Here is a 212,775-nt window from a genome sequence, read left to right as displayed (position 1 = left end):
ATTACAGTGAACATTAACACTGTTTATAGTGAACATTCTACAGTCTATAGTGAATATTATGCTGATTGTAGTGAACGTTTTTCTGATTATAGTGAACGCGATCACCTTCTCAGGCCTTGTGGGGTGCGGCTTACAGCGATCGGGGATCTCTTAGGATCTCTTTAAGATCTCTCTATGATCTTTCTTTAAGATCTATTCACTGTATAACTGCATAACCCTATGAAGAATCAGCTTCTAACATTAAAAACTGTAAGAATATGCAGGTCAGTAAGATTGATCCCACCAATGGCGAAAAAACATTAATTCTCTGCGAAGAAGATCCGCTTCTTTCATCAGAAGAGAACAACTTCCTCATTATTATTCATTTTTCATCAATCTCTCCTAAGCGTAAGGTGAAACCCATATTCACACCCTACAACTCATGACGAAGGCATCTTATGACTGACAACGTTATTTCACGTAACCCTACCACTGGCGAAATCATCGCAACCTATCCGTTGCAGAATGCCGCTGAACTCGAAGCTGCGTTGCAGACCAGCGCGGATGCTTTTGCACAATGGCGAGCCACCAGCATGGCACAGCGTGTCATCGTATTGCGGCAGTTAGCTGAACAGATCCGCCAGCGTCAGGATCAACTTGCAGAAATGGCCACGCTGGAAATGGGCAAACCGATCGCCCAAGCACGTGCTGAAGTTTTGAAATGCGCCAATCTCTGTGATTGGTACGCAGAACAAGGTCCGGCCATGCTGGCTGATAAACCCACGCTGGTGGAAAATCAGCAAGCCTGGCAGTCGTTTCGCCCGTTAGGTGTGATCCTCGCAGTGATGCCCTGGAACTTCCCCTACTGGCAGGTGCTGCGCGGTGCCGTTAGTATGCTGCTGGCAGGAAACACTTATGTACTGAAACATGCGCCAAACGTGATGGGTGCAGCACATCTGATGACCGAATTGTTTGATGCGACCGATCTGCCAAAAGGTGGCTTCACCGTGATTAACGTGGATAACGATGGCGTTTCGGCTGCAATTAAAGATCCGCGTATTGCGGCAGTTGCGGTGACAGGAAGTGTGCGGGCGGGCGGTGCTATTGCAGCACAAGCCGGTGCGGTATTGAAAAAAACCGTGCTGGAACTCGGCGGCGCAGATCCTTTTATTGTTCTGGCAGATGCCGATCTGGATGCCGCAGTAGCTTCAGCGGTCACAGGACGCTACCAGAACACCGGACAGGTGTGCATGGCAGCCAAACGGTTCATCATTGAGGAAAGTGTCGCAGAAGCGTTTGAGGCGCGTTTTAGCGCGGCTGTGCAGGCACTAAAAATTGGCGATCCGTTGAATGAAGAAACTTATATCGGGCCAATGGCGCGTTATGATCTGCGTGATGAGTTAGACCAGCAGGTACAGCAGACCCTGAAACAAGGTGCGCGCCTGGTTATCGGTGGTCATAAGATCGATGGCGTTGGCAACTACTACGCACCAACGATCCTTGCTGATGTGACACCCGACATGATCGCCTTCCAGCAGGAGATCTTTGGCCCTGTGGCGGCGATTACCGTAGCACGTGATGCGCAGCATGCATTAGAACTGGCAAACGACAGCGAATTTGGTTTGAGCGCCACCGTGTGGAGCAGTAACGAAGCGGTTGCCAATGAGCTGGCAGAGAAACTGGAAACCGGCGCCGTGTTCATCAATGGCAACGGTGCTTCCGATCCCCGCGTGGCGATTGGTGGTGTGAAGAAGAGCGGCTATGGTCGTGAACTTTCCAGTTTTGGCGTTCACGAATTCTGTAATATCCAGACCGTCTGGAAAAACCGTCGTTAAGACTTTTAGGGCGTGCACTGCACGCCCTTATTCCACGCTCTATCTCCTGCCTTACTGTTAATCCTCGGTTAAAATTGTTGTGGAGTAGCTCAAAGAATCCGCTAATGGTATTACAAAGGTATTGTTAGTGGTGTTAGATTGGCCTCACCTACACCGGGGAGTCCTATTTTAATGAAAACAACAATCCCAAAATTATCCTTCATGATGTTTCTCGAGTGGTTTATCTGGGGGGCATGGTTTGTGCCGCTCTGGGCTTTCCTCAGCAAAAACGGCTTTTCGCCGGTTGAGATTGCCTGGTGCTATGCCTGTACTTCGATTGCCGCCATCCTGTCGCCGATCCTCGTTGGATCGTTGGCAGACCGCTTCTTCCAGGCGCAGAAAGTGTTATCGCTGCTGATGATCGTCGGTTCCATTCTGATGTATTTCGCGGCCCAGCAGACGCACTTCAGTGGTTTCTTCCCACTGCTGCTGTTGTATGCGCTCACTTACATGCCGACCATTGCGCTGACTAATAGTATTGCTTTCTCGCATGTCAAAGATGTCGAACGTGATTATCCACGCGTGCGGGTAATGGGCACTTTAGGCTGGATTGCGTCAGGCATTGCCTGTGGTTTCCTGCCGCCGCTGATGGGCTATGGCGACATTTCTGCCAGCAATGTGCCGCTGCTGATCACTGCTGCCAGTTCACTGGTATTGGGGATCTTTTCGCTAATGCTGCCGGCAACCGAGCCGAAAAGCACCGGCAAATTCAGCCTGCGTGTGGCATTGGGGCTGGATGCGCTGCATCTCCTGAAAGATCGCAGTTTCCTGGTGTTCTTCGTCTGCTCATTCCTGTTCAGCATGCCGCTGGCGTTTTACTACATCTTTGCCGAAGGCTACCTGACGGAGGTGGGCCTGCCACACGCCACCGGTTGGATGACGCTGGGTCAGGTATCGGAGATCTTCTTCCTGCTGGCACTGCCATTCTTTATCAAGCGCTTTGGCATCGGCAAAGTGTTGCTGCTTGGCTTAACCACCGCAGCGCTACGCTACATATTCTTTGTGTTCGGCGGCGATCAAAATGCCCTGACGATTGGCCTGTTGTTTATGGGCATCCTGCTGCACGGCGTCAGCTATGACTTCTACTTCATCACGGCTTACATCTACGTTGATAAAAAAGCACCGGTCGCGATGCGCAACGCAGCACAGGGCCTGATCACGCTCGCATGCCAGGGGATTGGCAGCTTGCTGGGCTATCGTCTCGGTGGATATTTGATGCAGGAGATGTTCGCGTACGACCAGCCACGCAATGGCCAAACGTTCAACTGGGCGGGCATGTGGATGTTTGGCAGCGTGATGATCATCATTATCACCATTGCCTTCATCGTGCTGTTCCGCGATGGCAAAAACGCAGTGAAGAATTAACCGCTTTCGAGCAATCAGCCACCGCTGATAGCCATAAATAAGAGATGTAATGATGACAATGACACTCCGGGAAAAACGGATTTTAGGCGCTTTCTATGGTCAGGCACTGGGCGATGCGATGGGCATGCCATCGGAATTGTGGCCGCGCAGTCGCGTTAAGCAGCATTTTGGCTGGATTGATGGTTTTCTGCCGGGGCCTGCCGAAAACAATGCCGCCTGTTATTTTGGCCGTGCGGCATTTACTGACGATACGTCGATGGCGCTGGCTTTGGCAGATGCGATAGTCACGCATGATGGCGATATCAACGCGGAGACCATTGGTGCCAATATCCTGCTCTGGGCAGAGGAGTTTGATGCCTTCAACAAAAACGTATTGGGACCCACATCCAAAATAGCCCTGAATGCACTGAAAATGGGAACGCCAGTGACGCAACTGGAGAACAACGGCATGACCAATGGCGCGGCGATGCGCGTTTCGCCACTAGGTTGCCTGTTGCCAGCCAAAGATCTGGACGCCTTTATTGACGCCGTCGCACTGGCATCCAGTCCTACGCATAAATCTGATATCGCCATCGCGGGGGCAGTGGTGATTGCCTGGGCGGTTTCACGAGCCATTGACGGCGCAAGCTGGACATCCATCCGCGATGAACTGCCTGCGATTGCACGCGCTGCGCAGGAAAAACGCGTCACGACCTTTAGCGCGTCCATGGCCGCGCGTGTTGAGCTGGCGCTGAGCGTTGTGGCGCAGGGCAGAGGCGTGGAGTCAACGATGCAGCAGATTTATGATTTGGTAGGCACCGGGACGGCCACCATCGAATCGGTTCCAGCTGCTATTGCAATGGTTGAGCTGGCCAATACCGATCCGAATCGCTGCGCTATTCTTTGTGCCAATCTGGGTGGCGATACCGATACCATCGGCGCGATGGCGGTGGCCATTTGCGGAGCGCTGCATGGCATTGATGGGATTGATTCACAGTTAAAAGCCGAACTGGATGCTGCCAACGCGCTGGATTTCACTCGCTATAGCAACGCATTCATGCGTTTCCGTCAGCAGCGTGAGGCCGTTTATGCTGACGCCTGATGACCTGAACCGGCTGGAAGGACGTCTGCCGGTGTGCGTGATTGGCGCCGCTGTGGTGGACGTGATTGCTGATGCCTATTCGTTACCGCATCGGGGAAGTGATATTGAACTCCACCAGCAGGGCGTTAACGTGGGCGGTTGTGCGTTGAATGTAGCGATCGCCCTGCATCGGTTGGGCATTCCATCCATCAACGCGCTGCCGCTGGGTAACGGCATTTGGGCCAGTATTGTGCGGCAGAAGCTGATGGAATATGGCATTCACAGCGTGCTGGAAACCAGCAAAGGAGACAATGGCTGGTGTCTGGCACTGGTGGAGCCGGATGGTGAGCGCACTTTTCTGTCGGTTAGCGGTGTCGAAAATCTTTGGGATGCTGAACTGCTGCGCACATTGCCACAACCCCCACACCGTTGGATCTACCTGTCTGGCTATCAACTGACCAGCAAAAGCGGCGATGTGCTGATCGACTGGCTCGAACACCAGGCGCATAACTATCAATTGCTGGTGGATTTCGGTCCGCGTTTGGCTGACATCGGTGAGCGTCAATTTGCCCGTATTATGGCGCTAAAACCACTGATTACAGTGAACAGACAGGAAGCAGAGTTACTGTGGCTGGAGCGTTTGAACCAGCATCAAGCCTTTGATGCCCGTCAGTTAATGGCTCAATGGCAACAACACTTTGGCGCGGGGTTGGTGGTGCGTCTAGACAGTGATGGCGCAGGTTATATCGATGCGGAATCGCAGGGTTGGATCCCTGCTCTGGCAACGCAAGTAGTCGATACGATTGGCGCCGGTGACAGCCATGCGGGGGGAGTGTTAGCCGGGCTCGCGTCAGGTTGGTCGCTGGCGGAAAGTGTGGCATTGGGTAATGCCGTGGCGTCTTATGTGGTGTCACAACGCGGTGGTGATTGTGCACCCGATCGCGCCACGCTGCAGAGCTATTGGCAGCAAAGACTTACTCAGCAATAAACACGTACATGTCGCTGCGGCAGTAGCTGATGCTGTACTCCAGAGGATTGCCTTGCGCGTCAAGTGCCAGCTGTTTAATCACTAACACAGGGACATTGGTGGGCAGGGCAATCTGCTGCTGGAGCGCTTCATCAGGCATGCGGGCACTCACTCTGCTTTGGGACTTAACAGGCAAAATCTGTTGCTTGTTAAAGTAATCATACAAAGAAATTCCAATGTCATCGGCATCTGCAATAAAGCGTGCCGGCACCCAGGATTCTTCAACTGACACCGCTTGCTGATCGACATAACGAATACGCTTCAGCAAGTAGACTTCGCTACCTTGGCTTAATCCCAGTTTTTCACCGATTTCCGCGCTGCACTGAATTTTGCTCTTATTAATCCACACCGTATCAGGCTTTTTACCGCGTAAAACCGCCTGCTGCGACAAACCTTTGGGCTCTTTCAACGAATACTCAAACTGGCTGCAAATCTGTGTGCCGTAACCGCGCGAACGAAACACCACCCCCTCTTTTTCCAGCTCATCCATCGCTTTACGCACCGTAATACGCGAGATGCTGAGCGACTGGCTGAATTCTCGCTCACCGGGCAGGATCTCTTCATGCACCAGGATGCCATCACGCACCGCCTCTTTGATGGCGGCGGCAAAGCGCTTGTACAACGGCGTACGGCTCTCTTCAGCCAGTGTGGTGGTAAGCCGCGAAAACAGCGGATTCTGTTCAGTCATAGCGGGCTGAGCACTCAATTGGGTTAGCCAGGGGTGAGATATGATACTGAATTTTCACCGTTCGCGTAGCGACTTTAACCACATGTTATTGCGGTTATTAGCGCTTAGATTCAACCAATCCTTTCGCTTGTAATTTGACCTAACCCGTAACGAAGACTATAGTCACGCTTACGGATATTTTAAGGCAAGGAGGGGTAAATGGGCATTTACCTGACGCCAGAATTTCAGGAAGAGAGATGTAATGCACGCATCAATGATAAAATTTTGTGTAAAGCTGCAAAGTCGATTTTCGCGGGATTACATGGAGACCCATTAGGACGTTACACGTTCAAAAAACGACTCGGGTTGCCTGGTGTGGGGGCATCTGATGGCGCGCGTAGCATTGTTTTCTTCAATTATGGCAACAACATTTATTTCTTTGATATGTACTTGAAAAGTCAGCTATCAAAGAAGAAAGGCAAAGAACTTGAAGATGATGAAATTGATGCTTATTGCCGTATCGCTCGGGATTTTATTGCGATGTCAGATGAGAAGGTCCGGGAGTTGATTAAGTTAAAAGAACTAATCGAGGTAACTTGTGATGACTGAACGCTTAAAGAATATCCACGATATGGCGCAGCGCTATAACCAATTGGGCGTTGTTCAGGGCGAGACGGTTGCGGAAATCAGTGCGGCGATCGAAGCTCGTAATATCCCTCCAGTACGCGCTATGTCTGGGATTGAGATTAAAGCGGTACGCTTAAGATGGAAGATGTCGCAGGCGGCGCTGGCAATGACTACAGGCATGTCAGTTGAGAGTGTTTCAAAGTGGGAACGTAACGAGAGTAAACCCAATAAAGCGGCTTTGCGTATCCTCAACACCATTGAAGACAAAGGCCCAGCGGTTTTCATTCTATAAAACATAAAAGCCCTGTTGGGCTTTTATGCATCAAATAACTTATCACCGCTCATCAAACGGCACGCCGCCTTTAGATTTATGATGCTTAGGCGTTTCAATGATTGAGACCGTCACCGAATTGGCATCAATCTCAAACGAGTCCGCGACTGCGGCAGTCACCGCTTTCAGCAACTTCTTCTTCTGCTCAACCGTGCGGCCTTCCGCAGCATAGACAACGATTTCTGGCATTTCCGTTTCTCCTTGAGGGTTCAGATTCGGTTTCAGCATAACCCAGTCATGCCCGAGCATGCAGTGTCAATTTGTCATAAACACCCGCGCAAACCGTTTATCCCCGCAGGCGATCTGTGTTTAAATGTGTATTGTTATGTTATAACATAATTTCTCTGGGATTTTTGTAGCGGTATTTTTCGGAAACCATAATGAAATCAATGAAAAAATTGCTGGTCGCCACGGCGCTCGGCCTGGCTTCGTGCGCCTCATTCGCGGCGCAGCATCAGGAAAACACGGTGCGCATTGCCGCTCCGTTTGAAATTAAAGGTGCCGATCCGGCGCTTTCCGGTGACATCCTTCTGCGCATGGATGTGGTGGAAACGCTGGTGGAAGTGAACCAACGCGGTGAACCGATCCCGGCTTTGGCGAAGAGTTGGCAGGTCTCGGAAAACGGTTTGCGCTGGCAATTACAGCTGCGCGATAACGTGCATTTCCATGATGGTTCGCCACTGGATGCGGCAGCGGTAGTGAAATCACTCAATACTGCGCGGAGTAAAGCGGGATTACTGGATAAAACACCGATCACTGAGATCAGCGGAGAAGGGCAGGTGGTGACCATCACGCTGCGCGAGCCTTTCACACCTCTGCTTTCCGTCCTGGCGGAAAGTCGCTCGCAAATTCTGGCGTTATCCAGCTGGGATGCACAGGGCAACATCACGCGCATCATCGGCTCCGGGCCGTTCATGCTGACCGCCTTTCAGCCGCCGCAGTCGTTAGCGGTAAAACGCTTTGAAGGGTACTGGGGAGAAAAACCATACATCGCCGCAGCCAGCTATCTCTCTTCTGGCCGGGCAGAGACCCGCGCGCTGCTCGCGGAAAGTGGTGATGCGGATTATGTGTTCAATCTTGATGCCGCCAGCCGTCAGCGTCTGGCACGCAAACCTGCGCTGCAACTCCCCGCCATTCCCGTGCCGCGCACGCTTATGCTGAAGCTCAATCTGGGCGATCCGCTGTTAGCGGAACAGCCGGTGCGCGAAGCGATCAGCATGGCCATTGATCGTAATGCGTTAGCGATGGCGGTGTTGCGCTATCCGGGTGCTGCCAGCCAGTTGTTCCCGCCGAACATGGGCGAGTGGCACAACGCGGCGCTGCCTCCACTCTCCTATCAGCCCGATTCGGCGGTCACTCTGTTGCAGAAAGCCGGCTGGCAACCGGGATCAGATGGTGTGCTGACCCGCAACGGCCAGCGATTCAGCCTGACGCTTCTGACCTTCCCGGATCGCCCTGAACTGCCGTTGATGGCGATGGTTATCCAGCAGCAACTGCGCAAAGTCGGTATTGAAGTGAAGATTAACTCAACCAATGCCAGCGAAATTCCTGCCCAGCATCACAGCGGGAAACTGCAACTGGCGCTGTTCTCACGCAACTTTGCACTCACGCCCGATCCAACCGGCACCTTATTGCAGGATTATGCCGAGAAAGGTGGCGACTGGGGGGCGATGAACTGGCATCCGACAGGATTCAGTGGCGCACTGCATACCCTGACGCAATCCACCGATGCCTCCGCGCGTGCCCAGGCTCGAACGTTAATCACCTCGGCGCTGCAACAGGATCTCCCGGTGATTCCAATCGCCTGGTATCAACAATCTGCAGCGATCAACAGTCAGTTGCAAAACGTCGCGCTCGATCCGTTTGAGCGTCACTTTGGCCTGCGCCAACTGCGTTGGGAGCCGTGATGATCAGACAACTAAGCTGGCGGCTGATGCAGGCTTTTTTTGTGGTGCTCTCAGTGGGTTTACTCACCTGGTTTCTGGTTCGGTCGCTGCCGGGCGATATGGCGTGGCGCATTGCCAGCGGTCGTTACGGCTATGATCGGGTTGATGCGGATGCCGTCGCGCGCGTGCAGCAGGAGTTAAGTGGCGCAGCCGATCAAGGCAGCGCCTTACTGCACTGGCTGTTCGATCTGCTGCAATTCAACTTTGGTCGCTCGCTGGTTTCCGGCGAGCCGGTGATGGATGAACTGCGTTGGCAACTGAGTCAGACGCTGGCGTTAGCCGGTGTTTCATTGCTACTGGCGATCATTATCACGCTGCCGTTGGGTATCTGGGCCGGCTGTCACGCCAATGGCAAAGTGGATCGGCTGCTGTTTTGGCTGACGTCGATGCTTAAATCTGTGCCGCATTTTGCACTGGGTATGCTGCTGATCGTGCTGTTCGCGCTGCAACTCGACTGGCTGCCGAGTGCGGGACACGGTGAGCTGCGTCATTTCCTGTTACCCGCTTTGACACTGGCCTTGTCGCTAAGCGCGGTGGGCGTGCGCGTGGTGCGCGAAGCCACCTGGCAGGTGGTGAACGCGGGTTATTACCAATGGGGGGCACAAAAAGGTCTGGCGCCCGCCACTTTGCTGCATCGTCATGGTTTACGCAATCTGGGAACGCCGGTGCTCACCTGGTTCGGCATGCAGTTTGTCTGGCTGGTGGAAGGCGTGGTGGTGGTAGAAACGTTGTTTGCCTGGCCCGGCATTGGTCATGCGTTGGTTCACGCTATCTTCGCCCGCGATGTACCGGTGATTCAGGCCAGTGCCATGGCGCTCGGCCTGCTGTTTGTCCTGCTTAATATGCTGGTAGATGCAGGTTGTCATCTGCTTGATCCGCGAGGGACGCGCCCATGAAATTAACTTCACGTCATGTCGGTTTACTGCTGCTGGCTCTGCTACTGAGCTACGCCTTTTTACTGCCTCTGTTTCATCATGGTGATCCTCTGCAACAAGAACTGCTCAACATGTTGCAGCCGCCCAGCCAGGCCAATCTGTTAGGTTTCGATCATCTGGGACGTGACATGCTGCCGCGCCTGAGTGCGGCGCTGCGCCTGTCACTGGGTCTGGCTGCACTGTGTGTGATCAGTGCGATGCTGGTCGGTGTGCTGGCTGGCGTACTCAGCGCGCTTTATGGTGGAGTGCTCGACCGTGTGGTCAGCATGCTGGGGGATATGTGCCTCGCGCTGCCCGGCTTGCTGCTGGTGCTGTTACTGGCGGCGATTGCCCCGGACTCACCGGAGATGCTGTGGTTAGGCATTTCGTTGGTGCTGTGGGTGGAATTCTTCCGTGTGACACGCGCCACCTTACGTCCGATTGTGCATTCGCCGGGCATGCAGGCGTCGAAACTGCTGGGTTTTAACGCGATTTACCGCTTTCACCGTCACCTTTGGCCGGCACTCGCACCTGTTTTGCTTACCGTTGCACTGTTCTCGTTTAGCAGCGCCATCATGGCCGTGTCGGCACTGGGATTTATCAGCGTCGGTGTCCGTCCACCGACACCGGAATTGGGCTTGATGATGACCGAACTGCTGCCCTTTGCCTGGGAAGCCCCCTGGTTGCTGCTGCAGCCTGTGGTCGCACTGTTTTTATTGCTGATTAGCCTTAACCTGATGATGAAAAAGGAGCGTGTATGAAAGGATTACAGGCCATCGGCATAACCATCGCAACAGCAGAAGCCACGCTGGTGGAGCCGGTTGATTTCCACCTGCGACCTGGCCAACCGCTTACCTTATTGGGTGAGACTGGTTCCGGAAAAAGCCTGTTGGCGCAGGCGGTAATGGGAATTTTGCCGGAGACACTTCAGGCCAGCGGAAGCCTGATCATCAACGGTCAACGCTATCAGTTACCGCAGGATCGTGATGCGTTACGCAGCTTGTGGGGAAGGACTATGGCCTCGCTGCCACAAGAACCCTGGCTGGCGCTCGATCCCACCATGGCGGTTGAGCAGCAGGTCGCGGAAGGCTATCGCTATATTCGAGGGCATTCCGCGCTGCGAAGCGTGGCGGCTGCGCAGGATGACCTTGCGCAACTGGGCTTACAGGCAGCGGCACAAAAATTCCCGTGGCAACTGTCCGGTGGCATGGCGCAGCGTGCGGCATTTGCGGCGGCGCGCGCGGGCGGTGCGGAGATTTTGATAGCAGATGAACCGACTAAGGGTTTGGATGTGTCCCGACGCGATGACGTTGCTGCTTTGCTGGGTCGTGAAGTGGCTGAAGGTGGGACCTTAATGACCATCACGCATGATATTGCGCTGGCGCGTCAGTTGGGCGGAGACGTTATCGTCATGCACAAGGGCAAAGTGATCGAGCAAGGCGCAGCGCAGCTAGTGTTACACACCCCGCAGCAGCGCTATACGCGCGAATTGCTGGCCGCCGATCCCGTTGCCTGGCCGCAACGGCATACCACGGTGATCCGCAGCAAACCCGTGGTGAGTGCGCAAGGGTTAAAACTGCAGCGCGGCGGAAATACGTTGGGCGTGCCAGAAAACTTCGTCCTGCATGCTGGGGAAATTGTCGGCTTACATGGCGCCAGCGGCAGTGGAAAAAGCAGCTTTGGCGACGTATTGCTGGGGTTACTCACACCGCAACAGGGCAGCATCACACGTCATGTTGCGGCGAGTGCGTTGAAGTATCAGAAGATCTATCAGGATCCCTCGGCATTGTTCCCCCCCACGCGCACACTGTCGCAAAGCCTGGAGGAGGTGCTGCGCCGTCATCGCATTGAACGGTCTAAACGCGACACGTTAATGGAGCAATTGGCGTTAGAGTCTTCATTGCTCACGCGCTGCCCGGATTCGCTCTCGGGCGGCGAGTTACAGCGCTTTTCTCTGTTACGCGTCATGCTGCTTGAGCCGGTTTTCCTGTTCGCCGATGAGCCGACATCGCGGCTCGATCCGCTGGTACAGCAGCAAACTCTGCAGCTGATAACGCAGATGGCGCGTCAACAGCAGTGCGGCGTGCTGCTGGTGAGCCACGATCGCGAATTGCTGGAGAAGGGGACAGATCGCGTGATTGCGATGCAGGCAGCTTAACGTTCTGGCGGCTGGCTATCACCGACACCCAGTGAGCGCTGCATCACGACGGTGTCGAGCCAGCGGCCATGTTTGAATCCCACAGATTTCATCACACCGGTGTGCTCGAAGCCGAGCGCCCGGTGTAATCCCAGCGATCCCTGATTGGCGCTATCTCCCACGATGGCGATGATCTGGCGAAAGCCAGCTGCTTCTGCCAGCGCAATCGCTTTTTGCAATAACGCCCGCCCGACGCCACGTCCGGTTTGTTCACGGTCGAGATAAATCGAATCTTCCAGCGTGAAGCGATAGGCATAGCGCGGTCGATAAGGTGCCAGATAACAATAACCCAATACCTGTTCATCCTCTTGCGCCACCAGCCAGAAGCCACCGCGCTGCTGCACATCTTTGACGCGGTTGAGCATTTCGCTTTCGCTGGGTGGTTCGGTTTCGAAGGTGGCGGTGCCGTGGAGAACGTGCCACGCATAGATTTTCTGAATGGCAGCGGCGTGATGAGGTCGGGCGGGAATAATATCCATATGTTCCTGATAATCGGCTAGCGAAAAACACAGGATGCCACTGTGTCACGCGCCAATCATCGGGTTTGAACATAGGAAATTATTATGACTAATTTTGCTCCGACAGCTGCACCGCCATGGTATTCGCTTCCAGCGCTTCGAAGATGTGCGGTTCGTCGGCGGGGTAGCAGATGTAGTCACCTGGATGAAGTTCGACCGGGGCATCGGTAGGCCCAACAAGTGCGCGACCCTGCGCAATAATGATGTGTTCTACGGAACCGGGCGGATGCGGATGAGAGGCGCGCGGTGCGCCCGGCTGGCTGGTGATTAGATATAAATCACGACGACCGCCCGGCGGACAGCTGGCCAGTAGCGCGGCCTGATAATCCGCGAGTTCAGCTGACACCATCATGCCCTCACCACGACGGATCACCTGCAAACGCTTCACTTCCGGTTCCATCAGGCGGGCAAACGGAATATTGAGCGCCACGCACAGTGACCATAACGTCTCAATGCTGGGATTGCCGTTGCCCGCTTCCAGTTGGGAAAGCGTGGATTTCGCAATGCCGGCACGGCGGGCGACTTCGGTTAACGAGAGCCCGGCACGCTGGCGTTCGCGCACTAATCCAGCAGAGATAAGATCGATCGGTGGTGTCACAATTACTCCTGTTCTTTATATCGAACGTTTTGTTCATCTTGTAAAACAATTCGGGCGCGTTCATTATAACGGCTTTCCTGTTCGATATGAGATCAAATTGTGATGCGTCTGGGTGCAGTTCCGCTTGATCGCGGCGTATTAAAAGCGATTTTCCTGGTTTGTCTGGCCGACGGTATTGTCGGGCTCTCTTACGGTTCGCTGGCGGCGGCGGATGGTTTTCCGCTGTGGGTGCCCATCGCGCTCTCGACGATGGTGCTGGCAGGCGCATCCGAGTTTCTGTTCATCGGCATTGTGGCCGGTGGTGGCAGCCCATTAACAGCTGCGGCGGCGGGTTTACTGGTCAACGCGCGCCACTTGCCCTTTGGTATTGCAGTGAAAGATCTGGTCGGGCAGGGCGGACGCAATTTGCTGGGTTGCCATATCATGAATGACGAAAGCGTGGTATTTGGCATTTCGCAAAAGACGCTTTCCCAGCGACGCGCCGCATACTGGGTGTGTGGTTTAGGGATTTTTGCTATCTGGCCACTCAGCGTGGTGTGCGGCGCATTTATCGGGCGCTTCATTCCTGATGTTTCGGCGATTGGTCTCGATGCGGTTTTTCCTGCCATCCTGATCGCGCTGATCTTTCCCGCTTTGCGTCAACGTCGCACGCGGATTCCGGCCACACTCGGTACGGCTTTGTCAGTACTCGCCACGCCGTTTGTTCCGGCGGGAATGCCGGTATTGTTTTCATTGTTGGGCTTATTAAGCTGGCGGGAGCGCAAAAATGCACAATAACTTCGTGATTGCCGGGATCGCGCTGCTGGCCGTCGGCACTTATGTGATGCGCTTCGCGGGTTACCGACTGGGAAGCCGTATGCCGATGTCGGAATCGGTGCGCAATATGCTCTCGGATGCTGCTACGGTGCTGTTACTGGCGGTTGCCGTCACCACTGCACTATTTGAAGGCAGCCACTTCGCAGGTGTCGCGCGGATAGCAGGCGTGTTGTTTGCTGTGTTTCTCGCCTGGCGCCGTACGCCGTTGATTTTAGTGATTGTTGGCGCGGCCGTGATGACGGCATTGCTGCGTTATTTTGGGGTGCCTTAAGCCAAAAAGAACAAACTTGCGGCAAGGGTTTTGCTACTGTGGGACTTCCGTATTCATCGCACAGAGAAGAATCCATGACACCGCGCTTAGCGCTTCCACATGAAGCCGCCGACTTGTGGCGTATTCGCAATCTCGCGATTCGCGATGGCTGCCAGTCAGTTTATCCGCCTGAAGTGATTGCCGCATGGACGCCTGACGCGTTGCCGTCAGGTTACTTTGAGGCGATTAAGGGCAATCCTTTCTACGTGATCGACGATCCTGAGTTGGGCGCTGCCGCTACGGGCTTTCTCGATCTCAAAAGCGGCAGTGTGGAAGCGATATTTACCCTGCCAGCGTGTAATGGCAAAGGCTATGCCAGCGCCATTATGAACGCGATTATCGCGGAAGCCCGCCAGCGCGGTTTTCGGCAGTTGACCCTGGCCGCAACACCCAATGCCAGCGGTTTCTATCTGCGCCATGGCTTTAGCACCGTGCGTGAAGCCTTGTATCCTTCCGCTCTGGCCAAAGCCGATCTCCCCTGCGTCGAAATGATACTGACACTATGATTGAGTAAGTGAAAACAACATGGACAGCGCCAAAATGGTGATTAACTGTGTGGCTTATCGCCACGGCAAACGTGAAGAGCATGTCGATGTCGCCGACATCAGCGAAGTACTCAAAGACGAAAGTGCGTTTATCTGGCTGGGTTTGAATCAGCCTGAACCGGCTTTTATGCAGACGTTGCAGGAAGAGTTTGGCCTGCATGAGTTAGCAATTGAGGATGCGCTGGTGGCCCATCAGCGCCCGAAGATTGAGCAATATGGTGAGTCGGTATTTATCGTGGTGAAAACGGCACATCTCGACGATCAGCAGCGCATCAGCTTCGGTGAAACCCACTTTTTCCTCGGTAAAAACTTCCTGATCACCGTCCGCCATGGTTCATCGGAAGGCTATGCGGCGATACGCGCCAGGGCAGAAAAAAACCACACCATGTTGTGTCAGGGACCGGGCTACGCGTTTTACTGCATTCTCGACTTTATCGTTGACCACTACAGCAAAATCACCGAATCACTCAGCGAGCGTATCGGTACGCTGGAAGGGGGCATGTTTACCACCCGCTTTGACAGTAAAACGCTGGAGGATGTCTATCATCTCCGGCGCGAACTGCTGGCGCTGCGCAATGCCGCGATGCCGGTGACTGAGATTTGTGCCCAACTGGCGCGTTTTCACGAAGACATTATTCCGAAGAACCTGCGTGCCTACCTGCGTGACGTTCAGGATCATGCTCATCACGTGATGATAGATGCCGAGGATATGCGTGAAATGCTCACCAGCGCAATGCAGGTCAATCTGGCACTGGTGTCGGTTCAGCAGAGCGAAGTGAATAAAAAGTTGGCGGGCTGGGGTGCGGTGCTGATCGTCCCGACCATTGTCTTCAGTATGTATGGCATGAACTTCTCTGATATGCCCGAACTGAAAACCCACTTTGGCTATCCCGCGGTACTGGTGGTGACGCTGGCGATCTGTGGTGTGATGTGGTCACGACTGAAAAAAGCAGGCTGGTTGTAAATCTACTTTGCAATATAGATATTTCTAAGGCCATGATAACGCTCTGACCCCTTATCGGAGCCTATCATGGCCGCCTCTTCGCCGTTCAATATTGGTCTGCTGCTGTTCCCGCATCTCACTCAACTCGATCTCACTGGCCCCTGGGAAGTCTTTGCTCGCATGCCCGGAGTGAACAATTATCTCATCTGGAAGGATCGGCAACCGGTGATGTCCGATCGTGGTTTAGCCATCGTACCGACGACAACGTTTTCTGAGTGTCCGCCTCTGGACCTGATCTGCATTCCCGGCGGTCCGGGACAAATTGCGCTGATGGAGGATGAAGAGACGCTGGATTTTGTGCGGCAAAAGGCCGAACAAGCGCAATGGGTGACATCGGTATGTACCGGTTCACTGGTGCTGGGGGCAGCCGGTTTGTTGCAGGGATATCGTGCCACTTCGCATTGGGGGTCATTGGATCAGCTCAGCCTGTTGGGTGCCACGCCGGTAGCCGAACGTGTGGTGCGCGATGGTAATCGGATTACCGGCGCGGGTGTCACGTCAGGTATCGATTTTGCACTCACTGTGGCAGAAGAACTGTTTGGCCGGGACGTGGCGGAAAACATTCAGCTGCAGATGGAGTACGACCCCGCGCCACCGTTTCATGCAGGTTCACCACGCAGCGCCTCGCCGGAACGACTGGCGCAGACGCAAAACCAGATGCATGACTTTATTGCTCGCCGCCGGATAGCGACGGAAGCTGCCGCCGCGAAACTTAAGCGTTAATAAGTTATTTTAAGAAAACTTTATGTAGCAAAAGCAAACTGGAAAATGCTATCGCTGCGGGGTTACCTGCAGCGATTTCTGCGAATTTCAGCCTGAAATCGCCAGGGATATTTTACCTCAATGCCCACTGGCAGTAGGGCGCACGGTGATTTCGTTAACGTCGACTTCGCCAGGCTGTTCGATGGCCCAGCTTACCGCCCTGGCGATAGCATCAGGCTTGAGTGCAATCTGTCGATAGCTTTTCATCGCCTCGCGCGCCACGCTATCGCTGATGCTGTCTGCCAGTTCAGATTCCACCACGCCGGGGTTGATTACCGTGACGCGCAGCTCACGCGATTCCTGGCGCAAACCATCGGAAATGGCGCGAACCGCATATTTGGTGGCGCAGTAAACGGCGGCGGTGGGGGAAACCGTTAGCGCTCCTACAGAAGCGATATTAATAATATGCCCCATGCGCTGTGCCTGCATGGTGGGCAGCACCGCAGCGATCCCGTACAACACGCCGCGAACGTTGACGTCCAGCATCAAATCCCACTCCTCAACTTTCATTGAACTCATCGGCGAGAGTGGCATAACGCCAGCGTTGTTGATCATCACATCAATGCGTCCGTATTTCTCCAGCGCGAAATCCGCCAGCTTTTGCGTATCACTGCGCTGTGTGACATCTGTTGCGAGATAATCCACGCTGGCACCTTCACGGTGTAATTCATCGCACAAGCTTGCCAGGCGATCGGTACGGCGTGCGCCCAGCACCAGTTTGTGCCCCTGATGGGCCAGATGACGGGCAATGCCTTCACCAATCCCGCTACTGGCACCGGTTAACAGAATAACTTTTTCGCTGAAGTTCATGACGAGTTCCTCGTGTAATTGACGAGGCTATTGTTGAAAAAGTCAGCCGGGCGCAACAGACCGGATTGTGGCGAATGTTTGCCTGATTCTCTCGCCGGCATTGTGCATCACTGAATGAAATGGCTATGCTTTGCCTGAACCTCTCTCTGGAACGCTATCTATGTCTAACACGGTAAAACAGCAAACCTGCCACCTGTTACGTCAGCTGGCCCGCCAGGAAGGCTATACCGAATCCTTGCTGGAGAGCGTGCGCTTTATGCGTGCGGACCAACAGTGGGCGCGCACGCCGGTGCTGTATGAGCCCAGCATCATCATTATTTGCCAGGGATCGAAGCGCGCCTTTCTCGCCGATAAAATGTATCGCTATGACGCACAGCATTATCTGGTGCTGTCAGTGCCGCTGCCCTTTTCCGCCGAAACTGAAGCAACTTCTGAAGAGCCACTGCTTGGTATAGCAATCCGTCTGGATGCTACGATGGTCGCGCGGTTAGCGGCACAACTTGACGAAGCTGAGACGGCGGTCACGGTACCACCAGCAGGGATTATCTCTACGCCGATTAATGATGTGCTGGCAGAAAGCACGTTGCGATTACTGGAGGCGCTCAGTGATCCTCTGGAGGCTAAAGTGCTGGGACCCGCGCGAGTAGAGGAGATATGCTTTCGTATATTAATGGGCGAACAAGGCGGGGCGGTGCGCGCGGCGCTAACCTATCAAGGCCATTTTGGCTGTATAGCCCGTGCACTGCAGCGTATCCATGCTGACTGGCAGCAGCCACTGGATGTACCGCACCTGGCGAACGAAGCGGGAATGAGCGTGCCGCGTTTCCATCTGCATTTTAAAACGGTGACGCAAACGTCCCCGATTCAATATCTTAAATCGCTGCGTTTGCATCAGGCTCGTTTGATGATGATTCGCGATAATTTGACCGCCGCCGGTGCCGCGGCGCGAGTGGGATATGAAAGTGATTCCCAGTTTAATCGCGAGTTCAAACGTCTGTTTGGTCGCAGTCCGGCAGAAGAAGCGAGGGTGATGAAAAGGGCATTTGAACTGCTGCCCCCTGAGCAATTAACAGGGAGGCTACAGGCACATTAACTTAACGAATGCCCATCACGGCAATCACCGCCACAATCCAAAACAGGGCACAGCCTGCCAGCATCCATTGCCAGATCTGATGGCGTTCAGGATTGAAAAGCGCATGGAAGCGTGCACGAAAAATCGTTTGCATAGAAACCTCGGGTCAGAATGTTTAATCGGATATGGAGTGGCTGCGTTCAGAAATGTCTGGCAGCGGATAGGAACATTCTGACTATTTCTTACACAACGATCGACGAGACCAGTCTTGTTTGTGCGAGGGACGAAAGTGGGAGAGGGGCCTCCAGCCGCGAAGATTGGGACTTCACGCGGCTGGAGACAACGGTTTTACACGCTGTGGGTGACGCCTCCATCAACACGAATGTTCTGAGCGGTGATGTAGGCCGCGCCGGGTGAGGCGAGGAACGCGATGGTGGCGGCGACTTCTTCTGCCGTGCCATAGCCTTTAAGTGGCACACTATCACGACGCTCATCACTTTTCGGCAGACTGTCGATCCAGCCCGGTAACACGTTGTTGATGCGAATGTTATCCGCTGCGTAAGCGTCAGCGAAGATTTTAGTGAATGAGGCGAGTCCGGCGCGGAAAACCGCTGAAGTTGGGAACATGTCTGTGGGTTCGAACGTCCAGGCGGATGAGATGTTGATAATGCTGCCGCCGCCCAGTTTCTGCATGATAGGCGTCACCAGACGTGCTGCGCGCACCACGTTCAGGAAATAAGTCTCCATGCCGCGCTGCCAGTCATCATCACTCAGTTCCAGTATCGGCGCACGCGGCCCATGTCCGGCGCTATTGACCAGCACATCAATGCGACCCCAGCGCGCCATCGTCGCCTCAACCAGTTTTTGTAAGTCATCCACTGACTGGTTGGACCCGGTGATACCTAATCCGCCTAATCGGTCAGCCAGCGATTCCCCTTTGCCAGAGGAGGAAAGGATCGCAACCTTATAGCCATCCGCTGCCAGTTTTTCTGCTGCTGCGGCACCCATGCCGCTACCGCCTGCCACAATCACTGCGACTTTTTCTACTGTCATGATTCGGATCCTTTTTAAGATTAGAAGTCGATTTATTGCAGTATAGGGGCTAAATTCGGTTGCAGAGAGTCAGTCTGATTCGCAATTGACGACAGGAAAACTACAGGATGGGTCAGGGGTTTCCCACGCTACCGCCGCTTAATGCGTTGAAAGTATTCGAAGCGGTGACGCGTCATCTCAATTTTCGCCTCGCTGCTGAAGAGCTTGGCGTCACTCAGGGCGCGGTGGCACAGCAAATTCGTGGGCTGGAGAGCAGCCTGGGGCTGAAACTGTTCGAACGGCTGCCGCGGACTTTGGCGTTAACCGCAGCGGGTGCAGGTTATGCGGTAAGTGTCCGTCAGGCGTTTGAGTTGATCGATGAGGCCACACGTGCTTTGCGACCCGAACCGGATCATCTGACCTTGAGTGTCACGCCGACTTTTGCCAGCCGCTGGATGCTGCCTCGCTTACCGGCCTTTACCACCGCGTGGCCGGATATTGACCTTCGTGTACTGGCCTCAGAAAGATTGGTGCAGTTTCATCACGAAGGGGTTGATCTGGCGGTGCGTTATGGACGTCCTCCGTTTGGGGCAGGGCTGGATGCCACGCTGCTGTTCAGTCAAAGCGTATTGGCAGTGGTGAGTCCGGATTTATTGGCTGGGTTGGGCGATCCGCAGGTTCGGGATAGCTTTGAGCGCTATGCTTTGCTGCATGACGGGCACCATCTTTGGCCAGTGTTTCTCTCTTATCTTTTCCCGCACAACAGGCTACACCATCAGCATCATTTGCGTTTTAACCAGACTGCACTGGCCTTAGAGGCGGCGGTCAGCGGGCAGGGCATTGCCCTTACCAGTCCGCACTTTGTCGAAAACGATCTTGCTCGCGGTCGTCTGGTGCCCGCGTTTCCTCAGCAAATGAACGTTGACGCGGGCTGGTATCTGGTCTCTCCCCATCGTCCACGTGAACACACGAGCGTACAGGCCGTGCGTGCGTGGTTGCTTGAGCAAATAAAATAGCTGTATGTGGCCGAAAAATTGCTCCGTTTTGTTCAATCACAAAATCAGTAATTCTGATGATCTCATGTGGATTATGAATGTTATAACTGACTGAAGATGCAAATCCGGGCTTTTATCCTGCAAACGCAGTGGATTAGCAAAATATCACGATATTTCAGCAAGTAACCATTAGCAATGCGCGTTGCAATCCTGCTATGGCTGTGAATAAATACAAGGTCAATCATCATAAAAATGCCATAAAGGCCAGGCATCAGCCTGAAAAGATCAATGCAATTATGACCGACCTTAAAGATGTTTTAGCCAGGGACATCAGCGCCAAAAGCGAAAGCATGGAAGCGCACCTGATTGCCATCCGCCGTGATATTCACGCGCATCCCGAACTGGGGTTCGACACGATTCGTACTGCGCATATCGTCGAGCATGAACTGCTGCGCCTGGGGCTTTCGCCACAAACAGGCGTCGGAAAAACCGGCGTGGTGGTGGATATTGTGGGCGAACAGCCCGGCAAAACCATCCTCATCCGCGCCGATATGGACGCGCTGCCGATTCAGGAACAGACCGGTTTACCGTTTAGCAGCACCTACCCCGGTAAAATGCATGCCTGCGGCCACGATATCCACACGGCGACGCTGCTGGGTGTGGCGGCGATTGTTGCGCAATACCGCAGCCAGTTAAAAGGCACGGCGCGGCTGATTTTCCAGCCAGCCGAAGAGACGCCTGAGAGTGGCGCCGAGGCGATGATTGCTGATGGCGTGGCTGAGGGTGTGGATCTGGCGATCACTCTGCATAATAAGCCCGAGCTGGCGGCAGGTGAAATTGCGCTGACGCGCGGTGCCAGTACGGCTTCCAGCGACGAATTTGATGTCGTCGTCCACGGCAAATCCACTCATGCTGCGCGCCCACATATGGGAACCGACCCGATTATTGCGGCGGCGAACCTCATCAGCCAACTGCAAACCATCATTTCACGTGAACTCGATCCGGCGCATTCTGCGGTGTTAACCATTGGCCATATTCATGGTGGCTCGACGCACAACATCATTTCCGATAGCTGCCTGATTCAGGGCACTGTGCGGGCGAAATCACCTGAGTCACGCGCGCACATTGAGCACGCTTTTAAGCGTATCTGTGCCGGTGTGGCGCTTTCGCTGAATACACGCATTGATGTCAACTATCAGCGCGGCGTGCCCCCGTTAATGAATGATGATGCGCTGATCGATGTGCTCGAACCCATTTTGTCGCACCAGTTTGGTAAGCCGATTGTGGCGAAACCAAGTGCCAGTTTTGGCGCGGAGGACTTCTCCCTGTTTACCGAGCGGGCGCCAGGTTGCCAGATTCATATTGGATCCGGTGCGCCGGGACGCGACGATCATCTGCATAATTCGGATTATCAACCCGACGAACGCAGCATTCATGCAGGCACTCAGGCATTAGCCCGTTTAGCCATCGATTTACTCTCCTAAAATAATGAACTCTGAGGTTTTATGATGATGCGTAAAGGGCTGTTTACCGCTTCCGCTGGCCTGTTGCTGCTGGCAACTTCTGCACTGGTGCAGGCAAAAGATTTTGGCACACTGAAATTCGCAACCGAAGCGGCTTATCCTCCGTTCAACCAGTCTACGCCGAGCGGCAAGATTGTTGGCTATGAGCCCGATATGGTGGCGGAACTGGCGAAACGTGCAGGCTTCAAATATGAAATCGTGGCGCAGAAATGGTCTGGCATGATCCCGGGCCTGGTCGATGGCAAATATGACGCGGTTATTGACGCTGTAACCGTCACGCCTAAACGTGAAGAAGTGGTGGATTTCACCCATCAGTACACCGTGAGCGTGTCTGGTTTTGTGACCCTGAAAGGTAGCGCTGTAGATACTTTGCCGGGTAACGGTGAAGTCGTTCAGGCGGGTGATGAGGCGGGCATGACGAAAGCCATCGATGCGCTGAAAGCGAAATTCAAAGGTAAAACCATCGCGGTGCAGGTCGCGACTATTCAGGCTGATTTCCTCAACAAATATCTGGCTGACGTTGCCACCATACGCACCTATCAGGCTGGCCCGGAAACTTTTGCTGACCTGCTTAACGGTCGCGTTGATGCGGTAATGGCGTCACGCACCAACCTGAATGCCTATGTGAAAAAACACACCGATACCGTGAACAGCACCGGTTACGGCTTCTCCGGCGGCGTGTTAGGGCAGGGTTCAGCGATTGCCATTCAGAAGAACAACCCGGAGCTCAAAGCGGCGCTGGATACGGCTTTAGTTTCAATGATCAAAGATGGCACGCTGAAACAGCTATCAGAAAAATGGTTCGGCGAGAACGTCGCGCCTGCGGAGTAATGCTAAGCACTTATGACTATTGACTGGCAATTGTTAGGTTTTGGTGACGAAGGCTGGGGCGGCGTGTTGCTTGACGCCGCCACGGTGACCGTCACCGTTTCTTTGTGTGCATGGCTGCTGGGCGCAGTGCTCGGCAGCCTACTCTGTTGGATGCAAATTGGTGGTGCGCGCTGGCAACAGCGCCTCGCTAATGGCTATATCACGCTGTTTCGCGGCGTCCCTGAGCTGCTGGTGATCTATTTGTTTTACTTTGGCGGACGCCAGGTGGTCTCCTTCGTCGGGGAAACATTAGGCATGCAGGGGCCGTTTGATGTTAACGGTTTTGTCGCCGGGGCTATCGCCATCGGATTGATCTCTGGTGCTTACCAGAGTGGTGTGTTTCGTGGCGCATTTTACGCCATCCCGAAAGGCACGCTGGAAGCGGCTACGGTGACAGGTATGGGACGACTGATGTTGTTTCGTCGCATGATCGTGCCGCAGGCGCTTCGCACCGCGCTGCCAGGCATGGGGAATCAATGGCAATCAGTGATCAAAGAGTCTGCACTGGTTTCCGTCACCGGCTTAGTGGAAACCATGAACCAGATTTCCACTGCATCCAACTCCACGCAAATGCCGTTTTTCTTTTACAGCGTTGGCGCGGTGATCTACCTGATCATCACCACCTGTTCCGATTTTGTTTTCCGCTATGTGGAAAAAGTGGCCATGCGCGGGCAACAACGCGCGCGGTTGTAAGGAGCCACGATGGATTTCACCTTTTTACAGCATACGCTGGCCGCGTTGCTGCGCGGTTTACCACTGACCCTTAATCTGGCCGTTTTGTCACTGTTGGGTGGGGGGATTTTAGCGTTATTGCTCAACCTGTTGCGCCAGAATCGCTATGGTAGCGTTTTTGCCCGCTTTTACGTTTGGCTGTTCCGCGGCACACCCTTGTTAATCCAGATTTTTATGATCTATTACGGATTGGGGAGTTTACCGGCAGTGCGCGAGAGCGTGCTGTGGCCGCTGTTGCGCGATCCCTACTGGTGTGGGTTGATTGCGCTGGTGCTTAACGATGCGGCTTACACCTCGGAGATTCTTCGTGGTGGTCTTAATGCCGTTAGCGTGCAGTCGCTTGAGGCAGCCAAAGTCAGCGGTATGTCGCGCTTCACGACGTTGCGCCGCATCACCTTGCCGCTCGCCGTGCGTCAGGCGTTGCCTGCTTACAGCAATGAAATTATCTCGATGATCAAATCCACTTCACTGGTCAGCACTATCAGCCTGATGGAAATGACCGGTATCGCGGACTCGATTGTGTCAGAGACATTCCGCGCGCTGGAGGTGTTTATCAGTGCGGCGATCATTTATCTGCTGCTGACTGTGCTGGTCAGTAAAGCGGTGGCGCTGCTGGAGCGCCGTTTGTCACCTTATCATGTTGGAGCACGTCAATGAGTAAACCCACTATCGCCCTGAGTCATCTCAGAAAAAGTTATAGCGGGCATGAGGTGCTTCATGACATCAGCCTGACGGCGCAGGATGGCGACGTGATATCACTGATTGGCGCCAGTGGTTCCGGAAAAAGTACGCTATTACGCTGTATTCCGTTTCTTGAAGTGCCGCAAGGCGGGGAAATCGCGGTCGGGGATGAGGTGGTCACCATTGACAATCCCCACGAGAAACTCAGCCGTGAGCAGCAGCGTCGTATCAAACTGATGCGCATGCAATTGGGTTTTGTCTTCCAGAGTTTCAATCTGTGGCCGCACAAAACGGTGCTGCAGAACATTATTGAAGCGCCGGTACATGTGCAGAAACGCAGTCAAAAAGAGGTGATTGAAGAAGCCGAAGCTCTGTTGCATAAAGTCGGGCTGTATGAAAAGCGCAACGCGTGGCCATCGCAGCTGTCAGGTGGGCAGCAGCAGCGTGTGGCGATAGCGCGTGCGTTGGCACAGCAGCCCAAAGCGCTTCTTTTCGATGAGCCCACCTCCGCTCTCGACCCTGAACTGGTGGGCGAAGTGTTACGGGTGATCCGCAGCCTGGCTGAAGAGGGACGCACGATGATCATCGTCACCCACGAAATGGGCTTCGCGCGTGATGTCTCCAACAAAGCGGTGTTTCTGCATCAGGGCAAAATCGAAGAGTCGGGGCCGCCACAGCAAGTGTTTAGCGATCCGCTCTCTGATCGCTGCCGGGCTTTTGTCAGTAGTCACTTGCAGCGTAATAGTTAACCTCCTTTCAAACCCGCTTCGGCGGGTTTTTTCATATCCAAACCCGCCAATAAGTAATTTTTTTGGTTAACAATCACACTCTGAAATACATTAATTTTTAGGATATTTCTTGCGATTTATCTTAACGATTTCAGTTAATAAAACAGTGTATACACCATAAATTTTCAGACCCTTCCTGGGCCTTAGCCACGCTCAACTTCAACGACTTACAATAAAAAGCAAGAAATTTCCTATATAAATCAGATCACAAAGATCATCTTACCCTGTTGCTATCCGCATTGAGCCTAAGATATATTCGCGCAGAATCACACAAGGAAAGTGTGCTTAAAGCGTGCTTTCCGCGCTTCACTTACAGGAGTAAATATGAGTAATTCTTATCAAAATGAAATACCCAAAGCGCGCGTTAACATCAAACTCGACGTTCATACAGGCGGCGCTGCACGCAAAATGGAGCTGCCGCTCAAACTGCTGGTGACCGGTGATTTCAGTAATGGTCAGGAAGATCGCGTGCTGAGCGAACGCGAAAAGGTCAACGTCAATAAAAACAACTTCGACAGCGTGCTCGCTGACTTCTCGCCATCAGTCCGGCTCACCGTACCGGATACCTTGTCAGCGGATGGCAGTGAACAGGCCATCAATCTGACCTTCAGCAACATCAAAGACTTCGAACCTGAACAGGTCGCTCGTCAGATCCCGCAACTCAAAGCGATGCTCGCGATGCGTAATCTGCTGCGCGATCTCAAATCCAATCTGCTTGATAACGTCACTTTCCGCAAAGAGCTGGAGATCATCCTGAAAGACCCGGCACTGAGTGACGAACTGCGTGCGGAACTTTCTGCGCTTGCCAGCGATAACGGCTGAACCCCTTTTAACGGACTAAATGAGAGACGATGCTGATGTCAGTTCAGAATGAAACCCTGTCTTCCGGTGGCACCACCGTGCTTGAAAACTCTGCAGCGGAAGGTGTGTACGCCTCGCTGTTCGACAAAATTAATCTCCATCCGGTTAGCTCATTGAGTGACCTGAATGTCTGGCAAGACAATCAGGCGATGTCAGATGCCACCGCTGACGAGCGCGTCACGGCGGCGATGCAGGTGTTTCTTCATCGCTTAAAAATCAGCGGTGAGAAAGTCGAAAAACTGGATAAAAACCTGCTGGATCACCACATTGCCGAGCTGGATTATCAGATCAGCCGCCAGTTGGATGCGGTGATGCACCATGACGAATTCCAGAAGGTGGAATCGGTGTGGCGTGGATTGAAATCGCTGGTGGATAAGACCGATTTCCGTCAGAACGTGAAGTTGGAAGTGCTTGATGTGTCGAAAGAGGATCTGCGTCAGGACTTCGAAGACGCACCGGAAATTATCCAGAGCGGCCTGTACCTGCAGACTTACGTTGCCGAGTACGACACGCCGGGCGGCGAACCGATTGGCGCGGTGATCTCTGCCTATGAATTCGATGCCTCTGCGCAGGATATGGCGCTGCTGCGTAATATCTCGAAAGTTGCTGCATCGGCCCATATGCCGTTTATCGGTTCTGCAGGGCCGGCATTCTTCCTCAAAGAAACCATGGAAGAAGTGGCTGCCATCAAGGACATCGGCAACTACTTCGATCGTGCGGAATACATCAAGTGGAAATCCTTCCGCGACACCGATGATTCTCGCTATATCGGCCTGACCATGCCGCGTGTGCTGGGCCGTTTGCCGTACGGACCAGATACCGTGCCGGTGCGCAGTTTTAACTATGTTGAAGAGGTGAAAGGGCCGGACCACGATAAGTATCTCTGGACCAATTCATCTTTCGCTTTCGCCGCCAACATGGTGAAAAGCTTTATCAACAACGGCTGGTGCGTGCAGATTCGTGGACCACAGGCGGGTGGTGCGGTGCAGGATCTGCCGATTCACCTCTATGACCTCGGCACCGGTAATCAGGTAAAAATCCCTTCTGAAGTGATGATCCCTGAAACCCGCGAGTTTGAATTTGCGAACCTCGGTTTTATCCCGCTTTCGTACTACAAGAACCGTGATTACGCCTGCTTCTTCTCCGCAAACTCCGCGCAAAAACCGGCGCTGTATGACACCGCAGATGCTACCGCCAACAGTCGCATCAATGCGCGCCTGCCTTACATCTTCCTGCTATCACGCATCGCGCATTATCTGAAGCTGATTCAGCGCGAAAACATCGGCACCACCAAAGATCGCCGCTTGCTGGAACTGGAGCTGAATACCTGGGTGCGTGGATTGGTGACTGAAATGACCGATCCGGGTGATGAGTTGCAGGCTTCACATCCGCTGCGCGATGCCAAAGTGATTGTTGAAGATATCGAAGATAACCCGGGCTTCTTCCGCGTGAAACTCTTCGCAGTGCCGCATTTCCAGGTGGAAGGCATGGACGTCAATCTGTCGCTGGTATCTCAGATGCCAAAAGCGAAAGCGTAAGGCGGCTATCCGGAATGAAAATTTACCGTCCGTTATGGGAAGACGGCGCGTTTCTGACGCCGCAACAGTTCCAGCAGCAGGCTATGTGGGACGCGCATGTGGCAGGTACTGTCGCTGGCATGACGCTGGCACACCCCTGGGGCGTGCTATGTGCGGAGTTCGATGATAGCGCGCTGGCGCTGTCAAAACTGAATGCAACGCACATTGCCGTCCGCTTTGCGGATGGCTCACTGGTCGATACTCATCTGGCTGACACACTGCCACCGGTCTTTGAGCTGACTGATGTGACGGATCGGGACAGCGTAGAGGTGGTACTGGCGCTGCCGCTGATCAACGCCAACGGCGGTAATCTGGAGAACGGGGCGGACAGCGAACGTCCGCGCCGCTGGGTCGCCACCCGGGAGCGCGTGCAGGAGCTGGCCGGTCACGAGCGTACCGAGATTGCGGTACAGCGTTATGCGCTGCGCCTGCGGCTGGCGCATCAGGAAAACGCGGCATACCTGACCTGTCCGGTTGCCCGCCTGGTGCGCAACGCACAGGGGCAGTGGATGCGCGACGCCGCGTTTATTCCCCCCCTGCTGTCACTGGCTGCGAGCCCGGCGCTGGTCGCGGCGCTGGGTGACCTGCTACATCGCCTGCAGGCACGCCGTCAGCGTCTGATGCAACTGCGTCGCGAGAGCAACGAACGCATGGCGGATTTTGCCGTGTCCGACGTTTCCCTGTTCTGGCTACTCAATGCGCTGAACAGCGCGGAGCCGGTGCTGACAGAGTTGTACCAGTCACCGTCGCGCCATCCTGAACTGCTTTACCGTGAACTGGTGCGCCTTGCGGGGAGTCTGCTGACGTTTTCCCTCGAGAACGTGCCGGACGATATCCCGGCCTACCGGCACAACGCGCCAGAGCAGGTTTTCCCGCCGCTGTTCACGCTGCTGGATACGCTGCTGGAGGCAAGCCTGCCTTCTCGCGTTATCGCCATCGACCTGGAAAAACAGGGCGTGCTGTGGAAGGGCAGGCTGCACGATGCGCGTCTGCGCGAAGGTGCGGACTTTTATCTGTCCGTTCGCTCTTCCCTGCCGAATCACGAGCTTCAGGCACGCTTCCCGCTGTTGTGTAAAGCCGGCAGCCAGGACGATGTTTCTGAGGTGGTGAATATTGCGCTGAGCGGTATGGTCATCCGCCCACTGCCTCACGTCCCGGCGGCCATCCCGTTACGCCTGGAAAATCAGTATTTCGCGCTGGATCTCTCAACGGATGCGGCCCGGGCAATGCTGGCCTCCGGCGGCTGTACCTTCTACACGCCGGAATCGCTCGGTGAGCTGAAACTGGAACTCTACGCGGTGCTGCGCTCATGAATAATCCCAACACACTGACAGAGCGTCTGTTTTTTCAGGGCTGGCTGATGGTCAGCCAGCTGCGTTGCGGACAGCAAATTGAAAACGGCGACGCGCTATACCGACGTGCGGCGGGCTGGGTGAAGACAGCCCGCGAGGCGTTGACAGAGGCCGGGTTCAGCGAGGCTAGCCGTGACCACATGCTGTATGCCTTCTGCGTGCTGCTGGATGAGGCAGTGCTGAACAGAGGGAGTCAGGACGATGGCTGGCTGCGCTGGACCCGTGACCCGTTGCAGGTGCGCTTCTTTGGTTCACTGAACGGCGGTGAAGCACTCTGGGATCGCATCCGCACCGTGCTGAGCGAACCTGCAGCAGACATTACGGTGCTGACCTGCTTTTACCGCACCCTGCAGCTGGGGTTCGTCGGGCATTACCGCGCGCAGGATGACGAACGTCGTGAAGACGTGGTGAGTGCGCTGGTTGCCCGCGTGCCGCCTTTTGCGCTGCCGGAAGATGCGCCGCTGGTGGTACGCCCTGCAGGTCTGCGCAGCGGACGCCACTTTTACTGGCTGAGCTGGGTGGCAGCAGTGGTGCTGCTTGGCGGGCTCTGGTTCGTGCTGGAGTCAAGGCTGGCAGAGATGGTGTCGCGCATGGCAGGTGCACAGTAATGATCCGACCCGATTCACGTCAGGGCCTGACGCTGCTGGCAGCCGCGCTCGCAATCCTGCTGGTGGTGGGCTTCTGGGGACTGAGCCCGCTGAACACGGTGGCGCTCTGTGTGCTGGTGCTGCTGGTGGCCGGTTTTCTTCTGTGGCATTTGCAGCGTAATGCCACTGATCACCAACCGGACATTGATGCCAGCCTGCCGCCGGAAACTTATTGCGGGCCGGTAATTCTGGTTATCGGGGATACGGCACCGTTGTTTGGTGATCTGACACACCGCGAGACCCGGCTGGGGTGGTATCTGAACGTGCGCCAGCCTGCTGAACTGCCCGCGCTGGCGGAACGGCTGGCACAGCAGTATTCGGCGCTGCTACCTCAGCTTTCAGTGATGCTGGCAATCATCCCAGGGCAGCACACCTCCGCTGACGTATTGGTTCATCAGCAGAGTGGGTGGTTGCGGGCCTTTTCACAGTGCCGGGTTGTGCTGAAAAGGTTGCCGCCATTGTGTGCCGTGATATGGGGCTCGTCAGTGGATGAGCGCACGCACTGGTTCAGCTTTACGCCAGACCATTCGCAGTTTCAGTTTCATCCGGAAAATGACGCCCGCCTTTCGCTGGAGGAGTGGGTCACCCGGGATCCCCTGCATTTTCATCACGCGCTCAGACTGCAAAGCCTGATGCAATGGTATGCGGGGCAATTCGCGGCTTCGCACACCGCGAGCCCCTGCCAGATCGGCGTTTGCCTGACGCCAGTGCCGTCGCTACCGGGCAACCTGTGGCAGCAGCATGCCGTCGGGCTGACCACGCTGTCGCCTGAAAACTATGCGTCTCCGCCTTCACTGCCATTGCCTGATGTGCTGCTGTCCGGTATGCCGCAGCGACAGGGTATCAGCCGCTGGCTGCTCACGGCGCGTGGGGTCGGGATGATGCTGGGCATGTTTCTGGCGCTGGCCATGCTTGCTTCCTTTATTCATAACCAGCGCCTTGTGCGCAGCGTGGCCGATCACCTTGCCCTGTGGCGCAGCCTGCCGGAGGACGCTATCACGGCAAAAATGCTTGCACGCGATGCGCTTATCCATGACCGCTCGCTGCTGGATGCCTGGCAGCGCAGCGGTGAGCCACTGCGGTTCGGAATGGGACTTTATCAGGGCATGCGGCTTAGTGCGCCGGTAAACACAGCCATCCACCGCTGGTCACCCCCGCCTGCGCCTGCTCCCGTGGTTCAGCAGGTAGTGCAGGGCCCACAGACGGTGCGGCTTGACAGCTTGTCGCTGTTTGAATCGGGCAAAGCGGCGCTGAGGGCGGGGTCCGACAAAGTGCTCATCAATGCACTGTTGGGCATCAAGGCCCGACCCGGCTGGCTGATTGTCGTCGCCGGCCATACCGACAGCACCGGCAATCAGCAGAACAATCAGCTGCTCTCGCTAAAGCGCGCCGGAGCGGTGCGCGACTGGATGCGCGACACCGGCGATGTACCGGAGAGCTGCTTCGCGGTACAGGGCTACGGTCAGGATCGTCCGGTTGCAACAAACGAGTCGGCGGAGGGGCGTGCGCTCAACCGCCGGGTCGAAATCAGTCTGGTGCCACAGGCGGACGCCTGCCGCGTGCCGGACGCACACACCCGGTCATCACAGGATGATGGCCATTCTCAGTCTGAAAAGGAGTAACAACATGGCAATTCCAGTTTATCTGTGGCTGAAGGACGACGGCGGCGCGGACATCAAGGGTTCAGTAGACGTGCAGGACCGCGAGGGCAGCATTGAGGTGGTGGCACAGGAGCATAACCTGTACATCCCGACCGACAACAACACCGGCAAGCTGACCGGCACCCGCATTCACACGCCGTTCCTGTTCACCAAGGAAATCGACTCGTCGAGCCCGTACCTCTACAAGGCCGTAACTACCGGTCAGACCCTGAAGTCGGCGGAGTTCAAGTGGTATCGCATCAGCGACGCAGGACAGGAAGTCGAGTACTTCAACACCAGGCTTGAGAACGTGAAGGTGGTGAAGGTGAATCCTGTCATGCACGACATTAAAGATCCTTCCAAAGAGAAGCACAACCATCTGGAGATGATTGAGCTGCGCTACGAAAAAATCACCTGGACCTACAAGGACGGCAACATCATTCATTCCGATTCCTGGAACGAACGCGCCACCGCGTAAGCCCGTGCGGACGGTTCGCCGTCCGCTTTTCAGGCGTGCGCCTGCGTGTGGGTGCAGCCCTGAAAAACACACTGATGTACAGATACCTCAGACCTTATGGGCCTCGGTTAACGGCCAGGGGCGGTAGCGTGCCTGAAACGGAGAGAATACCAATGGAACACCAGTCTGCAGCGCTGCTGCGCCGTCTTAACCCCTTCTGCGCCCGCGCGCTGGAGGCCGCCGCCTCACTGTGCCAGACCCGCGCGCACGCGGAAATATTCCCCGAGCACTGGCTGCTGAAGCTGCTGGAGCAGGGTGAGGGCGACATCACGGTGATGGCCAGGCGCTATGAGTGGGACATGGACGGCGTCTGGCAGGGGCTGCTGGACTTTCTCGACGGTCAGCCTCGCCTGGTGCGCAGCCGCCCGGATCTTTCGGCTCGCCTGCACCACCTGCTGAAGGAGGCCTGGCTGGCGGCCTCGGTGGACGGTGAGGAGCGTATTGGAAGCGTACACCTGCTGACAGCCATCATTGGCAACCACTCGCTGACTCGCTGTGACGCACTCTGGCCAATCCTCACGCTAAGCCCGCGCCAGATTACGGCGCTGCGCCCGCTGCTGGACGAGCAGTCGGACGAACGACCCGACGCGCTGCAGCCGAACGAACCTTTGCGGAGCCTGAACGCAGAGGAGGGCGAGCCACCTGCGCTGGCGGGCGCTGCGCCTGCTACCACCGCTGAGGCGCTGTCCCGCTTCACCCGCGACGTTACTGCTGACGCGCGGGACGGGAAGATTGACCCGGTGTACGGGCGTGATAATGAAATCCGGCAAATAGTGGATATCCTCTCGCGCCGCCGCAAGAACAACCCGATTCTGGTGGGCGAACCAGGTGTGGGCAAAACCGCGCTGGTCGAGGGGCTGGCGCTGCGCATTGCGGAAGGTAACGTGCCGGCCAGCCTGAGCACGGTCAGCGTGCGCACCCTGGATCTTGGCATGTTGCAGGCGGGCGCGGGCGTGAAGGGTGAGTTTGAGCAGCGCCTGAAGAACATCATTACTGAGGTGCAGCAGGCTGAGCAGCCGGTGCTGCTGTTCATCGACGAGGCGCACACCATCATCGGCGCGGGCAATCAGGCAGGCGGCGCGGATGCGGCTAACCTGCTGAAGCCAGCACTGGCGCGCGGCGAACTGCGCACCATCGCCGCCACGACCTGGAGCGAGTACAAGCAGTACTTCGAGAAAGATGCTGCACTGGAGCGCCGCTTCCAGATGGTTAAAGTTGATGAGCCGGACGACGAGACCGCCTGCCTGATGCTGCGTGGCCTGAAGTCTCGTTACGCGCAGCACCACGGTGTGCACATCACCGACGAAGCCGTGCGCGCCGCCGTCACGCTGTCCCGTCGCTACCTGACCGGACGCCAGCTGCCGGACAAGGCGGTGGACCTGCTCGACACCGCTAGCGCGCGCGTGCGCATGAGCCAGGACACGGTGCCGGAAGCTATCACGCAACTGCGTGCCCGCACGGATGCCCTGAATATTGAGAAGCGCGCTATCCTGGATGATCAAGCACTAGGCGGCAGCGTTCAGGAAGCGCGCATGCATGACATTCTGAAAGAACTGGCCAGCGCTGACGAACGTCTCGAACAGCTGGAGCTGAGCTGGGTGGCCGAGCGCGAGCTGACGGAGATGCTGCTTCTCAGCCGGCAGGATGCTTCTCAGCAGGTGCGCCGCTTTGAACTTCAGTCCGCTCTTCATGCGCTGCAGCAGGGGGAGCCGCTGATGACGCTGGATGTGGACGCGCGCTCGGTGGCGGGGGTGATTGCCGACTGGACCGGCGTGCCGCTCTCTTCCTTAATGAAGGACGAGCAGACGGAGCTGCTGACGCTGGAAAAGGCGCTGGAAGCGCGCGTGGTCGGCCAGCCGATGGCGTTGAACGCCATTGCAAAGCGCCTGCGCGCGTCGAAAACCGGCCTGACTGCCGAGAACGGGCCACAAGGTGTGTTCCTGCTGGTGGGCACCAGCGGTACGGGTAAAACGGAAACCGCGCTGGCGCTGGCCGACACTCTGTACGGCGGCGAGAAATCGCTGATTACTATCAACCTCTCCGAGTATCAGGAGGCGCACACCGTAAGCCAGCTGAAAGGCTCGCCGCCGGGTTACGTGGGCTACGGGCAGGGTGGTGTGCTGACCGAAGCTGTGCGTAAACGCCCGTACAGCGTGGTACTGCTTGACGAGGTGGAGAAGGCGCACCGCGACGTGATTAACCTGTTCTATCAGGTGTTCGATCGGGGCTTTATGCGCGACGGCGAGGGGCGGGAGATTGACTTCCGCAACACCGTTATCCTGATGACCTCTAACCTCGGCAGCGACGCGTTGATGCAGAAACTGGACGAACAGCCGGACGCCAGTGACGCTGACCTGCAGGAACTGCTGCGCCCGGTTATCCGCGATCATTTCCAGCCCGCACTCCTGGCGCGCTTCCAGACGGTGATTTACCGCCCACTGGCTGCTGAGGCGATGCGCACCATCGTCGAAATGAAGCTTGGCCAGGTCAGCCAACGACTACAGCGTCACTACGGCCTGGCAACAGAAATTTCAGCGGCGCTGTACGACGCCCTGACCGCCGCCTGCCTGCTGCCAGACACTGGCGCGCGCAACGTCGATAGCCTGCTCAACCAGCAGATTCTACCGGTGCTTAGTCAGCAGCTTTTGCAATATCAGGCCGGCGGGCAGTTGCCTGGCACTCTCAGCCTGGACTGGAACGAAGAGGACGGTGTGCTGATGACATTTGAGAATCCCATTCATGAACAAAACTGAAAGAGATGCGGCAGCCAAAGAAGGTAGCCTGCGGCTGATGAGTAAAGGAGAAATCGTGCTTGCCAGTACGGTTTTCCGGGACAAAATTGATTATCACAAGGTATGGATCCATAAAGACAGCTATCTCCCGTTTGGTTTGCAAAATGAAGCTGTTGCTATGACGCCTAAGGGAGAAATATTTTACCGTCCGCCACTTTACCGGAACGATTTTGCTGACCTGGCTCAGAGTGACCTTGCCGACAGACATACTTTTATACACGAGCTCAGCCATGTATGGCAGCGCCAAAAGGGAATGTGCGTGATATGCAGGGGGCTCATAAGCTGGCTGGCGAGCTATCGCTATGAACTGGATGGACGGCTACTGAGTGAGTATCCGATGGAGCAACAGGCACAAATTATTGCAGATAATTTTCTACTGGCGAGTGAGGGGTATAATACATTTATGGAGTACCGGCGTCGTAGTTATGTCACGCTGGACGGCAACCTGGATGAGTCTATTATTTCGCAGAAATATAAACATGCGTTGAGAGGATTCCCTTGGTGAATGTATCTCAGAGGATAATAAGTTGCAGGTTGGCTTTGTCAGTAATCGTATTTCTCCTGTCAGGATGTCCAGGAGACAGGTTCACGCTTTCAGATAATGCTCCTCTCAGCATAGATGCTGACCGCATCTGCTTCACTGTATTAAAACCTGATGATTATTCACTTTCATATTTTGACCTCTTTGAAAGAGGAAATCGGAACTCTGTTAAGCACCCAGAAATAGCAGAATACAAAACCGATAACAGCCTGCTTCTTTGCTTGGCTGAGGACACAGTAAGCGATTCAGAAATTGTTTATGTTGCGCAGTTTGGTCTGACGACACAGACCAAACGTAAACCGATTCGGAAGTTTTCTGTGGCTTTTAAAGCTGAAAAAACGGGATTTATCAGTGTTCCGCTGCTGCAAAACGAAATCAGTTATTACATGGGACGGGGATATTAGCGGTTCAGTTTATCAACGGACTGACCCGCACTAATTTCATACAGAGGACGTTTCTTCGTCTTATGAGTAATCAGGCTATGTGCGTTTTCTATCGCGGTATGCTCAGTTTTATGGCTACTTTTGCTTATGATCTTGACGGCCGACTATTGAGTTAATACTCAATAAAGCAACAGGCTCAAATAATTGCTGATAACTATATTCTTACTGAGTGGGGATTTGGTCGATGGAATGAGTTAAGTTTATATGACCATGTCAAATCTGTTAGAGCATTGAGTGAGCCTGAAGCCTGTTTAGCTTACATGAAAGCATTGAGAGGTTTTCCATGGTGAAATTTATGAAATTATATTTCATCGGCATATTCACATGCTTCGCTTTAGGCGGTTGTACTTTGGGAGAAGATCCTGTCGAGTTTGAACGCGATGCCGATATGAGCGTTATTGATGATATGCTATGTATAAATATACCCCAGAACAAAGCGTATTATTTCAGTGTGATTTCAATAAAAAATAAAGATGGCTCAGGGCTTAGGAAAACAATCGATGGCAGCGAGTTAATAGCAGTAAGTGATAAACGTTGCATGCCATTATCCTGGTTGCCTGCATCAGAAAAAAAAGAATATATTATTCATTATGGTCTATTGTCCAGGCTGGAAACACTTCCATCCTTTAGAAAAGTAGCAGCCATAAGGTTGAAGAATAGTCGGGTCTATAATTCTCCATTAAAAAGAGAAGATTATTTACCAAGCTTCATCTCTGAGTGAGATTATGTTGACGGAAAAACGGACTTTTAAATATCATTAGCAAACGAACGTACCCAGCCTGTTCTCGATGAAAGGTATAGATGTGTTCTCTGAGGTTTTCCATATTGAAGGATGATTTTATCCCAAGAGTAAATTGGTTGCCTATGATTGTTGCATTTATCATAACTGGTTGTATTGGAGAAAAGGTCACGTTTTCTGAAGTGGCTAAGGTTGAAAGTAAAGGAAATAAAGCGTGTTTTAAAGTCAGGCGCGTCGATGATGTTACAGTGGGAAATGTAACCATTTTTAAACGGGGGCAAAGCGAAAATAGAGAGTTTGTGGGGAGGGATGCTGTGGAGGTAGTCAATAATGAGTATGTATGCTTAAACGATTTTATTTCCATGGATTTAACTAAGGGGAAGTATATTGTCAGGTTTGTTTTGAATCAGAGTGGAAATCGACAGAATCTAAGGCTTTTCTCCACTGCGATGGAATTTAAAGATGGAGCTTTTGTGAATATTCCATTGCAACAGGATGAGGTTGTACATTATCTTGGTAGAAGGATTTGATTTATTGTAAATACTTAACCCCATCAAGTTTCTATAATGCATTAAGAGAAAGTCATTTATTTTCAGGTGTGTCATTGATATTAAAAACGCCCCTTTACTCATGATGTTTGTATTGTCAGACTGTATTGGTGATAAATTCACACTTTCTCAGAAAACATTGGTCAGCAAAGTTGATGGCCGCATATGCTTCACTGTATTAAAACCTGATAATTATTCACTTTCATACTTTGACCTCTTTGAAAGAGGAAGTTGGGAGTCTGCTCAGCAGCCAGAAATAGCAGAATACAGAACTGATAACAGTCTGCTTCTCTGCCTGACTGAGGACATTATCAACAGTTCAGAAATTGTTTATGTTGCTCAGTTTGGTCTGACAACTCAGACCAAGCGTAAACCGATCAGGAACTTTTCCGTGGCTTTTAAAGTTTACAACACGGGCGTTATCAGCGTTCCCCTTCAGCGAAACGAAATCACCTATTACATAGGCCGCGGATATTAGCGTTTAATTTTATTAAATGCCTGACCGTTTCAACTCAATACACTGAATTCTTATCTAACCCGCATTCCTGAAAGGGATTGAACCATCCGTCATCACGGAGCGAATGACAATGACCCCAAGTGAAATGTTACTTAGCGCAGCATCGGTTTTATCGTCTACCCAGAATCGCTACTCTCTTCACATTCCCGCCTGCAATGCTGTTATTGATGTTGAGAGTCTGAACGGTACGGAAACGCTGAGCGCGAATTACCAATATGACGTGCTTTTCACCAGCCCCGATAAAGACATCTCGCCAGAGAAGATGCTGCGCAAAGCGGTAACGCTGACCATGAGAACCGGCTCTCTGCTGGAACCCGATTCGCAGAAAATTGTTCACGGTTATATCACTGACTTCCGCCGTCTGACGGGTTCCGCAGACCAGGTTAGTTATCTCATTATTATTGAACCCCGCTTTGCGCTTCTGGATAAGCAATACCGCTCACATCGCTTCTTTGTGAATAAATCGGTGCCGGAAGTTGTCAGTCAGATCCTGGATGAGCATGGTTTTCAGGGGTGGGAATATGAATTCAGCCTGAAGCATGACTACCCCAAAAGAGAGCAGATTAACCAGTATCAGGAGAGTGACCTGAAGTTTGTACAGCGTCTGTTGTCTGAAATCGGCATTTTCTATTACTTCACACTTCAGCCTGATACGCAGACTGAGGTCGTACGGTTTGGTGACGCGCAGAGCGCTTATTCTGAGCAGAAATCGCTGCCGCTGAACAGCCCCTCGGGTCTGGAAGACAACGCACAGGAATCCGTCTGGCACCTTAATCTGACCCATAACGTAGTTGAAGCGGGTGTGACAGCAAAGGATTACAACCATCGCGAGGCACAGCGCGTGCTGCGGTCGGTGAAGGCCGATATGACGCGGGGTGATGGCGACAACATCTCTTACGGGGAGGTTTATCACTATCGTCCCCGCCACCCTTACAGCGGCGATAAGTTTGCTCCGGAGACCGAGACCGCAAACTTTTATGCCCGTCTCGATCATGAACGTTTTCTTGCCCGGCAGACGCTGATATCAGGTATTTGCAACGATGCTTTTATCAGCCCCGGACATGTTTTATCTGTTACCGAAACAGGCATACCCACGCTGCCTGCACAGCTGCAGAGTCCCGTTTTAATCACCCAAATCAATGTCAGTGCGAGCCGGCGTTCGGCCTTCCAGGCCACGCTGAATGCTGTGCCTTACAGCGAAACGCTATGCTGGCGTCCCGCACTGCTTGCCCGTCCTAAAGTCAGCGGCACCATGACGGCGCGTGTGACCAGTGCGAAAGACAACGACATCTATGCCTGGCAGGATGCATCCGGGTTATATCGTGTGGTGTTTGATGCGGACGAGGATGGCAAGGATCGCGGCCTGGAAAGCATGCCCGTTCGCCTCGCGAAACCTTACGGCGGGGATATGTACGGCTTCCACTTCCCGCTGATACAGGGGACGGAGGTGGCAATAGCGTTTCGTGAGGGTGACCCGGACCAGCCTTATATCGCTCATGCGCTGCATGATTCACGACATGTGGATCACGTTACTGAGAAAAATAGCACCCGCAACGTTATTCGTACCGCCGGACTGAACAAGCTGCGCATGGAGGATAAGCGTGGTGAGGAACATATTAAGCTCAGCACGGAGTACGGGGGTAAGACGCAGCTTAATCTTGGTCATAACGTAGATGCGTCAGGAACACTAAGAGGAGAGGGCGCTGAACTTCGCACGGACAAGCACATAGCGGTGCGGGGTGGGGCCGGATTGTTTATCTCTGCAGATAAACAACCTAAGGCACTAGGGCCAATACTGGAAATGCAGGCGGCAATGGAGAGGCTTAAACAGTCTGCTGAACAGATGGATTCCCTCTCTAAAGATGCACAGTCTGCGAAAGCAGAACCAGCACAAATAGAGGCGCAGCTTTCTTTCATGCGCGAACAAATTAAAGAATTGAAAGAGGCCGTTGCGGTGTTGAGTGCACCAGAGGGGATTGCTTTAACAAGCGGTAAGCATTTGCAGCTGGCAGCGCGGCAAAATCTCACGTTCAGCGCTGGTGCTGATACTGATATTGGCATTGTGAAACGATTGTTCGTGGGGGTTGGCCATGGGGTGAGTCTGTTTGTCCGAAAATTAGGTATTAAGCTTATCGCTAACCAAGGCCCCGTAACTATTCAGGCGCAAAATGATCAACTCCAATTGCTGGCACGGCAGGGGCTGGAAATAACCAGCACAGAAGATGAAATTCATATTGTTGCTAAGAAGAAAATTGTTCTGAATGCAGGGGGAACCTACATTACCCTTGACCCGTACAAGATTGAATTAGGTACCAACGGTGATTGCAATATTAGAGCAGCCGACTTTGCTTACAGTGAACCAGCCAATATGGATGCCAGTCATCCAGAATATCCGGCGCTGCAAGAAAATGTAAAACAATCGCTGCGTTTACATATTCCACAGGCACCTAACGCTCCTGAAATAAGCTGGGCTGGCATGCCATATTCCCTTTTTGCAGATGGATCGTTGGTTAAATCAGGTGTACTGGACAAGAGCGGCCAACTCCCAATTGACCATCAAGTGGTGACCAGAGAGTACACACTGGAAATGGCTAATGGTGTGCGTTATCAGATCCCTGTCGTTGATGCATACACTAACCCGGAGCAGGGCAAACTGGCTAATCTTGGGTTCCATCATCATCCAGCGATGGCCAGTTCTGACATTAATACGCCCGACACCCATACTGCCCACCGTATGACCTATGCCCGCCTCTTGGGTAATGTAAACGACAAGGATGAAGTTTAATGAAAAAGGACCCTTTTGTTGTCCCTATTGCCCCTCAGGAAGCGGATCACGGGGTGATTACCTCTCCCTGGTTTGTTCAGAATACGGAATGCCCGCCAGCCCTGGCGACCTACAAGCCGCTGGTCAATGGTGAAGAGGCTTTTGCTGCGGTTCATCACGCCATTGCGAATGCGAAGAAATCAGTGGATATCATCTGCTGGGGTTTCCAGCCTTCAATGTATTTTATCCGCGATGGGCAGGCCCCCTCGATTGGAGAGTTACTCGTTGACGTTGCGAGAAAAAATAACGTGGAAGTGAGAGTGCTGGGTTGGGAAATGCCACTCAATTCAGCAGGGGGAGCAGGTGAAGCCAATCTGCCCGGCAAAGGTATTGTTCGTATAAAAGATCGGGCAGGACAAAGCGCGACGGATGAGCAATATGCAAAAGACAGGAAATGGTTTGCAGAGTATGCACTGTTTAATACGGTTAAAGAGATTTCAATCGGTATCGGAACAACGCCAAAAAGATTAAAGCAATTCCCGCAGTTTGTAAGCAGGGGCTTCAATGTTGATGAACGAGCGGAGATACGATATCAGGCAGCACTGCATGCACTTGATAAAGACATCAGTAAAATGACCGTGGCACTTCTGGCGGCGACAGCCACTCATCACCAGAAAACAGTCCTGGTGGATTACGAATTACCGGAGCATGCAGTGGGTTTTGTGATGGGCCACAACATGCTGGATGAGTACTGGGATACAGATGACCATTCATCCAGGGGTCGGGCAGGCAGCGTGAATGCCTGTGCACCCAATATGGGAGCCAGCGGGTTTCTCCCGCGTCAGGATATTTCAAGTCAGGTAACGGGCCCGATACTGGAACACCTGCACGAGAATTTTGCTAAGGCGTGGTGTAAGGAAACGCATCAGGATCTGCTGGCTTCGCGTAATGCAAAGAAAGTGGCCAAAGAACTGAAGCCCCGCCCTGAATACGGCACGCCGATTATGGCTCAACTGCTTCGTACTCAGGCACAGGAACAAAAACGGGATATCGAGACGCTTTATTTGCAGGCAGTTAACAATGCCACTCAGTTTATCTATATTGAAAATCAGTATTTCCGCTGGCCGCCGCTGGCTGAGTTGATCAATAAAATTGCAGAAGAACAGACAAGCAAAGGGCGAGACCAGAATAAGCATGGTGCTTTGTATTTGTTTGTAGTGACCAACGCCACAGATGAGGGTATCGGGTCGGGTACCGTCAATACCCAGCGCATGCTTGAGACGCTGGGACGGGCGGAAATAATTCCGGGTATCACAAAACAAATGCAGATTGATAAACTTCGGAGAGAAGCAGGAACAACGCCTGTTTCTGCGATGTATACACCTAAAAATGCTGAGGATTTTTTAAATAAACAGCGAGAGCTGGACGCAAAGATACTTGAAATTGAAAAAAGTACGATTGTCCCTGAGCCCCGGCCTGGTTTAAACATCCATGTCTGCTCTCTTGTTGCACTGGACTCACCTCCTGACAACTGGATGCCAGTTTATATTCACTCCAAGTTAATGATTGTGAATGACGTATTTACTACGCATGGGTCCGCCAATATTAATACCCGCAGCATGCAGGTGGACAGTGAAATGAATATTGCTCACGAATGGGCCAGTGTGACTCAGGATTTAAGGAGGAGGTTATGGAGGATTCATACTAATGAGAGAGGGATGCAAGACGATTCTGAAGATGCATTCAATTCATGGGGAGACATAATTAACAGAAATGAAGCGCTCAAGGGTGCTGCTGAATATAAGCCATTTGCACCTCTTGTTAAGTTTTATTACAATGATTCAAAACTTAAGGATTGGGACTGATGTGGAGACCGTTACTTCTTTTCTGCTTTATTGTTATCGGCTGCGATCAGAATATTAATGTGAATGCTAAAGGGAATTCACCAAAGGATCATTCCATGCCATCTTTAGATGAAATACATACCCAACTGACTTTTGTCTGTAAATTTGAAGTTATTCCGCAGTCTAATCCTGATACCGAATTGCTTTTTAACTACTCACGCTGGCTGCAAAAAAACAATCAATTAGATGAGGACGAAGAAGTGAATACGGAAGTGGCTCGCCTCTATCGTATTGCGGCAGAAAATGGCCATATGAAGGCTAATATTAATCTGCAGAATGGCTCGCTGCGTGGACAGCTCAATTTAACGGCTTCAGAGCAGTTACGTTACAGCCAGCAACTTATCGATCAAGGGGTTGCCAGCGGCTACTATTTTATCGCCATCTATTTGCAGCATGGCGCCGCGGGGCTGAGGAAGGATGAGGACATGGCGCTGCGTTACTACCGTAAAGCAGCTGATGAAGGAAGTGCTCTGGCACAGGCTTATATAGGCGGCAAGCTATCACCAAAAGGGATGGCTCCAGACATAGCTAAAGAGATGCTGTTCTGTGCAGCAACGCAAGGATCAGGAGATGCAGCTAATAAACTGGGAAATATGCTAGCCGTGAATAAACAATTCCTAAAGGCAGCCGAGGCATTTCAGTTAGGTGTTGTTGCCGGGGATAGAAGTTCCGCAAGTTTTCTAGAATCTGGATTTAATGGCCCTAAGCCCACTGACAGTCTCTATTTTCTTGGCCAGCAAAAAGATCCCGAACGTGTACGCCGCTATAAGCTTATCAGGCGAATACTTGCAGATTACTCTTACGCCCATCCCACCGTACCTGAAATCAACGACATTGTACCGTTACCGCCCGCGCCTTTACCAGAATGGGACGGCAAACTGAAGTGGCTGGAGGCCCGCGAAGCCAACATCCCGCCGGAAAAACCGAACGAGGCGCTGATTGCCCGGCTGGCGAAGAAGAAGCACCTGAACCCGGCAACCGGCAGGCCGCTGCCTGAGTCACCGGACTTTGATAAACAGAGCGCGTCGCTGCTGCTGTGCCACAGCGGAGAACCCTGCCCGAGAAGCGGCTACTGGCAGACGGCCTGGATACCGGACAGCGGAACAGGCCCGGAAGAGGTGCGTCACTTCAGGGAGGGGGATACGATGCCGGCCGACCGCATAACGCGCATTCATTCCCGCCCCTGGCCATTGCGTGACAGGCACACTGAGGAAGAGCAGCCCGTGACGTGGCGTTATCTGGGCGAGGCCTAGGACAGCGCAAGCCGTTAACACAAGGAAGAGCAGGACATGTCAAACAAGTACAGCCAGCGGCACGCCGGCATCATCATCCGTCGATAGCCAGTGCAGACATTAATACGCCCGACACCCATACTGCCCACCGTATGACCTATGCCCGCCTCTTGGGTAATGTAAACGACAAGGATGAAGTTTAATGAAAAAGGACCCTTTTGTTGTCCCTATTGCCCCTCAGGAAGCGGATCACGGGGTGATTACCTCTCCCTGGTTTGTTCAGAATACGGAATACCCGCCAACCCTGGCGACCTACAAGCCGCTGGTCAATGGTGAAGAGGCTTTTGCTGCGGTTCATCACGCCATTGCGAATGCGAAGAAATCAGTGGATATCATCTGCTGGGGTTTCCAGCCTTCAATGTATTTTATCCGCGATGGGCGGGCACCCTCGATTGGAGAGTTACTCGTTGACGTTGCGAGAAAAAACAACGTGGAAGTGAGAGTGCTGGGTTGGGAAATGCCACTCAATTCAGCAGGGGGAGCAGGTGAAGCCAATCTGCCCGGCAAAGGCATTGTGCGTATAAAAGATCGGGCAGGACAAAGCGCGACGGATGAGCAATATGCGAATGACAGGAAATGGTTTGCAGAGTATGCCCTGTTTAATACGGTTAAAGAGATTTCAGTCGGTATCGGAACAACGCCAAAAAGATTAAAGCAATTCCCGCAGTTTGTAAGCAGGGGCTTCAATGTTGATGAACGAGCGGAGATACGATATCAGGCAGCACTGCATGCACTTGATAAAGACATCAGTAAAATGACCGTGGCACTTCTGGCGGCGACAGCCACTCATCACCAAAAAACAGTCCTGGTGGATTACGAATTACCGGAGCATGCAGTGGGTTTTGTGATGGGCCACAACATGCTGGATGAGTACTGGGATACAGATGACCATTCATCCAGGGGTCGGGCAGGCAGCGTGAATGCCTGTGCACCCAATATGGGAGCCAGCGGGTTTCTCCCGCGTCAGGATATTTCAAGTCAGGTAACGGGCCCGATACTGGAACACCTGCACGAGAATTTTGCTAAGGCGTGGTGTAAGGAAACGCATCAGGATCTGCTGGCTTCGCGTAATGCAAAGAAAGTGGCCAAAGAACTGAAGCCCCGCCCTGAATACGGCACGCCGATTATGGCTCAACTGCTTCGTACTCAGGCACAGGAACAAAAACGGGATATCGAGACGCTTTATTTGCAGGCAGTTAACAATGCCACTCAGTTTATCTATATTGAAAATCAGTATTTCCGCTGGCCGCCGCTGGCTGAGTTGATTAATAAAATTGCAGAAGAACAGACAAGCAAAGGGCGAGACCATAATAAACATGGTGCTTTGTATTTGTTTGTAGTGACCAACGCCACAGATGAGGGTATCGGGTCGGGTACCGTCAATACCCAGCGCATGCTTGAGACGCTGGGACGGGCGGAAATAATTCCGGGTATCACAAAACAAATGCAGATTGATAAACTTCGGAGAGAAGCAGGAACAACGCCTGTTTCTGCGATGTATACACCTAAAAATGCTGAGGATTTTTTAAATAAACAGCGAGAGCTGGACGCAAAGATACTTGAAATTGAAAAAAGTACGATTGTCCCTGAGCCCCGGCCTGGTTTAAACATCCATGTCTGCTCTCTTGTTGCACTGGACTCACCTCCTGACAACTGGATGCCAGTTTATATTCACTCCAAGTTAATGATTGTGAATGACGTATTTACTACGCATGGGTCCGCCAATATTAATACCCGCAGCATGCAGGTGGACAGTGAAATGAATATTGCTCACGAATGGGCCAGTGTGACTCAGGATTTAAGGAGGAGGTTATGGAATATGCACACGAATGGAATGGGCTCCGTGGACGATTCTAAAAGTGCATTTGAAATGTGGGAGAAAATAATTTCACAGAATGGACGAAACATGAGTAAAAAAAATAAACCTGCCGCACCATTAGTTGGTTTCTTATACAGCAAGTCAAAACTCAAGGATTGGGATTAATGCGTGCATTGTTTCTGATTGCCAGCTTACTGCTCGCGGCCTGTGACCAAAGTAATACCTCTATTGTCGGCAACAAGGAAATATCTATGGATACCAACAGTAATATCCAACTGGCCTTTGCCTGTAAAAAAGAATCCATTCCGGAGCCGGAGGCTGAGGCTGATGTGCTGTTCAGATACGCCCGCTGGCTGCAGGTGAACAACCAGCTGAAGCAGGACAAAGAGGTCGATACGGAGATCGGGCGCCTCTACCGGATTGCAGCGGAGAACGGGCATGCTAAAGCTACCATCAATCTGCAGAACGGATCGCTGCGCGGGCATTTTGGGCTGACTGCATCGGAAAGACGCCGCTTCAGCCAGCAGCTTATCGATGAAGGGGTCGCCAGCGGCTACTACTTTATCGCCATCTATCTGCAGCACGGTGCTGCGGGGCTGAAGCAGGATGAGGACATGGCGCTGCGTTACTATCGTAAGGCGGCTGATGAGGGGAGTGCGCTGGCACAGTTGTATCTGGGCAAAAAACTTGAGCCGGTTGATATCGCACCGGATGTTGCCAGGCAGATGTATCTTTGTGCTGCTGAGCAGGGTGATGGGGAGGCCGCGAAAATAATGGGTATTATTTACAAGAATGATAAAAATTACCAGGAAGCGGTGCGGGTATATCAGTTAGGGGTCGCCGCGGGGAACTCTACTTCGGCAAGTTTTTTGAGGTACGGATTTAATGAACCTTCTTCTGATGACCCTATAAGCTATCTTGGCTTGAAAAAAGACCCCGAGCGTTCCCGGCGTTACGAGGCTATCTGGAATATACTGGCGGATTACTCCTACGCCCATCCCACCGTACCCGAAATCAACGACATCGTTCCGTTACCGCCCGCGCCTTTGCCGGAATGGGACGGGAAGCTGAAGTGGCTGGAGGCCCGCGAAGCCAACATCCCGCCGGAAAAACCGGGTGAGGCGCTGATTGCCCGGCTGGCGAAGAAGAAGCACCTGAACCCGACGACCGGCAGGCCGCTGCCGGAATCACCGGACTTTGATAAACAGAGCGCGTCGCTGCTGCTGTGCCACAGCGGAGAACCCTGCCCGAGAAGCGGATACTGGCAGACGGCCTGGATACCGGACAGCGGAACAGGCCCGGAAGAGGTGCGTTACTTCAGGGAGGGGGATACGATGCCGGCTGACCGCATAACGCGCATTCATTCCCGCCCCTGGCCCCTGCGTGACAGGCACACGGAGGAAGAGCAGCCCGTGACGTGGCGTTATCTGGGCGAGGCCTAGGACAGCGCAAGCCGTTAACACAAGGAAGAGCAGGCCATGTCAAACAAGTACAGCCAGCGGCACGCCGTCATCATCCATCGATGGCCAGTTCTGACATTAATACGCCCGACACCCATACTGCCCACCGTATGACCTATGCCCGCCTCTTGGGTAATGTAAACGACAAGGATGAAGTTTAATGAAAAAGGACCCTTTTGTTGTCCCTATTGCCCCTCAGGAAGCGGATCACGGGGTGATTACCTCTCCCTGGTTTGTTCAGAATACGGAATACCCGCCAACCCTGGCGACCTATAAGCCGCTGGTCAATGGTGAAGAGGCTTTTGCTGCGGTTCATCACGCCATTGCGAATGCGAAGAAATCAGTGGATATCATCTGCTGGGGTTTCCAGCCTTCAATGTATTTTATCCGCGATGGGCAGGCCCCCTCGATTGGAGAGTTACTCGTTGACGTTGCGAGAAAAAATAACGTGGAAGTGAGAGTGCTGGGTTGGGAAATGCCACTCAATTCAGCAGGGGGAGCAGGTGAAGCCAATCTGCCCGGCAAAGGTATTGTTCGTATAAAAGATCGGGCAGGACAAAGCGCGACGGATGAGCAATATGCAAAAGACAGGAAATGGTTTGCAGAGTATGCACTGTTTAATACGGTTAAAGAGATTTCAATCGGTATCGGAACAACGCCAAAAAGATTAAAGCAATTCCCGCAGTTTGTAAGCAGGGGCTTCAATGTTGATGAACGAGCGGAGATACGATATCAGGCAGCACTGCATGCACTTGATAAAGACATCAGTAAAATGACCGTGGCACTTCTGGCGGCGACAGCCACTCATCACCAGAAAACAGTCCTGGTGGATTACGAATTACCGGAGCATGCAGTGGGTTTTGTGATGGGCCACAACATGCTGGATGAGTACTGGGATACAGATGACCATTCATCCAGGGGTCGGGCAGGCAGCGTGAATGCCTGTGCACCCAATATGGGAGCCAGCGGGTTTCTCCCGCGTCAGGATATTTCAAGTCAGGTAACGGGCCCGATACTGGAACACCTGCACGAGAATTTTGCTAAGGCGTGGTGTAAGGAAACGCATCAGGATCTGCTGGCTTTGCGTAATGCTAAGAGAGTGGCAAAAGAACTGAAGCCCCGCCCTGAATACGGCACGCCGATTATGGCTCAACTGCTTCGTACTCAGGCACAGGAACAAAAACGGGATATCGAGACGCTTTATTTGCAGGCAGTCAACAATGCCACTCAGTTTATCTATATAGAGAACCAGTATTTCCGCTGGCCGCCGCTGGCTGAGTTGATCAATAAAATTGCAGAAGAACAGACAAGCAAAGGGCGAGACCAGAATAAGCATGGTGCTTTGTATTTGTTTGTAGTGACCAACGCCACAGATGAGGGTATCGGGTCGGGTACCGTCAATACCCAGCGCATGCTTAAGGTGCTGGGACGGGCGGACACAATTCCGGGTATCACAAAACAAATGCAGATTGATAAACTCCGGAGAGAAGCAGGAACAACACCTGTTTCAGAGATGTATACACCTAAAGATGTTGAAGAATTTGTAAAGAAGCAGCAAGAGCTGGACGCAAAGATACTTGAAATTGAAAAAAGTACGATTGTCCCCGAGCCCCGGCCTGGTTTAAACATCCATGTCTGCTCTCTTGTGGCACTGGACTCACCTCCTGACAACTGGATGCCAGTTTATATTCACTCCAAGTTAATGATTGTGAATGACGTATTTACTACGCATGGGTCCGCCAATATTAATACCCGCAGCATGCAGGTGGACAGTGAAATGAATATTGCTCACGAATGGGCCAGTGTGACTCAGAGTTTGCGGCGAAGGCTTTGGAATTTGCACACAAATGGAATGGGCTCCGTGGACGACTCAAAAAGTGCATTTGATATTTGGAAACGTATCATTTCAGATAATGATCGGATGATGAGTGAAAAAAATAAACCTGTCGCGCCATTAATTGGTTTCTTATACAGCAAGTCAAAGCTCAAGGATATGGATTAATGCGCGCATTGTTTCTTATTTTCTGCTTCTTAATCACATCCTGTGACCAAAGGAATACCGCAATTGTCGGTAATAAGGACATTTCTATGGATGCCAATATTAATAAGCAACTGGACTTTACCTGTAAAAAAGAGTTCATTCCGGGGCCGCAAGCTGAGGCTGATGTGCTGTTCAGATACGCCCGCTGGCTGCAGGTGAACAACCAGCTGAAGCAGGACAAAGAGGTCGATACTGAGGTCGGCCGTCTCTACCGGATTGCAGCCGAGAACGGACATGCTAAAGCCACCATCAATCTGCAGAACGGGTCGCTGCGCGGGCACTTCGGGCTGACAGCCTCGGAAAGACGCCGCTTCAGCCAGCAGCTTATTGATGCCGGAGTTGCCAGCGGCTACTACTTTATCGCCATCTATCTGCAGCACGGGGCTGCAGGGCTAAAGCAGGATGAGGAAATGGCGCTGCGTTACTATCGTAAGGCGGCTGATGAAGGGAGTGCTCTTGCACAGGTGTATCTGGGCAAAAAACTTGAGCCGATTGATATCGCCCCGGAGGTTGCCAGACAGATGTATCTCTGTGCTGCTGAGCAGGGAGAGGGAGAGGCCGCGATGATAATGGGTATTATTTACAAGCATCGTAAAAATTACCAGGAAGCGGTGCGTTTATATCAGTTAGGGGTAGCCGCGGGGGACTCTTCTTCGGCAAGTTATTTAAAGGACGGATTTAACGGCCCAGAGCCGACTAACAGGCTCTCCTATCTTGGCCAGCAAAAAGACTCCGAGCGTTCCCGGCGTTACGAGGCTATCTGGAATATACTGGCGGATTATTCCTACGCCCATCCCACCGTACCCGAAATCAATGACATCGTGCCGTTACCGCCCGCGCCTTTGCCGGAATGGGACGGCAAACTGAAGTGGCTGGAGGCCCGCGAAGCCAACATCCCGCCGGAAAAACCGGATGAGGCGCTGATTGCCCGACTGGCGAAGAAGAAGCACCTGAACCCGGCGACCGGCAGGCCGCTGCCTGAGTCACCGGACTTTGATAAACAGAGCACGTCGCTGCTGCTGTGCAACAGCTGGGAAGCCTGCCCGAGAAGCGGCTACTGGCAGACGGCCTGGATACCGGACAGCGGAACAGGCCCGGAAGAAGTGCGTTACTTCAGGGAGGGGGATACGATGCCGGCTGACCGCATAACGCGCATTCAGTCCCGCCCCTGGCCATTGCGTGACAGGCACACGGAAGAAGAACAGTCCGTGACGTGGCGTTATCTGGGCGAGGCCTAGGACAGAGTAAGTCGTTTAATAGCAGGGAGAGCAATCATGAAAAAAAGGTACAGCCAGCGACACGCTGCTATCGGGATGCTCTGCCTGCTGCTGCAGGGTGCGATAACAGCGCTTCCCCGTTTCAGACAAACATGAGTGACATCCCGCCGCCCGGCGGGGCCAGCACCGGGCAGGCCTTCACCTGCAGACACGAGATTATTCCGGGGTTGGAAGCTGATACTGATGTGCTGTTCAGATACGCCCGCTGGTTGCAGGTGAACAATCAGCTCAGGCAGGACAAAGTCATAGACCTGGAAATTGCCCGTCTCTATCGCATTGCAGCGGAGAACGGACATGCCAAAGCCACCATCAATCTGCAGAACGGATCGCTGCGCGGGCGTTTTGGGCTGACTGCATCGGAAAGACGCCGTTTCAGCCAGCAGCTTATCGATGCCGGAGTCGCCAGCGGCTACTACTTTATCGCCATCTATCTGCAGCATGGAGCTGCGGGGCTGAAGCAGGATGAGGAAATGGCGCTGCGTTACTATCGTAAGGCGGCTGATGAAGGGAGTGCTCTGGCACAAGCCTATGTGGGCGATAAACTTGCATCGGTTGACATTGCCCCCGACGTTGCAAAACAGATGTTGCTATGCGCAGCTGAGCAAGGTAATGGCGAAGCAGCAGTAAAGCTGGGGGCTAGCCTTACAATTGATAAAAAGTATTCAGAGGCTTTGCATGCATTCCAGCTCGGGGTGGCGGCAGGTAATTCAAGCTCAGCAAGCTTTTTAGAAGAAGGATTTTACGGTCCCGAGCCTACAGACAGGCTCTATTATCTAGGCCAGCAAAAAGACCCCGAACGCGCACGGCGCTATAAGGCTATCTGGAAGATACTGTCAGGTTACTCTTACGCCCATCCCACCGTACCTGAAATCAACGACATCGTTCCGCTACCGCCCGCACCTTTGCCTGAATGGGACGGGAAGCTGAAGTGGGTGGAGGCCCGCGAAGCCAATATTCCGCCGGAAAAACCAAGTGAGGCGTTGATTGCCCTGCTGGCGAAGAAGAAGCACCTGGATCAGGTGACGGGCAGACCGCTGACGTATTAAATGATTTCATCAGAAAGAATATGTCATTCATGTTGTGCTATGGCGGTAATACAACGTCATTCAGTCGGTAATTTTTATATCAGACAATCCTCATAATCGTTTTATTTAGTGACAAGTTTCTTATTTAACTAATTTATCAAGGGTATATTTAATAATGAAAAATATTATTCGGCTGGGTGATAAACATACCGGCGGCGGCTCTGTATTAAGTGCTTCAATGAAGATGATGTTTCACGGTGTAGGTGCTGCGCGAGTGGGAGATCCTGTTGACTGCCCTAAGCACGGTAAAAATGTTATCGCAGAGGGCCATGCAACCTATAAAGACTACGGGCGACCGGTGGCATTTCATGGGCATCGTTGTGCATGTGGGTGCAGCTTGATATCAAGCCTACCATCAGCAACGGCGATGTAAATATGCCAGTCAATCTCAAATTAATACCATCACCTGCAATTAAGCCGGTGGCGCCAAAATGGTGGGTGTGGCTTTTAATATTGCTCATCATGATAATCGTTGGCATAAATTACGCCATAATGATGAAGATCTCTAAACCGGACATGAGCAACATAATATTTTGGGAGAACGCGCTTGAATTGCCTTTTTTAGGTTGGGCTTTCCTATTGTTTTTCCGTCTGGCCTGGTTTAAAGGACAATTCAATGCAGCTATAAACAGTGATCGGTTACGTGAAAAACAACTCAATCGAGAACTAAAGCGCGGGCAGCGTTATTTAAATGTCTATGGATTAAGTCTTCATACTGCGTTCCGCACTGACGCTGATACTCAAGGTAACTTACAGTGGGAAGCTTTGAGCCAAAAAAAAGCGGCATTGAAAACACAGCCATCATGGTTGGGATACCGGGGTGTCCGACACAGTCGTTTAATCAGAAATAATAAAGAAGCCGTAGAGCAATTATTGAAGCGGGGGTACGCTAAAGTGCTGGAAGAACTCAGCCCAATCCTTGCCATGATGTCAGAAGAAACATCTATTGCGGTATTACTTGAGTGCGAGAGTCACTTAAATAGTCATCAGATAGAGAGTACTTTTAAGCAGTGCTGGGGTGACAGTAGCATAGCTCAACCCGTTACGCGCACTTCAGGTGCCGGGCTTGCCGTCATTGACCAATGGTTAGATCAAAGCAGTAATGAAAAAACAATGCTCTTAGTCTTAGCCGCACAGATTGAACCCGAACATCCTGAGGGAACTTCAGAAGCAATTGTCGGCTTACTGCTCGGTCATTCACTACCTGTCCCGAATCTACCGATTCTTGCGCGGTTGCATCGTCCGGAACAGTCATATTATACAGACGTTAAAGATTTGGAATATGCTATTGCGCACTCCCTGAAATGGGTTCCCATAACGGGTGAAAGTATAGAGTCTGGCTGGCTGGTTGGTATCCATTCGGAACATAATATTGCTGTTGCCACGGCATTAAAATCTGTAAAAAGTCCAATCAATATCGGGCAGGACTTAAATAATCTTGATGCAATATTGGGATATCCTGGTTGTTCTGCTCCATGGGTTGCCATCGCCTGCGCCGCACAATTCTGCAGAAATGGAAAAGCGCAATTGATCTTGAGTGGTAATCGTACCAGCGCACCGTTGTGGGCCACAATAGTTTCGCCTGAGGGGCTATCAACTCAGTCGTGATACACGAATTAGTAAAGAAAATGGAATGATGAAAACTAATGATTGTGCAACAGGGAATAAATGATGAACACATCGAATAAAGGAAGTGATAGGCACTGGATAGGTCGTTATAGCGTTATTTTTCTTGTGCTCACTGCGATTGCCTGGGGTATTTATCGTTTTGGTGAAAGAATTGGCCTGTTAACGTTTCAAAGCAAGTTTTACGCCTTCATTGGATTATGTTTTATTTTTTTATGCATGAGTTACGGAGTGATTTTAATTAGAAGTATCTTGCAAGAGCGTAATGATAATCATGCCTCTGTTAAAAATAATAAAATCCAGCAAGTGAATAGAAACTCCGCCTCTAGTGTCGCCATATCTGAACTCAAGTTGGCACTAGGCCATCAGTTCGGTCGTTTCTGGCGAAAGAAAGTGACCATTATTATGCTCACCGGGCGTAAGCTGGATGTGGAGCAACTCGCCCCTGGCATTAGCAGTCAGTTCTGGCTAGAGCATCAAGGTACGGTGCTGTTGTGGGGGGGAGATACAGATCAGCCTTTGGATAATGAGTGGTTCAGCAAGATTAAGGCATTATGCCTTCAACCGATTGATGCTTTGATTTGGGTCACATCATCTCTGAGTCGATCTCCTGCTTTGGATTACGCGTCATCCGACGACATGTTATCACCACAGGAAATAGATACACTCTCCCGAAGAATTACCTCTCGTTATGAATTATTAGGATGGAGACTGCCGTTTATTGTGTGGTCGTTACATCCGGCTGGTGACTGCTCAGGAAGAATTACACAGTCTGTCGGTTGCTTATTGCCATTCCGAGCAACATCGAAGGCTATTGAAGCGCAACTACTTACATTGGCCTATAAATTGACAGAGCAAGGAATTCAGCAAATCTGTATTGATCCTCAGTACACATTCTTGCTTGCTTTGAAATCTGAGCTCTCCCTGTCAGCGAGGCGTATTAGCCAGTCTCTGACTGAGTTGCTGAATCCGCATCGTCCGTTACCCGTTGCAGGGATTATGTTTAGCCCTTCAGCAATGGAGTCTGCCCGAGAGGTTAAACATCATTGGGGAAAAGACACGTGTTGGGATTCGTTACTTGCTTCACTTTCAACATTACCTGTGGGATTACGCCCGGTAAAACATCGTCTGGGATGGGCTCAGGTATTATGCATTATTAGTTCAGCATTTATGGTGCTCTGGGCTGCTGGGATAATTATCTCGTTTATTTACAACCGTAATATTATTGCTACGACACAGGATCAGATTACTCGCGCGTCTCAAAGTGTTGGGATTGAGCAGCGGCTGAGTGCACTCGCTGAATTGCAAGCGGGAATCGAACGCCTGCAAAATCGGTCTGCTCACGGTGTGCCGTGGTATGACTTCACCGGGCTAAATCAAAATGATGCGCTACTCCACGCACTTTGGGAGCGATACAGTAATGTCGCACTGCCGTTGCTGCGTGATGCGGCGGCAATTCACCTTAAGGCCAAGCTGAAAACCATAGCCGCATTGCCGCCAGATAGTCCACTTCGCGAGCAGCTTGCAAGACCCGCTTACACCCAGCTCAAACTATTACTGATGCTGGCGCGACCGGAACGAATGAATGAGGAGTGGTTTAGTCATGCACTGATACGGGATTGGGCGCAGCGTGAAGGCGTGACTGACAGTTATTGGCAGGGAGAAGGTGCACCGCTGCTGGCCTTCTACAGCGAGAGTTTGCGTACACATCCGCAGTGGGCGCTAAAGATCGATGATGAACTTGTCAGTCAGGTACGCGCCCTGCTGGTGCGGCAGATGGGGGTAACCAACAGCGAAACCCGCCAGTACCAGCGGATGCTCTCACAGGTAGCCCGACAGTATGCTGACATGCGCCTGTCAGACATGACCGGCGATACCGATACGGCGCGTTTGTTCACGACCGATGAAGTAGTCCCGGGGATGTTTACCCGGCAGGCCTGGGAAGACGGCGTGAAACCTGCCATTGAAAAAGTGGCTCGCGAGCGCAAGGAAGAGATGGACTGGGTGCTGGGTGACAATTCGCAGGCCGACCAGGCAGCATCACCGGACGCACTGCAAGCCAGGCTGACCAGCCGTTACTTCTCTGACTACAGCGCCGCCTGGCTGAATTTCCTCAACAGCCTGCGCCTGCAACCTACTCCGACATTGTCAGACGCTATTGACCAGCTCACACTGATGGCAGATGTGCGCCAGTCACCGCTGGTGGCGCTGATGAATACGCTCAACGTGCAGGGACGGACCGGGCAGAGTGGGGATGCTATTGCTGACTCGCTGGTGAAGTCTGCGCAGAACCTGCTCAGTCGGGAAAAGCGCCCTGCCATTGACCAGAACAGCGGACCGATCGGCCCACTCGATGCGACTTTCGGCCCGCTGCTGGCGCTGACTGACAGTCAGGGCAGCAGCAGTATGAGCCTGCGTACCTTCCTGACGCGCGTGACTCAGGTGCGTCTGCGCCTGCAGCAGGTCACCAACGCGGCAGACCCGCAGGCCATGACGCAGACGCTGGCGCAGACGGTGTTTCAGGGGAAAACCGTGGACCTCACTGACACGCGTGATTATGGCAGCCTGGTCGCCGCCGGGCTGGGGCAGGAATGGAGCGGTTTTGGGCAGGCGGTGTTTGTGCGCCCGATGGAGCAGGCCTGGCAGCAGGTGCTGATGCCGGCTGCGGGCAGCCTGAACGCCCAGTGGCAGCAGGCGGTGGTGAATGAGTGGAACAGCGCGTTTGGCGGCCGCTATCCGTTTAAAAATGTCAGCAGTGAAGTGTCACTGCCGCTGCTGGCGAAATATCTGAATGCGGACAACGGTCGCATCACCCGCTTCCTGCAGTCGCGTCTGAGCGGTGTGCTGCACCGCGAAGGCACGCGCTGGATACCGGACAGCATCAATGCTCAGGGGCTGACTTTTAACCCGGCTTTTCTGCAGGCGCTTAATCAGCTTAGCCGGATTTCTGACGTGGTGTTTACCCGCGGCGAGGCCGGGTTGCACTTTGAGCTGCGTCCTGGTACGGCTGCAGACGTGATGCAGACTGACCTGATTATCGACAGTCAGAAGCTCACCTACATGAATCAGCAACCGGTGTGGAAGCGCTTCACCTGGCCTGCCGACACAGAAGCGCCGGGTGCATCACTGAGCTGGATAAGCACGAAGGCCGGCACCCGCCAGTACGGCGACATGCCGGGCAGCTGGGGTCTGATTCGCCTGCTGGATAAGGCTCAGGTCAGCGCCAATCCGGGCATCAGCAGCAGCTGGCGGCTCACCTGGCAGGCTCCCGACGGGCCGCCCGCTGAACTACATTCTGCGAACAGAAGCGGGTGAGGGGCCGCTGGCGCTGCTGAAGCTGCGCAACTTCACGCTCCCGGCGGACATATTCATTATCAGTAACGCCCCGGACGTGCCGGATGAAACTTTTGTCAGCGAGGAAGACTCATGACCCTGCAATCCCTGATTAATGCCTGCGGTGCGAATGCGGACCATCTTCGCGTGCTGGCCACTGAGTCTGTTTCGCTGTGGGAGCCGTGGCTGAAACCCCTGGCGGGCACCCACGTAGCAGGCGAAGACCCGACCTACAACGATGCGTTCCAGCAGATGCAGGAAGAGATGAACCGTTTGTCTGGCGCGGATACGGCGCTTATCTGTGCGCTGGCGGAGCAGGTACTGACGACGGAAGCCAAAGACATCCGCGTGGCAGTCTGGTACTGCTGGGCGCGACTGCAACAGGACGGTGAAGAAGGGTTCGCCGACGGTCTGGCCCTGCTAGCCGGCCTGCTGCAACACTTTGGTGATGCTCTGCATCCACAGCGGGCGCGCAGTCGTGAGGCGGCGCTGGGCTTTCCCGCCAGCGCGCGCGTGCTGGATACGCTGACGCTCTATCCCGAAGTGACGACATCTTCGGCGCAGCGTACCGTGGCGGCGTTGCTGGTGATTGATGACGTATGCAGAGCGCAGGGCGGGGCCGGCCTTGGTAGCCTTTACGGCGCGCTGGAGGCAAGGTTGCTGAGGGCAGGCGGCCCGGATGCGGTTGTGCCCCAGACGGCGGCAGACGGTCCCGCATCCCAGTCGTCTTCAGCTTCCGCCGCCCCCGCTCTGGCGGCTGTCAGTTCCGGGCGTGATCTGCTGGACCAGGCACGAACGCTGGCCGCTTATCTTCGCGATCAGCCAGGCGGATGGCTGGCCGCGCATAGGCTGATGAAAACCATCCGTCATGACACGCTCAGCCAACTGCCACCGTTGTCCGGCGACGGCAAAAGCCGTATCGAGCCACCCAAGCCGGACCAGCGCGCACAGCTTAAACGCCTGTGGCTGCAGCAGAGCTGGGCCGAACTGGCCGAGCAGGCCGACAGCCTGTTCAGCCGGGGCGGCAATCACTTCTGGCTTGACCTGCAGTGGTACCAGCACCAGGCGCAGCTGCGCTCGGGCAATGCGACGCTGGCGGCGATTGTTCAGGACGACCTTAAGGGCCTGCTGTCGCGCCTCAACGGGCTGGAGACGCTGGCCTTCAGTGACGGAATGCCGTTTGCGGATGAGGTCACCATGGGCTGGATCCAGCAGCATGTGCTGATGTCTGCGGGAGTGTTTGGATCGGAGGCTGTCTCTGTGACTGCTGGCGCAGAGGATGATGTGTTGCAGCTGGAGAGCGAGGCCACTGACCTGGCAGACAGGGAGGGCATTGAAGCTGCGCTGGCCTGGCTGCAGCAACGGCCCGGCATAACGTCACCTCGCCAGCAGTGGTTATTACGTTTGCTGATGGCCAGACTTGCCGAGCATTTTGGCCGTCAGGAAATGGCGCTTCATCTGCTATGTGCGCTCGATACGCAAGCGGAGAACATGGTACTAAGCGAATGGGAGCCGTCTCTGCTGTTTGAAGTGAAGTCTCGCAGACTCAAAATGCTGCGTGCACGAGCAGTTAGAGGGGGTGCAGATAAGCTACAAACAAATAAGGAAATTGAGCTATTGATTTCAGGTCTTATTAGACTTGATCCCGCAAAGTCTGTTGCAATTTGTGGATGAGTATTTCGCTAACGACTAAGTGTGGTAATTAAGCCATATTTACTCATATCTAATATGTTTTTAATAACCAAGGTGGATTTATGCTTTCATTGATTCGTGTTGTCAATTTTATGGTTTCAATCCTATTCCTTATTGGAGGTGTGTTGAGTTTTTTCCTTGGTGGGATGTTGATAGGTATATTCCCAGAGTTTGCTGCTTTTTCAATGCTCTTTGCAATCCTTCCAATAGTTTTAATCTTCCTTTCAATTCTGGGCTTATATGGCGTGCTAAATAATAACATCAAAGTACAGATGGCTTTTGATATTTTATTGCTTCCATTCTGGAACGTCGGAACTGTGGTAGGTGCTGTTTGTTTAATCTTATTCTTAGTCGAGCGATATAAAGTCACTGGCAAATCGATTAGCTCCGACGCATCTGACAAGCCATAGTGTTTTCTTTAGTTTTTAATTTTGATTAAGATCGCTCGAACAAATCATTTAGCGAACTGTAGTGAGTGAAAGTTAAATTCATTTGAAAAAAAGGGTCGGTTTTATATCGCATAAAACATTCAGCTACATTGATTTTAATTGCCCCACAATAACTTCCAGTTGATACAGTCTATTTACAGAAATAATTTTATTATGAAAGACTTAACTCTACGCTATTACGATAACGAAATGCGCTATCTGCGCGACGCCGCCAGAGAATTTGCCGAAACTCATCCTGACCGCGCCGCCATGCTCAACCTGGACCGCGCAGGCACGCCAGATCCTTTTGTGGAGCGCCTGCTTGAAGGATTTGCTTTTTCCGTCGGTCGACTGCGTCAGAAGATTGATGATGACCTGCCGGAGCTGACCGAAGGTCTGGTCAGCATGCTCTGGCCGCATTACCTGCGCACTATCCCGTCACTGAGCATAGTGTCGCTCTCGCCTGACCTGCCAAAAATGAAAATGGCGGGGACTGCTCCCGCCGGGCTGGAGGTGTATTCCCGCCCGGTAGGCCCCAAAAATACTGTCTGCCACTACCGCACCACAAAGCCGGTTACGCTTAATCCGCTGTCAATCTCAGGCGTGGTCATGGGCACCGAGCCGGACGGACGTTCCGTGTTGCGTCTGCGCATAGCCAGCAGCGGGCAGGCGGACTGGAGCCAGTGTGACCTGCGCCATCTTAGCTTGTGGCTGGGAGAAGACGTGCCCGTGGCGACCGCGCTGCATCAGAGGCTGACCCGCCGTCAGGCCGCGATATACGTCCGCCTGGCCGGGCAGCAGGAGCGGATCGCCCTCAACGCCTGGTTCAGCCCGGGTGGATTTGGTGAGGACGACAGACTATGGCCAAAAGGTGACAGCGCCTTCAGCGGCTATCAGTTGCTGCTGGAGTACTTCACCTTCCCGGAGAAGTTTCGCTTTGTGACCCTGAACGGACTGGAAGCTATCCCTCTTCCACCCGGGCTCACGGGGTTTGATATTGAGGTGGTATTCAGTGAGGCGTGGCAGAGTGATTTGCCGGTGACCGATGCTTCGCTGAAACTGCACTGCGTACCGGTGATTAACCTGTTCACGCTGGAAGCAGACCCGCTGACGGTTAACGGACTGGAGAGCGAGTACCTGCTGCGCGCGAAGCGCCTGCAGGACGGACATACCGAAATTTACTCGGTGGATGCGGTCAGCGGTTCAGGGCTGACCGGTGCAGCTGAATACGTTCCGTTCACCAGTTTCCGGCACCGGGGCGGCATGATGCGACGCCTCGCACCTGAGCGCTATTTTCATACGCGCGTTCGAAAAGGCGTGACCGGGATGCACGACACCTGGCTGATACTCGGCGGTCAGCAGTGGGAGGAGGGGGAAGAGCTTTCCCGCGATACGCTCTCGCTGCGTATCACCGGCACCAACGGGCAGCTTCCGCGTCGTGCGCTGCAGAGCACCCTGTTGGACCGCTGCGAACAGGTGCTGCAGACCCCTGTCACGGTGCGTAATCTGACTCGTCCGACACTTCCTGCTTATCCACCCGCTGAGGACCGCTTTCACTGGCGGGTGCTGAGCCACCTCGGTTCCGGCTTCATCAATATGATGACTAGCGCAGAGGTGCTGCGCGGCACGCTGTCGCTGTACAACTGGCAGGATGACGAACTCTGCAACCGCAAACTGGATGCGATCCTTGACGTACAGCATCACCGTCTGCAGCGGTTTGAGTCTGGTTACCTGCTGCGCGGTCTCGACATTGAGGTGACGCTCGACAGCAGCGGTTTTACCGGTGACGGCGATATACACCTGTTCGGCGAGATGCTCAACCGCTTCCTGTCGCTTTATGCAGATATGAACCAGTTCATTCAGCTCTCCCTGATTATCCGGCCTGAAGGAAAATGTATCCGGTGGAAAGAGAATCACAGTCAGCGCCTGCCCGGCTAATCGCGCGGCTGGGTGACCGGCTGCCTTACATGAATTTTTACCGCTTCTGTCAGCTACTGGAAAGGAGCGATCCCGATGCACCCGTGCCGGGCAGCAGCTGGCAGGTGCGGCACGAGCCGGTGCGCTTCCGGCCTCATCCCGGCATGGGCTTTCCGGCAGGGGAAATGCGTGGCGCGGAGGAACCCGCTTATCCGCATCTGCCGCCCACGGTACGCATTAATTTCATGGGGCTCTATGGCACGGCGTCTCCGCTGCCGACGCACTACATTGATGACGTGACGCGGCAACGCGAAGGGCACGAGGCCACCCAGGATTTTCTGGATATCTTCAGCCACCGCCTGACCACCCAGTTTTACCGCATCTGGCGCAAATACACCTACCCGGCGACTTTCGCACCAGGCGGCACCGATGACACCTCTCAGTATCTGCTGGGGCTGGCGGGTCTGGGGATAAGCGGCTGTGCGCAGAATATCGCGACGCCGGTCTCGCGATTCCTGGCGTTGCTGCCGGTGATGCTGCTGCCCGGTCGAACCGCCGAAGGGGTCTCCTCGCTAGTGAAGCTGCTGGCACCGGACACGCGCGCGCAGGTCGTGCCCTGGGATTCACGTCGTATTCCCCAATCCTCAATACTGAATATGAGCACGCGCCACCCTGTCAGTCTGACGCATCGACCGGTGGTGGGGACGCATGCCACAGACGTCAACGGTCAGGTATTGCTGAGGCTGATCACCGAAAACCCTGCGGAAGTCCGGGGCTGGCTCCCTGGCGGGCAACTGCACGGCGACTTGATGGCGCTGTTGCATGTTTATCTGGGGGCAAAGCTGGATGCACGACTGGAGCTGTGCGTTGACCGCGCAATGATGCCTGATGCACAGCTAAGCTGCCGGAAGGAGGGGGCGCAACAACTGGGACGCACGGCGGTGCTTCCTCTGACACAACCCTCGGGCTCCCGCGAGTCTAACCAGATATCCATACAGCTCGGTCGCTATCAGCGCGTCCGGGTGCAACCTTCAAGGATCGAAACCGATGAACAGGGCGACTATCGCTGGTAAAACGCTTATCCCTCTTATGCTGGCACTGAGCGTCAGCAGCTGCGGTCTGACGCAGAAAGTATCAGAGGGCACCGTCTCCGTAACAAAATCCATTTTTTACAAACAAATACGCACACTGCATCTCGATTTTCGCGCTCGTGAAGGGGCAAACCGCAACGCACAGGGTGCTGCGCTCTCAACCGTGGTGCGCATCTGGCAACTGAAGGACAGTAGCGCTTTTGACGCCTCAGACTACCCCTCGCTATTCACTGCTGACAGTCAGGTTCTGAAGGCGGACCTGCTGGCACAAATGGACATACGCATCCGCCCGGGTGAGTCAGTCAGTATTGATATGCCGATGGACGATAAAGCGGAGGTCGTGGCGGTGGCCGGCCTCTTCCTCTCGCCGGACACTCAGGATGATCAGTGGCGACTGCTGCTGACCCGCGATGATCTCGACCCGGATAAGGCGCGCGTGATTGAACTGGGTGACGGTACACTGACTTTGGTCGCGGAAAAGGCTAAAAGACCCTGATGATGCCTTCACTTTATGAGATCCTTTACGGCAATTTTAGTGGCGGGCTGGCGCTCGATGCCGTGAGCGAACGGGACCAGGTCATTCTTTCGGTGCTGGATAACCTGCAGCGCATCCTCAACACCCGTGCAGGCTCAATTGCACACATCCCCGATTATGGACTGCCGGATATGACGAGCATCCTGCAAGGGATGCCGGGCACTGCGCACCAGCTGCTTCACACCTTTTCAAGCGTGTTGCTGAAGTACGAACCGCGCCTTAAGCGTATTGAGGTGGCATTGCTGGAACAAACGGTGCCAGGCGAATTGCGCTACGCCATTGAAGCCGAACTCACCGGTATTGGCCTGGTGCGCTACGGCACGGAATTCAAACCAGAGGGCAGAGTGTTGCTGCGTCACTTAAAGCAACAGCAGTTAATGGGCAGTGGTTTGACGGGATAAACAAGGAAGGTTGTTGAATATGAATCAGGTGATTAAAACCGGTGCAGATCCGCGCACCTTACCAGGCTATTCCCAGTTGCGGGAAGAGATGAGTAAGCTGACGCATCCCGCCCGGCCCGATGTTGATTGGGGCAAAGTGGAGAGACTCACGCTGGGGTTGTTTGAACAAAATGGACTGGAGTTGCAGAGTGCGGCCTGGTTCACTTTGGCGCGTGCCAACAATGCGGGTTTGAGGGGGCTCAATGAAGGCTTGAATCTGATTGACGCGCTGGTGGTACATCAGTGGTCGATTTTCTGGCCGCTGGCGATTGATGCGCGCGCCGATATCCTCAGCGTGATGTTTCGACGTCTGCAAAGTCTCTACCGTGGCTGGCAGGTGGTGGGCAGCGAGATGGCGGCGCAGCTATTAGAAACGGAGCGGTTGCTGATATCCCTGCGTGAAGCGTTGTTACGTTTTGGTATCAGGGAATTCGCGCAGGCTAATACGTTATTGCATCAGGTCAAACACTCCATAACGCAGCTTCAAGAAAGACTGCCCTCTCCGGTGCAGCTTATTCCGGCAGCACTCAACAGTGAATACCACAGCGATCCGGCTCGCGTTTATGTGGTCTATTCTGATGCGGATGAGCAGCAAGACGCGCCCACAACGGCATCATCATTAAAATCATTTGTGAGTGGGGCCTGCTGTGCCTTACTGGCTGGCGTTTTAGTCTTTGTCTGTGGCAGTTGGTATCGATACGAACAGCATCAGCACTTGATGGCCTCTCAAGCCCTGCACGAACAACAGCGCAGAGAGAAACAAGCGATATCGTTGGAAAAATTACAGAGCTGGCATCGTGGTATGGCGCAGTTGGAAAATATGGCTGAACAACTCAATGGACTAGATAAAACTAAAGGAAAATATCTTACGGTGAGTGAGCTTAAAACGGGGATTTTTTCCGCGATGCAGGCCTTTAACCAGCAGATTCCGGTTGAAGAGCAACTTCGACGTTATGCCGAGGGTAATGGTGATCAGCTGAGTGAACAAACGCAGACGGGATTACTGTTAAAACAGCTGATGTTTCGTTATCAACTCATACAACAGGATAACGCAGAGTCGCTCACCGATCGGGAAAAAGCCAATCTAAATCAAAGTCGTACCAGGTAAACTTCTGAAATCAGCGCTAAACCAGTAAAACAGATTGAATCCAATAGGTGGGCAGGTTACAACGTTGCAAAACCATGAATGGATGCTGGTACAGTATCGACAACCCTCCTGACCCGGAGGGCTTTTTTATCGCTTTAACAACGGAAAACTATGCCTCACACTTACCGCCCATGGATGAAAAGGTATTGGCTGGTCTGGCTACTTCTCACGCTGCTGACTTTGTTCGCATTACTTGCCGAACAAATCCTGGATCAACGGCGCACGCGTGAAGCGGAATTCCATCAGCAGTTCAGTCGTATTGCGGCCTATTTAACGCAGAATGAAACTCTGTTGCCATTATTGACGGGTGATGAAAACCTTACTGAATTGCAGAAGAAATTTCCGCAAATCGTGCAGCTTGAGCACACACAGAACAGGCCGCTAACCGGCCCGCGGTTTGAAGATGCCAGCGAAGGACGGTACTGGCTGTATAACCCCTATCGACAATTCCGCATGCTGGTGGATTTGCATTTTGCCGTGCAAGCCCCAGAGGTCGGGTTGGCACTTGCATTTCATATTCATGCTCAGCCCGCAATATCAACTTCGGCCTATTCTGAAACGGCGCGTTGGCAATGGCAGCGTCCGTTTATCAACCTCTACCAACCTTTTCTGATTAAAGGCAGCGCGAATCCTGATTGGCGTGCGCTGCATGTCGCTCCGCCCCTGCTGGCGTTGATGTTGTGGCTCATCATCGGTTTTCTCGGTTGGGAATTATTGCGTCACTGGCGACAAAACGTCGAAATGCGTCTGCGGGCTGACTATTTCCAGCGCACGCGGCGTGAATCTTTGGGTGAATTCACGGCGGGTATCATCCATGAAATTAACCAGCCGCTCACCGCGATTAACACGTGGTTACACACCAGCCAGCTGCTGCTTAAGCAAGGCAAACACGATAGCCTGCCGCAGACACTCGGTGCCGTCAGTTTACAAACTGAACGATTGGCCGGATTGCTGCAACGTTTTCGCGACATTGTCAGCGAACGCCCGGTGGCGATGACTGCGATCGGTGTTGAATCAACATGGCGGCGAGTCACGGTGCTATTACAACAAGAACTGGATGCGGGCGCTGTGGTGCTTCATCAGCAGTTTCAGCATGACCACTCGCGTGTTATCGGCGACGAACAATGGCTCGAACAGGTCTTTCACAATCTGCTACAAAATGCGATCCACATGCAGCAAGGGCAGGCGGATGCGTGGGTGGCTATCAATTCAGAACGCCTGGCGCACGAGATTAAAATCATCATCAGTGATAACGGACCAGGCTTTTCTGTCGAAGGATTAGCGCAGGCCTGTATGCCGTTTTACAGCTCGCGACCAGAAAGCATGGGGCTTGGCATGACGCTGGTTGAGAGCTTGATGTTACGCATGAATGGCCAGCTGCGGCTGGCAAACCGCGCCGAAGGCGGCGCGGAAATCACCCTAATTTTCCCACTGGCGGAGTAACGGAATGAGCGCAAAAGTTTGGTTAGTGGATGATGATTTGTCGGTGCGTGAATCATTGGGTTTTCTCTTGAGAACGCTGGAATATGACGTTGCCGACTTTGCTGATTTGGCCTCATTTGAGGCGGCTACGTCAGCGCAGGCACCGCTGCGCGGCTGTTTGCTGCTGGACGTCCGCATGCCGGGCATCAGTGGCCTTAGCTGGTTGACAGAGAAGGGCGAAAGGCATCCGCTGCTGCCGGTGATCATCATGACCGGTCATGGCACGATTGAAGCCTGTCGCCGTGCGTTCCGTCAGGGGGCTTTCGAGTTTTACACCAAACCGTTAGAGATTGAACCGTTGCTGGAAAGCGTGCACCAGGCAATGCATGAAAGTGAACAGCGCGCGCAGCGCTGGCAGGCGCAACAGATTTTGCAGTCGCGTTTTGCATTGTTGTCGGTGCGTGAAAACGAAGTGATGCAACTGATGATTGCCGGGCAGACCAGCAAAGAGATAGCGCGTGTTTTATCGCTGTCACCACGAACGGTTGAAGCCCATCGCGCCGCAGTTCTGACTAAACTGGAAATGGACAATCTTGCGCAACTGATTCACGCCTGGCAGCAACTTAACCAGGTATAACTACCTGGCAGAACGCGTGATCACCCGAATATTTATTAACCTGCTCTCATTTTACAGTGTCACCTAACATAACTCAGGAGTGACACATGACTATTCGCCTTTCTTTGATTGCTGCTGCGGCGGCATTTGTTTCTTTTGGCAGCCAGGCCGCCGTGACTGAATCCAATCTGTCATTGGCTGAGGCGCAAAAACTGGCCAGCGCAGCTATTCAGTCCTGCGCAACAAAAAATTACAATGTCACCGTGACAGTGGTGGATCGCGCAGGTTTAGTGACTGCGGTACAGCGTATGGACAATGCCGGTCCGCACACCGTAGAAGCAAGCCGTATGAAGGCCTATACCGCGTTGAGTACCAGGAATCTGAGTGGCAAAGTGATGGAAACGGCACAGAACAATCCAGGCGCGCAGAATATGCGTGACGTACCAGGCTTTCTGCTGTTAGCCGGTGGCGTGCCGGTAAAAAGTGGTAATCAGGTGATTGGTGCGATTGGTGTCGGTGGTGCGCCGGGCGGTAATCTTGATGAGGCTTGCGCGCTGGATGCATTGAAAGCGATTGATTAAGTCATGATGGGCGCAATATATTGCGCCCATCAAGCACATTGTCTGTCGTGTCACTTCAATTAGCCTGTTTAACATAGCCAGGGCACGTCCTGCAGGCCACCCGCTACGGAATATCGGTTTCCCTGCCGCGCTATGACTCCACTGATGAACTGCCATAACGTACGCGTCTTGACGCCACAAAACACAGCAGCGGCACCGGTAAGGTGAACAACAGCAGCAACCACAGCAATACGTACACCGCATCGACGCCGTCATTTTGCAGATTGTTATAAAGCTGAACCGGCATGCCCTGAGGGAAATAGGCGAAAATCATAACAATGCCGAACTCACCCATTGCGCGCACCCACGCCAGAGCCGTTGCAGAGGCCAAACCCGGCGCGGCCAGCGGAACCGACAAACGCCAAAATCCTTGCCACGGTGAGGCACCTAAGGTACGACCGGCATCCAGAATATCCTGCGGAACGCCCGCAAAAGCGGAACGCGCAGTGGTAATGAAGTAGGGCAGTGCGCCGTACCATTGCGCCAGAATAAACGCGGCAGGATTGTTAACCAGCGTCCAGCCAAATTTCCCCAGTAATTCCCCCGGAACACTATAAGGTCCGTAAGCGCTCACCAGTAAAATCCCCATTGCCAGCGGAGGCGTCAGTAATGGAATCATCACCAACAGTTCCACAATGGCGCGTGCGCGACCCTTTGCCTGCGACAACCACCACGCCACCGGCAATCCGCTGATAAAGATCAACAGCAGCGCAATCGCGCCCAATCCCAAAGAGGTGGAGATGGCACTCCCATCGCCCCAGGCAAGGTGCATGTGCTGCCATTGAGTGACACCAATCAGGGTGACGAATGGCACGGCCAGCAACATCAGTGCTGGCAGTGACAACCAAAGCGCGGTGGCGTGACCGGTCTTCATCACTGATAAACAGCTCCGCCTTTCGGCGCGGCGTAGCCATTCTGTTTAAACAGCGCCTGACCTGGCTTACTCAGCATGAAATCGACAAAGGCTTTACCCGCCGCCGCACCGTGCGGAGCGTTTTTCAGCACGGCTGCGTAGTAAACCAGCGGTTGAGTGTGCAGCACTTTATCTTTGCCAGCGCTGTCTTTGACGCTGAAGCTGACAGTGTCATACCACTGTTTTGCCATGTCTGGGTTGCTCAGGTTGATCTCATCCGGCAGCGCCACATAAGGCAGATGCGCGGATATCACTTCACTCTCATAACCTGCCGCGGCATCGACCTGACCACTCTCCAGACGAGCCAGCAGGCCACCTTCAAGATGGGTCTGAGCAGGGTTTTGGTAGCCACCAAGAATTTTATCGGCGATGCCCGGCTGCTTGTAATACTTCTCAGCCAGCAGCAGGGTAAAGATAATGTTCTGGCCTTTTGGATCGTTAATCGGATCGGTGCGCCCGAACTTAATGCCCGGCGTGGCCAGCACTTTCAGCCAACTGGCATCTGCGCCTTTGGCCTGTGCGAACTGCTGGGCAAATTTGCCTTTCGGGCTGTACGCCACCACCATGCTGGTGCTGGCAACCGGTACGGCATCATCAATCAATCCTGCATCTTTCAAAATCTGCATCGGGCCCGGCGTGATGGAAACGAACACGTCAGCGGTGATTTTCTTACTCGCGAGCAGTCGAGCCATGCCGTATGCGCCCTGGCCTTGCCCTTCATATTTTCCGTCGTTCTGTTTGGCAAAGGCTGGACCTAAAGACTGGTCCATCACTTTTCCCATCGAACCAGCATAAGTTACGCGAATATCGGTACTGGCTTGTGCTTGCAGGCTGAGGCCAGCGGCGGCGGTTAACATCAATGCTGTGAGGTATCTGACTTGCATTCCCTTTCTCGCTATATAATTAGGTAGATAACGATTATCGGAAATTGTGCAATCAGTGCAAGCTGAAATCTGTTGCGAAATATGGGGATAGCCCGCCGGAGCGGGCTGACTACATCAGGCGAGAATGCGCTGAGCCCAGGATTCAATATCATCACCGCTACCCATATCCAACTGCACCAGACCGTTGGTGATAAAGGTGGGTGAGACGTGAATACCGTTCTGGCGCGAATACTTGCAGTGCCACTTGATTTCATTTTGCAGCTCGGCGCGCAGGAACGGCGCATGGGCATCAATACCGCTATATTGTTGCAAACGATCAAGAATTTGGTGCGGTGTGGCGTCCATGTTCGGCCCATGACTGTGATCGGTGAACTCAAACTCTTCACGATGATCGGCGACCGCCTGCAGCACGCGTTTTGCAGCGGCTTTGCCCTCTGGCAAAGTGGAAGCGGCAAGGATGTAACGAACGATCAGCCCGGAATACATATGCCACGGCTGGGATTGCAGCCGAATCTTTAGCGTCATCTTATCTTCCCCCACCAATGCCAGCAGCGCATCCAGTTTATTAAAGGCACGGACTGAGAACGGACAGGTGGGTTCAAGAAACACTTCAAACACTTTGGGGCCGTGGCCCCAGATCAATGGATCGGCGTGTAACACGGTGGTTTGACTCATATTCATTCCCTGTTGCGAGGTTAAACGTTGTACTACTTTGGCAAAGCCCGACGACGACAGCCAGCTTAGGTTTATGCTTTTTTGTTACAAGGACAATGGCGGTCGACAGCATGACGCAAAATAAAAATCATTTTATAGATCCGTTAACTACAAGAATGTCCGCTGTTTCCGCCTTTGCTCAGAAAATAAACGGCTATAGTTATGCCAGCTTTGTTCTCTTTTTGTGCGGTCAGCGCCGCACGGTTTATTCATTTGCCTGGAGCCGATAGATACGCAACGAGGTTCAATGTGTTTGCCGAAATATCCTGGAAAATCATCCATCAGGTGATCAATCAGACCATTGCGGAGATGGTGGATGAGCAGCAAACGTTGGATGTGGTCAGCCTGCGCAGACGGCTACGTGAGATGGCCGAAAGCGAAACTGATGAAGAGATGGTGCTGTGCTATTGGCAAGCGAGCAAGGTGCTGATGCGTTTACCGCCGACAATCACCGCCAGCCAACTGATTGAAGCAGCGAGGCATGCTTTTCGCAGCCCACTGAATCACGATCCGCTTTAACCCTAAATGCTTTTCTGACGAATCGCGGATAATCGTTTGATTTATCGTCATAATCCTGGCGTACGCTCTGCTAAACTAGAGCGTCAAAACGCTGAAACAGAGGACAGTAATGAAAATCAAAAGTTATGCCGCGATGAACGCAGGCGAAGCGCTGGTGCCTTTTGAGTATGAGGCCGGTCCGCTGGCAGCTGAAGAGGTACAGGTTGAGGTCGATTACTGTGGCGTTTGCCACTCTGACCTGTCGATGATTGATAACGAGTGGGGCATCTCAGCCTTCCCGGTGATCGCGGGCCATGAAGTGATTGGCCGCATCAGTGCGTTAGGTGAAGCCGCACAGAATAAAGGGCTGAAAGTTGGTCAGCGCGTGGGCATCGGCTGGACAGCGAAAAGTTGCCAGCACTGTAATGCCTGCATCAACGGCGAGCAGGTTAACTGCGAAAACGGTTCAGTGCCCACCATCATGAACAAAGGCGGCTTCGCCAGCCATCTGCGTGCTGACTGGCAATGGGTAATCCCGCTGCCAGAGTCAATGGATATTACCACTGCCGGCCCACTGCTGTGCGGCGGTATCACCGTGTTCAAACCGCTGCTGATGCACAACATCAATGCCACCAGTCGTGTGGGCGTGATCGGCATCGGTGGCCTTGGCCACATGGCTATCAAACTGTTGCGTGCGATGGGTGCGGAAGTGACTGCGTTCAGCTCCAACGCCAGTAAAACGGAATCTATCCTGGCGATGGGTGCGGATCGCGTGGTGAACAGCCGTGATCCACAAGCATTGAACGCGCTGGCAGGCCAGTTTGATCTGATCATCAGCACCGTTGCGGTTGATTTGGACTGGCAACCGTACTTCCAGGCGCTGGCACCGCACGGTAAATTCCACACCGTGGGTGCCGTGATGAAGCCCTTTGAAGTTCCGGCTTTCAGCCTGATCATGGGTGACCGTGCCGTGACAGGATCATCCACCGGTTCTCCGGGCCAGTTGCGTTCGTTAATGAAACTGGCATCGCGTGCTGACGTTGCGCCAACGGTAGAAGCGTTCCCGATGTCGAAAATCAACGACGCGCTGGATCATGTCCGCGCCGGTAAAGCGAATTACCGCGTAGTGCTGAAAGCGGATTTCTAACATGGTGATAGGGTCGGCAGCCATGCCCTTGCAACTTCAATGTCAGATGAGGGTCCGACTTTACGTTGCAGTGCAGCCATGCCGACATTGAGTCTTGCGGTGCGCATCGTGCGCACCGATTCATCGCCCCTCCATTCTTAAGCTGCATCGTCCTTCCAAACAGCATTCCCCTTACTAATAACCTGATTATTCAGCATTATATTGCTCATCACTTTGCTACTCTGATGCTCTATCGAGCAAAACTCCGAGGACAGCGATGAAGATTTCCAGCTATGCCGCTCTGCAAGCGGGTGAGGCGTTAGTGCCTTATGAATATGATGCCGGCCCGCTGGCAGCGGAAGACGTACAGGTTGAAGTCGATTACTGCGGCGTGTGCCATTCCGACTTGTCGATGATCGATAACGAGTGGGGCGGTTCACGTTATCCGTTGATTGCCGGACATGAAGTGATTGGTCGCGTGGCGGCGCTGGGAGAGGCGGCGCAAAACAAAGGGCTCAGCATCGGGCAACGCGTCGGTATCGGCTGGACGGCAAAAAGCTGCCATCACTGTGATGCCTGCATCGCAGGCGATCAGGTGAACTGCGAAAATGGCAAAGTCTCCACCATCAATAACCACGGGGGTTTTGCCAGCCATCTGCGCGCCAACTGGCAATGGGTGATCCCGCTGCCCGAGACGCTGGATCTGGCATCTGCAGGTCCGTTGCTGTGTGGTGGCATCACCGTGTTCAAACCGCTGCTGATGCACAACATCAATGCCACTAGTCGTGTGGGCGTGATTGGAATTGGTGGGCTAGGGCATATGGCGATTAAGCTGCTGCGTGCGATGGGCGCGGAAGTCACCGCCTTCAGCTCCAATGCCAGTAAAACCGACTCCATTCTGGCGATGGGCGCCAATCGGGTGGTAAACAGCCGCGATGCGGAAGCCCTGAATGCATTAACTGGTCAGTTTGATCTGATCATCAGCACCGTTGCCGTGGATTTAGACTGGAAGCCCTACTACCAGGCACTGGCGCGACAAGGCAAGTTCCACACGGTGGGCGCGGTGATGAAGCCGTTTGAGGTTCCGGCGTTCAGTTTGATTGTTGGCGATCGTGCGCTAACCGGATCTTCAACCGGTTCTCCCGCTCAGTTACGTACCTTGCTCAAGTTAGCCGCCCGCGTGGATATCACTCCGCAAGTGGAGGAATTTCCGATGTCGCAGGTCAATGCCGCGTTAGAACATGTGAGAGCGGGAAAAGCCCATTATCGTGTGGTACTCAAAGCGGACTTTTAAATCTCGCAGACGAGATGAGGTGCGCATCCTTGCGCACCAACCCTTATTTACCTTGTGGATCGCTTTCGCCCAGGAAGAAATACCACAACGGAATCGACATCAGTGCGGTGAACACTGCGCTGTATAAGGCAATCATCAACCCCTGCGTGATGTACATCGTCAATGACCAGTGGCTAAACGGGATACCGTATTGATCGATCACTCCGCCAATAATCGCATTGCTCATCACCGAAACGACAATCACCGCCAGAATGCACACGCCGCGCAGGAAGTTACGCATCTCCTTGCGCTTCACCGTAAAGCGCGCGCGAATAATGCCAAGCGGTGACTGCTGTGAAGCCAGAATCTCCGCTTCGGTCATCGGAACACGTTGCTGTTTACGCCAGCGCAAAACGTCGATCAGCAAAAACGCCAGCAGGCTTACGCCCATCACCGGCAGCGCATAACCCAGCGCTAACGCTATCATCAGGCAGGTGCCTTTACTGTAGTGCGGTATGGCGAGCCAGGTCTCCGTTAACGTTTTCGCCGGGCTGGCTTCCGCCTGTTGCGGACGACGAGCCCACCACATGCGATAACCCAGCACGATCATCATGCATAAACCGAGTCCAAAGAACGCCAGCAACAGTTGGTTAGGCAAGCCAAACAGCACGCCCATATGCGCATCCACGCCCCAGCGCGTCAGTTTTGCCACCAGTGGGAACTGGGCGAAATAGAGGTGATCAACAATCGTGAAGTCTTGCGGATTCACGGAAACCGCATCAACCCGTGTCGGCCAGCTTCGATCGATTTCGGTTACTGCCCATGCTTTGTCCGCGCTTTTCGGCTGACGTAACTCCAGCTTACTGGCGCTCAATCCATCCTGACGGGCGGCGCTGAGTACGCGATCCCAATCGCTGTCCGGCTGGTTGTTGGGCATCGGCTTCGCGGGCTGCGCAACCGGTTTTGCCATTGATGACATCGACATACTGGACATGTCCATATTCGGCATATCCATATCAGGCATGCCTGGCATGCTGTGATGGTCAGCATGAGGATCGGCGGGCGCCGTATCGCCACTAAGTGAGGTGTTGACCTGTGGTGTCAGCCAGTTCAACTCCGTACGCCAGCGGTCAATATTATTACCCGCCCACTGCGACCAGGTTAAACCGGTGGCGGAGAAGAATACCAATCCCAGCACCAGCGTCAGACCCAGCGTGATATGCCAGTGACGGCTAAAGGCGAATCCCTTGCGCGCGGCTTTCAGCTTACGTTTCGGGCGCGTGCCCAGCCACAGCACCACGCCGCCCAGTGCGGCCACCCACAACCAGGACGCCGCGAGCTCGCTGTAGTTGCGGCCAAAATCACCCAACAGCAGACTGCTGTGCAGCAGATCAAGCGTGGTACGCAACGGCAGTACACCGCTGGTGCCGTACACCGTCATGTCGCCTTTAACTTTCAGGCTATAAGGATCGATAAACACCGCGCGAGACTGCGAAGCACCCAGTGAGGCATCGCTGAACTGTACGCGAGTGGTATCCGTTGCGCCTGGCGCAGGCCGCACAGCGTAAATGTGCTGTTTCTCACCTGCGTAGGCGCGTGCCGCGCTGATTTGCGCAGACAGTGGCTGGGCAGGGCCATTGGGTTGTGCCGTTAACGCATCGGAGTAGATGACGTTTTCCAGTTGTGGCGTCAGCACATAGAGCGTGCCGCTGAGTGCCGCGACAAAAATAAAGGGCGCGACAAACAGGCCAATATAAAAATGTAAGCGACGAAGTAGATTAAGCACCGCACCACGCGGTGCTGCAGAGTGAGCAGCAGACAAAGCCGTCTTCCTTCCGGTTAGAGAATGCCGTGACGCAAAAAGGTGCGTCGTTAATGATGTTATCAGTAGGAGAGAACAGCAGGCGGCGCACGCGGACGGTGTGTTGGGCTAAAGCGTCGGATCACCGGAGCCTGCAGAGGCGGCAGCGGTGGGGCGCGAGAAATCACCATCATCAGCCAGATGAACGGGATGAACACCCACATCATCAACGGCACATGCACCAGCAAGTCACAGTAGCCGCAGGCGAATTCACCGTCTTCCATCATGTGATGGTCCATGCCCGGCATCGCCATATCCATCATCATTTCGTGATGATGCATCGACATTTCAGACGTCATGCCGTGGGATGGCATATCCATCATGCGGCTTTGCCGTTCCATCAACGACTTCGATACGATCGGCGCGACAAACAGCAGCAGCACCGCCAGGATGGCGATACAGGCAGTCAGGCGCTGGCGAAGTTGATGTGAAAAGGTCATGGCGGCGACGAAATGATTCAACAAATGAGGCCGAAGTGTAACGCCATTGCCGCAGAAGGGTTACAGAAACTCAGGCTAATTTAGAAAAAATTCGCACCTTTTGAAAAAAGTCACTTTACGCGCTGTATTTGTTAACCTAAATGCAACCTGATCAGAACAGTGCGGAAACATGTAAACGGAGAAGCGATGAAAATAGTGATGCTGGATGGTGATACGCTGCCTACACCGCCGACACGCCCGGAGTGGTGTACGGAATGGGATTTTCGTGGAACAACGGCACAGCACGACATTATTTCTGCCTTAAAGGGCGCGCAGATTGCCATCACCAACAAAGTGCCGCTGCGCGCGGAAACACTGAAACAGTTGCCGGATCTGCGCTACATCTGTGTCGCGGCAACGGGTTACGACTGTATCGATTTGGATGCATGTCGTGAACGCGGCATTATGGTCAGTAATGTGCCCGGCTACTCCACGCGAAGCGTCTCCGAAGGCGTGATTGCCGCCTTATTCGCCCTGCGCCGCCATCTGGTGGATTACGCCAACAGCACGCGCGCGGCCTGGCCTGCATCGTCGCATTTTTGTGTGCATCGCCAGCCGATTCAGGACATTTACGGTGCGACCTTAGGGATTGTCGGCAAAGGCGACATCGGCAGCGCGGTGGGTGCGATGGCAGAAGCGCTCGGCATGACGGTACTCTACGCGGACCGCAAAGGCAGTTCAGCGCCGCGCGCTGGTTATGTTCCGTTTGAAGAGGTGCTGGCGCGTAGTGATGTGTTGAGCTTGCATTGCCCGCTGACGCCGCAAACTCAGCAGTTAATCGATTTGCAGGCGCTGGCGCAGATGAAGCCGTCAGCCTGGCTAATCAACACTGCACGCGGTGGACTGATCAATGAAACGGAACTGGCCCACGCGCTGCGTCAGGGTGTGATTGCCGGTGCAGCGCTGGATGTGCTCAGCAGTGAACCACCGGCAGCCGATCATCCGCTGTTGCAACCGGAAATTCCTAACCTGCTGCTGACACCACACATCGCCTGGGCCAGCCAGCAGGGAGTGAACAATCTGTTGCGGGGTATTGAAGCTAATCTCGAGGGATTTGCTCAGGGCAATCCAACGCATGTGGTGAGCTAAGCGCTTAAAAAATCGAGCGGCCCAGTCGCTCGGTGAGTTTCTCCAGCAGCGCGGTGCCCGCCAGAGAGTTACCGGAGTGATCCAGCGCCGGCGACCATACCGCGATACACATCTCACCGGGGATGACCGCGACAATGCCGCCACCTACGCCCGACTTCGCGGGCATTCCCACACGCCAGGCGAACTCGCCAGCACCGTCATACATGCCGCTGGTCATCATCAGCGCATTGACCTGGCGTGCCTGACGCGGTGAGATCACGGCCCACTCATCATGCTGACTGCGTCCCTGGTTAGCGAGATAGAGAAAGGTGCGCGCCAGCTCTTCACAGCTCATGGAGAGTGAGCAGTAGTGGAAATAGGTTTCCATCACTTTGCTGACATCATTGTGGAAATTGCCAAATGATTTCATCAGCCAGGCAATCGCGGCATTGCGAGCCGAATGCTCGTATTCAGAGCGCGCAACCACACGGTCATAGTTGATGTCGCTTTGCTGAGCCAGGCGGCGCACAATCTCCAGCATGCGCTGGCGCGGGGCAGTTAAACGACTCTCCAGCAAGTCACACATCACCAGCGCACCAGCGTTAATGAAGGGATTGCGGGGTTTGCCCTGTTCCAGCTCCAACTGCACCAGCGAGTTAAACGCCTGACCGGAGGGTTCCTTACCCACACGCTGCCAGATCTCGGCATCATCATACAGCGTCAACGCGACCGTGAGTGATAGCACTTTGGAGATCGACTGAATGGAAAAACGCGTGGAAGCATCGCCAGCCTGAAAGCGCTGACCATCGGGTGTGACAATGGCGATGCCGAGCTGATCGGCATCGACACCGGCCAATGCGGGAATGTAGTCCGCCACCTTGCCCTGTCGCGTTAAAGGACGGACTTCAGCGACAATTTCTTCCAGCAATCCATTCGTGAGTTCTGACACCAGATGGCTCCAATTTTCTTGTTTTTCCGTTTCAAATACGTTTGCGGATTGTTTCATAGCGCGTATCTGCAGTCATGAAGCCGCTATCAGCTGCGCAATCAAGAGAATGGCAATCGAAGTGCGGTAGTAGAGACCGCATGATCTTCACGGCCAGGATCATGGTGATTTGCCCCTAATTCGTCAACGGGCGACGTAAAATTCTGTGAGCCTTCCGGGTGAAGCCTGCGTTACAGTGCATAAATCCAGCAAAAACATCGGGCTCACATTATGTTGACCAATCTGTTGCGTGATTTTCCGTCAGCGGCTCAAACCGGCAGCGCTGAAACCTTCGAAGCACTGCTATCACAACCCAATCTCCTGATTGAACGTATCGTTTCAACCGGGCAAGCCAGTCCGCCCGATTTTTGGTACAGCCAGACGCAAGGTGAATGGGTGATGATTTTACAGGGCTCGGCTGGATTGCAGTTGGAAGGCGAAAGCGAAGCGCGCACACTGTTACCTGGCGATTTTATCGATATTCCTGCAGGCTGCCGCCATCGCGTTTGCTGGACCGATAGCCAGGGCCCTACGGTGTGGCTGGCGGTACATTATGGTGAACTGCCCAGCCAACCGTAAAATTCTGTTGCCAATGATTGCGTTACGCGATCGCCTGAGTTAGCTATGCTGACGCCTTTTCGTCGCTGGAATGGCGGCGCTGATGTTATTGAGGATCTGCATGTCTGTTTCGCAAAATGCCAGTCAGCCTGAGAACGCCATGCGCGCCGGACGTTTTATGCTGCTGCAAAAGCTGCTGCGCCGCGATAAAACACCCGTGGCTTTATTGCTGCTCGCAGCACTGGTCGGTGTGCTTACCGGTTTGGTCGGTGTTGCCTTTGACCGCGCGGTGAATTTCATCCTGCATTCGCGCCTGAACTGGCTGGAAAACGCTGCCACTCATCCCCTTTTTAAGGTCCTGTGTGCTTTTCTGGTTTCCGCTGTATTGGGGGCCATTGGTTATTATCTGGTGCGGCGATTCGCGCCAGAAGCGGGTGGTTCAGGCATTCCCGAAATCGAAGGGGCACTGGAAGAACTGCGTCCGGTGCGCTGGTGGCGCGTGCTGCCGGTGAAGTTTCTTGGCGGTATGGGAGCGCTGGGCTCAGGTATGGTGTTGGGGCGCGAAGGCCCAACCGTGCAGATCGGCGGCAATATTGGCGGCATGTGTCTGGATCTGTTCCGCGTTAAGTCGTCTGAATCCCGGCATACCTTGATCGCCACTGGCGCAGCGGCGGGGTTATCGGCGGCTTTCAATGCGCCGCTGGCAGGCATCCTGTTTATTATCGAAGAGATGCGTCCGCAGTTTCGCTACAGCCTGATTTCAATCAAAGCGGTGTTTGTCGGCGTGATCGTTTCCAGCATCGTATTTCGTTTGTGTAACGGGAATGAAGCCATCATCAACATCGGCCAGTTGCGCGATGCGCCTACCAACACGCTTTGGCTCTATTTGTTGCTCGGCATCCTGTTTGGCGGCTGCGGTGTGGCGTTTAACCGCCTGATATTTCTCGCGCAGGATCAGTTTCAACGATTACATCAAGGCCGCATTGCCGCCTGGGTAATGTGGGGCAGCCTGCTGGCGGGATTGTGTGGTGTGCTTGGCCTGTTTCTGCCTGCTGCGGTGAGCGGCGGAATTACACTGATTCCCGATTTCTCTGCGGGAAGTTACAGCGCGCTGGCCTTGTTCGGCCTGTTCGCCCTGCGGACGTTAGTGACAATTTGCTGCTTCTCTTCAGGCGCGCCGGGCGGGATTTTTGCGCCGATGCTCACCCTGGGCACCTTGCTGGGTACCTGTTTCGGTCAACTGTGTATTCACTGGTTCCCCGGTTATCAACTGGAGGCCGCGACCTTTGCCGTGGCTGGCATGGGCGCACTGTTTGCCGCTTCGGTGCGCGCGCCTTTAACCGGCATCGTGCTGGTGTTGGAAATGACCAACAACTACCAGTTGATTCTGCCGATGATCATCACCTGCCTGGGTGCAACCCTTGCTGCACAGTTCTTTGGCGGCAAACCGCTGTACTCTTCGATTCTGGCGCGCACGCTGGCTAAGGCTCAGCTCAGCGGTCACGCCAGTGCAAAGACACACTAAGGACGTTTACCCACGCTGTGTGTCAGCGTGGTCCAGCGGCGCGCCTGTTCGCTAAGACTGAAGCCGAGGCCGTGACGATCGGAGATCAACATGCGGCCGTCACGCAGTTCTAACTGCTCATTGAACAACGGGTTGAGCCATTCAAAATGCTCCAGCCAGGGTTCGATGGGATAGGCGGCGGCGAGATGAATGTGAATCTCCATCGCGAAATGTGGTGCCAGTTTACGTCCGTGGCGCGCCGCTAAATCCATTATCTGCAGGAATGGCGTAATACCGCCGACGCGCGGCGCATCCGGCTGCACAAAGTCGCTGGCGTTGCCAAGAATGAGCTGCTCATGTTCACGGAAACTGGTGAGCATCTCACCGGTGGCAATCGGCGTGTCCAGCGCGGCAGTCAGTGCGGCGTGACCTTCTACGTCGTAGGCATCCAGCGGTTCTTCAATCCACACCAGATTGAACTGCTCCATCTTACGTCCCATGCGAATCGCTGTTTCGCGATCCCACTGCTGGTTCGCGTCCACCATTAACGGGAAATCATCGCCCAGCGTCTGACGCACCGCGGTGAGGCGACGCAAGTCTTCAGCAGTGTTAGGTTGGCCGACTTTGAGTTTGATGCCGCCAATGCCATTTTCACGCGAGATCGCCACATTCTTGATCACCTGATCAAGCGGCGTATGCAGGAATCCGCCCGAAGTGTTGTAGCACTGCACGGAATCACGATGCGCGCCGAGCAGCTTCGCCAGGGGTAATTGGGCGCGCCGCGCTTTCATATCCCACAGCGCAATATCAAACGGTGAAATCGCCTGCACCGCCATGCCGCTGCGGCCCACCGACGCGCCTGCCCACAGCAGTTTGGTGTAAATCTTGTCGATGTCATTGGGATCTTCACCAATCAGCGCATCGGCAATTTCACAAGCATGGGCGTAAATGCCCTGGCCGCCCGCGCGTTTGGAATAGCTAAAACCAATGCCCTGGAAACCGTCACGCGTTTCGATCTCCGCCACGATGATCGCCACTTCTGTCAGCGGTTTCTGGCGTCCGGTCAGCACTTTGGCATCGCTCACCGGCGTCGCCAACGGCAAAAACGCCAACGATAAATTCACCCAAGCGATGCGATCACCGCTCTCAGCAGCGTTCCCGGCTCCGGTTGTTTTGGCATAGCTTACGGCACTGGAATTCACACTCGACATGATGTTTCCCTTAAAATGATTGCGCTAACATTTTTGGCTCGGAGCTGACTATGCGCCAACATCACAGATCAATAATGCATGAGAGATCACAAATTGGACAATCAGTGAACTTAAATGATAGCCCTAACATTTATGACGTTTTGCGCTGGATTTGATGTTGCGGCCTGCTATGCTAGCGCTATCTGCTTCTACTCTGAGCCGTCATGAAACTACGCAACCCCGAGCGCAACGCTGCACCCACGCTGGAAGATGTCGCCCGCGTCGCGGGAATATCGCCGATGACGGTGAGTCGTGCGCTCAATTCCCCGCATCTGGTTCGAGCGGCGACTGTCGCCAAAGTCAAAGCGGCAATCAGCGCCACCGGCTACATTCCCAACGCGCAAGCGGGCAGTCTGGCGAGCAATCGCAGTCGTCTGATTGCCGTTGTGGTGCCGCAAATCAATAACAACATGTTCGTGGACACCATTCAGAGCCTGAATGACAGCCTGAGTGCGCAGGGCTATCACATGTTGCTGTGCGTCACCGGTTATGAAGCGGAAACCGAAGCGGAAACCGTAGCCACGCTGTTGTCTCGCCGCCCGGATGGCATCGTGCTCACCGGTATTCATCACAGCGTGCAGCTGAAAAAAGTGTTGTTACAAGCCAATGTCCCGGTGGTCGAAATCTGGGATATGACGCCCACCCCCATCGATATGCTGGTGGGTTTTTCTCATGAGAAGATCGGCGCGCGCGTTGCCGCTTACCTTGCCGAGCGCGGTTATCAAAAGCCGGGTCTGATATGGACAGATGACCGCCGCGCATTGCAGCGTAAACAGGGCTTGCTGGATGCGTTAACGTCATTGGATATAGAACCACTGGCTGATGTGCCCGTTCAACTCCCGGCGCTAATGGCACGCGGTCGCGAAGCCAGTTCACAATTGCTGGAGCAACATCCAGATGTCGATGTGCTGGTGTGCAGTTCAGACACGCTGGCGCAGGGCGCATTGATGGCGGCGCAGGCGCGTGGTTTAAGCATTCCGCAGCAGCTGGCGGTGATTGGTTTTGGCGACCTGGATTTCGCAGCGGCAAATTATCCAGCGATTTCGACGGTCCGCATTGACCGACACCGCATGGGCGAGCTTGCTGCAGAGCAATTGTTAAAGCGCCTGCAACATCAGACGGTGGATAATCCGATAATTGATATGGGATTTACCATGGTGTCGCGTGATTCAGGTTGACCCCAACTGAACTGCGATCTTCATCACATGCGAAAAATATCTTCCATGTTATAAAAAGTGGAAAATAAATTTCATTTTGAGAGGATCCTATCAATGTCAGCACTGCCTTCATTAGAAACCCTGCTACAGCAGGAAGCTGAGCACCGTTTACCGCAGTTTGATTTCGATTTGGCCTGGCAAATTGGTCAAGGCATTCAACAGCGTGGCCGCGAAATGAATGCGCCAATTGCTATCGAAGTTTATGCTTTTGGGCAGGTGCTGTTTCTGGCGGCGTTACCCGGTTCCGCGCCCGAAAATCTGGAGTGGATGCGTCGTAAACGCAACACGGTGCTGTTGACCGGCCACTCTTCGATGTATGTAGGGTTCGCTAATGAGCAGAAGGGCGAACGTATGGCGCAGCAGCGCAACATTCGTCAGGAAGATTACACCGATCACGGTGGCTCCTTCCCGCTGCTCAGCCCGCAGGGCGCGATCATTGGTGCAGTCAGCATCAGTGGCTTACCTTCTGAAGACGATCATGCTTTAGCGCTGTGGGGAATCAACCAACTGCTGCGCTAATTCCGGCGCAATGAGACGTCATCGAGCACAAAACTGGAAAGCCGGTTTAGCGAAAATGTTAATGGTTGTTGGATGAGGGGAGTGATACAGAGCGGCCTGTTTTTTAAATTCCGGTGAATGCTTACGACTGCTCATTGTTGAACCCCCTACTCGTTGGCATGGTGTCCAATTTTCGGAATTTACTTCAGAGATTGCGCCGCTATTCTTTGCACAGAAAGGATTAGCGGCGCGTTGATGACTGACGAGAAGCCGTTATTTCGCTGCCGGTACTTTCAGCTTATCTCCCGCATCCGTGGCTTTGCGCAGCGTGGCAACATCGCTGGCTTTCACCTCGGCAGCCTCGTTGCCCCATGAATTGCGCACGTAGTTGAGCACATCTGCCATCTCTTGATCGTTCAATTTCCATGAGAAGGCAGGCATACCGGCAGACGTTGGGCGTCCTTTGGTGTGCGGCGCTCGCGCCCCATCCAACAGCGCATGGATCATGTTGGTGGGATCATTCTGCATCGCGGTGTTACCCGCAAAAGCCGGCACCATACCCGTGATACCCTCTCCCGACAAGCCATGGCAGGCTGAGCAGTCCACCTCATAGCGCAGTGCCGCCTGATCGTGTTTCGTCTTATCCATCACAAATGCAGTTGGCTTAGCCGTTGCAGAAGCGGGCAGGCTGCGCAAATAGGTGGCAATGGCTTTCAGGTCCTGATCATTGAAATATTGCGTTGAGTGCTCAACCGCTTCTGCCATCGGACCGGCCGCAACACTCTCCCCGTTGGAGCCGGTTTTCAGGTATTCCGCGATCTGCTCATCGCTCCATTTTCCGATGCCAGCATGAGGATTCGGCGAGATATCAGGTGCATACCATGTCCCTAAGTTGCCACCTTGCAGATACTGGCTGCTGATCTCTCCTCCTAACGCATTACGTGCGGTGTGGCACACACTACAGTGCGCGGGGCCGTCAACGATGTACTTACCACGGTTCCAGGCATCATTCTGCGCACTCTGAGGCTTGAACGCACTGTTATCGAAGAACAACAGGTTCCAACCCGCCATCGCCAGACGAATGTTATACGGGAAGTTCATGCCTGCGTTTTCGTCGATGGCATTTTTCACTGGCTTCTGCACAGAGAAATAGGCCCAGAGATCGTGCATGTCGGCATCGCTCATCTGCGTATAAGCGGTGTAAGGCATCGCAGGATAAAGGAAGCCGTGTTCGCCGCGTCCCTGACGGACCGCATTAAAGAAATCGTGCTCTGTCATGTTGCCGATGCCGGTTTCACGATCGGGTGAAATGTTGGAGGTTTGCAGTGCACCAAATGGGGTGACGATCTTGTAGCCGCCGGAAAAATCCGCCTTGTGGCACGCCGCGCAATCCGCCAGGCGCATCACATATTCGCCACGTTTAATGGCATCTGCATCACTGCTGTGGAAATCGGCTAACCTGACCTTATCATTAGCCACATTTGAACGTGAGCTGTCCATCACCACCCACATTCTGCCGGTCACGCCAATGACGGCGACCACGGCCAACGCCGCGAGGGTATAGGTAATTTTCTTTGCCTTCGCCATGATTATGCTCCCACCAGCGGTGCCGGATTATTGATGTACTTCTGGTGGATAGCTTGCGCCGCACGCACCGCCAACGCACCCACGGTGACTGTTGGGTTGTAGCCGCCATTGTTGGGGAAGGCCGAGGCACCGACCACAAACAAATTATGCGCATCCCAGCTTTGCAAGTAAGTGTTGAGCGCGGAAGTACTCGGATCGGCACCCATGACTGCGCCGCCAATGGTGTGCGAGCTGTGCTGCATGTAAGGGTTCCAGCTTTTCTCGGCTTGGTTATCGACCACAATGTGCTGACCGCCGACTTCTTTCATGATGTTGATCGCGCGATCGGTAACAAATTTCGCCATACGCTGATCATTTTGGTTCCAGTCGAATGTCAGGCGGAGGAGGGGTTGGCCGTAGCGGTCTTTATAGTTGGGATCGAGATCGAGGTAAGCTTCACGCATTGGCATCGACGTGCCCTGACAGAAGATGGTGCCCGCCGTTTGGTAATCACGCGCATAACCGGCCTTCCATTCGCTTCCCCAGCGTTTGGTGCCGGGACGCAGGCCGTTCATGTTTTGAATCGGACGGCCATTGGTGGAGAAGCCCATAATCCCCGCGCCACCAATAAAATCGAGGTCGCTATGATCGAAGTTGTCACCGTTAAAATCATCGATCTGCACGGCTAAAGCACCGCCGCCGATAAACGGGTTCATGTATTCGTTATCAAAGAAACCGGTCACGCTTGAACACGTCTGATAGTTGTAGTTGCGACCAATGGTGCCACGGCCGATGAGCGGATCGTATTTCTCACCGACGCCGGAGAGCAGCATCAGGCGCACGTTATCCATCTGGTAAGCGGTGAAGCAGACGACATCGGCAGGCTGGAAACCTTCCACGCCATCCTGAGTGACAAATTTCACGCCTTTCACGGTTTTGCCATCTTCATGCTTCACGGCATGCAGGACTTCTGTCTCCGTCAGCAAGGTGAAGTTTGGACGGCGCATCAACACCGGTAAAATACAGGCCTGTGGCGACGATTTGGAGAAGTTACCGCAGCCGTGGAAATCGCAGAAACCGCAATAGGTGCATGGCCCCATGCTAACGCCTAATGGGTTAACATAAGCTTGAGACAGGTTGCCAGCGGGTACCGTGAAGGGGTGATAACCCATGTTCTCGGTGGTCTTGCGATATTTGCTCATCCAATGGGTATCTTTGAGCGGTGGCGTTGGGTAATCCCGTTTGCGGGCGCCCTCAAAGACGTTGCCGCCCGTGCGTTTTTCACCGTTCAGATTTCCGGCGTAGCCCGAGGTGCCAGCGATGCGCTCGAAGCGATCGTAGAAAGGTTCCATTTCGTCATAGGTCACGCCCCAGTCCTGCAACTGTAAGCCAGCCATCTTTTTCGCGCCGTAACGCTCACGCGTCTGTGTCGCGACTTCAAAATCCCACGGTGTGAAGCGCCAGGACATGCCTGCCCAGTGCGTGCCTGCTCCGCCCACGTTCCAGCCAAACTGATACGCGGACCAGTTGCGCACCGGTGCGGCAAGTTGGTCGCTGCGGTTGCGGAACGTGGTGGTTTCGACACTCATCGGCTGTAAAATTTTGCGGCGCGTGTGGAAACGCAGTTCATCGGCATCAATCGCCACTGGGAAATCGGTAGAAGTGTCTCGCCACGCGCCACGTTCGATACCGACCACATTTAGCCCGGCGCGGGTTAACTCTTCCGCCATCACCGAACCGGCCCAACCCATACCAACGATCACCACGTCAGCCTTATTTCTCTCTAATGACATTGACTCAGCTCCGGGGTATTAATCGTTTGGGATCAGACTGACAGGAATAAGCGCCAGGTTTTCATTGCGGCGTTCGATATAAAGGCGGTAGTCATAGCGGGCACCAGGAAAACCAATCATCTTCCAGCCCGCCATGTTTTTATTACCGCCGTAAATCGGATCGGCTAAATAACCTTCCCGGGCGTTCTGTAGCATTAATTCAAAGAAGGCCTGGCTATTCACCTGTGCCCCCAAATCGATTTTTCCGTCTTCCATTTTTGTGAGGAAATCATCAACCTGCTCAGCATTTAACGCATGGAAGGAGGATTGATATTTTTTTTGTGCCCAGTTTTCCAGCGCTTTTAAACCTGTTAAATAACGTTCCTTTGGTGCGGAGAGAAATTGAGGGCTGCCCATAATTTTTTCTTCGTTTTCGGGATGCAGTGGAGCTTGCAAATAAAGCGCGGCTCCTGAACCGTAATCCCCCGCTAACTGATTATCGAGGAACTCAATACAGCCCGCTTCAGTAGCTGAAGGCCCTAGCTTATCGGCCGGGATTAAACGAACAAAAATGGCTTGTAGATTCTGGCGATCCAGTGGGTTGGTGAGCACCTGGTAACCGTCTTGCCACGCTGGCTGTGGCAAATGGTCGGCACTGAGCTGGGTTTCCAGCGGCACATTGTGCAGCTCTTTGGCGCGGAGTTGCGGTGCCACGGCAAGTGAGGCGACAATACCGCTCAGCGAAAAGAGCGCTTCTCTTCGGTTCATACTTCTTTCCCTTAATCATTCCATCGTCTGATGGACACGGCAGATTAATATTGACAGTGCACGACGTTCCGGACATTCAGACATAGACCGGCCACACGTTAATTAGCGCGCAGCCGTCCACGACGAATCCATGTTCGTTATTATGATTTCTCAGAAAGTATTGAAAGACGTTATGCGCGTGTTGTTAATCAACACGCGATTCCGTAGGCTGGATTTTTCCCGCCATTGCCAAATGTCTTCACGGAAAACCCGTTATTCGGGCCTCCTTTATTTTTAATAAATATATTTTTTCATGTCGTCGATGCTGTGACGGGCAATATCCCAGAGATCATCTTCCCAGTTGCGCGGGCTCAATAATTCCGGTGACCATACGCCGTTGTATCCCGTGGCTTTCACTGCCGCCACCCAGGCTGGAATATCAACATCTCCCTCACCGGGCGCGTAATTGCGCTGGACCCATTCGTCCCAGGCTTCGCCCGGATAGGCGGCGCGACCATCACAGAAATGCACACCGTAGATCAAATCCTTGTCCATGCGCGCCACTTCATCCGGTGTGGTGCCACCGCCGGCGTGCAGGTGCCAGAAATCGACCACCACGCCAAGGTTATCTTTGCCACTCTGTTTAATCAGATCCAGCGCGTGTTGCAGTGAATTGAAGGCAGTGAAGGCCACCACTTCTATCTGGAATTTAATGCCATGTGGCTTGCCGATATCGGCGATGGCGCAGAGGTTTTCCAGCAAGATGGCGTCACGTGCGGCGTCTGGCAGATGATCTAATTCGGTTAACGCCATAATTTGCACCACCGGGCAGCGCAGTTCCACGGCCGCCTGCACCACTTTCTCCGCTTCACGCAGCAGGGCGGCACGTTCTTCTGGCTGGAAACGACCCATCCGCTTCAAAGCATTAATGCAGGTGATCTCAATCTGATACTTCGCCAGCAGATCACGATATTTTGCGTAACTACCGCCGTTATCCAGATAGCGATACAGATGTTCAGGCAGAATCTCCAGTCCGCTGTAGCCTGTTTCGTGGGCGATGCGTAACTGAGTGACGGCATTGCTGTACCAGACAGAAACACCATGCAGTGACAACTTCATCTCTCCTCCTTGTTACCTCAGGGTTTCAGGTGAGAGCGTCGTAAGCGCAATTCTCCCTGAGACCAAACACCACCTGGAGTGGCCTTTCCGTCAATCAAGCGGTTGAGGGCTTCATTGACAATTAAATCCAATCGCTGGCTAAACGTGGTCAGTTGCCAGCTGGACAAACTGGCTTCATCGATATCATCAAAACCCACCACCGCCATAAAACGGTTGCCTGCATGCTCTTTAAGCGCCGTCAATGCGCCGAGTGCCAAAATGTCGTTCTCACAAAACAGGGCGTCAACCCGCTGCTGAGGGGCGTGCGCGTTGAGATAATCACTCAGCACTTCATAACTCCGCTCACGAGAGTACTCGCCTGCAGTGAGCAGTAATTCCAGCGTCAATCCAGCCTCCTGAAGTGCCAGCTGCAGGCCTTCCAGGCGTTGGGTATGATGGCTGCTGGTTTCCGGTCCCATCATATATCCGATACGGGTGTAGCCCTGTGCCAGCAACAGTTCGCCCAGCTGTTTACCCGCGCGTAAACCGTCAACGTTCACCACATCGATATCGGGCTCGTCATTGTTTCGGCACACCTGCACCAGCGGAATCTGATGCATCTCGCGCGCCACGCTAATCAGTTCGTCGGTTAACACGGTGCCGAGAAACAGCAGTCCATCCACTTGCAACTGATCGGCGAGCGTCAGCACGGCGCTATAATTTTTTCCGCTACCAATATTCAGCAACAACGCCATATAGCCGCGCTGTTGCAACTGACGCGTGACCATGTCGAGCATCAGCATCGAGTGAGGATTCTTCATCTCATCGATCACCACGCCGATAATGTGCGTTTTCTTCTGCGACAGGCTGCGCGCCAGCAGGTTAGGGCGATAGCCCAGCTCCACCGCGATTTTCAATATCTGTTCACGCGCCTTGTCAGAGATGGATGCACCGGGCGTGAAAGCGCGGGATACGGTCCATTTTGAGACGCCGGCAAGTCGTGCGACATCACTTGCTGTGGCTTTGTGGGGCTTCTTTGTTGGTTTATTCATAGCACCTGCGTAGGGATAAAAAGGCGGAGTCCCCTGCATTGAACGTGAAAGCCAACTGAAAATAAACACCTAAGCGCAGGCAAATGGGGCAAATGACATCGAATAACCCTGTTTTTATGATGTTACGATTATGTTTGATCTTTGCACCCGATTGCAATGAGTTTTGCATTCGGGTGCAAATTTAACGGTTTTTGTGATCTTCTTCGCTGAATTGCATGTTGCCAGATTGACTAAAAAGTCGGCATCGCTGACATTCAGCCCTTGTAAGCACAAGAATCATCCTTTTTATGCCCGATTCTGATGCGATTTGCACTCGGTAGCATCTCGTGAAGTACGGCAGTACGTGCAGTGCAATGGATTCCAGTGCGTGAATAAATAACAAGAATCAGCAGTAACAGATAAGAACATCTACCCTCAACCTAAATTGCACCCGGGTGCAAAAACAGGAGTGACTATGTTAAATGGTGAAAAACGCATTCCACGCCCGCTCCGCTGGGCAATGATCGGTGGCGGCCGCCTGAGTCAGGTGGGATATAAACATCGGTCCGGTGCCTTACGTGACAATACCGCCTACCAGATGGTCGCCAGCGCCTTTGATATTGATGCTACGCGTGGGCGCGAATTTGGCGTCAATCTTGGACTTGCGCCGGAACGTTGTTATGACGACTACCAGCAATTGCTTGAGGAAGAGGCAAAGCGTGACGATGGGGTGGAAGTGGTATCAATCGCCACCCCCAATGGCACCCATTATGAGATCACGAAAGCGGCGCTGAATGCCGGTATTCATGTGATTTGTGAAAAACCGCTGTTCTTCACCAGCGCGGAAGCGCAGGAGATTAAAGAGCTTGCAGAGGCGAAAAAGCTCATCGTCGGCGTGACATACGGCTTCTCCGGCCATCCATTGTTGATGCAGATGCGAGCCATGATCGCCAACGGCGAGATCGGCGAAGTGCGTATGGTGGAGCTTCAATATACCCACGGCTTCAGCGCCAATGACAGTGCCGATAAATTTAGCGAAGCACAGAAATGGCGTGTCGATCCAAAAATCGCCGGTCCCTCGTTTGTACTGGGCGATATCTCCACTCACACCTTCTACATCTCGCAGCTGGTGCTGCCGCAGCTGAAAGTCAAATCGCTGCTGTGCGATCGCCAAAGCTTTATTCCCTCACGCGCACCGCTGGAAGATAACGCGATGGTGCTGATGCATTACGACAACGGGGCGGTAGGGCGCATGTGGGCTTCATCGATCAACGCCGGTTCAATGGACAGCCAAAGTATCCGCATTATCGGTTCACGCGCCAGTCTGGAGTGGAGTGATTACAACCCGGGCGAATTGAAATACGAAGTGCAGGGCCAGCCAAATCAACTGATGCATCACGGTATGCCGTATTTGCATGAAAGTGCGCTGGCGGATGAGCGTCTGGGTGCATTGCATACTGAAGGCCTGGCCGAGTCCTGGGCCAATATCTACCTGAAATTCGCCATCGCTATCAGTGCCACCCAGCGTGGCGATCAGCACACGCTTGATAACCTGATCTATCCCGACATTAATGCCGGGCTGGAAGGCGTGCGCTGGATTGAAAACTGTGTTCGTTCCGCCGACAACGGCGCGACCTGGGTCAACTACCAATAAGGACTGCCATGAAACTCTCTTTTTGTACCGACAGCCTGGGGCATCTGCCGTTTGAGCAAATGCTGGACAAACTGCTGGAACTGGGTGTTTACGGCGTTGAAATGACGACGGGTGGCTGGTCCTCTGCGCCACATTTGCCGACAGAAGCGTTACTGGGCAGTGCCACACAGCGTCAGAACCTGTTGAAAGCACTGGAAAGCCGCGGGATGTCAATTGCCGCTCTGAATGTATCGGGTAATCCGCTGGATCCCGGTGAACTTGGTCAAAAGCATCAACGCGATACCGAAAATGCCCTGGCGTTGGCGGGTGAGTTGGGGGTGAAGAAAATAGTCATGATGAGTGGGTTACCGCCTGCCAGCCCGCATGACACCATTCCCAACTGGATCACCTATACCGTGAGCTGGCCGCCAACATTGAAAAACTGCCTCGACTATCAATGGAATGAAGTGGCGATCCCTTACTGGCAAGGGCTGGTGGTGCGTGCGAAGCAAAGTGGGGTAGAGAAGTTTGCGCTGGAGAACTTCAGCTCCATGCTGGTGTGGAATCCAGAGACCCTGTTCCGGCTGCGCAATGCGGTGGGCGACATGGTAGGGCTGAACCTTGATCCCAGCCATTTACTGTGGATGGGCGCCGATCCGATTGCCGCAGCTCGGGCGCTGGGGCCGGCGATTCATCACTGCCATGGTAAAGATGTGCGGATGGAACGGGGTCTGGTCAATATCAACGGTCTGCTGGAAACCAAACCGGTGGAGGATGTAGCAAACCGCGCCTGGAACTACGTTGCTGTGGGCTGCGGCCAGGATTTGCAGTGGTGGAAGGAGTTCTTCTCGGTGGTCCGTATGATGGGCTACAACGACTGGGTCTCACTGGAAATGGAAGATCTCACCATGTCGGTAGAAGCGGGCGTCACCTCATCGATTGCCGCGTTGAAACAGACCATCAGTCAGTAGGCGTTGAGCGCGGCGTGCTGCCGCGCTGTACATCCCGCATCCGCTGCCCGATACTTCGTGTTTATACGAACTATCATGAGGCAGCCTATGCTGGAAAATCACCCGCAGCGCGATGAAATCCGTCTGGAAAATGTATTGGCCGCGCTCGGCAATCCCCTGCGTATGAGTGTGGTCGCTATCCTGGCGGAGGGGGGTGAGCACACGTGTGGATCGCTTCTGAAGGGCGTGTCCAAATCCACTCTAACGCATCACTGGCGCGTGCTGCGCGACAGTGGCGTCATCTGGCAGAAACCTTCAGGCCGTGAAAACCTCTTGTCACTGCGTCGTGACGACCTGGACGCACGCTTCCCCGGGCTGCTGGACGCATTTCTTACGGCGACCACGCAGGATGGTCTGACGCGTGGCACCGTCAACGACTTTCACAGCTCAGCGTCTTAATCCGTTTTTGGCCGCAACAGATAGCCGGAGCGCACATCACCCTCAATATAGCCAAATGCGGATGCGCCAAAGTGCATGCCTGCTACCCGCGTTTTGTCCCTTGATACCTGTTCGATAATCGCTTTGCGCGTGGTTTCAGCCAGTGCCGGATCGTTATCAAAGGAAATGGAAACGTCTGGTCGAGCTAACTGGATATGCGGGTAATGCACAATATCGCCCCAGATCAGTAGACGTTCATTGTCGGAATCAATCAGATATCCGGTATGCCCCGGCGTATGGCCTGGCAGACTGATAGCCTGGATATCCGCAGTGATATTATTCTGCTCAATCAGGTGCAGGCTGGGCCGATAGGCCTCGAGCGTACGACGCACCAGCAAGGCATTTCTCTGAGTGCGTTCGTTGGCTGTTTCAAGCTTGTCATCATCCCGCCAAAATGCCGCTTCAGCCGTAGAGAGATAAAGTTGCGCATTAACAAAGGCGGGTTGACCGTTGGCTTTTAGTAATCCGCCAATATGATCGGGATGGCAATGCGTGAGCAACAGAGTATCAATGGCGTCGGGGTTAACACCCAGCGCTAACAGATTAGGCTGCAATTCCCCGCCAATATGATTGACGGCGCCCATGCCGCTATCAATCAAGATCGTGCGTCCTTCACCGCGAATCAGATAACAGTAAATATGAATATCACCCGGCACATCGATACCCGATTGCGCTTGAATTGACTCTGCGCTGGGGATATCAATGCCGGAGAGCAGCGTAAGGCTGGCTTTCATAGTGCCATCACTGATAGCCGTGACCAGATAGTTACCCACGCGTTGTGAGGAGAAATGTTTGACCATCATTACCGCCTTTGTTCTTCACCGAAAGAGAAAGCGCTGTTTAATCATTAAGCTGCATCAGCAATGAAATATTGCAGGGAACCGGCGGGTGTGACTATCATCCTTTTCGACTGAGTTGAGACCGAAAAAGCTGTGGACATTAAATTATTGCGATCTTTTGCGACTGTGGCGCTGCTGGAACATGTCGGTCAGGCGGCGGAAAAGCTGCATATCTCGGCATCCCCGCTGAGCAGGCAAATTCAACAACTTGAGAGTGAACTCGGCGTCACGCTGTTTCATCGTGAGAAAAAGCGTCTGCGATTGACGGAAGCAGGGCGAAAATTTCTGGATGAGGTCACGCCTTTTCTGCAACATCATGCGCGTCTCACCGATTATGGCCGCAGCCTGACGCAGACGGCCAGGGGGCGTCTGGATATTGGTTATGTTGAGGCGGCGATACATTCGCGCATACTGCCATATGCCATTGCCCGGATTGATCAGCAAAGCGGCACCGCTATCCATCTGCACGCGATGCGATCCCAGCAACAACGCGAATTACTTGAGGAAAGGGCGCTGGATGTAGCGCTACTGCATACCCCTCCCGAAAAGGGCGACTGGTTTTTGCAGAAAAAAGTGCTGACGGAACCGATTCTGTTAGCCATGCCAAAAGCACAAACCATCGCTACACCCACACCGGCAGATTTACAAAAACAGCGCTGGATAGCCGATCATGCGCACCTCAATCCAGCTGCGCGCGCCCGCTTACTGGCTGCATGTGAGCAAGCGGGTTTCCAGCCGGATATTACCTTTGAGGTGAACGGGCCGCTGGCTGCCCTGGCCTGCGTGGAAGCGGGCCTGGGGTTTACCTTCATTCAACAAAGCCTGGCGAGTCGGGTCGCAGATACCGTTTCATTGGTGATGCTGCCGTGGTTACCGCTGGAGATAACCTTATATGCTGTGTGGCGGAAGGACGATAACAGGCCGCAGATTCGGGAGTTTATTGACGCGCTACCGAGGAGGGATGCGCTCACTTAGTCGCGGCAATGAGCTGTAGCCGATGCGTGCTGATATCCTGATCCGCTAAGCAATGAAAACCCAACCGTTCATAGAAGGAATACGCAGCGTGCGGTGCATGGGTATTGATCAGAGCAAAATGGATGACCGCATCCTGAATGATCTGTTGCAGTAACAACGTTCCCAGCCCCATGCCGCGATAACATTGACCTAAATAGAGATGACGAACCCTGCCAGCCCGACAATTTGTCATGAATGGGTCCTGATTCAGCCCGCCAACACCAATCAGTTGATGGCATGAAAACAGCCCCAATAGTTTTTCGCCAGGGAGATCGAAACAATTGGTGCCGTTGCGCCAATTATCATCGAGCCTGCGAAGCATATTGAAACCCAGGTCGATGCTCTCCGCTTTGAGTGACGAAAATCCGGGGACATACGGGGTGATGGTTTCAACGCGCAGATTCAATTTCTTCTCCTCTCACTGTTGCAGTGGCGACGGGCGTTTTACAACGGCTGTTGTATTTGCAACTTCTCACCCGTTAAGTAACGCTCCCATCTCAATAAAATCAACTGCTTAAATTCATGAAAATCTGGCACAGCTGCTGCATTACCCTTTATATATCGAAAAGATAGAACTTGATTGAAATTCATATTTTTAAGCTATATATCGACAGGAGAAGCCGATGTCAGATAAGAAACCCCTGCAATTTGCGTACTGGGTGCCCAATGTGTCCGGTGGATTGGTGATCAGTCAGATTGAACAGCGCACCCGTTGGGACGCGGAGTATAATCGCGAACTGGCAAAAATCGCTGAAAAGGCAGGATTCGACTATGCCCTGACGCAGATCCGATTTACTGCCGGATACGGTGCAGATAACCAGCATGAATCGGTGACCTTCTCACAGGACTTGCTGAGCCATACCTCAACGCTCAAAGTGATTGCCGCGCTGCTGCCCGGCCCATGGAATCCCGTGCTGGCCGCCAAGCAGATCGCTACCATCAGCCATCTTTACGGTCCACGCATTGCCGTTAACATTGTCAGCGGCTGGTTCCGGGGCGAATTTAAAGCGATTGGCGAACCCTGGCTCGATCATGAAGAGCGTTACCTACGGTCTGAAGAATTTATCCATTGCCTTAAAGGTATCTGGCGTGAAGACAGCTTCACCTTTGCCGGAGACTTCTATCGCTTCCGCGATTACGCATTAAAACCCAAACCTCTTTTACCTTTACCTGAAATCTTCCAGGGCGGCAGTTCCCGTGCAGCGCGTGATATGGCGGCACGCGTGTCGGATTGGTACTTCACCAACGGCAATACGCCGGAGGGCGTTCAGCAGCAAATTGAAGACATTCAGGTGAAAGCCATCACGCAAGGACATCAGGTTAAAATTGGTTTAAACGGTTTTGTCATCGCCCGCGATACAGAGCAGGAAGCACAGTCCGTCCTGCAGGAAATCATCGCCAAAGCCAATCCGGATGCCGTTAAAGGTTTCCAGCATGAAGTAAAAAACGCGGGAAGTGCGTCACCGGAAGGTGAGGGCAACTGGGCAAAATCGTCGTTTGAAGATCTGGTGCAGTATAACGACGGCTTTAAGACCAATTTAATTGGCACCCCACAACAGATCGCTGAGCGCATCATGGCGTTGAAGCAGGCAGGCGTCGATTTATTGCTGCTGGCCTTTTTGCACTTCCATGAGGACGTTGAGTTCTTTGGCCGCGAGGTGATTCCGCGAGTGCGTGAACTGGAACGTCAGGAAAGCCGGGTCTCCGCCTGATATCAAATATGGCGGGCGCGGCCCGCCAGTAGCGCCATCATCATCTGAACCACGGTAACCGCCAGTAACATGATCAGCGGCACCAGCCAGTTACCGCTGGCATCATGTAGCATACCGAAACACAGCGGGCCAAGTGCCGCCAGCCCGTAACCGACGCACTGCGCCATGCCGGAGAGTTTTGATGCCTGGCGATGATCCTGGGTGCGCAGATTAAACAGTGAAAGACTGATCACCAGTGACGCGCCTGCGCCCAATCCTGCCAGAATCAGCCACAAAAGTGACCATGACGGCAGCAGCAGCAAGCCGACCACCGCAACAAAGATCAGGAATGAAGCGATAAAGCCAATAGCGCGCTGATCTTTCAGGCGTTTGAGGGCGCTCATGCAGGCGAGATTGGAGACGATAGCGACGATCTGATAGACGAACAGCATGCCGCCTGCCTAAATCTGGCTAATACCGTTGTCTTGCGCAAACGGGGTGAACCAGCCAATCAGGGTATAGAACAGCAGTGACTGACTGGCCATAAACAGCGAAACTTGCCAGCCCAATGCTGAGCGCCAGGGCGATCGCGTCACGCTGTGGGTTGCTGCGGCGTGCACCTGCGGCCCCGACTTTTTCAGATAAGGTAGCCAGGCGAGCAGTGCGATAAACACGGGCACCAGCCACACCGCGAGCGACAGACGCCAACCTGCGGAGCTGATTTCAGCCAGCGGCACCGCAATCCCTGATGCAATACTGGCTGAAATCCCCATCACCATGGCATACAACCCGATGTAGCGTGCCGTGTGCTCAGTAAAGTCACGCTTGATCAGCGGGGGCAACAGCACGTTAGCGGCGGCAATACCGGAGCTCAGAATTAGCGTGCCCGCCCACATGGCATTTTCACTGCCGGTAATGCGCAGCAACGACCCCAGCGTGATCAGCAGCAGCGAGCCCCACAAACTGCGTTCCAGGCCAAAGCGATTACCAAACCAGGCGGCAGGCGGTGCCAGCGTGGCAAACATCAGCAGCGGTAAAAAGTTGATCACGCCTGCGGCACTGGCGCTCAGACCAAAACTGGCGCGGATATTCTCCAGTATGGGGCCGGTGGCGGTGATCGGCGTGCGCAGGTTGGCAGCAGTAAGCAGCAACAGAAACAAAAAAAAACCCGCGCGTCGCAGGGCTGGATTTTGGGCAATAGTGGTATGGGACATATTTGCGCACCATAGAGTTGAGGCAGAACGATTCTGCATATGGTGCGTTGATTGACGTTAACGCTTACGCAGCAGTTCATTTCCGCTGGGGAGGGGAATACTAACGAGGGACGTTTGACATGTAAAGTTTCAAAATCCATCAAAGATAAAATCAATAGAATCTTTGATTTGCTGGCGATAAGGGCGCGCATCCATCACTTGTTTTCCTAACAGAGATGCGGGCACACTTGCCATTTCATGGGTCATGACGAGATAGCCTTCTCCCTCAATTTCGATGACGGGGTTAAGCCGTTTTACCTGACCAGCCTTAAGTCGATTCATAGGGTACAAAGGAATGACAATACGCGTTGTGAGCTGATCAATGATATCGCTTTGAACATCGACCAGATAAGGGTAAGCACTGTTTTTACTGGTGTTGTTATAAATCATGTACTGCATATTTAGAACGTCCTGTGTTCATCCGACAATAAACCATGCTCTTCAGTTATGCGGTTCAGTTCCTGTAAACCGGCACTATTTTCTTGTTTCCATTTTTCTGCAGCGGCTACCCGTATTTCTTGTCGCAAAGCCTCAGCAAGAATCGCGGATAAGTTTAAACCGGCCTCTCTGGCTTGTTGCAATAGCATGGGTTCGACGGTGACGCTGACGGTTTTCTTCTGGTTTACACTGGTATTAGGCATAAATCCCCCGTGTGGACTACACGTGTAGCAATGTCGATGAGTATGGATGAAAACTCAATTGCCATCAATCCAACAAAAATAAACGTTATTGACTTGCCTCTCGACCTATCCGCGTCCACTTTTAAAGCCTCTGTTCAACACAAATGGATGCACGATGCTTTGGTTATGGAATACGCTGATCCTGCTGGCGTCAGTGGTGGTGATGGAAGTGGTGGCGGCACTGTCGCATAAGTACATCATGCACGGATGGGGCTGGGGCTGGCATTTATCACACCATGAACCGCACGACGGCAAATTTGAACTCAACGATCTCTATGCCGTGGTGTTTATGTTCTTGGCGATTGCGCTGATCTACATCGGCGTAAACGGCTACTGGCCGCTGCAATGGATTGGTGCGGGCGTAACCTTGTACGGCGCACTCTATTTCATGGTACATGACGGGCTGGTGCATCAACGCTGGCCGTTCCGCTATATCCCGCGCAAAGGTTATCTCAAGCGTCTGTATATGGCGCACCGCATGCATCATGCGGTGCGGGGCCGCGAGGGGTGCGTCTCATTCGGCTTTCTCTATGCGCCGCCTTTGCATAAGTTGCAGGCGGCGCTGCGACAGCGGCATAAATCCGTTAACGCGGACGCTGCCACAACCCCTCAGGACGCGACTCCGGACGAGTCAAACGTGAAGTAAGCGCCAGGCCAGCACCTTTCACCAGCAGCGCCAGTTTTTCGCCGCTGCTGGTGCGTTGTCGCGCATCCCAGGCATGTGCGCCTGCATGTTGCACCTTCACCCCAATTTCACGATAGACGCCGCGTGCAGTGGCGATGGCCCATGCGGAGCGCAGCGGCAATCCGGGTAAGCCGGAACGAGCAGAGTGATAATAGGGTTCTGCTTCGCTCACCAGTCGCGCGGCCAGTGGTGCCAGGGCAGCGCGATGTTGCGGATCGGCCAGATTCTGGCCGGTTAAGCCCGCTTGGTCCAGCCAGCTTTGCGGCAGATAGCAGCGCCCATTCTGCGCATCTTCAACGATGTCGCGGGCAATGTTGGTGAGCTGGAAGGCGAGCCCCAGATCGCAGGCGCGATCCAGCACCGCTTCGTCACGGACGCCCATCACACGGGCCATCATCAGGCCCACCACTCCCGCGACGTGATAGCAGTAGCGCAGAGTATCGTCGAACGTCACGTAGCGCGCCTCACGCGCATCCATCGCAAAGCCTTCCAGGTGATCAAACGCCAACTGTGGCGGCAACTGGTGAATTAACGCCACCTCCTGGAATGCTTTGAACGCGGGTTCATCCATGTGCGCACCGCTGTAAGCACGGCGGGTTTCAATTTGCAGATGCAGCATGCGCGCTTCGGCATCTTCTACCACATGTTGTGTGCCGCCTTCGCCCAGCGTTTGTCCATCAATCACGTCATCGCAGTGGCGACACCACGCGTACAGCATCAGCGTGCTGCGCCGCGTGGGCGCATCGAACAGTTTCGCGGCGGTGGCAAAACTCTTTGAGCCGACCGCCATGGTCTGAGTCACTTGCTCTAGCAGGGGTTGGCGATTCATCCAGCGAGATCCTCCTGCATCAGTTGCGCAGTGGCTTTCGCCGAGCCAATCACACCGGGTACCCCGGCGCCGGGATGTGTGCCAGCACCAACCAGATAGAGGTTGGCGATATCCGCATCGCGGTTATGTGGGCGGAACCATGCGCTCTGCGTCAAAATCGGTTCCAGCGAAAACGCTGAACCCTGATGGGCATGCAGCGTGTCGCGAAAATCAAACGGCGTAAACATGCGGTGCGTCACCAGTTGCTGACGTAGTCCCGGCATATAGTGCTCCTCCAGATAAGCAAAAATGCGATCGCGTAAACGCGGTCCTTCCTGTTGCCAGTCGATCGCCGCCGTGCCGAGATGCGGCACCGGTGCCAATACATAGAAACTGCCACAGCCTGCCGGAGCCAGTGATGGATCGCTGGAGCAGGGTGCATGCAGATAAAGCGAAAAATCGTCTGAAAGCTGGCTGCTGTTAAAAATCTCGTCGATCAGCTCACGATAGCGCGGGCCAAAGCACACGGTATGATGCGCCAGCTGTGAATGCGGGTGATTCAGACCGAAATAGAGTACAAACAGCGAATTGCTCATGCGTTTACGTTTCAGTGAGGCCGCACGTTTGCTGGCGGCAGGATGCCCACGCAGCAACCGATCATAGGTATGCACCACATCGGCATTCGACGCCACCGCATTAGCTGCAAACCGGCGACCATCTTTCAACTGTACGCCACTTATGCGATTGCCCTGGGTTTCAAGCTGACTCACTTCGGCGTTGAGCAACAATTCGCCACCCATGTCGGTAAACAGCTTAGCCAGGCCTTGCACCAGCGCTCCCGTGCCGCCACGTGGGAACCATACGCCCCATTCGCGTTCCAGCGCATGAATCAAGGTATAGATCGAGGACGTTGCAAAAGGATTACCGCCAACCAGCAGCGAGTGAAAAGAGAATGCCTGACGCAGGTGATCGTCCTGTATAAATTTTGCCACCATACTGTAAACGCTGCGCCAGGCCTGCAAGCGGCCTAACTGAGGGCCAGCATGCAGCATGTCACGGAAATGCAAAAAAGGCACAGTCCCCAACTTAAGATAACCCTCTTTGAAAACCTCGCGTGAATAGGCGAGAAACTGCCGATAGCCTGCGACATCGGCCGGGTTGAAGCGGGCAATTTGCTGCTCCAGCAACGGTTGATTATTGTCATAGTCGAGCTGTTTGCCGTCTTCCCAGCATAAGCGATAGAAAGGCGTAACCGGCATCAATTCAACATAATCACTGAGCGATTTACCGGCCAGCGTAAACAGCGCTTCAATCGCTGTCGGGTCGGTGATCACTGTCGGTCCGGCATCAAAAGTAAAGCCCTGTTCCTGCCATGCGTAGGCGCGTCCGCCGGGTTTATCGCGCTGCTCAAGTAGCGTGGTAGGAATGCCAGCTGCCTGCAGCCGGATAGCCAACGCCAGGCCGCCGAAACCGGCGCCAATCACATAAGTACGTGTCATTATTTCTTCCCTGGTTTAGAAGAGGTCGTCATCAGTGCGCGCACCGCTTCGCCAATCGGCACCGGCGGTTTGCCACATAAAATGCGCGCTTTATCGCCGAGCTGGAGTTGCCCGGCGTAAAAGCGGCTGATTAATCCGGCATTCAGCCGATAAAAGCGCTGCATGACACGCCAGCGCTGGTCCGGGTGCCCGGCCAAGAACAGCATTCGATTGAGCAGCCGGAAAAAACGCTGTGTTCGCCACTGCTCGCGTGCAAACTGTTCGATGGCGCGACTGAGCGTTGTCGCATCACAGGGCAACAGTTGGGCAATGCGGTCAGCCAGCGCCAGTGCTGTGGGCAACGAGTAGCCCGTGGTGGCGTGAAACAAACCGGCGCGCAATCCACTGCACGGTTGACCACGCTGTTGCAGCCAAAAGGCATCAATATCGCCACTCAATGTTATTGGCAGTGAACCTTGCTCCTCACGCAGCAGAAGGCTCAAGCTCCAGTGATGCGCTTTGGCGTAATCGGCGATATTCAGCCGCGCGGTGTGCTCTGTCAGCGTGGGCTGATTAATGTAGTGCGTATCTTCAATTAAAAGACGATCTGTACTCAGCGGTAAGGTGTAAACAAAGCGGTAGCCCTGTTGTTGATCCACTGTCGCATCCATCAAGATCGGTTGTGTTAAACCGTGAGGCCTAGCCAGATGCCACTCCTGACCGATAAAGGCTTGATAGCCGAGTTGAAGATGCGGCGTGTGTTGCAGGCCGCGACCATCAATCACCACCGCAGCATGCAGTACGCGATGGTCGGCCAGGGTGACCTGAGTGGGGCGCACCTCATTCACCGGGGTATTGATCCAGAGATCATCCGCCATGACCTCATAAAGCCGTTGGGCAAAATCTGCAGAGGTGATTGAGCAATATTCTCCGCTGAGATTGCGGCGCAGTGAAGGGAATCGCACCTGATAGCCGGGCCAGCGGTGGGCAATCAACGGTTGCAGCCACTGTAGCTGATTGGGGCTGAGATCGTCCTGATGAAAGGACCAGGTATGATTACCTGCCGGATGCGCGTGACTTTCCAGCATCAGAATGCGCAACTGGGGTTGGCGCTGACGCAGCTTCAGCGCAATCAAGCCATTAGCCAGGCCGGCACCCACTAAAATCACGTCATAATTCTCGGGCATCAGGTCGCCTCCGCCAGCACAACACGGTGTTGCCCCAATGCCTGCTCAACGATGTCAGCGGCGCGCTCGCAACCGCCTGAGCGCTGCAGCTGCGCCTGAATCGGCGAGATACGCAGCCGATAGCCGTCATCCGTCAACAGTTGCTGCATGTGCTGCTCCAGCTGATGCACGCGGCTAAAGCGAGACGCGCGATGACCGACACCGTGCCAGGCAATACGTGACGCCACGCCGGGTTGGTCAAAGGCCAGCGGCAGCGCCAGCATCGGGGTGCCCCATTCCAGTGACTCTAACGTGCTGTTGAGTCCGGCATGGGTGATAAACAGCTGCGCATGTTGCAGCGCGGCTGGCTGATCGAGAAAATCCGTCACCCACGCCGCACCGGCGTGCTTAAGCTGCTGCACCTGATTGGCGTCCAAACCGCCACAATGGGCAATCACCAACGAGAGCTGCTGGTTGCGGCACGCTTTTGCCAGATGCAGGAACAAGCGAAAACGATGACCTTGCAAGGTGCCAAAAGAGGCATAAACCACCGGCTGTCGCAATTCTGGCCAGGGCGCGCTGGCACTGCGGGGAGGATTCGATGCCTGCAGCAGACCCACAGCGTGAAAATGGCTGGGCAGATGCTGGCGCGGAAAATCAAATGCCGGAACGAGTTGGCTAATCTGCGCCAGCGGTGACAAACATTGATGCAGGCTGTGGCGATCGGGTAAACCCCATCGTTGCGCATGGTGGCTGATCACCGCGCCATGGCGCTGCATCAGGCGATCATAAATATCCTGACTGGCCTGAAAACGTTGCAGTGATTTTTCATCCTGACCAAAGCGAAACGGCATCACCGCCAGCGGTATGCCAGGCTCGCGATTCACCGGCAGCGCGCAGGCCACTGAAACAAAGGGAAGGTGCAACGCTTCTGCCACTAAGCCACCCGCCGCTTCCATCTGATCGGCAATCACACCATCGACTTGCAACGAGGTTAAACGCGCAGGCAGTTCACGACACAACATATCGGTGCTGGCGGCGATATCACTGATTACCCGCCATAACGAAAGGGGCGAGGCCAGATGCTGTAACACCCGTGCCAGAGAACCGGCGGGATGGCTGCGCTCACCTACGGTGCTGAATCCTATACATTCATCCGTTAGCAGGAGACGTGCATCATCCTGTTGCACAAAGGTGATGCGATGACCGCGCGCAATCAGCGTCTGTGACAACGCCTGCAGCGCGTGAAAATGGCTATACAGTGGCGGCGCAATCACGGCAAAGTGCCCCATCGGCAGTCCCGCGATCAGTGAAACATCGCCAGCTGTTGATTAAACAGGGCGTGCATATATTGGCGGGTCGCTATGCCACGATGGCAGGCGCAGGCGAGGTGCGCATCGGCACTGCGCAGATGTTCACGCAAGCGGCGCTCAGCACCTTCGGCCCCCAACATCTGTACCAGCGTCGATTTACCCTGATCCTGATTAATGTCCTTGCCGGTGTGTTTGCTGCCGTCGGCGAGATCATCGAGCAATTGGAAAGCCTGACCCAAATCCTGCGCGAAATAGCTGAGCTTCTGGCGCATAGCGGGGGTTGCTTCCGCGGCAATCGCCGCCATTTGCAAGGTGGCTCGGAACAGCACGCTGGTTTTGAGTTCATTGGTTAATGCGACGGCTTCCGGGCTACGCGATTGCGCGCCCTGATGCAGATCCTGGAATTGACCCTGCACCAAACCTTGTAAACCCACGGCAGAAGAGAGTTCGGCAATCGCCTCTGATTTCTGCAGGGCGGCTAAACCTGGCGCAACGGCGATCACTTCAAAGGCGCGGCTCAGCAGGGCAATCGCCGCCAGAATCGCCACGCTTTCGCCAAATTCGCGATGCACCGTTGGGCGCCCGCGTCGCATCTGAGCATTGTCCATGCATGGAATATCATCGAGGATCAACGACGCGGCATGCACCATTTCAACTGCGCAGGCGAGATCAAGAATGCCCTGTTGCGATGCTTTGCTGCCCATATCTCGCGCAGCCAACAGCAGCAGCAGTGGACGAATGCGTTTACCCGGTGCCAGTGCACCGGCGCGCATGGCGGCACGAACTTGATCGCTCGGCTGACCCGCAGGCAGCAGTTGCTCAAGATGCGTCTGCAATAATTGCTGCAAAGAGTGTAGTTCGTGTTCCGGGCTTGCGGTGATGTCGACATGGGCGGTCATAGCGGCTTTCCATGGTAAGTTGAATTGTTATGGTTTTTTTATTAACCGTAGACTGCGTAAGGTGAGTTCGCCAGCGCGCTCAACGCATTACGGTAAAAACAGATCCGAAATAAAACCTGATTCTCCACCAGGATTCATTGCACTTTCCCCGTGATCGTATTAGCGAAAAAAGTAACAAGGGTGCCGTAACATAAATTCATCCGGTAGTCTGAAACGACACGCTTATCCATCCAGGAAAATAATGATGTCTTCGCAACCTCATATTCTGATTATTCAGCCACTGATGCCGCAGCTGGACGAAAAACTCTCGCAACATTTTCATTGTCATCGTTTATATAATGAGCAGGACCCTGCGCTATTTCTTCAGCGCCAGGGCAAAGAGATTCAAGGCATAGTGACGCGCGGTGACGTGGGTGTAGAAACGTCGATTCTGGAACAGGTGCCGGCCTGTAAAGCGATTGCGGTGTTTGGGGTGGGAACCGATCGTATCGACCTGAATTACACCGCTGCACATGATATTCAGGTGAGCATCACCAGCGATATTCTTACCGATGATGTCGCCGATTTAGCCATGACGTTGACCTTAGCTTTTTCACGCAACCTGGTGGCCAATCATCAGTTCGCCCGTTCTGGTGCGTGGGAAAATACCGGTACTTCGCTTTCCAGTAAAGCCAGCGGAAAACGCATGGGCATTGCGGGCTTGGGTGCGATTGGACTGGCCATCGCTCGCCGGGCTGAAGCATTCGGTATGGAGATCGCTTACACCGCGCGCAGCCAGAAAAATGTGCCTTACCAACGCTGCGAGAGCATTGAACAGCTGGCGGCGTTCAGTGATTTCCTGGTGCTGGCGCTGCCGGGTAGCCCGGAAAATATCCAGCTGGTGGACGCAAAAGTGCTGGCGGCGTTGGGGAAATCGGGGGTGCTGATCAACATTGCACGCGGCACGGTGGTGAATGAAAACGATCTTATCCAGGCATTGCAGCAGGGTGTGATAAAAGGCGCCGCGCTGGATGTTTTCCCGCAAGAGCCGGTTATTCATCCTGCGCTGCGTGAATTAGATAATGTGTTATTAACGCCGCATATTGCCAGTGCCACCCATGAAACCCGTGAAGGCATGGCGAATAATGTGCTGGAGAATTTACTAGCCTATTTCTCAAACGGAAAAATGCTGACGGCGGTATAAATTTATTCTCTGGCATCAGAGGATTTTCTTATATCCTGCGCAGTAAGTGTTCTATAGCGATTGCAATCTCTGCCGATGAACGTTGTTATGATAGGGCTATTCATTCAGGAGCCATTCATGACAACCCAAAAGATTGCGGTAGTGGGCGGCGGCGTCATCGGTTTAGCGGTGGCGCGCGCATTAGCCTTGCAGGGCGTACAGGTTACGATTTTTGAACAGCAGCATATTGGTGCAGGTACCAGCAGCACCACCTTCGCCTGGGTCAACTCCAACGGTAAACAACCGCTCAGTTATCACCAGCTCAATGCCCTCGCTATGGAAGAACACACGCGTTTGCAACTCTCGCAAACCAATGGTCTGCGCTGGCTGGAAACTTGTGGCACCTGGGAGTGGGCGGCAGAAGGCGAGGCGCAGCAGAGGCTACTTCAGCGTGCTACCTCCCTGCAATCGCTGGGTTATCCCGCGCATGAGGTGACACCGGATGCGTTGCAGCGTGAAGTGCCGGATCTGCGTTCACAGGCGGTAAGTGGCAGCGTCTGGCATTTCCCAACGGAATCGGTATTGCATCCGGCGCTGTATCTGTCGCGACTCTGGTCTGAAGCGCGTGCCAATGGAGCGGTATTACATCAACAACATGCGATTGAACGTGTTAGCGAACGGGCTGATAGCGTCACGCTGCATCTGACAAATGGCGAGCAGTGGCAGGGCGATCACGTAGTGATTGCCACCGGCCGCTGGGCCAATCAACTGCTTAACACCCTCCATCTTGATCTGGCGCTACTCGACACCAGCAAACCCAACGCGGTGGCCTGTAGCTTCCTCGCGCGAACTGCGCCACAGCCGCTGTCACTATCATCCAATCTGATCTCACCACAGCTCAACGTGCGCCCGGATGGCGGTGGGCGGTTGTTATTACAAGCACTGGAACTGGACGATATTGCCGATCCTGCCTCGCCACCTTCGCTCCATGGGGATATTGCCCAACAGTTCCGCGATCGCTACCACGCGTTGTTTGCAGATGCAGGCGAATTGCAGATTGAGAACATTGTGATTGGTCAACGCGCCAGACCGGCGGATGGATTACCTGCCATTGGCTACGTCACGCCTCATCAGCGTGTGTATGTGGCAGTGACACACAGTGGAATCACATTGTCACCGTTGATTGGCAAGCTGGTGGCGCAGGAACTGGTGCAGGATCAGGCCAGTGAGTTACTGGCAGATTTCCGCCCTCAGCGTTTGTTAGGTAAAAACGCCAGTGACTTTGCGCCGATTAAGCGCAACTTCCCTGCGGCACAGTAAAGCCATTTTTCCTAAAAATGATATTTTTGTGCCATTTTTGCGTGAGCGAGCAGTTTTAGTTGTTGCGATTATGTTATTACTGATTGCCTTACCACTCTTCTCTATCACAAGGAGGCAGCATGAAAATCGGTATCGTGGGCTATGGAACGGGCGGCAAACACTTTCACGCGCCATTCATTAATGCGGCTGAGGGCGTGGAGTTAGCGGGCATCGTGGCGCGTGCGCCAGCCACTATTTCACGCGTGAGAGCGGATTTTCCCGACATTCCGATCTATGCCAGCCTGACCGACATGCTGGCGGCAGGTGTCGATGCCGTCACGATCACGACACCACCGCAAACGCGCCGCGAACTGGTGCTGGAAGCGATTGCTGCGGGTGTGGCGGTGATTGCCGACAAACCCTTTGCACCCGACGCGAAAACGGGGCGCGAGTTGGCCAATGCCGCGAAAGCGAAAGGCGTCGTACTGAGCGTGTATCACAACCGTCGTTTTGACCATGATGTGCGCACGCTGAAAAAACTGATTGAGCAAAATCGCGTGGGAAAAGTGTGGCGTTTGCATAATCGTATGGATTTTGACGATGCCAATACCCTCGAAGGCGGCGAAACCGGCGGTTTGCTGCGTGATTTAGGCAGTCATATTGTCGATCAGGCGCTGTTCCTGTTGGGGCCGGTAAAATCGGTTTATGCTCAATTGGATATCATCGACCTGCCGGAAGGGCCGACCGACGCCAGTTTTGTGCTGACGCTCACTCATCAAAACGGGACTAAATCCTATCTTTCCGCCACCAAACTGAATCGCTTTGTTTGCCGTGAGTTTCGTCTGTATGGCGATGCCGGTAGCTTTGTTTCACAAGGGACGGATGTGCAGGCGCAGGCCATTTTTGCGGGCCAGCGCCCGGCGGACGATCGGGATGCATGGGGCTATGAGCAGCCTGAGCGCTGGGGCACACTTAATACGCCGCAAGGCTCAGAACGGGTGCCTTCTGAACAAGGTGCCTATCACGCCTATTACGAAGCTTTTGCTCAAGCGGTACGCGATGGCAGTGAGCCTCCGGTGACGCCAGAGCAGGCGATTGAAGTCCTGGCGCTACTGGATGCTGCTTTTGTTAGCGCACGTGAAAATCGGGTCGTGGAACTAGCGTGATTTACACGACCTGCACAATTTGTTCGCGTAGCCATTGATGTCCGGCGCTGTTCGCCAGCGCCGGATTGTAGTAAACGCGCAGCGCATAATGCGGGGTAGGAAAGGGCGTCGGGAAAATTTTCAAATCCGCCGCGCCAAACAAGGATGTCACGGCACGTTGCGGTAACGCGATAGCCAGATCCGTGCTGGCGATGATCAATGGTGCAGTCATCAGACTCGGCAGTTCCACCACCACTTTGCGCTGAATTCCTTGCGCGTCGAGTATTCGGTCAATCACGCCGCGTTGCTCATTCCACGGATTAACTACCACATGCCCCACGCGCAGGTAATCCTCATAGGTGAGCGCATCGCGGATAAACGGATGCCCCTGGCGAACTGCAACCACGTAGTTATCCTCGAAACATTCGATAGTGTTGATGCCACGTCTTGGGGGGGTGACTTCATCCTCAAAACCGATGGCAAAATCCACCTTGCCCGCCATCAAATCCTCAAACGCATCGTAGCCGCGTGAATACACCACCTTGATCACTACATTGGGTGCCTGCTGTTGCAGATGGGCAATCAACGTGGGCAGAAGGGCGGTAGCGGTGTAATCCGTCACGGCAAAGCGGAAAACCTGATGGCTGGTGAGCGGGTCAAAATCGTTTCGGCGGTTAAGGCTCTCCACCAGCGCGGCCAGGGCATTGATAATGCCGGGCGCGAGCAGTTCCGCTTTCGCGCTGGGTAACATTGCATTTCCCTGACGGATAAAAAGCGGATCGTCCAGTGAGACACGCAGGCGTGCCAAAGCGTGACTTAATGCCGAGGGACTGAAGGCCAATTCATTTGCGGCGGCGGTGACACTGCGCTGGCGATAGAGCGCGGCAAACACCAGCAGTAAATTGAGGTCGAGTTGGCGCAGCATGAGATGCACGTTGTTCATGATTATCCTGAAGACAATGCAGTAGGTTCATGGTGATTTGTCGGTAAAATAGCGTGCATTGTGATGTTAATCCAGAGGGTAGTTGTGTCGAATTTAACGTTTAGAAATGCCACCTTAGCCGATGTTGATCGCTGCTATGCCATTGAAATTAATGCCTACGAAGGCGATGAGGCTGCCACGCGCGAAAAAATCGCAACCCGTATCGCACAGTATCCTCAAGGGTTTATGTGCCTTGAAAACGAGGGTCAAGTCATTGGCTTTATCAATGCAGGTTGCGCCTGGGATGTGGTGATGTCAGATGAGGAATTTAAGGAGTTAATCGGGCACGATCCTGCAGCACCTAACGTGGTAATTATGTCAGTGGTGCTCGATCCGGCCTATCAGGGCAAAGGATACAGCACACTGATGATGCAACAGTTCATCAAGCTTATGAAGCAGATGGATAAACATACCATCCATTTGATGTGCAAAACCCATCACGTTGATCTGTATAAGAAGTTCGGCTATCAGTACATCAAACCTTCGGCGTCCGATCACGGCGGCATGGCGTGGCACGAGATGCTGATGACGCTGTGATTATTTTTTAACCAAAAATAATTCATCACCTGATCGCGATCATAAAATTACGCTGAAAACTGCTCAACCATGTCAGTTAAATCACATGCAACGAGGAGGTTATGATGCGTACTACACTGATGACCTTGCCGGAGGTGGCGCGCTATCTTGGCGTGCCCTCCGCCACTTTAGCCTGTGCGATTTGCAATCGTGGCACGCTAGAGAAAGTCCCGCTACCCGCCGCGGTTGACGATACCGCGCCGTTGTCCTGCCGCTGCTGGACGCCAGAAGATGTCCGCCAGTTCAGGCTGGCGATGATGCGGGCGCGGCGTGGGCACTGAAGAACAACTGGCGGCTTCAGGCTGCCAGTATTCGTGCTTATCCAATCAGCGCTTTCGCCTTGGCGCGAATCTCAGCCAGTTCATTCGATGTGACATGGCTTTTTTTCACCGCTTTTCGGGCGCGCCAGTCAATGCTGGTCACCTGATCAGCCAGCGCGACACTCTCCCGTGCGCCTGACAGGATGACTTCAAAGGGATAACCCTTGGCCTGAGTGGTGCAGGGTACGCAAAGCAGCATGCCCACTTTGTTGTTATAGGCAAAAGGACTGAGGACGACAGCAGGGCGATGTCCACCCTGCTCGTGACCCAGTGTAGGGTCAAAATCCAGCCAGATCAGGTCTCCGGCATCGGGTACAAAACGTGAAACCATTAGAGCAATTCCTTGCCAACTGAAGGTCCAAAATCAATTTTTTCATGGACGTTATCTTCAGTGATGCCGTCCAGCAGAGCATCAAGGGAATACTCCTTTTCTCTCACCGGGACAAGTATCAATTTGCCATCTTCCACGCTGAGTTCCAGTTTGTCGTCAACACTGAGCGCAGCAGATTGCATTACGCTGGCAGGGATGCGGATTGAAGGACTATTGCCCCATTTTTTTAACGTCACCGTGGTCATAACCAACCTCCTGCGAAATGTCGATACACTGTATATCATCGTTAAGGTTGATACAACGTAGATACGCCATTACCGCTTGAGCTGCCACCTTTAAACGCAGGAAAGCGTATCATCTAAGACAACGTTTTCGTGCTATTAGATACTCCAGTCTCGGTCAACGTCGCCCGCACATGAGGAAGACTCTGCGGGTAATTCTGTTGAATAAATTCAATCATCTTCTCACGCACATAGCAGCGTAAATCCCAGGCGGTTGGGGAGTTTTGTGCGGTCATTAATAAACGAATCGTCATGGTTTTATCAGTGGTATCGGTCACCTGAAGCACCTGGGTTTGCTGATCCCAGAGTTTGGTTTCACTCAGGACTTTTTCAAAATGCTGACGCAGCGGTTCGAGTGGCATCGAGTAATCAAGATATAGAAATACTGAACCCAATATTTGGGCATTATTGCGCGTCCAGTTCTGGAAGGCGTTCTCGGTAAAGTAGGTAATTGGCAGCACCAGTCGGCGCAGGTCCCAGATACGCACTACAACATAGGTCAGGTTGATCTCCTCAATCCAACCCCATTCATTTTCAACCACAACCGCATCATCAATTTTGATCGGTTGTGTGAAAGCGATCTGAATGCCGGCAAACAAATTAACCAGTGATTTCTGCAACGCAAAGCCAATAATGATGCCGGCCACCCCAGCTCCGGCGAGGATAGTGGTGCCGAATTTTCTTACGCCGGGAATGCTGATAAGAATCAGTGAAAGGCAGAATGATACAAGGAGGACAATCGCGACCTTTTTGACATAAATGATCTGGGTGCGAATCTTCCTGGCGCGCAGGTTGTTTGACAGATTAATATCATAGCGAATAAATAGCATGTCCTGCGCGACGTTGGTCAATCTTATTAAAATCGAGCACAATGACAATATTATGAAAACATTCAGCGTGGGGGTAATGAACGAAAGCGAATCGGGGTGAATATTTACATACTCGGCTCCAACGTTAATTAACATCAGAGGAATAAACAGGAACATCGATCCACGAAGATGCTTCTCAAGTGACTTGAACAATTTTCTGTCGCGATTCTGCCAGTAACGTATAAATCTAAGCAATAGGAAGCGAGCCAAAAAACCCGCGACAAGCGAAAGGGTGACAAGTAACACAGCAGGCACCCATGAAGGGGCGTCAGATAACTCATCAAATATCGATGGCATTATTTTCCCTCACTCTCAGCTGACAATTTGACGTTGTCAGATAAATTAAATATTCAGTAACCGTTGTCTGTCCGGTTCTCTGCTAATTATCTAATCGCTAATAATGAAATTGACTTAATACAGCTCATTGATTCTGATAAAAACAACTTCATCTTCATTAGCGAAGTTTAATTTAAAGTAATAAACCAACTCACTGAAAGTATAGACGATAATGAGTGTTCTGTGTCAGGCAGAGTGTTTGAGGGGAAAACCGCTGCCCTAAAGCAGCGGTTATTATTTATTGCGTTATTTCAGGATGCTGAGCAACTAAATTGCGGCGCTTATTCTTCAACGCCTCAATTTGTTCATCAATATCCTCGATGCGCTGCTCAATGCCATCATGATGCTCCTGCAGCAACTCTTTGGCTTCTTCAAGCGAGGAGGCAGCTGGGGTGTCACCATAGAGCGGTTTGTTAGCGGTTTCCCTCACGGTAAAACCGGTCACCACACCGATCGCACCCACTACCATCAGATACCATGCCGGCATATAAAGGTTGCCTGTCACTTCCACTAACCAGGCGGTAAGGGTAGGGGTAATACCCGCAACCAAAATGGAGATGTTATAGGTGCTGGCCAACGCGCTGTATCGCACTTCAGTCGGGAATAACGCGGGCAGGGTCGAGGCCATCACGCCAATCAGACAGTTGAGTATGACCGCCTGAATCAACAATCCAAAAAAGAGTGCGACCAGGCTGTGATGGGTAATCAGCATGATAGAGGGAATGGATAACAGCACCATTGCTACGCTACCAATAATGATAAACGGACGACGTCCAAATTTATCACTGAGTAATCCCATCACTGGTTGCACAAACAGCATCGCCAGCATGATAACGACAATGATTAAAACGCCACGGTCTTCTGAATAGTGCAGATTGTGAGTCAGGTAACTCGGCACATAAGTCAGCAACATGTAGTAAGCCACGTTGGTGGTGATAACGATGCCGATGCAGGAGATCAGATTCCGCCAGTGCTTGCGTGCAATCTCTTTAAAAGGAACTGAAGGGCCTTCACTTAAACCTTGTTTCGAACCTTCTTCTAGTGAATCTACATGTTTCTGGAATGTCGGGGTCTCTTCGAGCGCATGACGCAGGTAAAGGCCGACTAAACCTAATGGCAACGCCATAAAGAAGGGAATGCGCCAGCCCCAGTCATTGAAGGTTTCCTGGCCCAGGATCGTGGTGAGCAGCACAACCACACCGGCGCCACAGACGAAGCCAACCAGCGAACCGAAATCAAGCCAGCTGCCTAAAAAACCACGTTTACGGTCGGGTGAGTACTCCGCAACAAAGATGGAAGCGCCGGTATATTCCCCTCCCACCGAGAATCCCTGAACCATTTTTGCAATCAGCAGCAAGACCGGTGCCCAGAAGCCGATGGTGGCATAGGAAGGAATAAGTCCGATACTGAAGGTGCTGAAGGTCATCAATATGATGGTGATGGCGAGAATCTTCTGACGGCCGTATTTATCACCCAATACACCAAAGAACATTCCCCCTAGCGGACGAATGATGAACGGAACCGAGAATGTGCCCAAAGCGGCGATGATCTGAATGCCAGGCGAGGCACCCGGGAAAAAAACTTTGCCTAAAACGGCTGCGACATAGCCGTATACCCCAAAATCGAACCACTCCATGGCATTACCCAGAGCGGCGGCGGTAATCGCCTTCTTGAGACGAGCATCATCAATGATTGTCACGTCCTTCAACCGCATCGGTTTAACCTTTTTACGTCTTAAACTAAGCATTACCATTCCCTTAAAAATCAATTATTTTTGATTGATATCTAGTTATAAACAAACAGTAAAACGTCATAGTGAACCCAGCAAAAGCTGATGATGCTGATACAGCATAGACATAAATTTACAATTTGCCGGGAGAAACCCCGCTTTAGCGGTGTTTTTTAGGCTGGGCGTTTGGGAGTTTTCGCGAAGATTTGAGACGTTAGGACCGGCGTTCTCAGTGGGCAATACGGACTCACTGATGCTTGTTAAGCTCACAGGCTCATTGGCATCGTCACTACGCCTTCATTCCGTGGCAGGAGTGAGGCAACACGATGGGCTAAACACTATTTGGTCGACCATGCCAGATAATCGACCTTGTGCTGTTGACTAGCGGTATTGCCATAATATGTTGTTTACTGGCAGTCCGTATTCATTCACTCAAGCACTGCGATAAATTTGAAATGAGTGGTTAACATGCAGCTTATTAATTAACAACCGAGATACCAAGATGCTGCAATATTAATGAGGCTTGATAGTTGTCCAGCTTCACGCCCTGCAAATCCACTTCGCGCACATCTATTTCACCTAGCTCCGAGTTAGTCAGATCGCAATAAGTGAAATTGGCAGAAGGCCAGTCAAATGAAGAAAACTCACCGCCTGAGAGGTCTGATCCACTGAATGTTGCGCCCAGAATATGAGTGCCAATCCAGCAGTTATCCCATAGCTCGCACTTCTCTAATACCACCTTGGATAAATTGGCGTAGCTGAGGTTTGTTTTGGTGATGTATGCACTGCAGAACCAGGTACGGGTTGTAATCATGTTCATGAAACTGGCACCGCGAAAATCGGCACCTTGTGCCATACAGCTACGAATCTCAATACCCAGCGCACTAACGTTTCTAAAGTCCGCCATGGAAAGATCGCAACTATTAAAGATGGCATCTTTCAGCGTGGCGCGGCTGAAATTACATCCTTTCTGGTTTTCACGATCGTAAAAAGTGCAACCAGTAAACTCAGTACCACTAAGGTCACAAGCAGAAAAGTCACAGTTCAAGAAGGTACTGTTTTCAATTTTCTCACCGGTAAACCGATTCTTGCCAATTTTCTCGCCAACTAAAGTTAGGGTCATGATGCTGAGCCTGTTTTTTTATACAGTACTGTGGATGTTAAAGTGATTTATAGCCGTGCGTCAAACGACAAAATCTGACTCACCGGCAGCAACACTGGAATTGTCCGCGCTGAAAGAAGTAAGGAAATATTTTTTAGATTAAACGCTTTCAGCGCGAATGACGCTCAGGAATAATTAGATTCTAAGTGCAGCTATAATCGCAGATTCCATTTTCTCTGGCGTAGTAAAGGGTGCAAACCGCTTAATGGGTTTGCCGTCGCGTCCGATGAGGAATTTAGTGAAGTTCCACTTGATCCTACCGCCCAGCACACCGGGTAATTCGTTTTTCAGATAACTAAACACCGGATGCGTAGCCTCTCCGTTGACCTCCACCTTCTCGAACATCGGGAAGCTTACACCGTAGTTAATGTGGCAGGTTTGCGAGATCGCGTCGGCATCACCGGGCTCCTGCTTACCGAACTGATTGCAGGGGAACCCCAGCACCATCAGCCCCTGGGCGGCATACTTCTTATAAAGCGCTTCAAGGCCTGCGTACTGTGGCGTGAAGCCGCAATGGCTGGCGGTGTTGACCACCAAAACCAGTTTGCCAGCGTAATCCGCCATTGAGATAAGTTGGCCGCTCAGGCTGGTGGCGGTAAGTTGATGAAATGGGGTCATGTCTAAGTCCTCAAAGAACACCCGTTTAATTCTGCAGGATTTTTTTTATACCCAGATTAATTACAGCGCAGCGAAAACCAACGCTCTGTTAATTCACACGGATCGATATCAATAACATCGGATCTTGCAAAGCAATATACATCAGAACCCATGGTCATTCCGCTATGATAGGATTCCAGCACCACTGAAAAAGTTATTTGGAGTGAAGAGTGACGCTTCCATCAATCCATGAATGGCATCAAAATGATTATCTCATTAGTACAGACAGCGCAAAGTTGGATGTGGAGGCGATACACCAGTATCTGACGCGCTCAACATGGGCGAAAGGCATAGACGTGGAAACCGTCACCGCTTCAGTTCAAAACAGCCTGAACTTTGGCATTTATCATCATCAATCTCAGGTTGGATTTGCCCGGCTCATAACAGATCATGCGACCTTCGCCTATCTGTGTGATGTATATGTACTGGAAGAACATCAGGGAGAGGGCCTGGGAAGGTGGCTAATGACATGCATCCATGATCATCCTCTCTTTAACAAGCTGCGCAGAATCATGTTGTTCACCACTACAGCGTCATGGCTCTATGAGAAATTTGGCTACGAGCCGGTCAATCGTCCTGATTATGCGTGGACGATCACGCGCCCAGAAATTTACTTACCTTAGCGATAACGACGAGAATTGATGCGCCGAGAGGGCTTATCGAAGGCGGTTTTGATTGCCGCCTGTAACCGTCAGCGTGCAGCAGACTGATGGGCGATTTCCAGCAAAGCCGTTAAATTTTCCGGATAATAGCGTTCCCCACTGCATATCAGTTCTTTCAGTTCCCACCAGTGATAGTCTGACATCACTTCGCGCTCGTGCTTACTCCATCCCGCTGTTGAAATCTCCTGTTGAACAACATGCACCGTATAATAGTGCTCTTGTGCTAACACTAACTCGCCGCTGGGTAGTTGCATTTCAAACGCTCGGTAGCCGATGGCATCATCCAGCTGAGTACGTATAATGCCTGTCTCTTCAAAGAGTTCGCGAATCGCTGCCTGTTTCCAGCTTTCGTGATTTTCCAATGCACCGCCGGGTGTGGCCCAATAACGTTGTCCATCCAGAGCATCGGCTTTATGTGTGAAACAAAACAACAGAACACGCTGCTGTGGGTCAATGATGAGTAATCGTGCTGAAGGCCGGGTATTCATTTTTGGCTCTCTTTCCTCGTAACGTTAACTCTCTTAGAAGATATTGTCTGTGGTATCGCGATTCCGTTGTAATCCCTCAATTTTCAGCGTGTTGTACCGATGTTTTCATCGCGTATATACAGGCGCTCAGCAGTCAATTAATATTGACCTAGGCTAAAATATTGTTTGTACCAGATCAATGAAGATAAATGGCAAAACAGCGGGTGATATTTTCGACCAAATCCGCGCAATGATTCAGGCGGGTGAACTCGCGCCCGGCACGATGCTTCCTACACTACGTGATTTAGCGGGTGAGTTGGGCATTAATCGCAATACGGTTGCACTGGCTTATAAGCGGCTGACAGATGCAGGTTTTGTCCTCTCTAGAGGAAGAAACGGCACCGTGGTGCGTGAGCCCATTGCTGAGATTGATATTGAAGGTAGCGCCCCGGGCCTGGCGATACGCGATCTTGCCAGCGGCAACCCTGCGGCTTCGGCTCTTCCCTCGGTTAATCAGCTTGTTGCGCATATCCAAAGTACACCAGCTTTGTATGGCGAACCGGAAATACGGCCTGAACTTGAGGCGGCGGGTCTCGAATGGCTACAACCCGATCTCGATGTTCCCTTTGAATTAAATTTGACCAACGGTGCGGTTGATGCGGTTGAGAGGGTGCTTGCCAGTTACCTGATTGCAGGCGATCGCGTGGCGGTTGAAGACCCCTGCTTCCTGAGTAGCATCAGCACCTTGCGGCACAATCGTCTGCAGGCTGCGCCTGTAGCAATCGATACGGAAGGCATGCAGATTGAGGCGCTGTCACATCAGCTTTCTACTGGCGTGCAGGCGGTGATCATCACTCCGCGCGCCCACAATCCAACCGGCTTTGGACTCAGTGCGGGACGCGCCGAAGGCATACGCACTCTACTGGCGAGCTACCCGCAGGTTCTGGTGATTGTGGATGATCACTTCTCCCTACTCTCAACACAGGATTATCACCACATTGTTCCGGCAAATGCCCGTAACTGGGTGCTGATTCGCTCGATGTCCAAGTTTCTTGGGCCCGACTTACGGATGGCTGTTGTTGCAAGTGATGAAGAAACCTCACAGCGTCTGCGTCAGCGCCTGAATGCCGGGACTAACTGGGTCAGCCATATACTGCAAGATATGGCTGCAGGTTATCTGCGTTCACCAGGCTTTCAGCCCGCCATTTTGGCCGCACGCAGGCGCTATTCAGCCCAAAGAGAATTGCTGGTTAGCGCGTTAAAAAAACACGGCGTCACGGTTTCAAAACATCACGATGGCTTGAACGTTTGGGTTCCTTTAGCGCACAACAGTGCGGCAACGGTGATGCAAATGGCACAACGCGGCTGGCTGGTTCGCGGCGGAGAAGGGTTCATGCTGGACAGCACGAGTTCAGGGCTGCGGATCACCGTCTCTGAGATTGATGCACCGGAAACAGAGTTAATCGCTAAATCCCTGGCCGGGATTCTGTCACAGCAGCGTCAGATTCAGGCTACCAATAAGGGCTGAACAGGCCAGTACATTACTCATGGAGTTCTCTGCAATGCGCGTACATTTCATCGTACATGAAGATTTTGAAGCACCCGGCGCCTACGAAACATGGGCCAACAATCACGGTCATGATGTGACTTACTCGCGGGTTTATGCAGGCGACAGGCTGCCAGCAAACGCGGAAGGCATTGATTTTCTTATTGTGATGGGAGGGCCTCAGGATCCGTCCACCACACTAGAAGAATGCCCGCACTTTGATGCGAAAGGTGAACAGGCGCTGATTGCTTCGGCGGTTCAAACCGGTAAAGCCGTTATCGGTATCTGTCTCGGTTCACAACTGATTGGTGAAGCGCTAGGCGCATCTTTCGCCCACAGCCCTGAAAAAGAGATTGGTAAATTCCCGATCACGCTGACAGAAGAGGGTAGTAAGGACGAACTGTTCTCTCACTTTGCCAGCACGCTGGAAGTGGGGCACTGGCATAACGACATGCCGGGTCTGACGGCAGATGCAAAAATCATCGCTTACAGCGAAGGTTGCCCGCGCCAGATCGTGGCGTATTCAGACCGCGTATATGGTTTCCAGTGCCATATGGAACTAACGCTGGAGGTTGTGGAAATGCTGATCGCGCATTCAGAGAAAGATCTGAGTCGCGCCGCAGAATACCGCTTCGTTAATACGCCAGAAGAACTGCGTGCACACGATTACAGCGAGATGAATCAGGTGCTATTTGGTTTTTTAGATAAGTTGGAAACTCGCTATAACGCAGCATAAGCACTGAGTACGTCAGGCTAATTGTGCCTGGCATTCTTTCTGCTCTATTAATTAATAACGCTGCCCGGCAATTTTACGCGGGGCAGCGTTATTTCAGTCAGATATCAGCACTTCATTAGCGGCGAAGGAGTGCCACGGAATGGCACTCTGCTAAACGTCAGCGAAATTACAACTGCGGACCTGCCTGCGCAATACGCGCACCGGCCTCGTTGTTGCTGTACTGTTTGAAGTTATTGATAAACAGCTGTGCCAGTTTTTCGGCCGCTTCCTGCCATTCTGCCGGTGATGCCCAGCCGTTGCGCGGATCGAGAGTGTTTACATCGACACCAGCAATCTCCTGCGGAATGGCGAGACCAAAGATCGGAAGTGTTTCTTCACGCATTGCGCCAGTTTCCCCTTCGAGGATGGCGTTGACGATCTGGCGCGTATCTTTCAGCGACAAACGCTCACCCGCACCGTTCCAACCGGTATTCACCAGCCACACTTCAGCACCGCTCTGCGCAACTTTCTCCTGCAGCACATCAGCATACTGTGTTGGATGCAGCATCAGGAAAGCCGCACCATAGCAGGCAGAAAATGTCGGCGTTGGAGCAGTAATCCCGCGCTCGGTGCCCGCGAGTTTAGAAGTGAAGCCAGACAAGAAGTGATACTGCATCTGCTCTGGGGTCAGACGGGAAACGGGCGGGAGCACGCCGAATCCGTCCGCAGCAAGGAAGATAATGCGTGAAGGGTGACCCGCGCGAGACACCGGCTGCACGATATTCTCGATGTGCGACAGTGGATAAGAGACGCGTGTGTTCTCGGTTTTGCTACCATCGGCATAATCCACGCTGCCATCTTCACGAACGACCACGTTTTCCAGCAGCGCGTTACGGCGGATAGCACCATAAATTTCCGGTTCAGATTCCGCTTTCAGATTGATGGTCTTGGCATAGCAGCCGCCTTCAAAATTGAATACGCCGTCAGCATCCCAGCCGTGCTCATCATCACCAATGAGCTGTCGACGCGGATCGGTCGACAGTGTGGTTTTTCCGGTACCGGAGAGGCCAAAGAACAGCGCCACATCGTCTTTTTCACCCCGGTTTGCTGAGCAGTGCATGGACGCGATACCCTTCAGCGGCAGCAGGTAGTTCATCACTGAGAACATTCCTTTTTTCATTTCGCCGCCGTACCAGGTCCCGCCAATCAGCTGGATATTCTCTGTCAGGTTGAAGGCAACAAAGTTCTCCGAGTTTAACCCTTGCTCCTGCCACTGCGGATTGACGCAACCGGCGCCATTAATCACCGTGAAGTCCGGGTTAAAGCTTGCCAGCTCTTCGTCGGTCGGGGCGATAAACATATTTTTGACAAAGTGCGCCTGCCAGGCCACCTCAGTGACAAAACGCACGGCCAGACGGGTATCGGCACTCGCGCCACACCAGGCATCCACGATATACAGCGCTTTGGCAGACAGGTGATCGGCGACCAGCGTTTTCAGATGCGCCCACACGTCAGTCGACATCGGTTTGTTATCGTTGCGCCCCAGGCCAGCATCCGACCACCAAAGGGTATCTCGCGTCACATCGTCGCGAACGATGTACTTATCGCGTGGAGAGCGGCCCGTGAACTCGCCGGTATCAACCGTCACCGCACCAGACGTCGTCACAATTCCGCGCGCCGGGCCTTTAAGCTCGGCTGACGTTTCATGCTCGAATAGCAATTCGTAATTCGGGTTGTAGATGATCTCGCTGACATCGTTGATGCCAAGGCTTGAGAGATGTTGCATGACAGATTTAGTTGCGCTCATAAAATACCCTGACTCATTGGATGATTGGCGAGGCGGCTAGGGCCGACCCGAATAAGGGATGGATAGTAGCACTGGCTTTTTGATGCAGAAATTGCATATAAATCATTTGTCATGTAAAAAATGCATAGAATTGGGGGCTGCAATTGGAGCAAAGACGTGCTAAGTAACCTCGAAGTGAAGTGGTTCTATGATGTAATTGCATTAGAAGAATGCCGCAGCTTTACGCTTGCGGCAGAGAGGCGAAATATTTCGCAATCCTCGTTCAGCAGAAGGATTCAGGCACTCGAATCGAACCTGGGTTTCAGCGTATTTAATCGTGAAGTGAACCCGCCACAGTTGACGCCGCAGGGCAGGATATTTGTCGGCTATGCCAGGAACATGCTCGACGATATGGACTTCCAGATCAGCCGAATTAAGGGTGAAGATAAGCTAAAGCAAAGTATCCGTATCGATGCGGCGCCTTCGCTTTCCGTCCTGCTGCTGCCCGATATACTGGCGGATTACCGTGACAGCCCTGATAAAGTTTTCTTTGTTGAATCGATTAACGTCAACGATGCCGTATTTAACCTGAAAGAGGGGAAAAGTGATTTCATCCTGTCCTTTTATAATGAAGAGCTGATGAATTATCCGTTTATCAATCACAAAATTTTCGATTCCGCGCTGCACCTGGTTTCACCCTGTGACCAGAACGGTAAGCCGATTTTCTCCATCAATGGCGACACACTGCCGCTGGTCAAGTATGCCAATGACAGTTATATGGGGCGTCAGGTCAATCAGGTTATTGATCGCATACCCAATACCACCTTCATTCTGACCTTCGTTTCATCGATGAGCGAGTTGCTGAAGAGAATGATCCTGAAAGGCGATGCCGTTGGCTGGTTGCCGGATTACTCGATTCAGCGTGAATTGGAGGAGAGAAGGCTGGCGATTATGGATCACAGCCTTTCGCTGAAGATTTCGGCTTATGTTTATCGCTCAGGTGCACGCTTAAATCTCACGGCGGAACGCTTCTGGCGCTATGTGAAAGGGCGGAATATTGAGGGTTGATGATGGTATGTTCTTAGAACAGGATGTTAAAGGCAGATTTAAGTCATTTTATTTATTGTGCCATTACCATTTCGATATTTTCCCATAACTCATTTAATCTTAAGCAAATTCCAGCATTTTCAATCAATGAAAACTCGGTAGCATCGGAAAACACGTAAGGTGCTTCAAGTGTTGCCCTCGGGCAACATGCTTCTGGCAGTAACGCGCCCATAACCTTCAATGTCTCTGTGAGTTGTGGATGTGCCAGATGAGCCCTGACAGACAGGTTAGGCATTGAGACAGGCTTATCAAGAAATTCGCCACTGCTAACAATCCAGTCAAGGGCGTTTTTTATGACTCCGGTGACACCGTGTGCATATTCCGGGCTGACCAATTACACCATGTCCGCCCTGGATAATGCATCTCTCCAGTGCTCAACTGCTGAATTCTGTGTATTTTCATCATCAACATTAAAAAGAGGGATTTTATCCAGAGAGTCATATATCTCAAACGTGACTCCCACTGGACTAAGCAGAGACATGGCCTGTAAAAAAACAGTGTTCAACGATGCAGCACGAAGACTGCCAGAAATACCTAATACATACTTTCCATTGTTCATTAAATTACTCCCTTAAATTTTTTCTAAATGAGCCAGAACATTGTATGAGTGGTTAATGCTTCTTTCGTTAAGTTCTTAACTTACTCTAAGAGAGTAGATATCTCTCGTCATCTGTTTCATCCCGCAACAATACCATCGATGTTTCAACCTCAGCTTTTAGGCATATTCTCCGAATCGAAAGAAGTGTGAAACAGCGCATGTCGAAGACTACAGAAACTTTGACCAGGACGGGTCATGTGATTGTGACGATTGAGGTGTAAAAGGGGAAGGTCGTCTAAAAGCCGAAGTCAGCATCGACAAGGAAATTGATCCTGTTATCACCCTTAAACGACCCAACATTCAAACGCTTAAATCAATCACCACTTTCCCCACATGCCCAGCAGATTGCAGGTATCGATAAGCCTGCTGCGTGTCCGCAAAACCGAACACCCGGTCAACCTCCGGCACAATCCCTGCAGTCTCCATCGCTCTCACTGCCGAGCGCAGATCCGCCGTTGAGCCCGTATTATTCCCGACAATATTCAACATCTTCTCCATTATTGGCAGTACTGGCACAGTCAACTCCGCACCGCCTACAAACCCAATCACAAAGATCGTCCCGTTATAGGCCGCCGCATTGATCGATTTAGCAAAAGTCGCCGCACCCACGGATTCCAGCACCAGGTCCGCACCCTGACCGTGCGTCAGTTCCAGCACCTGTTTATCCCAGTCCGGTTCATCACGGTAATTAATGCCTTCATCGGCACCCAGTGCTTTCACCTTCGCCAGTTTTTCATCGGAAGAGGAGAGCATAATCACCCGTGCGCCCGCCGCTTTAGCATATTGCAACGCAAACAGACTTACGCCACCGGTCCCAAGCAACAGCACGGTGCTACCAGGCTGAACCTTACCGCGCACGATGGCGTTCCAGGCCGTCGTCGCAGCGATCGGCAGCGTGGCGGCCTGCTGCCAACTGAGATAATCAGGGATGCGCACTAAAGAAGTCGCCGGAACAACGGCAAACTCCGCTAGCCCGCCATTGCCAGTCACGCCACGCAAGGCATGATGATGTTCAGCGCGAATCAAACCTGCATGCCAGTTTTGCATCATACCCGGCACGACGCGCTCGCCGATTTGCCAGCCGCTTACCCCCGACCCTAATTCAACAATCTCACCCGCACTGTCAGCCCCCGGAATGATCGGCTGCGCGATGGCACCAAACTGACCGGTTGCCAGCGCCAAATCGAGATAGTTGAGGCTTACCGCATACTGGCGAATCAATACCTCGCCATGGCCCGGCTGTGGGCGCGGCAGTTCAGTGATATTCAGGGCATCAATGTTGGGCGCAGTTAATTGGATAGCCCGCATAAAATTCTCCTGTTTTCAAAGTACAGTCAGTGTGGCGCGAAAACAGGCGCTATAATCGATGTCAAAACCAAATGACTGTTGCACAGGGAGCAATAATGCAGGATGACGATTTCCGCCAGCGTGAAGCGTTTTTAGCGGTGGTGCGCGCAGGCAGTTTCAGTGCCGGCGCGCGTGCGCTTGGACGCGATGTTTCAGTGGTCTCGCGCCGCATCGCTGCGTTAGAAAAACGGCTGGGCATTCGCCTGATCGAGCGCACCACGCGTCGTATCCGTCCCACGGAAGAAGGGCAGCGCTATCGGCAGAAGATCGAACTTGCCGATGAGCTATTGCGGGAAGCGGAAGAAGAAGCGCGGGCCCTGGCGGCGCGTCCAGCGGGCACCATTCGCTTAACCGTGCCAGCTTCTTTTGGTCGCAGTTGGGTGGCGCAGGCGTTGCCGGGCTTTTTGCAGGCTTATCCTGATATTCGTATCGTACTGAATTGCAGCGACCGCTACGTCGATTTGCTGGGGGATAATTTTGATATGGCGATCCGCATCGGCGTGCTCACGGATAACCGCCTGATAGCGCGTAAGCTGGCGGATACCAGCCGAATGCTGTGCGTGGCGCCAGATTATCTGGAACGTCATCCTGCGCTAAACCAACCTCAGGATCTCCGCCAACATGATTGTCTGGGCTTTACCCCGATGCACAGCTGGCCGGAATGGCGACTGGAGAAAGACGGTCATCAAATCGCGGTACCGGTGCAAACGCGTTTTGAAAGCGATGAAATGGATGCTCTGGTGCTGGCCGCGCAGGCAGGCATGGGCGTATTGCTGGCGGCCAACTGGCTGGTGCAAAAGGAGCTGGCCGAAGGATCGCTGGTGCCGGTGCTATCTGACTGGCAGGCGGTTGGGGAAGATGGCGTCTGGCTGATGAAACCTTCCAGCCAACTTCAGTCGGCGAAGATCAGTGCCCTGACCGAATGGCTGGTGGCCTGGTTTGCGGAAAAGCGCTGGTAAAGTCGAATCCAAGGCGTAGTGATGAGGTTAAGCGGCTGCAGCGGCCTGAAGCCCGCTCAAGCCGTTTGCATCACCAGACCTCGAGCATTGCGGCGCAGGTGGTCAATTTTACGACTTCATCAATCGCTGCAGTGACGCCGCACTCTGCTCATCATCCGGTACATACACCAGCAGGCGGTCGCCGTTGCGTGAAGCAGACCACCAGTTATTCTGGCGCAGCGTCATTTCACCGACTTCCTCGCGGTAAAAACGCTTCAGCCGATTTTCCACCTTGCCCAGTTCGTAGCGTTGCCAGGTTTGGGCAAATTCATCCGAGCTATTCAGCAAACGAGCGAGAAAACTCTCCCAGTGTGGATCGCCAAGGTGTTCGCCCATCTGTCCACGAAACATCGCCACCATCTGCGGCATCACGTCTTCCCAGTCATTAATCGCTTTGCGCCAGCCGGGATGATTAAACGCCAGCCAGATGCAGTTGCGGTCCTCCACGGCGATCTCCGCAAGATCCACGCCCATCAATGCACACCAGGCGGCGTTATAGCCAAGAATATCGAAACGCGGTGTTTCGATAATCGCCGGTAACTGGATCGCGTCCAGCATCTGCTGATTATGTGCTGCGATTTTGCAGCAGGCAGCGGCCACCCGCACCGATGGCAACGAGTGTCCGGCAAGGGAAAACAGATGCTGCGTCTCGACATCGTTGCACTGCAATGCCGTGGCAATGGCCGTCAGGGTTTTCGGCGAGGCTTTGATATCGCGACCCTGTTCCAGCCACGTATACCAGGTCACGCCGACATCCGCTAACTGCGCCACTTCTTCACGGCGTAATCCGGGTGTACGGCGGTGACGCATATGCGGCAAACCCAGACGATTAGGGTCGAGACTTTCACGGCGGGTGCGTAAAAAAGTGCCAAGCAGTTTTCGATTGTTGTATTCAGCCGTGACGGGGGCAGTAGCCGTGCTCATGAGCAGATCTCCAAACGAGACGGGTAGTATTTATACCATGATAAACAAGAACTGGTACCCGTTTAATAGTTAGGTGATGCTATGCCGTACTGCACTTAAAAACAAGGTTAAAACCGATGCACACATCGCAACTTCAACGCGCGGGACTGGTGGTCCTGCTGGCAGGGCAACTGCTGCCCATGATCGATTTTTCCATTGTCAACGTGGCGCTGGATGCCATGGCGCATACGTTGCGCGCCACATCGATTGAGCTGGCGCTGATTGTCGCTGTGTACGGCATTGCTTTCGCCATCTGCCTGGCGATGGGCGGACGCCTGGGGGATAACTATGGACGTCGTCGGATATTCCTGGCGGGAGTAGGGATCTTCGGTATTGCATCTTTATTATGCGGCATCGCCAACAGCGTCGGCCTGTTGATGTTTGCTCGCGCACTACAGGGTGTCGGCGCGGCTTTCATCGTGCTGCAAATCCTCGCCACCATGCATGTCACCATGAAGGGCAGGGAGCACGCGCGCGCCATTGGCCTTTACGGCGGCATTGGCGGGCTGGCCTTTATCATTGGCCAGGTGTTAGGTGGATTCCTGATCAAAGCGGATATCGGCGGCTACGGCTGGCGCAGCGTGTTCCTGATCAACCTGCCGATTTGCCTGTTTGTGCTGATCACCGCGCGACGTTTTGTGCCTGAAACCCACAATCATCAGCGCGTGCCGGTGGATGTCAGCGGCACCTTGCTGCTTGCAGGCGCGATTGGCTGTTTGATGCTAGCGCTGGCGCTCGGTCCGCTGCTGCACTGGTCATGGCCGTGCATTCTGCTGCTGGTGCTGTTCCCGGTGTTATTGCATCGCCTGCGTCAGAGTTCACTGCGTCTGGAAGCAGAAGGCGGTTCGCCGTTGCTGCCCCCTTCGCTGCTGCGTCTGCCAAGCGTTCGTTTTGGTCTAACCCTGGCGGTGCTGTTCTTCTCCTGCTGGAGCGGCTTTATGTTTGCAGTGGCGCTGACGCTGCAGTCGGGCATCGGTTTAACCGCCTTTGAGTCTGGCAACGCATTCATCGCTCTGGGCGCTGCCTACTTTATCGGTGCGATGCGTTCAACGCGCATGGTGGAACGCTTTGGTAAACGCACCACGTTACTGACCGGTTGCGGCATCCAGATGGTCGGTTTGATTGGACTGATCGGGACTTTCCAGTTTGCCTGGCCTGATGTTGGCGTCTTTACCCTGATGCCCGCCACCATCCTGATTGGCTTCGGTCAGTCGTTTATCGTCAGCACCTTCTATCGCATTGGCATGAGCGGTGTACCGCATCATCAGGCGGGCGCGGGCAGTGCGGTGTTATCCACCGTACAGCAATCGGCACTCGGTTTGGGTCCGATGCTGCTCGGAGGCGTTTTCACTCAGATTAACATGCAGGGTAATCACCTGGCTGCCATCTCCGGCACCCTGGGCGTGGAGTTGTTAATGATGGTGACGCTGGTGATTCTGACCAGTCTGAACCGTCGCACTTTCCAGCCGGTGACGGCGGAAGGGTAATCCTTATGCTGTGATTTCTGCAGCGGCTTTTCAGCTTACTGTAAGGTAAGCGAAAATCCGTTGATTGCGCTGAATTTAACTTTGGCGCAGTGGTCTTTTTTCCGGAACATATCGCCGCAACTAACGGGCTGAACCGCGTGTTCAGCCCGTTTTTTTGTGGTGCGGCAGAAATGCGTTGAATGGAAAAACGGCAGGCTCATAGCAGATGAAAAAGATGTTAACCGGGTTACTTTTCATGGTAACCACCACAGCCTTTGGTGCAGACGATTTCACCCTCAGGGATATTCACTTTGACGGCTTGCAGCGTGTCGCACCGGGTGCGGCAATGCTGAGCATGCCGGTACGCGTGGGCGATCGCGTCTCGGATGACGATATTCGCAACACCATTCGTGCGCTATTTGCCACTGGCAACTTCGAAGATGTGCAAGTGCTGCGCGATGGTGACGCGCTGCTCATTCGTGTGAAAGAACGTCCGGCCATTGCCAGCATTTCCTTCTCCGGCAACAAGGCGATCAAAGAAGATCAGCTGAAGCAAAATCTCGATGCTACCGGTGTGCGAGTCGGTGAAGCGCTGGATCGCACCACGCTATCAGACATCGAAAAAGGACTGGAAGATTTCTACTACAGCGCGGGTAAATACACTGCCAGCGTCAAAGCTGTGGTCACGCCGTTGCCACGCAATCGTGTCGATCTGAAGTTCGTGTTTACCGAAGGTGTATCCGCGAAGATTCAGCAGATCAATATTGTCGGCAATCACGCCTTCTCGTCTGATGAACTCATCTCGCACTTCCAATTGCGTGATGATGTGCCGTGGTGGAATTTTATTGCCGATCAGAAATATCAGAAACAAAAACTGTCCGGCGATTTAGAAACACTGCGTAGCTATTATCTCGATCGCGGTTTTGCACGTTTTAATATTGATTCAACGCAAGTGAGTTTAACACCCGATAAGAAAAGTATTTATCTGACAGTCAATATTCATGAAGGCGATGTTTACCATATTTCCGATGTTATCCTGAACGGCGATATGGCGGGACATTCCGCCGAAATTGAGAAACTGGCCCATATACCGCCAGGGGCTTTATACAGCGGTGCCAAAATTACTGATAACGAAGGCGCGATCAAAGCGCTGCTCGGTCGCTACGGCTATGCTTTCCCGCAAGTTAGTTCTCAGCCTGAAATTAACGATGCAGACAAAACCGTTAAACTGCATGTGAATGTTGAAGCAGGGCATCGTTTCTACGTGCGTCAGGTGAAGTTCAGCGGCAATGACACCTCGAAGGATTCGGTGTTACGTCGCGAAATGCGCCAGATGGAAGGGTCGTGGTTAGCCAGCGATGCGGTTGATCAAGGTAAGGCCCGTCTCAATCGTACCGGCTATTTCGAAAGCGTCGATGTTGATACCCAGCGTGTGCCCGGCAGCCCTGATCAGGTCGATGTGGTGTATAAGGTGAAAGAGCGTAACACCGGCACTTTCAACGTGGGTCTTGGGTACGGCACCGACAGCGGCATCAGTTACCAGCTTGGCGTCAGCCAGGATAACTGGATGGGTACCGGTAATATCGTGAGTTTTAGCGGCACTAAAAACAGTTATCAAACCTATGTTGAGATTGCTGCCACCAATCCGTACTTCACCGTGGATGGCGTGAGTCTTGGCGGTAAACTGTTCTACAACGATTACAGCGCCGAAGATAATGACCTGTCTGAATACACGCTGAAGAGTTTTGGTGCCAGCAGTACGTTAAGCTTCCCGATCAGCGAAAACAGTAATCTGAGTTCAGGGCTGGATTACACCTACAACCGCGTCAGTAATATGGCGCCACAGGTCTCCATGTGGCGCTATCTGGGATCGCAGGGCATCCATCCGAAAGTCATCACCACTAATGAAGATGATGATGACGATTACGCCACCAGCGATGAGAAGTTTGTCGCTAATGACTTCTTCTGGAACATCGGCTGGAACTACAATTCATTAGATCGTGGTTTCTTCCCGACCTCGGGGGTTTCAGCGGGTTTCAACACCAAAGTGACGATCCCGGGATCGACCAACAGCTATTACAAAAGTACGCTGAGTGCCAACGCTTACTTACCGCTGAGTAATGACCATCGTTGGGTGCTGATGGGCCGGACTAAAGGCGGCTATGCGGATGGATTTGGTGGTAAAGAAGTGCCGTTCTATGACAACTTCTATGCCGGCGGCTCCAGCTCCGTGCGCGGATTCTCATCCAATACCATCGGTCCGAAAGCGGCTTATTACAGTTGCACCGGCAGCGAAAGCAGCTATGGCAACTGTTCGGTGAATAAATCGGATGATGCGGTGGGTGGTAATGCGATGGCTGTGGCGAGCGCGGAGTTAATCGTCCCGACTCCATTTGTTAGCGATCGTTATGCGGATTCACTGCGTACTTCATTCTTTGTCGATGCCGGTACCGTGTGGGATACCAAATGGGAAAATACCGCGGCAACGCGCGCGGCAGGCATTCCGGATTATGGTGATCCGAGTGAAATCCGTGTTTCCAGCGGTCTGGCATTACAATGGCAATCGCCGCTTGGTCTGCTGGTGTTCTCCTATGCGTTGCCGATCAAAAAATATGAAGGCGATAAGTCTGAGCAGTTCCAGTTTAATATCGGGAAAACCTGGTAGTGGTTATTTCTCTGTTAAAGAAAGAAGTAAGATTTACGTTATCTTTAAACAGAGAGAACAGAATAAAATAGCCGTTTGCGTAAAATAGTCAGGGTACGGTGCTTATGGAATGAGTGCCTGCCACCATCGTTGTTATGCATTTTCTATCAATATATTTCGCCACCCATTTGGGTGGCTTTTTTATATTATTTAACCTTCGCTCAGGCGTAATCCGCTTTCTGCATCAAACAGATGAATCTTCTCGGCGTTGAATCCAATACGAATCTGATCACCACTCACTGCAGCATGACGCCCGGCGATTTGCATATGCATGGCGTGACCGTGCCATTCAAGGTGCAACAACGTTGATTCACCGGTGATTTCAACCACTTTCACCTTAGCTTGTGCGCGAGTTTCGGCTTCCAGCAAATCATGAGGACGCACGCCCAGCGTCACCTTTGCTCCATCACATTCACGTACCACCGCTTGCCAGCGCAGAGGTAGCGGTTGCCATAAATCCTGGCACTGCACACCCGGAATGCCCTCGCGCGTGATTAACTGTGCGGGTAACAGGTTCATCGGCGGTGATCCGATAAAACGCGCCACAAACGTGTCCGCTGGTCGGTCATAAATCGCCAGCGGTGCACCCTGCTGCACAATGCGACCTTCTTTCATTACCACAATCTGATCGGCCAGGGTCATGGCTTCCACCTGGTCGTGCGTGACATACACCATGGTGGTTTTGAAGCGTTGATGCAGGGATTTGATCTCCGCACGCAACTCCATCCTCAGCTGTGCATCGAGGTTGGACAACGGCTCATCAAACAAGAACACTTGCGGATTGCGCACCATCGCGCGTCCCATCGCCACACGCTGGCGCTGCCCACCGGATAACGCACGCGGATAGCGCCCGAGCAGTTTATCAATGCCGAGAATCCCGGCGATGCGTTCGATTTTGCTCTGCTGCTCTTCGCGCTTCACTTTCTTCACCTGCATATGAAACGCGAGGTTCTCTGCCACCGTCAGATGCGGATAAAGCGCATAGCTTTGAAACACCATGGCGATATCACGATCGGCGGGATCGCGATCGTTGATTGCTACTTTATCCATCATGATTGCGCCATCCGACAGGCTCTCCAGCCCCGCCAGCAGACGCAATAAGGTGGATTTACCACAGCCGGACGGACCGACCAGTACGGTAAAACTGCCGTCGGGAATGGTAAGGTCGAGCGGATGCAGAACCGATTGTTTACCGTAGCGCTTGGCCACTTTTACGAGTTCAACACTGGCCATGATTTAGCGCTCCTGTGCGGAAAGTTGCAGTTGATGCCAGTCGGGATAGCGACGTGGCTGGGTACTGATTGCCAGTGACGCCACCGCGATGCCCCATTGCAGCGCGGTGGTGATATTCTGCTGATGCAGCAGCGCAGCGAGAAAACCGGCATTAAAGCTGTCGCCTGCACCAATGGTGTCCACCACGGTGACGGGCTTCGCGGGCTGAGTGATGTGCTGATGTGATTGCCAGCAACCCGCCCCCTGCGCTCCGCATTTCACCACGCAACCGCCACGTCCGCTGAGTCGTTGTGCGAGTTGGGTGGCGGCCACGTTGAGATCCTCCGCGTCCATCAGACCCAGCGTTTCGACTTCATTGAGCAGTAGCCAGTCACACAGCGGCAACCATGGCGCCATCTGCTGGCGAACCTCTTCGGTCCAACCCTGCGGCGGCCAACCGGTATCCACGGCGGTGGTAAATCCGCGTTGCTGCAACTCACTCAGTAACAGCGGGTATTCGTTGTAAAGATGCAGGCACAGGAAGGTGCCACACAGCAGCACGATATCGCCTTCATTGGCACGCAGCGGCAGTTGATTCAGCACATCTTCGGCGGTGAGCCGCACGATATGGCCAAGATTACTGAGGAAGGATCGCTCGTGATCGGAGTGCGTCACACCCACGGTGAGTGAGGTTTCACAGTGATAGCGCGTCCAGTAGGCGACGCTATGTGGAAAGTAACTGCCCAGCCAGGCGCTTAAGCCGTCATCGCCCTGATTTGCCACTGCACGATGGCGCACCTGCATTGCTTCCAGTGCTAACGCACAGTTGCCCGCCGATCCGCCGGGACGCAATTCGCTGTGATTCATCATCACTTCGGTGCCACGCTGCGGCCAGTGGTCGAGGGTGCCCATAATCAAATCGACGTTAATATTGCCGACCACATACAGCGTGGCGGTAGTGTCCATGTTCATCTTCATCCTTTGCTCCCGCCACTGGCCAGGCCGCTCACCAGCGTTTTCTGCAGCCAGATAGCAATAAACAGCGGTGGCACGGATGCCAGAATGCCGACCGCTGCGATCAAACCATCATCGGTGGCGCGCCCGGCGGTAAAGCCCGCAATCGTCACTGGCAAGGTTTGTGCCGCGATGTTGCTGGTGAACAATAGCGCATAGAAAAACTCATCCCACGCCAGCAACCAGCCAAACAGCGCCGCTGCACCCAGCACTGGTTTTGCCAGTGGCAGGGTAATGCGCAGCAGCACCTGCCAGACGCGCAAGCCATCCAGCCGCGCCGCTTGCTCAATATCCTGTGGTAAAGCATCGAACTGGTTCTTCAGCATCCACGTCAGGAACGGCAGGATCAGCGAGCAGTAAACGATGATCAAACCGGGGCGCGTGTTCAACAGATCAAACTGTTGCAGCAGGAAGTAGAGCGGCAGCACAAACGCCACCGGCGGCACCATATAGATGGCGAGTGAGGCAAACAGCCAGCCATCGCGACCACGATAGCGCGAGAAGCTGAACGCCGCCGGAATCGCCAGCAGCAGGCAGATAATGGTCGCCCCAGTAGCCACCAACAGGCTGTTTCCTAGCGCATGCAGGAACAGCGTGCCGGGCTGGCCGGGTTCCAGTGAAATCAAACGGCTGTAGCGGCTGAAATCCCACTGGCGCGGTAACCATTCCAGCGGAACACGCGTGAGATCGCTGGTGGCGCTGACGCTCATCAGAAACAGCCAGCCCATCGGCGCAAGTACGGAAATTGCCACCAATAACGCGGCGGCATATTTGGCCGTGCTGCGTAATTTAGCCTTCATACGCGCTCCCTTTTCGGCGCTGACGCCACAATAACAACATGTAAAGTGTGATCAGCACGGCGCACAGCAGGGTCATCAGCATGGCGTAAGCCGCGCCGCTGCCCGCTCGCAGGTAGCTGAACGACTCCTGATAGACGTAGAAACTTAACGTTTTGGTGCTATCAACCGGGCCACCGCGTGTCATCACATAGATGATGTCGAAAATCTTGAAGGCATCGATGGTACGCAACACCAGCGCCACGCTCAGCGGGCCAACAATCGCCGGGAAGGTTATCGCACGGAAGCGTCGCCAGGCAGATGCGCCATCCAGACGCGCCGCTTCAAACAGATCGTCAGGAATGGATTGCAGCGCAGCCAATACCAACAGCGTCACCAGCGGATAGTTCTTCCAGACGTCGGCGAACATCACCGCATTGAGCGCCGAATCAGGCGAACCCAACCAACTGCGATAGCCATCGATAATACCGAGTTGTGTGAGCAAGGCGTTAATGCTGCCGTAATCCGGGTTGAAATTGAGGCGCCACATCATGGCGTTGACGATGGTTGGCAGTGCCCACGGCAGAATCACCAGCACGCGCAGAATATTGCGACCAGCAAATTTCTGATTCAGCAGCAGCGCCACCAGCACGCCAATAACCCCTTCAAACGCTACCGAGACCACGGTGAAGTAGAGTGTGCGCCACAGTGAAGATTGAAAATCGGGATCGGTGATGGCGAACAGATAGTTCTCCACGCCAACCCAGGCTGGCGCTTCACCGCTGCCAATTAAGGCGGCATCGGTGAAACTCAGCCAGATGGTGCGTAGCAGCGGCCAGGCGGTGAGCAACAACATCACCAGCAACATGGGTGCTAACAGCACCCATGCCTGCCGTTGTTCGCGTTGACGCAAACTCAGCATGCTGACCCCTTAACGTAAACGCGCAGCACTTTTATCAACCGTCTGCATGGCCGCGTCTGGCGTGGCGCTGCCCACCAGCACTTGCTGCAGTTGCTGCTGCAAGGTGTTAGAGAGACGGGAATAGTCGGCGGTCTCCGGACGCGACAGCATCACATTCAGTGACTTGTCAGCCGCCGCGATCAGGCTCTCCTGGTTCTTCAGTACTGCTGGATCCTGATAAGAGCTTTTCCAGATCGGCAGGCTCAGGGTGGCGTACTTGTTCTGTACCGGTTGCGAGGTCATATAGCTGATGTATTGCCACGCCTGGTCACCGTGGGTGCTGCCTTTGGCGATGCCGAGCCCCATCGAACCGTTCACCGCACCAAATTTACCCGGCGCATCGCCTGGTGCCGGAACGATACCCACCTGACCGGCCACTTTGCTCTGCTTCGGATCGTTAGCCATGTTGTACATATAGGTCCAGTTCAGCGCGAACGCGGCGTCGCCGTTGGAGAAGGCTTTGCGCACATCCTCTTCCAGATATTCGCGTGAGGCTGGGTTACTCAGCCCTTCATCCAGCGAACTCTTCATCAGCTTGACCGCCTGCAATGAGGCCGGGCTAGAAAAATCGAGCTTGCCGTTGTTATAGAATTTGCCGCCAAAGCCAGATACTAACGTGGTGTAATCACACACCAGCGCTTCCGCCTGCGACCAGCTCCACACCAGTGGATATTTTACGATGTTCTTTTGTTTGATGATGCGTGAGTCATCAATCAACTGTTGCCAGGTTTGCGGCGGGGTGGTGATCCCGGCTTTCTCCAGCATCGCTTTGTTGTAATAGAGGTATTTAGTATCCAGGATCCATGGCATGCCAAGGGTTTTGCCGTTATAGACCACGGTGTTCATTGCGCCGGGGAAGATCTTCTCTTTTTCGTCTGCGGCGATACGGCTGCTGACGTCCTGCAGCAGATCAAATTTGGTGAATTCCGCAGGCCAGATGGCATCGAACAGCACCACGTCATAACCGTTACCGCCTGCGCCACGCGCCGCGACAATTTTGTCGTGCAGCGCTTCGTACGGCACAAACTCCAGATTCACCTGCACATCCGGATGCGCTTTCTGGAACTCCTGCGTCATGGCGCGAATATCATTTTCGCTGTAAGCCGCCTGAGTCATAAACAGCGCATTGAGGGTGGTTGCGGCTGCCGCGCTACCGGCGCTGGCTAACATGACCGCGATGGCACAGCCTTTCAATGTGGTCGAAAACCGGATTTTCATAACATTTTCCGCCTTGATGCAAGAAGAGGGTGTTTAATTAAATCAATTTGATTGATTTAATAACGCGCACAGGTTGTCAGGTTGCTGCAGCTGACATCAATGAGCTAAAGCAAGTGACGTGCCAGGGCATAAATCTCGTTTGCCGCTGCTCACTACTCTGCACAGATTTTTGCGGCTGTCAGGTAAACAGGTTGTAAATTGTGTCGCCGATCATAGATATTGATGCGCTGGCAGTCGCGGGCGTGAGAAGAGGGAAGCAGGATGAAAACATCAGGAACCAATCTGGAGCATGCGCGCGCGCATAATCGCCGTGTGATCATCGAAGCGATCCGCCTGCACGGTGAATTGACGCGGGCTGAGCTGGCGCGACTCACCGCCTTAACCCCGCAAACTGTCTCTAATATCGTGGCTGAACTGGAAGGTGCAGAACTGCTTACCAGCCGCCAACCGCGCAAGCAGGGGCGTGGGCAACCGGCGATTCCGGTGATTCTCAATCCAGCCAGTGCGTTCTCTATCGGCATTCATCTCGACCACCAAACCTTACTAATCGTGCTAGTGGATCTCACCGGTGAGATTCACTTCCGTCGCCTTATCCTGGTGCAAAAACCGGAACCTGATGCCACTTTAGCGCGCATTGCAGAGGTTCTGGCAGAGATCAAAACGCAACTCGGTCACCGCTGGCAGAAAGTGCTGGGGATCGGCGTAGTGATGCCGGGTCCGTTTGGCGTTGAGGGGATTTCCTCGGTGGGTCCCACTACCTTGCACGGCTGGGAGTCGGTCGATATCGAAGCAAGGCTGGCCGAAATGAGCGGCGTGCCGATCACGCTGGAGAACGATGCCACGGTCGCGGCAATTGGGGAGCGGTTCCACGGTGTAGCGCGGCATCTTAACTCGTTTATCTATCTCTACATCGGCACCGGATTGGGCGCTGGCATCATCATGGATGGCCATGTTTACAGCGGTCATGCGCACAACGCCGGAGAAATCGGGCATGTGGTGGTGGAGCCGGGCGGACGTGAATGCTATTGCGGCAATCACGGTTGCCTCGAACGTTATGTATCACTGCAGGCGGCCTATGAATTCTGTGGGCTGGACCCGATGACCGCGTTGCCGGACGACCTGCTGGAAGTCGATCCCGCCGTATTTGATCGCTGGATTGATACCGTGCTGACGCCATTGCGTCAGGGCATCAATATGCTGGAATGCATTTTCGATGCGGAGAGCGTGATCATCGGCGGCATGATGCCCGCCGCACTGCTGGATAAAATCATTCAGCGCCTACCGCCGCTCTATCAGTCGGTGCGCGGGCGTTATCTCACCGGCTCACGTTTGAAAACGGGCATGACCGGCAGTGATACTGCTGCGTTGGGGGCGGCGGCGTTGCCGATTTTTGACGAATTTAATCCGCAGTTTCAGGTGTTGATGAAATAAGGACAACAATGCGCAGGCAAGACCCATTCCTGCCCTTAAATGACGTTGAAACAACGGAAATCCTGACTTGCCATCTGCCAGAGTACTGTGCCTGACGCCTGCGCTGCGGCAGGTGACTTGATAGGATTTAACCTGCGAAAAATACGCTCAACTTTTGCTGCTCCCGGCCGTGATCATCCATATTATCCGCCGTCAGCCAGGCCGATATCGCATGCTTCACCTGCGGCCATTCACCATCAATTATCGACAGCCAGTCGGTATCGCGATTGCGCTGCTTGCGCGTCATCGCCTGGCGAAAACGCCCTTCATAGGTGAAGCCAAGGCGTTCCGCTGCCCGACGTGAAGCAAGGTTAGTGGAATCACAGCGCCAGGCGACCCGGCGGTAGCCCAGCTCAAATGCCTGTTTCAGTAACAAGTAGATCGCTTCACTGCCCAGCACGTTACGCTGCATCAGCGGTGACCAGGTAACATGACCGATCTCTATCGCACCGTTCTGGCCATCAATATTGGCGAAACATACCGCACCGACCGCTTGTCGAGTGCGATGATCGATCACCGCATAACTCACTAACCCGCCATCCTGGCATTTTCCACTGACCCAACTTTCCATCTCTGCCAGCGAGGCAGGCTTCGTCGCACCCAGCCAGGTCCAGTCACGATCATCAGGCGCCAGTGCGAAGGCGGCAAACAAAGCATGGCTATGCGTAATATTTAGGGGTTCAAGTGTACAGAAGCGACCGTAAAGCGGAATAGCAGGAGGCGCGGCCAGCGGCTGCCAATCTGGCAGAGCAAAACCCACTGGCTGACCATATTGGTTTAGTTGCGTCATCGTCTTTCCCTGGCTGAGTTGCAAATTATGTGCAAAGGCACTGTGTTGCCTAAATACACTCAGTTTATAACAAGAAAATTATCGGGCGATTAAAACCTTTTTTACGCATTACCGTAATGACATTTTGTACCACCCATAACTTGCCAACTTGTCTGTCATGGGTGATTGCACACGGAAAATGTAAATGTGTTTTATTGCACTTTAATACAAAACGCGTGCCTTCATCATAATCAATTATCGTAGAAAGGTGTGTTTGAATGAATGTCTGAAATACGTTATCCAATTCATGTAATGTAATGTGATGGATGGTTTATTACGCGGATCGTTTATTCGTTCAAATGCGGCATGGAAAGTAAAATGAATTCTGGCGCAGTCCTCAGCGAGGATGTCATTGATATCAGCTTCCAAATCCAGGAGTTGTTGTTCCGTTATGGTCATAATGCTGCGCAGCAACCTCGCTCAGTTTGCGATTGAGCTCTTCATTTGAGAGTGCATGAACGGTCGCAACATGGGCGCTGTAGCTTAGCGTTCCCATCCGGACATCAAACTCTTCATTATCAAATGAATCGACAAAGACAGCGTTGCCGCTCTCAGCATCAAAGAATGAGGCGTAATTCTGCTCTATTTGCATGTCAAATTTGAACATACAGACTCCCAATCAAAAAATTCTCTTCGATTATAGATGACAGAAATTATACCTTTTATGCAGTTTTAGCGACAAGCCGATAAACAATTCGCGATGAGTTTATCATCCGCTGAGCAATGTGCAATATTTAAATGGTCGAAGTGTTAAAATAATTTCTATTTAAATCATATTGTTAATGGTTTCGGTAACGAGATTTAATACTGTTTTATGGCCATATATGTCTCGATTTTTAATTTTCAACTTGTTAGCTTTACAGTTTCCAAAACCGAGAGTATGTGTTGTTAAAACGTGTAAGTAGATTCAGTCACATTATTAAAAATATATCTCGGACGAGAATCTTCAGAACAAAACAAATGGAGCTAAAATGCAGCCAAATCTACGCGAAGTCGCAGTCAAAAACGTTGAAATCGGTAGTAACGTTACGATTTACCAGCCTGCAAACGTTTATGGCTGCACCCTGCAAGACGATGTCTTCATCGGTCCGTTTGTCGAAATTCAGGCACATACGGTGATTGGAAGAGGCACAAAGGTGCAGTCGCACACCTTTATCTGTGAATACGTTAGCGTGGGCGAAAACTGCTTTATTGGTCACGGCGTGATGTTCGCCAACGACATGTTCCGGGATGGCGAACCCAATGCCGATCGAGAAAGCTGGGCGCGCATCACGCTCGGTAACAACGTCTCAATCGGCAGTGGTGCGAGCATTTTGGCTGTCAGCATCTGCGATGGCACGGTCATCGGCGCGGGCAGTGTGGTGACGAAAGACATCACGCAGAAGGGCGTTTACGCCGGAAACCCGGCGCGTTTACTGCGGCTGCTTTAACTCTCCATCACCCAATGCCCGGCACTCACCTCGCGATAACGTCGCGTGTCCGGCACAAACCCCAATGCGCGCACCGGGCTTTTCAGCTCGCTAACGTCCATATGGCGCTTGAGATGACGTCGAGCTGGATCAGGCACCGGCACCGATGACAATAACTTGCGCGTATAGTCATGTTGCGGATTCTCAAAGATAGCCGCGCGTGGACCGATTTCAACAATCTCGCCCAACAGCATCACCGCCACGCGATGGCTGATGCGCTCTACCACCGCCATATCGTGCGATATAAACAAATACGACAAGCCAAGGCTGCTCTGCAGATCCAACAGCAGATTAATAATCTGCGCTTTGACAGTCACATCCAGCGCAGAGACGGATTCATCGGCAATAATCATTTTGGGGTCGAGCATCAAAGCACGGGCAATACAGATGCGCTGGCGCTGACCGCCGGAAAACTCATGTGGATAACGTTTCATCATCGCCGAAGACAAACCCACACGTTCCATTAACTCCGCCGCCTTTTCCCGAGCAGCCTGTTTACTGCCGAGCTGATGTTGCAGATAAGGCTCGGTCAGGGCTTCAAGAATCGACATGCGCGGATTAAGGCTGGCGAACGGATCCTGAAATATCATCTGCATCGCCCGACGTAACTGGCGCAGTTCGCTGGAGGAGAGATTTAGCACGTCATAACCGTCGAAAGCGATCTCGCCGGCATCGGCTTTCACCAACCGGGTGAGGGAGCGACCAGTGGTGGATTTTCCACAGCCGGATTCACCGACCAGCGACAAGGTTTCGCCGGGCATCAAATCGAATGAGATATTTTCCACCGCATGTACCGCGCCGGTTTTGCGGCTTAACAAACCTTCGTGGATGCTGAACCGGGTGCTGAGGTTTTTCACCGACAGCAGCGGCTGTTGCGAAGCGGGGCGCTCAGGTAGCAGTGCCACCGCATCACCTTTCAGCGCAAACTTCTGCGGCCCCGAAATGCCACGCATCGCGCCGAGCTGCGGCACGGTAGCGATCAGCGTGCGGGTATAATCCGCGGCTGGCGCCGAGAAAATGTCCGCCGTGGTGCCAGTTTCCATCACATCACCCTGATACATCACTAACGTGCGATCCGAAACTTCCGCCACCACGCCCATATCGTGGGTGATAAACAGTACCGCGGTGCCTTCCTCTTCCTGCAATGTCTTAATCAGGTCGAGAATTTGCCCCTGGATGGTGACATCCAGTGCGGTCGTCGGCTCATCGGCAATCAGCAGTTTTGGCCGCAACGCCAGCGCCATGGCAATCATCACACGCTGACGCATGCCGCCGGAAAAGTGATGCGGATAATCATCGAAGCGTTTAGCGGCATTAGGAATGCGCACTTTCTCCAGCAGCTTCACCGTCTCTTCCCGCGCCGCCCGCTTACTGATGTTGCGATGGTTGATCAGGACTTCAGCGATCTGGTGACCAATGGTGAAAGAGGGGTTGAGGCTGGTCATCGGCTCCTGAAAAATCATCGCCACGGCGTTGCCACGAATATCGCGCATCGCTTTTTCGCTCAGATTCAGCAGGTCCACGCCGTTCAGCAGCACTTTGCCGGTCACGCGCGCGTGGCGCATATTCAGCAAGCGCATAATCGCCATCGACGTCACGCTTTTGCCCGAACCCGACTCCCCGACAATCGCCAGCGTCTCACTGGCGTTGATGGTCATCGATACGTTCTTCACTACCTCACGCCACTGATCGTCATGACGAAACGCAACGGTGAGGTTTTCCACCTGCAAGACCGGCTCGCGACTCATTTGGCCGCCACAAAGCGAGCCGAACGGGTGCTGACCGGCAGAAATTCAAAGTCAGTGTCGAAAGGATAGGCAGGCTGCAGTTTACGTTTACGCTCCAGACGTTCGACGTACTGATCCACCACGCCTTCAGACAGCGCCATCAGGTTAGGATTAGCAAGCGGTGCCAGTTCCGGTGACAGATAACCCGATTTCACCACCACAATTTTTGCCTGCGCAGGATGAAGCCCCAGCAATTCAAAATCAGCGATATTGTGATAAGGGCGACGACGATCGGCGACCACCACCGTGATGCCGCCGGTTTTCAGCAGCGCCTGTTTAGCCAGCGAATGCGCATCATCACTCACCCGCAGGACTTCAAATTCTGCGGTAACTTTCCCCCCTGCGGGATCGAGCGTGGCACCGATCGTCAGAGTGAGTTTCGCCCCAACGCCTGCCGCAAAAGCAGCATCGGTGGCCGGTTTATCGGTGATTCCGGCGACGATCACATCCTGCGCGCCCTGGCGAATCAACTCTGCCAGCAGATTGGCACGATCGCCCACGCCACCACCGGTCGGGTTATCGCCCGAGTCGGCCAAAATTACCGGTGCAGTTTCACTGGCGATGGCCATTTTCACGCACTCTTCGGTGCTGCCTGTGACGCAGCCGAAGACAAAGTCGTCGCGCGCCTGCCAGTATGCCAGCGCCAGTTTTGCTGCCTGTTCGGAAAGCACATCGGCGTCGGTACCGGTCATGATCGCCGCCGCAGTGGCGCGCGGTTCATCGGCCCAGACATAGCCGACCATCAGCGACGCATCCCAAATGTGGTCGATTTCATTGATACCCGGCAAACGCGCATACAAACTTTTTGCCGGTTCATCTTCGGTACTGGTGCGCTCACCGGGCAGCACCACCGGAATCGGTGCCCAAATCACACCGGGTTTCACGCCGGTTTGCAGGCTTTTCACCAGCATCGACACGGATCGACGCATGGTTTCTTCCACATCGATGTGCGGCGCCGTGCGATAGGTGGAGAACATATCAATGGCATCGATGATGCGCTGCGTCACGTTGCCATGCAGATCGTAACTGACGGTGATCGGACAATCCGGGCCGACCAGTTCGCGCGTGGCAGTAATCCAGTCACCTTCGGCATCTTCCATCCCTTCCACATACACCGCGCCGTGCATGGCGAGGTAGACGCCGTCCACCGGCAGCTGTGCTTGCAGACGAGTGAGAAAATCCTGCCTGAAGTCATCATAAGTGACCCGCGCCACCGGACCACCGGCGATGGCGCGCGCATGGAAGGTCGGCAGAAATTCGGCATCGTAATCCTGCAGGAAAGCAAAGTAGGGGTTGGTCAGCAGATCGTTACCGCGCACGATGCGGAAGTCGTCGGCATAGTTCAGCACCGGGTTATATGTACTGCACTCCGTATGAATGCCACCAAAAGCAATGCGCATACAGCCTCCGCTAGTCAGGTAATTGAATGATGAATCGATATGCCGCCACGCTTGCCGCGGCGCGCGCCCAGCTCTGTTCGCTGATCACGATGCTGGAAATCGGGGTTTTGCCCATGATCGACGGCAACACGTGGCTATCAATGGATTGCATCACCACGGTTTTCAGTAAGCCGTCAAAAGCATCGGGTTGATGTGCGATGACGATCAATTCGGGATCGTTCATCTGAATAATGTTGGCGATCGAGAGGCCCAGCGCGTGACCAGCCTGATGCAGAATGGCGATGGCGGCACTGTTGCCTTTCACCGCCAGCGCTTCCAGTTCGGCGATGGTTTGGCTCTCGAGTGCTTTATCGCGCATGCTCTCGCGAATCGCGGTCAGCGAGGCGAGAGTATCCAGGCAGCCGCGTTTGCCGCATCGGCAAGGGCGTCCGCCGGGTTCGATGGTGCAGTGGGCGATTTCACCGGCCCCGCCGTGTGCGCCGCGATGCAGTTGACCCTGGAAGAAGTGTGCGGAACCGATGCCGTCACCATGGGAAATCAGGGTGAAGTTGCGCGCTTTTTTCGCCACGCCGAAGATCTTCTCGCTGACGGCCAGCGCTTTGGCATCGTTCTCCAGCGAGACATCAAGGCCGGTTTGCTGTTTGAGCATGTCGGCCAGCGGGACATTCTTCCAGCCCAGCAGCGCTGATTGTACGCAAATTGCCTGATTTTCATCGACAAATCCGGAGAGCGTAACGCCCAGGCCAATTAATTGATCGGCTGAAATGCATTTCTGCGCAATCAAATCGGGAATCGCTGCCGCTAGCGTCGCACTCAGCTGTTGGGGATCAGGATCGAGTGGCATGTGCGTGCTCGCCAGCACCAGTCCATGCATATCAATCAGCACTAAAACGACGTACTCGCCGAGCAGCGAAGCGCCGAGAAAATAGGCGCTGTCAGCACGCATTTTTAATAATACCGATGGCCGACCCTGACCGCTGGATTCCGCCAGGCTCTCTTCCAGCAGTCCGGCATTCAGCATCTCTTTGACCAGTGGGCTAATCGCGGCTTTGCTCAACTTCATATTTTCCGCAATAGCAGTGCGGCTCATGCCGTGCGAGGCAATAAGCAGACGCAAAATTTGCTGCTGGTGGGCATTGAGCATGTTGGTTCTCACTGCATTAGCGATATGACCTGACAATAATGAGGCTGGAAAACAAATTCAACGATATTTAGTTAATTTTCTGAACGCAGATCTAACTATAAGTAAAATATATGAACTTACGTATTGGTTTTTGTTCAGAGAATGTGCCTTATATAGCGTTGTTAATTCACCTAACATTTCAATGATTCATTGAGGGCCTTCATGCAAAGCACATTCAAGCATTTAAAGGTACTGACGCTGGCCGGTTGTATCATGGCGTCACTGGCAAGCTCGGCGGCAATGGCCAGCCAGCTGGTGATTATGCAAAACGAACCGCCACGCAGCATGGATCCGGGCAACCAGACCGCTACCTTTACCGGCACGGTGCTCGATCCCATGTATGAAGGCCTGACGCGTCTGGGTGATGACGGCAAGATTATCCCTGCGCTGGCGCTCTCCTGGAGTGCGGATAGCAGCGGATTACACTGGACATTCAAGCTTCGCCCAAATGTGAAATTCCACGACGGCTCGCCGTTTAATGCCGATGCGGTAGTGGAAAACTTCCAGCGCCATTTGGATACCAAACGCGGTCTGGCGGGCAGCGGTAAAGTTCGCACCTTTATTCAGGATGTGAAGAAAACCGATGATTTAACGGTTGAGTTTGAGCTGAAAAAAATCAATCCGGCCTTTTTAACCGTGCTGGCATCGGGACCGGGATTAATGGTCAGCCCTACCGCAGATAAAGCGGGCAGCATCAGTAATAAGGCGGACGGCACCGGGCCGTATAAGCTGGAACAATATAAATCTGGCGAATATGTGCTGGAGAAAAAGAACAGTGATTATTGGGGTAAATCAAACGGCCCTGATGAAATTAAATGGACGTGGAGCAGTGAGCCTTCCGTGATGAATATGGCGCTGCAATCCGGCCAGGTCGATATTATTAATCCGGTACCGCCGCAATTCGCCGGAATGTTGAAAAACAATGCTAACGTGAATTTGAAACAGTCGCCTGGCGCGGCCGTGTTCTGGGTGGATCTTAATACGCAAAGTAAAGCGTTGAGCGACGTGCGCGTGCGTCAGGCGCTGAACTTTGCTACCGATCAGCAGGCGCTGGTGAAAGCCATCATGTTTGGTTATGCACAGCCGGCTAACTCTTCACTGGCTCCGGTTGATGCTAACTACGACAAGAGCCTGAAGGATTACCCTTACGACGTGCAGAAAGCCAAAGAACTGCTGAAAGCGGCAGGTTACCCGGATGGCTTCAGCATGTCGATTGCGGTTCAGGCACCGGATGCGCGCACCGCGCAGGTGTTGCAGGGGCTGTGGGCGAAAATCGGCGTGAAGTTGAATGTGCGCCAGATGGAAAGCGGCGTCTGGACCAAAGCCGCCTTCGCCGATGCCAAAGAGAAAGCCCAGCAGGGCACTGATGCGGTATTGGCGTCGTGGTCATCCGGTTTGTACGGTTCTGACTTGCAACTGCGCCCGCTGTATCACAGCGCCAGCTTTGCACCGGGTGGCGCGAATCTCGGCTTCTTCAGCGATAAGCAAACTGATGACCTGATCGATACCGCCGCTTCCACGCTTGACGATGCGAAACGCAAAGATCTCTATTTCCAGGCACAGAAACAGATCAGCGGGCTGGCCCCGCAGGTGCTGCTGTTCTATCAGGATGACCTCTACGCCTCACGTAAAAACATCAGCGGCGTTACCATGCAGCCTGGCGGACAGATTGTGGTTCGTGACGCAGTGAAGAACTGATTGATGAAAGCGTACGTTGCGAAAAAGGTGCTCTCGCTGCCGCTGATTATTTTGGGCGTGTCGATCATCGTATTTATCGCCATCCGCGCGTTGCCGGGCGATCCGGCACGCCTGATGGCGGGCCCGGAAGCGCCGCAGGAAGCGGTGGATAACATGCGCATCCGGCTGGGTTTGGATCAGCCGCTGCCGCTGCAGTACATCAAATTTGCTACTGAAGCACTGCACGGCAATCTGGGGGAATCGTTGCAGTCACAGCGCCCGGTGATCACCGAAATCAGCGAGCGTTTGCCTTACACCTTATCGCTGGCGGCACTGGCCTATCTGTTGGCGATTGCCATCGGCGTGCCTGCGGGCATGACCGGGGCGATTTATCGCCAGCGTATTCCCGATCAAATCGTGATGGTGCTGACCATTGCGGGCGCATCGATAGCCAACTTCTGGCTCGCGCTGCTGGCGATGAACTACTTTGCGGTGGAACTCGGCTGGTTGCCGCTGTTGGGCGCGGACTCCTGGAAGAACTACGTGATGCCGACCGTCACGCTGGCGATTTTGCCGATGGCGATGATTGCCCGCATGACACGCTCCAGCATGCTGGATGTGCTGAGTCAGGACTATATTCGTACCGCCAAAGCCAAAGGCTTATCGTCGGCGAATATTCACTGGAAACATGCGCTGCGCAACGCCTTGATCCCGATTGTCACCATCGTCGCACTTAACTTCGGTAGCCTGATTGGTGGCGCCGTGGTGACGGAGTCGGTGTTTAACTGGCCAGGCATTGGCCGCCTGCTGGTGGATTCGGTGAAGTACCGCGACTACCCGGTGATTCAGGGCGTGACGCTGGTGGCGGTCACCGGCGTGGTGCTGATGAACCTGGTGGGTGAAATATTGATTGGCCTGCTCAATCCAAAAATAAGGTTCGACTGATGAACAGCCTCGATACCTCTTTGCTGCCGACACGATCGCGCCGTCGCCAGTTCCTGCGCATGCTACAGAACAATCCGTCGATAGCGATTGGCGGCGGATTGGTGCTGCTGGTGGTGCTGGCCGCGGTGTTAGCACCGCTGTTAACCCATTGGGATCCGATCGAACAGGATCTGCTGAACACCTTGCAGGCTCCCTCTGCTGCGCACTGGTTTGGCACGGACGACTATGGCCGCGACATCTTCGCCCGCGTGATTTATGGCGCGCGCATCACGCTGTTCGAGGTCTGCCTGAGTGTGGCGATCTCGATGGTGATTGGTATTCCGCTTGGCATCATCTCCGGTCTGGCAGGACGCAAAATCGATGCGCTGATTATGTGGGTGATGGATATTATTTTCGCCTTTCCCGGTATCGTACTGGCGATTTTGATTGTTAGCGTGCTGGGTGAAGGGCTGGCCAATATGCTGATCGCGATTTCGCTGTTCTCCATTCCGGTGTATGCGCGCCTTAGTCGTAACCTGACGCTCGGCCTTAAGAACATGGAGTACATTGAAGCCGCGCATATGCTGGGCGTGCGCTATCCGCGTATCATTACCCATTACATTCTGCGCAACTCAATCGGACCGCTGATTGTGCAATCGACTCTAACGGCGGGCGCAGTGGTGCTGTCGGCGGCCAGCTTGTCGTTTCTGGGGTTAGGCGTGCAACCGCCGATGCCGGAGTGGGGCACCATGATGAGTGATGGGCGCAACTTCCTTGGGCTGAATATTTACGTGTCGCTGTTTCCCGGACTGGCGATTTTGATTACTGTGCTCGGCTTTAATGTGCTGGGCGACGGCCTGCGTGATGTGATGGATAAACGTTTATGAGTACAACACCGGCAGTGATCTGCCTCGATCTGGGCGGTTCGTTCGTGAAGTTGGGTGTGATGGATGCGCAGCAGCAGCTGACGATCCTCGATCAGCAAAAAATCCCGGCAGACAGCTGGCCGGATTTTACCGCGCTGGTGAGCCGCATGATCCAACAACATCAGCAGTTCAGCACGGATTCTCCGCTGGCGATCTCCACTGCGGGCATCGTGGCACCGGATAGCGGTGAGATGTTTGCCAGTAACATCCCAGCCTTTCATCAACGCAACCTCAGCCAGGCGCTGGGCGCGTTACTGCAACGTAAAGTGATCGTGCATAACGATGCCGACTGCTTCACTTTCGCGGAAGCGCAGGCAGGTGTGGGCAAAGGGCACAAAGTGGTGTTTGGCGCCATTCTCGGTTCCGGCGTCGGCGGCGGTTTGGTGGCAGATGGGCGAATCATCACCGGACAGAATGGCCTGACGGGTGAATGGGGCCATGGTCCGATTACGCTGACCGAAGTGGACATTGAAGGCGAGACAATACGCTTGCCGCGCCAGCCTTGTCCCTGCGGTCAAAAAGGCTGTCTCGATAGTTTCGGCGGCGCGCGCGGGCTGGAGAATCTCCATCGCACTTTGCATGATGTTAATGCGAGCAGCCTCGACATTATCGCCGGCTGGCAACAGCAGGAAGTGCAGGCTAATCGCACGATTCAGGTGTGGTTACAACTGGTAAGTCAGCCGCTGGCTTACACTATCAATATCACCGGTGCATCGTTGGTGGCGGTGGGCGGAGGATTGGCTTCGGTGACAGCGTTGATGGAAGCATTGAATGAGGAAGTGCAGCGTTATGTGTTGCGCAGCACTCAGCATCCTTTGGTGGTGCCCGGCGTGTTTGCCCATAACGGCGGAATGATCGGCGCGGCGCTGCTAGCACGGCAGGTTGCTTAACGAAAATGCACACACTGCAGCGGTGCCAGTCAACATACCCTTGCTTTGCGCCGTGTTGGGCGCAAGGCGGCTAATCAACGATTAATTAGCCGCCACATAATTCTCTGCCATCGAATTTTCATTTAAATCAGTTATCATGTTCCGCTAAATCCTTTCAGTCTCAACGATGGTGGCCTTCAATGCCGCCACGATTGTGATTGGATTCTTCACCTGCGTTACTGGAAAACCATGTCATCTGCACAACCTCAACTTAATCAGCTGCCGGAGCAGGCATCGCTGCCACGCGCCAGTGTGCTCAAAGCGCTGTTTGCGCTCGGCACCGGTGGCTTTGCGATTGGTACCGGCGAATTCGTCATCATGGGCCTGCTGCCCGATGCCGCCACCGGCCTCAATGTTTCTATCCCTACGGCGGGCCACCTGATCAGTATCTACGCGCTGGGCGTGGTGATCGGCGCACCGCTGTTGGCTGTGCTCGGTGCTCGCGCTTCACGTCGTAACTTCCTGATGACGCTGATGGGCCTGTTTGCCGCGGGTAACCTGTTTAGCTCGATTGCTCCGGGTTACTACTCAATGCTGCTGGCGCGTTTCCTCGCCGGTTTCCCGCACGGCACGTTCTTTGGTGTCGCCGCATTGGTCGCTGCTGGATTGGTAGAGCGCAGAAAACGTGCTCAGGCCGTTTCGATGGTGCTATTTGGCCTGACGATCGCCAACCTGCTTGGCGTACCTGCGGTTACCGCGATTGGACAGGTGTTTGGCTGGCGTGAAGCGTTCGCCATTGTGGGCGTATTAGCGCTGTTGACCATGGTGCTGGTGGGCATGTGGGTGCCGAACGTGGCGGGTGACAAAACCGCCAGTCCGTTGCGTGAACTCTCGGCGTTGACGCGCAAACAGGTGTTGCTGACGCTGGCGATTGGTGCGATCGGCAGCGGTGGCTTGTTCTCGGTGTTCAGCTACGTGAAACCTACGCTGACCGAACTGGCACAAATGCCGGTGAGCTGGATTCCGGCGGTGCTGGCGCTGTTTGGACTCGGCATGATTATCGGCAACGTGGTGGGTGGTCATCTGGCGGATCGTGGGCTGGAGAAAACCATTCGCATGGTGCTGATTTGGTCGGTGCTGGTGTTGAGTGCCTTTGTGTTTACCGCGCATTATGCGTTTGCCGGTTCACTCAATGTGATGCTGGTCGGCACCATGGTGGCGCTGGCGAGCGTGCTGCAGATCCGTTTGATGGATGTGGCGGGTGATGCGCAGACCATGGCGGCGGCGTTGAATCACTCGGCATTTAACCTGGCGAATGCGCTCGGCGCATGGCTGGGTGGCGTGACCATCTCTGCGGGCCTTGGCTGGCAGTCAACCGGTTGGGTCGGTGCGATTCTGGCGATGTTGGGCTTGTTGATCCATGGTATCGCGGTGCGCGATGCACGGAGAAAGTCGATTACGTTTGCGCATGAAAGCGCCTAGTTGATTCTTATCGGGCGGCCATCAGGTCGCCCGTTTCATTATCCTGCCAACTTTTCCTGCAAAAACGCCATAAACACCCGATTCACTTCGCTGCGCTGACGATGCTGTGGATAGAGCGCGTTCAGGTTGAGTGAGGAAGGCTGCCACTCATCCAGCACGGTCATCAAATCACCGCTGGCTAAGGCCGGTGCCACGATAAACTCCGGCAGCAGAATCAGCCCCAATCCAGCCACCGCCGCATCACGTAACATCTCACCGTTATTGCTCACCATCGGGCCTTGCACCGCCATCACCTTGCGTTGTTCACCGTTAAACAGTTCCCAGCCGATCTGGCTTTCTCGCCCGTAACGCAAACAAGCGTGATTGAGCAGATCCTCTGGTTCACGTGGTGCGCCCGCGCCCTGAATGTATGACGGGCTGCCACAGATCACGCGGCGAAACACGCCCAGACGTTTGGCGATCAAGCTTGAGTCGGGCAGGGTGCCAATGCGGATCGCCATATCAAAGCCTTCACCGACCATATCGACGTAGCGGTCCGCCAACTCCACCTGGAACTGCAATCCGGGGTGCTGACTGAGGAACTCGGCGATATACGGTGACAAATGGCTGATGCCAAACGACATCGGAACACTAAGACGAAAGCTGCCCTGCAACACCTGTTGCCGGCCAGATACCGCCTGCTGGGCTTCCTGCACATCATCGAGAATACGTTGCGCATGTTGGGCAAAGAGTTGGCCGTTATCCGTCACCGACAGTTTACGCGTGTTGCGATTCAGCAGACGCGCACCGAGTGATTCCTCCAGCGCGGCAATACGGCGGCTGACGTATTGCTTCGACAGCATCAACTGTTCGGCGGCGGCGGTGAAGTTACCGGCTTTAATTACGGCGACATAAATACGAAGATCTTCTATCTGCATATTGTCCACTTTTCGGTGACAGTCATTGTCAGGTTAGCGCATTGTTGGGCAAATTAGTTTACGTATACTTATCCTCATTCGGAAGGGCAAGCGTCTTTCCACCGCACATTTGAGGAGCAAACCATGATTGAACAACGTCTGTCAGAACAACGCGGAGTGGGTGACCACGGTTGGCTGAATTCACATCACACTTTTTCCTTCGCGAATTACTGGGATCCTAAACAGACCGGCTTCTCCGATCTGCTGGTAATCAATGACGACCGTGTCGCACCGGGGCGTGGTTTTGGGGCGCATCCACACAACAATATGGAGATCATCTCCTATGTGCTGGACGGCGCGCTGGAGCATAAAGATTCAATGGGCACCGGTTCGGTGATCGTCCCCGGTGATGTGCAGTTGATGAGCGCGGGCAGCGGCGTAACGCACAGCGAATTCAATCACTCGAAGAGCGACAACGTGCACTTCCTGCAAATCTGGATTGTACCGGGCGAACGCAACACCCAGCCGGGCTATCAGCAGATCTCCGTGCCAGAGAGCGAGAAACGCGGGCAACTGCGTTTGATTATCTCGCCTGAAGGGGAAGAGGGCAGCCTGAGCGTACGTCAGGATATCCGCATCTATGCCGGTTTCTTTAATGGTGCTGAGCAGCAGACTTTCGCACTGGATGCCGATCGTTACGCCTATATTCATGTGGCGCGCGGCAGCATCGAAGTGAACGGTGTGAAATTCAAAGAAGGTGACGGTGCGCGAGTGCGTAATGAGAGCGCATTGCACTTCGCCCAGGGCGATAACGCAGAGGTGCTGCTATTCGACCTGCGTCCGCTGGAAGTGAATCATCCACAGCGTTAAAACAAGCCAGGGCGTTTTACGGACGCCCTGAAGCCTATGCGTTTTGGTTGCTTAACGTCGGCATCAATGAGCAGCACGATGCTGCCTGTATCGCGCTCTGGCCGTTTTGCTTAAGCTTCAGTGAGCTTTCAATCAAGCTTCCATCTTGATGGGGAGTTGTCGAAGGGACGGACCAGGGTTCGCCCCTTATCAGCACCGCCTTACAACAGCGACTGCGGTGCGACCGGTTTGCCGGTTTTCAATGACTCCAGCGCTGCATCCGCCAGTAATAACGCCTGCAACCCATCATTCCCGCCGGGGTACTGGCCTTCGCCTTTTGCCAGCGCCTCAATGAGGGTCGCCAGTTCATTGCGGTAAGCATCGGCATAACGCTGCAGGAAGAAGTGCTGCGGCTTCTGCGCCACCACCCCGTTTGCCACGGATTTCACCAGCTGAGACTCCAGCTGATTCGTTACCTGCAACATTCCTTCGCTGCCGTGTACTTCAATACGCTGATCGTAGCCGTAGCTGGCACGACGGCTGTTGGTGATCACCGCCATCTTGCCGCTGGCGCAAGTGAGGGTGACAACGGCGGTATCGACATCGCCCAGCGCTTTAATTTCGGGATCAACCAGCGCCGCCGCGCTGGCGTACACCGATACCGGCTCTTCATTTAACAACCAGCGCGCCATATCAAAATCATGAATGGTCATATCACGGAACAGACCGCCTGAGACTTTAACGTACTCAGCAGGCGGTGCGCCCGGATCGCGTGAGCTGATGGTCACCAGTTCGGTTTCACCAATCTCGCCATCACGCAGACACGCCTGCAAATGCGCCATGCTCGGGTCAAAGCGACGGTTAAAGCCAACCATCAATGGCACGCCTGCTTCACGCACCGTGGCTAAACAGATCTGCACGCGCTGCAAACTTAAATCCACCGGCTTCTCACAGAAGATGGCTTTTTTGGCGCGCGCGGCGGCTTCAATCAAATCTGCATGGGTGTTAGTGGCGCTGCAAATCGCCACCAGATCAACCGAACTGTCCGCCAGAATGGTGTCGAGATCTGCCACTTTAGCGCCGTATTTCTCAGCCAGCGCATTGGCAGCAGGTGCGTGGACATCCATCACATACGCCAGACGACATTGCGGATGCGCGGCGATATTCCCAGCGTGGATCTGTCCAATACGGCCAGCACCTAAGAGAGCAACATTGAGCATTTTTTTAATTCCTATAAGGGCGACAGGTGATGGCGCTATTAAGCGTATTGGTGAAGTTTTAAGTCAAAGCAAAGCCTGAAACGGGTGCTGAAAGGATGAGGCCGATCACATGAAAATTTGAGGTTAATGACTTCAAATATAAGATTGTTCTCTGGATTCATGGAGTTATAACAATTTGATTATCAGTGCCTTATCAAGCTACTGTTTCATCCATGAGGTGAAGGACATCAGGAAATATCATGACGCTGCAAAACTGGAAATCGCCATCCATTAAAGCCATCGCGCAGGAAGCGGGCGTCAGTCCCGCCACCGTAGACCGCGTGATCAATGGACGGCAAGGCGTGCGCGAGGTGACGCGCAAGAAAGTTGAAAATGCCATGGTGCGGTTGGGGCTGAGTGACACAGAAGACCCTCGCGGAGCGGCAAAACGTATCGCGATTGTGTGTGAATCTGGCACCAGCTTCGTGGCTCAGCTTGAGTTTCATGCACGTGCGGTAATGCGCGAGCGTCCGCAACTTCACATCACACTGGATACGTTGCCGAGTGCGCAATTCCACGCTGACCGCTTTAGCAAGCTGATTGAACGCCGCGCTACTGAAGCCAGCGGCATTATTCTGGTGTGCCGCGATGACGTGAAGATCAACCGTGCGGTTAAAGCCGCCATTGATGATGGTGTGCAGGTGATTTGCCTCACCAGCGATCTGCCCAATTCGCGGCGTACTGCTTATGTGGGTATCGATCAGACCGCTTCAGGCGCGACTGCCGGTTGGTTTATGGGCCGCATGCTGCCGCCGCAGCAACCAGGCAATATTCTGCTGATTTGCAGTTCGACCTATCGCACCCAGGAGGAGCGCGAGATCGGCTTTCGTCGCGTGCTGCGAGAGGCTTTCCCGTGGCTGACGATTCGTGACCGCGTCAACATTAACGACGAAGCCGAAACCGCCTGGCACAGCGTGAAAAAGTGGCTGGAAGAGGGCAAACCGCTAGCCGGGATTTACAACACGGCGGGCGGTAACGAAGGCGTAGCCAAAGCGCTGGAGGCATTTGGTGTGCAAGATCAGGTGATCTTCGCCGGACATGAGTTGAGTGAATCGAGTCGCTTACTGCTGGAGAAAGGCACGATGGATATGGTGCTGGGACATGATATGCGGCGCGAGATCGAGCAGTGCCTGGCGATATTTGAGCAGCCGTTGAGTGAGCGCCTGCCGGAGGATGTGAAAACGCCGCTGCTGATTTATCACCGCTATTCTTATTTTTCTTGAACTTCAATCAGCTAGATTTCCAGTACCCTTGAAACATGCTTATTTTCAGCATGGTGTTGAAATATTGTGCAGCTGACGTATCATGTAGTTATGTTTCTACATTCTCAGGAGGCTGTTATGGGCATCTCAACAATTTCGAGCCGTTCGTTCAATCAGCAGGTATCAGCTGCGAAAAAACTGGCGGAGGAAGGCCCTGTATACATCACTGATCGCGGAGAACCAGCCCACGTATTGATGACGTTTGAGGAATATAAAAAGCTAACGGGTACACGACGCAATATCCAGGATGCACTTGCTATGCCCGGTGTCGCTGATATCGATTTTGATCCTCAACGAGTGGACATAGGCTTCAGGGATGTGGATTTTTCATGAGATATTTGCTTGATACCAATGTCATTTCGGAAATGCGTAAGGCAAGGACGCCCAAAATTGATCCACAAGTATCCAACTGGACGGATACGGTAGATGCGGGTGATATGTTCATATCAGCGACTACGATTATGGAGATCGAAAAAGGCATCCTTCAGGTGTTGCGAAAGGATGTGCGTCAGGGAGAAATGCTACGCGAATGGTTTGCATCAGTGGTATTACGTGAGTTTTCAGGCCGTGTACTGCCTTTTGATGCCGAAACTGCCATTTATTGTGCGAGACTCCATGTACCCGACCAACGTTCCGCGAATGATGCAATGATCGCGGCCACTGCCTTTCGTCATGATATGACTGTAGTTACGCGAAATACCAGGGACTTTGAAGGACTAGGCGTTATGTTGCTCAATCCATGGGAGTGGCAATAACATCATCAGAACACATTTAAGAACCGGAATAAAATAATAAGACTAATAAGACTAATAAGACTAATAAGACTAATAAGACTAATAAGACTAATAAGACTAATAAGCGATATGTGGCTATTTTAATTACAGGGTTATTTAATTGAGCGAAATCCGGCGCTGTTATTGACCGGTATCTATCAGCCTCGTATTTCTTATATCCAGGTCAATAACTGTATTATCGAACTAAATGTCATTTACCAACGTCAATGAATTATTAATGCAGAGGGGCTGAGCCTTCATTTGCTCTGGTAGTTTATCCATGTCCAACCCCATCGATTTCGCCCCTTGCGGCTTCAATCACCCGCTCTGAGTGTTTTGCCAACATATCCTGTGGGCGTTGACCACCAAGAAAGCTGTTCACTGACAAGAACCAGAACGCGATTCCCCAACCATCTTTATGATCTGCGAATATCTTCAACACCTCAGAGAGCGCTTTCAATGGTCGGAATTGCGTATTGCGATCCAGACCGTAATCCGGGAAGTAATCAATGCCATTGTGGTGAATCGCAAATATCTGGCCGCTTTTTTTCCATTTATTTGGTTGAGCGCTGGGATTGGTGGTACTCAAACCGGCTAACTGCGAGACATCAGCGGCTGTTAACCAGTTTCCGCTTTCCAACACGGCTTTACGTGCTTGCAAGAGCATTGCCGCTTCTTTCATCAGGTGTGGTGAGGCGGGGGCCTTGGGCAGCATCGATCCAACCAATATCTCGAGTGACTGCTTCTCCTGCCGTTCCTTAAAAATTTCAAACATGGTTGAAGCTACAGTAGAAATATTTTCTGTCAGCGTACTGAGCACGCGCAGGTTGCTGATGTTATCGAAGGACACCACTAATACCTGATTAGATTGAGATTTTCCTAACCGTGCTTTGACTTCTTTAGGGGTGCCAATCAATGTGGAAACCCCTCCATGTTGTTCGATGAGACTCATGGAGGAACTCCTGATTTGGTTATGTGGATTATTGAATATTATCATAACCTAAATAGCGCTCAACTGTCTGTGTGATTAATTTTTACCCACATTAAATCCCTCCTCGCAACTATCCCAAACCCAACAATTTATGACCTAAATTATCATTTAGAGCTAAATCCACACCCTTTAATGGGATTTCGTTCGAATCCTGATAACAGTTTTGCAACGAAATCGTTAGGATAGCGCCGTTTGGCTTTCTCCTCTTTTGTCTCAGCATCAGGTAACCCCATGAAACGACATTTTGCACCCGAAACCGTTTCTGTAGTTAAAAATGGAACCGGTTCCACCCGCAGGGAATTCCTGCTTGCCACACTCGGATTAACCGTGACCGGCGCGGTCGCAGCCCTTCCGGGGCGGGCGTTTGCGGCTAGCGTGATTCATGCCAGCGACGCGGTGAAACAGTTCGTTCGCATCTCGCAGGCGATCACCGAACACAAGCAACTGGATGTGGCTCTTGCCGCGCGCTTTTATGAAGTTTTGGCGCAGCGTGACACGCAATTTGTGCCGCGTGTTGCGCAGCTCGATGCGCTGATAACTTCAGAAATCACCGCCCAGGATTTCCTGGCTAAAGCCAGCAGCGCAGGACTGCACGATTTCCTCTATCAAATCGTCACGGCCTGGTACACCGGCACGGTAGGGGATGACTATCACGGCACGCTGGTGGCTTACAAACAGGCGCTGATGTACCAGACGGTCAGCGACGGTTTGGTGGTGCCGACTTACTGCGGCAATGGACCAATCTGGTGGACCGCACCGGTGCCGGATGAGCACGACGGTCATATCGAACAGTTGTAATTTCCTCAAAACTAAAACGACGAAAAATCATGAAAAAACCAACTTTTACTGCGCAAGGTGATGCCTCCGCGGACATTGTGATTGTGGGCTCAGGTGTGGTCGGTGGATTGATGGCGAACGAACTCGTCAGTCAGGGCTACTCGGTGCTGGTACTGGAAGCAGGTTTACGCATTGACCGCGCGCAAGCGGTAGAAAACTGGCGCAACATGCCGTTTGCGAATCGCGCTGGGTCAGATTTCCAGGGGCTGTATCCGCAGTCCAAATTCGCGCCCGCGCCGCTTTACTTCCCGCCGAACAACTATGTCAACGTGACCGGCCCTAACGCGTCCAGTTTTCAGCAGGGCTATTTGCGCACCGTAGGCGGCACCACCTGGCACTGGGCGGCATCGTGCTGGCGTCATCACCCGAGCGATTTTGTGATGCAGTCAAAATACGGTGTGGGGCGTGACTGGCCAATTAGCTATGACGAACTGGAGCCGTGGTATTGCCGCGCGGAAAATGAAATTGGTGTGGCGGGGCCAAACGATCCGCATATGCAGTCGCCGGTTGAACGCAGCCAGCCGTACCCGATGGATATGGTGCCGTTTGCCCACGGTGATAACTATTTCGCTAGCGTGGTGAATCCGCACGGTTACAACCTGGTGCCGATTCCACAAGGGCGCAGTACGCGTCCGTGGGAAGGGCGTCCAACCTGCTGCGGCAACAATAATTGCCAACCGATCTGCCCGATCGGCGCGATGTACAACGGCATCCACCACATTGAACGCGCCGAGCGGAATGGCGCAGTGGTGCTGGCCGAAGCGGTAGTTTACAAAATCGATACTGATGGCAATAACCGCATTACCGCCGTGCACTGGAAAGATGCGTCTGGCGCCTCGCACAAAGCTTCGGGTAAAGCGTTTGCCTTGGCCTGTAACGGTATCGAAACGCCGCGCCTGCTGCTGCTGGCCGCTAACGGTGGTAACCCGAACGGTATTGCCAACGGTTCTGATATGGTCGGCCGCAATATGATGGATCACTCCGGCTTCCACTGTTCGTTCCTCACCGAAGAACCGGTGTGGCTGGGACGTGGACCGGCGCAGAGCAGTTGCATGGTCGGCTATCGTGATGGCGAGTTCCGTCGTGATTACTCGGCCAACAAAATGATTTTGAACAACATCTCACGCGTAGTGGCCGCCACCCAGCAGGCGCTGAAAAAGGGACTGGTCGGCAAAGCGCTGGATGAGGAGATTCGCTATCGCTCAGTGCACAGCGTCGATATCTCGATCAGTCTTGAACCGCTACCGGATCCGGAAAACCGCTTAACCCTAAGTAAAACCCGTAAAGATCCGCACGGTCTGGCGTGCCCCGATATCTATTACGACGTCGGCGATTACGTGCGCAAGGGCGCGGAAGTGTCGCACGAACAGCTGGAGAAAATCGGCAAGTTGTTCAACGGCAAAGAGTTCGCCATCAGCAAAGGTCTTAATGCCAACAACCACATCATGGGCGGCGTGATCATGGGCAAAAGCGGCAAAGATGCAGTCGTGGATGGCAACTGCCGTGCCTTTGATCATGAGAACCTGTGGTTGCCGGGCGGTGGTGCGATCCCTTCCGCCAGCGTGGTTAACAGTACGCTGACCATGGCCGCGCTCGGTCTGAAAGCAGCACACGACATCAGCCTGCGCATGAAGGAGTTCGCATGAAGACGCTTCTTGCAGGTAGCCTGTTCGCGCTGATGGCCTTTGGCGCGCAGGCGGAAACGCTGGATGTGAATTTGCTGCGTCAGGGTGAACAGGTTGCCACCGCGTCTGATTGCCAGGCGTGCCATACTGCGCCGGGCAGCAAAACCGCTTACAGTGGTGGATACGGTATTGCATCACCGATGGGCACCATTTACGCCACCAATATCACGCCGGACAGCAGCGGCATCGGCAACTATAGCGAAGCGCAGTTCTCTGAGGCAGTACGTCATGGTGTACGTGCGGACGGGGCGCAGCTTTATCCCGCGATGCCATATACCTCTTACAGCATGATGACCGATGAAGATCTGCACGCGCTTTACTACTACATGATGCATGGCGTCAAAGCGCAGGCGCAGCACAACCCGCAGACCGATTTGCCATTCCCATTCAACCTGCGTTTTAGCATGCGTTTCTGGAACATGATGTTCGCCAACGACAAGATGTGGCAGAACGATGGCAGCAAAAGCGCGGAGTGGAATCGCGGTAACTATCTGGTGAACGGCCTGGCACACTGTAACACCTGTCATACTCCGCGCGGATTTATGATGCAGGAGCAGCAGGATCGTCCACTGGCTGGCGGACCGCTGGGCAGCTGGTATGCGCCAAACATCACGTCGGATGAGGTGAGCGGTATTGGCGGCTGGAGCGATGACGAGCTGGTGCAGTATCTGAAAACCGGACGCGCACCGGGCAAAAACCAGGCGGCGGGCGGTATGGCGGAAGCGGTTGAGCACAGCCTGCAGTATTTGCCGGACAGTGATTTGCACGCCATCGCCACTTATCTTAAAGGCACCACACCGATTCGTGATGAAGGCGACACTATTCCAGCCTTCAGCTACGGCGCGCCTTATGATGTGGAAAATAGCGTGCGTGGGCGCAATCCGAACAACGCCAATCACTCGCTGGACAATGGCGCGGCGCTGTTCAGCGGCAACTGCGCCAGCTGTCACCAGCCGGATGGCGCAGGCAGTGCCAATCAGGCTTATCCATCATTGTTCCACAACACGGCAACCGGGTTGCGTAATCCGAACAACCTGATCTCTGCCATTTTGTTTGGTGTGCAACGTGACACCGCCGATCATCAGGTGCTGATGCCGGGCTTCAGTTCGCCGACCTATGTCGACAAACTGAATGACCAGCAGGTCGCCGATATCAGTAACTTCGTGTTAGCGCATTACGGCAATGCCGAGGTTACCGTGACGGCGGGTGATGTGGCGTGGGTGAGAAAGGGCGGTCATCCACCGCTGCTGGCGCGTCTGCAACCGATGATGTTGCCGGGTATGATTGGTGGGATCATGGTGTTGCTGGTGGTGATTGTCGCGTGGCGCTTGATGCGTCGCAGGCGTGTAGATTGATTCCAGGTGCGCAAGAATGCGCACACTACAAACTGCATTAACCTCCGCAAGGTCGCCTCTTATGGCGACCTTGTTGCGTGTCATGTTACGGCATCAGGTTACACCAGCTATTTCAGCCACCAATCCTAATCAATCATCCCGCCAAAAATCGTATGGCTGCGCTTGATGGCTCTAAAACCGGAGAATTTTGCCCCTGCGATCACGCCGTAAGTAACACAGTTTCTTAACATTCATCCCAGTGATTAGGATCGCAATAATTATTACCAAACTCTCTTTAATAAGAAGCCATAGAGCTTACGCATGGTTGCGCAAAGAGAGAGGGCGTTATGCACGAGAAAATCCCCGGAACACGTTGGTATCGCGTTATTGCCCCGATTTTAATTACCTGCATCATCTCGTTTATGGACCGTGTGAACATCAGTTTCGCGCTGCCGGGCGGCATGGATCAGGACCTGGCGATCACCAGCCAGATGGCCGGTATGGTCAGCGGCATCTTCTTTATTGGTTACCTGTTCTTACAGGTACCAGGCGGACGGATCGCGGTGAATGGTAGTGGTAAACGCTTTATCGCCTGGTCACTTATCGCGTGGATGATAGTCTCTATCGCCACTGGCTTCGTCACCAACCACTACCAACTGCTGGCGCTGCGCTTTGTGCTGGGTATCTCCGAAGGCGGTATGCTGCCAGTGGTACTCACCATGGTCAGCAACTGGTTCCCGGAAAAGGAACTCGGGCGCGCCAATGCCTTCGTGATGATGTTCGCGCCGCTGGGTGGCATGTTTACCGCCCCGATTTCTGGCTACATCATCAACGTACTCGACTGGCGCTGGTTGTTTATTATTGAAGGCTTGCTGTCTGCCGCGGTGTTGCTGGTGTGGTGGCTGGTGATCGCCGATCGCCCGGAAGAGGCGCGCTGGCTCCCTGCCCGTGAGAAAGCGTATCTGTTACGGGAACTGGCCCGCGAGCGCGCCGCGCATCGCAGTGCTGCGCCAGTGAACAAAGCGCCATTAAAAGCGGTTTTCCGTAATTCTGGCTTGATGAAACTGGTGGCACTGAACTTCTTCTATCAGACCGGCGATTACGGCTACACGCTGTGGCTGCCGAGCATTCTGAAAAATCTCACCGGCACAAATATGGCGGGGGTAGGGTTGTTAGCGGCGATCCCGTTTGTTGCCACTATTCTGGGGATATATGCGATTTCGTGGCTCAGCGACCGTACAGGAAAACGCCGTTTGTGGGTGATGGTTTCCCTGTTCTGCTTCGCCGCTGCGCTGCTGGCATCGGTGGTGCTGCACAGCAATATCGTCGCGTCTTATATCGCGCTGGTGGTGTGCGGTTTCTTCCTGAAAGCGGCGACCAGCCCATTTTGGTCAATTCCCGGACGTATTGCCTCGCCAGAGGTGGCGGGAGGTGCGCGTGGCGTAATCAACGGGCTGGGTAATCTGGGCGGATTCTGCGGGCCGTACCTGGTCGGCATAATGACGATGCTATATGGGCAGAGTGTGGCGGTGTGCTGGCTGGCGGGATCGCTGGTGGTGGCCGGCATTATTACGGCACTGCTGCCGCGTAATTGCGATATCAATCCGTCAGCTCCACGTAAAATCGGGGCGGATGAGCGACTGATGAGCGTGAAATAAATGGGTGCGCTGCCGTTAGCAGCGCAACGCTTGCCACGCAGACACCATTTTAGAGTGGCACGTAAAGTTCATTAGTAACGGCGTGCCAAATTCTTCATATTCAAATTTATCGAAGATTTTTTCCTTTCCAAACCCCAATTATTTGAATAAATCACCCCGCATCGGCATGTCTTATTGCTGGTGCGTAAGCATTCCGCTAAGAACACGCAAGCAAAATGAAATAACCCTGCGCGGCAAGATATGAAAGGTGTATGATTTTTTTGAGACTTAAGTCCAATGTAAATCAGAAAAAACCTAATTCATTGCAACATTGCGTGAGTATTCGTATGCCACTTACTAACGCCAGGGTACTTAATCTGGGAACGACTTCGCTCGTGCTGTATTCAGATTGCCAATATACCGTAGCCGGCATTTCAGCCATGATGCGTGAGAGATTTCCACAGCAACCAACCGGCAGTACCATCATTATCGTTAATGCCTGCTCGATGTCTCTGGAGGCAAGAATGAATGATGTTTTCGTATTAAGAAAAAGATACGGCGAACGCGCATTTATTTTTGTGCTGGCGCAGGATAACGACAATTACGAGATCTATTCTCGTATTCATTTTGTTTCGCTGAGATCTTCAGCCAATGCACTACTGTGTTACATCATGAGTGCGGTGATACTGCATGAAAGTAGAGCCGTCAGGTTATCGCTACAAAGTATGCAAATCATCTACATGAAATCATTGGGTGTTGAGATTGCGGATATTGCATCGCTGATGAACAGAAGTTATTCAACGATAAAAAACAACTTTTCATACTGCAAAAGGCGTTTGCATATCAGGAGTTCATTCTCTGAGCGAGCACTGATCTATATTGCGAAAGGTATTGTCTGTAAACAATAATAAGGCGGGTCATGTCACAGCTGGTTTTGGTTTTTGTATTATGTTTAGTGCTGGCATTTTCGATTTATGCCATCGTTCATGGCAAAAAGAAAAAGCGCTTTTACAGCAGAAAAATTTCAAGTCGCCGCTAAATTCGGCAGCAAAATTGAATCGCCCAGTTACCGCGAGTTGGTTGCTGGGCGCCTTGTCAGCAAAAGCGCTTAATACCTCGCCATGTGGAAAATTTCCGGAGAAGTCAGGTCGAGAGCAGGGCGCGCTTAAACGAGAAAATATGAGCCCGTGCGGCATCGGCCGCTCGTTGCGTGTCACCGGATTCCAGTGCGTCAATAATCTCATTATGCTCCGCAATGACTTCATCCATATGGACAACATTGGACAACGTTGTCGCCCAAAAGCGCTGTGCCTGCGCATGAATCACACTCAGAATATCTGACAGCCGACTGTTTCCGGCGATATCGGCCAGCACCTGATGAAATTCGCGATCCAGCAACATCATTTCTTCGCGACTACGTGATTCGCTCGCTCTGGCGATTTGCTGGTTTAGTTCGCGCAACTGTTGAATGTGTGAATCAATGACTTTCTGACTGGCTAGTTCAACACACAGGGTTTCATTGACCAATCTCACCTCAATTAACTCCAGTGCATCATCTATCGACAAAGGTGCCACCATCACGCCTTTGCGCGGGATGATCTGCAACAGCCCCTCGGTGGCCAGCCGATGAATCGCTTGATTGATCGGCGTCCGACCCATTGCCAAATCATCCATCACCTGAGCGGTATTTAAATACTCCCCTGGTTTGTAGCGAAGCGTGATGAGCTTGTGCCTGAACGCCAGATAAGCCTGTTCATTTAAAGAGAGGCTCTTTTCCCGGCTGGCTGGGTTCACATTTTCAGTAACTGACTCACTCATCACGACGTTCCTTTTTTTGCCAATGAGACATATTACACAAAAATCTGGCATGAAAATCGCTAGTTTGAAAACACAGTGAAATTTCACAGTGATTTTTCAAATGGAGATCATCACATGCACCTTCAGTTCACAACCGGCGATAAAGCCGCTAGTACGCTCGATGTCGAAGTTTCCCATTTCATTATTGCGGGTTGGGCCGGACGCGATAGTGATGCGGTGTTGCACCATATCAGGGAGCTTGAGGCACTGGGTGTGCCCGCTCCCGGTGCAGTACCGTTGTTTTACCGCGTTGCGACCAATCAACTGTGCCAACAGCCACTGCTGGAAGTGGTCGGCGATGAAACCTCCGGGGAAGCTGAGCCCTTTGTGTTTTTCCATCGGGGCGAATGGTGGGTCTCCCTCACTTCAGATCACACCGATCGTTATCTGGAAACCTTCAGCGTTGCCCTCTCGAAACAGGCCTGTATTAAACCGGTTGCCAGCAAAGCCTGGCGCATGAGCGAGGTGGTTGAGCACTGGGATACGCTGGAGCTGACCTCGTGGATAAAAGAGCAGGGCGAATGGGTGGTTTATCAGCAGGGTACGCTGGCCTCATTACTGACACCACAAGATCTGCTGTCCCGCTATCTGAACGACAGCCCGGCTAAAGAAGGATTGGCGATGTCCTGCGGCACGCTGGGTGCGATTGGCGGTATTCGTCCCTCCAGTGAATTCCGCATGGCGCTGCACGATCCCCAATTGAACCGCACGCTGGAACACGCTTACTGCACTGGCGCGCTGCCAGTGGTCGCTTAAGGAGCATGCTCATGACCACACTCTGGGAAGTCAGTCAGCAGCTTCAGGCAGGAAATGCCTCTCCTGAAGTTTTCACTGAATCGGCATTGCGCGCAGCGCAGGATCCGTTAAAAGAGGGGAATCTTGTTTTCACCACCCGCTATGCCACCCAGGCCGCTCAACAGTCAACAGCAGCGAGTGCACGCTGGCAAACCCAGCAAGCCCTCAGTGCTATTGATGGGCTGCCTGTCAGCATCAAAGATCTGTTTGATGTGCAAAGCGAGCCAACCACGGCGGGTTCACATTTGCTCCTGAATGCAGAACCGGCGGCAGCGAATGCCCATGTAGTCGATCGCTTACATCACGCAGGGGCGGCGATTGTCGGTAAAACCAACATGACCGAATTTGCCTTTTCCGGGTTGGGCATCAATCCGCATTACGGCACGCCGGCCAATCCGTGGCGTCGCGAAGACAAACGCATTCCGGGTGGTTCTTCTTCTGGTGCGGCTGTCGCCGTGGCAGACGGCATGTGCCTGGGCGCTATCGGCACTGACACGGGTGGCTCGGTGCGCATTCCTGCTGCGCTATGCGGCTTGACCGGCTTTAAACCCACCGCGAATCGCATCAATCAGGTGGGTACGTTACCGCTCTCTACTTCGCTCGACAGTATTGGCGTAATTGCCCATGACGTACGCAGCTGCTGGCTGCTGGACAGCGTTATCGCAGAACAGCCGCTGGAACTCCAGCAGCTTAAGTTGTGCAATGCGCGTTTCGCCATCCCGCAGACCCGCGTGTTGGATGGACTCGACGAAGACGTTGCGCTGGCCTGGAAGCACGCTATCGCGGTGCTGGAACAGGCGGGGGCCACCCTCATTGCACTGCCGCTTGAAGAGCTGGATGAGTTGAACATTATGAATGCGCGTGGCGGCATTACTGCTTACGAGGCATGGCAGTGGCATCAACAATCCGCACTGGCGCAACCCGAAGCTTACGATCCCCAAGTGTTAGTGCGTGTGCAGCGTGGCAGTTTGCTGACGGAGCAAGATGCCCGTGAACTTCTTCAACAGCGAAAAGCGTGGCAGCACCGCATCAATAGCGCGCTGGCAGACTTTGACGCCTTACTCATGCCCACCGTTCCGCGTATCGCACCGACCCTCGCTTCTCTGGAGGATGCGCAGCAGTACATGGAGGTTAACGCGCTAATGCTGCGTAACACCAGCGTAATCAACATGCTGGACGGCTGTGCGCTCTCTTTACCCTGCCATCAAACCGGTTGTGCGCCGGTTGGCCTAAGCCTTGCTTCTGTTCATGGTGATGACGCCCACTTAATCAGCTGGTCGCTCGCCGTGGAAACTGCCCTCAACTGGAGATCCTGATGATGACTCAACCCCACGGCATGCTGTTTGTTGCTACCAACATTGGCGCTGAAGACGAAGCAGACTTCAACCAATGGTATGACCATGAACATGTTGAAGAGCGCGTCGCGATCGCTGGCTTCCTGACTGGAACGCGCTATCAAGCAATCAATGCTGAGCGCAAATATCTTGGTCTGTATGAAACCGAGGCGCTGGAAGCCTTTACCAGTGCGGATTATCACGCAGCCTTCACTCGCCAGACCGAATGGTCAGTGAAGAACCTGCAAAGGATGGTTAATCCCATGCGTCGGGTCAGCGCGATCACCCATAAGCATGGCAAAGGGACCGGCAGCCATCTGGCGGTGGTGATGCTGAAAGCGCTGGATGCCAGCGTGTTGACTGCGTGGCAGCAGCAAATTAGCCATACCCCGGGCTATGTTGCCTCCGGTTTACTCACCCCGGATGTGGTGCTCAGTTCTCCGTTGCCAATGGAGAACAAAGAACAGCGTCAAATGCTGCCCATGCTGCTGATTCACTGCAGCGATGCATCAAGCTGTGACCAGCTGGCCGCACAGGCGGCGGAACTGATGATGGGCGATGTTCAACGCTATGCCTTTAGCTGGCAGTTAACCAAACAGGAGTTGGCACATGGCTAATACAGACTCTTCATTGCAGCAGACGGTGCGTGATAAGCGCACGGCGTCGAAAACCGGGCGCCTGGCCGCGGCCAGTTCCATCGGCACAGCGCTGGAATGGTACGACTTCACCGTTTACAACATCATGGCAGCCTTGGTGTTTAATCATGTGTTCTTCCCCAGTTTTGATCCGCTGGTTGGCACCATTCTGGCGTTTTCGACCTATGCGGTAGGTTACATTTCACGTCCGCTGGGCGGTTTTGTGTTTGGTCATCTGGGGGATGTCGCAGGGCGCAAAGCCGTGTTGATCATCACGCTGGTGATCATGGGCGTCACCACCGCCTTAATGGGCTTGCTGCCAGGCTATGCGGTGTGGGGCATCTGGAGTCCGGTGCTGTTGGTCGCGCTGCGTTTTGTGCAGGGTATTGCACTGGGCGGAGAATGGGCGGGTGCCGTTTTACTGTCGATGGAGCACGGTGATGCTGATAAACGTGGGCGTAATGCATCTTTTGCACAGGTGGGGCCTTCCTGCGGAACCTTGATTGGCACCGGGTTTATCACCCTGGTGACGGTGATGATGAGCGGCGATCAGTTTCAGGCATGGGGCTGGCGCATTCCATTCCTGCTGAGTCTGTTGCTGGTGCTATTTGGATTGTGGCTGCGCCGTGGGGTGGAAGAGACACCGACCTTTGTCGCGATGCAGGCTGCGGAAAAAACGACGCATACGCCACTGAAAGAAGTGTTTGTCAACTATCCGAAACAGCTGCTGATTGCGGGGGGATCGCGTATCGGTTCCGATGTGCTGTACGCGCTGGTGGTGGTATTTACCCTGACGTACGTCACCACCGTATTACAGCTGCCACGCCCGCTGGCCTTGATGGCCACGATGTTGGGCGCAATAGGGAATGCGATCACCGTCCCAATGTTCGGCGCGCTATCAGATAAATGGGGACGCCGACCGGTTTACATCACGGGTGCTGTATTAGCTATCGTCTGGTCTTTCGTGTTCTTCGTGTTGTTAGACAGCACGCAGCCGGTGCTGATTGTGCTGGCGGTGATAGGGGGGCTGCTGATCCATGCAATCATGTATGGACCACAAGCCGCATTCGTTACGGAACAGTTTCCCAGCCACGTTCGCTATGCCGGGTCATCACTGGCTTACACGCTGGCAGGTATTGTCGGTGGAGGGTTTGCGCCGTTGATTATTACTACGCTGTATAAAGAAATGGGCAGCACGCTGTGGGTGTCGCTGTATGTCACGCTGGCATTGTTGATCACGCTGTTTGCCGTGTGGAAGGCAAAAGAGACGGCACATAAGCCGTTGTAACTAAGTGGATTACGGCAGTCATTGAGTGTGGGTGGCCTTAGGGCCGCCCACAGCTACCTGACATTATTCACATCTCAACCCCTTACTCCTCCCAAAGCAGCGGTACACAATTCTCCCCATCAATCGTTGACCAACCGCAAATTTCCATCATCTCAATCATTACTCTCAGGCTAACAATCCCACTTTCAGGTTGATTGATGGCATCACCGCTTAAGACCACACTTTCCTGCGTTGACGTAATCAAGCGATTCGCTCATTCAGGAGGTTAGTCATGTCATCAGGACAACAAACGGCGCGGGTGTGGAATACGCGCCGTACCGAGAAACAACGGCGACAGGCGTCGTTGCCGGTGCAGGGCAAAGTATTACCCACCGATCAAATGGTTGAGATGCTGGAAAAATTAATCTCGCCTGGCGACCGCGTCGTACTGGAAGGCAATAACCAAAAACAGGCCGATTTCCTCTCACGTATGTTGGCCGAGGTTAACCCGAAAAAGGTGCACAATCTGCATATGATCATGCCGAGCGTGGGTCGCAGTGAACACCTCGACATCTTTGAAAAAGGCATCGCCCGCAAGCTCGATTTCTCCTTTTCCGGCACGCAAAGTCTGCGTATTTCGCAGCTACTGGAAGACGATCAGCTGGAAATCGGCGCGATTCATACCTACATCGAACTCTACTCTCGCCTCTACGTAGACCTCGCACCGAATGTCGCGCTGATCGCCGGATACAAAGCTGACCGTAAAGGCAATCTCTACACCGGGCCAAGTACCGAAGACACGCCAGCACTAGTCGAAGCGGCTGCTTTCCACGACGGGATTGTGATCGCGCAGGTTAACGAACTGGTGGACGACGAGTGTGATCTGCCGCGCGTGGATATTCCTGGTTCGTGGATCGACTACGTAGTAGTAGCTGACAACCCCTTCTTTATCGAACCGCTGTTTACCCGCGACCCGCGTCTGATCAAACAGGAACACATCCTGATGGCGATGATGGCGATCAAAGGCATCTACGCCGAACATCAGGTGCAATCGCTCAATCACGGCATTGGTTTCAATACCGCCGCTATCGAACTGCTGCTGCCGACCTACGGTGAACAGCTCGGCCTAAAAGGCAAAATTTGTAAACACTGGACGCTGAACCCGCACCCCACCTTAATTCCCGCCATCGAAAGCGGCTGGGTCGAGAGTGTGCACTGCTTCGGTGGTGAACTGGGGATGGAAGAGTACATCCGCGCGCGCCCGGATATCTTTTTCACCGGGGCCGATGGTTCGATGCGCTCTAACCGCGCCATGTGCCAGCTGGCAGGTCAGTATGCCGTCGATATGTTTATTGGCTCAACGCTGCAAATCGATGGCCTGGCAAATTCCTCAACGGTTACGCGCGGTCGCCTTTCTGGCTTCGGTGGTGCGCCAAATATGGGCCACGATCCGCACGGTCGTCGCCATGCCACTGCCGCCTGGCTGGCAATGAAAAATGGCGAAGATGCCATGGAACGCGGCCGCAAGCTGGTGGTGCAGATGGTGGAAACCTTCCAGGCAGGCGTGAAGCCGACCTTCGTAGAAAAACTCGATGCCATTGAAGTGGCGAAAAACTCTGGAATGCCGCTGGCGCCGGTAATGATCTATGGCGATGACGTCACGCATGTGCTGACCGAAGAAGGTATTGCCTATCTGTATCGCGCGCAGGATCTCGAAGAGCGTCGGGCGATGGTGGCGGCGGTGGCAGGTATTACCGATATCGGACTGGGCGTGGATGCCAAACGCGTCGCTGAACTGCGTCGTAGCGGCAAAGTGGTGTTCCCGGAAGATCTTGGGATTCGCCGATCTGATGCCACGCGTTCGCTGCTGGCGGCCGGTAGCGTGGCCGATCTGGTCGAGTGGTCGGATGGCCTCTACAACCCACCGGCAAAATTCCGGAGCTGGTAATGAAACGACTTGCGCCGCAATCGGTTGAAAGCCACCTGCATCAACTGGCACAGCACGCCACCGATTGCCTGATCGAAGAAGTGAACCTGACGCCCAAGCCGGGGCTGGTGGATCGTCGCGGCAGCGGCGCACATCAGGATCTCTCGCTGGCGCTGATGGAGCGTTCTGCCCGCAGCCTGACCCCGACCTTTTATGCGCTGGCGCAACAGTGCTGGCAGCGTCCAGCGGATATCGCACTGCGCGAAACCGTGGGCCGCCTTGGTCGCGAAGGGGAGCGTCAGATGATGGCTGCCACCGACGGGGTGAATACCCATCGTGGCGCCATCTGGGCATTAGGTTTGCTGGTCAGCGCGGCGGCGATGCGCGGCGGTGAGGCTAGCAGCGATCAACTCTGCACTCGTGCCGCTGAACTGGCTTGTTTACCGGATCGCCACGCACCCAAAACCTTCAGTAAAGGGTTACGTGCCGTGCATCGCTTTCAGGTGCCGGGCGCACGTGAAGAAGCGCAACAGGGCTTTCCGCATATCATGCAGCTGGCATTGCCGCAGTTGCAGCGCAGTCGAGAAGCCGGGGCCGATGAAACCGAGGCGCGGCTCGATGCGCTGATGGCGATTCTGACCTCGCTCAGTGATACCTGCGTGCTCAACCGTTCAGGCATGAACGGTTTGCTGACCTTACAACGTGGTGCGCACGCGGTATTACAGGCGGGTGGCACTGCGCACATAGCGGGTCGTCAGGCTTTACAACAACTGGATAGCGCGATGCTGGCGCTGAATGCGTCTCCAGGCGGCGCGGCTGATTTACTCGCCGCCACGCTGTTTATCGATCGCGTCAGCATCGCCACTCATTGATTAAGAGGTTGCTATGGAAAAGATAACGTTGTCTTACCCGGCACGTCGCACGCTCAGCGGACAAGCGCTGGCTGGCGTGGTGGGCTCAGGAGATATGGAAGTCATTTATCGCGCGGATAACAGCGCCTTGCTCAGCGTGGCGATCACCACCTCGGTGGATAACAGCAAAGCGCGTTGGGATGCGTTGTTCAGCCGCCTGGCGGAACTGACTGAGCTACCGGCGGGCCAACTGGTGATCCACGATTTTGATGCCACGCCGGGCGTTGCGCGTATTCGCATCGAACAGGTGTTTGAGGAGGTGAACCATGCGTGATGACAGCAGCTTTATCGAATCACGCGCCCGTCAGCGTGCGCTGGCATTGCTGGACAGCGGCAGTGCGCGCGAACTGCTCGATCCGTTCGAAGGCGTGATGTCTCCCTGGCTGGAGAAACAGGGCATTGTGCCACAAGCCGATGACGGCATGGTGGTGATGAAAGGCACGCTTAACGGCAATCCCACCGTGGTAATTGCCATTGAAGGCACCTTCCAGGGCGGCAGCATGGGGGAAGTCTCCGGCGCAAAAATGGCGGGTGCACTGGAGCTGGCGGCTGAAGACAACCGCAACGGCATTCCGACGCAAGCCATATTGTGTCTGGAAACCGGTGGTGTGCGGTTGCAGGAGGCCAATTTGGGGCTGGCGGCGATTGCGGATATTCACGCCGCCATCGTCGATCTGCGTCAATACACACCGGTGATTGGCATTGTTGCCGGGACCGTTGGCTGCTTTGGCGGAATGTCGATTGCCGCCGCGCTGTGCAGCCATTTGATTGTGACGCGTGAAGCACGTCTGGGATTGAATGGCCCGCAGGTGATTGAGCAGGAAGCGGGCATTGATGAGTATGACTCGCGTGACCGCCCATTTATCTGGAGCATGACCGGTGGCGAGATTCGCTATCAAAGCGGGCTGGTCGATGCGCTGGTGTCAGACGGTGTCCAGGCGATGAAAACGGCAGTGGATGCAGCGTTGGCGCAAGGGGTTCCGGCACAGCATCGCAGTGAAAACTATGCATTTTATCTTGAGCGTTTAAGCCATTTCGATACCGCTCAACAGGCCAGCACAGCCACCATTCATCAGGTCTTCCATCCGGAGGTGAAATCATGAGCGCACACAACAGTCGGGGTGAGCTGTGGCTCAGCCAGTTAACCGGCGGCGCTGCCCGCCACACTGGGCTTTGCCCGTCCGTGCAGGTCGCGGATGCCGAACTCAATGGCGAAACCGCTCGTTTCATTGCTGTCGTTCCGGATGCGCACAATCGCTATCCACGCGCTGCGCAAGGCGAAGTCGGTTTGCTGGAAGGCTGGACGCTGGCAAAAGTGGTGCAAGAGACCATTGCGGAAGACGCCGCAAACGCAGTGAAGCGACCCATCATTGCGGTGATTGATGTGCCAAGTCAGGCTTATGGCCGCCGTGAAGAGGGCTTTGGTATTCATCAGGCACTGGCGGGCGCTGCGGGTGCTTATGCACAAGCGCGTCTGGCCGGGCATCCGGTGATTGGGCTGATCGTGGGTGAGGCAATGTCCGGCGCGTTTCTGGCGCACGGTTATCAGGCCAATCGACTGATCGCGTTTAACGACCCGGCCGTGCAGGTGCACGCCATGGGTAAAGCCTCGGCGGCGCGTATCACCCTGCGCACCGTGGAAGCGCTGGAGAAACTTGCAGCCAGCGTACCGCCGATGGCCTATGACATTGGTAATTACGCCACGCTCGGCCTGTTGTCATCTCTGCTGGACATCACCCATCCGGATGCGCCGACGGCCGAAGAGGTCACGCGTGTTAGAGCCACGCTGGCGGAAGCGATTGACGATACGCGCCGTGTGCCGGGTCGAGGTTCGCGCCTGGCGGCACCGAATCGTCAAAGCTCGGCACTGGTGCGCGAACGTCTGCGCGCTAGTTGGTAATACCCTAATAATAAAAAGCATTAAATCAACCTGCCGGCTGTCAGTATGCCGGACGCACGCGGCGTCCGGCCTCTGCGGCAACTGATAAATTCAACACCATCGCGTCAGTACTCACTCTTTTAATAACAAACAGGTGATTTATGACTTACGTGATTCTGCATGCTCTGGCTCCGATCTTCATTATCATGTTGCTCGGATTCTGGGCCGGCAAAGCCAAAATGGTTGATAACAAGAACGTCTCTTTACTGAATATTTTTGTGATGGATTTTGCACTGCCCGCCGCGTTGTTTAGCGCCACGGTACAAACGCCGTGGAGCGGGATTGTGGCGCAGATGCCGCTGATTGTGGTGCTGACGCTGGCGATGTGGGTGGCCTATGCGGTGCTCTATTTTGTTGCCACTAAAATCTTCAAAAAGTCGCCACAGGATGCGGCTGTATTGACGCTGACTGTGGCGTTGCCTAATTACGCAGCGCTAGGTTTACCCATCCTTGGCAGCGTGGTAGGAGAAGGTTCGGCGACATCGCTCTCTGTTGCCGTCTCCATTGCCTGCGGTTCGGTGCTGATGACGCCTTTCTGCCTTCTGATTCTGGAGCGTGAAAAAGCGCGCACCGCCGGGGAAACACAGCGTTCAACACTGGCGATGCTGCCGGTGTTGATGTGGCGTTCGGTGAAAAAACCGATTGTACTGGGACCGCTATTAGGCGTGGTGCTGTCAGCCATTGGCATCAAAATGCCGGATTTGGTGCTGGCCGCGATTAAACCGCTCGGTCTGGCTGCCACCGCCGCCGCACTGTTCCTGACCGGGGTGATCCTCTCGGCACGTCAGCTGAAAATCAACAGCATGGTGATCAGCTCGACAGTGACCAAACTGCTGATCCAACCGTTACTGGCGTGGGGCATTGTGATGTTGTTTGGTTTGCACGGCACCGTCGCGATCACCGCGATTCTGATGATTGCGCTGTCAGCCGGTTTCTTTGGTGTGGTATTTGGTAATCGCTTTGGTGTGCAGTCACCGGATGCCGAAGCGGTACTGTTACTGAGTTCGCTGCTGTCGATTGTGTCACTGCCGCTGTTTATTAGCCTAACTTCAGGAATGTAATCATGAATATCCGCCCACACGATCTGCTCTGGCTGCACGCTGATACCACGCTGCTCGACATTAAGGAAAGCTGGGTGGCGCAACAGTGGAACGCTCAGCAGCCGGTCGTGGTGCGGCGTGATGTGATGCAGCAGGATCGCATTCCGATTGGCGTGCGTGGCAGTGCTCGCCATCAACGGGCGGCGGGATGGGTGCGGGAGCAGGATGTGCTGCGGATTGATACACCGGAGGGGCTACTGGCGCATGCAAGCGATTCTGTGTTTCGCGCATTACCCACGGTTGAGGCAGTGATGCAACTTCATCAGCAGCGCTGGTCATGGTCGTGGGGCGTGACCGGCAGCACGGGATTTGCCTTAACGACCGGATTGCCGGTGCTGCATGCCTCGAGCGATCTCGACCTGTTAATTCGCGCACCGCAGCCGTTGCAGGCGGAGGAGGTGACGGCCTGGCAGCAACAAGTGTCACGTTTGCCCTGTCGGGCTGATACCCAGGTGGAAACGCCGGTGGGTGCCTTCGCGCTTAATGAGTGGCTGCGCGAGGGGCGCGTGTTGCTGAAAACCGCACGCGGTCCACGCCTGACACATCTTCCCTGGACGGAGGAAATCGAATGAAAACGCTGTTCACTTTTCCGGGGCAGGGCACGCAACGGCCTGGCATGTTGCAGTCGCTGCCACGCGATAAGACCTGGCAGGTAGCGCATCAGGTGCTGGGTGATGAACTGATGCAGCTCGATTCGGCTGTCGCACTGCAACATACGCGCGCAGTGCAGCTGGCGCTACTGATTGCGGGCGTGTCAGCAGCGCGCCAGCTGATCGCCAGCGGAGTGCAGCCCGATATGGTGTGTGGTCTGTCGATTGGTGCGTATCCTGCGGCGGTGATAGCCGGTGCTTTGGATTTTACCGATGCTCTGCACCTTGTGGCGTTACGCGGTGAACTCATGGAGCAGGCGTATCCGCAGGGCTATGGTTTGACGGCTATCAGTGGGATGACGCTGGCGCAAGTTGAAGCGCTGGTAGATGGACAAAACAGTTTCATTGCCAACATTAATGCCGAAACACAGATTGTGATTGCGGGAAGCGATAGTGCCATGGCCGCAGTGGCGCAGCGGGCGCTGGCGCAAGGGGCACAACGAGCGCAGCGGCTGGCGATCAGCGTGCCTTCACACTGTGCGTTACTGGATAGTCCCGCGCAGCAACTCAAAGCCGCTATCGATAAAGTCAGGTTGCAACGCTCGCAATTCGCTTTTCTCAGCGGCAGCAGCGCCCGCGTTCTCTGGCAGCCGGAACGTATTGCCGACGATCTGGCGATGAACATGGCGCGCAGCGTGCGCTGGCATGAAGCGATGGTGGCGGCGAAAGAACGCGACGTGCGTCTGGTGATTGAGATGCCGCCCGGCGAAGTGCTGACGGGCTTAACGCGTAGTGTGCAGTGCCAGGGCGAGTGTATCGCCCTTGAGCGCAGCGGCGCTGAAGTGGCGCTGCGTCTGTTTCAGCGGCTGGCACGCTGAACCTTTTCCTGCAAACTCAGGGCGAACATACGCCCTTCAGCCACCAGTGCCAGCAGATTTGGATCATGTTCGCGGTTGCGCGGAAACACGATAGCGATCTGCTGTCGCATTTGATACGGCTCGGCTAAGCGGAGAAAACGCAGATCGTTTTCATACTGCTTACGCATCCTGCCCGGCACCAGCGAATAGCCCATGCCGGCCTGCACCAGACTGAGCATCGAGAAGATGTCATTCACGCGTGTGACGATGTTGGGCTCAAAACCGGCTACGTGGCAGGCTTCCTGAAATCCGGCAAAGGTAGCAAAGCCTTCTGCCAGCGAGACAAAGGGTTTATCGCTGTAGCGACGCAGGTCGATATCTTCCTCGCTTTTATCGCCGTGGCCCGCTGGTACGGCGAGGAAGATGTCATCCTGAAACAGCGCCACCTGCTCAAAAATCTTTTCATCGATCTCGGCTTCGCTGACAGAAATGATAATCGCATCCAACTGATTATCTTTCAGCGCGCGCAGCAGCAAATCATTGGAGCCCATGGTGAGGTTGAGTTCTAACTCGGGGCGGCGCAGTTTCATTTTCATGATCAGACGCGGCACGGTTTCCAGCGACAGAGAATATAAGGTGCCCACACGCAGATGCCCCAGACCGATACCTGCAGTGCGTCGTGTTTCATCAATGCCCTGACTCAGCGTGGCCAGCGCTTCCCGGCTGTATTCCAGCAGCGTCGTAGCGGCGGGCAGTGCCACCAGGTTGCGGCCTTTATGTTCAAACAGCGGACAGTGCAAACTCTCTTCCAGCGTGTGTAGCGCACGATGCACGCTCACGGTGCTGATCCCCAGCGTTTCTGCCGCTCTTGCGAGGTTTTCCGTTTCCATGTAGCAGCTGAAAATCAGCAGCTTGCGAATGGTGAGATCATTGTCGAGGGTAAGTTTCATGCCGGTTTCATATCGTCATCAGAGAGGGCACTATAACGTTAAGCCGCGATGCGGGTTAGCCAAAAACGGGTATGTAAGATGTATGTCGGCCTCACTACTAACATGGCCGCCCCTGACGGATCCACTGCTCCGTTAGCGATATTGATAGACGATACCGGGCACAATTTAACGTACTTAATATGCGTAGCTCGTTCTGTAAAAGCTGCATAAATCGCGCTCTGTCTTCAGGAACAATATCAATCACCTGCATCGCAGACTCAATATTCTGACCCTCTGCAATGATTAAGCGAATAGTGGTGTTTAAATCTTCTCTGTGACGAAGTCTAAACGGATCCGGAACGCCCATGGCTTCCAGTGTGACGGCATAGCGTTTGATTGAACGACGATATAAATGTTCGAACAACTCAACGGCTAAAGTCACGTCACGTTTTTCATAAATCCCCATCATCGCGTAGGCATAGCTTGTGACATCAGCATCAAGAAAGGAGAGTGGAGCACTGTTGTAAATCATAAGCGGAATATTCGCGGCCAGCCTGCTGGTTCTTTTGTTTCCATCTTCGAAGGGTTGCAGATAAGCGATATTGACCCATAGGAAAAAGGCTGACTCCACAGGATTATTAATCAGCCGTGCTTTTTTGATAATAATGTCGAACATTTCCTGTAATAAGAAAGGTGCCTGTAGTGGAGTGTAGGTGGTTCCCGAAATATTCACGATTTTGCGTCTGATCGCTCCCAACTCGTCAGGATTTGACAGTAAATCATGCATCAATAAGGCATGCAGGTTACTGATTACCGGTCCAGTTAATCCAGATTCAGGGACTGCATCGACCAAAAACTCAATTGCCTGTTTATGGTTAAGCAGCATGACGGCATCCAAATCATTCGAAGCCGCGCCACTTTTGAACAGTTCTTCTGTGGCCAGCAATGAATATCGGTTTCCTTCAAGTTGAGAGGATGACCAGGACAAATCAATGAGCAATTGCTCCAGAACTTTTCGCGCGTAGGTACCAGCGGGCTGTTGCCCTGCCATTTTGCCTTCATTCATTAAGGCCAGGGCTAGCGTTTGAGGCAGTAGGAACGTTTCGTTTGGAATATAATTGTCCACGAAGCTTCGGTCATACCCGGAAATATCCCTGACTGACAGAGGTAAGTTTAGATATTGATGCAATGATTGAGCTGTAGTGAGGGAAGAAGAATGATATTCAGGGGTCTTCTCTGTCACCGATGAACCGGATTGGGGCAGCTTGTTAATGGGCGCCTGCGCGGTATACCGAGTCCCTCGTCCTACGCCATGCCGGGTAATTTTGCTTTGACCAAGCAAAACCTCGATATGCCGTTTGATCGTTGAACGACCCACACCAAGACGGCCCGCGAGGTCACCGGAACTAAGCGAAGACTCGGCACTTGCGATAGTTGAGAGAATTTGGTGTTGAAGGTTTGAAAGATCATCTGGGGAGGTTGGCTGGATCAAAATCGTATGCCTCTGGGATTAGCTTAAAATCCATAAATCAGAAATCTACCTGGCCCGTGCTTTGCACTCGCTGAAAGCTTAAGACCAGGTAGATTTGTGGCCCATATTGAACGTTAATGGCCCACGGCATCATAATTTATGGCCCACCCCGAACATTTACGGCCCATTATAAATATTTTAGAGCCCATTTCACTCATTATCGGCCCAATAAATTAAATTTATGGCCCAGTCCTAAGATTTGCGGCCTGAAATCATTTTATTTGATAGCCGCAGAGCCGTGACGATTCGCATTTTCACGCCAGCTCACACTCACAAACGTCACCACAAATAACAGGCTATACAGCACTACGATGGTGGGGCCCGGCGCGCTATCGAGGAAGAACGACGCGTACACTCCGCAAAATCCTGTCAGGATGGCAATCAGCGCCGCCAGCAGCATGACCTGTAAGAATCGTCGCGCCAGTAGTAGTGCGATCGCTCCTGGCGCGATCAGCATGGCGATCGACAAAATCACTCCCACCGATTTCAGCGCGGCAACGATGGTGAGCGCAATTAAACACAGCAGCCCATAATGCATCACATTATCGTTGATGCCACAGGCGCGCGCCTGTTGTGGGTCAAAGGCATGCAGCAACAGATCGCGCCATTTCACGCTTAGCACCAGCACCACCAGTAGCGCAATGGCGGCAGTTTGCGCGATATCCGCCCAGCCAATGCCCAGCATATCGCCGAACAGAATGTGATCTAGATGGACTTCCGGTTTGAGCTTGAGATAGAGCACCAGCCCGGCGCCGAACATGCCGGAGAACACAATACCCATTACCGTGTCAGGTTTGATGCGACTGTTCTGGCTGATAAAGCCAGTGGCGAGTGCGCACAGCATTCCCGCGATAAAGGCGCCAATCGCAAAAGGAAAGCCGATCCACCACGCCAGCACCACGCCGGGAAACACCGCGTGACTCATGGCATCGCCGAGCAGTGACCAGCCTTTTAACACTAAAAATGCGGACAGCATGGCGCACGGCAGCGACAAAATCAGCGTGATGATCAGCGCCATATTCATAAATTCGAATTCGAAAGGACTCAGCAGTATTTCAATCATTGAGGTTGACCTCCTGCGCCAGACGAGCGCGTCGCCGTGCCGCCAGCACGCCGTGTTTAGGCGCAAAGACGAACGCCAGCAGGAACACCAGTGTCTGTGCCACCACGATCACGCCGCCAGTGGCACCATCAAGGAAATAGCTGCTCCACGCGCCAAGGAAGCTAGTGATGCTGCCGATAGCCACGGCAATCAACAACAAACGCGGGAAGCGGTCAGTCAGCAGATAAGCGGTGGCGCCCGGTGTGACCACCAGACAAATCACCATAAAGGCGCCAACGGTTTGCAATGCGGCGACGGTGGAGGCGGCGAGCAGGGTAAAGAATAGGATTTTCAAGCCGGTGGTATTCAGCCCAAGTGAGCGCGCGTGGCTTTCATCAAAGAACGTCACCATCAAATCTTTCCACTTCAGCAGCAGCAACGTCAGCGTCACCACGCCGATGGTGCCGAGCTGCCAGATATCGGCGGGCGCCACCGCGAGGATGTTGCCCAGCACTATGGTTTGAATATTGACCGACGTCGGATTGAGTGACACCAGAAAGAGCCCGATGCCGAAGAAGGAGGAGAAGATCAGTCCGATGATCGCATCCTCTTTCAGGCGTGTACGCTGGTTAAGGAACAGCATGCTGCCCGCCGCCAGTCCGCCGGAGAGAAAGGCACCAAGCGAGAAGGGCAGGCCCAGCATGTAAGCGCCAGCCACACCCGGCACAATCGAATGGGATAGCGCATCACCAATCAGCGACCAGCCTTTCAGCATCAGAAAGCAGGAAAGAAACGCGCAAATCGCCCCTACCAGTGCGGCGATCCACATCGCATTCAGCATGTATTGATAACCGAAGGGCTCAATAATCCACGACATGATCCGCCCCCGGTCGTGCGGCTATCTTCTGCAACAGTGCCGCATTGCGCTGCTGCACCTCACCATCAAAGGTGCGCGCCAGGTTGGCAGCGGTGAAAGTGTCATGCAATAAGCCGCTAGCCAGCACGGTGTTTTTGACCAGCACACAGCGGTCGCAGTAATCAGGGATGGTGTTAAGATCGTGCGTGGAGACCAGCATAGTGCGGCCTTCATCGCGCAGCTCCTGCAACAGGGTGATGATCGCCGCCTCGGTTTTGACATCGACGCCGGTGAAGGGCTCATCCAGCAGGATGATTTGCCCACTCTGCGCCAGCGCACGTGCGAGGAAGACGCGTTTTTTCTGCCCGCCAGAGAGTTCACCAATCTGACGATGGCGGTAATCACTCATCCCGACGCGCGCCAGCGCTTTATCCACGCTGCGTTTGTCCTCCGCACGCGGGATGCGCAGCATATTCATATAGCCGTAGCGGCCCATCATCACCACATCTTCCACCAGCACCGGGAAGCTCCAGTCCACCTCTTCGGATTGCGGCACATAGGAGACGATATTGTGTTTTAGCGCACGCTTCGCGGGCATCTCTGCCAGCGTGACCTGACCCGTCGAAAGCGGCACGAAGCCCATAATGGCCTTAAACAGTGTGGATTTCCCGGAGCCGTTGACGCCCACCAGCGCGGCGATGCTGCCCGCTGGCACGGAGAAAGATGCCTGACGCAGCGCAGTGTGACCGTTGCGGTAGGTGACGCTAACATCCTGCACGTTTAGGGTCATTTTTGGCTCCCGGCGGTGATGCCTTTGGCTACGGTATCGGTGGTCACGCGCAGCAGATCAAGGTAGGTCGGAACCGGCCCGTCACTGTTGCTGAGAGAGTCAACATACAGCACGCCACCGTAGTGAATACCCGCTTCACGCGCGACCTGTTGAGCCGGTTTGGCGGAGATGGTGCTTTCGCTGAAGATAGTCGGGATGTGGTTGGCTCTCACCGCATCAATCACTTTGCGCACCTGTTGCGGTGTGCCTTGCTGATCGGCATTGATCGGCCAGAGATAAAGTTCTTTCAGACTCAAATCACGTGCCAGATAGGAAAAAGCGCCCTCACTGGTCACCAGCCAGCGCTGGTTTTCCGGCAGTTTTTCAATCTCCGCGCGCATCGGCGCCAGGGTTAGCTGGATTTGCGTTTTATAGCGATCCGCATTGGCCTGATAAACGGCGGCATTGGCAGGATCGTATTTTTGCAGTGCTTTACTGATGTTATCGACGTAAATCAGCGCATTGTCTGGTGACATCCAGGCATGTGGGTTGGGTTTGCCGTTGTAGGGTCCCTCGGTAATACCTAAGGGTTCAATGCCCTCGGTCACTGTGACTTGCGGCACGCCTTTCAGGCGCTGATAGAAGCGGCTAAACCACAGTTCCAGATTAAAACCGTTTACCAGGATTAAATCGGCACCCTGCGCGCGACGAATATCGCCGGGGGTTGGTTGGTATTCATGGATCTCCGCACCGGGCTTGGTGATGGATGTCACTTCGGCGGCATCACCTGCGACGTTCTTTGCCATGTCTGCGATCACCGTGAAAGTAGTGACCACTTTGAGTTTGTCGGCAGCAAACGCCGAAGTGCTCATCGCGAGCGTAAGCATCACAACCGATACAACGTGCCTGATCATCATAGTCATCCCCTGAGAAGTATAGCCTGTGCTATACATTATAGTGAATGCTATGAATGTGAAGTGTTTTTGTACACCTTTTGCTGTTTACGACAAAAATTTACGTAAGTTGAAGTAGCAGAGGAGAGTAATGAAAGTGGCTTATGCGATTTTCGAAATAACGTAGAACATATTGTTCTTAAGGGCAGGGAGGTATTATTGAGAGCAAGAACACTTCACCGCGAATAATGAAGTGTTCCTGAGAGGGAATTAATCGATCGACAAATTATGAATCGCCAGCGCAGCACGCGCGGCCTCTTTGCCTTTCTTAATAAAGTGTTCGGTATAGAAGTTTTCCAGCACATCGACCGGCTGGAAATTGTGCGGCGTCAGTGAGACAGAGAACACTGGCACATTGGTGGTCAGCTGAACGTTCATCAGGCCATCAACCACGGCTGCAGCAACAAAATCGTGACGATAGATACCGCCATCCACCACCAGCGCAGCCGCTACAATCGCGTCGTATTTACCGGTTTCCGCTAAGCGTTTTGCCAGCAGCGGCATTTCAAATGCGCCCGGCACTTCCAGCACTTTTAATTCCGCTTCAACGTTCTGTGCTTTTAATTCTTGCTCAAAACCCACCAAAGCATTGTGCACAATCTCTTTGTGCCAACCGGCTTTAATAAAGGCAATTCTAATATTTTTCATAATGAGTCCAACATCACCTATAATTTCTTTGCGCTTGAAAAGTAGCAATAATGCCTTTGTATACCATATGTTACGTTTTCGATCCAGAACGTGTACGTAGCGATAAATGCCATGCGATGACGTGATGGCTATCTGCGGTAATCCGTGCTTGACGGCGACCTGCGCCTGCAATACAAATAGACGCGTCGGGGGAGTCTCGCCAAAGAGACTGAGAGGCTAAAAGCGCAATGCGCGGCTTAGCGACCCTTTGAACCTGACCCAGTTGATACTGGCGTAGGAAGACTGACAGCACCGCTCCGGTGTTGTCTGGCGCAGAGGATCGCTCGCGCCCTTTCCCTCCTCCTGTATCTGCGGGTCTCAGTCAACACTGAGAGGCCGATGTGAATTCCCTTTATATCCCGGATAACCTGCTGTGAGCCGCTGGACGGTATTAGGCTGCGGCGTGGCTGGTCTCTGCGTGGCGACGCTGCTGGCTGAACGCGGCGAAGACGTCGACGTCATTGGCGACGACTCCCGCCAGCCTGCTTCCTGGTTTGCTGGCGGCATGCTTGCACCCTGGTGTGAATCTGAAAGTGCCCCGCAGGAAGTGATCTCTCTCGGGCAACACGCCGCTGGCTGGTGGCAACAGCGTGTCAGCAGCGTGGCACATCAGGGAACGTTGGTGGTGGCGCCACCGCGCGACAGCCAGGAACTTAACCGTTTTGCGCGCATGACCGAAAAGCACCAATGGGTCGATCCCGGTGACATTGAACCGTTGCTGGCCGGGCGTTTTGCCCGTGGGCTGTTTTTTGCCGGGGAAGCACATCTCGACCCGCGCCTGGCGCTCACGGAAATGCGCGAAAATCTGTTACAGCGCGGCGTGCGTTTTGATGCAATACAACCTTCGGGCCGGGTGATTGATTGTCGTGGCATGCATGCCAAAGCCGACCTTCCGCGCCTGCGTGCTGTGCGTGGCGAGATGGTGATTCTGCACAGCGATGAAGTGCACTTTTCGCGTCCGATTCGCCTCTTGCATCCGCGCTTTCCCTGCTATCTGGTGCCGCGCCGTAATGGTCATTTCATGCTCGGCGCCACCATGGTGGAAAGCGACGATGCCAGCCCGATTAGCGCGCGCGCCATGATGGAACTGCTCAGCGCGGCCTACGCTATTCATCCTGCTCTGGCGGAAGCCCGCGTAGTCGAAAGCGGCAGCGGTTTACGTCCTGCTTATCCGGCCAACCTGCCAGAAATCCATTATCAAAACGACACTTATTATCTTAACGGCATGTATCGCCACGGTTTTCTGCTGGCGCCAATGATGGCAGAACAGCTGATGCAGCGCCTTTTCGGGGAACAATCCTATGAATATTCAGCTTAACGGCCGGGCGATCCGCACTGAGGCCAGCACGCTCAGCGAATTGCTGATCGAGCAGCAAATTGATGCCGCCTGCGTTGCCAGCGCTTTCAACGGCAACTTTGTGCCTAAAAGTCAGTACAGCAGCCAGCAGCTGGAAGAGGGCTGTCAGTTGGAAGTCTTGTCCCCGATGCAGGGAGGTTGAAACATGTTTTACGATTTCGATCCGCAGTCACGTTTTCTGCTTGGCACCGCGGGCTATCCATCACCGGCGATTCTGCAACAGGCCATTGCCGCCTCTGGCACGGAAATCATCACCGTGAGTTTGCGTCGTGAAGGCGCGGCGGGCGCGGCTTTTCGCGAGCTGCTGACCGGGCTGGATATTCGCGTGCTACCCAATACCGCAGGCTGTCACACGGTGAAAGAGGCGGTGACCACCGCGCAGATGGCGCGCGAACTGTTCAACACCTCGTGGATCAAACTGGAGGTGATCGGGCATGCCGACACGCTCCAGCCCGATCCTTTTGCGCTGGTTGAAGCGGCACGCATCCTGTGTGCGGACGGTTTTCAGGTCTTCCCGTACACCACCGAAGATTTGATCGTCGGTGAGAAGCTGCTGGAAGCCGGTTGTGAACTGCTGATGCCGTGGGGCGCGCCGATCGGTTCCGGGCAGGGCCTGCGCAACATTGAAGGATTACGCGCGATGCGGGCATGGTTCAGCGACATCCCGTTGATAATTGATGCAGGCATCGGTGCGCCATCACAGGCCGCACAGGCGATGGAGATGGGCTTCGATGGCATCCTGCTCAATACCGCGGTGGCGAAAGCCGGCGATCCGGTTGGCATGGCGAACGGTTTCCGGCTGGCGATTGAAGCGGGACAGGCCGCACGCAGTGCTGGTTTGATGGAGAAACGGGATATGGCGGCAGCTTCAACACCGATCTTCGGTCTGGCGAGTTTGAGTTAAGGAGCCATCATGGATCGCTATCAACGGCAGATGATGCTGCCGGAAATCGGTGTCGAAGGTCAGCAAAAGCTGGCGGATGCGTGCGTCCTGGTGGTGGGGGCAGGCGGGTTGGGCGCTACATTACTGCCGCAGCTGGTTGGCGCAGGCGTCGGTTTTATCCGCCTGTGTGACGACGATGAAGTGGCCTTACACAATCTTCATCGCCAGACGCTGTTTACGATGCAGGACATCGGTCACAGCAAGGCAGCACGTGCGCAACAGGCGCTGGTGCAACGTAATCCCGAGGTGCAGATAGAGGTGGTGCCACGGGCTATCGGCGCCAGCGATCTGCCGCACCTCCTCACGGATATCGATCTGGTGATTGATGCCGCTGATAACTTCGCGGTGACCTATCAACTCTCCGACGCCTGTATGGCAACGCAGATTCCTTTGATCAGTGCATCAGTATTAGGTCGTCAGGGCTACGTCGGTGGCTTCTGCGGCAGCGCGCCGAGCTATCGGGCACTGTTTCCACGCTTACCCGCCTCCGCAGCCAACTGCAACATCGCAGGCGTGATGGGACCGGCAGTGGCGACTTTGGGTGCAATGCAGGCGCAGATGGCACTCAGCGTGCTGTTGGATCTGCAACCTTCACCCCTCGGCAGTGTGATCAACTGCGACTTCATCAACTGGCATATGCGCGCATTTCGTTTTGACGGCGCGGAAGAGCCAGAAAACAGCGTGCCCTTTATCGATGAGCAACTGCTGACGAAAGATGATTGCATTGTCGAGTTGCGCAGTGTGGAAGAAGCCCCCGTCAGCGTAGCGAACATCGTCGAACGCATTCTGCCGCACGCCATAGTCGATTGGCAGCCGCCGCAGGATAGGCGCATCGTGCTGGTGTGTGCCAGCGGCATTCGCGCGGCGCAGGCGGCCTCGGTGTTGGAAGCGCGAGGGTTTACCCGTCTGGCAATGTTGGCGGCAAAGCGACTATGAATCCGATCGGATTTAATGACATCACCTTTAGCTGGGGCGAACAGGCGCTGTGCCAGCAACTCAATCTGCAACTGCGCGGCGGTAAAACCACCGTGCTGTTGGGGCGCAGCGGCATTGGGAAAAGCACCTTATTGCGGCTGGTGGCAGGTTTGTTGCAGCCACAACAGGGCGAAATCAGTGGCTTACCGGGCAAAGTGGCGTGGATGGGGCAACAGGATTTGTTGTATCCGTGGCTGACGGTGCTGGAAAACGTGATGCTTTCCGCTCGGCTCAACGGTGAAAAACCGGACCGCGCGCGTGCGTTGGCGCTGCTTGAGCAGGTGAAGCTGAGTGAGGTGGCGCAAGCCTCACCGGATAAGCTTTCAGGCGGGATGCGGCAGCGTGTGGCACTGGCACGTACACTGTATGCCCAACGCGAAGTGGTGCTGATGGATGAGCCCTTCGCCACGCTGGATGTGATGACCAAACTCAGTCTGCAAACCCTGACTGCCACGCTGCTCAAGGGCAAAACGGTGCTGCTGGTTACGCACGATCCGCTCGAAGCCTGCCGTATGGCCAATGACATCGTGCTGTTGCATGGCCAGCCGTTAGCGGTTGAAAGCTGGCCGGTGCCTGCGGGTGATGCTCCCCGATCCCTTGATGATCCTCGCCTGCTACAGGCGCAGGGCGAACTCTTTTCCCGACTGAATCAAGATGAAAAAACTGTTTAGCGCGATCTATCTGATCGCGGTGCTGCTGTGTGGCTGGCTGCTGGCGCGGCACCATGGCGTGCCTGACTTTTTGCTGCCTTCGCCACTGGCGGTATTGGAGGCATTATGGCTGCATCGCCAGCTGCTGGCGCATCACGCGCTGTTTACCCTGGCAGAGATTGTGCTGGCGCTGCTGCTGGGCGTTGGGACGGGCGTGATGCTGGCGGTGCTGATGGCGGGCAGCCAGACTCTACGCCGCGTGCTGTTTCCGCTGGTGACCGCCAGTCAGGCGATTCCGGTGTTTGCGCTGGCGCCACTGCTGGTGTTGTGGCTGGGATTTGGCATCGCCTCCAAAGTGGTGGTCGCCGCGTTAATCGTTTTCTTCCCACTGTGCCTGTCCTTGTTCGATGGCCTGTGCCGCACACCCTCCGGCTGGTTGGAACTGGCGGGGACACTGAATCCTTCGCGCGCACGGGTTTTCTGGCACGTGCGCTGGCCTGCTGCGCTACCGCAATTCTTTTCCGGTTTGCAGATGGCGGTGGTGCTGGCCCCGATTGGGGTGGTGATTGGCGAATGGGTGGGTGCCAGCGAAGGGCTGGGCTACCTGATGATGCAATCCAACGCCCGCCTGGAAACCGCCACCAGCTTTGCTGCTTTATTGCTCTTATTGATGCTGGCGCTGCTGCTCTCTGGCGGCGTCGCGTTGCTGCGTAAAAAATTCCTCTGGCACTCAACATAAGGAAGTCCCTTGAACACCCTACGTACCGCGATTACCGCTTTGCTGCTGCTGGCAACCACCAGCGCACACGCCGAACAGAAGGTTCGCCTGCTGCTCGACTGGTTTGTGAACCCTAATCATGCGGCCATTTTTGCCGCGCAGTACAGCGGCGCTTTCAAGAAGGAAGGGCTGGATGTCGAGATGATCGCCCCGGCTGATTCGGCGTCGGTGCCGCTGTTGCTGGCGGCAGGCAAGGCCGATCTGGCGATCAGCTATCAGCCACAGCTTTACACGCTGGTGGAGAAGGACGTTCCGGTGATCCGTGTCGGCACGCTGATTGGTCAGCCGCTGAATACGCTGACCACCGTGTCCAGCGATATCCATTCGCTCAAAGATTTAGCGGGTAAAACGCTGGGTTACGCGGTGCCAGGATCGGAAGATGTGGCGATCCGCAATATGCTGAAATCGCAGGGCGTGGATGTCAATGCGGTGAAATTAATCAGCCTGAATATGGATTCCACTTCGGCGCTGCTGACGCACAAAATCGATGGCGCGATGACCATTTTCCGCAATTACGAGCTGATCGATTTGCAGGATAAGGGCGCGAAGCCCGTCGTGTTTAAACCCGAAGATTATGGTGTGCCCGCTTATGATGAGCTGATCATTCTGGCGAACAACAAGAGCGCCGCCCAGGACAAGCGTATTCCGGCATTCTTACGCGGTCTGGACGCGGGTGTGGTGTGGTTGCGTGCGCATCCGGAAGAAGCCTGGAAGGCGTTTATTAAGCAGTATCCTGAGCTGAACACCAAACTCAATCATCAGGCCTGGGAAGCGACATTGCCGCTATTTGATGGGCACAGCGCCACCTTTGATAAAGCAAAGTATCAGGCGTTTGGTGAATATATGAAAGCCAACGGGCTGATCAAAGATGTGGCGCCGATGACGCGCTACTCGCTGGAGCAGTAATCGTTTTGCGGGCTGGCTAATTCGCTGGCCCGCAATACACTTTCACCTTTCACCTTTCACCTTTCACCTTTCACCTTTCACCTTTCACCTTTCATCTTTTATGCTCTAACCTGCAGAACGCAGAACGCAGAACGCAGAACGCAGAACGCAGAACGCAGAACGCAGAACGCAGAACGCAGAACGCAGAACACAGAACGCAGAACGCAGAACGCAGAACGCAGAACGCAGAACGCAGAACGCAGAACGCAGAACGCAACCACTAGCCCATTCGGCACGACCACTCAATCTTCATCCGCACTTCAGCATCAAATTTCACCAATCACCAACCCTCAACCACTCCTCGGCAACCTTCCTCAGCCCTGGTCACCAAATCCTCTTGCACCCCATCTTTATTTTGATAATGATATCCATTCTCAATTATCAAGTGATGGATAACCTGATGCGTCTGCCCGTTCTGGCTTTACTCTTCTGCCTCATTTCCGTGTTTAACCAGGCTACCGCCGCTGAAAATTCAGCCAGCTGGCCTCGCACCATACCCACTCTGCAAGGCCCGTTCACCTTACAGCAGCCACCGCAGCGCATTGTCTCCACCAGCGTGACGTTGAGCGGCACCTTACTGGCGATTAACGCGCCGCTGATTGGGTCTGGCGCCACCAGTCGCAACAGCAGTGTGTCCGATGCCCAGGGCTTCTTTACCCAGTGGGGGGAGGTCGCCAAAGCACGTCACGTCAAGCCGCTGTATGTTTCCCAGCCCAACGCGGAAGCGATAGCCGCGGAGGCACCAGACCTGATCGTTATCGCGGCGACCGGTGGGGACTCTGCGCTGAAACTCTACGATCAGCTGAAAACCATCGCGCCCGTGCTGGTGGTTGATTACGGCGATAAGAGCTGGCAGGCGCTGGCGTTGCAGCTTGGCAATATCACCGGTCACGAAGCAGAGGCGAAACAGGCAATCGCGCAGTTTGACCAACGCGTCGAGACACTGCGCAGCAAAATTACCCTGCCGCCACAGCCCACCTCGGCGATTGTCTATTACGAAGATGGGCGGGGCATGAATGTGTGGACGCCGGCTTCGGCACAGGGAGAGTTGCTGAAAGCGTTGGGCTTCACGCTGGCGATGCCGCCTGCCAACTTGCAGGGCAGTACCAGCATGGGCAAACGCAACGACATCATCCAACTCAACGGCGAGACCATGGCGGATGGCGTCACCGGCAATACGCTGCTGCTGTTCGCCGCCGATGAAAAAACGGTACCGCAGGTGGCGAAGAATCCGTTCCTCGCGCATTTACCCGCTGTGCAGCATCACGACATTTTTGCCATGGGTAACGATACCTTCCGCCTCGATTACTACAGTGCCAGCAATATGCTCAGCAGTATTGAGCGGCAGTTCGTACACTAAGCCGCGGCTTGCTCAGTGGCCGGTGGTTCTTGCTGCAGCTGTGCCGAGCGCAAACCGCGTGCGGCCAGCGCGATCAGCAGCAATAAACTCGCCGCCACGCCGCCGAACCACAGCACGCTGTTGAGCGCGCTCAATGCACGCGCCAATGCGCCGAGTCCTAAAGCACCCAACGAATCCCCGCTCACATCCTGCGCGGTGCCCAGGCTGTTGACCCGACCCAATAGGGCATCTGGCGTGTGGTGCTGAATCAAAATAAATTGCAGCAAGGAAGCGATGGCATTGCTGTAGCCATAAGCCACCAATGCCAGCAACGCCGGAATCAGTTGGCTATACAGCCCCAAAGAAGCGATGCAACCAAAGGCAGCCAGTGCACTCACCAGCAACACCAGACCAGGTCGTGACAACTGTCGCACCCAGCCGCTGGTGAATGCGCCGATCATCGCACCCAGCGGCACGGCGGAATACATCAGCCCGAGCGCCGAAGCATCAACCTGCCACGTTTGCGCCAGTGCCGGGAACAGGATGCGCACCGCGCCCACCATACTGAGCAGCAAGCCGACCAGTACGGCCGCACCCACCACATTATGCCGGCAGACAAACTGAATGCCGCTGGCGAGCGCGCGCAAAGGGTGTTCAGGCTCCTGCTGCTCCGGTTTCATCGCGGGCAACCGCACCAGCGGGATCAGCGTCGCCAGCGTGCCGATGGCGGCCACGGCAAAGGCCCAGCCGACGCCCGCCGCCACGATGATCATGCCACCCAGCGCCGGAGACAAGATCGCCCCCAGTCGCACGGTTAACATGCTCAACGCACCGGCCTCCGCCAGATGCTCGCGTCCTACAATCAGCGGAATCACCGCCATCAGCGCCGTCATGCCCAGCGCACCAAAAAAACCATCCCAGAAGGCGAGGAAATAGAGCGCCCACAATGAAGGGGCAGGACTAAACGCGTTCAGGCTTAGCAGCACAAAACCGATACCACAGGTGCCGCGCGCGAACAGAATCAGCTTGCGGCGATCATAACGATCTGCCAGCACGCCCCCGAGCAGCAGGCCAATAAACATGCCGATACCATCAAGCATCACGGCCACGCCAACCTGTAAGGTCGAGCCGGTCATGGCCTGAATCTGGATCGGTACGCCCACTGCCAGCATGCCCAGCGCAAATACGGATAGCATGCGGGCGCAGAAGATAGCGCGAAACGCGGCGTTGTTTTTCAGCAGGCTGAAATCAAGAAAAATTGAAGGCTTAGCCATAAATATCCATTGTTAAAACGAGCAGGGGCGCACATCAGTGCGCCCACATTAAGTGGCCAAAGGCCGGGTGTTATGAGCGACTCTCAGATAACAAACGATTGATCAGCGGACCCAGCACTTTCAGCGAGGTGGCAGACAAAATGTCAGCGTGCTCGCAATCCAGCGGCCAGATTTCCAGGTCTGAAACAAACGGTTTCCAGGTTGCAGGCACATCCATGTCGGCAGGCAAAGTTTTCTCTGCCATAAACAGCGTGGCTTTACCGGCATAACGCGGCGTACGCGCTTCCGCCAGCCGGGCGACTGCGTCCTTGTAGTTGGCGACGATGGTGCTAAACATCGCGGCTTTCTCGGCACGTAACAGGGGATCGCGCTCATCTTCAGTAGCAGCCATAAACTCGGCCTGTTCCCGCGCCACTTCCTGCTCCGCCTCTTCAGCATCGGGTGTGCGCCAGTCCTGTCCTTCGGCCGGGTAAGTATCCAGCAGACCAAGGAAGGCCACGCTTTCGCCACTGGCCTGCAGACGCGCCGCAATGCCTTGTGCCAGCGTGCCGCCCAGTGAGTAGCCCAGCAGGAAGTAAGGCCCATGCGGTTGGTGTTCGCGAATCACAGCCAGATGGCGATCGCACATGGCTTCGACACTGGCACAGTCCGCGATAACACCCGCCGGGCGCGGCGATTGCAGCCCCACAATCGGGAAATCACCGTCGAGATAGTGCAGCAGCGCGCTGTACTGCCAGGCGAAACCCGATGCCGGATGGATGCAGAACAGCGTCGGGCCCTGACCGGCACGCAGTGGCAGCAGTTCCCCGTTGCCGCTGCTGTCGCTGGCATCGCCTGACAACAGCGCCGCCAGTCTCTCCACGCTGCGTGCGGCGATGATCTGCCCGACACTCACGGGTTGCGCTACACGGCGGCGCATTTCTGCTGCCAGTCGCATCGCCAGCAGGGAATGACCGCCCAACGTAAAGAAGTCATCGTCGGCATACACCTGCTCACATCCGAGTAGCTGCTGGAACAGTTCTGCCAGCATCTGCTCGTGAGGCGTTTCCGGCAGACGGCCAGCCTGCGTGCTGCGTTGCGGCATCGGCAGCGCTTTACGATCCAGTTTGCCGTTAGCGCTGAGGGGCAAATCGTCCAGCAGCAAATAGCTCACCGGCTGCATGTGGGCGGGCAGGCGAGTGCTCAACTGCTGTTTTACCTGTTCGATGTCCAGTGCCACACCAGGCTGAGCCACCAGCCAGCCGAGCAGCTGGCGATTATCGACGCCCGCCGCCGCCTGTTGTGTCAAATTGCGCGCAGCCACGACTGCCTGCGCCACGCCCGGCAATGCCACCAGCGCCTGCTCAATTTCACCCGGTTCGATACGTTGTCCGCGCATCTTTAACTGATCGTCGCTGCGCCCCAGATACTCTACGGCGCCATCCTCACGCCAGCAGGCGATATCACCGGTGCGGTACATACGTTCGCCATCAGCAAACGGAGCGGCAATAAAGCGCTGCGCGGTAAGATCGGCGCGATGCAAATAGCCATCTGCCAGCTGGATGCCGCTGAGATAGAGATCGCCCGGCACGCCGACTGGCACCGGGCGCAGCAGGTTATCGAGGATATGCAGTTGGGTGTTCCACACCGGACGACCAATCGGCACGCCGGGGCCATTCAGGCCTTCGAGCGCGCTACCGCTGGCGGGTTGCCATGTGACATCCACGGCGGCTTCGGTCGGGCCGTACAGATTATGCAGCGGAGCGGCGATCACCTGCTGATAGCTGCGCGCCAGATCGCAGGCCAGCGCTTCTCCGCTGCAAAATACGCGGCGCAGTGAAGCGCAGGCACGATCGGTGTGCGTACTGACATGCCCGACAAAGGCGGCCAGCATCGACGGAACGAAGTGCAGGGTGGTGACCTGGTAATCGTCAATCAACTGCCACAACGCCTGTGGATCGCGATGGGCATCCTGCGGCGCCATCATCAGCTGTGCGCCGGTCATTAACGGCCAGAAAAACTCCCATACCGAAACATCAAAGCTGCACGGTGTTTTCTGCAACACCACGTCGTCGCTACGCAATGGATAGCTGGCTTGCATCCAGCGCAAGCGGTTAACGATGGCGCGCTGATTGACCACCACACCTTTTGGCTTGCCGGTCGAACCTGAGGTGTAAAGCACATAAGCCGGTCGCTGCGCGTCGGGTGTAGGCAATGGATGACGTGCCACAGTCTGTGCGCTGGCAAGGCGATCGAACATCATCAGAGTGCCAAAGCCAGCAAAACGATTTTCCAGCGCCGACTCGGTGATCACCACCCACGGTCGTGCATCGTCCACCATGTACGCCAGACGTTCATCGGGATAGCCAATATCCAGCGGTAACCAGGCTGCGCCCGCCTGCAAGATGGCAGTGAGAGCAATACTCAGACGAACCGAACGCGGCAAGGCAACGGCAACGATATCGCCTGGCATCACGCCCGCTTCGATCAGTCGATCGGCCAGCAATGTGGCCTGACGCTGCATCTCGCGGTAGCTGAGCTGATGCTCAACATCACACAGCGCCAGCGCGTCCGGTGTGCGTGCGGCTTGCTGGGCGATGGCTTGTTGTAGGGTTTCATTTTCCAGCTGCACGCCGGTGTTATTGACCCACTCGAGCAGCGATTGCTCGGCGAGGGTTTGCAAACGCCACTGCGTTAACGGCAGATCCGGTGTGGTCACCAGCTGCTGTAACAGCAGCAACAGGCGTTCAGCCAGACGGTCGGCATCGGTGACGCAAGCGCGGTATTCCATTAATAGCGTCAACTGTTCACCCGGCAGCACCAGCAGCGTTAACGGGTAGTGGGTATAGCCGCGGTTGTGGATCGCGTCGCAGCGCACCTTCGCGTTGGCGTCGAGTAATGTCTGATTATCAGGATAGTTCTCCACCACCAGCAGGGTATCAAATAGCGTACCCGCACCCGCCAGCTGTTGGATTTCAGCCAGTCCAAGGCAATCCTGCTCAATCAGCTGGATCTGACGATTTTGGTGCGCAGCTAACTGCTCCAGCAACGGGCGTTGAGTATCAAACCGCACGCGCACCGGCAGCGTGTTACTGAACAGACCAACATGTTGATCGATCCCTTCAATCTGGCCGAAACGACCTGAAACCGGCGCGCCAAACACCACATCCTGCTGACCACTGGCAATCGACAACATCATGCCCCACAGGCCCTGCATCACGGTGTTGAGGGTCAATCCGCGAGTGCGGCACAGCGCATAGAGTTCGCGCTCCAGCGTGGCGTCCAGCGTAATGCGTTTTTCCTGAACAGCACTCTCGGCGGCATTGGGATACAGCAATGTGGGCCGCACGTCGCGCAGACATTCTTGCCACTGCTGGCGAGCCTGATGCTCATCACGCTGGCTAAGCTGGCGCACGATGTCGGCATAATGGGTGCGTTGGGCGGCCAGCGGCTGTTGACGCAATGCGCTAAGTAAATCGTTTAAAATCACCGGCGTTGACCAGCCATCCACCACCAGATGATGCGCATTAAGCAGCAGCGTCCAGCGTGCTTCATGGCGATGCGGGATCAGCGTCGCCTGCAACATCACCGGCTGCCGGAACAGATCCTGTGACAGCGCCTGATGTTCAGCGGCTTCAATATCCTCGACTTCCAGAATCTGTAGCGGCCAATGCAGATCGCCTTCCGGCAGCAACTGCAAGGGTTGCAGACTGAGTTCGCTGTCAAATTGGGCAGCGAGCTGCGGATGGCGCTGCAACACCTGGTTAAGCGCCTGCTGCACCGATGCTACCGACACATCACCGCTGAGGGTTAATCGCGTCAGTGAGTTATAGCTGCCTTGCGCGCCACTGGTCTGCGCGTGGAACAGTAATCCCTTCTGCAAGGGCAGCAGCGGCAAGACGTGGCTAAAGGCCCCGTGACGTGCGCGCAATCGTTGCAGCAGCGCATCATCAACGCCTTCAAGATTGATTTCCGCAGCGACCAGCGTGTTGGCGGCCTGTTGTGGCTGTTGCTCTGCGAAGTGGTAAAGCTGTTGCGCACCCAGAGCGATGGCCTGATGCAGTTGCTGAATCTGATCGGCATGTAAGACGCCCTCCGCCCAGCTCCAGTTCAGCGCCAGCTGCTGGTCATCAACAAACACGTTGAGTTCCAGTGCGTGCTGTAACGGCATGGCATCGTCCTGAATCACCGCAAAAGTGTCGCGGAACTGCTGCGCGGTACGCTGAGGCTGCCAGTGACCGGCGGATTGCGTGAAGCGGCCGAGATAATTGAACAGCACCTGTGGCGCATGGTCGGCGGCCAGTTTCGCCAACGTAATGCCACGGTGGGCATCCAGCCAGCGCAGCTGGCCGTAACCGATACCGCGATCCGGCACGGCACGTAGCGCGGATTTCACCGCGCGCACGCTGTCATTCAGGGCGGCCGCATCGGGCAGGGCGACCAGCAGAGGGAATTCTGCTGTCAGCCAGCCTACGGTTCGCGCCAGATCCTGATGATCGTGTAACTCGGCACGGCCATGGGATTCCAGCGTTACGCGTTGTAATGCACTGCCGTTCATGCTGCGCAGCGCCAGCGAGAGCAGGGTGAGCAGTAATTCTTCGCTGGTGGCGCGGAACTGCTGTGGCAGGGTATTCAGCAAGGCAGAGCTGGTGGCTGCATCCAGCAGGGTGCGTTGATACAAGGCACGTTCGTTACCGATTAAGGCACGCTCACCCAGCGCCGGCAGCGGCTGTTCCAGCATGCGTTGCCAGAACGGCATCTCGCTGGCGCGTGACGCCAGGTTGGCCAGCAGCGTAGCGGACCAGTCATGCAGCGAGGTCTCTTCGGCTGGCAAGGTGATCGGTGTACCGCTTAGCAGTGCATCACCGGCCTGTTGCAGTTCATCCAGTAATACTCGCCATGACACGCCATCCACCACCAGATGGTGCAGCGTTAACACCAATCCGCAGCTTGCACCTTGTGTCTGGAGCAGGGTTGCCTGTAGCAATGATCCTGTCGCCGGATCGAGGCGTGCTGCATCGTCACGGAAGGCCTGATCGGCGGCCTGGTCATATGCTGACACTTCGATAACACGACAACGCGCAGGGCGCGCAGAGAGCGATTCGCCCACCACTAACTGCTTATCACGCGTGAAGGCGTTGAGGGCTGGATGCGTGTTGGTAAGCTGTTCAATCAGCTGTTCCAGCTGCGCGAGTTGCAGCTCTGGCGGCACCGACAGCAGCACGCCGTGGGCGAAGCGCGCGTTAATGCCCGCCTGCGCATGGAACCAGTGCAGAATCGGCAGACCACCAATCGCGCCCTGTTGCGACACGCGGGCATGTCGAGTGTGTTGCGTTAGCGGGGCGAGATCTTGCGCCATACGTGCGGCGGTGCGTTCGGCAAAAATGTCACGTGGGCGAAGCATATAACCAGCGCGGCGAGCGGCGGTGCTGAGGCCCATTGCCGAAATACTGTCACCACCGAGTGAGAAGAAGTCATCTTCTGCGCCGACGCTCTCCAGCCCGAGCAGGCTGGCCATCGCCTGGCAAATTAACGCTTCCTGCGGGGTGCGCGCCGCGCGGCTTTGCTGTTGCTGAGCCTGATGGGGTTTCGGCAGTGCCTGGCGGTCGATTTTGCCATTCACATTCAGTGGTAGATCATCCAGCACCATCAGCACGGCTGGCAGCATATAGTCCGGCAACTGGCTACCCAACTGCGCCAGCAAGCGGTTGCTGATTTGCGGATCGGCGCGCAAGGCATCATCCTGCACCGAGCAGTAGCCAATCAGACGGTGAGTGGCGCCCATTACTTCGGCAATCACCACTGCGGTGCTGACTTCGGGCAGTGCCACCAGCGCGTTTTCAATTTCACCGAGTTCGACGCGGAAACCGCGCACTTTGATCTGGTGATCCACGCGTCCGATAAACGCCAGTTGACCATCCTGACGCCAGCGCATCACATCGCCGCTGCGATACATCACCTCGCCTTCGCGGAAGGGATTAGCCACAAAGCGCGCGGCTGTCAGATCCGGGCGGCGCAGATAGCCGCGCGCAATGCCGGTTCCGGAGATGTAGAGTTCGCCGGTGCAGCCAATCGGCACTGGACGCAACTGGCTGTCGAGCAGATAAACCTGGCTGTTACCCACCGGGCGGCCAATTACCGGCTGCGGAGAAGCCAGCACGCTGGCACCGAGGGTATCAATGGTGTACTCAGACGGGCCGTAGTAATTGTGGATTTCCATCTGATGCTGTTGCTGCATCAGTTTCCACAACGTCGGCGTGGCCGCTTCACCGCCAATCATGACAAACGCAGGGCGGTGGTTTTCCGCTTCCAGTAATCCGCTGTCGATCATCTGAGAGAAGAATGACGGCGTGATGTCCAGCAGATCGACCGGCACCGCGTTCATCTGCTGAATCAAACCCCAGGCATCGCGACGTAGTTCTTCGTCGAAGATATTCAGCTCGCAGCCCATCAGCATGCAGAACAGCGGTTCCCACGAAGAGTCGAATGAGAACGACGCGGTATGACCGGCGCGCATGCGGCGCGGGTTGCTGGCGTGGAAGCGGTCAATCGCCGGTCCAAACAGATGTTCGTGATGTGACAGGAACAGATTCAGCAATCCCTGATGTGTGCTCATCACGCCTTTTGGCCGGCCGGTGGATCCGGAGGTGTAAATCATATAGGCAAGATCGTCGCCGCACAGCAGAGTGCTCGGTACGCTGGTCGGCTGTGCCGCCAGTTCGCTCTCCAGCTGATCGATGCACAGCGCGGGAAGGGCCGGCATCTGCGCCAGTGTCGTGGAGTGAGTCAGCAATAATGCGGGTTGCGCATCGTCACACATCAGTGCCAGACGTTCGCGTGGGTAGTCAAGATCCAGCGGCATGTAGGCCGCGCCGCTCGCCAGCACACCAAAGATGGCGACCAGCGAATCCACCGAGCGCGGAATACCCATCGCCACCACGTCGTCTGCTTGTAAGCCACGCGCCATCAAGGCATGTGCCAGTTGCATGGCGCGGTCGGTCAGCTGGCGATACGTTAGTGACTGTGTGCCGCAGACGGCTGCCGTCAGCTCAGCGCTTTGTGCCGTGCGTTGCAGCAGCATATCCACGATGGTGGTCGCCCCCGCTGGCGGGGTAAATTCCGGGCCAGTAGACCAGCGTTGCAAATCATCCAGTTCATCTGGAGCAATGATAGACAGCGTATCCAGAGTGGTTTCGGGTTGTGCTGCGAACTGCGTGAGCAGATGATGAATGCGATCAGCGTGACGCTGTAACATTTGTGCGTCGTAGCGCGTTGGGTTAGCCACCAGCGTTAACTGCAATGCGCCATCACGGAAGCCCACTTCAAACTCGATATCGTCGACCGGGCCCATGGCTAAGGTGTGGGTCGCCGCCGGAATGCCATCGAATTGCAGATCATCATGGTAGACCTTGACGTTGATCACCGGCCCGTAAAGCTGTTGGCTGCTGCCGACCAAACCCAGATCGCGACGCAGTTGCTCTGCTTCATAGCGCTGATGACGGCGTGCTTTGCGGATTTCCGCCTGTACCTGCTGCACCAGCGCGGCTAAATCAGTGTGATGAGGGATGTCGAAGATCAGCGGCAGCACGTTGACCACCGGCCCCAACGCCGTCAGTGCCGCCGAGCCCATGCGGCGCATAAACGGAAAGCCAATCGCTAAGCGCGAGTTGTCGCTAATGCGCGCCAGATAAGCCACCAGCAGGGCACTGACAATATCGCCTTCGCTGCAATCGTGGAACGCCACGTGCTGGCGCAACGTTGTCAACTCCGGCAGCGCGACGTGGCAGCTGATCGGACGATCGCCAGCATCCGTTACGCTTTCACTGGAGAGCGTTAAAGTTTCGGGTAGTTCAGCCGCATAGGTCTGCCAGTGGCTGGCGGAACGGGCAAACGCCGGGGATACTTCCCAATGCTGATACTCATCAATCACCTCGCTAAACGGCGTGAAGGGTGAAAGTGAGGGTTCCTCGCCACGGCACAGTTCGGCATAGATGGCCGCCACGCGCTGCGTCAGCGCTTCGAAACTGAAGCCATCAACCAGCAGATGGTGATATCGCTGATACCACCACCAGCTGCCATCACCCACGCGCATTATCACGTGGCGATACAGCGGCTTATCACCGTCGGCCGCCAGTTCGGCGCGCAGATCGGCCTGCATCAGTTTATGCGCCTGACCGGTGGCGTCCGCGCGCTGGCTGAAGTCATGCCACTCCGGCAGCACCGGTGTCTGCGCGCCAAACCATTGCGCGGGATTCCCGTTTTCATCGAGGCCAAAGCGTGCCTGCACCGTATCGGCTTCCGCCATCGTCTGGCGGATGGCGCTGTCCAGGGCGGCGCGGTTGATGTCGCCGTGCAGCACGCTGTAGTGCGCCACGGTAAATTGATTGCGCTGCTGCGCAATAGCGTCAGCGATCCAGATGCCGGGCTGAGCCGCCACCAAAGGATACGCCGGTGAATGCGTGATTAACGATGCCAAAGGAATGTTCCCGTCTAAAAAAATCGAAAAAAGGAAAAGTTAAAAAGCGAAAAATTAATGTGCGCTGGACGACGTCTGTTGCGTCGCTGGTCGCATGTCCTGCCAGTGTGTTTCGATGTACTCAATCGCTGCGGCACGCGGCAGCGGACCCGCCACGTTTTGCCAGCCCGCAGGCACCTGAGCAAATGCGGGCCACAGGCTGTACTGCTGGCGCGCGTTGATCAGCACCAGAAAATCGAGCGCGTCGTTATCAAACGGATTTTGTTGTTCAGACATGGTGGTTACCTTTTGAGGTTGGGTCAGAGAGAAGATCGGCCAGCAGCCAGCGGCAGCCTTCGATCAAGCCGCCGCGCCAGCACAGCGCGTCGTGCCCTCCGGCGTAGCAGCGGAAAAACAGTTCATGTCCGGCGGCTTCCAGCGCGGGACGTATTTGTTGATTCACGAACAACATGTCCTGCTCGCGATCGCCGACTTCCTGAAAAATCTTCAACTTGCCAGCGGGCAGGGCGTTGTCCTGTAAGCGCTGCAACAGCAGACCCGGCGCGTGCCGTTCACGGTTAGCGTAATCGCGGATGTATTGCAGGTGCGGCCACCAGAACGAGCCGGATTGCGTGAGGATGCGGCCAAAACGCTCAGGCCAATGCAGGCCAGCATAGAGCGCCGCGAGGCCACCGTAACTTTGACCGGCCACCAGCGTGCGGCTGGCATCTCTGCTGAACGCGGCATGCTGGCGTGCGAGCGGCAACAGTTCCTGTTGCACCGCCTGCCAGAAGGTTTCGTTGCAGGGCAGCTCCACCTCGCGATGCTGGCTATCGATCACGTCGATAAATAACCAGCAGGCAGGCGGCAGTTCACCTGCTGCGGTGCTCTGATCGAGGGCGCTGAAAATCGGCTGTCCGTATACCCAATTCTGCCCATCCAGCAGAATCGCCAGCGGGCGCTGATCCGGTTGCGCAGTCTGTCCGGTGGTGTAAAGCCAGACGTGACGCGTGACGTTGAGCAGATCGCTGTGCCACTGCAAAGCTTGCAGGCCATCCGGCCAGGTGTCGGCTAAACCGGCATCCAGCTGTTGCCAGGCGGATTGATCCGGCGCGTCGGGCATATGCGCATTACTCAGCGCAAAGCGGCGGCTACTCAGAAACGGGGGCGAGGGATTCAGCATGTCGGGGATCGCCAGCGGCATCAGCGATATCCACCACTTGCGTTGCAGCACCCGGCAGGTCTCGTCACTGCCGCAGAACAGTGGGGGCAGGTGCTCATCCGTTACCGGAATCAGGCTGTAACTGCCGCGCCAGTCAGATTCGATCTGCGTCGACCAATGCCAGACATCACTGTTGCCGACGCGAACCAGGGATTCGGGGGCCTGGCTGTGATGGTCAGTAACGCCGTTTATATCGACATAGACCTTTTTGGTAGACGATGACTCGGAACGGCCCTCGGGATCGCGCCAGAAGAAATGCATGTACGTTTCGCCATCAGCCTCATGCTCAATCACCGGCGTACCCGCTTTATGAAGCTGTTCCCACCAGCGATGGCTGCCGAGATCGTCCTGCTGTAACCACTGGGTAACTGTTCCGGTTGGCAACCAGATTTGCGTCATTTTTTCTGCATCACTGAGAAACATCCTGCAATCTCTCTCCACATTTTCTTCAAAGACTTTACATTAACAAACGTAATGCAAATGCTATTGATAACGATTTACATTTGCAATATTATTTTTGCGCCGAATAAATCCCCTATTTTTCAGATGATTATTCTGAAATAGGCTTTTAAGGGGGATTCAGGGCCGCGTTTTGCGAGAGGAAGTTATATTTCAATCCGTTACAGCTTTCGCCGTTGGGTGGAGAGGAATGGACGGATTATTTCATCGACAAGGCAGTTTGAAATAGAGATGGCAACTATGTCCGTTAAAGCAAAAAATTTAGCAATACCTGCTGTGGCACTTCCGTTCAGATTCTCCCGTCTTCACCTGTCACTGGCCTCAATTCTGCTGGTGGCGCCTGCCACTTTCAGCGTCGCGGCAGAAGAGACCATCACCGTGAATGCAGATGCGCGTGAAAGCGTGACGTCTCCACTGCAAGGCTATGTGGCGAAAGAGAGCGCTGCAGGTACCAAAACCTCAACGCCACTGCGTAAAACCCCGCAATCGATTTCGGTGATTACGCGTCAGCAGATGGACGATCAGGCGGCGCCGTCGGTGGCGGATGCACTGAGCTACACCAGCGGCGTGCTGACCAACTACCGTGGAAACTCGAACCGTAACGATGAAATCATCGCGCGTGGTTTCCGCTATGCACCGAAATTCCTCGATGGCTTGAGCTATGGCTTATCCGGCCAGGCTGGCGCGGCAGGACAGATCGACCCATGGTTGCTGGAGCGTGTGGAGATGATTCATGGCCCGGCATCGGTGTTGTACGGCCAGGTTAACCCCGGCGGTGTCATCGCGATGACCAGCAAGCGCCCAACCGCGCAGAGCATTCATAAAGTTCAGCTCAGCACCGGTAATCAGCATCTGGGCGAAGCGGCGTTTGATTTCGGCGGCAAACTGAATGACGACAACACGCTGTTTTATCGTCTCAACGGTATCGCCAGCACCAAACATGAGTTCGTGAAAGATAACAAACAGCAGCGCATGGCGATTGCCCCCGCGCTGACCTGGCTGCCCAACGCGGACACCAGTTTCACCTTGCTGACGATGTATCAAAACGAGCCAAAGGCCGGATATCGTAACTTCCTGCCTGCTAACGGCACGCTGTTTAACACAAGCGCGGGCTACATTCCTTACGATTTCAACGTCAGCGATCCGAGCTTTAACGAAGCGAAACGCGAGCAGACTTCGGTTGGCTACATCTTCGAGCACAACTTCAACGACAACATCAGCTTCACGCAGAATATGCGTTACAGCAACATGGATGAGTCGTACAAATACCTGGTCTATACCTTCGATGTGGATGGCAGCGACCATCAGATCAACCGTCGTCCGCAGCATGACAAAATCAAGTCTAAAGAGCTGGGCATTGATAATCAGGTTAAAGCGACGTTCGATACCGGCAACGTTGCGCATACCGTGCTGGGCGGACTGGATTACAAATGGAGCGATGTCGATAACAAACTGTGGCGCGACAGCGGTGATCAGTACATTCTCGACTGGGCGAATCCGACCAGCGTGACGATTAATGAGAGCGATCTGGCGTTGAACACCAGCACGCGCAAAAAGCTCGATCAGGTTGGCGTGTATTTGCAGGATCAGCTGGAATGGAATCAATGGAATCTGCTGCTGTCCGGTCGCCAGGATTGGGCGGAAACGCGTACGCAGGACCGTATGGAAAATACCACCACACAACAGAATGACAGCAAGTTCACCGGCCGTGCCGGTCTGTTGTACGCCTTCGATAATGGCCTGTCGCCGTATATCAGCTACAGCACCTCGTTCGAACCCAACCTGAGCACCGGTGCGCCGGGCAGCGATCCGTTCGCACCGACTACCGGCGAGCAGACGGAGATCGGTATCAAATATCAGCCAGTGGGTTGGGATGCGGTGTTTACGGTTTCCGCGTTTGATATCACGCAGAAAAACATCACCTCTTACAACAGCGAACTGGGTTACAACGAGCAGATCGGTAAGGTGAAGTCCAAAGGTATCGAGACGGAAGCGCACGCGCAAATTACCCCTGAAATTAAGGTGATGGCGGCTTATACCTTTACCGATGCGGAAACCAAAGAGAGCAACACCGCGGCGCAGGTCGGCAAAACGCCTTCGAGTATTCCGCGTCATGCCGCATCTGCCTGGGGCAGCTACAGCTTCCTCGATGGTGCGCTAAACGGTCTGACGCTCGGCAGTGGTGTACGTTACACCGGCACCGCCTGGGCGGATTCCATCGGTCAGGACAAGGTTCCGCACTACACGCTGTATGACGTGATGGCGAAATATGAGCTGGGCGAAGCGGCTAACTCACTGCGTGGCACCACGCTGCAGTTGAACGTCAACAACGTGGCCGACAAGCATTATGTTGCCTCCTGCAGCAACACCAGCGCGTGCTTCTACGGCAGTGGTCGTTCAATTGTGGCGTCCGTCAGCTACAGCTGGTAATCGCGATAAGGCAGGGCGTCCTTGCAGGTGCCCTGGTTTTACCTATTTGCATTCCGTGCTGCTTTCCTGCAGATGAAACACCTCGAGACAGGTTTTCGGAAAATACTGGATTTGTGTGACTGTCATCACTCCGCGAGGCACGCTAAAATAATCGCTTCTCATTTAGCAAAAGGTTTTTCGTCACGATGTTTTCGCGTTTCACTCTGGCCGCTGTGACGGCCACACTTATGCTTACCGGTTGTGCACGCCACGCCGCAGAAAGCAACGCTACGGCGCAAGCTGACGCTCCAGCCGCTGCCCCCATCGAGAATGACAACATTCCTTCGCAGTTTGAAAGTGGCCCTACGGTGATTAACGTATCGCATTTGGTCACCCGCACTGATGACGGCTCATCCGTTTATGTGACGGTAGATGGTCAGGATGCCGGGCTGTTGCAGAAAGGCGAGAATAAAGAGATTCGCGTTGCTGAAGGTAAACACCAGATCGGTGGTTACGTTCAGACGCTGTTTGGTTTTGGCAAGGTGACCATCGCGTCGGTGGATGTGACCACCGACACCAAAGGACCGAAAAACGTGGTCTATTCGGTGACGCGTCAGAAGCCGACCTTTAGCGAAACGCAGGCCGCTGCGCCAAACAACTCCTGATCTGCAAGCGGTGCTGCTCTCGCCAGCACCGCCCCCGTTTAATTCCGGCTAAACACCAGTTTTAATCCCGCAACGGCGAAGCAGCACGCCAGCAGCGCATCCAGCCCACGGCGGATACGGCGATAAAATACCGCCATCACCGCAGTGGAGAACAACAGCGCATAGCCGTAAAACACCAGCACGCAGATCGTGGCACATCCTGCGATGATCATCGGCAAAGTTGAGGCCGCTGCATCTGGTTTCAAAGCCACCGACATGATCGCCACCCAGGTCAAAATCGCCTTAGGATTGCCAACGTGCATCAAAATACCCTGACGAAACAGCCTGATAAAGGCGACTTTGTCGCCGCTGGCGCTGAATTCATTCGCATCAGGACGGCGTAAAGCCGATTTACCCGCCTTATAGGCCAGCCACAGCAGATATAAGCCACCGCCGATTTTCAGCACAATCAAGAGCTGAGCAAAGGTTGCCAGTACGGTTAACACGCCGCAGGCTGCCAGCAGCGCCCACATCATCGAACCGCTGATCACCCCACTTGCCAGCGCCAGTGCGGCACCGCGTCCTTTCTTCATCGCCGTGCCCATGATCGCCATATTGCTCGGGCCAGGGCTGGCGGTGGCAACAAAATAGGTGGTGTAGATTAAAATCAATTCGTGTGAAAGCGCCATGTCGTCCTCTGCGATGAGATTGTCCTGCTTTTGTTATATCGCCTGCATCGTAGAGTGACTACTGCTAATTCCGTCTTAAGAAGGAATTGCTTTGGCGTAACCGCGACGCTTCACTTTATAAAGCGTGAAAATAATCGAAAGCGTGGCAATCACCACCAGAATCAATCCGGGGCCAATCAGCGATCCGAAGCCTAACGCATTGAAGATCAGCAGGCCGACAATGCCACCGGTCAGGAAGGAGAAAATGGTCACCAGATGGGTATTCAGCTGCTGTTTAAAGGCACGGATGTTTTTGGAGGGATCGCGGCGTAATAATGCAACAAATACCGAACCGATTGAAATGCCTGCATCTGTCAGCGTGCCGGTAATATGGGTAGAACGAACGCGACCGTTGGAAAGTTGCGTCGAGGTGGAGTTATGTACGCCCATCAAAAAGGCTAATAGCAACAATATCTCCCCGTTATTATTCGACGAGAAATAATAGATTTCGAACAATGACGTCATAATTAACAGCACACCTTCCACCAGCAGAATGCAGCTAAATATGGTGCGCAGCCCATTAATCACCCCAAGCACCACCGAAATCCTTGCCACCACCGCGCCGGTGACAAAGGCGCCAATCATGGCGATGAATACCTTGAGGTTGCGAATATCCATCTCATTCAGATCGCTGGAAATTTGCGCGATATTGCCGGACATGTGTGAGGGAAAAAAACCAAAGGCGGCTAACGCCATGGCGTTCAATAATCCTGCTGATGTAGCAAGGCACAGGGCGAGATTACGATCTTCAACGTGTGTTCTGGTTCGCTTCAGTTTTATCAGCATAATTCACCCTTGCTCATGGAGAGTATTGTGATAACGCAATGCGTCAAATCTGGTGTTCGCCAGTGAATAAGTGAAGCACAATAATCTTAAGAGGATCTTAATAACTTTCAGATATAGAAAAATCCTATTATGGGTGTAAAGATATCTAAGGAAGATTGCCAGTTGCGTTATCTCTGTTTACTTTCGCCTGATGTCTTTAATTTCAGAGAAATATCACAATGACCATTTCTGGTGCTCAACCTGAGCAGCGGCGCGCGCTACTGCTGGTCAATCGTCGGGCACGTCGCGGTGCGCAGTGGGCGGATCTGGCGCATCAGCAATTATCGGCAGCAGGCTATTCCCTGATTACCCCGCACGAAGATGATGAACGCAGTTACAGTGAATTGATTCTGGCGCATCAGCATCAGGTGGATGTGGTGATTGTCGGCGGCGGCGATGGCACGCTGAATGCAGCGGCACCAGGGCTAATGCAATCCCGCTTGCCGCTGGGCATTTTACCGCTCGGCACGGCCAATGACTTTGCCCGTACATTAGGCATTCCTTTTAATCTGGATGCAGCAATCAACATCATCGTCACAGGTCACACGCGGCGTATCGATCTGGGTGAAGTAAACGGCCATCTGTTTTTGAACGTGTCCAGCGTAGGCTTCTCCGCCAGTCTGGCACGCAATCTCACCGCAGCAGCCAAGAAAAAGTGGGGCACAGCAGGTTATGCGCTGGCCGCATTACGTCTGCTGCGGCAAAGCCGCCCGTTCAGCGCCATGCTGCATTATGATGGCCAGCAGGAAGCAATTAAAACGGTGCAGTTTTCGGTGGGTAACGGCCGTTTTTACGGCGGTGGGATGACGATTGAGAAGGATGCGGCACCCGATGATGGTCGTCTGGATGCGTATAGCCTGGAAGTACGTCACTGGTGGCAAATTCTGGCGCTGTTTCCTTCACTGCGCCGTGGCACGCATGGTCGCTGGGGAAGTGTGCGCACGCTGAGCGGCACCCAATTTAGCCTGCATACCCGGCGTCCGCATGACATTAATGCTGATGGGGAAATTATTGGCCGCACGCCTGCACATTATCGTTTAATTGGGGGGGCAATCGCGGTATTAGCACCAAATAAACCTTAACTGCTTACTGTTATGGAACGTTAATATCGGCTGATGAGAGTGTGCCACTATTCTGAATATCCTGATCTCATTTCATTTAAGTCAATAATCAGTTCGTTAAGGTGTTCCTCTTTTTACCTCTGACAACCTGATGATAATTCGAGGTGTCATTCAATCATCTTGAGATAAATCATCGGGTGCACAGTTCCATTTCTTGTATGATGGCGATGAAATCACAGGCTTTTCATCGATTGCCGCGCCTTATCACAATCTTTACATTATCCTGAAAACCTCTTTCAGGGATCATCCCCATGACTTTCCGCTCTGACATTAACGGGCTGCGTGCCTATGCGGTTATGTTAGTTATCCTTTATCACTTTGGTTTTTCCCAGATGAGTGGGGGATTCCTCGGTGTTGATGTGTTCTTTGTTATTTCCGGCTATTTAATGACCGAAATTATTATGTCGCGGCTCAATAATCATAAATTTTCACTGATGGCGTTTTATGCTGCACGCTGCAGACGTATCATTCCGCCCTTAATGGTGCTGTGCGCAATATTAATGTTGATGGGTTATTTCCTGATGCCGCCAGACGAGTATCAACGCATGGCGGAGCATGCGGTCTCCAGCCTCAGCTTTATATCCAATGTGGTCTATTTCAAACAGGGCGGTTATTTTGATACCGGATCGGTATATAAATGGCTGCTGCATACCTGGTCATTAAGCGTTGAGTGGCAGTTTTATTTATTATTGCCTCTGGCATTAATGTTCACCGCACGTTTCCTGCGCCAGCAATTTGTCTGGGTGATGGGCATCGCTGCGCTGCTGTCGTTTGGCCTGGTGCTGGCGATGGTTGCCACTGATTATCATCTCACCGCGACTTATTATTTGTTGCCCACCCGCGCGTGGGAAATGCTGGTTGGCGGATTAGTGTATCTGGCACCTAAAACCCGACTGAGCGGGCAGGGCTGGGTTCCACCACTGAGTATTCTGGCGCTGATTTTGTGTGCGCTAATGTTTGATGAGAATATCGCGTGGCCGGGCATTATGACGCTGATACCGGTGCTGTTCACCGCGCTGATTCTTCACGCAGGGGTACAGGACAGCCGGTGGTTGAATCATCGCGTGATGCAGCACATCGGCAAAACATCTTATTCGATCTATCTTTGGCATTGGCCCTTGTGGGTGTTCTGGCATCTGGCGGACTGGCCGGTCACGTTCATCAGCCAGGTGCTGCTCATCCTGCTGTCACTGGCTGCTGGTTGGGCTTCTTACGTCTGGGTTGAGAACAGGCAAAGCTGGTTCAGCCGGAAAACTTATATCGCGCTGGGACAGGCTGCTGTGGTGATGTTGTTTGGGGTGACGATCGTTGCGAGGGCGGGAATCCCTTCACGCGCACCCGCCGTGGTGGCCTCAATCGATCACTATTCACAGCAACGCTTTGCGCTGGCTAAAAATTGCTTTGTGCTCAGCGGCATCACATCACCACAGTGCGTATTTGGCGATGCCAGCAAGGTGAATCTGGTGGTGCTGGGTGATAGCCACGCCGCCGCCATGTTGTCCTCGATTGTGGCCAGCGCGGGAACGCAGGATGGCGTGGTGTTCATCGCACAGTCTGGCTGTCCTTCAGTGCCGGATATTCAACGCAGCGCCAGCCCTGATTGCGGTGGCTTTGTAAAAGCGGCAATGGCTGATATTGAACGCAAATACCCCAACGCATCGGTATTGATCATCAATCGCATGTCGTTTTATCTGCACGGCGAGTATGGCAGCGGCAGCAGCGCACCGACCTATAGCTTCAGGCAGGGCGGCAGTTCCCTCGCCGCCTATCAGCAGCATTTTGGCGCGGCGGTGAAACAACTCGCCAGCCATCATCGTGTATTCATCATGACGCCGGTGCCGGAATTCGGCTACGACGTGATTTATCGCATGTCACGCGATGCGATGCGCGGCAAAGTGCTGACCATTCAGCAATCTCGTGCCGAGTATCAATCACGTCATCAGGATGCCTTGGCAATGCTCAATAATATCGCGGCGCTTTCACCAAACATTACCTTGCTGGATACCACGCAGGGGTTGTGTGACAGCCGCTTCTGCTACGGAGCCAGGGAGAATGTGCCGCTGTATCGCGACGATAACCACCTTTCGGAAGTGGGAAACAAAAGTCTGAGCGGGGTGTTTGCAGGGATGTGGGGGATGATTGAGGGGCGGTGATGAGAATCGCTCAACCGTCGGTTGCAGCAATTGAAGCGCGCGGCGAAGATCTGAAAATTGCCACTTTAAAGCGTTATGTTGAGGCGCTGGGCGGGCAATTAACGATTGGCGTAAATATGCCTGGCGGCCAGCACGTCGATTTTGCGCTTTAAGCAGTTTTGTTTTTCTGAGCCAGCCACACCGTCCTGCCACCGCAGGTGGCATCTTCGGTGACCTGATTAACCACGCTGAAACAGTTATCCGACAGCAGTTGGCGGAATTCATCGTGATCCAGACTAGCATGATAGAGTGGGCGTTCAAGGAAAGTGCCCATTGCTTCGCCGTCGCTGTGCCCGCTGGTGAACATCAATGCCGCGCCGTTCTGGGCATGCTGAGCAAAACGTGGAAACATCGCGCGTTGATGATCGCGCGTCAGGTGGAAGAAGCTGTCCCATGCGATGATGCCGTTGAAAGCCTTCGCGAGTGCCAGCGTGCGCATGTCGGCAATATGCCATTGCGCCTGTGGGAACCTTTCCCGACAGCGGGCAATCATCGGCTCGGAAGCATCCACCCCCGTGACCTTGAATTGCTGCTGCAAAAAGTGCTGCGCAATAGGAATACCCGCGCCGCAGCCCACATCCAGGATCTCACCGCCAGCGGGAATCAGATCCAGAAAACGCGCCAACCAGTGCTGCTCGATAAAGTGCTTAATGCGATGGTTATCCCAGACTTCGGCACCTTCCCGATACAGGTCAATAATATGGTCAGCTTCTTTTTCGTGATTCATGGCCTGCCTTCATTAGGGTTGAGGGTTCATTATCGTTGAAACTCAGCATGCTGAAAGATCAATACGATCCCCTCGTGGCGTTGGATGGGAGATAACAAGAAATTCCACTGGAGATTCACTGTCGTTCCTGGCCTGATGCTTTGCACCGGGGGCGATTTCCAGTCCCTGCTGGGCCTTGATGTCGTGTTTCTCACCTTCCAGTTCCATCGTCAGGGCGCCCTGCAGAACGAAAAAGAATTGTCTGGATACGGAGTGAAAGTGACGTGTTTCACAGGTGCCAGGAGGCATTTTCTCATGAATAATCAACATGTCCTGACGATTGACTAAATACCAACCGTCGCAGTTATCACCCCAGAGATAATGCTCAGCATTCTCTTGCGAAATCATCTCGTTTCCTTATCTAAATTTTTTCCAAGCTCACGCTTAACGGCGCTCAACGTTCTGCGTCGAATCAACCCACTTCCCGCTCTGATCGCCAGCCAATAAGCTGCCATCTTAAAATGAGAGGTTTTGTCCGGGCAGTGAATGAACGTTTCCGTAATAAGTTCGGACTGGCTGTCATTAATGATATTAACTTGATAGCGCAGCAGCAGCTTTGCAGCGCCCGGCCGCGCGGGCTGCTGATACTCTTCAGCGTCTGAAATCTTTTCCAGGCCAAAGTCGGCGCGCCAAAACTCGCCTCTTAACCCATAGCAAAGTTCTAAAGCAGAGGCGTGAAGAAGCGTGAAGGTTTGCAGACCGAATTGATCATCCTGGGATACAGGGGCCTTTCTTTGCAGTTTACGCGGCAACTGTCGTATCGACATCAATGCCCGGATCACCGCATCCTGCTCAATATCGAAGGTCTTGATAAGCGGCATGATCTTTTCCGGGCTGATGGTTTGGATTACCGCGCTGTGTTTTTCGTGGAACTGGAAATCAGGCAGGTAGGGCGGAACGTCACTCCAATTAGTCAGCATTTTCTTTGACACAAAACCCAGTGAAATCATCCTTAACCTCGTTTTGGGGTGTTAATGCATTCGGCATATGTTCACTAAAATAGTCAGGTTGCCTGCGAAATACACCACTTATTGATTGTCTTCACAGGCGATTGACTCATCATCACTCTTCACGTCCCCAATAAGCCAGTCATGGAACATTCTGACTTCACTTCGCATAGTCTGATGTTGCGGTGTCACCAGATAATAAGCCCATTTCAGCGGCCAGCGCTGTTCAGGGTGGAGCTGCACGAGTTGACCGGTTTCAATAAGTTGTTTAACCAGCGCATGGCGAACAATGGCAACACCCCGGCCGCTCAGCGCTGATAAAATCACTGCTGCAGAGGAGTTGATATGCAGCCCACTCTCAAGTGCTTCAGGAGCATTTACCGCCTTAAGAACATCCTCCCATGAAGGAAAGTCTGCACCGGGATGTGGCGTGTCATCATGAATCAACTTTTGCGTGGCGAGCCATTTACCACAGGCCTTTTTTTGCGGCGGGGAAAGCCGTGGACTGCATACTAATACCGCCTCCTCATCCATCAGCCATGTTTTGTTCACGCCAGGCCAGTCTCCCAGCCCACAACGAATGCCGATATCCGCTTCACCGTGTGACACATCCATCAGCTTGTCCGTCACGTTGAGGCGCAAATCTGTATTTTCATGCACTTCAGAGAACCGGTTCAGGCGCTCCATCAGCCAGTTCATCATCAAAACCTGTGACGCAGTGACAACAATGGCTGAGCGCGCACGGCGGCCACGCAGTTTAGTCAGGCCGGTTTCGAGCTTGTCCAAGCCCTGAGTGATGTCCTCAAGGGCTTCCTGAGCTTCATCGACCAGTGTCAGACGCGCTTTGCCGCTGCGTGTGCGGTGAAGCAGCGGGTGCCCAACCCAATCTTCGAGCGATCGGACGAGTTGACCAACCGCTGCTGACGTGACACCCAGCTCTTGCGCTGCGCCGGTAAAGCTTCCGTGCCGCGCGGTTGCCTCAAAAGCATGCAGCCATTTCAGTCGGTTTAGCGATCGCATAGAAATATTCCTGATCAACGCTAACAGAGTTAACGAAAAAGATTTTCTTTCTTGTGACACAACTTCTTCTCATTCGTCAACCTGAAGCCGTGATGGCACTCTGCGTTCACACAATTAAGAGCTCTACTCTTCATTCATGATAATCAACGATTTATGAGGTTAGTGATGAACACATCTTTTGCCGGAAAAAAACTGTTAGTGGTCGGCGGTACCAGCGGCATGGGTTTCGAAACGGCGAAACTGATTTTAGAAAACGGAGGCCGTGTTGTGCTGGTGGGTAGCCGTCAGGATAAAGCTGAACAGGCTCGTCAGGCATTGGCTGCGGACAGCAAGGTATCTGTGATTGTGGCCGACCTGACAGAAGAGGAAGGACTGCAGAAAGTGGTTAAAACCATCAATGCGGAACATAAAGACATCAGTCTGCTGGTGAATGCCGCAGGGGTATTCTTCCCAAAACCGTTTATCGAACATGAAGCGTCTGACTATGACATGTACATGAGCATCAACCGCGCCACCTTCTTTATCACCCGCGATGTGGTGCGCAATATGGTTGCGGCCGAGATTAAAGGCTTAATCGTCAACATTGGTTCTATGTGGGCACAGCAGGCAATCGGCGCCACGCCGTCCTCTGCCTATTCAATGGCAAAAGCGGGGCTGCACGCGATGACCAAAAACCTGGCTATCGAGCTGGCTGAAAAGGGCATCCGCGTGAATGCTGTCTCACCGGCGGTTGTGCATACACCGATTTACGAAGGTTTTATCCCAAAAGACGACGTGAAAGACGTGATGAACAGCTTTGACAGCTTCCATCCGATTGGCCGCGTGGGCACGCAGGCAGACATAGCTGAGACCGTGGCTTTTCTGCTTTCAGACAAGACTGGCTGGGTGACCGGCGCAATTTGGGACATTGATGGTGGCGTGATGGCAGGACGTAACGCATGATGGCGATGCCGTTCATCCGTTCGGGTTTGTAAGCACTCCGGCGCAGACAGAACAACATTATGTTTCAGTCGCCTCTTTGTGGTTCCTGCCATCATCGAGGCGATGCCGTTTGAACAGGCAAACGAGGCGTAAGGAAAAGCACGTTATGGGTTCGTGCTTACAATCACTAAGGATGCTCGATCAGATGTTCGCAGAACACACACTTTCCGTCGCAGAGCAAAAAAATAACATTTTCCGTTTGTCCGCGTGCCAGGCGCTTGCCGGCGCGAATGCCGTGGTGTTCTATGCCACTGGCGCCATCGTGGGTAATGATATTGCGCCCAGCCCAACGCTCGCCACATTGCCGGTCACCATGTTTGTCCTGGGGATGGCTGCATGCATCCTGCCTTTCGGCGCATTGGCTAAAAAAAGGGGCCGTAAAACCGTCTTTATGGTGGGAACCGGTGCAGGGGTGTTAACCGGTCTCATGGCAGCTCTGGCCGTTGTGATCAGCTCCTTCCTGCTATTTTGTCTCGCTGGATTTCTTGGCGGGGCCTACGCCGCGGTTGCGCTAAGTTTTCGTTTTGCAGCAACAGACGGCGTCAACCCGGAACGCCGCGCGCGTGCTTTGTCTCTGGTCATGGGAGGCGGTGTTCTGGCAGGTGTCATCGGTCCGATGCTGGTGACCACGACGATGAATCTCTGGCCACCTCATCCCTTCGCCGTGACCTTTATAGCCCAGGCATGTGTAGCCGCTATTGCTGCCGTTATCCTGAAAGGCGTTACACCTGCTGAGCCTCCTGTGGCAATACAGTCAAAAGGGCGCCCTTTGCGCGTCATTGTGCGTCAGCCTGGTTTTACTCTGACGGTGTTCTGCGGTGCGGTAACCTATATGGTTATGAATTTTCTGATGACTGCCGCACCGCTCTCCATGCACATGCATGCTATCTCTCAGCAGGCTTCGAATCTGGGTATTCAGTGGCATGTTATTGCCATGTACGGGCCAGGATTCTTTACGGGCAGGCTGATTAACCGTTTCGGCTCCATGCGAGTGACGGCCGCTGGATTAGTGATTACCGTTGCATCCGTTGCTGCAGGCCTAAGCGGAACAGACATTTTTCATTACTGGCTTTCATTAATTCTGCTGGGCATCGGCTGGAATTTTGGCTTCACTGGCGCATCAGCAAAAATTGTTGAGTACCATCGGGCAGAAGAAAAAACGCAGGTTCAGTCCCTGAACGACTTTGTGGTATTCGGTGTGATGTTGGTCGGGTCATTTTCTTCCGGCGCACTGCTAAACCTTTATGGCTGGAATGCTGTCTTGTGGGGATCGCTTATCCCGGTAGGTCTTGCCTTTGTGAGCATCATCAAAGGATGGAATGCTCACTCGCAGGGGAAGGGGGCTCTGTAGCGGGTCATCCTATGGATGAAAATGCGCCCGGTGGCGCATTTTTTTGCGACTAAAGAACCAACCAGAGATATCCTGCATTGAACAAGAATCGCCCACTCAAATTTCGGAGAAGAAAATCGATGAAAAGCGCAACCGCAAAGTCCTTAAAAAAAGCGAACGAGTTGTTGAAAAGTGGTGAGTTCAGGGAGGTTGTGCTGGATTTCAATATCAGTGCCGATGAGTTTTTTGAGCTTGCGGATCGCTGGGCAGATCGAGGAGCCAAAATCAAAAAAGAAGATGGCTCGTTTGTTATCAGGCTAGCTAAATGATGTTCAGCAAGGGCTAAAACTTCAAATCCGACAACGCTTTCCGGGGCGAGTATAAGTCCAAAATCAATTTCGGAGTTCCGCACCTGCTGTGTGATTACGGCGCTGCTTTAAACATTTAGCTGGAGATCCAGCCAGCTATGCTCTTGAGCAATGGCAGAAATCTCGTCACAGAGTTGCCCCTCCGTTAAAGCCTGAACCCGCCCGATACTGACTGTTCCACGCCTCAGCCCCTTAATCTCATCAGATCGCTGTTTTGTCAGGTTGAATTCACGTGCCCGCGGAGTAGATCAGTGTAGAGAATTTCACCTGCCGTAGTCATACGCATGCCACCCGGCAGTTGCTCAAATAAAGGTATACCCAGATCTTCTTTCGCCTGGAGGATCTGCCGATTAATGGCTGACGCGGAAACGTGCAGCCTTTCCGCTGTTTTTCGAAGACTTCCATGGCGCGCAACCTCCATAAAGTAGGCTGCAAAGCGGGAAAACGGACTCATAGGGATCCTGTACAGTTTTATGCAACAGGGTAGTGCGTTTATGCTGATGGATTAGTACACCTTAAATTACCCATACTGCGATGGCAATGCACAGGCTAATCATCCAGGCGATGAGATCGCGCTTTTGCACAGTAAAAATAAAAGGTGAGTTTATGACACAAAAAAGCTTCATTTAGCCTTGTTTCTCTTCCCGGGATATCACCTCGGAGCCTGGAGATTGCCGGACGCCATTCCAGAGATAGATCTGGACATCGACCATCTGGTGCACGCCGCACAGCTTGCAGAAGCCGCCAACCTGGATGCCATTTTTTTCGAAGACCAGGCCGCCGTGCGTCGCAGTAATGACATCCTGGCGGGTGACAAATACGGTGCGGCTAACCCCCGTTCAATTCACTTTGACCCTACGATGGTGCTACCGCTTCTCGCAGCCCATACCTCACGATTGGGTCTGGCTGCCACAGCCACGACGACATTTAACGAACCGTTCAACATTGCACGTCGGTTCTCAACTCTCGATTTTATTAGCAAGGGGCGCGCGGGATGGAATTTAGTCACTTCCTTTAACGAAGATGAAGCGCAAAACTATGGCCTGGATGCCCATGTTAGCCACGCAGATCGCTATGGAAGGGCGGAGGAGTTCGTCGACGTTGTTAACGGCCTCTGGGAGTCATGGGATGAGGATGCTATCACACGGGATAAGCAGAGCGGTGTTTACTTCGATGTTGATAAGATGCATTTTCTACAGCATCAGGGGACGCATTTTAAGGTTCGAGGTCCACTTCCAATGGGGCGCAGCCCACAAGGGCGACCTGTTATTTTTCAGGCCGGTGCATCAGAGCCCGGTCGGGCGCTGGCGGCACGAACAGCTGATGTGGTCTTTACACTGCAATCCACCATCGAAGGCGGGCGCGCATTTCGTGATGACATTCGTCGGCGTGCTCAGGCATTCGGACGCCCACCCGATTCAATCAAAATCCTGGTGGGGCTTACTCCCATCATTGCCGAAACAGACCAGAAGGCCAGAGAACTGGCCGATCAAATGTTAGCCCTGATTCCAGATGACATTGCCCTAAGTAATTTGAAACCACTGGCAGGAGGGGTCGATTTTCGCCAGTTTGACCTTAATGAACTTGTACCAGAACTGCCTGAATCAAACGCGGGAAAATCGCACCGGGACGCAATTATGGCTATTTCCCGTGATAAAAATCTCTCCGTCCTCGAGACTGCCCGCTACTTCGCGGAAGGCAGCTATCTGAAAGCCATCGGTTCCCCGGCCACGGTTGCCGATCAGATGCAAGCCTGGCTTGATGCCGATGCCTGTGATGGATTCCTTGCCGTGCCCACTCATTTCCCAACAGGGGTAGAGGCATTAACTGGACTTCTGGTGCCGGAACTGCAACGACGGGGGATTTTTCGTACCGAATATGAAGGAACCCATCTGCGGGACCACCTCGGGCTGACTAAATATTGATTTATACCAGAGGTTACAAAAGTAACAATGCTGAGCTGCTACCCATTGATTCATACTAAATGGTGTCAGCAATGTTCGCAGAGCCAGCTCTGCGGACATTGGCTGTTGCGGAAGCCTGCTTAGTGCCAGGAGCGGAAGTCAAAAACTCTATACTAACGTCTCAAATTACCGTAAATTTAAAGCACTTTATTTTTATAGCAATTACTGTAAATGGCATTACTCCCAAGAAGTCGAATCCTTTTCAAATACCGTAAATTTGATAAAAGCTGCTTAGAACTACTCCTAAATCGAGAACTTTGGTTTGCTTCACCGGCCACACTTAATGACCCATTTGAAGCAGAGTCTTCTATGCATGAGGTTTTGGATGCTGTGTGGTCCCGCCACCCAACACCGCCAGAGGTGCGCAAGATTTATGAAGAATATCTGCATCAACAATTAAGTTCAGCTGGTATTTGTTCATTTAGCAAAGCCCGTAAAAATCAGTTAATGTGGTCACATTATGCTGATGAGCATAAAGGTGTATGTATAGGGTTTAAAGAGCACAAAATCAGACCTCATGGTTCAAATATCTATCCTATAGATGTGACTTATCAAGATAAGTATCCTTTTGAAAATATAATTGAGCGCTTCAATTATTTTGAGCGATTTCCTGGCGTGAATAACTTAAATTCTATCACTGGCGATATTCTAATATCTATCCTCGGAACAAAATATACAAGTTGGAAATATGAGAGGGAACGGCGATTAGTCTTTGCCAAGTCAATTGCGCATAAGTTCGAACCGGATGCAGTAAATTCTATTGCCTTTGGACTCAGAATGGTAGAAAGGGATAAGAATACATTGCGAAATTTATTATCCGGAGCTGAATGGGACCATGTGAAATGGTTCCAGTCAATAAAATCTTCGACGAAATACTCACTTGAGTTTGAGCGTTTAAAGTAAGTTTTATGTAATCTTGAAGTTTGAATAAAATACGAACCATGACTTTTTTAAGTTGGCTACTATACCTCATAGCCATTGATGGACACAAGTTAGCTTCTTAGTTTTCCTATTATTCAATTGCATTTTTTTATCGTTAGGGCTACAGAAAACCTTAACTCCGGTTATGTTGAGTGGCGAGATAATTAATGAGTTGATAAAGGGCCGCAGGGCCCTTCGCTATGTGTTCAAAAGCCGCATTAATTCTGACTGTCTTGTTCAGTATATTCTGAGGCTGAAACTTCTAGTGCATTGACTTCACTTGGAATAAACTTAGCATAAGTTTCTTTCAAGTAATTTGTAGCAGAGTCACGACTAATATCAATATCTAATAAGTTGCTAAAAAACATCAGCCTAGATCGTGCTTGTCCTATCAGTTCACCCCAAGTATATATCCATATTGAAACATTTCCTTTTGAATACAAAAGCCCGTAAGGGCGATCATCTTGAGAAATTCTGTCCTGAACCAAAGGCGCTATTTCGTTAGATACTGCGATAAAAATCCATTTCGTATTCTGCTTGTCAAACCTGCCATCATTACTAACAGCATGAGCATAACTTTCAATTTGATTTATTACAGATAA

The 212,775-nt window shown here is 53.8% G+C and carries 196 protein-coding genes, 4 pseudogenes and 1 riboswitch (1 of these 201 cut by a window edge); of the genes and pseudogenes, 126 read left to right on the top strand and 74 right to left on the bottom strand.

Annotated features, from left to right (window positions below; all coding sequences use genetic code 11):
* Window positions 1-437: 437 nt before the first annotated feature.
* The 4 genes from AC6I8L_RS24495 to AC6I8L_RS24480 all read left to right on the top strand — a co-directional run bounded on the left by AC6I8L_RS24495 (window position 438) and on the right by AC6I8L_RS24480 (window position 5,266).
* On the top strand, window positions 438-1,814 hold the full coding sequence (locus AC6I8L_RS24495) for an aldehyde dehydrogenase family protein (RefSeq protein ID WP_058960454.1): 1,377 nt from the start codon (window positions 438-440) through the stop codon (window positions 1,812-1,814).
* Window positions 1,815-1,985: 171 nt separating this feature from the next.
* Window positions 1,986-3,218 (top strand): nucleoside permease, encoded by a 1,233-nt coding sequence (locus tag AC6I8L_RS24490; RefSeq protein WP_058960455.1) that lies wholly within the window; start codon window positions 1,986-1,988, stop codon window positions 3,216-3,218.
* A gap of 52 nt (window positions 3,219-3,270) precedes the next feature.
* Entirely contained in the window at window positions 3,271-4,299 is a 1,029-nt protein-coding gene (locus AC6I8L_RS24485; RefSeq protein WP_058960481.1) for an ADP-ribosylglycohydrolase family protein, read from the top strand.
* The gene (locus AC6I8L_RS24480; protein ID WP_058960456.1) at window positions 4,286-5,266 is read left to right on the top strand and encodes a PfkB family carbohydrate kinase; all 981 of its coding nucleotides are present in this window, start codon (window positions 4,286-4,288) and stop codon (window positions 5,264-5,266) included. Before AC6I8L_RS24485 ends, AC6I8L_RS24480 begins: the two co-directional genes overlap by 14 nt.
* Here AC6I8L_RS24480 and AC6I8L_RS24475 read toward each other — a convergent pair.
* Complete coding sequence (locus AC6I8L_RS24475; RefSeq protein WP_058960457.1) at window positions 5,253-5,993, bottom strand: GntR family transcriptional regulator; 741 nt, start codon at window positions 5,991-5,993, stop codon at window positions 5,253-5,255. The two genes, AC6I8L_RS24480 and AC6I8L_RS24475, sit on opposite strands and share 14 nt — an antisense overlap.
* Before the next feature lie 198 nt (window positions 5,994-6,191).
* Here AC6I8L_RS24475 and AC6I8L_RS24470 point away from each other — a divergent pair, with 198 nt between their 5' ends.
* A complete protein-coding gene (locus AC6I8L_RS24470; RefSeq protein ID WP_058960458.1) occupies window positions 6,192-6,581 on the top strand; it encodes a type II toxin-antitoxin system RelE/ParE family toxin in 390 nt (129 codons plus the stop codon).
* Complete coding sequence (locus AC6I8L_RS24465; protein ID WP_058960459.1) at window positions 6,574-6,891, top strand: helix-turn-helix domain-containing protein; 318 nt, start codon at window positions 6,574-6,576, stop codon at window positions 6,889-6,891. The genes AC6I8L_RS24470 and AC6I8L_RS24465 overlap by 8 nt, the downstream gene beginning before the upstream one ends.
* A 42-nt stretch (window positions 6,892-6,933) precedes the next feature.
* Here the strand turns inward: AC6I8L_RS24465 and AC6I8L_RS24460 are convergent, their stop codons facing one another.
* Window positions 6,934-7,119 carry a tautomerase family protein gene (locus AC6I8L_RS24460; RefSeq protein ID WP_034822328.1) on the bottom strand — a complete coding sequence of 62 codons (186 nt, stop codon included), beginning with the start codon at window positions 7,117-7,119 and terminating at the stop codon, window positions 6,934-6,936.
* Window positions 7,120-7,310: 191 nt separating this feature from the next.
* Here AC6I8L_RS24460 and AC6I8L_RS24455 point away from each other — a divergent pair, with 191 nt between their 5' ends.
* The 4 genes from AC6I8L_RS24455 to AC6I8L_RS24440 are packed head-to-tail and all read left to right on the top strand — an operon-like array spanning window position 7,311 to window position 11,948.
* The gene (locus AC6I8L_RS24455; RefSeq protein WP_058960460.1) at window positions 7,311-8,837 is read left to right on the top strand and encodes an ABC transporter substrate-binding protein; all 1,527 of its coding nucleotides are present in this window, start codon (window positions 7,311-7,313) and stop codon (window positions 8,835-8,837) included.
* Window positions 8,837-9,772: an ABC transporter permease gene (locus AC6I8L_RS24450; protein WP_479415027.1), complete on the top strand. Its 936-nt coding sequence runs from the start codon at window positions 8,837-8,839 to the stop codon at window positions 9,770-9,772. Before AC6I8L_RS24455 ends, AC6I8L_RS24450 begins: the two co-directional genes overlap by 1 nt.
* A complete protein-coding gene (locus AC6I8L_RS24445; protein WP_058960461.1) occupies window positions 9,769-10,551 on the top strand; it encodes an ABC transporter permease in 783 nt (260 codons plus the stop codon). The genes AC6I8L_RS24450 and AC6I8L_RS24445 overlap by 4 nt, the downstream gene beginning before the upstream one ends.
* Window positions 10,548-11,948, top strand: coding sequence for an ABC transporter ATP-binding protein (locus AC6I8L_RS24440; protein ID WP_058960462.1), 1,401 nt, complete (start codon window positions 10,548-10,550; stop codon window positions 11,946-11,948). The genes AC6I8L_RS24445 and AC6I8L_RS24440 overlap by 4 nt, the downstream gene beginning before the upstream one ends.
* Here AC6I8L_RS24440 and AC6I8L_RS24435 read toward each other — a convergent pair.
* Window positions 11,945-12,466 carry a GNAT family N-acetyltransferase gene (locus AC6I8L_RS24435; RefSeq protein WP_058960463.1) on the bottom strand — a complete coding sequence of 174 codons (522 nt, stop codon included), beginning with the start codon at window positions 12,464-12,466 and terminating at the stop codon, window positions 11,945-11,947. The two genes, AC6I8L_RS24440 and AC6I8L_RS24435, sit on opposite strands and share 4 nt — an antisense overlap.
* 88 nt (window positions 12,467-12,554) lie before the next feature.
* The gene (locus AC6I8L_RS24430; protein ID WP_045831923.1) at window positions 12,555-13,103 is read right to left on the bottom strand and encodes a helix-turn-helix domain-containing protein; all 549 of its coding nucleotides are present in this window, start codon (window positions 13,101-13,103) and stop codon (window positions 12,555-12,557) included.
* Between the two features lie 102 nt (window positions 13,104-13,205).
* On the opposite strand from AC6I8L_RS24430, the gene AC6I8L_RS24425 reads away from it, so the two are divergent.
* From AC6I8L_RS24425 to AC6I8L_RS24405, 5 genes are all read left to right on the top strand, one after another.
* Entirely contained in the window at window positions 13,206-13,880 is a 675-nt protein-coding gene (locus tag AC6I8L_RS24425; RefSeq protein WP_058960464.1) for an AzlC family ABC transporter permease, read from the top strand.
* The gene (locus AC6I8L_RS24420) at window positions 13,870-14,190 is read left to right on the top strand and encodes an AzlD domain-containing protein (RefSeq protein WP_058960465.1); all 321 of its coding nucleotides are present in this window, start codon (window positions 13,870-13,872) and stop codon (window positions 14,188-14,190) included. Before AC6I8L_RS24425 ends, AC6I8L_RS24420 begins: the two co-directional genes overlap by 11 nt.
* A gap of 74 nt (window positions 14,191-14,264) precedes the next feature.
* Complete coding sequence (locus tag AC6I8L_RS24415; protein ID WP_034822310.1) at window positions 14,265-14,735, top strand: GNAT family N-acetyltransferase; 471 nt, start codon at window positions 14,265-14,267, stop codon at window positions 14,733-14,735.
* Between the two features lie 34 nt (window positions 14,736-14,769).
* On the top strand, window positions 14,770-15,738 hold the full coding sequence (corA, locus tag AC6I8L_RS24410; protein WP_034822760.1) for a magnesium/cobalt transporter CorA: 969 nt from the start codon (window positions 14,770-14,772) through the stop codon (window positions 15,736-15,738).
* Window positions 15,739-15,804: 66 nt separating this feature from the next.
* Window positions 15,805-16,500 carry a DJ-1/PfpI family protein gene (locus AC6I8L_RS24405; protein ID WP_058960466.1) on the top strand — a complete coding sequence of 232 codons (696 nt, stop codon included), beginning with the start codon at window positions 15,805-15,807 and terminating at the stop codon, window positions 16,498-16,500.
* Window positions 16,501-16,617: 117 nt separating this feature from the next.
* On the opposite strand, the gene AC6I8L_RS24400 is transcribed toward AC6I8L_RS24405, so the two are convergent.
* Window positions 16,618-17,349: an SDR family oxidoreductase gene (locus AC6I8L_RS24400; RefSeq protein ID WP_058960467.1), complete on the bottom strand. Its 732-nt coding sequence runs from the start codon at window positions 17,347-17,349 to the stop codon at window positions 16,618-16,620.
* 160 nt (window positions 17,350-17,509) lie between these two features.
* On the opposite strand from AC6I8L_RS24400, the gene AC6I8L_RS24395 reads away from it, so the two are divergent.
* Window positions 17,510-18,442 (top strand): AraC family transcriptional regulator, encoded by a 933-nt coding sequence (locus AC6I8L_RS24395; RefSeq protein WP_058960468.1) that lies wholly within the window; start codon window positions 17,510-17,512, stop codon window positions 18,440-18,442.
* 1 nt (window position 18,443) lies between these two features.
* Here AC6I8L_RS24395 and AC6I8L_RS24390 read toward each other — a convergent pair whose 3' ends face one another.
* Both AC6I8L_RS24390 and AC6I8L_RS24385 read right to left on the bottom strand, forming a co-directional pair.
* Window positions 18,444-18,575, bottom strand: coding sequence for a hypothetical protein (locus AC6I8L_RS24390; RefSeq protein ID WP_286119829.1), 132 nt, complete (start codon window positions 18,573-18,575; stop codon window positions 18,444-18,446).
* A 194-nt stretch (window positions 18,576-18,769) separates the two neighbouring features.
* Window positions 18,770-19,474, bottom strand: a complete 705-nt coding sequence (locus AC6I8L_RS24385) for an SDR family oxidoreductase (protein ID WP_058960469.1) — start codon at window positions 19,472-19,474, stop codon at window positions 18,770-18,772.
* A 107-nt stretch (window positions 19,475-19,581) separates the two neighbouring features.
* Between AC6I8L_RS24385 and AC6I8L_RS24380 the strand changes: the two genes are divergently transcribed.
* From AC6I8L_RS24380 to AC6I8L_RS24195, 38 genes and pseudogenes are all read left to right on the top strand, one after another.
* On the top strand, window positions 19,582-20,469 hold the full coding sequence (locus tag AC6I8L_RS24380; RefSeq protein ID WP_058960470.1) for a LysR substrate-binding domain-containing protein: 888 nt from the start codon (window positions 19,582-19,584) through the stop codon (window positions 20,467-20,469).
* 275 nt (window positions 20,470-20,744) lie between these two features.
* Window positions 20,745-21,932: a M20 metallopeptidase family protein gene (locus AC6I8L_RS24375; protein WP_080748138.1), complete on the top strand. Its 1,188-nt coding sequence runs from the start codon at window positions 20,745-20,747 to the stop codon at window positions 21,930-21,932.
* Window positions 21,933-21,953: 21 nt separating this feature from the next.
* Complete coding sequence (locus tag AC6I8L_RS24370) at window positions 21,954-22,802, top strand: transporter substrate-binding domain-containing protein (protein ID WP_230599012.1); 849 nt, start codon at window positions 21,954-21,956, stop codon at window positions 22,800-22,802.
* Between the two features lie 12 nt (window positions 22,803-22,814).
* On the top strand, window positions 22,815-23,534 hold the full coding sequence (locus AC6I8L_RS24365) for an ABC transporter permease (protein WP_045816766.1): 720 nt from the start codon (window positions 22,815-22,817) through the stop codon (window positions 23,532-23,534).
* A gap of 9 nt (window positions 23,535-23,543) precedes the next feature.
* A complete protein-coding gene (locus AC6I8L_RS24360) occupies window positions 23,544-24,230 on the top strand; it encodes an ABC transporter permease (protein WP_045816765.1) in 687 nt (228 codons plus the stop codon).
* A complete protein-coding gene (locus AC6I8L_RS24355; RefSeq protein ID WP_034822286.1) occupies window positions 24,227-25,003 on the top strand; it encodes an ABC transporter ATP-binding protein in 777 nt (258 codons plus the stop codon). Before AC6I8L_RS24360 ends, AC6I8L_RS24355 begins: the two co-directional genes overlap by 4 nt.
* A 363-nt stretch (window positions 25,004-25,366) precedes the next feature.
* Window positions 25,367-25,864 carry a type VI secretion system contractile sheath small subunit gene (gene tssB / locus AC6I8L_RS24350; protein WP_045831911.1) on the top strand — a complete coding sequence of 166 codons (498 nt, stop codon included), beginning with the start codon at window positions 25,367-25,369 and terminating at the stop codon, window positions 25,862-25,864.
* Between the two features lie 29 nt (window positions 25,865-25,893).
* The gene (tssC, locus tag AC6I8L_RS24345) at window positions 25,894-27,441 is read left to right on the top strand and encodes a type VI secretion system contractile sheath large subunit (protein WP_058960471.1); all 1,548 of its coding nucleotides are present in this window, start codon (window positions 25,894-25,896) and stop codon (window positions 27,439-27,441) included.
* Window positions 27,442-27,455: 14 nt separating this feature from the next.
* Complete coding sequence (tssK, locus tag AC6I8L_RS24340) at window positions 27,456-28,793, top strand: type VI secretion system baseplate subunit TssK (RefSeq protein WP_058960472.1); 1,338 nt, start codon at window positions 27,456-27,458, stop codon at window positions 28,791-28,793.
* Window positions 28,790-29,440: a type VI secretion system protein TssL, short form gene (tssL, locus tag AC6I8L_RS24335; protein ID WP_058960473.1), complete on the top strand. Its 651-nt coding sequence runs from the start codon at window positions 28,790-28,792 to the stop codon at window positions 29,438-29,440. Before tssK ends, tssL begins: the two co-directional genes overlap by 4 nt.
* Entirely contained in the window at window positions 29,440-31,101 is a 1,662-nt protein-coding gene (locus AC6I8L_RS24330; RefSeq protein ID WP_201785680.1) for an OmpA family protein, read from the top strand. The genes tssL and AC6I8L_RS24330 overlap by 1 nt, the downstream gene beginning before the upstream one ends.
* Before the next feature lie 4 nt (window positions 31,102-31,105).
* Complete coding sequence (hcp, locus tag AC6I8L_RS24325) at window positions 31,106-31,597, top strand: type VI secretion system effector Hcp (RefSeq protein ID WP_058960474.1); 492 nt, start codon at window positions 31,106-31,108, stop codon at window positions 31,595-31,597.
* A 152-nt stretch (window positions 31,598-31,749) separates the two neighbouring features.
* On the top strand, window positions 31,750-34,389 hold the full coding sequence (gene tssH / locus AC6I8L_RS24320) for a type VI secretion system ATPase TssH (RefSeq protein ID WP_498014618.1): 2,640 nt from the start codon (window positions 31,750-31,752) through the stop codon (window positions 34,387-34,389).
* Window positions 34,376-34,933: a hypothetical protein gene (locus AC6I8L_RS24315; protein WP_058962498.1), complete on the top strand. Its 558-nt coding sequence runs from the start codon at window positions 34,376-34,378 to the stop codon at window positions 34,931-34,933. Before tssH ends, AC6I8L_RS24315 begins: the two co-directional genes overlap by 14 nt.
* Window positions 34,934-34,968: 35 nt before the next feature.
* Window positions 34,969-35,373, top strand: coding sequence for a putative T6SS immunity periplasmic lipoprotein (locus AC6I8L_RS24310; RefSeq protein WP_153012371.1), 405 nt, complete (start codon window positions 34,969-34,971; stop codon window positions 35,371-35,373).
* A gap of 334 nt (window positions 35,374-35,707) precedes the next feature.
* Window positions 35,708-36,133, top strand: coding sequence for a putative T6SS immunity periplasmic lipoprotein (locus AC6I8L_RS24305; protein WP_153012372.1), 426 nt, complete (start codon window positions 35,708-35,710; stop codon window positions 36,131-36,133).
* A 104-nt stretch (window positions 36,134-36,237) separates the two neighbouring features.
* Window positions 36,238-36,681: a putative T6SS immunity periplasmic lipoprotein gene (locus AC6I8L_RS24300; protein WP_153012373.1), complete on the top strand. Its 444-nt coding sequence runs from the start codon at window positions 36,238-36,240 to the stop codon at window positions 36,679-36,681.
* Between the two features lie 605 nt (window positions 36,682-37,286).
* Window positions 37,287-40,001 carry a type VI secretion system Vgr family protein gene (locus AC6I8L_RS24295; RefSeq protein WP_479401807.1) on the top strand — a complete coding sequence of 905 codons (2,715 nt, stop codon included), beginning with the start codon at window positions 37,287-37,289 and terminating at the stop codon, window positions 39,999-40,001.
* A complete protein-coding gene (locus tag AC6I8L_RS24290; RefSeq protein ID WP_498014616.1) occupies window positions 40,001-41,845 on the top strand; it encodes a phospholipase D-like domain-containing protein in 1,845 nt (614 codons plus the stop codon). The genes AC6I8L_RS24295 and AC6I8L_RS24290 overlap by 1 nt, the downstream gene beginning before the upstream one ends.
* The gene (locus tag AC6I8L_RS24285) at window positions 41,845-43,137 is read left to right on the top strand and encodes an SEL1-like repeat protein (RefSeq protein ID WP_058962540.1); all 1,293 of its coding nucleotides are present in this window, start codon (window positions 41,845-41,847) and stop codon (window positions 43,135-43,137) included. The genes AC6I8L_RS24290 and AC6I8L_RS24285 overlap by 1 nt, the downstream gene beginning before the upstream one ends.
* A gap of 181 nt (window positions 43,138-43,318) precedes the next feature.
* Window positions 43,319-45,160, top strand: coding sequence for a phospholipase D-like domain-containing protein (locus AC6I8L_RS24280; RefSeq protein ID WP_498014614.1), 1,842 nt, complete (start codon window positions 43,319-43,321; stop codon window positions 45,158-45,160).
* Window positions 45,160-46,437, top strand: coding sequence for an SEL1-like repeat protein (locus tag AC6I8L_RS24275; protein ID WP_058962541.1), 1,278 nt, complete (start codon window positions 45,160-45,162; stop codon window positions 46,435-46,437). The genes AC6I8L_RS24280 and AC6I8L_RS24275 overlap by 1 nt, the downstream gene beginning before the upstream one ends.
* Window positions 46,438-46,615: 178 nt before the next feature.
* Window positions 46,616-48,457, top strand: coding sequence for a phospholipase D-like domain-containing protein (locus AC6I8L_RS24270; protein ID WP_498014612.1), 1,842 nt, complete (start codon window positions 46,616-46,618; stop codon window positions 48,455-48,457).
* Window positions 48,457-49,734 (top strand): SEL1-like repeat protein, encoded by a 1,278-nt coding sequence (locus tag AC6I8L_RS24265; protein ID WP_058961977.1) that lies wholly within the window; start codon window positions 48,457-48,459, stop codon window positions 49,732-49,734. The genes AC6I8L_RS24270 and AC6I8L_RS24265 overlap by 1 nt, the downstream gene beginning before the upstream one ends.
* An 80-nt stretch (window positions 49,735-49,814) precedes the next feature.
* Window positions 49,815-50,819 carry a DUF6396 domain-containing protein gene (locus AC6I8L_RS24260; protein WP_236699791.1) on the top strand — a complete coding sequence of 335 codons (1,005 nt, stop codon included), beginning with the start codon at window positions 49,815-49,817 and terminating at the stop codon, window positions 50,817-50,819.
* Between the two features lie 154 nt (window positions 50,820-50,973).
* Complete coding sequence (locus tag AC6I8L_RS24255; protein ID WP_072017065.1) at window positions 50,974-51,231, top strand: PAAR domain-containing protein; 258 nt, start codon at window positions 50,974-50,976, stop codon at window positions 51,229-51,231.
* Window positions 51,183-52,466, top strand: coding sequence for a KPHS_23130 family T6SS system protein (locus AC6I8L_RS24250; RefSeq protein ID WP_236699789.1), 1,284 nt, complete (start codon window positions 51,183-51,185; stop codon window positions 52,464-52,466). Before AC6I8L_RS24255 ends, AC6I8L_RS24250 begins: the two co-directional genes overlap by 49 nt.
* A 63-nt stretch (window positions 52,467-52,529) precedes the next feature.
* A pseudogene (locus tag AC6I8L_RS24245) lies at window positions 52,530-55,914 on the top strand (ImcF-related family protein).
* On the top strand, window positions 55,911-57,491 hold the full coding sequence (tssA, locus tag AC6I8L_RS24240) for a type VI secretion system protein TssA (protein ID WP_058961978.1): 1,581 nt from the start codon (window positions 55,911-55,913) through the stop codon (window positions 57,489-57,491). The pseudogene AC6I8L_RS24245 and the gene tssA overlap by 4 nt, the downstream one beginning before the upstream one ends.
* 80 nt (window positions 57,492-57,571) lie before the next feature.
* Window positions 57,572-57,919 (top strand): hypothetical protein, encoded by a 348-nt coding sequence (locus AC6I8L_RS24235; protein WP_058961979.1) that lies wholly within the window; start codon window positions 57,572-57,574, stop codon window positions 57,917-57,919.
* Window positions 57,920-58,111: 192 nt separating this feature from the next.
* Window positions 58,112-59,875 (top strand): type VI secretion system baseplate subunit TssF, encoded by a 1,764-nt coding sequence (tssF, locus tag AC6I8L_RS24230; RefSeq protein ID WP_058961980.1) that lies wholly within the window; start codon window positions 58,112-58,114, stop codon window positions 59,873-59,875.
* Window positions 59,830-60,927 carry a type VI secretion system baseplate subunit TssG gene (gene tssG / locus AC6I8L_RS24225; protein WP_058961981.1) on the top strand — a complete coding sequence of 366 codons (1,098 nt, stop codon included), beginning with the start codon at window positions 59,830-59,832 and terminating at the stop codon, window positions 60,925-60,927. The genes tssF and tssG overlap by 46 nt, the downstream gene beginning before the upstream one ends.
* Complete coding sequence (gene tssJ / locus AC6I8L_RS24220) at window positions 60,902-61,441, top strand: type VI secretion system lipoprotein TssJ (protein ID WP_058961982.1); 540 nt, start codon at window positions 60,902-60,904, stop codon at window positions 61,439-61,441. Before tssG ends, tssJ begins: the two co-directional genes overlap by 26 nt.
* Window positions 61,441-61,881, top strand: a complete 441-nt coding sequence (gene tssE / locus AC6I8L_RS24215) for a type VI secretion system baseplate subunit TssE (RefSeq protein WP_058961983.1) — start codon at window positions 61,441-61,443, stop codon at window positions 61,879-61,881. Before tssJ ends, tssE begins: the two co-directional genes overlap by 1 nt.
* 19 nt (window positions 61,882-61,900) lie before the next feature.
* Window positions 61,901-63,028, top strand: coding sequence for a VasL domain-containing protein (locus tag AC6I8L_RS24210; RefSeq protein WP_058961984.1), 1,128 nt, complete (start codon window positions 61,901-61,903; stop codon window positions 63,026-63,028).
* 150 nt (window positions 63,029-63,178) lie between these two features.
* The gene (locus AC6I8L_RS24205; RefSeq protein ID WP_058961985.1) at window positions 63,179-64,510 is read left to right on the top strand and encodes a sensor histidine kinase; all 1,332 of its coding nucleotides are present in this window, start codon (window positions 63,179-63,181) and stop codon (window positions 64,508-64,510) included.
* A gap of 4 nt (window positions 64,511-64,514) precedes the next feature.
* A complete protein-coding gene (locus AC6I8L_RS24200; protein ID WP_058961986.1) occupies window positions 64,515-65,126 on the top strand; it encodes a response regulator transcription factor in 612 nt (203 codons plus the stop codon).
* 86 nt (window positions 65,127-65,212) lie between these two features.
* Window positions 65,213-65,686 carry a GlcG/HbpS family heme-binding protein gene (locus AC6I8L_RS24195; protein ID WP_058961987.1) on the top strand — a complete coding sequence of 158 codons (474 nt, stop codon included), beginning with the start codon at window positions 65,213-65,215 and terminating at the stop codon, window positions 65,684-65,686.
* 130 nt (window positions 65,687-65,816) lie between these two features.
* On the opposite strand, the gene AC6I8L_RS24190 is transcribed toward AC6I8L_RS24195, so the two are convergent.
* The 3 genes from AC6I8L_RS24190 to AC6I8L_RS24180 all read right to left on the bottom strand — a co-directional run bounded on the left by AC6I8L_RS24190 (window position 65,817) and on the right by AC6I8L_RS24180 (window position 68,197).
* Window positions 65,817-66,599 carry a molybdate ABC transporter permease subunit gene (locus AC6I8L_RS24190; protein ID WP_058961988.1) on the bottom strand — a complete coding sequence of 261 codons (783 nt, stop codon included), beginning with the start codon at window positions 66,597-66,599 and terminating at the stop codon, window positions 65,817-65,819.
* A complete protein-coding gene (locus AC6I8L_RS24185; RefSeq protein WP_045834317.1) occupies window positions 66,599-67,522 on the bottom strand; it encodes an extracellular solute-binding protein in 924 nt (307 codons plus the stop codon). Before AC6I8L_RS24185 ends, AC6I8L_RS24190 begins: the two co-directional genes overlap by 1 nt.
* Before the next feature lie 114 nt (window positions 67,523-67,636).
* Complete coding sequence (locus tag AC6I8L_RS24180; protein ID WP_058961989.1) at window positions 67,637-68,197, bottom strand: hypothetical protein; 561 nt, start codon at window positions 68,195-68,197, stop codon at window positions 67,637-67,639.
* A gap of 288 nt (window positions 68,198-68,485) precedes the next feature.
* On the opposite strand from AC6I8L_RS24180, the gene AC6I8L_RS24175 reads away from it, so the two are divergent.
* The 3 genes from AC6I8L_RS24175 to ahr (AC6I8L_RS24165) all read left to right on the top strand — a co-directional run bounded on the left by AC6I8L_RS24175 (window position 68,486) and on the right by ahr (AC6I8L_RS24165) (window position 71,154).
* The gene (locus AC6I8L_RS24175) at window positions 68,486-68,755 is read left to right on the top strand and encodes a hypothetical protein (protein ID WP_045813827.1); all 270 of its coding nucleotides are present in this window, start codon (window positions 68,486-68,488) and stop codon (window positions 68,753-68,755) included.
* A gap of 109 nt (window positions 68,756-68,864) precedes the next feature.
* The gene (gene ahr, locus AC6I8L_RS24170; RefSeq protein ID WP_034830227.1) at window positions 68,865-69,881 is read left to right on the top strand and encodes an NADPH-dependent aldehyde reductase Ahr; all 1,017 of its coding nucleotides are present in this window, start codon (window positions 68,865-68,867) and stop codon (window positions 69,879-69,881) included.
* A 256-nt stretch (window positions 69,882-70,137) separates the two neighbouring features.
* The gene (gene ahr, locus AC6I8L_RS24165; RefSeq protein WP_058961990.1) at window positions 70,138-71,154 is read left to right on the top strand and encodes an NADPH-dependent aldehyde reductase Ahr; all 1,017 of its coding nucleotides are present in this window, start codon (window positions 70,138-70,140) and stop codon (window positions 71,152-71,154) included.
* Window positions 71,155-71,197: 43 nt separating this feature from the next.
* Here the strand turns inward: ahr (AC6I8L_RS24165) and AC6I8L_RS24160 are convergent, their stop codons facing one another.
* The gene (locus tag AC6I8L_RS24160) at window positions 71,198-72,955 is read right to left on the bottom strand and encodes a DUF2534 family protein (RefSeq protein ID WP_058961991.1); all 1,758 of its coding nucleotides are present in this window, start codon (window positions 72,953-72,955) and stop codon (window positions 71,198-71,200) included.
* 62 nt (window positions 72,956-73,017) lie between these two features.
* Complete coding sequence (locus AC6I8L_RS24155) at window positions 73,018-73,434, bottom strand: DUF2946 domain-containing protein (protein ID WP_082678152.1); 417 nt, start codon at window positions 73,432-73,434, stop codon at window positions 73,018-73,020.
* A 186-nt stretch (window positions 73,435-73,620) separates the two neighbouring features.
* On the opposite strand from AC6I8L_RS24155, the gene AC6I8L_RS24150 reads away from it, so the two are divergent.
* Window positions 73,621-74,562 carry a D-2-hydroxyacid dehydrogenase gene (locus AC6I8L_RS24150; RefSeq protein ID WP_058961993.1) on the top strand — a complete coding sequence of 314 codons (942 nt, stop codon included), beginning with the start codon at window positions 73,621-73,623 and terminating at the stop codon, window positions 74,560-74,562.
* Between the two features lie 4 nt (window positions 74,563-74,566).
* Here AC6I8L_RS24150 and glsB read toward each other — a convergent pair whose 3' ends face one another.
* Window positions 74,567-75,493, bottom strand: coding sequence for a glutaminase B (gene glsB / locus AC6I8L_RS24145; protein WP_058962017.1), 927 nt, complete (start codon window positions 75,491-75,493; stop codon window positions 74,567-74,569).
* A 264-nt stretch (window positions 75,494-75,757) separates the two neighbouring features.
* Here glsB and AC6I8L_RS24140 point away from each other — a divergent pair, with 264 nt between their 5' ends.
* Window positions 75,758-76,105, top strand: a complete 348-nt coding sequence (locus tag AC6I8L_RS24140) for a cupin domain-containing protein (RefSeq protein WP_058961994.1) — start codon at window positions 75,758-75,760, stop codon at window positions 76,103-76,105.
* Window positions 76,106-76,205: 100 nt separating this feature from the next.
* A complete protein-coding gene (gene clcA / locus AC6I8L_RS24135; protein WP_058961995.1) occupies window positions 76,206-77,609 on the top strand; it encodes a H(+)/Cl(-) exchange transporter ClcA in 1,404 nt (467 codons plus the stop codon).
* Here clcA and AC6I8L_RS24130 read toward each other — a convergent pair.
* Complete coding sequence (locus tag AC6I8L_RS24130) at window positions 77,606-78,802, bottom strand: L-talarate/galactarate dehydratase (protein ID WP_153012340.1); 1,197 nt, start codon at window positions 78,800-78,802, stop codon at window positions 77,606-77,608. The genes clcA and AC6I8L_RS24130 overlap by 4 nt on opposite strands.
* Window positions 78,803-79,002: 200 nt before the next feature.
* Between AC6I8L_RS24130 and AC6I8L_RS24125 the strand changes: the two genes are divergently transcribed.
* Both AC6I8L_RS24125 and AC6I8L_RS24120 read left to right on the top strand, forming a co-directional pair.
* Entirely contained in the window at window positions 79,003-80,016 is a 1,014-nt protein-coding gene (locus AC6I8L_RS24125) for a LacI family DNA-binding transcriptional regulator (RefSeq protein WP_072226611.1), read from the top strand.
* 93 nt (window positions 80,017-80,109) lie between these two features.
* Entirely contained in the window at window positions 80,110-80,574 is a 465-nt protein-coding gene (locus tag AC6I8L_RS24120) for a heme-degrading domain-containing protein (protein ID WP_034830236.1), read from the top strand.
* Window positions 80,575-80,826: 252 nt separating this feature from the next.
* On the opposite strand, the gene AC6I8L_RS24115 is transcribed toward AC6I8L_RS24120, so the two are convergent.
* The 5 genes from AC6I8L_RS24115 to AC6I8L_RS24095 form a co-directional block, all read right to left on the bottom strand.
* Window positions 80,827-82,140: a c-type cytochrome gene (locus AC6I8L_RS24115; protein ID WP_058961998.1), complete on the bottom strand. Its 1,314-nt coding sequence runs from the start codon at window positions 82,138-82,140 to the stop codon at window positions 80,827-80,829.
* A 2-nt stretch (window positions 82,141-82,142) separates the two neighbouring features.
* Window positions 82,143-83,912, bottom strand: a complete 1,770-nt coding sequence (locus tag AC6I8L_RS24110; RefSeq protein WP_058961999.1) for a GMC family oxidoreductase — start codon at window positions 83,910-83,912, stop codon at window positions 82,143-82,145.
* An 18-nt stretch (window positions 83,913-83,930) separates the two neighbouring features.
* Window positions 83,931-84,659: a gluconate 2-dehydrogenase subunit 3 family protein gene (locus AC6I8L_RS24105; protein ID WP_058962000.1), complete on the bottom strand. Its 729-nt coding sequence runs from the start codon at window positions 84,657-84,659 to the stop codon at window positions 83,931-83,933.
* Between the two features lie 273 nt (window positions 84,660-84,932).
* Complete coding sequence (locus tag AC6I8L_RS24100) at window positions 84,933-85,757, bottom strand: sugar phosphate isomerase/epimerase family protein (RefSeq protein WP_058962001.1); 825 nt, start codon at window positions 85,755-85,757, stop codon at window positions 84,933-84,935.
* A 17-nt stretch (window positions 85,758-85,774) separates the two neighbouring features.
* Window positions 85,775-86,788 carry a LacI family DNA-binding transcriptional regulator gene (locus AC6I8L_RS24095; RefSeq protein WP_058962002.1) on the bottom strand — a complete coding sequence of 338 codons (1,014 nt, stop codon included), beginning with the start codon at window positions 86,786-86,788 and terminating at the stop codon, window positions 85,775-85,777.
* A 454-nt stretch (window positions 86,789-87,242) separates the two neighbouring features.
* Here AC6I8L_RS24095 and AC6I8L_RS24090 point away from each other — a divergent pair, with 454 nt between their 5' ends.
* The 3 genes from AC6I8L_RS24090 (at window position 87,243) to AC6I8L_RS24080 (ending at window position 89,809) form a co-directional block, all read left to right on the top strand.
* Window positions 87,243-88,421 (top strand): Gfo/Idh/MocA family protein, encoded by a 1,179-nt coding sequence (locus AC6I8L_RS24090; RefSeq protein ID WP_058962003.1) that lies wholly within the window; start codon window positions 87,243-87,245, stop codon window positions 88,419-88,421.
* An 8-nt stretch (window positions 88,422-88,429) separates the two neighbouring features.
* Window positions 88,430-89,371, top strand: coding sequence for a sugar phosphate isomerase/epimerase family protein (locus AC6I8L_RS24085; RefSeq protein ID WP_058962004.1), 942 nt, complete (start codon window positions 88,430-88,432; stop codon window positions 89,369-89,371).
* Between the two features lie 87 nt (window positions 89,372-89,458).
* Window positions 89,459-89,809 (top strand): ArsR/SmtB family transcription factor, encoded by a 351-nt coding sequence (locus AC6I8L_RS24080; RefSeq protein WP_058962005.1) that lies wholly within the window; start codon window positions 89,459-89,461, stop codon window positions 89,807-89,809.
* On the opposite strand, the gene AC6I8L_RS24075 is transcribed toward AC6I8L_RS24080, so the two are convergent.
* The gene (locus AC6I8L_RS24075; RefSeq protein WP_082678153.1) at window positions 89,806-90,651 is read right to left on the bottom strand and encodes an MBL fold metallo-hydrolase; all 846 of its coding nucleotides are present in this window, start codon (window positions 90,649-90,651) and stop codon (window positions 89,806-89,808) included. The two genes, AC6I8L_RS24080 and AC6I8L_RS24075, sit on opposite strands and share 4 nt — an antisense overlap.
* A 129-nt stretch (window positions 90,652-90,780) precedes the next feature.
* Here AC6I8L_RS24075 and AC6I8L_RS24070 point away from each other — a divergent pair, with 129 nt between their 5' ends.
* Window positions 90,781-91,662: a LysR family transcriptional regulator gene (locus AC6I8L_RS24070; RefSeq protein ID WP_058962007.1), complete on the top strand. Its 882-nt coding sequence runs from the start codon at window positions 90,781-90,783 to the stop codon at window positions 91,660-91,662.
* Here the strand turns inward: AC6I8L_RS24070 and AC6I8L_RS24065 are convergent.
* Entirely contained in the window at window positions 91,655-92,107 is a 453-nt protein-coding gene (locus AC6I8L_RS24065; RefSeq protein ID WP_058962008.1) for a GNAT family N-acetyltransferase, read from the bottom strand. The genes AC6I8L_RS24070 and AC6I8L_RS24065 overlap by 8 nt on opposite strands.
* 217 nt (window positions 92,108-92,324) lie before the next feature.
* Here AC6I8L_RS24065 and sfnG point away from each other — a divergent pair, with 217 nt between their 5' ends.
* Complete coding sequence (gene sfnG / locus AC6I8L_RS24060; RefSeq protein WP_058962009.1) at window positions 92,325-93,413, top strand: dimethylsulfone monooxygenase SfnG; 1,089 nt, start codon at window positions 92,325-92,327, stop codon at window positions 93,411-93,413.
* Between the two features lie 2 nt (window positions 93,414-93,415).
* On the opposite strand, the pseudogene AC6I8L_RS24055 reads toward sfnG, so the two are convergent.
* The 3 genes and pseudogenes from AC6I8L_RS24055 to AC6I8L_RS24045 all read right to left on the bottom strand — a co-directional run bounded on the left by AC6I8L_RS24055 (window position 93,416) and on the right by AC6I8L_RS24045 (window position 95,286).
* A pseudogene (locus AC6I8L_RS24055) lies at window positions 93,416-94,606 on the bottom strand (CynX/NimT family MFS transporter).
* Between the two features lie 129 nt (window positions 94,607-94,735).
* Window positions 94,736-95,044: a CcdB family protein gene (locus tag AC6I8L_RS24050; RefSeq protein ID WP_058962010.1), complete on the bottom strand. Its 309-nt coding sequence runs from the start codon at window positions 95,042-95,044 to the stop codon at window positions 94,736-94,738.
* Between the two features lie 2 nt (window positions 95,045-95,046).
* On the bottom strand, window positions 95,047-95,286 hold the full coding sequence (locus AC6I8L_RS24045; RefSeq protein WP_058962011.1) for a type II toxin-antitoxin system CcdA family antitoxin: 240 nt from the start codon (window positions 95,284-95,286) through the stop codon (window positions 95,047-95,049).
* Between the two features lie 154 nt (window positions 95,287-95,440).
* Between AC6I8L_RS24045 and AC6I8L_RS24040 the strand changes: the two genes are divergently transcribed.
* Window positions 95,441-95,971, top strand: coding sequence for a sterol desaturase family protein (locus AC6I8L_RS24040; RefSeq protein WP_058962012.1), 531 nt, complete (start codon window positions 95,441-95,443; stop codon window positions 95,969-95,971).
* Here the strand turns inward: AC6I8L_RS24040 and crtB are convergent.
* Genes crtB through AC6I8L_RS24015 form a run of 5 tightly spaced genes read right to left on the bottom strand, consistent with a single transcriptional unit; the run spans window position 95,910 to window position 101,674 of the window.
* On the bottom strand, window positions 95,910-96,839 hold the full coding sequence (crtB, locus tag AC6I8L_RS24035) for a 15-cis-phytoene synthase CrtB (RefSeq protein ID WP_058962013.1): 930 nt from the start codon (window positions 96,837-96,839) through the stop codon (window positions 95,910-95,912). The two genes, AC6I8L_RS24040 and crtB, sit on opposite strands and share 62 nt — an antisense overlap.
* Window positions 96,836-98,317: a phytoene desaturase gene (locus tag AC6I8L_RS24030; RefSeq protein WP_058962014.1), complete on the bottom strand. Its 1,482-nt coding sequence runs from the start codon at window positions 98,315-98,317 to the stop codon at window positions 96,836-96,838. Before AC6I8L_RS24030 ends, crtB begins: the two co-directional genes overlap by 4 nt.
* Window positions 98,317-99,483 carry a lycopene beta-cyclase CrtY gene (gene crtY / locus AC6I8L_RS24025; RefSeq protein WP_058962015.1) on the bottom strand — a complete coding sequence of 389 codons (1,167 nt, stop codon included), beginning with the start codon at window positions 99,481-99,483 and terminating at the stop codon, window positions 98,317-98,319. Before crtY ends, AC6I8L_RS24030 begins: the two co-directional genes overlap by 1 nt.
* Window positions 99,483-100,754 carry a glycosyltransferase gene (locus AC6I8L_RS24020; RefSeq protein WP_498014601.1) on the bottom strand — a complete coding sequence of 424 codons (1,272 nt, stop codon included), beginning with the start codon at window positions 100,752-100,754 and terminating at the stop codon, window positions 99,483-99,485. Before AC6I8L_RS24020 ends, crtY begins: the two co-directional genes overlap by 1 nt.
* Before the next feature lie 14 nt (window positions 100,755-100,768).
* Complete coding sequence (locus AC6I8L_RS24015; RefSeq protein ID WP_058961625.1) at window positions 100,769-101,674, bottom strand: polyprenyl synthetase family protein; 906 nt, start codon at window positions 101,672-101,674, stop codon at window positions 100,769-100,771.
* A gap of 241 nt (window positions 101,675-101,915) precedes the next feature.
* Between AC6I8L_RS24015 and AC6I8L_RS24010 the strand changes: the two genes are divergently transcribed.
* From AC6I8L_RS24010 to AC6I8L_RS24000, 3 genes are all read left to right on the top strand, one after another.
* Window positions 101,916-102,857: a 2-hydroxyacid dehydrogenase gene (locus AC6I8L_RS24010; RefSeq protein ID WP_058961626.1), complete on the top strand. Its 942-nt coding sequence runs from the start codon at window positions 101,916-101,918 to the stop codon at window positions 102,855-102,857.
* 117 nt (window positions 102,858-102,974) lie between these two features.
* Window positions 102,975-104,156 carry an NAD(P)/FAD-dependent oxidoreductase gene (locus AC6I8L_RS24005; protein WP_058961627.1) on the top strand — a complete coding sequence of 394 codons (1,182 nt, stop codon included), beginning with the start codon at window positions 102,975-102,977 and terminating at the stop codon, window positions 104,154-104,156.
* Between the two features lie 119 nt (window positions 104,157-104,275).
* Window positions 104,276-105,301 (top strand): Gfo/Idh/MocA family protein, encoded by a 1,026-nt coding sequence (locus AC6I8L_RS24000; RefSeq protein ID WP_058961628.1) that lies wholly within the window; start codon window positions 104,276-104,278, stop codon window positions 105,299-105,301.
* Window position 105,302: 1 nt separating this feature from the next.
* Here AC6I8L_RS24000 and AC6I8L_RS23995 read toward each other — a convergent pair whose 3' ends face one another.
* Entirely contained in the window at window positions 105,303-106,223 is a 921-nt protein-coding gene (locus AC6I8L_RS23995) for a LysR family transcriptional regulator (protein WP_058961629.1), read from the bottom strand.
* A gap of 84 nt (window positions 106,224-106,307) precedes the next feature.
* On the opposite strand from AC6I8L_RS23995, the gene AC6I8L_RS23990 reads away from it, so the two are divergent.
* On the top strand, window positions 106,308-106,799 hold the full coding sequence (locus AC6I8L_RS23990) for a GNAT family N-acetyltransferase (protein ID WP_058961630.1): 492 nt from the start codon (window positions 106,308-106,310) through the stop codon (window positions 106,797-106,799).
* A gap of 101 nt (window positions 106,800-106,900) precedes the next feature.
* On the top strand, window positions 106,901-107,119 hold the full coding sequence (locus AC6I8L_RS23985) for a hypothetical protein (protein ID WP_374754045.1): 219 nt from the start codon (window positions 106,901-106,903) through the stop codon (window positions 107,117-107,119).
* A 37-nt stretch (window positions 107,120-107,156) separates the two neighbouring features.
* Here AC6I8L_RS23985 and mazF read toward each other — a convergent pair whose 3' ends face one another.
* The 6 genes from mazF to AC6I8L_RS23955 all read right to left on the bottom strand — a co-directional run bounded on the left by mazF (window position 107,157) and on the right by AC6I8L_RS23955 (window position 112,484).
* Window positions 107,157-107,489 (bottom strand): endoribonuclease MazF, encoded by a 333-nt coding sequence (mazF, locus tag AC6I8L_RS23980; RefSeq protein ID WP_058961632.1) that lies wholly within the window; start codon window positions 107,487-107,489, stop codon window positions 107,157-107,159.
* Window positions 107,489-107,734 (bottom strand): AbrB/MazE/SpoVT family DNA-binding domain-containing protein, encoded by a 246-nt coding sequence (locus AC6I8L_RS23975; RefSeq protein ID WP_058961633.1) that lies wholly within the window; start codon window positions 107,732-107,734, stop codon window positions 107,489-107,491. Before AC6I8L_RS23975 ends, mazF begins: the two co-directional genes overlap by 1 nt.
* 113 nt (window positions 107,735-107,847) lie before the next feature.
* Window positions 107,848-108,936: a mechanosensitive ion channel family protein gene (locus tag AC6I8L_RS23970; protein WP_058961634.1), complete on the bottom strand. Its 1,089-nt coding sequence runs from the start codon at window positions 108,934-108,936 to the stop codon at window positions 107,848-107,850.
* Window positions 108,937-109,213: 277 nt separating this feature from the next.
* On the bottom strand, window positions 109,214-110,722 hold the full coding sequence (proP, locus tag AC6I8L_RS23965) for a glycine betaine/L-proline transporter ProP (protein ID WP_058961635.1): 1,509 nt from the start codon (window positions 110,720-110,722) through the stop codon (window positions 109,214-109,216).
* A gap of 460 nt (window positions 110,723-111,182) precedes the next feature.
* Window positions 111,183-111,827 (bottom strand): Qnr family pentapeptide repeat protein, encoded by a 645-nt coding sequence (locus tag AC6I8L_RS23960; protein WP_058961636.1) that lies wholly within the window; start codon window positions 111,825-111,827, stop codon window positions 111,183-111,185.
* Between the two features lie 174 nt (window positions 111,828-112,001).
* A complete protein-coding gene (locus AC6I8L_RS23955; protein ID WP_058961637.1) occupies window positions 112,002-112,484 on the bottom strand; it encodes a glutathione peroxidase in 483 nt (160 codons plus the stop codon).
* Between the two features lie 209 nt (window positions 112,485-112,693).
* On the opposite strand from AC6I8L_RS23955, the gene AC6I8L_RS23950 reads away from it, so the two are divergent.
* A complete protein-coding gene (locus tag AC6I8L_RS23950) occupies window positions 112,694-113,146 on the top strand; it encodes a GNAT family N-acetyltransferase (protein WP_058961638.1) in 453 nt (150 codons plus the stop codon).
* A 68-nt stretch (window positions 113,147-113,214) separates the two neighbouring features.
* Here AC6I8L_RS23950 and AC6I8L_RS23945 read toward each other — a convergent pair whose 3' ends face one another.
* Entirely contained in the window at window positions 113,215-113,673 is a 459-nt protein-coding gene (locus AC6I8L_RS23945; protein WP_058961639.1) for an NUDIX hydrolase, read from the bottom strand.
* 178 nt (window positions 113,674-113,851) lie between these two features.
* Here AC6I8L_RS23945 and ptsJ point away from each other — a divergent pair, with 178 nt between their 5' ends.
* A complete protein-coding gene (ptsJ, locus tag AC6I8L_RS23940; RefSeq protein WP_479401839.1) occupies window positions 113,852-115,180 on the top strand; it encodes a MocR-like B6 salvage transcription factor PtsJ in 1,329 nt (442 codons plus the stop codon).
* A 34-nt stretch (window positions 115,181-115,214) separates the two neighbouring features.
* Window positions 115,215-115,934: a type 1 glutamine amidotransferase gene (locus AC6I8L_RS23935; RefSeq protein ID WP_058961640.1), complete on the top strand. Its 720-nt coding sequence runs from the start codon at window positions 115,215-115,217 to the stop codon at window positions 115,932-115,934.
* A gap of 166 nt (window positions 115,935-116,100) precedes the next feature.
* On the opposite strand, the gene pckA is transcribed toward AC6I8L_RS23935, so the two are convergent.
* The gene (gene pckA, locus AC6I8L_RS23930) at window positions 116,101-117,720 is read right to left on the bottom strand and encodes a phosphoenolpyruvate carboxykinase (ATP) (RefSeq protein ID WP_058961641.1); all 1,620 of its coding nucleotides are present in this window, start codon (window positions 117,718-117,720) and stop codon (window positions 116,101-116,103) included.
* Between the two features lie 156 nt (window positions 117,721-117,876).
* On the opposite strand from pckA, the gene AC6I8L_RS23925 reads away from it, so the two are divergent.
* Entirely contained in the window at window positions 117,877-118,767 is an 891-nt protein-coding gene (locus AC6I8L_RS23925) for a LysR family transcriptional regulator (RefSeq protein ID WP_058961642.1), read from the top strand.
* Window positions 118,768-118,819: 52 nt separating this feature from the next.
* Here the strand turns inward: AC6I8L_RS23925 and AC6I8L_RS23920 are convergent.
* Together AC6I8L_RS23920 and AC6I8L_RS23915 are read right to left on the bottom strand one after the other, a co-directional pair.
* Window positions 118,820-119,365, bottom strand: a pseudogene (locus AC6I8L_RS23920) (NADPH-dependent FMN reductase).
* Window positions 119,366-119,704: 339 nt separating this feature from the next.
* Window positions 119,705-120,712, bottom strand: a complete 1,008-nt coding sequence (locus AC6I8L_RS23915; protein ID WP_058961643.1) for a zinc-dependent alcohol dehydrogenase family protein — start codon at window positions 120,710-120,712, stop codon at window positions 119,705-119,707.
* 95 nt (window positions 120,713-120,807) lie between these two features.
* Here AC6I8L_RS23915 and AC6I8L_RS23910 point away from each other — a divergent pair, with 95 nt between their 5' ends.
* Window positions 120,808-121,710 carry a LysR family transcriptional regulator gene (locus AC6I8L_RS23910; RefSeq protein WP_058961644.1) on the top strand — a complete coding sequence of 301 codons (903 nt, stop codon included), beginning with the start codon at window positions 120,808-120,810 and terminating at the stop codon, window positions 121,708-121,710.
* 108 nt (window positions 121,711-121,818) lie between these two features.
* On the opposite strand, the gene AC6I8L_RS23905 is transcribed toward AC6I8L_RS23910, so the two are convergent.
* Window positions 121,819-122,673, bottom strand: a complete 855-nt coding sequence (locus AC6I8L_RS23905; RefSeq protein ID WP_082678141.1) for a helix-turn-helix transcriptional regulator — start codon at window positions 122,671-122,673, stop codon at window positions 121,819-121,821.
* Window positions 122,674-122,789: 116 nt separating this feature from the next.
* Between AC6I8L_RS23905 and AC6I8L_RS23900 the strand changes: the two genes are divergently transcribed.
* On the top strand, window positions 122,790-124,199 hold the full coding sequence (locus AC6I8L_RS23900; protein WP_058961646.1) for an MFS transporter: 1,410 nt from the start codon (window positions 122,790-122,792) through the stop codon (window positions 124,197-124,199).
* A gap of 205 nt (window positions 124,200-124,404) precedes the next feature.
* The gene (bamA, locus tag AC6I8L_RS23895) at window positions 124,405-126,843 is read left to right on the top strand and encodes an outer membrane protein assembly factor BamA (RefSeq protein ID WP_058961647.1); all 2,439 of its coding nucleotides are present in this window, start codon (window positions 124,405-124,407) and stop codon (window positions 126,841-126,843) included.
* Between the two features lie 189 nt (window positions 126,844-127,032).
* Here the strand turns inward: bamA and AC6I8L_RS23890 are convergent, their stop codons facing one another.
* From AC6I8L_RS23890 to AC6I8L_RS23870, 5 genes are read right to left on the bottom strand one after another with little or no spacing between them, the layout of a single operon-like run.
* Window positions 127,033-128,115 (bottom strand): ABC transporter ATP-binding protein, encoded by a 1,083-nt coding sequence (locus AC6I8L_RS23890; protein WP_058961648.1) that lies wholly within the window; start codon window positions 128,113-128,115, stop codon window positions 127,033-127,035.
* Between the two features lie 3 nt (window positions 128,116-128,118).
* Window positions 128,119-129,066 carry a carbohydrate kinase family protein gene (locus AC6I8L_RS23885; protein ID WP_058961686.1) on the bottom strand — a complete coding sequence of 316 codons (948 nt, stop codon included), beginning with the start codon at window positions 129,064-129,066 and terminating at the stop codon, window positions 128,119-128,121.
* Between the two features lie 2 nt (window positions 129,067-129,068).
* Entirely contained in the window at window positions 129,069-129,908 is an 840-nt protein-coding gene (locus AC6I8L_RS23880) for a carbohydrate ABC transporter permease (protein WP_034828950.1), read from the bottom strand.
* Window positions 129,898-130,806, bottom strand: a complete 909-nt coding sequence (locus AC6I8L_RS23875) for a carbohydrate ABC transporter permease (protein ID WP_058961649.1) — start codon at window positions 130,804-130,806, stop codon at window positions 129,898-129,900. Before AC6I8L_RS23875 ends, AC6I8L_RS23880 begins: the two co-directional genes overlap by 11 nt.
* A 9-nt stretch (window positions 130,807-130,815) precedes the next feature.
* Window positions 130,816-132,063 carry an extracellular solute-binding protein gene (locus tag AC6I8L_RS23870; protein ID WP_058961650.1) on the bottom strand — a complete coding sequence of 416 codons (1,248 nt, stop codon included), beginning with the start codon at window positions 132,061-132,063 and terminating at the stop codon, window positions 130,816-130,818.
* Window positions 132,064-132,324: 261 nt separating this feature from the next.
* Here AC6I8L_RS23870 and AC6I8L_RS23865 point away from each other — a divergent pair, with 261 nt between their 5' ends.
* Window positions 132,325-133,494: an ROK family transcriptional regulator gene (locus tag AC6I8L_RS23865; protein WP_058961651.1), complete on the top strand. Its 1,170-nt coding sequence runs from the start codon at window positions 132,325-132,327 to the stop codon at window positions 133,492-133,494.
* Window positions 133,495-133,621: 127 nt separating this feature from the next.
* Here the strand turns inward: AC6I8L_RS23865 and AC6I8L_RS23860 are convergent, their stop codons facing one another.
* The gene (locus AC6I8L_RS23860) at window positions 133,622-134,323 is read right to left on the bottom strand and encodes a GNAT family N-acetyltransferase (RefSeq protein WP_058961652.1); all 702 of its coding nucleotides are present in this window, start codon (window positions 134,321-134,323) and stop codon (window positions 133,622-133,624) included.
* Window positions 134,324-134,720: 397 nt separating this feature from the next.
* Window positions 134,721-134,969 (bottom strand): hypothetical protein, encoded by a 249-nt coding sequence (locus tag AC6I8L_RS23855; RefSeq protein ID WP_058961653.1) that lies wholly within the window; start codon window positions 134,967-134,969, stop codon window positions 134,721-134,723.
* Between the two features lie 364 nt (window positions 134,970-135,333).
* Between AC6I8L_RS23855 and AC6I8L_RS23850 the strand changes: the two genes are divergently transcribed.
* Window positions 135,334-135,792 (top strand): acyltransferase, encoded by a 459-nt coding sequence (locus tag AC6I8L_RS23850; protein ID WP_058961654.1) that lies wholly within the window; start codon window positions 135,334-135,336, stop codon window positions 135,790-135,792.
* On the opposite strand, the gene AC6I8L_RS23845 is transcribed toward AC6I8L_RS23850, so the two are convergent.
* From AC6I8L_RS23845 to AC6I8L_RS23835, 3 genes are read right to left on the bottom strand one after another with little or no spacing between them, the layout of a single operon-like run.
* Window positions 135,789-137,579: an ABC transporter ATP-binding protein gene (locus AC6I8L_RS23845; protein ID WP_058961655.1), complete on the bottom strand. Its 1,791-nt coding sequence runs from the start codon at window positions 137,577-137,579 to the stop codon at window positions 135,789-135,791. The two genes, AC6I8L_RS23850 and AC6I8L_RS23845, sit on opposite strands and share 4 nt — an antisense overlap.
* Window positions 137,576-139,018 (bottom strand): M81 family metallopeptidase, encoded by a 1,443-nt coding sequence (locus AC6I8L_RS23840; RefSeq protein ID WP_058961656.1) that lies wholly within the window; start codon window positions 139,016-139,018, stop codon window positions 137,576-137,578. Before AC6I8L_RS23840 ends, AC6I8L_RS23845 begins: the two co-directional genes overlap by 4 nt.
* A 10-nt stretch (window positions 139,019-139,028) precedes the next feature.
* Window positions 139,029-140,162, bottom strand: coding sequence for an ROK family transcriptional regulator (locus tag AC6I8L_RS23835; RefSeq protein WP_058961657.1), 1,134 nt, complete (start codon window positions 140,160-140,162; stop codon window positions 139,029-139,031).
* A 201-nt stretch (window positions 140,163-140,363) separates the two neighbouring features.
* Here AC6I8L_RS23835 and AC6I8L_RS23830 point away from each other — a divergent pair, with 201 nt between their 5' ends.
* The 5 genes from AC6I8L_RS23830 (at window position 140,364) to AC6I8L_RS23810 (ending at window position 146,079) form a co-directional block, all read left to right on the top strand.
* Window positions 140,364-141,899, top strand: coding sequence for an ABC transporter substrate-binding protein (locus AC6I8L_RS23830; RefSeq protein WP_058961658.1), 1,536 nt, complete (start codon window positions 140,364-140,366; stop codon window positions 141,897-141,899).
* 3 nt (window positions 141,900-141,902) lie between these two features.
* Complete coding sequence (locus AC6I8L_RS23825; RefSeq protein WP_058961659.1) at window positions 141,903-142,823, top strand: ABC transporter permease; 921 nt, start codon at window positions 141,903-141,905, stop codon at window positions 142,821-142,823.
* Window positions 142,823-143,689: an ABC transporter permease gene (locus AC6I8L_RS23820; RefSeq protein ID WP_058961660.1), complete on the top strand. Its 867-nt coding sequence runs from the start codon at window positions 142,823-142,825 to the stop codon at window positions 143,687-143,689. Before AC6I8L_RS23825 ends, AC6I8L_RS23820 begins: the two co-directional genes overlap by 1 nt.
* Window positions 143,686-144,618, top strand: coding sequence for an ROK family protein (locus tag AC6I8L_RS23815; RefSeq protein WP_058961661.1), 933 nt, complete (start codon window positions 143,686-143,688; stop codon window positions 144,616-144,618). The genes AC6I8L_RS23820 and AC6I8L_RS23815 overlap by 4 nt, the downstream gene beginning before the upstream one ends.
* Window positions 144,619-144,846: 228 nt before the next feature.
* Window positions 144,847-146,079 carry an MFS transporter gene (locus tag AC6I8L_RS23810; protein ID WP_058961662.1) on the top strand — a complete coding sequence of 411 codons (1,233 nt, stop codon included), beginning with the start codon at window positions 144,847-144,849 and terminating at the stop codon, window positions 146,077-146,079.
* Between the two features lie 38 nt (window positions 146,080-146,117).
* Here the strand turns inward: AC6I8L_RS23810 and AC6I8L_RS23805 are convergent, their stop codons facing one another.
* The gene (locus AC6I8L_RS23805) at window positions 146,118-146,996 is read right to left on the bottom strand and encodes a LysR family transcriptional regulator (protein WP_058961663.1); all 879 of its coding nucleotides are present in this window, start codon (window positions 146,994-146,996) and stop codon (window positions 146,118-146,120) included.
* A gap of 123 nt (window positions 146,997-147,119) precedes the next feature.
* Between AC6I8L_RS23805 and AC6I8L_RS23800 the strand changes: the two genes are divergently transcribed.
* Window positions 147,120-147,845 carry a pirin family protein gene (locus AC6I8L_RS23800; RefSeq protein WP_058961664.1) on the top strand — a complete coding sequence of 242 codons (726 nt, stop codon included), beginning with the start codon at window positions 147,120-147,122 and terminating at the stop codon, window positions 147,843-147,845.
* 200 nt (window positions 147,846-148,045) lie between these two features.
* Here the strand turns inward: AC6I8L_RS23800 and iolG are convergent, their stop codons facing one another.
* A complete protein-coding gene (gene iolG, locus AC6I8L_RS23795) occupies window positions 148,046-149,044 on the bottom strand; it encodes an inositol 2-dehydrogenase (RefSeq protein WP_058961665.1) in 999 nt (332 codons plus the stop codon).
* Between the two features lie 239 nt (window positions 149,045-149,283).
* On the opposite strand from iolG, the gene AC6I8L_RS23790 reads away from it, so the two are divergent.
* The 3 genes from AC6I8L_RS23790 to AC6I8L_RS23780 all read left to right on the top strand — a co-directional run bounded on the left by AC6I8L_RS23790 (window position 149,284) and on the right by AC6I8L_RS23780 (window position 151,100).
* Complete coding sequence (locus AC6I8L_RS23790; protein WP_058961666.1) at window positions 149,284-150,306, top strand: LacI family DNA-binding transcriptional regulator; 1,023 nt, start codon at window positions 149,284-149,286, stop codon at window positions 150,304-150,306.
* A gap of 117 nt (window positions 150,307-150,423) precedes the next feature.
* On the top strand, window positions 150,424-150,678 hold the full coding sequence (locus AC6I8L_RS23785) for a type II toxin-antitoxin system Phd/YefM family antitoxin (protein ID WP_058961667.1): 255 nt from the start codon (window positions 150,424-150,426) through the stop codon (window positions 150,676-150,678).
* Window positions 150,675-151,100: a type II toxin-antitoxin system VapC family toxin gene (locus AC6I8L_RS23780; RefSeq protein ID WP_058961668.1), complete on the top strand. Its 426-nt coding sequence runs from the start codon at window positions 150,675-150,677 to the stop codon at window positions 151,098-151,100. Before AC6I8L_RS23785 ends, AC6I8L_RS23780 begins: the two co-directional genes overlap by 4 nt.
* A 292-nt stretch (window positions 151,101-151,392) precedes the next feature.
* Here AC6I8L_RS23780 and AC6I8L_RS23775 read toward each other — a convergent pair whose 3' ends face one another.
* A complete protein-coding gene (locus AC6I8L_RS23775) occupies window positions 151,393-152,070 on the bottom strand; it encodes a hypothetical protein (protein WP_058961669.1) in 678 nt (225 codons plus the stop codon).
* A 270-nt stretch (window positions 152,071-152,340) separates the two neighbouring features.
* Here AC6I8L_RS23775 and AC6I8L_RS23770 point away from each other — a divergent pair, with 270 nt between their 5' ends.
* The 5 genes from AC6I8L_RS23770 to AC6I8L_RS23750 all read left to right on the top strand — a co-directional run bounded on the left by AC6I8L_RS23770 (window position 152,341) and on the right by AC6I8L_RS23750 (window position 158,510).
* Window positions 152,341-152,907, top strand: coding sequence for a sugar dehydrogenase complex small subunit (locus AC6I8L_RS23770; RefSeq protein WP_058961670.1), 567 nt, complete (start codon window positions 152,341-152,343; stop codon window positions 152,905-152,907).
* A gap of 29 nt (window positions 152,908-152,936) precedes the next feature.
* Window positions 152,937-154,592 (top strand): GMC family oxidoreductase, encoded by a 1,656-nt coding sequence (locus tag AC6I8L_RS23765; RefSeq protein ID WP_058961671.1) that lies wholly within the window; start codon window positions 152,937-152,939, stop codon window positions 154,590-154,592.
* Window positions 154,589-155,986 (top strand): cytochrome c, encoded by a 1,398-nt coding sequence (locus tag AC6I8L_RS23760; RefSeq protein WP_058961672.1) that lies wholly within the window; start codon window positions 154,589-154,591, stop codon window positions 155,984-155,986. The genes AC6I8L_RS23765 and AC6I8L_RS23760 overlap by 4 nt, the downstream gene beginning before the upstream one ends.
* Before the next feature lie 326 nt (window positions 155,987-156,312).
* Entirely contained in the window at window positions 156,313-157,623 is a 1,311-nt protein-coding gene (locus AC6I8L_RS23755; protein WP_058961673.1) for an MFS transporter, read from the top strand.
* A gap of 326 nt (window positions 157,624-157,949) precedes the next feature.
* Window positions 157,950-158,510, top strand: coding sequence for a hypothetical protein (locus AC6I8L_RS23750; protein WP_153012323.1), 561 nt, complete (start codon window positions 157,950-157,952; stop codon window positions 158,508-158,510).
* 235 nt (window positions 158,511-158,745) lie between these two features.
* On the opposite strand, the gene AC6I8L_RS23745 is transcribed toward AC6I8L_RS23750, so the two are convergent.
* Window positions 158,746-159,420 (bottom strand): GntR family transcriptional regulator, encoded by a 675-nt coding sequence (locus AC6I8L_RS23745; protein ID WP_058961675.1) that lies wholly within the window; start codon window positions 159,418-159,420, stop codon window positions 158,746-158,748.
* A gap of 114 nt (window positions 159,421-159,534) precedes the next feature.
* On the opposite strand from AC6I8L_RS23745, the gene AC6I8L_RS23740 reads away from it, so the two are divergent.
* From AC6I8L_RS23740 to mdcH, 12 genes are all read left to right on the top strand, one after another.
* Entirely contained in the window at window positions 159,535-160,215 is a 681-nt protein-coding gene (locus AC6I8L_RS23740) for a DUF2848 domain-containing protein (RefSeq protein ID WP_058961676.1), read from the top strand.
* An 11-nt stretch (window positions 160,216-160,226) separates the two neighbouring features.
* Complete coding sequence (locus AC6I8L_RS23735) at window positions 160,227-161,570, top strand: amidase (RefSeq protein WP_058961677.1); 1,344 nt, start codon at window positions 160,227-160,229, stop codon at window positions 161,568-161,570.
* Window positions 161,570-162,205 (top strand): DUF4286 family protein, encoded by a 636-nt coding sequence (locus AC6I8L_RS23730; protein ID WP_201785688.1) that lies wholly within the window; start codon window positions 161,570-161,572, stop codon window positions 162,203-162,205. Before AC6I8L_RS23735 ends, AC6I8L_RS23730 begins: the two co-directional genes overlap by 1 nt.
* A complete protein-coding gene (locus tag AC6I8L_RS23725) occupies window positions 162,198-163,511 on the top strand; it encodes an MFS transporter (protein WP_058961678.1) in 1,314 nt (437 codons plus the stop codon). Before AC6I8L_RS23730 ends, AC6I8L_RS23725 begins: the two co-directional genes overlap by 8 nt.
* Window positions 163,512-163,782: 271 nt before the next feature.
* On the top strand, window positions 163,783-165,438 hold the full coding sequence (gene mdcA / locus AC6I8L_RS23720) for a malonate decarboxylase subunit alpha (RefSeq protein WP_058961679.1): 1,656 nt from the start codon (window positions 163,783-163,785) through the stop codon (window positions 165,436-165,438).
* Entirely contained in the window at window positions 165,438-166,289 is an 852-nt protein-coding gene (locus AC6I8L_RS23715) for a triphosphoribosyl-dephospho-CoA synthase (protein ID WP_058961680.1), read from the top strand. The genes mdcA and AC6I8L_RS23715 overlap by 1 nt, the downstream gene beginning before the upstream one ends.
* Before the next feature lie 13 nt (window positions 166,290-166,302).
* A complete protein-coding gene (gene mdcC, locus AC6I8L_RS23710) occupies window positions 166,303-166,602 on the top strand; it encodes a malonate decarboxylase acyl carrier protein (RefSeq protein WP_058961681.1) in 300 nt (99 codons plus the stop codon).
* Complete coding sequence (locus tag AC6I8L_RS23705; RefSeq protein ID WP_058961682.1) at window positions 166,595-167,431, top strand: biotin-independent malonate decarboxylase subunit beta; 837 nt, start codon at window positions 166,595-166,597, stop codon at window positions 167,429-167,431. The genes mdcC and AC6I8L_RS23705 overlap by 8 nt, the downstream gene beginning before the upstream one ends.
* On the top strand, window positions 167,428-168,228 hold the full coding sequence (mdcE, locus tag AC6I8L_RS23700) for a biotin-independent malonate decarboxylase subunit gamma (RefSeq protein WP_058961683.1): 801 nt from the start codon (window positions 167,428-167,430) through the stop codon (window positions 168,226-168,228). Before AC6I8L_RS23705 ends, mdcE begins: the two co-directional genes overlap by 4 nt.
* Before the next feature lie 140 nt (window positions 168,229-168,368).
* Window positions 168,369-169,328, top strand: a complete 960-nt coding sequence (locus AC6I8L_RS23695; protein WP_058961684.1) for an AEC family transporter — start codon at window positions 168,369-168,371, stop codon at window positions 169,326-169,328.
* A 2-nt stretch (window positions 169,329-169,330) separates the two neighbouring features.
* On the top strand, window positions 169,331-169,939 hold the full coding sequence (locus tag AC6I8L_RS23690; protein WP_058961685.1) for a malonate decarboxylase holo-ACP synthase: 609 nt from the start codon (window positions 169,331-169,333) through the stop codon (window positions 169,937-169,939).
* Window positions 169,936-170,835: a malonate decarboxylase subunit epsilon gene (gene mdcH, locus AC6I8L_RS23685; protein ID WP_479400296.1), complete on the top strand. Its 900-nt coding sequence runs from the start codon at window positions 169,936-169,938 to the stop codon at window positions 170,833-170,835. Before AC6I8L_RS23690 ends, mdcH begins: the two co-directional genes overlap by 4 nt.
* Here mdcH and AC6I8L_RS23680 read toward each other — a convergent pair.
* The 7 genes from AC6I8L_RS23680 to AC6I8L_RS23650 form a co-directional block, all read right to left on the bottom strand.
* On the bottom strand, window positions 170,817-171,764 hold the full coding sequence (locus AC6I8L_RS23680; protein ID WP_058960334.1) for a LysR family transcriptional regulator: 948 nt from the start codon (window positions 171,762-171,764) through the stop codon (window positions 170,817-170,819). The genes mdcH and AC6I8L_RS23680 overlap by 19 nt on opposite strands.
* A 97-nt stretch (window positions 171,765-171,861) precedes the next feature.
* Complete coding sequence (locus AC6I8L_RS23675) at window positions 171,862-173,235, bottom strand: Fic family protein (RefSeq protein ID WP_201785678.1); 1,374 nt, start codon at window positions 173,233-173,235, stop codon at window positions 171,862-171,864.
* A gap of 256 nt (window positions 173,236-173,491) precedes the next feature.
* Entirely contained in the window at window positions 173,492-174,337 is an 846-nt protein-coding gene (locus tag AC6I8L_RS23670) for a metal ABC transporter permease (protein WP_058960333.1), read from the bottom strand.
* Complete coding sequence (sitC, locus tag AC6I8L_RS23665) at window positions 174,330-175,193, bottom strand: iron/manganese ABC transporter permease subunit SitC (protein WP_058960332.1); 864 nt, start codon at window positions 175,191-175,193, stop codon at window positions 174,330-174,332. Before sitC ends, AC6I8L_RS23670 begins: the two co-directional genes overlap by 8 nt.
* A complete protein-coding gene (locus AC6I8L_RS23660; RefSeq protein ID WP_058960331.1) occupies window positions 175,177-175,962 on the bottom strand; it encodes a manganese/iron ABC transporter ATP-binding protein in 786 nt (261 codons plus the stop codon). Before AC6I8L_RS23660 ends, sitC begins: the two co-directional genes overlap by 17 nt.
* A complete protein-coding gene (locus AC6I8L_RS23655) occupies window positions 175,959-176,855 on the bottom strand; it encodes a metal ABC transporter substrate-binding protein (protein ID WP_479400406.1) in 897 nt (298 codons plus the stop codon). The genes AC6I8L_RS23660 and AC6I8L_RS23655 overlap by 4 nt, the downstream gene beginning before the upstream one ends.
* 249 nt (window positions 176,856-177,104) lie before the next feature.
* Window positions 177,105-177,542 carry a 6,7-dimethyl-8-ribityllumazine synthase gene (locus tag AC6I8L_RS23650; RefSeq protein WP_034830445.1) on the bottom strand — a complete coding sequence of 146 codons (438 nt, stop codon included), beginning with the start codon at window positions 177,540-177,542 and terminating at the stop codon, window positions 177,105-177,107.
* Between the two features lie 177 nt (window positions 177,543-177,719).
* A riboswitch (TPP riboswitch) is annotated at window positions 177,720-177,839 on the top strand.
* 115 nt (window positions 177,840-177,954) lie between these two features.
* Here AC6I8L_RS23650 and AC6I8L_RS23645 point away from each other — a divergent pair.
* The 8 genes from AC6I8L_RS23645 (at window position 177,955) to fepB (ending at window position 184,589) form a co-directional block, all read left to right on the top strand.
* Complete coding sequence (locus AC6I8L_RS23645) at window positions 177,955-178,899, top strand: FAD-dependent oxidoreductase (protein ID WP_058960330.1); 945 nt, start codon at window positions 177,955-177,957, stop codon at window positions 178,897-178,899.
* Window positions 178,883-179,080 (top strand): sulfur carrier protein ThiS, encoded by a 198-nt coding sequence (gene thiS / locus AC6I8L_RS23640; RefSeq protein ID WP_034830370.1) that lies wholly within the window; start codon window positions 178,883-178,885, stop codon window positions 179,078-179,080. Before AC6I8L_RS23645 ends, thiS begins: the two co-directional genes overlap by 17 nt.
* Before the next feature lie 3 nt (window positions 179,081-179,083).
* Window positions 179,084-179,842, top strand: a complete 759-nt coding sequence (locus tag AC6I8L_RS23635; protein WP_058960329.1) for a thiazole synthase — start codon at window positions 179,084-179,086, stop codon at window positions 179,840-179,842.
* 9 nt (window positions 179,843-179,851) lie between these two features.
* On the top strand, window positions 179,852-180,817 hold the full coding sequence (locus AC6I8L_RS23630) for a HesA/MoeB/ThiF family protein (protein WP_058960328.1): 966 nt from the start codon (window positions 179,852-179,854) through the stop codon (window positions 180,815-180,817).
* Window positions 180,814-181,527 carry an ABC transporter ATP-binding protein gene (locus AC6I8L_RS23625; protein ID WP_058960327.1) on the top strand — a complete coding sequence of 238 codons (714 nt, stop codon included), beginning with the start codon at window positions 180,814-180,816 and terminating at the stop codon, window positions 181,525-181,527. Before AC6I8L_RS23630 ends, AC6I8L_RS23625 begins: the two co-directional genes overlap by 4 nt.
* On the top strand, window positions 181,511-182,245 hold the full coding sequence (locus AC6I8L_RS23620; protein WP_058960326.1) for an ABC transporter permease: 735 nt from the start codon (window positions 181,511-181,513) through the stop codon (window positions 182,243-182,245). The genes AC6I8L_RS23625 and AC6I8L_RS23620 overlap by 17 nt, the downstream gene beginning before the upstream one ends.
* A 9-nt stretch (window positions 182,246-182,254) precedes the next feature.
* Complete coding sequence (locus tag AC6I8L_RS23615) at window positions 182,255-183,190, top strand: ABC transporter substrate-binding protein (RefSeq protein WP_058960325.1); 936 nt, start codon at window positions 182,255-182,257, stop codon at window positions 183,188-183,190.
* Between the two features lie 439 nt (window positions 183,191-183,629).
* A complete protein-coding gene (fepB, locus tag AC6I8L_RS23610; protein WP_236699733.1) occupies window positions 183,630-184,589 on the top strand; it encodes a Fe2+-enterobactin ABC transporter substrate-binding protein in 960 nt (319 codons plus the stop codon).
* Here the strand turns inward: fepB and entS are convergent.
* The 4 genes from entS to fes all read right to left on the bottom strand — a co-directional run bounded on the left by entS (window position 184,586) and on the right by fes (window position 195,921).
* The gene (gene entS / locus AC6I8L_RS23605; RefSeq protein ID WP_058960323.1) at window positions 184,586-185,842 is read right to left on the bottom strand and encodes an enterobactin transporter EntS; all 1,257 of its coding nucleotides are present in this window, start codon (window positions 185,840-185,842) and stop codon (window positions 184,586-184,588) included. The two genes, fepB and entS, sit on opposite strands and share 4 nt — an antisense overlap.
* Window positions 185,843-185,912: 70 nt before the next feature.
* Entirely contained in the window at window positions 185,913-194,297 is an 8,385-nt protein-coding gene (locus AC6I8L_RS23600) for an amino acid adenylation domain-containing protein (protein ID WP_498014582.1), read from the bottom strand.
* 54 nt (window positions 194,298-194,351) lie between these two features.
* A complete protein-coding gene (locus tag AC6I8L_RS23595) occupies window positions 194,352-194,573 on the bottom strand; it encodes an MbtH family protein (protein WP_034830344.1) in 222 nt (73 codons plus the stop codon).
* Window positions 194,566-195,921, bottom strand: coding sequence for an enterochelin esterase (gene fes / locus AC6I8L_RS23590; RefSeq protein ID WP_058960322.1), 1,356 nt, complete (start codon window positions 195,919-195,921; stop codon window positions 194,566-194,568). The genes AC6I8L_RS23595 and fes overlap by 8 nt, the downstream gene beginning before the upstream one ends.
* A 276-nt stretch (window positions 195,922-196,197) precedes the next feature.
* Between fes and AC6I8L_RS23585 the strand changes: the two genes are divergently transcribed.
* Together AC6I8L_RS23585 and AC6I8L_RS23580 are read left to right on the top strand one after the other, a co-directional pair.
* A complete protein-coding gene (locus AC6I8L_RS23585) occupies window positions 196,198-198,387 on the top strand; it encodes a TonB-dependent siderophore receptor (RefSeq protein WP_058960321.1) in 2,190 nt (729 codons plus the stop codon).
* Between the two features lie 185 nt (window positions 198,388-198,572).
* Window positions 198,573-199,031 (top strand): hypothetical protein, encoded by a 459-nt coding sequence (locus tag AC6I8L_RS23580; protein WP_058960320.1) that lies wholly within the window; start codon window positions 198,573-198,575, stop codon window positions 199,029-199,031.
* Window positions 199,032-199,069: 38 nt separating this feature from the next.
* Here the strand turns inward: AC6I8L_RS23580 and AC6I8L_RS23575 are convergent, their stop codons facing one another.
* Complete coding sequence (locus AC6I8L_RS23575; protein ID WP_058960319.1) at window positions 199,070-199,699, bottom strand: LysE family translocator; 630 nt, start codon at window positions 199,697-199,699, stop codon at window positions 199,070-199,072.
* Between the two features lie 75 nt (window positions 199,700-199,774).
* On the bottom strand, window positions 199,775-200,524 hold the full coding sequence (locus tag AC6I8L_RS23570; RefSeq protein ID WP_166932634.1) for a YoaK family protein: 750 nt from the start codon (window positions 200,522-200,524) through the stop codon (window positions 199,775-199,777).
* A gap of 218 nt (window positions 200,525-200,742) precedes the next feature.
* On the opposite strand from AC6I8L_RS23570, the gene AC6I8L_RS23565 reads away from it, so the two are divergent.
* The 3 genes and pseudogenes from AC6I8L_RS23565 to AC6I8L_RS23555 all read left to right on the top strand — a co-directional run.
* Entirely contained in the window at window positions 200,743-201,645 is a 903-nt protein-coding gene (locus tag AC6I8L_RS23565; RefSeq protein ID WP_058960318.1) for a lipid kinase, read from the top strand.
* 290 nt (window positions 201,646-201,935) lie between these two features.
* A complete protein-coding gene (locus AC6I8L_RS23560) occupies window positions 201,936-203,837 on the top strand; it encodes an acyltransferase family protein (RefSeq protein WP_058960317.1) in 1,902 nt (633 codons plus the stop codon).
* A pseudogene (locus AC6I8L_RS23555) lies at window positions 203,837-203,989 on the top strand (transcriptional regulator); the annotation flags it as partial. The gene AC6I8L_RS23560 and the pseudogene AC6I8L_RS23555, both read left to right, overlap by 1 nt.
* On the opposite strand, the gene AC6I8L_RS23550 reads toward AC6I8L_RS23555, so the two are convergent.
* The 4 genes from AC6I8L_RS23550 to AC6I8L_RS23535 all read right to left on the bottom strand — a co-directional run bounded on the left by AC6I8L_RS23550 (window position 203,986) and on the right by AC6I8L_RS23535 (window position 206,609).
* Complete coding sequence (locus AC6I8L_RS23550) at window positions 203,986-204,603, bottom strand: class I SAM-dependent DNA methyltransferase (protein WP_058960316.1); 618 nt, start codon at window positions 204,601-204,603, stop codon at window positions 203,986-203,988. The pseudogene AC6I8L_RS23555 and the gene AC6I8L_RS23550 sit on opposite strands and share 4 nt — an antisense overlap.
* Window positions 204,604-204,645: 42 nt before the next feature.
* Complete coding sequence (locus AC6I8L_RS23545) at window positions 204,646-204,990, bottom strand: cupin domain-containing protein (RefSeq protein WP_058960315.1); 345 nt, start codon at window positions 204,988-204,990, stop codon at window positions 204,646-204,648.
* Window positions 204,987-205,592, bottom strand: a complete 606-nt coding sequence (locus AC6I8L_RS23540; protein WP_058960314.1) for a hypothetical protein — start codon at window positions 205,590-205,592, stop codon at window positions 204,987-204,989. Before AC6I8L_RS23540 ends, AC6I8L_RS23545 begins: the two co-directional genes overlap by 4 nt.
* Before the next feature lie 78 nt (window positions 205,593-205,670).
* On the bottom strand, window positions 205,671-206,609 hold the full coding sequence (locus tag AC6I8L_RS23535; RefSeq protein ID WP_058960313.1) for a LysR substrate-binding domain-containing protein: 939 nt from the start codon (window positions 206,607-206,609) through the stop codon (window positions 205,671-205,673).
* Between the two features lie 165 nt (window positions 206,610-206,774).
* Here AC6I8L_RS23535 and AC6I8L_RS23530 point away from each other — a divergent pair, with 165 nt between their 5' ends.
* The 3 genes from AC6I8L_RS23530 to AC6I8L_RS23520 all read left to right on the top strand — a co-directional run bounded on the left by AC6I8L_RS23530 (window position 206,775) and on the right by AC6I8L_RS23520 (window position 209,249).
* Window positions 206,775-207,551 carry an SDR family NAD(P)-dependent oxidoreductase gene (locus AC6I8L_RS23530; RefSeq protein WP_058960312.1) on the top strand — a complete coding sequence of 259 codons (777 nt, stop codon included), beginning with the start codon at window positions 206,775-206,777 and terminating at the stop codon, window positions 207,549-207,551.
* Window positions 207,552-207,735: 184 nt separating this feature from the next.
* A complete protein-coding gene (locus tag AC6I8L_RS23525) occupies window positions 207,736-208,941 on the top strand; it encodes an MFS transporter (protein WP_479400275.1) in 1,206 nt (401 codons plus the stop codon).
* Window positions 208,942-209,060: 119 nt separating this feature from the next.
* Window positions 209,061-209,249: a hypothetical protein gene (locus AC6I8L_RS23520; RefSeq protein WP_058960311.1), complete on the top strand. Its 189-nt coding sequence runs from the start codon at window positions 209,061-209,063 to the stop codon at window positions 209,247-209,249.
* A gap of 256 nt (window positions 209,250-209,505) precedes the next feature.
* On the opposite strand, the gene AC6I8L_RS23515 is transcribed toward AC6I8L_RS23520, so the two are convergent.
* The gene (locus tag AC6I8L_RS23515; protein WP_058960310.1) at window positions 209,506-209,742 is read right to left on the bottom strand and encodes a helix-turn-helix domain-containing protein; all 237 of its coding nucleotides are present in this window, start codon (window positions 209,740-209,742) and stop codon (window positions 209,506-209,508) included.
* Between the two features lie 178 nt (window positions 209,743-209,920).
* On the opposite strand from AC6I8L_RS23515, the gene AC6I8L_RS23510 reads away from it, so the two are divergent.
* Window positions 209,921-211,213 carry an LLM class flavin-dependent oxidoreductase gene (locus AC6I8L_RS23510; RefSeq protein ID WP_064511336.1) on the top strand — a complete coding sequence of 431 codons (1,293 nt, stop codon included), beginning with the start codon at window positions 209,921-209,923 and terminating at the stop codon, window positions 211,211-211,213.
* A gap of 210 nt (window positions 211,214-211,423) precedes the next feature.
* Window positions 211,424-212,155: a DUF2971 domain-containing protein gene (locus AC6I8L_RS23505; RefSeq protein ID WP_082678109.1), complete on the top strand. Its 732-nt coding sequence runs from the start codon at window positions 211,424-211,426 to the stop codon at window positions 212,153-212,155.
* Between the two features lie 236 nt (window positions 212,156-212,391).
* Here AC6I8L_RS23505 and AC6I8L_RS23500 read toward each other — a convergent pair whose 3' ends face one another.
* Window positions 212,392-212,775, bottom strand: the end of a protein-coding gene (locus tag AC6I8L_RS23500; protein ID WP_058960307.1) for a hypothetical protein. 567 nt of this gene lie beyond the right edge of the window; the window shows 384 of its 951 coding nt (coding positions 568-951); the start codon falls outside the window, past its right edge — the gene reads right to left on this strand; the stop codon is at window positions 212,392-212,394.

The organism is Type-E symbiont of Plautia stali (genome assembly GCF_059731115.1).
This window is presented reverse-complemented; position numbering and strand designations above follow the sequence as displayed.

Excerpts from the sequence above, each read along its gene's own strand:
- AC6I8L_RS24495 (WP_058960454.1), top strand. The coding sequence starts at position 438 with ATGACTGACAACGTTATTTCACGTAACCCTACCACTGGCGAAATCATC.
- AC6I8L_RS24490 (WP_058960455.1), top strand. The coding sequence starts at position 1,986 with ATGAAAACAACAATCCCAAAATTATCCTTCATGATGTTTCTCGAGTGG.
- AC6I8L_RS24485 (WP_058960481.1), top strand. The coding sequence starts at position 3,271 with ATGACAATGACACTCCGGGAAAAACGGATTTTAGGCGCTTTCTATGGT.
- AC6I8L_RS24480 (WP_058960456.1), top strand. The coding sequence starts at position 4,286 with ATGCTGACGCCTGATGACCTGAACCGGCTGGAAGGACGTCTGCCGGTG.
- AC6I8L_RS24475 (WP_058960457.1), bottom strand. The coding sequence starts at position 5,993 with ATGACTGAACAGAATCCGCTGTTTTCGCGGCTTACCACCACACTGGCT.
- AC6I8L_RS24470 (WP_058960458.1), top strand. The coding sequence starts at position 6,192 with ATGGGCATTTACCTGACGCCAGAATTTCAGGAAGAGAGATGTAATGCA.
- AC6I8L_RS24465 (WP_058960459.1), top strand. The coding sequence starts at position 6,574 with ATGACTGAACGCTTAAAGAATATCCACGATATGGCGCAGCGCTATAAC.
- AC6I8L_RS24460 (WP_034822328.1), bottom strand. The coding sequence starts at position 7,119 with ATGCCAGAAATCGTTGTCTATGCTGCGGAAGGCCGCACGGTTGAGCAG.
- AC6I8L_RS24455 (WP_058960460.1), top strand. The coding sequence starts at position 7,311 with ATGAAATCAATGAAAAAATTGCTGGTCGCCACGGCGCTCGGCCTGGCT.
- AC6I8L_RS24450 (WP_479415027.1), top strand. The coding sequence starts at position 8,837 with ATGATCAGACAACTAAGCTGGCGGCTGATGCAGGCTTTTTTTGTGGTG.
- AC6I8L_RS24445 (WP_058960461.1), top strand. The coding sequence starts at position 9,769 with ATGAAATTAACTTCACGTCATGTCGGTTTACTGCTGCTGGCTCTGCTA.
- AC6I8L_RS24440 (WP_058960462.1), top strand. The coding sequence starts at position 10,548 with ATGAAAGGATTACAGGCCATCGGCATAACCATCGCAACAGCAGAAGCC.
- AC6I8L_RS24435 (WP_058960463.1), bottom strand. The coding sequence starts at position 12,466 with ATGGATATTATTCCCGCCCGACCTCATCACGCCGCTGCCATTCAGAAA.
- AC6I8L_RS24425 (WP_058960464.1), top strand. The coding sequence starts at position 13,206 with ATGCGTCTGGGTGCAGTTCCGCTTGATCGCGGCGTATTAAAAGCGATT.
- AC6I8L_RS24420 (WP_058960465.1), top strand. The coding sequence starts at position 13,870 with ATGCACAATAACTTCGTGATTGCCGGGATCGCGCTGCTGGCCGTCGGC.
- AC6I8L_RS24415 (WP_034822310.1), top strand. The coding sequence starts at position 14,265 with ATGACACCGCGCTTAGCGCTTCCACATGAAGCCGCCGACTTGTGGCGT.
- corA (WP_034822760.1), top strand. The coding sequence starts at position 14,770 with ATGGTGATTAACTGTGTGGCTTATCGCCACGGCAAACGTGAAGAGCAT.
- AC6I8L_RS24405 (WP_058960466.1), top strand. The coding sequence starts at position 15,805 with ATGGCCGCCTCTTCGCCGTTCAATATTGGTCTGCTGCTGTTCCCGCAT.
- AC6I8L_RS24400 (WP_058960467.1), bottom strand. The coding sequence starts at position 17,349 with ATGAACTTCAGCGAAAAAGTTATTCTGTTAACCGGTGCCAGTAGCGGG.
- AC6I8L_RS24395 (WP_058960468.1), top strand. The coding sequence starts at position 17,510 with ATGTCTAACACGGTAAAACAGCAAACCTGCCACCTGTTACGTCAGCTG.
- AC6I8L_RS24390 (WP_286119829.1), bottom strand. The coding sequence starts at position 18,575 with ATGCAAACGATTTTTCGTGCACGCTTCCATGCGCTTTTCAATCCTGAA.
- AC6I8L_RS24385 (WP_058960469.1), bottom strand. The coding sequence starts at position 19,474 with ATGACAGTAGAAAAAGTCGCAGTGATTGTGGCAGGCGGTAGCGGCATG.
- AC6I8L_RS24380 (WP_058960470.1), top strand. The coding sequence starts at position 19,582 with ATGGGTCAGGGGTTTCCCACGCTACCGCCGCTTAATGCGTTGAAAGTA.
- AC6I8L_RS24375 (WP_080748138.1), top strand. The coding sequence starts at position 20,745 with ATGACCGACCTTAAAGATGTTTTAGCCAGGGACATCAGCGCCAAAAGC.
- AC6I8L_RS24370 (WP_230599012.1), top strand. The coding sequence starts at position 21,954 with ATGATGATGCGTAAAGGGCTGTTTACCGCTTCCGCTGGCCTGTTGCTG.
- AC6I8L_RS24365 (WP_045816766.1), top strand. The coding sequence starts at position 22,815 with ATGACTATTGACTGGCAATTGTTAGGTTTTGGTGACGAAGGCTGGGGC.
- AC6I8L_RS24360 (WP_045816765.1), top strand. The coding sequence starts at position 23,544 with ATGGATTTCACCTTTTTACAGCATACGCTGGCCGCGTTGCTGCGCGGT.
- AC6I8L_RS24355 (WP_034822286.1), top strand. The coding sequence starts at position 24,227 with ATGAGTAAACCCACTATCGCCCTGAGTCATCTCAGAAAAAGTTATAGC.
- tssB (WP_045831911.1), top strand. The coding sequence starts at position 25,367 with ATGAGTAATTCTTATCAAAATGAAATACCCAAAGCGCGCGTTAACATC.
- tssC (WP_058960471.1), top strand. The coding sequence starts at position 25,894 with ATGCTGATGTCAGTTCAGAATGAAACCCTGTCTTCCGGTGGCACCACC.
- tssK (WP_058960472.1), top strand. The coding sequence starts at position 27,456 with ATGAAAATTTACCGTCCGTTATGGGAAGACGGCGCGTTTCTGACGCCG.
- tssL (WP_058960473.1), top strand. The coding sequence starts at position 28,790 with ATGAATAATCCCAACACACTGACAGAGCGTCTGTTTTTTCAGGGCTGG.
- AC6I8L_RS24330 (WP_201785680.1), top strand. The coding sequence starts at position 29,440 with ATGATCCGACCCGATTCACGTCAGGGCCTGACGCTGCTGGCAGCCGCG.
- hcp (WP_058960474.1), top strand. The coding sequence starts at position 31,106 with ATGGCAATTCCAGTTTATCTGTGGCTGAAGGACGACGGCGGCGCGGAC.
- tssH (WP_498014618.1), top strand. The coding sequence starts at position 31,750 with ATGGAACACCAGTCTGCAGCGCTGCTGCGCCGTCTTAACCCCTTCTGC.
- AC6I8L_RS24315 (WP_058962498.1), top strand. The coding sequence starts at position 34,376 with ATGAACAAAACTGAAAGAGATGCGGCAGCCAAAGAAGGTAGCCTGCGG.
- AC6I8L_RS24305 (WP_153012372.1), top strand. The coding sequence starts at position 35,708 with ATGAAATTATATTTCATCGGCATATTCACATGCTTCGCTTTAGGCGGT.
- AC6I8L_RS24295 (WP_479401807.1), top strand. The coding sequence starts at position 37,287 with ATGACCCCAAGTGAAATGTTACTTAGCGCAGCATCGGTTTTATCGTCT.
- AC6I8L_RS24290 (WP_498014616.1), top strand. The coding sequence starts at position 40,001 with ATGAAAAAGGACCCTTTTGTTGTCCCTATTGCCCCTCAGGAAGCGGAT.
- AC6I8L_RS24285 (WP_058962540.1), top strand. The coding sequence starts at position 41,845 with ATGTGGAGACCGTTACTTCTTTTCTGCTTTATTGTTATCGGCTGCGAT.
- AC6I8L_RS24280 (WP_498014614.1), top strand. The coding sequence starts at position 43,319 with ATGAAAAAGGACCCTTTTGTTGTCCCTATTGCCCCTCAGGAAGCGGAT.
- AC6I8L_RS24275 (WP_058962541.1), top strand. The coding sequence starts at position 45,160 with ATGCGTGCATTGTTTCTGATTGCCAGCTTACTGCTCGCGGCCTGTGAC.
- AC6I8L_RS24270 (WP_498014612.1), top strand. The coding sequence starts at position 46,616 with ATGAAAAAGGACCCTTTTGTTGTCCCTATTGCCCCTCAGGAAGCGGAT.
- AC6I8L_RS24265 (WP_058961977.1), top strand. The coding sequence starts at position 48,457 with ATGCGCGCATTGTTTCTTATTTTCTGCTTCTTAATCACATCCTGTGAC.
- AC6I8L_RS24255 (WP_072017065.1), top strand. The coding sequence starts at position 50,974 with ATGAAAAATATTATTCGGCTGGGTGATAAACATACCGGCGGCGGCTCT.
- AC6I8L_RS24250 (WP_236699789.1), top strand. The coding sequence starts at position 51,183 with ATGTGGGTGCAGCTTGATATCAAGCCTACCATCAGCAACGGCGATGTA.
- tssA (WP_058961978.1), top strand. The coding sequence starts at position 55,911 with ATGACCCTGCAATCCCTGATTAATGCCTGCGGTGCGAATGCGGACCAT.
- AC6I8L_RS24235 (WP_058961979.1), top strand. The coding sequence starts at position 57,572 with ATGCTTTCATTGATTCGTGTTGTCAATTTTATGGTTTCAATCCTATTC.
- tssF (WP_058961980.1), top strand. The coding sequence starts at position 58,112 with ATGAAAGACTTAACTCTACGCTATTACGATAACGAAATGCGCTATCTG.
- tssG (WP_058961981.1), top strand. The coding sequence starts at position 59,830 with ATGTATCCGGTGGAAAGAGAATCACAGTCAGCGCCTGCCCGGCTAATC.
- tssJ (WP_058961982.1), top strand. The coding sequence starts at position 60,902 with ATGAACAGGGCGACTATCGCTGGTAAAACGCTTATCCCTCTTATGCTG.
- tssE (WP_058961983.1), top strand. The coding sequence starts at position 61,441 with ATGATGCCTTCACTTTATGAGATCCTTTACGGCAATTTTAGTGGCGGG.
- AC6I8L_RS24210 (WP_058961984.1), top strand. The coding sequence starts at position 61,901 with ATGAATCAGGTGATTAAAACCGGTGCAGATCCGCGCACCTTACCAGGC.
- AC6I8L_RS24205 (WP_058961985.1), top strand. The coding sequence starts at position 63,179 with ATGCCTCACACTTACCGCCCATGGATGAAAAGGTATTGGCTGGTCTGG.
- AC6I8L_RS24200 (WP_058961986.1), top strand. The coding sequence starts at position 64,515 with ATGAGCGCAAAAGTTTGGTTAGTGGATGATGATTTGTCGGTGCGTGAA.
- AC6I8L_RS24195 (WP_058961987.1), top strand. The coding sequence starts at position 65,213 with ATGACTATTCGCCTTTCTTTGATTGCTGCTGCGGCGGCATTTGTTTCT.
- AC6I8L_RS24190 (WP_058961988.1), bottom strand. The coding sequence starts at position 66,599 with ATGAAGACCGGTCACGCCACCGCGCTTTGGTTGTCACTGCCAGCACTG.
- AC6I8L_RS24185 (WP_045834317.1), bottom strand. The coding sequence starts at position 67,522 with ATGCAAGTCAGATACCTCACAGCATTGATGTTAACCGCCGCCGCTGGC.
- AC6I8L_RS24180 (WP_058961989.1), bottom strand. The coding sequence starts at position 68,197 with ATGAGTCAAACCACCGTGTTACACGCCGATCCATTGATCTGGGGCCAC.
- ahr (WP_034830227.1), top strand. The coding sequence starts at position 68,865 with ATGAAAATCAAAAGTTATGCCGCGATGAACGCAGGCGAAGCGCTGGTG.
- ahr (WP_058961990.1), top strand. The coding sequence starts at position 70,138 with ATGAAGATTTCCAGCTATGCCGCTCTGCAAGCGGGTGAGGCGTTAGTG.
- AC6I8L_RS24155 (WP_082678152.1), bottom strand. The coding sequence starts at position 73,434 with ATGACCTTTTCACATCAACTTCGCCAGCGCCTGACTGCCTGTATCGCC.
- AC6I8L_RS24150 (WP_058961993.1), top strand. The coding sequence starts at position 73,621 with ATGAAAATAGTGATGCTGGATGGTGATACGCTGCCTACACCGCCGACA.
- AC6I8L_RS24140 (WP_058961994.1), top strand. The coding sequence starts at position 75,758 with ATGTTGACCAATCTGTTGCGTGATTTTCCGTCAGCGGCTCAAACCGGC.
- clcA (WP_058961995.1), top strand. The coding sequence starts at position 76,206 with ATGTCTGTTTCGCAAAATGCCAGTCAGCCTGAGAACGCCATGCGCGCC.
- AC6I8L_RS24125 (WP_072226611.1), top strand. The coding sequence starts at position 79,003 with ATGAAACTACGCAACCCCGAGCGCAACGCTGCACCCACGCTGGAAGAT.
- AC6I8L_RS24120 (WP_034830236.1), top strand. The coding sequence starts at position 80,110 with ATGTCAGCACTGCCTTCATTAGAAACCCTGCTACAGCAGGAAGCTGAG.
- AC6I8L_RS24115 (WP_058961998.1), bottom strand. The coding sequence starts at position 82,140 with ATGGCGAAGGCAAAGAAAATTACCTATACCCTCGCGGCGTTGGCCGTG.
- AC6I8L_RS24110 (WP_058961999.1), bottom strand. The coding sequence starts at position 83,912 with ATGTCATTAGAGAGAAATAAGGCTGACGTGGTGATCGTTGGTATGGGT.
- AC6I8L_RS24105 (WP_058962000.1), bottom strand. The coding sequence starts at position 84,659 with ATGAACCGAAGAGAAGCGCTCTTTTCGCTGAGCGGTATTGTCGCCTCA.
- AC6I8L_RS24100 (WP_058962001.1), bottom strand. The coding sequence starts at position 85,757 with ATGAAGTTGTCACTGCATGGTGTTTCTGTCTGGTACAGCAATGCCGTC.
- AC6I8L_RS24095 (WP_058962002.1), bottom strand. The coding sequence starts at position 86,788 with ATGAATAAACCAACAAAGAAGCCCCACAAAGCCACAGCAAGTGATGTC.
- AC6I8L_RS24090 (WP_058962003.1), top strand. The coding sequence starts at position 87,243 with ATGTTAAATGGTGAAAAACGCATTCCACGCCCGCTCCGCTGGGCAATG.
- AC6I8L_RS24085 (WP_058962004.1), top strand. The coding sequence starts at position 88,430 with ATGAAACTCTCTTTTTGTACCGACAGCCTGGGGCATCTGCCGTTTGAG.
- AC6I8L_RS24080 (WP_058962005.1), top strand. The coding sequence starts at position 89,459 with ATGCTGGAAAATCACCCGCAGCGCGATGAAATCCGTCTGGAAAATGTA.
- AC6I8L_RS24075 (WP_082678153.1), bottom strand. The coding sequence starts at position 90,651 with ATGATGGTCAAACATTTCTCCTCACAACGCGTGGGTAACTATCTGGTC.
- sfnG (WP_058962009.1), top strand. The coding sequence starts at position 92,325 with ATGTCAGATAAGAAACCCCTGCAATTTGCGTACTGGGTGCCCAATGTG.
- AC6I8L_RS24050 (WP_058962010.1), bottom strand. The coding sequence starts at position 95,044 with ATGCAGTACATGATTTATAACAACACCAGTAAAAACAGTGCTTACCCT.
- AC6I8L_RS24045 (WP_058962011.1), bottom strand. The coding sequence starts at position 95,286 with ATGCCTAATACCAGTGTAAACCAGAAGAAAACCGTCAGCGTCACCGTC.
- AC6I8L_RS24040 (WP_058962012.1), top strand. The coding sequence starts at position 95,441 with ATGCTTTGGTTATGGAATACGCTGATCCTGCTGGCGTCAGTGGTGGTG.
- crtB (WP_058962013.1), bottom strand. The coding sequence starts at position 96,839 with ATGAATCGCCAACCCCTGCTAGAGCAAGTGACTCAGACCATGGCGGTC.
- AC6I8L_RS24030 (WP_058962014.1), bottom strand. The coding sequence starts at position 98,317 with ATGACACGTACTTATGTGATTGGCGCCGGTTTCGGCGGCCTGGCGTTG.
- crtY (WP_058962015.1), bottom strand. The coding sequence starts at position 99,483 with ATGCCCGAGAATTATGACGTGATTTTAGTGGGTGCCGGCCTGGCTAAT.
- AC6I8L_RS24020 (WP_498014601.1), bottom strand. The coding sequence starts at position 100,754 with ATGGGGCACTTTGCCGTGATTGCGCCGCCACTGTATAGCCATTTTCAC.
- AC6I8L_RS24015 (WP_058961625.1), bottom strand. The coding sequence starts at position 101,674 with ATGACCGCCCATGTCGACATCACCGCAAGCCCGGAACACGAACTACAC.
- AC6I8L_RS24010 (WP_058961626.1), top strand. The coding sequence starts at position 101,916 with ATGATGTCTTCGCAACCTCATATTCTGATTATTCAGCCACTGATGCCG.
- AC6I8L_RS24005 (WP_058961627.1), top strand. The coding sequence starts at position 102,975 with ATGACAACCCAAAAGATTGCGGTAGTGGGCGGCGGCGTCATCGGTTTA.
- AC6I8L_RS24000 (WP_058961628.1), top strand. The coding sequence starts at position 104,276 with ATGAAAATCGGTATCGTGGGCTATGGAACGGGCGGCAAACACTTTCAC.
- AC6I8L_RS23995 (WP_058961629.1), bottom strand. The coding sequence starts at position 106,223 with ATGAACAACGTGCATCTCATGCTGCGCCAACTCGACCTCAATTTACTG.
- AC6I8L_RS23985 (WP_374754045.1), top strand. The coding sequence starts at position 106,901 with ATGATGCGTACTACACTGATGACCTTGCCGGAGGTGGCGCGCTATCTT.
- mazF (WP_058961632.1), bottom strand. The coding sequence starts at position 107,489 with ATGGTTTCACGTTTTGTACCCGATGCCGGAGACCTGATCTGGCTGGAT.
- AC6I8L_RS23975 (WP_058961633.1), bottom strand. The coding sequence starts at position 107,734 with ATGACCACGGTGACGTTAAAAAAATGGGGCAATAGTCCTTCAATCCGC.
- AC6I8L_RS23970 (WP_058961634.1), bottom strand. The coding sequence starts at position 108,936 with ATGCCATCGATATTTGATGAGTTATCTGACGCCCCTTCATGGGTGCCT.
- proP (WP_058961635.1), bottom strand. The coding sequence starts at position 110,722 with ATGCTTAGTTTAAGACGTAAAAAGGTTAAACCGATGCGGTTGAAGGAC.
- AC6I8L_RS23960 (WP_058961636.1), bottom strand. The coding sequence starts at position 111,827 with ATGACCCTAACTTTAGTTGGCGAGAAAATTGGCAAGAATCGGTTTACC.
- AC6I8L_RS23955 (WP_058961637.1), bottom strand. The coding sequence starts at position 112,484 with ATGACCCCATTTCATCAACTTACCGCCACCAGCCTGAGCGGCCAACTT.
- AC6I8L_RS23945 (WP_058961639.1), bottom strand. The coding sequence starts at position 113,673 with ATGAATACCCGGCCTTCAGCACGATTACTCATCATTGACCCACAGCAG.
- ptsJ (WP_479401839.1), top strand. The coding sequence starts at position 113,852 with ATGAAGATAAATGGCAAAACAGCGGGTGATATTTTCGACCAAATCCGC.
- AC6I8L_RS23935 (WP_058961640.1), top strand. The coding sequence starts at position 115,215 with ATGCGCGTACATTTCATCGTACATGAAGATTTTGAAGCACCCGGCGCC.
- pckA (WP_058961641.1), bottom strand. The coding sequence starts at position 117,720 with ATGAGCGCAACTAAATCTGTCATGCAACATCTCTCAAGCCTTGGCATC.
- AC6I8L_RS23915 (WP_058961643.1), bottom strand. The coding sequence starts at position 120,712 with ATGCGGGCTATCCAATTAACTGCGCCCAACATTGATGCCCTGAATATC.
- AC6I8L_RS23910 (WP_058961644.1), top strand. The coding sequence starts at position 120,808 with ATGCAGGATGACGATTTCCGCCAGCGTGAAGCGTTTTTAGCGGTGGTG.
- AC6I8L_RS23905 (WP_082678141.1), bottom strand. The coding sequence starts at position 122,673 with ATGAGCACGGCTACTGCCCCCGTCACGGCTGAATACAACAATCGAAAA.
- AC6I8L_RS23900 (WP_058961646.1), top strand. The coding sequence starts at position 122,790 with ATGCACACATCGCAACTTCAACGCGCGGGACTGGTGGTCCTGCTGGCA.
- bamA (WP_058961647.1), top strand. The coding sequence starts at position 124,405 with ATGAAAAAGATGTTAACCGGGTTACTTTTCATGGTAACCACCACAGCC.
- AC6I8L_RS23890 (WP_058961648.1), bottom strand. The coding sequence starts at position 128,115 with ATGGCCAGTGTTGAACTCGTAAAAGTGGCCAAGCGCTACGGTAAACAA.
- AC6I8L_RS23885 (WP_058961686.1), bottom strand. The coding sequence starts at position 129,066 with ATGAACATGGACACTACCGCCACGCTGTATGTGGTCGGCAATATTAAC.
- AC6I8L_RS23880 (WP_034828950.1), bottom strand. The coding sequence starts at position 129,908 with ATGAAGGCTAAATTACGCAGCACGGCCAAATATGCCGCCGCGTTATTG.
- AC6I8L_RS23875 (WP_058961649.1), bottom strand. The coding sequence starts at position 130,806 with ATGCTGAGTTTGCGTCAACGCGAACAACGGCAGGCATGGGTGCTGTTA.
- AC6I8L_RS23870 (WP_058961650.1), bottom strand. The coding sequence starts at position 132,063 with ATGAAAATCCGGTTTTCGACCACATTGAAAGGCTGTGCCATCGCGGTC.
- AC6I8L_RS23865 (WP_058961651.1), top strand. The coding sequence starts at position 132,325 with ATGAAAACATCAGGAACCAATCTGGAGCATGCGCGCGCGCATAATCGC.
- AC6I8L_RS23860 (WP_058961652.1), bottom strand. The coding sequence starts at position 134,323 with ATGACGCAACTAAACCAATATGGTCAGCCAGTGGGTTTTGCTCTGCCA.
- AC6I8L_RS23855 (WP_058961653.1), bottom strand. The coding sequence starts at position 134,969 with ATGTTCAAATTTGACATGCAAATAGAGCAGAATTACGCCTCATTCTTT.
- AC6I8L_RS23850 (WP_058961654.1), top strand. The coding sequence starts at position 135,334 with ATGCAGCCAAATCTACGCGAAGTCGCAGTCAAAAACGTTGAAATCGGT.
- AC6I8L_RS23845 (WP_058961655.1), bottom strand. The coding sequence starts at position 137,579 with ATGAGTCGCGAGCCGGTCTTGCAGGTGGAAAACCTCACCGTTGCGTTT.
- AC6I8L_RS23840 (WP_058961656.1), bottom strand. The coding sequence starts at position 139,018 with ATGCGCATTGCTTTTGGTGGCATTCATACGGAGTGCAGTACATATAAC.
- AC6I8L_RS23835 (WP_058961657.1), bottom strand. The coding sequence starts at position 140,162 with ATGCTCAATGCCCACCAGCAGCAAATTTTGCGTCTGCTTATTGCCTCG.
- AC6I8L_RS23830 (WP_058961658.1), top strand. The coding sequence starts at position 140,364 with ATGCAAAGCACATTCAAGCATTTAAAGGTACTGACGCTGGCCGGTTGT.
- AC6I8L_RS23825 (WP_058961659.1), top strand. The coding sequence starts at position 141,903 with ATGAAAGCGTACGTTGCGAAAAAGGTGCTCTCGCTGCCGCTGATTATT.
- AC6I8L_RS23820 (WP_058961660.1), top strand. The coding sequence starts at position 142,823 with ATGAACAGCCTCGATACCTCTTTGCTGCCGACACGATCGCGCCGTCGC.
- AC6I8L_RS23815 (WP_058961661.1), top strand. The coding sequence starts at position 143,686 with ATGAGTACAACACCGGCAGTGATCTGCCTCGATCTGGGCGGTTCGTTC.
- AC6I8L_RS23810 (WP_058961662.1), top strand. The coding sequence starts at position 144,847 with ATGTCATCTGCACAACCTCAACTTAATCAGCTGCCGGAGCAGGCATCG.
- AC6I8L_RS23805 (WP_058961663.1), bottom strand. The coding sequence starts at position 146,996 with ATGCAGATAGAAGATCTTCGTATTTATGTCGCCGTAATTAAAGCCGGT.
- AC6I8L_RS23800 (WP_058961664.1), top strand. The coding sequence starts at position 147,120 with ATGATTGAACAACGTCTGTCAGAACAACGCGGAGTGGGTGACCACGGT.
- iolG (WP_058961665.1), bottom strand. The coding sequence starts at position 149,044 with ATGCTCAATGTTGCTCTCTTAGGTGCTGGCCGTATTGGACAGATCCAC.
- AC6I8L_RS23790 (WP_058961666.1), top strand. The coding sequence starts at position 149,284 with ATGACGCTGCAAAACTGGAAATCGCCATCCATTAAAGCCATCGCGCAG.
- AC6I8L_RS23785 (WP_058961667.1), top strand. The coding sequence starts at position 150,424 with ATGGGCATCTCAACAATTTCGAGCCGTTCGTTCAATCAGCAGGTATCA.
- AC6I8L_RS23780 (WP_058961668.1), top strand. The coding sequence starts at position 150,675 with ATGAGATATTTGCTTGATACCAATGTCATTTCGGAAATGCGTAAGGCA.
- AC6I8L_RS23775 (WP_058961669.1), bottom strand. The coding sequence starts at position 152,070 with ATGAGTCTCATCGAACAACATGGAGGGGTTTCCACATTGATTGGCACC.
- AC6I8L_RS23770 (WP_058961670.1), top strand. The coding sequence starts at position 152,341 with ATGAAACGACATTTTGCACCCGAAACCGTTTCTGTAGTTAAAAATGGA.
- AC6I8L_RS23765 (WP_058961671.1), top strand. The coding sequence starts at position 152,937 with ATGAAAAAACCAACTTTTACTGCGCAAGGTGATGCCTCCGCGGACATT.
- AC6I8L_RS23760 (WP_058961672.1), top strand. The coding sequence starts at position 154,589 with ATGAAGACGCTTCTTGCAGGTAGCCTGTTCGCGCTGATGGCCTTTGGC.
- AC6I8L_RS23755 (WP_058961673.1), top strand. The coding sequence starts at position 156,313 with ATGCACGAGAAAATCCCCGGAACACGTTGGTATCGCGTTATTGCCCCG.
- AC6I8L_RS23750 (WP_153012323.1), top strand. The coding sequence starts at position 157,950 with ATGCCACTTACTAACGCCAGGGTACTTAATCTGGGAACGACTTCGCTC.
- AC6I8L_RS23745 (WP_058961675.1), bottom strand. The coding sequence starts at position 159,420 with ATGAGTGAGTCAGTTACTGAAAATGTGAACCCAGCCAGCCGGGAAAAG.
- AC6I8L_RS23740 (WP_058961676.1), top strand. The coding sequence starts at position 159,535 with ATGCACCTTCAGTTCACAACCGGCGATAAAGCCGCTAGTACGCTCGAT.
- AC6I8L_RS23735 (WP_058961677.1), top strand. The coding sequence starts at position 160,227 with ATGACCACACTCTGGGAAGTCAGTCAGCAGCTTCAGGCAGGAAATGCC.
- AC6I8L_RS23730 (WP_201785688.1), top strand. The coding sequence starts at position 161,570 with ATGATGACTCAACCCCACGGCATGCTGTTTGTTGCTACCAACATTGGC.
- AC6I8L_RS23725 (WP_058961678.1), top strand. The coding sequence starts at position 162,198 with ATGGCTAATACAGACTCTTCATTGCAGCAGACGGTGCGTGATAAGCGC.
- mdcA (WP_058961679.1), top strand. The coding sequence starts at position 163,783 with ATGTCATCAGGACAACAAACGGCGCGGGTGTGGAATACGCGCCGTACC.
- AC6I8L_RS23715 (WP_058961680.1), top strand. The coding sequence starts at position 165,438 with ATGAAACGACTTGCGCCGCAATCGGTTGAAAGCCACCTGCATCAACTG.
- mdcC (WP_058961681.1), top strand. The coding sequence starts at position 166,303 with ATGGAAAAGATAACGTTGTCTTACCCGGCACGTCGCACGCTCAGCGGA.
- AC6I8L_RS23705 (WP_058961682.1), top strand. The coding sequence starts at position 166,595 with ATGCGTGATGACAGCAGCTTTATCGAATCACGCGCCCGTCAGCGTGCG.
- mdcE (WP_058961683.1), top strand. The coding sequence starts at position 167,428 with ATGAGCGCACACAACAGTCGGGGTGAGCTGTGGCTCAGCCAGTTAACC.
- AC6I8L_RS23695 (WP_058961684.1), top strand. The coding sequence starts at position 168,369 with ATGACTTACGTGATTCTGCATGCTCTGGCTCCGATCTTCATTATCATG.
- AC6I8L_RS23690 (WP_058961685.1), top strand. The coding sequence starts at position 169,331 with ATGAATATCCGCCCACACGATCTGCTCTGGCTGCACGCTGATACCACG.
- mdcH (WP_479400296.1), top strand. The coding sequence starts at position 169,936 with ATGAAAACGCTGTTCACTTTTCCGGGGCAGGGCACGCAACGGCCTGGC.
- AC6I8L_RS23680 (WP_058960334.1), bottom strand. The coding sequence starts at position 171,764 with ATGAAACTTACCCTCGACAATGATCTCACCATTCGCAAGCTGCTGATT.
- AC6I8L_RS23670 (WP_058960333.1), bottom strand. The coding sequence starts at position 174,337 with ATGATTGAAATACTGCTGAGTCCTTTCGAATTCGAATTTATGAATATG.
- sitC (WP_058960332.1), bottom strand. The coding sequence starts at position 175,193 with ATGTCGTGGATTATTGAGCCCTTCGGTTATCAATACATGCTGAATGCG.
- AC6I8L_RS23660 (WP_058960331.1), bottom strand. The coding sequence starts at position 175,962 with ATGACCCTAAACGTGCAGGATGTTAGCGTCACCTACCGCAACGGTCAC.
- AC6I8L_RS23655 (WP_479400406.1), bottom strand. The coding sequence starts at position 176,855 with ATGATCAGGCACGTTGTATCGGTTGTGATGCTTACGCTCGCGATGAGC.
- AC6I8L_RS23650 (WP_034830445.1), bottom strand. The coding sequence starts at position 177,542 with ATGAAAAATATTAGAATTGCCTTTATTAAAGCCGGTTGGCACAAAGAG.
- thiS (WP_034830370.1), top strand. The coding sequence starts at position 178,883 with ATGAATATTCAGCTTAACGGCCGGGCGATCCGCACTGAGGCCAGCACG.
- AC6I8L_RS23635 (WP_058960329.1), top strand. The coding sequence starts at position 179,084 with ATGTTTTACGATTTCGATCCGCAGTCACGTTTTCTGCTTGGCACCGCG.
- AC6I8L_RS23630 (WP_058960328.1), top strand. The coding sequence starts at position 179,852 with ATGGATCGCTATCAACGGCAGATGATGCTGCCGGAAATCGGTGTCGAA.
- AC6I8L_RS23625 (WP_058960327.1), top strand. The coding sequence starts at position 180,814 with ATGAATCCGATCGGATTTAATGACATCACCTTTAGCTGGGGCGAACAG.
- AC6I8L_RS23620 (WP_058960326.1), top strand. The coding sequence starts at position 181,511 with ATGAAAAAACTGTTTAGCGCGATCTATCTGATCGCGGTGCTGCTGTGT.
- fepB (WP_236699733.1), top strand. The coding sequence starts at position 183,630 with ATGCGTCTGCCCGTTCTGGCTTTACTCTTCTGCCTCATTTCCGTGTTT.
- entS (WP_058960323.1), bottom strand. The coding sequence starts at position 185,842 with ATGGCTAAGCCTTCAATTTTTCTTGATTTCAGCCTGCTGAAAAACAAC.
- AC6I8L_RS23595 (WP_034830344.1), bottom strand. The coding sequence starts at position 194,573 with ATGTCTGAACAACAAAATCCGTTTGATAACGACGCGCTCGATTTTCTG.
- fes (WP_058960322.1), bottom strand. The coding sequence starts at position 195,921 with ATGTTTCTCAGTGATGCAGAAAAAATGACGCAAATCTGGTTGCCAACC.
- AC6I8L_RS23585 (WP_058960321.1), top strand. The coding sequence starts at position 196,198 with ATGTCCGTTAAAGCAAAAAATTTAGCAATACCTGCTGTGGCACTTCCG.
- AC6I8L_RS23580 (WP_058960320.1), top strand. The coding sequence starts at position 198,573 with ATGTTTTCGCGTTTCACTCTGGCCGCTGTGACGGCCACACTTATGCTT.
- AC6I8L_RS23575 (WP_058960319.1), bottom strand. The coding sequence starts at position 199,699 with ATGGCGCTTTCACACGAATTGATTTTAATCTACACCACCTATTTTGTT.
- AC6I8L_RS23570 (WP_166932634.1), bottom strand. The coding sequence starts at position 200,524 with ATGCTGATAAAACTGAAGCGAACCAGAACACACGTTGAAGATCGTAAT.
- AC6I8L_RS23565 (WP_058960318.1), top strand. The coding sequence starts at position 200,743 with ATGACCATTTCTGGTGCTCAACCTGAGCAGCGGCGCGCGCTACTGCTG.
- AC6I8L_RS23560 (WP_058960317.1), top strand. The coding sequence starts at position 201,936 with ATGACTTTCCGCTCTGACATTAACGGGCTGCGTGCCTATGCGGTTATG.
- AC6I8L_RS23550 (WP_058960316.1), bottom strand. The coding sequence starts at position 204,603 with ATGAATCACGAAAAAGAAGCTGACCATATTATTGACCTGTATCGGGAA.
- AC6I8L_RS23545 (WP_058960315.1), bottom strand. The coding sequence starts at position 204,990 with ATGATTTCGCAAGAGAATGCTGAGCATTATCTCTGGGGTGATAACTGC.
- AC6I8L_RS23540 (WP_058960314.1), bottom strand. The coding sequence starts at position 205,592 with ATGATTTCACTGGGTTTTGTGTCAAAGAAAATGCTGACTAATTGGAGT.
- AC6I8L_RS23535 (WP_058960313.1), bottom strand. The coding sequence starts at position 206,609 with ATGCGATCGCTAAACCGACTGAAATGGCTGCATGCTTTTGAGGCAACC.
- AC6I8L_RS23530 (WP_058960312.1), top strand. The coding sequence starts at position 206,775 with ATGAACACATCTTTTGCCGGAAAAAAACTGTTAGTGGTCGGCGGTACC.
- AC6I8L_RS23525 (WP_479400275.1), top strand. The coding sequence starts at position 207,736 with ATGTTCGCAGAACACACACTTTCCGTCGCAGAGCAAAAAAATAACATT.
- AC6I8L_RS23520 (WP_058960311.1), top strand. The coding sequence starts at position 209,061 with ATGAAAAGCGCAACCGCAAAGTCCTTAAAAAAAGCGAACGAGTTGTTG.
- AC6I8L_RS23515 (WP_058960310.1), bottom strand. The coding sequence starts at position 209,742 with ATGAGTCCGTTTTCCCGCTTTGCAGCCTACTTTATGGAGGTTGCGCGC.
- AC6I8L_RS23505 (WP_082678109.1), top strand. The coding sequence starts at position 211,424 with ATGGCATTACTCCCAAGAAGTCGAATCCTTTTCAAATACCGTAAATTT.